The organism is Bradyrhizobium sp. LB11.1, assembly GCF_040549385.1.
Classification (GTDB): Bacteria; Pseudomonadota; Alphaproteobacteria; order Rhizobiales; family Xanthobacteraceae; genus Bradyrhizobium.
Map to the genome: position 1 here is coordinate 226,379 of NZ_JBEPTH010000004.1, position 226,810 is coordinate 453,188.

The following is a 226,810-nucleotide window of genomic DNA, read 5'->3' on the forward strand; positions in this document are numbered from 1 at the left end:
CGCCAGAAGATCGAGACTGATCCGGAGCGTCCGCAGTATGTGCTGACGGAGACCGGGATCGGATACCGGCTGAAGGCGGGGGATTGACGCTCCTGTTAGGGGCGCGATCCGCCATCCACATCGTCATTGCGAGCGTAGCGAAGCAATCCAGAGTCCCTCCGCAGAAAGATTCTGGATTGCTTCGTCGCAAGTGCTCCTCGCAATGACGGAGGAGATCACCCCGCCTTTCTCTGCCGCGCCGTCGACCGCGGCGTCTTCTTCGCAACTCGCCGCCCGCCGGTCGCCCGTCTTGCATGCGACTTCGTCGCCGACTTCTTCCCGCCACGCCCCTTCAGGCTCTGCCTCAGCGCATCCATCAGGCTGACGACATTGCTCGGCTTCTCCTCAGGCTCTGGCAGCTCGATTGTCTTGCCGCTCGCCTTCCTCTTCACCAGCGCTTTCAGTGCGGTCTCATACTCGTCCTTGAACTTGCTGGGGTCGAAATGCGCCGCCTTGGTGTGCAGGATGTGGCCTGCGAGCTCGACCATGTCCTTGGTGATCTTCGGGCTCTTGATGTCATCGAAAACCTGGTCCTCGTCGCGCAGCTCGTAAGGGAAGCGCAGCGTGGTGCCGAGTAGGCCCTTGCCGAGCGGCTCGATCGCGATGATGTGCTCGCGGTTGGTGAGCACGATTTTTGCGAGCGCCACGCGGTCCTGGTCCTTCATGGCGTCGCGGATCACGGCAAATGCATCCACTGCGGCCTTGCCTTCGGGCGCGATGTAATAGGGATGGTTGAGATAGCGCTGGTCGATCTCCCCGCTCGGCACAAAGCTTTCGATGTCGATGGTATGGTTGCTCTCGATCTGGACCGCCTCGAGCTCCTCCGGCTCGATCGCGACATATTTGCCCTTGCGTAGCTCGTAGCCGCGGCCCTTCTGGTCGCTCTCGACGACATCGCCGGTCTCGGCATCCACCATCTGCTGCTTGAGCCGGTTACCGGTCTCGCGGTTGATCATGTGAAACCGCGTCTTCTCGGCCCCGGTGGTCGCGGGGTAGAGCGCGACCGGGCAACTGACCAGCGACAGCTTCAGCGTTCCCTTCCAATAGGCGCGCGGGGCCATTCCATTCTCCAGTGATTTCAAGGCGTTTCAGGAACTCCAACCGGGCTCCGGGGTTTTGGTTCCGGCTGGGGCTTTTGCCGTGATAGGCTCTCACGCCGAAAGAAATGCGGGACCGGTCGTGCTGCGAAAACTCTCCACCTACCGCGAGAAGCGTGATTTCGAGAAGACGCCGGAGCCGTCCGGCAAGACGGCAGTGGCGCCGTCAAAACAGCGGCGCTTCGTGATCCAGAAGCATGATGCGACCCGGCTGCACTACGACTTCCGCCTCGAATTCGACGGCGTGTTCAAGTCCTGGGCGGTGACGAAAGGCCCCTCGCTCGATCCACACGACAAGCGGCTGGCTGTCGAGGTCGAGGACCATCCACTCGACTACGGCGATTTCGAAGGGACGATTCCGGAAGACCAATACGGCGGCGGCACGGTGATGCTGTGGGACCGTGGCACCTGGGAAGCCGACAACCCGGAAGCCGGTTTCAAAAAGGGCGACCTCAAGTTCACGCTGCACGGCGAGAAGCTGCACGGAAGCTGGGTATTGGTGCGGATGCGGAATGACCGCACCGGGGGCAAGCGCACTAACTGGTTGCTGATCAAGCACCGCGACGAATATGCCAGCGAGGGTGAGGATATTTTGGCGGAGGACAAGTCGGTCGCGTCCGGCCGGGCCATGGAGCAGATCGCCGGCGGCAAGGGCCGCGCCCCAAAACCGTTCATGCTGGCGAAGGGCAGGGGCAAGGCCGATGCGGTCTGGCAGTCCAATCGCGCCGAGGAGACCAAGGGGCGGACGGTGAAGCCGGCGCCGCGCGCAGCGTTGAAGGGCGGAACGGTCCCCAAGACCAACAGCGCGAAAAAGAAGGTTACGACAGCAACGAATGCCAGTCGGATCTCGGAGATGCCGGACTTCGTTGCGCCGCAGCTCTGTACGCCGGTCGAGCGCCCCCCGTCAGGCGATCGCTGGTGCCACGAAATCAAGTTCGACGGTTATCGCGTGCAGCTCCGGGTCGAGGGCGGCCAGGCGACGCTGAAGACGCGGACGGGGCTCGACTGGACTGACAAGTTTGCCGCGATTGCGAAAGAGGCCAGCGCGCTGCCGGACGCCATGATCGATGGTGAGATCGTCGCGCTGGATCATAGCGGCGCCCCAAATTTTTCGTCACTGCAGGCCGCGTTGTCGGACGGCAAGACCGAGGACCTGATCTTCTTTGCTTTCGATCTCCTGTTCGCCAAGGGCCTTGATTATCGCCGCCTGCCCCTCGGTGAGCGCAAGGCGCGGCTCAAGGAGATTCTGGCGGCACGCAAGCGGAAATCGAGCCTGATCCGCTATGTCGAACATTTCGAGAGCGACGGCGACACGGTGCTGCAATCGGCTCTGAAGCTCGAGCTTGAAGGCATCGTCTCGAAGAAGCTCGATGCGCCCTACCGCTCGGGGCGGACGGAAGGTTGGACCAAGACAAAGTCCCGCGCCGGCCAGGAGGTCGTGATCGGCGGCTGGAAGACGACGGCCGGGAAATTCCGCTCGCTGATGGCGGGCGTCTATCGCGGCGATCACCTCGCCTATGTCGGCATTGTCGGCACCGGCTTTGGCGCCGACAAGGTCAAGCGCATCATGCCGTTCCTGAAAGAGGCGGCGTCGAGCGAAAGCCCGTTCGGCGGCAAGAATGCGCCGAAGAAGACGCGCGATGTGCACTGGGTCAAGCCGGAGCTGGTCGCCGAGATCGAATTCGCCGGTTTCACCGCCGATGGCAACATTCGCCAGGCCGCGTTCAAGGGCCTGCGGCAGGACAAGCCGGCCGAGGAGGTCGAGGCGGAAACGCCCGCGGATACCAAGCTCGCCAAGCTTTCCGCCAGAAAGCGCGTTGGTGCAAAGCCTGCCAAAGCGAAGGGCACCGTCGAGGTGATGGGCGTCGTCATCTCGAAGCCGGAGAAGGAGCTATGGCCGGACGGCGGCGACGGCGAGGGTGTGACTAAGCTCGATCTCGCGCGCTATTTCGAGGGGGTCGGCCCCTGGATGATCGAACATATCAAGGGTTGCCCCTGCTCGATCTTGCGTGCGCCCGACGGGATCGGCGGTGAAAAATTCTTTCAGCGGCATGCGATGCAGGGTACGTCGAATCTGCTCGAGCTCGCAAAGGTGTCCGGCGATCGCAAGCCGTATTTGCAGATCGACCGCGTCGAGGGACTTGCTGCGGTCGCGCAGATCGGTGGCGTCGAGCTGCATCCGTGGAATTGTGCGCCCGATGCCTATGACACGCCGGGCCGACTGGTGTTCGATCTCGATCCCGCGCCGGACGTCAAGTTTAACGATGTCGTCGAGGCCGCGAAGGAGATGCGCCAGCGGCTCACCGATGTCGGCATGGAGAGTTTTTGCAAGACCACCGGCGGCAAGGGCCTCCATGTGGTGGTGCCGCTGCTTCACGGCGCGGGCGACAAGGTGGACTGGAAGGAGGCCAAGGCGTTCGCGCAAGGCGTCTGCCAGTGGATGGCCGATGACGATCCCGATCGCTATCTTCTCAACATGTCCAAGAAGCTACGCAACGGGAAAATCTTTCTCGACTATTTGCGCAACGATCGCCTGTCGACCGCCGTGGCGCCGCTATCGCCGCGTGCACGCGATGGCGCGACCGTGTCGATGCCGGTGACCTGGGCGCAGGTGAAGGGCGACCTCGATCCGAAGAAATACACGGTGCGGACGGTGCCGGGCTTACTGGCGCGATCGAAGGCGTGGGATGGTTATGATGATGCTGCCGCGTCAATCAAGGCGGCGGTGAAGAAGCTGGCGGGAAAGACGAAGTAGGCGCGCACGACGGGCGCGGCTCTCGTAGGGTGGGCAAAGCGACTTGTCCGCCGTAGCTCGTAGAGCGAAGGCGGAAGCGTGCCCACGATCTTTTTGCCGTCGAGAGAGAAGGTGGGCACGGCGCATTCGCGCCTTTGCCCACCCTACGAGACCTCGCCTAGATCCGTCCGAGTAGTAGTAGGATCAGCAGGATGACGATGACGAGCCCCAGGCCGCCGCCGCCGTAATAGCCGGTGCCATAGAACGGCCCGCCGCCGATGCCGCTGAAACCGCCGAGCAGCGCGATGACCAAAATGATCAGAATGATCGTACCGATAGACATGCTAGTCTCCTCCAGCCCTTTGTTGAAAGGGTCGTTGCGTTGTGCGGAGGCAACTTGCCGCAGGTTTTAAAGTTCCAACAATGAAACACGGGCTCGCGTCCAACTTGCATGGAACCTTTGCCGCGCCTGCCGGCATGATTATGTGAGGATCAGCCACCACAGGGTAGGGCCATGTCAGCACCTCTTGTCGTCTCCATTCCGCATCACCTCGGCCGCGAGGAGGCTGTGCGCCGCCTCAAGACCGGGCTCGGCCGCGCCGCAGCCAGCATTCCCGTGATGCAGGTCGAGGAGGAACGCTGGAGCGGCGACACTCTGGCCTTTCGTATCCGCGCGCTCGGGCAGATCGCGAGCGGCCAAGTCGATGTCGCCGACGATCACGTCAAGGTCGAGGTGGTGCTGCCGTGGCTGTTGCAGCGCTTTGCGGAGATGGCACAGGCGACCATCCGCAAGCGCGGACAATTGCTCCTCACCAAGGACGGGGGAAAGTAGCCGTCAGGCGCGGACGCGCTGTCTCGGAGGCCTGATCGCGCTTGCCGCGCGGGCCTCGATGACCGCAGCCGGAAACTCACGAAAGGCCTGCGCGAGCGGCAATTCGTTGCCCGCGAGGCTCGGCGCGGTGTACCCGCTGATGTCGACGGTGGCGTCGAAACCTTCGAGCGTCGGCCATTTCCGCCCCCCTTGCGTGAAGGGGGCGAACTGACGCCCAACCACGACGATCGCCGCGGCTCGGCCCCGGTGACGGGCGAATGCGATGACGTGGTCTGCGTGTGCGCCACGGACTTCCAGCGGTTCGTATTCGCCCAGCGCGAAGACGTCAGCGAGCTCGTTGCGCAGCTTGAGCAGGTGCCGCGTCCAGGCGAGCTTGAGCTGCCCGTCCGGCCAGATATTGATCAGGCCACGCCAGTCCGGCGCTTCCAGCGAACCCAGCGCCTCCTGCCGTGCGGCAAAATCCACCGGGCGGCGGTTGTCGGGATCGACCAGCGACAGGTCCCAGTATTCGGTACCCTGGTAGAAATCCGGCACGCCCGGCAGCGTGGCCTTCAGCGTCAGTTGGCCCAGCGAGTTCAGCGCACCGAGCAGCGCGATGCGGCGGGCGAGGGTCTGGAGCGCCTCCAGGAATTCGCCTGACAGCGCGGGATCGAGGATTTTATCGATGAAGCTGTTGACGCCGTCCTCATACGCTTCATGCGGATTGAGCCAGCTCGTCGTCTCTTCCTTGCCTTCACGCGCCGCCTTGAGCGCATAGGCCTGGATGCGCGCGACGAAACTGGCATCCGGGCCCTCAAGCGGCCAGGCGCCGAGCAGGGTCTGGTAGAGCATGTATTCGAACGTCGCCGACGGCGCGCGCAGATTGCCCTGGAGCGCAAGGTGCGGCGCGTTCAGCACCTTCCAGCGCGAAACCGCGCTGGTCCATTCGCCGGGAATTTCGCTCAGCGCCGCGATCCGCTCGCGGGCGTCCTCGCCGCGCTTGGTGTCGTGCGTGGCGGTCGCCGTCATGCCCTGCGGCCATTCCTTGGCGCGGGCCCGCATGGCCTCGTGGAAAGCGGGAATGGTGAGGCCCTTGCTGGCGGGATCGCCGCCAACCTCGTTCAGCGCCAGCAGCCGGTGGAATTGATAGAACGCGGTGTCCTCCAGCGACTTCGCCATCATCGGCCCGGTGAATTGCTGCACCTTCAGCGCAAAACGGCGCACGCGCGGGGCGCTGTGCGGCGGACGGCCGGGCGTGAGCAGGTCCATGGTCAGCGCGTCGCGCAGGAAGTCGAAAATGCCCTCGTCCGCGGCGAACCATTCGGCGCGGGCGCGCGCGACGGTGTCGTCGATCAGCTTGCGGTCGAGCGCGGTCGGGCCACTGTGGGTCAGGTAAGTGCGATAGACCGGGAAGTGGAGCACGTACAATTCCAGCGCTTGCCGCAGGCTGTCGGCGGAAAAGTCGCGGGTTGAATAGTGCCCGTTCGCGATGCGTGCGAGCAGGCGCGTCAGCACGGTGAATTCGCTGGTCAGCAGCGTCTCCAGCACGCGCCGCTTGGCGTCCTTGACGTAAGGCGCAAGCCGTGGCGACCGGTTGCTGATCTGCCGCCAGGTCTCGTCCAGAGCCTCCAGCCCCTTGGCGTCGACCAGCACCTGCGTAATGACATTCATCCACTCATAGCCGGTGGTGCCCTGAACGCCGGCGAAATGCGGCAGGCGCTCGTGCTCGCACAGGATTTTCTCGATCACCGTATAGAACGGCTTTGTATTGCCCTGCGCATCGCGCACCAGCCGACGCAGCCGCTGGCAATATTGCGCGGGATCGCGCAGGCCGTCGATGTGATCGAGGCGGATGCCTTGCAGCTTGCCGTCGGCAACGAGTTGCTTCACCAGCCGGTGCGTGGCGGCAAACGTGCTCGCATCCTCGACGCGCAGGCCCGCAAGCCCGTTGACGTCGAAGAAGCGGCGATAGTTGATATCGCTGGATGCCAGCCGCCAATGGCCGAGCTTGTAGTTCTGCCGCTCCAGCAGATGATGCAGCGCCAGCGTCTGTGCCGGGCGATCTTTTGTCGCGCGATAGGCGGCGAGGCCGTGCGTGATGATGTCAGCGCTGCCTGCGATCTCCTTCAGCTCCACCTTGAAGGCGGGGGCTTCCTTGCGGTTCGGCCGGCGCAAGCCCGTGTAGCGCGCGGCGAGCGAGAGCAGGCGTTTGCCGGCCTCGGTTCCGCCGGCGTCCGCTTCCTTCACGATCATCCGCAAAATCTCGCCATAGCGCTCCGGCGCGATCGGCAGGCGATGTTCAAAGTACCAGGCGGAAAAACTGCCCTCATTGGGATCGTAGCGCAGTTCAATCTCGCCGCGCTCCAGCGCCTCACCGTAGGACGACCCGAGGATGGGTAACAGCACGCCGCCACGGGCGCGGAAGGCCAACTGATCCCAGTCGATATCGAATGAGACCGCATGCGGTGACGTCTGGCCCCATTCCAGCACGTCCAGCCACCAGGGATTGTCGGCAAAATGCACGCCGACATGGTTGGGCACGAAATCGATGATGAGACCGATGTCGTGCTGCGCGAGCGCATCGCTTAGCCGCGCAAAACCGGCCTCGCCGCCGAGCTCGGGATTGAACTGGCTGTGATCGACTGTGTCATAGCCGTGGGTCGAGCCCTTGCGCGCCTTCATCACCGGCGAGGCGTAGAGATGCGTGATTCCCAGCGCCTTCAGGTAAGGCACAACATCAGCGGCCTTGTCGAAGTCGAAGTCCGCGGTGAGCTGAAGCCTGTAAGTCGCGAGAGGAATCGCGGAAGGCATATCAACCTCCGAGATGCCAGACCACCGACCAGGGCGGAAGCCGGTCGCCGGTTACGCCGCCCCAGATCGGCGCGCCCGGAGCGTTGCTGGAATGCGTGATGTCTTTGTCAGACAAATTGGCGGTCAGGCTCAGCGTCGTGGCGTCACCCATGCGCCAATGCGCGGTGAGCAGGCCGTTGTCGGCGGCCTCGGCATCGCCGAAGCTCGCTCCCTTCAATCTCGGTGCGACCTCTTTGCGACGGAGCGCGAGTAGCTCCCTCACCAGCGCCAATCGCGCGTCCTGCTCCGGCGTGCGGCCGGTCCAGTCGAGCACAGCCGATTGCGGCGCGGCGGGGTCGAGCGGGTCCGGCACCTCGTCGCCGTATTTCTCGTAGGCCCAGGCATATTCCTGCTTGCGCCCCTTGCGCACGGCGTCGGCAAGTCCGCCCTGGAAATCGCAGAAGAACGGGAAGGGGACCTTCGAGCCCCATTCCTCGCCCTGAAACAGCATTGGCACCATCGATGCGAGCAGCGTCACCGCGAGCGCAGCTTCGATCTGCTGCGGCGATGCCAGGCTTTCGAGCCGGTCGCCGAGTGGACGGTTGCCGATCTGATCGTGATTCTGCAGGAAGTTGACGAAGGTCGCCGGCGGCAGCTCGCCGCTCGCTTCGCCGCGCGGCTTCTTGCCCCAGAATTCCGAGATCTCGCCCTGGTAGACGAAGCCCGAGGCGAGCGCGCGTGCCAGATCCATGCGCGGCGTCTGATAGTCCGCGTAATAGCCGGCGAGCTCGCCGGTCAGCATCACATGCCAGGCGTGGTGATAGTCGTCGTTCCACTGCGCGCGATATTTGCCGTTCGGCGGCTCCTGCGCGGCGTCGAGCAGGCTGGCGCGGTTGTCGCCGTTCTCCAGCACAAGATGAATGTGTCGCCCGGTGGCCTTGGCAAGCTCGCCGGTGGCGGCGCTGAGATCGTGCAGCATCGACTGCTCGCCAGGGATCGCCATGATGTGGTTGGCGGCGTCCAGCCTCAGCCCGTCGAAACGGTAATCGGTGAGCCAGGACAATGCATTCTCGACCGCGAACGCCCGCACCTGCGACACGCGATAGTCGATCGCGTTGCCCCAGGGTGTGTGCGCGTCGGTGAAGAAGGTCGGCGCGTAGCGGCCGAGATAATTTCCTTCAGGCCCGAAGTGATTGTAGACCACGTCGAGAAACACCATCAGTCCGCGCAGATGCGCCTCATCGATCAGCGTCTTCAACTCTTCGGGGCGGCCATAGGCACTGTCGGGCGCATACCACAGCACGCCGTCATAGCCCCAGCCGCGGCGGCCGGCGAAATCGGCAAGCGGCATCAATTCCAGCGCAGTGATGCCGGTTGCGACGAGATGATCGAGCTTGTCGATCATGGCACGGTAGGTGCCATGGCTCGTGAAGGTGCCGACATGGGCCTCGATCAGCACCGTCTCTTCCCAGGGGCGACCGCGCCAATCCTTCGCGCGCCACACGAAGGAATCGTGATCGATCACCTCGCTTGGGCCGGAGACATCCTCGGGCTGGAATGCGGACGCGGGATCGGGCACGTCGATCTCGTCGTCAATCCTGAATTTGTAGGGACTTCCGACAGGCAGGTCGGGAATCTCGGCGACATACCAGCCATCCTGCCGGCGCTGCATGGCGTGTCGCCGGTCGAGCAGGAGATCGACCCGGCGCGCACCGGGCGCCCACAAACGGAACGATACGCCCTCCTTGGTCGGCTTCGCCCCGAAGGATGGCCTCATTGCGCCCCCGCGAAGGCGAGCACGGAGCGCGGCGGCGCCTTGCTGTCGCTTCCGGGCAGGAAATCAACGCTGTTCAGCTTGGCATCCGTCGTGTTCAGGATCTGCTGCCAGCTTTTGTATTCGGGCATTTTTGGCAACTTGAATGCGATCTCTTCGGGGGCGGCGTTCAGTACGATAAAGATTGCCGCGCTGCCCGGTTCCATCGGTCCCATCACATAAGACAGAAACCGGCCTTCCGGAAATTTCCAATCGTTCTCCGTCATCTCGTTGCCTTCGGGCGTCAGCCACAGCGCGCCGTAGGAGATGCCGTCCTTCGGCCGGCCGTCGAGCCAGCGATGGCTGCGCAGTTGCGAGAACCGGCGACGGATATCGGCGAGATCGGCGACGAAATCGATCATGTCGTCGCCGTCCTTGCCGAGATTGTCCCAGCCGACCCAGCCGATCTCGTTGTCCTGGCAGTAGGCGTTGTTGTTGCCGGATTGCGAATTGCCGACCTCGTCGCCGGCGAGGATCAGCGGAATGCCCTGCGCCAGCATCAGGCAGGCCAGAACGTTCTTGCGCAGCTGCCGCCGCATCCCGATGATCGCCTGATCGTCAGTCGGGCCCTCGACACCGCAATTGTTGCTGTGATTGTCGCTGGAGCCATCGCGATTGTCCTCGCCGTTGGCCTCGTTGTGCTTCTCGTTGTAGCTGAAGAGATCGGCCAGCGTGAACCCGTCATGCACGGTGATGTGGTTGATGCTGGCGCGCGGCCGCCGTCCGTCATGGTTGAACAGGTCGGACGACGCCGTCATGCGGCTCGAGATGTCGCCGATCAGGCTGCCTTCGCCGCTCCAGTAGCGGCGCATGGCGCTGCGATAGCGATCGTTCCACTCCGACCATTGCGAGGGGAATGCGCCGACCTGGTAGCCGCCGAGTCCGAGGTCCCACGGCTCGGCAACGAGCTTGACGGTCGCGAGCACCGGATCCTGCCGGATCGCGGTCAGGAATGAGATGCCGCGATCATAGCCGTTCGGCCCGCGCGCGAGCGTCGTGGCAAGGTCGAAGCGGAAGCCGTCGACATGGCAGACTTCGACCCAGTAGCGCAGCGAATCCATCACCATCTGGAGCACGCGCGGATGGGTCAGGTTCACCGACGAGCCACAGCCGGTGAAGTCGTCGTAGTAGCGCGGATTCTCGCGGTTCAGCCAGTAATAGGAAGCGTTGTCGATGCCGCGATAACACAGCGTCGGTCCGAGATGATTGCCTTCGGCGGTGTGGTTGTAGACCACGTCGAGCATCACCTCGATGCCGGCATCGTGCAGGCGCGCCACCGTGGTGCGGAAGGAATCGAGTGCGTTGTCCTGGGCATAGCGCTGCTCCGGCGCGAAGAAGGACAGCGTATTGTAGCCCCAGTAATTGGCGAGCTTCTTCTCTACCAGCATGCGGTCGTCGACGAAGGCGTGGATCGGCAGCAGCTCCACCGTGGTGACGCCGATCTTCTTCAAATGCTCGATCATCGCCGGCGACGACAGCCCGCCATAGGTGCCGCGAAGGTTCGGCGGCACGTCATCGCGCTTCTGCGTCAGGCCCTTGACATGGGCCTCGTAGATGATCGTGTCTTCCCAGGGGATGTTGGGACGGATCTCGCGGCGGCCCCAATTGAAGGTCTCGTCGACGACAACGCCCTTGGGCATACCGCGGGCGTTGTCGCGGCGATCAAAGGACAGATCCTCGCGCGCGCTGCCGGTGCGGTAGGCGAAATGTGCATCGCTCCAGACGAGCCGCCCCGAGAGCCGCCTGGCATAGGGGTCGAGCAGCAGCTTGTTGGCGTTGAAGCGATGGCCATGCTCCGGTTCATAGGGGCCGTGCACGCGATAGCCGTAGAGCTGGCCCGGCGAGACGTCGTTGAGATAGCCGTGCCAGACGTCCTCCGTACGCTCCGGTAATTCGATCCGCTCCAGCTCGCGGCGGCCCTGGGGGTCGAACAGGCAGAGCTCGACCTTCTGAGCGTTGGCGGAGAACAGCGCGAAATTGGTGCCGCGTCCGTCCCAGCTCGCGCCGAGGCGTGCGTGCGATCCAGCAGTCAGGCGCATCGGTCAGCTTTCCGGAACGAGGAAGATCGCGGCGAGCGGCGGAATGGTGAGGCGGAGCTCGGGCGTCTTGCCGTCAACGGTCTGAACCTCGCCGATGTTCCCGACATTGGTGCCGCCATAATGGGCGGAGTCTGAGTTGAACACCTCTTTCCACTTGCCGCCAAAGGGCACGGGGACGCGGTAGCTGCGGTAGACGTTCGGTGAGAAGTTGATGATTACCAGACACCGCGCGTGCTCGTCGAATCCCTTGCGCAACCAGGCGAAGACGTTGCGGTTGGCGTCGTCCGTGACCAGCCATTCGAAGCCGGCCTGGTCGCAGTCCATCTGGTGCAGCGCCGGCACCGCGCGATAGAGCCGGTTGAGGTCGCGGATCACTGCCTGGATGCCGGAATGATATTTGTATTCGAGCAGGTGCCAGTCGAGCGACTGGTCGTGATTCCACTCCCGGCTCTGCGCGATCTCCGCGCCCATGAACAACAGCTTCTTGCCGGGGTGGCCAAACATGAAGCTGTAATAGGCGCGCAAATTGGCAAAGCGCTGCCATTCGTCGCCGGGCATGCGGCCGAGGAGCGAGCGCTTTCCGTGCACGACCTCGTCATGTGACAGCGGCAGGATGAAGTTTTCCGAGAACGCGTAGTGCAGGCCGAACAGGATGTCGCCGTGATGATGCTTGCGGTGGATGGGATCCTTGCTGATGTAGTTCAGCGTGTCGTGCATCCAGCCCATGTTCCACTTGTAGCCGAAGCCGAGCCCGCCGAACTCCACCGGGCGCGAGACCTGCGGCCATGCGGTGGATTCTTCCGCCGCCGTGGTTGCCTGCGGGAATCGCGCGAATAGTTCGGTGTTGAAGCGACGCAGAAAGTTTATGGCCTCGATGTTCTCGCGGCCGCCATACTGGTTCGGGATCCAGGCGCCCGGCGGACGGCTGTAGTCGAGGTAGAGCATGGACGCCACCGCATCGACGCGCAGGCCGTCGATGGCGTATCGCTCCAACCAGAACAGTGCGTTCGACACCAGAAAATTCGTCACTTCGGTGCGGCCGTAATTGTAGATCAGCGTGCCCCAGTCGAGGTGGCGGCCCTGCAGCGGATTAGCGTGCTCGTAGAGCGAGGTACCGTCAAAACTGCCGAGCCCGTGCGGATCGTCGGGGAAGTGACCGGGCACCCAGTCGAGCAGCACGCCGATGCCCTCGCGATGGCAGGCATCGACCAGCGCGGCAAAATCCTCCGGCGTACCGAAGCGGCTGGTCGGCGCATAGAGGCCCGTCGGCTGATAGCCCCAGGAGCCGTCGAACGGATGCTCACTCACAGGCAGGAATTCGAGATGTGTAAAACCCATGTCGCGCGCGTAGGCCGGCAGCTGCTCGGCGAGCTCGCGATAGGTCAGCCACTCGTCGCCATTCTTGCGCCGCCACGAGCCAAGATGGACCTCGTAGATCGACATTGGCGCCGACAGTGCATTGATGCCGTCAGGTGCGGGCCGCGGACGCGGAAGGTGTGCTTCGTCGAACACGATGGATGCTGTCTTTGGACGCACCTCGCTCGCAAACGCCATGGGGTCGGACTTCAGCGGCAGCTGATGGCCGTGCGGTCCAACGATATCGAACTTGTAGTGATCACCGGCCTTGGCGTGCGGAATGAACAATTCCCAATAGCCGGCCCCGCGCACCCGCATCGGGTGACGCCGCCCGTCCCAGAAATTGAAATCACCGACCACGGACACGCGTCGCGCATTCGGCGCCAGCACGACGAAGCCGATGCCGTCGATGCCTTCGAGCCGCATCGGATGTGCGCCGAGCTTATCGTAGATGCGCTGATGGGTACCTTCGCCGAGCAGATAGAGGTCGAAATCGGTCAGGATTGGCGGGAAGCGGTAGGCATCCTCGAACTCGACGACGTCGTCGCCGAACTTCGCGCGCAGCTGGTAACGCTTCGAGCCGTTGGGCAGAGCGCCGATGAACAGGCCGGAAGCGTGGACGCGATCAAGTTGCGCGACCTCGCCGTGCTCACCCACCGCCTCGACATTCGAGGCATCAGGCAGGAAGGCGCGCACCACGCTTTTTCCACCCTCAGGATGCAGCCCGAGATAGTGGAAAGGGTCGGAGTGACGGCCCTCGATGATCGCGTAAGCTTCGGCAGGCAATTTAGGCATGGGCTTCGCTCTCGGCACTGGACAGAATGCGAAGCAGGCCGGTCAGCGGCGCATTGAGCCCCTCCGGCCGGTGGGACAGCTCGTACTCTACCTCGTCGAACACTTGATCAAGCAGGAAAAACCTTAACATGCCTTCCGCGGAATGGTCCTCTTCCGGCCAGAGACGTCGATCGGTCATGGCCTCACGATAAGCAGACAGGAAGGTCGCGGTGGCGTGTTCGCGCCATTCGCCGAGCGCGGCTGTGAGCCGGCCCTGCTCGTCATTGGCCCCCGAGAGCGCCCGGTTAAGAGCCGCGTTAACCGAAAGATCAATCGAGCGGACCAGGCCCGCGACGTCGCGCGCGGCAGGTAGTTTGCGCCGCTTGTCGGCCAGGGCGAGGCGCGGATCGCCGTCGAAGTCGATGATGAAGATGTCGTCCTTCACGATCAGAGTTTGCCCGAGGCGGAAGTCGCCATGATGACGGATGTTCAACCCGCCGATGTCGGATGGCAAGAGCGCATTGAGGTGGTCGGGCAGGGTCGCGCGCACCGCGGCCAGTTGATCGATCAGCGGACGATCGCCCTCGCGCAGCCCGTCGCGGCTGTCGGCCAGCCGTTCGAAAACGCGCTCGGCGCGCGCCTTGAGGTCCGAGGTCCAGCGCTTGATATGCGTGGGGCCGATCGGCTCCGGCGCGAGATCGGCAGCCTTTGCTGCGGCCAAAGCCACGTGCAGCTCGGCGAGCCGCCGGCCGGTCTGCGCCATGAAGTGCAAATAGGGCGCCTGCTCCTGGGTTACCCGGGGCTCGTCCACCGGTCCCAACCGCTGCTCATCGATGTAGCGATCGAGATAGCCCGTGGTCACGGCCCAGCCGTCGCCCTGGTTCTCGACATAGGCGTGCAACACGCCGACCGCGCTGCGGCTATCGCCTTCGACCAGTTCGACGCTGCCGAGGAGCGCCGGCGCATTGGCAAAGCGGGCAGTCTCGGTCAGGTAGCAGCCGATCTCGATCTCGGGATTGATGCCGCTCTCGAGCTGGCGATGGATCTTGGCGACATACTGGTTGTCGACAAGGGCCGTGCTGTTCGACTGCTCGATCGCGCGGATGCGTTCGGGCTCCTTGATGGTGTAATCGGCGAACCGGCTGGTGGCCTTGAACTCCAGCCGCAGATTGTTTTCTTCCACAACGAGGTTCTGCGACAGGCTCCGCAGGAAGAGCCCGATGAAGATCTGGTCGGTCGCGACGTCGAGCAGCGTGCCCTCGCGCGCGCCCTGGCGCACGGCGGCAAGCGCCTTCGGGTTGAAGCGTTCGCGGTCGAAGCGAACCCACTCGATCTGCATCGGCAGCACGTAGCGCGTGGAGACGCCGTCCTGCGTCGTCTCGAAGAACGCGATCCAGGGTCTGTTATCGCCGATGTCGCTGAACGGCACCGCCGAGGTCAGCGTGGGCTTGATGTGCTTGGGGTTGTGCTCGGGATACCAGCGCGTCCGCGACAGGAAGTCCGGCAGCACGTCATGCTCGAACACGCCGCGCTCGCGCGCCAGCGACACCCAGGTCGAGTTGACCGGGACCACCAGCGTTTCGAACTCCGGCACCGCGCGCGGCGTCACCGGCTCGGATTTGTCGCGCTCCTTGAGCTGGAACCAATAGAAGCCGTATGGCCCCAGCGTGATCATGTAGGGCAGCTCGCCGATCGACGGAAAACGCGTGCGGCCGAGCATCTCCTGCGGGATACGGTCCTTCCATGGCGACAGATCAAGCTCGGTTGCCTGTGCAGCGCGCGAGAGGTTGGCGACGCAGAGGATCACCTCGTCGCCATACTGCCGGACATAAGCGAGCACGGCACGGTTGGACGGGCGGATGAAAGTCATGGTGCCGCGGCCGAAAGCGAGCGTCGACTTGCGCACGGAGATCAGCCGCTTGGTGGCGTTGAGCTGCGATGACAGGCTGCGCGACTGCGCTTCCACGTTCACCGATTCATAGCCGTAGACGGGATCCATGATCGGCGGCGCGTAAAGGCGGGCGGGATCGGCACGTGAGAAGCCGCCATTGCGGTCCGGGCTCCACTGCATTGGCGTGCGCACGCCGTTGCGGTCGCCGAGATAGATGTTGTCGCCCATTCCGATCTCGTCGCCGTAATAGATGATCGGCGTGCCCGGGAACGACAGCAGCAGCGAGTTCATCAGCTCGATCTTGCGGCGATCATTGTCCATCAGCGGCGCGAGCCGCCGGCGGATGCCGACATTGATGCGCGCGCGTGGATCATTGGCGTAGGTGGTCCAGAGATAGTCGCGTTCGACGTCGGTGACCATCTCCAGCGTCAGCTCGTCATGGTTGCGCAGGAACAGCGCCCATTGGCAGCTCGCGGGAATGTCCGGCGTCTGGCGCAGGATGTCGGTGATCGGGAAGCGGTCCTCCTGTGCGATCGCCATATAGATGCGCGGCATCAGCGGGAAGTGGTAGGCCATCTGGCATTCGTCGCCGCGGCCGAAATATTCCTGCACGTCCTCCGGCCATTGATTGGCCTCGGCGAGCAACAGCTTCCCCTTGGAGTAGGAGTCCAGTTCATGGCGCAGGCGCTTGATGATCGCATGCGTCTCGGGCAGGTTCTCGTTCGAGGTGCCCTCGCGTTCGCAGAGGTAGGGAATGGCGTCCAGCCGGAAGCCGTCCACGCCGGCGTCCAGCCAGCGCTTCATCACCTGAATGATGGCGCTGACGACGCGCGGATTGTCGAAATTGAGGTCGGGCTGGTGCGAGAAGAAGCGATGCCAGTAGAACGCGCCGGCCTCGGGATCCCAGGTCCAGTTCGACTTCTCGGTATCGGTGAAGATGATCCGCGTGCCCTGGTATTTCTGGTCGGTGTCGCTCCAGACGTACCAGTCGCGGGCGCTCGAGCCTGCCGGGCTGCGGCGCGCGCGCTTGAACCAGTTGTGCTCGTCGGAGGTATGGTTGACGACCAACTCGGTGATGACGCGAAGCCCTCGCTTCTGCGCCTCCTGGATGAAACGCTTGAAGTCTTTCATCGTCCCGAAATCGGGATTGATCGAACCGTAGTCGCCGATGTCATAGCCGTCGTCGCGGCCGGGCGAGGGGTAGAACGGCAGCAGCCACAGCGCGGTGACGCCGAGGTCCTGGAGATAGGGCAGCTTCTCGGTCAGGCCCGCGAAGTCGCCAATGCCGTCATTGTTGCTGTCGGCAAAGGCCTTGACGTGGAGCTGATAGATAATGGCGTCCTTGTACCAGAGCTCGTCCACGATCTCGGCAGCCTCGGCTTTCTTGGTGTCGACGGAAGATAGAACATTCATGGCGTGATCCTTACGCCAGGCAGCGGAACAGCAGCGCCGGATCGCGGTCGGGATCGATACGCAATTTGATCCCGCCCCATTCGATGCGGGACTGTTCGCCTGTCATGAGATTTTCGATTGTCGTGACGTGGCGGCGTTCGCCGCCGACGTCGATGGTGAGGTCGCCGAGCGGCAGCCAGAACTCGCGCACATGGCGCGAGAGTGCGATGGCCGCAACGATCATGTTGCCCGGTTCAGCCGCCTCCCTGGCGAAGGCGATGGTCTCGCCGTCCTCGATGCCGAGGAAGCGCAAATTGGTGGTCTGCTGGAACGCCGCGTTTTCGTTGCGGATGCGGTTGAGCGCGGTGATGTAGGGCTTGATGTTGTCGGGCTTGTCCCAGTCGCGCTGGCGGATCTGGTACTTCTCGGAATCCTGATATTCTTCATGGCCGGGGATGGCTTCGTGCTCGAGCAGCTCGAACCCGCTGTAAAGGCCGTAATTGCTCGACAACGTTGCGGCCAGCGCAACGCGCGATTTGAACATCCAGTCCTCGCCACTCTGGAGATGATAGGGCAGCAGGTCGGGCGTGTTGACGAACAGGTTCGCGCGATAGAAGTCCCGCTCGGGATAACGCGTCAGCTCGCCGAGATGTTGCTCCAGCTCTCCTTTCCCCGTGCGCCAGGGGAAATAGGTAAAGGACTGCGCGAAGCCGAGCTTGGCGAGCCCCTTCATCAGCTTCGGCCGCGCAAAGGTCTTGGAGAACAGGATCACCTCGGGATGCCGGAGACGAATGTCGCGGATCAGCCACTCCCAGAACGGAAGCGGTGCGGTATCGTGATTGTCGATCGCAAAAATGGTCACGCCATGGTCGATCCAGAACAGCATGGTGTCGCGGAACGCGCTCCACAGGCCGATCCGATCGACGCAGGCGAAATCGGGGATGACGATATCCGAATAGGGACCGTCCGCCGTCCGCACCGAGCGGTCCGGCCGCCATTTGAACCATTCCGGGTGCTGCGTCAGCCAGGGATGATCCGGCGAACATTGCACGGCGAAATCGAGCGCGAGCTCAAGGCCGTATTCGAGGCAGGTCGCGACCAGCGCGCGGAAATCCTCGATGGTACCGAGCTCGGGATGCAGCGCATCGTGACCGCCTTCGGCAGCGCCGATCGCATAGGGCGAGCCCGGCTCGCCGTCGGTCGCCACCGGCGCATTGTTGCGGCCCTTGCGGTGGGTGCCGCCGATCGGATGGATCGGCGTGAAATAGAGCACGTCAAAGCCCATCGCGGCGATATCGGGCACGCGCGCGATGCAGTCGCGGAGCGTGCCGTGCTGGCCGGCGACCTTGCTCTGACTGCGGGGCATCATCTGATACCAGGCACCAAAGCGCGCTTTGTCACGATCGATGATCAGCGGGAAGTTGGGTGAACGGGTCAGGTCGGGTCGCGCCTGGCTCTCGGCCATGGCCTTGCTCAGTTCGGTCGCAAGCAGCGGCGCGACATCGCCGCTGCCGAGATAATCCTCGCATTGCCTGACGATCACGGCCGCTGCGTCCTGCCGCGCGCCATGCGCCTTGGTCAGCAGGCCAGCGCCCTCGATGGCATCGAGCGTGACGTCGCCGCCGGACAGCTGCTTGCGCTCGAGCCCGTGGCGCCAGGTGGCGAACTCGTCGGTCCAGGCTTCGATGGCATAGATATACTGACCGGGCTCGGCCGGCACGAAGGCGCCGGACCAGCGGTCATTGCCGTGATGGATCATCGGCTCGTTCCGCCATTCCCGGTCCTGCTCTCCGCGCCAGACCAGCGCGGCGCTGATCGTCGCATCGCCGTCGCGGTAGATGTCGGCCCAGACCTCGACCCGCTCTCCCGCGATCCGTTTCACGGCAAAGCGACCGCCGTCGATCAAGGGATAGACGTCTTCGATCAGGAAAGCGCTGCCGGCAGCGGCACTCTCGACAGTTTGAATTGTCTTGTTCACGGTGATGCCATTGACAAGAAAGCAGGAGCCCGTTTCCCTTGTCGGGAACCCACACTTGATACCAATATAGAAAGCCGCTTGTGTGTCATTGGTTCCCTTGGGAACGGCAGGCGCGGTCTGTGAGTTAAGTCCGTCTAACCTCTTCCGCGACCTCATTAAAATCAATGACCTCGGCCGATAATGGCCTGCAAGCTGCGTGCCGAATGGACCTTTTAGCTCAAGCCCGGATCAAGGGCGTTCAATCCGAATTCGTCGATGCCCTTGGAAAGCTGCGGATCACTGCGCCCGAGGCGCTTAAATCCATCCTCGATGCCCTTCCGGAGAAGCGGGTCTACCGCTTTGTCAGTGGGCCGGTCGTGGTTCGCGCGCTGGGCAATCCACGCACCGAGCTCGCGGCCATCGGAGCTGCGCCGCTGCGATGGAAAATCACCGGTAACGGCCAAATCAGCGGCAATCCCAATGTGATCGCGCAAGGCGAGACGCGCGAGCCGGTGATTGCCTGGCCTGAAGGCCTGCCGCTCGGTTATCACCGGCTGACGCTGACCGACGCGAAGGGCGGGACGGAAGAGGTGCCGATGATCGTGGCACCCGAGCGCGCCTTTGGTGGCGATTTCGACCGCGGCTGGCTGCTCGCCGTGCAGCTCTACAGCGTCCGCTCGGACCGCAATTGGGGGATCGGCGATTTCACTGATCTGGCCGGCCTGGTCAAGCTCGCCAAGCAATTGGGCGCCGACGGCGTTGGCCTCAATCCGCTGCACGTCCTGTTCGATAATCATCCGGCCGATTGTAGCCCCTATTCGCCGAACAGCCGGCTGTTTCTCAATCCGCTCTATATCGACGTCGAGGCGATCCCGGAATTCTCGGCAGACCTCATCCCGGACGCTGCCACGACCGCCGCGCGGCTGCGCGAAGGTGATCGTGTCCCTTATGCCGATATGGCGGCGCTGAAATGGCTGGGCTTGCGCGCCGCCTTTGACAGTTTCGTGAAAACCGCGAGCGGTGTCCGCCGCAACCAGTTTGATGCCTTCCGCGCTGAGCGGGGGGCGCTGCTGTCCCGCTTCGCCTGCTTCGAGGTGCTGCGACATCGCTTCACCAGGCCGTGGTGGGAATGGCCGGTGGAATGGCAGCAACCGGACGATTCCAAATGCGCCGCTTTGCGCAACGGTCCCGACAAACACGAAGTCGAATTCGTCGAATTCGTGCAATGGACCGCAGATAGCCAATTGCACGCCGCAAAGGCGCTGTCTGCCGAGCTCGGCATGCGCGTCGGGCTCTATCTCGACGTCGCCGTCGGCGTCCAGTCCAACGGCTTCGATGCCTGGAACGAGCAGACGGCGATCTCCCGGCAGCTCGCGGTCGGCGCACCGCCCGACGTGCTCAACACCGTCGGGCAGGATTGGGGCCTGGCCGGCTTCAATGCCGGTGGCCTCGAGGCGCAATCCTTCGTGCCCTTCGCCGACATGGTGGCCGCCTCGATGCGGCATGCCGGCGCGATCCGGCTCGATCATGTGCTGGGGCTGAAACGGCTTTATCTTGTCCCGCGCGGCTTCAAGCCCGACAACGGCGCCTATGTGCAGATGCCGCTGGAGGCGCTGCTGGCGGCGGTCGTGCGCGAGAGCGTCACCCATAAATGCATCGTGATCGGCGAAGACCTCGGCACCGTGCCGGAAGGTTTTCGCGAGACCATGCAGGATTTCGGCATCTGGTCCTATCTCGTGATGATGTTCGAGCGCGACGATGCCGGTCATTTCCGCAACATCGACCATTACCGGCCGAACGCGCTGGTCACGCTGAACACGCATGATCTCTGCACCTATGCCGGCTGGCGCTCGTTCAGCGATCTCAGGATGAAGCTGTCGCTCGGGCTCGATCCCGGCGAGGACGACCAGGCGCGCTGGAATGCGCTCGGCGGACTCGACCAGATCCTGCGCCAGAACGGCATTAAGGCGAACGATCTCTATTCGGTGCTCGCCTTCCTGTCGCGCACGCCGTCGCGGCTGCTCGCGGTGTCGATGGAAGATCTGCTCGGCGTGATCGACCAGCCCAACATTCCCGGCACGATCGACGAGCATCCGAACTGGCGCCAGCGGCTGCCTGTTACGCTCGACAAGATCGCCGCCAAGGTCGATCTCGCAGCTTTGAAGGCTGCGACGCGGGAACGTTCGTTGCCCGGCGGGAGTTGATTGACCGGGGTTGTTCAAGGTTCGCACGACATTGTCAGAGAAGATCGAGGATTATGCGTTGATCGGCGACTGCGAGACCGCAGCGCTGGTCGGACGCAACGGCTCGATCGACTGGTTGTGCTGGCCGGCGTTCGATTCCGATGCCTGCTTTGCCGCGATCCTCGGCACCCATAAGAATGGCCGCTGGCTGATCGCGCCGGGCGAGGACGTCACCACGATTTCGCGCCGCTATCTCGGCGATACCCTCATCCTGGAAACGCGATTTGAGACCAAGGGCGGCACCGTCGCGTTGATCGACTTCATGCCGCCGCGCGGCAAGGCCTCCGACATCGTGCGACTGGTGCGCGGAGTTAGCGGCACGGTGAAGATGCGGATGGAACTCGTGATCCGCTTCGGCTTCGGCGTCGACATTCCCTGGGTGAGGCGGATCGACCATTCGCTGGTGGCGGTCGCCGGCCAGGACATGACGGTGCTGCGGACGCCGGCCAAGACCCGCGGCGAGGATCTGACCACGGTGTCCGACTTCGAGGTCAAGGCCGGCGAGACCGTGCCGTTCGTGCTGACCTACGGTCCCTCGCATCTCGATCCGCCCGCGCCGATCGACCCGGAGGTCGCGTTTCAGGAGACTGAAAAATTCTGGCGGGAGTGGAGTGACCGCTGCGACCGCAAGGGCGATTACCACGACCTCGTCATGCGCTCGCTGATCACGCTGAAGGCGCTGACGTTTGGTCCTACTGGCGGCATCGTCGCTGCGCCAACGACGTCGCTGCCGGAAAAGCTCGGCGGTAGCAGGAACTGGGACTACCGCTTTTGCTGGTTGCGCGACGCCACTTTCACGCTGCTGGCGCTGATGAACTCGGGCTATACCGAGGAAGCACTGGCCTGGCACAATTGGCTGTTGCGCGCTGCCGCCGGCTCGCCTGCCAAGATGCAGATCATGTACGGCATCTGGGGCCAGCGCAGGCTGCTGGAATGGGAGGCGGGTTGGCTCGACGGCTATGAAGGCGCCAAGCCCGTGCGCGCCGGCAATGCCGCGCATGCGCAGCTTCAGCTCGATGTGTACGGCGAACTGATCGACGCTTTCCACCAGTCGCGCATGGCCAAGCTCAAGCTCGATGATGAAGCGACCTGGGCGCTGGAATGCGCCGTGCTTCAGCATCTCGCCGGGGTCTGGGATCGGCCCGATCATGGCATCTGGGAGCGGCGCGGCCAGCCCAGGCACTACGTGTTCTCCAAGGTGATGACCTGGGTCGCCTTCGACCGCGCCATCAAGAGCGCCGAAACCTTTGGCTTCAAGGCGCCGCTGCTGCACTGGCGCGCCTTGCGCGAAGCCATTCACCGCGACGTCTGCAACCGGGGGTATGATGCGGAGGCAAACGCCTTCGTCGAGTGCTACGGCTCAAAGTTGCTCGACGCCAGCGTGCTGCTGCTGCCTGCGGTCGGTTTCCTGAAGGCGTCAGATCCGCGCATCCGCGGCACCATCGCGGCTGTCGAGAAGCACATGATGCGGGACGGCTTCGTGCTGCGCCATGATCCGCGCGAGGTCTCCGAGGAGAAGCAGCCGATCGAGGGCGCGTTTCTGGCCTGCAGCCTGTGGCTCGCCGACGCTTACGTGCTGGCGGGCGATCTCGACAAGGCGCAGGAATTGTTCGATCGCGTGGCGGCTCTCGCGAACGATGTCGGGCTATTGGCCGAGGAATATGATTCTGTCGCGCGCCGCCAGACCGGAAATTTCCCGCAGGCCCTGACCCATATCGCGCTGATCAACACCGCGCACAACCTCTCCGCGGCAAGGCACGCGAGCGAGAAGCCGGCGATGCAGCGATCGAAGCAGTGACTTAACCAGCCCCGTTCCGCTTCAAGATCATCTCCATCGCTTCCGCAAAACCATCCTGCTCGTTGGTCGCGGTGACGTTCGTGGCCTGCTCCTTGACGCTGTCGGTGGCGTTGCCCATGGCGATCGAGACGCCGCTGACGGAGAACATCGCGAGGTCGTTCTGCATATCGCCGATGGTGGCGACCGCGTCGGTGGAAATGCCCAGGCGCTTGGCCATGGCCTGCACGAAGGTGCCCTTGTTGAAACCGGGCGGGGTGATGTCGAGATAGTAGGTCTGGGAGCGGACAGCGGTCGCTTCGCTGCCGAGCGCCTGCTGCATTGCCTTTTCGCAGGCCTCGAGGCCGGCCGCGTCGGCGCTGGCGCCGACGATTTTGCAGGCGCTCGCGAGGTATGGAGAAAAATCCGTCACGATCGTGGGCTCGGAGCGGATCGTGTGCTGTTCATGCGCGACGTATTTACCGCTGGGGTTGTCGATCAACCATTTGTCGTAGGTGAAGAGCCAGATATCGGCGCCGAACTCCCGGAGGATCTGCAAGCTGCGTTCGGCTGCGTCCTTCGGGATCAGATGCTGCTCGACCGGATTCATCTCGGGGTCGACGATCGAGGAGCCGTTGAACGGGCCGACCGGCAGCCACAGCGCCAGTGGCTCGATCAGGAAGCGCATGCCGATGGCAGGGCGGCTCGAGGTGATGGTGAAGCCGATGCCGGCCTGGTGCAGTCGGTGCACCGCGGATCTCGCGCGGTCCGTCAGCGTCTTGTCCTTGGTGAGCAGCGTGCCGTCGACATCGGAGACGACCAGGGAGATTTTCGTCATAGCAGTAACCTTGGGTTATACGGTCTTGCTCTTGCCGCCGTCGAATTTCAGCTGCCGCACGATGCCGTCCACGATCGCCTCGACTGATTCATCGATCGACGCCGTGATGACGTGCTCGCTCGCCTCGGGCGGCTCCAGCGTGTTGAACTGGCTGGTCAGGAGTCCGGGCGGCATGAAATGGCCCTTGCGGTGCGCGAGCCGGTCGGCGATCAGCTCCTGCGTGCCCTTCAGGAACACGAAGCGCACGTCACTGCGCCCGCGCAGCAGCACGTCGCGATAGGTGTGCTTCAGCGCCGAACAGGCAATGATGACATGCTCGCCCGTGTTGCAGACCCGCGCGATCTCGTCGGCGATGGCGTTGAGCCAGGGCCAGCGATCCTCGTCGGTGAGGGGATGGCCTGCCTTCATCTTCTCCACATTGCTCGCCGGGTGAAAGCCGTCGCCGTCCTCGAACCGCCAGCCGAGCCGGCTGCCGAGCAATTCCGCAACGGTGCTTTTTCCCGAGCCCGACACGCCCATCACGATCAACGCACAAGGTGCTTTAGCGCCCGCCACGAATTCCCCCCGGAAGCGCGGCCTGGTCGACCATCCAGACGGTCTCACCATTCGAGCGCGCGCGTACAGCCGGCAGAGTCTCGCCATTGAGCAGGCGCGTCAAGATCGGCTGCTTGTCATGCCCAGCGATCTCGAACAGCATTTCGCGGCAGGAGGCCAGCGCGGGGAGCGTCAGCGAGACCCGCGGCACGAAGGGGGCGACATTGGCCTTGGGGACCCCGACGACCCAGCGCGTGGTCTCCTCGATGGCGGGATAGCCGGGAAACAGCGATGCGGTGTGGCCGTCAGGGCCGGCACCCATCAGCACCATGTCAAACAGCGGTCGCGCTGGATCGAGGCTTTCAGACCCGTAGAAGGCTTTTAGCTCGCGCGCATAGGCCTCCGCGCTCCCGTCCGGATTTTCGGCCGTGGTCGGAATCGGGTGGATCTGATTGGCTGGCGCATGGCGATCGAGAAACGTGGCGCGCGCGACCGCCATATTGTTGAGGGGATCGCTCCCGGGGACAAAACGCTCGTCGCCGATGAACCAGTGCACGCGGTCCCAGGGGATCTTGCCACGCCAGGCGTCGCTGCCGAGCAGCTGATAGAGCTTCTTCGGGCTCGATCCGCCGGTGAGGCAGATCGCGATGCGGCCAGGATTGGCGGCGATCCGCGCCGTCACCCGCGCCGCTGCAGCCTGCGCCAGGGCTTCAGCGTCGGCGACGACGATCAGCTTCGGCTGGTCGGCCGCTGCCATCACGAAAATTTCCGCCAGCTGCGACCGTCGCGGCGCAGCAGCTCATCGGCACAGGCCGGGCCGTCACTGCCGGCGGGGTAGGTTTCGATGCCGTTGGTGCCCGCGTTCTTCCAGGCATCGAGGAATGGCTGCACCGCCTGCCAGCCTGCTTCGATGCCATCGGCGCGCTGGAACAGGATGTTGTCACCGATCATGCAGTCGTAGATCAGCGTCTCGTAGCCGGTCGAGGGATCGGCCCGGAAATAATCGCCGTACTTGAATTTCATCTCGACGCCGTCGATGGTGATGCTCGGCCCCGGGATCTTGGCGTTGAACTGAAGCTCGATGGTCTCGGTCGGCGCGATGCCGATGGTCAGGAAGTTCTGCGAGAGACGGTCGACCGTGGTGCCCGAGAACATCGACAGCGGCGCCTGCTTGAACTTGATCGCGACTTCCGTCCGCTTGTGGCCCAGCGCCTTGCCGGTGCGCAAGTAAAACGGCACGCCGGCCCAGCGCCAATTGTCGATCATCAGTTTTAGCGCGACAAAGGTCTCGGTGGTGCTGCCCGACTTGACGTCCTCGGTCTTGCGGTAGTCCGGGATGTCGTTGTCGCCAATCTGGCCCGCGAGATATTGTGCGCGAACCGAATTGTTCAGTGCTTCATCCTGGTTCGGCTGCTGGATCGACGTGAGCACCTCGGCCTTCTCGGAGCGCACGGAGTGGGCGTCGAAACGCGCGGGCGGCTCCATCGCGACCAGCGACATCAACTGGAACAGATGGTTCGGCACCATGTCGCGCAGCGCGCCGGTGGCGTCGTAGAAGCCGCCGCGATGGCCGACGCCGAGCTTCTCCTCGACGGTAATCTGGATATGGTCGATATGGTTGCGATTCCAGATCGGCTCGAACATCCCGTTGGCAAAGCGCAGCACCAGGATGTTCTGCACCGTCTCCTTGCCGAGATAATGGTCGATCCGGTAGATCTGGTGCTCGTCCATGATCTTCAGCAGCTCGGCATTCAGGGCCTTGGCCGATGCGAGATCGGTGCCGAACGGTTTTTCGATCACCAGCCGCCGCCAGGCGCCGTTCTCCTTCATCATGCCGGTCCGGCCGAGTTCACGCGCTGTCGGTGCGAACGCGGCAGGCGGGGTCGCCAGATAGAACAGGCGATTGCCGCCGGTATCCTGCGCGCATTCCAGCGAATCCAGATGCTCGCGCAAGCGATCGAAGGAGGGCGGGTCCTTCGAATCGGCTTCGACGAAGGTCACGCATTGCAGCAGCCTCTGGGCGATATCGTCGTCCACGGGCCGCGTCGCGAATTGCTTGAGACCCTTCAAAAGGCTGTCGCGCAGCTCGTCGTCCGACATGGCGTTGCGGCCGACGCCGACGACGCAGAACTTCTCCGGCAGCAGATGTTCTGCGGCCAGATTGTACAGAGATGGCATCACCAGACGGTGAGTGAGGTCGCCGGTCGCACCAAAAATGATGAAGGCGCAATTTTCCGGCTTGCGCTTGGCTTGCTGCTCTTTTGTCACGAAATATCGGCCTTCGCTCTATGGAGTTCTTATTTGGGCTTCAAGCCGTCCGGCTGTTTCGGCTCCTTGTGGCCGCCGAAGCCTGCACGCATCGCGGAGAGAATTTTTTCGGCGAAGGTGTGTTCCTTGCGGGAACGGAAACGTGCGTAGAGGGCCGCGGTCAGGACTTCGGCCGGCACCGCCTCGTCGATCGCCGCGTTCACGGTCCAGCGTCCTTCGCCGGAATCCTCGACGAAGCCGGAATATTCCGAGAGTGTCGGGTTATCGGCAAGCGCCGTCGAAGTGAGATCGAGCAGCCAGGACGGGATCACCGAGCCACGCCGCCACACCTCGGCGATGTCGGGGAGATTCAAATCGTAACGATGATCGGCAGGCAAGGCGTCGATGTTGGCGTTCTTGAGGATGTCGAAACCCTCGGCGTAGGCCTGCATTAGGCCGTATTCGATACCGTTGTGGATCATCTTGACGAAGTGGCCGGCGCCGACGGGACCGGCATGGATGTAGCCCTGCTCGATGCGGGGATCGCGACCGTCACGTCCTTCCGTGCGCGGGATATCGCCGGCGCCGGGCGCAAGCGCCGCGAAGATCGGATCGAGCCGGTCGACGACGGGCTTCTCGCCGCCGATCATCATGCAATAGCCGCGGTCGAGGCCCCAGACGCCGCCGGAGGTGCCGACGTCGACATAATGGATGCCGCGCGCCTTCAGCGCCTTGCCGCGGCGGACGTCGTCCTGCCAGAAAGTATTGCCGCCGTCGATGATGACGTCGCCGTCCTGCATCACGCCCGCGATCGTGTCGATCGTCTGCTCGGTGATGCGGCCCGCAGGCAGCATCACCCAGGCCGTGCGCGGCCGCTCCAGTTTCGAGATGAACTCTTCCAGCGTCGCCGAGCCCATCGCACCGTCCGCGGTGAGACCTGCGACGGCCTTGGCGTCCTTGTCATAGACCACGGTCGAATGGCCGTGACGCATCAGCCGGCGAACGATGTTGCCGCCCATCCGGCCGAGACCGATCATGCCGAGTTGCATTGAGATATTCCTCAGTTCAGTGCGTCTGTGAGCGCGGCATTGAGCGCCGCGAGACCTTTCTTGAGCGGACCCTTCAGGTGCACCCGAAGCGCGCGGCGGCCGCGCTCGGTGAGCACGTCGAAATCGCCGCGGGCCTGCGCCGCCTTGATCACGCCGAAGCTTGCCTTCTGGCCGGGCACGGCGAGGTCCTTGGCGTCATCGGCAGTGATTTGGAGGAATACGCCGCTGTCGGGACCGCCCTTGTAGGCTTGTCCGGTCGAGTGCAGGAAACGCGGGCCGAACTCGGCGGCAGTGGCCAGATGCCGCTTATCGAGTACGGCCGTCCGCATCTCCTGCAGCGCCTCGATTGTGGCCTTGTCGCGCGCGATGTAGCCGAGCAGGGCAAAATAATCGCCGCGCCGCGAGCGCGTGATATGTGCCCTGAGCCATGAGGTGAGGTCGCCATTGGCACCCATCGTGCGCAACGCGGCGGCGTTGGTGTCGTTGGTGTAGAGGTCGAACTCGGCGGTGCTGACCACAGGCTCTTCGGCCGGCAGCGCGCCGGTCTTCTCGTACGCCGACGTCAGCTCGCGGGTCTTGATCTTCGCCGCTTCGACGTCGGGCTGGTCGAACGGATTGATGCCGAGGATCGAACCTGCGACCGCGGTCGCCATCTCAAAGCGGAAAAATTCCTGACCGAGATGATCGATCGACTTCATAACGATGCGCACCACGGGATGACCAGCCGCCTCGATCCCGGCAAGCGCCGAGTCATGTGCGGCATCTGTCTCACCTTCAGTCCGGATATCGATGAAGAAGCGGTCGTTGCCGTAGATCGAGGAATCGCCCAGCGGTTCGCCGGCGATCGGGATCAGGCCCTTGCCCTCCTTGCCGGTCGATTCCGCAATGAGCTGCTCGGCCCAGGCGCCGAAATCGGCGATCTTCTTCGACGACAGGATCGTCACTTTGTCACGGCCTTCGAGGCCGGCAAGCCCCATGGCGAGGCCGAGCTGCACGCCCGGGTTCTCGCTTGGCGGCACGTCCGGTCCGCAGGACCGCGCCATCGACAGCGCATGCTTGATCAAGGTCTTGACGTCGATGCCGGCCGTGGCCGCCGGCACCAGGCCGAACGGCGACAGCACCGAATAGCGGCCGCCGATCGACGGCTCGCCATGGAAAATGCGGGCGTAGTTCAGCTTCTTCGCCGCCTTCTCGAGCGAGGAGCCGGGATCGGTCACGGCAATGAAGCGAAAGCCGGTCTTGGCTTTCGGGCCGAGGGCCTGCGCGACACGTTCATGGAAATAGTCCTTCATCGCGTTCGGCTCGGTGGTGCCGCCGGACTTGCTGGATACGATGAACACTGTGTTGGCGATGTCGATCTTGGCTTCCATTGCCCGCACCTGCGCCGGATCCGTGGAGTCCAGCACGTGCAGCTTCGGGAAGCCGGGCTTCCGGGCAAAGGTCTCGGCCAGCACCTCCGGCCCGAGGCTCGATCCGCCCATGCCGAGCACGACGGCGTCAGAGAATTTCTGTCCCTTCACGCGGGTGGCATAGTCCTCATAGTCGGCGACGTCAGCCTTGGCCGCGCTGTCGAGCCAGCCGAGCCATTTGTCCTCGTCCGTCCCGGTCCAGACCGATTTGTCGCGCTGCCACAGCCTGCGGATTTTTGCCGACGCGCGCCATTCCTCGGTGCTCTTTGCCACCGCCTTGCCGAGGCCGTCGCCGAGCGAAAGCTGCTGACGATCGATCGCGGGTCCGAGCACCGTTGCGCGCTTGTGCGCGACTGCGCCGTAAAGCTTGTCGGCGGCATCGGCGAACTGCTTGACGCCGTCCTTGACGAGCTCCTCGGTGATGGCGTCGAGCGAGACCCCGGAGCGCTCGAGCTCTTCCAGCACGCGGCGGGCGTCGTCGACGTTCTCCTCCAGGCTATCGCGCGGCTTGCCGTGGTCGCGGAATGCATCCAGCGTCGCCGGCGGCACGGTGTTGATGGTGTCGGGACCGATCAACTCCTCGACGTAGAGGACGTCGCTGTAGTCCTTGTTCTTGGTGCCGGTCGAGGCCCACAGCATGCGCTGCGGCTTGGCGCCCTTGGCGGCGAGCTTCTCCCAGCGGGGACCCGAGAACAGTCGCTTGTAGTCCTGATAGGCGACCTTGGCGTTGGCGATCGCGACCTTGCCCTTCAGCGCGGCGAGCCGCTCCTTCTCGGATGGATCGTTGGCGCGCGCAATCTTCTCGTCGAGCTGCTTGTCGACCATGGAGTCGATGCGGCTGACGAAGAAGCTCGCCACGCTCGCGACATGAGAGGGGTCGCCGCCGCCGGCGACGTATTTTTCGAGGCCGGCAAGATAGGCCTCGGCGACCTCCAGGTAGACCGCCCGAGAGAACAACAGCGTGATGTTGATGCTGATGCCGTCGCCGATCAATGTTTCGATCGCCGGCAGGCCCTCCGGCGTGGCCGGCACCTTTACCATCAAGTTCTTGCGATTGACGTCCTTCCAGAGCCGCCGTGCTTCGGCGACCGTGCCGGCCGTGTCCATCGCCAGGTAGGGCGAGACTTCCAGGCTGACATAGCCGTCGCCGCCCTTAAGGCGATCATAGACCGGGCGCAGCACGTCGGCGGCGTTCTGGATGTCCTCGATCGCGACCGCTTCGAACAAATCGGCCACGGTCCGATCGCCGCGCTTCAGCGCCTTGCCGATCGGGGCGTCGTACTCGTCCGAGCTGCCGATCGCCTTCTCGAAGATCGACGGATTGGAGGTGACGCCCTTGACACCGTCGGTGTCGATCAGCCGCTTCAGGTCGCCTTTGGCGATGAAGCCGCGGGCGAGGAAGTCCAGCCAGACGGCTTGTCCGTGCTTTTCCAGTTCTTTGACGGGATTCATGATGCTTTTTATCTCCAAGCCTGCGGGCGGAGGGGGTTTCCGCGCCGGTCCTGACGCGCTATCCTTTAGCTCACATGCTCCCGGGAGGGAACCAATCAAGGGTATTGGCGTCATTCTCTCAGTTTAACTCCGTCGCGATCATGGCGATCCAGGCGGGAGTCGTGCTTTTGCGTAATAAAAATGTGGCTGGGATGGTTCGGCCCAAGCTTCGGCCCAAGCCTGGTTACGTTCAGGCCTTGTTACGTTCAGGCCTTGGTGCGTCCCGTCTTGTTGCGTGAGGTCATCTGTCGCGTCGCAGAGTGTCGTCAGCGGTACCGATCCGTCTGATTGTCATTGGCTCGGTCGCGAATGGCCATGCTGAGGGGAAAGCATGCACGCACATCCTGATGGCGTTGCCCTCGCCGACAACCGGCGGTCGTTTGCGCCGGCGCCTGCATCGATGCATCCCATGATCTCGAAATCGGTCAACGCGTATGTGGCCGTCGGTCGCGGCGCGCTTCGCCATCACGCTGCCGTGCGCAATGTGATTGTGCTGACGATAACGCCGGCCTTGCAGCGGCAGCATTCCTGCATTCCCGTTGCTGCGCGCATCAAACGATCGGATTGTTATCCGTTCGGAGGGGGCGGCGACCGATTTTGATACAGTGCTGCCGTGCTTGCCGCGATATTCATGCTGCATTCAGCTCACGCATCGCATTGCAGCAGGAAGATGAACGCGGCACGCAAGGCATTGCCCTGCAGGCGTCATAAGTTCGCCGCTCGCAGATCGCTCTATGTTGCAGTGCCGGAGGGAGTCGTCCCCGGTATTGCCCGGATGTGGCGAGCGAGTGACAATTTCTGGAAATGAGCGAAGATAGATAGAGATTCGCACAAATTACAGGCAAGTGCCTGTTCGTAATTCAGCGAGTGCCTACCTTGTACATTGCGTCGTGTTGGGACCCGGGTGTCCAATGAACGTCATGTGCTCACGCTGATTCGAGAAGCGGCCTGAGGAACGGTCCAGTAACTGCTTTCGTTTCAGCTTGTAGCGGAACTCACGCGGAGAGGGATCATGTACAACGATTCTCTGTTCAACGCTTTCGCTAAGTCGTTCGAGGCGAGAAGCCAGCACGACATGTCGATGGCGGAATACCTGGAATCGTGTCGAAGCGATCCCATGAAATACGCGAATGCGGCCGAACGGTTACTGGCGGCGATCGGTGAGCCCCAGATGATCGACACGGCCAAGGACCCACGCCTTGGCCGTATTTTTTTGAACCGCACCATCCGCACCTATCCGGCCTTCGCCGGCTTCTACGGCATGGAAGAAACCATCGAGCGCATCGTCGGCTTCTTCCGTCACGCGGCGCAGGGCCTGGAGGAGCGCAAGCAGATCCTCTATCTGCTCGGCCCGGTCGGCGGCGGCAAATCCTCACTCGCCGAGCGGCTGAAGTCGCTGATGGAAGTGCATCCGATCTATGTGCTCAAGGCCGGCGACGAACTCTCGCCGGTGTTCGAGAGCCCGCTCAGCCTGTTCGATCCAGATAACCTCGGGCCGATGCTGGAGGAGAAATACGGCATTCCGCGCCGGCGTCTCAGCGGCCTGATGAGCCCGTGGTGCTACAAGCGGCTGGAAGCCTTCGGCGGCGACATCTCGCAATTCCGCGTCGCCAAGATTCAGCCGTCGCGGCTGCGCCAGATCGCGGTCTCCAAGACCGAGCCCGGTGACGAGAACAACCAGGACATCTCCTCGCTGGTCGGCAAGGTCGATATCCGCAAGCTCGAGACCTACGCGCAGAACGACCCCGATGCCTACAGCTATTCCGGCGGCCTCAACCGCGCCAACCAGGGCGTGCTCGAGTTCGTTGAGATGTTCAAGGCGCCGATCAAGATGCTGCACCCGTTGCTGACCGCAACGCAGGAAGGCAACTATATCGGCACCGAGAATATCGGCGCGATCCCGTTCACCGGCGTCATCCTCGCGCACTCCAACGAAGCGGAATGGTCGAGCTTCAAGGCCAACAAGAACAACGAAGCCTTCATCGACCGCATCTGCGTCATCAAGGTGCCCTACTGCCTGCGCATCACGGAAGAGCAGAAAATCTACGAAAAGCTGATCCAGGGCTCCGAGCTCGCGGCCGCGCCGTGCGCGCCCTCGACGTTGGAGACGCTGGCGCGCTTCTCGGTGATGTCACGTCTGCGCAAGCACGAGAACTCCACGGTGTTCGCCAAGATGCGGGTCTATGACGGCGAGAGCCTGAAGGAATCCGATCCTAAGGCGCGGAGCGTCCAGGAGTATCGCGATGCTGCGGGCGTCGACGAAGGCATGGACGGCGTCTCCACGCGCTTTGCCTTCAAGATCCTGGCCGCGACCTTCAACCACGATCCGCAGGAGGTCGCCGCCGACGCCGTGCATCTGATGTACGCGCTGGAGCAGTCGATCCGTCGCGAACAGCTGCCCGAGGAAGTCGAGAAGCGCTATCTCGAATTCATCAAGGCGGACCTCGCACCGCGCTATGCCGAGTTCATCGGCAACGAGATCCAGAAGGCTTATCTGGAATCCTACTCGGATTACGGCCAGAACCTGTTCGACCGCTATGTCGACTACGCCGATGCCTGGATCGAGGACCAGGACTTCAAGGATGCCGACACCGGCCAGCTGCTCGATCGCGAATTGTTGAACCAGGAACTGACGAAAATCGAGAAGCCGGCGGGCATCGCCAACCCCAAGGACTTCCGCAACGAGGTGGTCAAATTCTCGTTACGGTCGCGCGCCCAGAACGGCGGCAAGAATCCGACCTGGATCTCTTACGAGAAGATTCGCGATGTGATCGAAAAGCGGATATTCTCTCAGGTCGAGGATTTGCTTCCGGTCATCTCGTTCGGGTCGAAGAAGGACGGCGAGACGGAGAAGAAGCACGGCGAGTTCGTCGCACGCATGGTGGAGCGCGGCTACACCGAGCGTCAGGTTCGCCGTCTGGTCGAATGGTACATGCGCGTAAAGCAGGCCGGTTGAGGCGGATGGAAAAGTGCCCATTCACATTATTGACAGGCGCCTGAATCCAGGCGGCAAGAGTCTTGAGAACCGGCAGCGGTTCTTGCGTCGGGCCAAATCCCTGGTGCAGGGCGCCGTCAAGAAGACCTCGCAGGAACGCGACATCAAGGACGTCCTGGAGGGTGGTGAGGTCACGATCCCGCTCGACGGCATGCACGAGCCGCGTTTCCGCCGTGAAGGCGGAACGCGCGACATGGTGCTGCCCGGCAACAAGAAGTTCATCGAGGGCGACTATCTGCAGCGCTCCGGCCAGGGCAGCGCCAAGGATTCCGGTCCCGGTGAAGGCGATGGCGAGGATGCCTTCCGCTTCGTGCTGAGCCGCGACGAGTTCGTCGATCTCTTCCTCGACGATCTCGAATTGCCCGATCTCGCCAAGCGCAAGGTCGCGCAGACCGAAAGCGAAGGCATCCAGCGCGCCGGCTACACCACGTCGGGTTCGCCCGCCAACATCTCAGTTAGCCGGACCGTAAAACTCGCGCTCGCCCGCCGCATCGCGCTCAAGCGCCCCCGCAAGGACGAACTCGAGGAGCTTGAGGCCGCGATCGCCGCCTGCACGGACGAGGACGAGCGTTTGGTGCTTCTCGCTGAGCTCGAAAAGCTGAAGACGAAGACGAAGCGCATTCCCTTCATCGATCCGCTCGACATCCGCTACCGCCGCTACGAGAAGGTGCCGCGGCCGGTGGCGCAAGCCGTGATGTTCTGCCTGATGGACGTCTCCGGCTCGATGTCCGAGCACATGAAGGATCTGGCAAAACGCTTCTACATGCTGCTCTACGTGTTCCTGAAGCGGCGCTACAAGCATGTCGAGATCGTCTTCATCCGCCACACCGACCGCGCCGAGGAGGTCGACGAGAAAACTTTCTTCTACGGCCCGGCCTCCGGCGGCACGCTGGTCTCCAGCGCGCTGCAGGCGATGCACGAGATCGTGCGCGAGCGGTTCAATCCGTCGGACTGGAATATCTATGCAGCCCAGGCCTCCGACGGCGACAATTCCTATTCCGACGGCGAGCTCACCGGCCTGCTGCTGACCGAGAAGATCCTGCCGGTCTGCCAGTTCTTCGCCTATCTCGAGGTCGGGGAATCAGGCGGCAGCGCCTTCGATCTCTCGGATTCTTCGCTCTGGACACTCTACGAGCGCCTGCGCAACAGCGGCGCACCGCTCTCGATGCGCAAGGTCAGCGAGCGCAGCGAGATCTTTCCGGTGTTCCACGATCTGTTCCAGCGCCGCGAAACTGCCCAGGAGAAAGCCGCTCCATGACGGGACGCTTGTTCGAAGGCGCCGATTGGGATTTCCACACCTTGCAGCGCATCACCGATGCCTGCGAGGAGGTGGCGCTGAAGGATCTCGGGCTCGACGTCTACCCGAACCAGATCGAGGTCATCACCGCCGAGCAGATGCTGGATGCTTATTCGTCGGTCGGCATGCCGCTGTTCTACAAGCACTGGTCGTTCGGCAAACAGTTCGCGTTCCACGAGGCGTCCTATCGCAAGGGCCTGATGGGGCTCGCCTATGAGATCGTGATCAACTCCTCGCCGTGCATCTCCTATTTGATGGAGGAAAACACGGCGACGATGCAGACCCTGGTCATCGCGCATGCCGCTTTCGGCCACAACCACTTCTTCAAGAACAATTATCTGTTCAAGCAGTGGACCGATGCCGACGGCATCCTGGATTATCTCGACTTCGCCAAGACCTACGTGATGCAGTGCGAGGAGCGCTACGGCCGCATCGAGGTCGAGCGTACGCTGGACGCTGCGCATGCGCTGATGTCGCACGGCATCGATCGCTATCCCGGCAAGAAGACGCTGGACTTGCGTGCCGAGGAGAAGCGGGCAGGGCGCCGGCGCCAGCACGAAGAGGAGGTCTTCAACGACCTCTGGCGCACCGTGCCGGCCGGCAAGAGCAAGAGCCGCGCTGCGCTCAGCGTCGAACGGCGTCGCAAGCTGCTCGGCCTGCCGCAGGAAAACCTGCTCTACTTCCTGGAGAAGAGCGCGCCGCGGCTGGCACCCTGGCAGCGCGAGTTGCTGCGCATCGTCCGCCACATCGCGCAATATTTCTATCCGCAGAGCCAGACCAAGGTGATGAACGAGGGGACGGCGACCTACGTCCACTATCGCATCATGACCAGGCTGCATCAGCAGGGCCGCATCACCGACGGCAATTTTCTCGAATTCCTGGGATCGCACACCAATGTGGTGTTTCAGCCGGAATTCGACGATCAGCGCTTCTCAGGGTTCAATCCCTATGCGCTCGGCTTCGCCATGATGCAGGATATCGAGCGCATCGTCACCAGTCCGGAAGACGAGGACCGCGAATGGTTCCCGGATATCGCCGGCAAGAACGACGTGATGGGCGTGCTCCGCGACGTCTGGGCCAATTACCGCGACGAAAGCTTCATCAACCAGTTCCTGAGCCCGAAGCTGATGCGGCACTTCCGCATGTTCCATCTGCACGACGATCCCGAGGAGCGCGCCGGTATACGGGTCGATGCCATTCACGACGATCGCGGCTTCCGCCGCGTCCGTCGCGAGCTGGCGCGGCAGCACGATGTCGGCTTCATCGATGCCAATATCGAGGTGGTCGACGTCGATCTCTCCGGCGACCGGCGGCTGATCCTGCATCACCGCGTCATCAAGGGCTCGCAGCTCAACGAGACCGATGCCAAGCGCGTGCTGCAGCATCTCGCCGATCTCTGGACCTACGACGTCGCGCTGATCGAGGTCGACGCCAACGACAAGGTGCTGCGCGAATATGTCGTGAGCCCGCGTCCGATCCCGGTGGCAGCCTAACGCCGCCTATATGGAGTACGGCGAGATGCGCGTTGATGTGCCCTCGCCCCTTGTGGGAGAGGGCAGCGATGCCGGCAGACACTGGCTCACTGGGGTGAGGGGTATCTCTCCGCACTTTCCGGTGTCGATGGAGACCCCTCATCCGGCGCTTTGCGCCACCTTCTCCCACAAGGGGAGAAGGAAGGGAATCGCGGCATAACGAATGTTCTATGCCGAGCGCTTGGCCGGCTTCTTCTTGACCTTGGACCCGTTCAGCTCCACGGCCGCGCGGATCAGCGCCTTCAATGCCTTCTCGTTGATCTCAGCGCCCTCGGGAATATCGATGGCACGCCGCACATTGCCGTCGAGGCTGGAATTGAACAGGCCGGCCGGGTCGTCCAGCGCCGCGCCCTTGGCAAAGGTCAACTTCACGACGGCCTTGTAGGTCTCGCCGGTGCAGATGATGCCGTCGTGCGCCCACACGGGAACGCCGCGCCATTTCCATTCCTCGACCACCTCAGGATCGGCCTCCTTGATCAGCTCGCGGATCCGCTTCAGCGCGTCGCCGCGCCAGTCGCCGAGCTCCTTGATCCTGCCGTCGATCAGTTTTGAGGGTGAAGGTCCATCGGTGTCCTTTGCCGGGTTGTTCTTTGCTGGCACCGCCTTTTTCATGATCGCGCATCGCTGCGACGGCTGACATAGGGCAGCGCGAACAGATAGAGCCCGGTCGCGAGCAGCGGAATCAGCGGCACGAAGGCCAGCAGTCCGATCCACGTCGCTTGTATCTGCATGGTCAGCGCAGCGATGTTGGCGATGACGGCAAGCGTGAACGCAATCGACAGCCAGCGATGGATCTGTCGAATCCACATGTTCGAACTCATCTAGGGCCTCCCGTGAGAATATTGGAAATGGACGCCCGCAGCCGGGCTATTCCGCCCGCGCCAGCAACTCGTCCAGCTTGGTGAAAAACTGCTTCCAGCCGGCATGCGCGCCGCCATAGGCCTGCTTCTGGCTGGGACGGAAGCCCGCCTGTTCGACGCGCAGATGCGTACCTGCCCCTTGCGGGGTGAGCGTGAACGTCACCACGCTCTTGAGATCGTAGGCCGCATCCTCATGCGTGAAATTCCAGGTGTAGGCGAGCGAGCGCTGCGGTTCGATGGCGAGCACCTCGCAATCCAGCACGCCGCCCCATTCGCCGCGAAGATTGAAGCGATGACCGACGGTCGGCTTGAAGTCATTCTTCATCAGCCATTCCTCGATCAGATGCGGCTGCGTCAGCGCGCGCCACAGCCGCTCCGGCGGAAAAGCAAATTCGCGCTCGATGACCACGGAACGTGTTTCGGTCGCAGCCTCAGTCATTGGTCCATCCTCTTCAGGAGATCGTCGAGTGCATCGAGCCGGTTCTGCCAGAAGCCGGCCATCTGGCTGGTCCAGTCGATCAGCGGATTGAGCGCACCGGGTTGCGCGCTGTAATGGGTCTGGCGTCCTTCGTGGCGGTCTCGCACCAGGCCCGCCTGCTTCAGCGCGCCGAGATGTTTGGAGACTGCCGGCTGGGAAACGCCGGATCGCGCCGTCAGTGCCCCGACCGTCTGCTCGCCCTCGCGGCACAGCCGCTCGAAGATCGCCCGCCGGGTCGGGTCGGCGAGCGTCCGGAACAGAAGATCGGGGGTGGTGGACATACGGAATCCATAACTCGGAGGTTATGGATTAACTCATAACCGTAGAGTTATGGGTAAGTCAAGTCCCCCGCTGTCATTGCGAGGAGCGAAGCGACGAAGCAATCCAGACCGTCTCAGCAGAGACAGTCTGGATTGCTTCGCTACGCTCGCAATGACGGAGAATGTGGCGGAGCCTCGTCACGCGACCCGCAACACCCCTACGGCCGCAGATACAAATACCCCTGCGATTGCAGTTCGGCCAAACGAACCACGCCGCCTTTCTCCGCGCTGACAAAGCCGGGCAGCAGATCCGTCAGCGTGATGTTCTGCGCCTTCATGGTGTTGCCGCAGGCGGCGAGCTCGACGCCGTCCTTGGTGAAATCGCCGATCCGCTTGCTGACGTCAGGGTTGGCCTGCGCCAAGTGGAACGCCTTCAGCGCCGGCCCGTGGATCACCAGCGCGATTGTGACATGGTCGGGGCCGCCGACGCCGTCGATGTGGTTCTGGATATTGCCGAGCACGAAATTGACCTTGTCGGCGTCGGCGAGGTGATAGACCACCTTCAGCTTGTCCGGCTTGGTCGTTTCAGTCGCAGCCTTTTCAGTCGCAGCCTTGGCGCGCGAGGCGGCAAACGCCGCGCCCAGCGCCGAGACGGTACTCCACAAGATGTTCCGGCGGTTCATGACGATCTCCCACACGACTTTGCCGGAGACATATCACTTGTGGCGGAGCGCGGCGAGTTCCTTGCGGTCGTATGCAAGCGCAGCACACTCGCTGTTATCGGTCCGCTCGAGGCGGAAGATCCCGTCATCGCTGCCGGCGACCAGGGCCTGGTTGTCGTCTTCAGTCGCCTTGTTGTGCAGCCAGATCCTGATGCTTTCGAGCCGCACAATGGCAGACTTGTCGTCCTTCGACAGCGCGATGCCGAGGCCGCCGCCCTCGCAATCGACGCCGCAGCCGAGGCGCACCTCGCTGCCGTCCTTGGTGAGCACAGTGTGGTGACAGGAGCCGCTGGAGTCGAAATCGCCGCTGCGGTGGCGGTATCGGAAGCCGATCCGGAAGGAGTTATGGAGCTGCTTGTCCGCTTCGTAGGTCTCCGCCGACACCAGCAGCTTCATCGAAGCAACCTTCTGCTTCGGATGCTGCGCCAGATGCTCGGCATCGTAGCGGCGGACAAAGCAGGCATAGGCCGTTGTGCCGGGCGTGCCCGCATACATGCGCGCATTGAAGGTTTCGGTCTCGGCCGGGGTGGCCTCGCGAAAGTCGTCGGCCTCCTCGGCCCGGGCGACGCCGATGAAGGCGGCAAGGGCAAGCGGAAGGATGAGGGCAAGCTTCATGGTCGCACTGGGCATGTCAGCATTGACGGCCCGCATCGGGACAAGGGGCCAACTGGCCCGTTAGTCGCGAGCCGCAGGCGATGCGTTCAACTGCATTGCCTCCGGCAGCCTCGCGCAAGGTTCCAGGCTTAACCGTTGCAAGGGAGGGGCGTGGATAGACCCCAGGTTGTTTGAATCGGCTGGAGGCGATCGAAAATGTCCGAAAGTCAGAACCTGCCCAATCTTGCGATCGGCTATTCCCGGGCCCGGCTGCTGATGTTTTTCGGCGGCAGCCTGCTGCTGACGCTGCTCTGCGCCGCGCTCGCATTCAGCTGGCAGGAAGGCAAGAACATCACCACGTTCGAGGTCGCCGCCTGCTATATCGGCGCGGTGTTTTTCGGCCTTGCCACCTGCAGGATGCTCTGGCGGCTGATCTCCGCCAGGCAGCCGGTGGTCTTCATCAGCCGCGTCGGCATTCGCGACTCCAGGCTCGCCGACGAGACCATCGCCTGGAGCGCCGTGCGAAAGATTCTTCTATGGGAGCAGCGCGCGCAGAAATTCGTGGTGCTCAAGGTCGATCCCCTTGTCGCCGAGCGATTCTCCGGAGGATTGCTGACGCAGGCCTTGTCGATGCTGAACAAGGCGCTCGGCGCTGACAGCGTGATCGTCAATGCGGGCGGCCTGACCATGAACACCGAAGCATTGCTCGAGACCTGCAAGCAATATTGGCGTGCCGGACGACCGGCCCATGTGGACCACACCGTGCCGGAGCCTGAACCCGCGCCGGAGCCTGTCGGTTAGAGCGCGCAGGTCTCGGTTTCGGCCTTGCACGGCCTCGCATGTGAAGCGGGTGGCTCCCATGCGGCGCATTAGTCGGCATCGGATCAGGAAGGTTCAATGCCGGGGGCAATTTGCTCCCTTGGAACTCGACGCCCACCATTGCTGCGACATTGTCTCATTTCAACCATGTGATAGCTTTCACAGACGGCCGCCATTCGGAGCGGTAAGCTGGGCCCGGTGTTTGCAAGTCTGTGGAGCCCCACGCAATGGGCGAAATTCGCAACTTCAGATCCGGGAATCAGGATGGGCCGCCTCCAAACGGCTCGATGCCTCGTCGTCTCGCGGCGATTATCGTCGGTGACATCGCGTCCTACAGTCGCCTGATGGAGGCCGACGAGGAGGGCACGCATGTCCGCGTCAAGCGGATCGAACGGGATCTTATTCAGCCCAGCATCGTCGAGCACCATGGATCTCTGGTGAAGACGACGGGCGACGGCTTCATCGCGATTTTCGACAGCCCCGTCGAGGCGGTTCGATGCGGCATCGTCATCCAGCAAAATCTCGTCGGCCGCAACGCCTCTCTTCCGAAGGATTCCCGGATCCAGTACCGGATTGGTGTCAATCTCGGTGACGTCATCATAGAGCCGGACGATGTTTACGGTGACGGCGTCAACATCGCCACCCGCATCGAGGGCATCGCCGAACCCGGTCAGGTCTACATTTCCGGCGCGATCTACGAGCAGATCAAGCACAAGGTCGTGTGCGGATATGAGTCGCTCGGCGATCGCAAAGTCAAGAATATCACCGATCCCGTACGCATCTATCGCGTGCTGCCGGACGCGGACGCGGTTGGAAGAACCCGCGGCCGGCGCGAGAACGCCCTGATCTTTCTTCTGGGCGTCACGCTCCTCGTGATCGCTGCCGGTGTGCTGTGGTATCTGCTGACGCAGCCGGGCAGGTTGAACAAGCAGGCCGCTGCGCCGATTGTTGCTCCGGTCGGATCGCCGAGCCCGCAAACTCCGCAGCCGTCTCCTTCACTCGTGGCATCATCTCCATCGCCCGCTCCGGCGCCAAGTCAAGAACCAGTTCAAGTACCAAGTCCAGCGGCGGCGCCGCTCCGCGAGCCCGAGATGATCGCCATTCGCGGCGGCGGCTTTGCGATGGGAAGCAATGACGACTCGACGGAGCGCCCTGTCCATCAGGTCACGATCAAGCCGTTCTCGCTCGGAAAATATCCGGTGACCGTGCAGGAATGGAACGAATGCGCCGCTGCAAAGGCGTGCGGATTCACTGCCACCGGCAAGGACGATGCGCCAATCACCAATGTGAGCTGGACCGACGCGCAGCAATATGCCGCCTTCCTCGCGCAGGTGACCAAAAAGCCTTATCGACTTCCGAGCGAAGCGGAATGGGAGTATTCCGCGCGCGGCGGAACGCAAACCAAATATTGGTGGGGCGACAAGCTCCAGCCGAGCATGGCGGGGTGCAAGGATTGCGGGGACCTCGCGGCCGAGCAGCCGGCGAAGGTCGGCAGCTTCAAGCCCAATCCGTTCGGTCTCTACGATATGGGTGGCAGTGTCGATCAGTGGGTCGAGGATTGCTGGCACAGGACCTATCAGGGCGCACCCGGGGACGGGTCGGCATGGAACAGCGGGGATTGTGCCTCGCATGTCCTGCGCTCGGGCTCCTGGAAGAACGACTCGAGATATGTGAGGCCGTCCAACCGCGACAGTTACGATACCAATGTTCGATACCCGACGCATGGATTCCGTGTCGCGCTCAGTCCTTAACTGCCGGAGTAGATTGATGCAAATCCTTCGCTGCGTTGCGCTGTCGGCGGTGCTCGCGTTGCTCCCTGGCATGGCCTTCTCGCAGGGTAAGGCTGCTCCAAAGGACGCAAAGGTTTATTTTATAACCCCGCATGACGGGCAAAGGGTGCGCGGCGAATTCCTGGTCCGGTTCGGCTTGCGCAACATGGGTGTGACGCATGCCGGCGACGACTATCAGAACGCCGGCCACCACCATTTGCTGGTCGACGTCAACGACCCCATCGATCCGAAGGAGCCGATCCCGCAGGACAAGTCGCATCTGCATTTCGGTGCAGGGCAGACCGAGACCCAGCTCGAGCTTCCGCCGGGGACCCATACGCTGCAGCTGGTGCTGGGCGATGCGAAGCACTATCCGTTCGATCCGCCCGTCGTGTCGGACAAGATCACCGTGCGCGTCAGGCCGCCTCAGCGCAGCAAATAATCAACGCAGGCTGGCGTTGAATTTGTCCAGCGCCGCCGAGCCCGGGCAGAGCGTGTCCGCTTCCAGCGTGTTGAGCGGAGTCTCGACCGTGTTGAGATGGGCGTGCAGATCTTCCGCGTCGGGGTCGACATAAAGCAGCCCGGTGACGATCTGGCCCTTGGCGGCGTGCCTCGCGAGGAAGGTCTGGGCGCCGAGCCGGTCATGCGGATCGTAATCGGCGTCGATCTTGCGCAGCGCGATCTTGCTGCCGTCATGCTGCTCGACCACCTGCACCGTGCCCGGCGCGTAGTCGACTGCGATGGGATCGCGGCCGACCAGTACGTCGAGCCGGTTCACGGCGTCATTGTGCTCGCGGACATAGTCGAAGCTCTTGGTCGAACCGGCATGGTTGTTGAAGGCGATGCAGGGGCTGATGACGTCGATGAAGGACGCGCCCTTGTGGCCGATGGCGGCCGCAATCAACGGCACCAGCTGGCTCTTGTCGCCGGAGAACGAGCGCGCGACAAAGGTCGCACCGAGCTGCAGCGCGATCGCGACGAGGTCGATGGCATTGTCGGTGTTGGTCACGCCCTTCTTCGACTTCGAGCCGCGGTCGGCGGTCGCTGAAAACTGGCCTTTGGTCAGGCCGTAGACGCCGTTGTTCTCGACGATATAGGTCATGTTGACGCCGCGCCGGATCGAATGCGCGAACTGCCCGAAGCCGATCGAGGCGCTGTCGCCGTCGCCGGAAACGCCGAGATAGATCAAATCGCGGTTGGCGAGGTTGGCGCCGGTCAGCACGCTGGGCATGCGGCCGTGCACGGAGTTGAAGCCGTGCGAATTGCCCAGGAAATAATCCGGCGTCTTCGACGAACAGCCGATGCCGGAGATCTTTGCCACCCGATGCGGCTCGATCGAGAGCTCGTAGCAGGCTTCGATGATCGAGGCCGTGATCGAGTCATGACCGCAGCCGGCGCACAGCGTCGAGATCTTGCCCTCGTAGTCGCGATGGGTGTAACCGAGCTCGTTCTTCTTGAGGCCGGGATGATGGAATTTCGGCTTTGCAATGTAGGTCATGACACGGCCTTGCGGAGCGGGGTCACCTTGAGGTGATCCTGGTGGTCGCCAATGGCTTTTGCGATGTAGCGGGCGGTGATCGGGGTGCCGTCATAATGCACGATCGGCACCAGACGAACGGGATCGATGCCGTTCTCGTTGACGATGAGCTGACGGAGCTGGCTGTCGCGGTTCTGCTCGACGACGTAGACGAAGTCGTGCTCGGCGAGGAAGCTCGCCACGCTGGAGTGGAACGGGAAGGCGCGGATGCGCAGGCGGTCGAGCTGATGCCCGCGCGCTTCCAATAGTCCGATCGCCTCGTCCATCGCCGGCGAGGTCGAGCCGTAATAGATCACGCCATATTTGGTCGGCCGCTCCGCGTTGGCCTGCAGCGGCCGCGGCACCAGGTCCTGCGCCGTCTCGAACTTGCGCACGAGCCGCTGCATGTTGTCGGCGTAGACCGAGCCTTCCTCGGAATACCGCGCATAGCGGTCGCGCGAAGTGCCGCGGGTGAAATAGGAGCCCTTGGTCGGATGCGTGCCGGGATAGGTGCGGTAGGGAATACCGTCGCCGTCGACGTCGAGATAGCGGCCGAAGTCGCGGCCCTCGTCCAGCATCTCCGCGGTCATCACCTTGCCGCGGTCATACTGCTTGGAATCGTCCCATTTCAGCGGACGGCAGAGCCGGTGGTTCATGCCGATGTCGAGATCGAGCATCAGGAAGATCGTGGTCTGCAGCCGCTCGGCGAGATCGAAAGCGGCGGCCGCAAACTCGAAGGCCTCGGCCGGATCTTCCGGGAACAGCAGCACATGCTTGGTATCGCCGTGCGAAGCATAGGCGCAGGCGATGATGTCGCATTGCTGGGTGCGGGTCGGCATGCCCGTCGAGGGGCCGGCGCGCTGGATGTTCATGATCACGGCCGGGATCTCGGCGAAGTACGAGAGCCCGATGAACTCGGTCATCAGGGAGATGCCGGGGCCGGAGGTCGCGGTGAAGGCGCGGGCGCCGTTCCAGGAGGCGCCGATCACCATGCCGATTGAGGCCAACTCGTCCTCACCCTGAACGATGGCGTATTTCGCCTGTCCGGTCGCGGGGTCGTGCCGGTACTTCTTGCAATGGGCCGTAAAGGCTTCCGCTACCGACGAGGACGGCGTGATCGGATACCAGGCGCACACAGTGGCGCCGCCATAGACGGCGCCGAGCGCGGCGGCGCTGTTGCCCTCGATGAAGATGCGGTCACCGATCTTGTCGGACTTCTTGATGCGCAGTCCGAGCGGACATTTCAGATTTTGCAGCGCCCAGTCGCGTCCGAGATGCAGGGCGTGGACGTTGGAGGACAAGAGCTTCTCCTTGCCCTTGTACTGTTCGCCGATCAGCTGCTCGATCAGCTTCGGGTCCATGTCGAGCAACGCCGACAGCGCGCCGAGATAGATGATGTTCTTGAACAGCTGGCGCTGACGCGGATCGGTGTAGGTCGAGTTGGTGATCGCGGTCAGCGGCACGCCGATCACGGTGACGTCGTCGCGGAATTTGGTCGACGGCATCGGCTTGGTGGAATCGTAGAACAGATAGCCGCCGGGCTCGATGCCGGCGAGGTCCTTGTCCCAGGTCTGCGGGTTCATGGCGACCATCAGGTCGACGCCGCCGCGGGCGCCGAGATGGCCGTCTTCCGTCACCCGCACCTCGTACCAGGTCGGCAGGCCCTGGATATTGGAGGGGAAGATGTTGCGGGGGGACACCGGCACGCCATGGCGCAGGATCGCGCGCGCGAACATTTCGTTGGCGCTGGCCGAGCCCGATCCGTTGACGTTGGCGAAGCGGACGACGAAGTCGTTTACGCTGCTGATCGGCTTTTTGTCGGACATGTCGAACCTGCGTGAGTCATCTCGATGAGGTATTTCTGCATGTCCCAGGCACCGGTGGGACAACGCTCGGCGCACAGCCCGCAATGCAGGCAAACATCCTCGTCCTTGACCATCACGCGCCCGGTCTTGAGATCGCTGGACACATAGAGGTCCTGGTCCGGATGCGGCGAGGGCGCCTTGAGGCGATGGCGCAGATCGTCTTCCTCACCGTTAGCAGTGAAGGTGATGCAATCCATCGGACAGATGTCGACACAGGCATCGCATTCGATGCAGAGCGAGGTGGAAAACACGGTCTGGACGTCGCAGTTCAGGCAGCGCTCGGCTTCGCCGAGCGCAAGCTTGACGTCGTAGCCAAGCTCGACCTCGGTGCGGATGTCCTTCAGCGCGATCACCTTGTCGCGATGCGGCACCTTGAAGCGCTTGTCGTTGGAGATGTCGTTGTCATAGCTCCATTCGTGGATGCCCATCTTTTGCGATGAGACATGCACATCCGGTAGCGGCCGCTCGGTGATGTCCTCGCCCGAGAGCATCTTGTGGATCGACAGCGCGGCGTCGTGCCCCTGCGCCACCGCCCAGATGATGTTCTTCGGCCCGAACGCGGCGTCTCCGCCGAAGAACACTTTCGGGTTGGTCGAGACGAAGGTCTTCGGATCGACCTTGGGCATGTGCCATTTGTCGAACTCGATGCCGCAATCCTGCTCGATCCAGGGGAAGGCGTTCTCCTGGCCGACGGCGACCAGCACGTCATCGCATTCGATGGTCTGGTCCGGTTCACCTGATGGAACGAGGTTGCGGCGGCCCTTGGCATCGTATTCGGCCTTCACCTTCTGGAAGGTGATTCCGGTGAGCGTGCCGTTATCATGGATGAACGAGACGGGGACGAGGAAATTGAGGATCGGGATGTCCTCGTGGATCGCATCTTCCTTCTCCCAGGGGGAGGCCTTCATCTCCTCGAAGCCGGACCGCACGACCACCTTGACGTCCTCGCCGCCGAGACGGCGCGCGGTGCGGCAGCAATCCATCGCGGTGTTGCCGCCGCCGAGCACGATCACGCGCTTGCCGATCTTGTCGGTGTGGCCGAACGACACCGAGGACAGCCAGTCGATGCCGATATGGACGTGGGCGGCTGCCTCCTTGCGGCCGGGAATGTCGAGTTCGCGGCCGCGCGGCGCGCCGGAGCCGACGAAGATCGCGTCGTACTTCTCCGCGAGCAGCGCCTTCATGCTCTCGATGCGCTGACCGCCCTTGAAGTCGACGCCGAGGTTGAGGATGTAGCCGGTTTCTTCGTCGATCACCGAATTCGGCAGGCGGAATTTCGGGATCTGCGTCCGCATCATGCCGCCGGCCTGGGGATCACCATCGAACACAGTGCAGTGATAGCCGAGCGGCGCGAGATCGCGCGCCACCGTCAGCGACGCCGGACCGCCGCCGACGAACGCGACGCGCTTGCCGTTCTTCGCGGTGGGGTGCGGCAGGCGGTGCTTGATGTCGTCCTTGAAGTCGGCGGCGACGCGCTTGAGGCGGCAGATCGCCACGGGCGTTTCCTCGACGCGTCCGCGGCGGCACGCAGGCTCGCACGGACGATCGCAGGTGCGTCCCAGAATTCCGGGAAACACATTCGATTTCCAATTGATCATGTAGGCGTCGCTGTAGCGGCCTTGTGCGATCAGTCGGATATACTCGGGAACCGGGGTGTGCGCAGGACAGGCCCACTGGCAATCGACCACTTTGTGAAAGTAGTCGGGGGCCGCGATATCGGTCGGTTTCATTCCTACCCTGTCCGCGCAGGCTCAAGACCTGGCGGCCTTTTCTTGAGCTTGTCGAACGCTTAACGCGAGGCGATCTGGTTTCTGAATGACGTCATTGGGTTAGCTTATTAGAACCGTTCCCAAGTACAACGGCAAATTTTCGCGATCACCGGGTTTCATGGGAGCTGCGCGCGCAGAGCATTAACGGCCGCGCGCAACCAATGCGGCGGTGCAATATGCTGCGTTGCGGATGGCGCGTTAGCTGTGCGCGATATCGCTTCGCGCGAGGTCCCACATCAGCGCATAGGTGCCGACGGAGACCGGTAGCGGGAACGGCGCGGCAGCGGGGCCGGTGAAGCGCTCGGCGATGACGGCCGAGACGGCGCCGACATGCGTGCCGTCGATCAGGACGAACCAGTCGCGCGCACCTTCGTTGCGAACGGCCGGAATATCGGCCGTTGCGCCGGATAATTCCGGCTCGCTTTCGAGCAGATGCATCGAGATGATGCCTTCGCGGTCTTGTGGCGCCAGCTTTTCTTGCAGTGCATCACGCCATGCGCCGGCGTTAGCGGCTGTGGGCCGCAGCCGCACGAGGCCGAGTGCCGCGCCGCGGCCGGTGCCCTTGCTGATGGTGATGCGCGCGACCACGCGCAGCATGTTCTTGAAATGCGCCATGGTCCGCCGCGACCATTCGGTCTGGTTGGCGAGCCGCGCCCGGTAGGCGGGACTGTCGAGCACGTCGAGCGTCGCGGTCGAATACAGCGAGAGATATTTGGGATTGGCGGCGTGCGCGACATAGCGCCGCGCTTCAAGAAAGCCATCGATTGCGACGCGCTCTTCCAGATGCTCGCGATCGTACCAGCGATTGAAATCGGCTTCATCGGCTGCGTCGATGTTCATCGACGTCAGCAGCATGCCTGTCCCGGCGAGCGGCATTGTCTTGTTGTCCTTGCTTCGCGTCTTAACGCGCGGCCTTTGACGCGAGGTCGGCGATCGACTTCATGACCGCGTCCCGCACGCCGGCATCATAGAGCGAATGTCCGGCTTCTTCCACGATCCGAATCTCGGAACCCGGCCAAAGTTTCGCTAGCCGCTCCGATGTCTCAGGAGGGCACAACAGGTCGTAGCGGCCCTGCACGATGATGCCGGGAATGCCGGCGAGCTGGGTCGCGTTTCGCAGCAACTGGTTCTCGGTCATGAAGCTGTCATTGACGAAATAATGCGCCTCCATGAACGGCGTCGCCGGCAGCGTGCGCCAGACATTCAGCGAGGCCAGGTCGATGCGTGTCTTGGCCGCCTTGTGTTCCGACAAGGCGCGCTCGGTGTCATGCCAGGCGCGGGAGGCCGGCCCATGCACGGCGGGATCGGCATCGAGGATGCGGCGATAATAGGCTTCCACCGGCTGCGCACGTTCCTCCGGCGGGAGCACGCTCAGGAAGTCCTCATGCAGAGCCGGATAGAATTGCGCCAGGCGCGAGGTGAAGGCCGTCGCGACCTCTGCCTGCGTGCCGAGAAACGTCGCACGGAGCGCGATGCCGGAGACGCGCTCGGGATGCGCCTGCGCATAAGCCAGCGCCAGCGTCGCGCCCCAGGAACCGCCGACCACCATCCAGCGGTCGAAGCCGAACTTTTCGCGGATCTTCTCCATGTCCGCGATCAGGTGCGCCGTCGTGTTGTGCTCGCGCGATCCCTTCGGCCGGCTGCGACCGCAACCGCGCTGGTCGAACAGCACGGCATGCATACGCTCGGGATCAAAAAGCCGGCGGTGATCCGGCTGGCATCCGCTGCCGGGGCCGCCATGCAGATAGATCGCAGGGATGCCGTCGGCGCGGCCGACGCTCTCGACATAGAGCTCGTGGCCGTCGCCGACGTCGAGCATGTCGGAGGTCAGCGGCGCAAAGGGATCGGCACGTCTGGCCGATGCGGCCGCGTCGGCGTCAGGCGTCATTCCCGGATTCCAGAGTGCCGCCGGCGAAGTTGCGATACAGGAAGCGATTGGTCTCGCCCTCGGCCTCGCGCTCGGCCTGCTTGAAGATGGTCTCGTGCAGCGGCGACAATGCGCAGGCGGGATCAGTGTTGGCGGCATCGCCCGTCAGCGCAAAGGCCTGGCAGCGGCAGCCGCCGAAATCGATCTCGCGGAATTCGCAGGTTTTGCACGGCTCCTTCATCCAGCCGGTGCCGCGATAGCGGTTGAAGGCGTCGGAGTTCTGCCAAATCCAGGCGATCGAATGGTTCGAGCGCACCGACTCGAAATCGAGCCCGGTGATGCTCTCGGCGGCGTGGCAGGGCAGCACCTTGCCGGCCGGCGAGATGTTGAAGAACTGGCGGCCCCAGCCCCCCATACATTTCTTCGGCCGCAGCGCGTAATAATCCGGCACGACGTAGTCGATCGCCAGCGTGCCCTTGTGCCGCTCGCGCGCCTCCTCGACGATACGCGTGCACTCATCGAGCTGCGCGACCGTCGGCATCAGCGCGGCGCGGTTCTTCAGCGCCCAACCGTAATACTGGACGTTGGCGACCTCCAGGCGGTCGGCGTCGAGATCAATCGACATCTGGATGATGTCGGGGAGCTGGTGCAGGTTCTGCCGGTGCATCACCGCGTTCACGGTGAGCGGCAGATCAAGCTCGCGCGTCCATTTCGCGACTTCGAGCTTCTTGCGGTGCCCGCCCTTGTAGCCGGCGACGCGATCGGCGAGGCCTTCTTCGATGCCCTGGAACGAGATCTGCACATGGCAGAGGCCAGCATCGGCAAGATCGCTCAACCGGTCACGCGTGAGCAGCACGGCCGAGGTGATCAGATTGGTGTAGAGGCCGACGTCGCTGGCGTGCTTGACCAGCTCGACGAGGTCCTTCCGCGCCGTCGGCTCACCGCCGGAGAAATGCACCTGGAGCACGCCGATCTCGGCGAGCTCGCTCAGCACCTTCTTCCACTCATCGGTGGTCAGCTCCTTGCCGGAGCGGTCGAGCTCGACCGGGTTGGAACAGTACGGGCACTGCAGCGGGCAGCGGTGGGTGATCTCGAGCAGCACGGCAAGCGGAATGCCAAACGTCTCCGCCGTCGAGCGGCCCTTCTCCAGCACCGCGAGGCTGTCGCTGGCGTCGGGCGGGATGGCGGGATGGCCGAGCACATCGCTCATGGCGTCTTCTCCCGGGCCTCGGTCAGAAAGCCCTTGTCGGCGAGATCCTGCAGCATGACGATGACGTCGGCCAGGATCGCCTCGCGCGGTGCGGCGTATTTCGCCGCCAGTTGATCGGACAATTCGCCGACGTTGCGCTGACCGTCGCAGAGTTGCAAGACCTCGACGGCGATTTCGTCCGGCGCCAGCACGCGTTCGGGCGCCAGGATCACCCAGACTTTTCGCGTCTCGTCGTATTTCAGCTTGGCATGCCGCGGCAGCACGGGGCGGCTTGCCTCGCTGACGCTGATGTTACGCGGCCCGGCCATACTGTTCCTCTAACTCGCTTTGGGGACGAACGCGCCCGGCGGAATGTTGCCCTCGACATAGGCGTGCTGGAGCGCGTCGAGCTGCACCCACAACACGTTGGTCTTGAAGATCAGCGCGTTGCAGACCTGCGCGCGCTGCTCCGGCGTCGTCGCATGCGCCTTGACATAGTCGAGCGCAAACCCGGCATCGCGCGGCGCCTGTGCCAGCCTGCGCTTGAAGTAGCTCATGATGTCAGGATTGACGAAGTCGTAGTGCTCCAGCATGCCGGAGATGCGTTCCTCGTGCAGGTTCGGCGCAAACAGCTCGGTCAGCGAGGAGGCGATCGCCTCCAGCGGGCTTTTCTCGCGGCAATAGTGGACATAGGCTTCCACCGCGAAGCGCGTCGCCGGCAAGATGCCTTCGGTCGATTCCACATAGGCCGTATCGAGCCCGAGGCCGTCGGTCAGCTTCAGCCAGCGCTCGATGCCGCCCTCGCTGCCGACATCGCCGTCATGGTCCTCGATGCGGTGGCGCCATTCCAGCCGCGTGGCGCGGTCGCGGAAGCGCGAGATCACCACCGCGTCCTTGATCGGGATCGTGCTCTGGTAATAGTAGCGGTTCAGCGCCCAGGCCTGCACCTGGCCTTTGTTGAGCTTGCCGCCATGCAAGAGCTTATGGAACGGATGCAGGCTGTGATAGCGCGTCGCGCCGATATGGCGCAGCGTCGCCTCCAGCTCCTCGGCAGAGTTGAGCCTGATGTCCTTGCCAACAGAGAGCGCAGTCATTCCAGTCATGGACGCGGCATTCACAGCGCGATCTCCGTTCCGTCGGCGGGTATCTGCCAGCCCGCGGCCTCTGCGGCCTTGCGTTCAGGCGAGCCGGGCAGCAGCGCCGGGTTCGAGTTATTGATATGCAGAAACATCTTCCTGTCGATCGTGAGATCGGCCAGCCTCGTGATCGCGCCGTCGTCGCCGGACATCGCAACATGCCCCATGCTCTTGCCGGTTTTGTGGCCGAGCCCGGCCCTGATCATCTCGTCGTCCCGCCAGACCGTGCCGTCGAAGAACACCAAAGCGGCGCCGTCGATCTCGGCCTTCAGCGCATCGGTGATCTCGGCGCACGCGGCGATGAAATAGAAACACTTGCCGGTCGACTTGTCCGTGACCTTCAGCCCCAGCGTATCGCCGTCGCCGCTCGCGCCGCCGGGATGCGCCTTGCCTTCGAGATACCAGGCCGATTTACCCGGCACCGCAAAGGCCAGCACCTCGAGGCCTGAGCGTGCCCCGTCGGTCAGCCGTGGCTCAAACGGCTCACTGATCCCGATCGGCTGGCGTCGCACAGTCTTCTCGTTCAGCACGTTGAAGATGCTGTTGGCGCTGAGGATCGCCAGCACCTTCTCATGCGCATAGACCGTGAAGGGTGAGCCCTCGCGCATCGACAGCAGACCCGCGACCGCATCGACTTCACTGTTGGTCAGGATCACGCCGGCGACCGGCGTATGACGCAGCGCGCCTGCCTTGGGATGCAGCTGCGGCGTCGCATTCAATTGCTGGCGGAGATCAGGGGAGGCGTTGATCAGGAACCAGTGCTCGCCGTCGCCGCTGAAGGCAACCGAGGCCTGGGTTCGATGAAGCTCATGGCCATTGGCACGGGCCGCCCGGCAGCCCTCGCAACCGCAATTCCATTGCGGGACTCCGCCGCCAGCCCCGGCGCCCAGGACGACGACGCGAAGCATGATCCGTCTCCTGGAGGCAACGTCGCGAGGTGGATCTCAGGCCGACACAGTTTCCATCACCCGGAAACCGATCGTGACCGAAAGACCCACCTGCGCAGAACGCATACTCACCAACCGCTTACTTGCGGGTGGCGCTCACATACATGTTGATTTCCATGCCGCAGGGCACTTCGACGATCTTGGGGGCTTTCCAGGCCATTTTGGCTCTCCATTTTCACGAATTCGGGACGTATCCGCACAAGGGTTAAAGTAATGCGGGCAGAAAAGTTCGCCAGTGAAATTTTCCCGAGAATGGCATGTTGCGCTGCGAAAGATGCGACGGGAACGCCACTTTCGCGCGACGCAGCCTTGCGCTTGGCGCATTCGGTCGCGAACCCTGTCCTGATAAAGCAGTTGTGAGTGGGGTGCTGCTTTCAATCCGATAGAGGCGGCTTTAGCTGGATCTCGTGATGCCCAAATACTTCTTCAACACCCGTATCGGCGATGAACTGATCGTGGACCCCGAGGGCGAGGATCTGCGCAACCCCGATCGTGCCTGGGAGGTCGCCCGCCAGATGATCCTGGAGGTGCTGAAATCCGAGGGGACCCAGCCGGCCCTGCTCGAAGCGGTTATCGAGGTGACGGACGTCGGCGGTGACATCGTGCTGGAGTTTCCGTTCAGCGAGGCCCTGCTGGACATACCGGACAAGTCCGCGACGAGGCATTAGCGGGGCCCAGCTCTCTCCCCGTCATTGCGAGTCTCTCCCCGTCATTGCGAGCGAAGCGAAGCAATCCAGAATCTCTCCGAGGAGGCAGTCTGGATTGATTCGTCGCAAGGGCTCCTCGCAATGACGGAGAATCCGGCGCCAAACCCGCTCTTCCTCCCTGCGAAATCCGCATGGCTTTGCCGCGTTCCCGGCGCTAAAAGACGCCGGTCACACGGAGCAAGTCATGCAAGATCTCTGGCGCCTGTCGGCCGCCGACCTCGCTACCCTCGTCAAGGCCAAAAAAGTGTCCGCCCGGGAGGCGGCCAAGGCCGGCCTCGACCGCCTGGATGCCGTCAATCCCAAGCTCAACGCCGTGATCGACCACCGGCCCGAGGACGTGCTCAAGCAGGCTGACGCCGTCGATGCCGCTATTGCCCGCGGGGAAGACCCCGGCGTGCTCGCTGGCGTGCCCGTCACCATCAAGGCCAATGTCGACCAGGAAGGCTTTGCTACCACCAACGGCCTCAAGCTCCAGCGCGATTTGATCGCGCGGGAGGACAATCCGGTGGTCGCCAATTTCCGCAAGGCCGGCGCGGTTCTGCTCGGGCGCACCAATTGCCCGGCCTTCTCTTATCGCTGGTTCACCACCAATCTCGTTCATGGCGACACCAAGAATCCCCGCGATGCCTCGCTGACCCCGGGCGGCTCGTCCGGCGGCGCCGGATCGGCGGTCGCGGCCGGCATCGGCCACATCGCCCATGGGACCGATATCGCCGGCTCGATCCGCTATCCCGCCTATGCCTGCGGTGTACATGGCCTGCGCCCGACCTTGGGTCGCATCCCCGCTTTCAATCCGGCACTGCCGGAGCGCCCGATCGGCCCGCAGATCATGGCGGTGTCGGGACCCCTGGCGCGCACGGTCAATGATTTACGGATTTCGCTCGCGGCCATGTCGGCCCGCGATGTCCGCGACCCCTGGTTCGTGCCGGCGCCGCTGGAAGGCCCTGCGAAGCCGAAGCGCGCCGCGCTCTGCCTCAATCCGGACGGCCTTGCCACCACGCCGGAGGTGAAAGCGGCCGTGACCGACGCCGGCAAGCGGCTCGAGCGTGCCGGCTGGACGGTCGAGACGATCGAGAACACCCCGCCGATGCGTGAAGCGGTTGATTGGCAGATCAAGCTTTGGCTCGGCGAGGCCTACGAGGCGCAGCTGGAAATGGCCGAGCGCGAGGGCGACCCCGGTGCGCTCGCCTGCCTGCGCGGTAACCGCAGCAGGGTCACGCCGATGGACCAGGCGGACTACGCGAAGGCACTGACCCGCCGCGCCACGCTGACCCGCGACTGGATGCTGTTCTTCGAGAAATATGCCGTGTTGCTGACGCCGGTCTCCGGCGAGTTGCCGTTCCCCGATCATCTCGATCGCAAGGACGCGGAATCCTTCAAGCGCGTCTGGGAAGCGCAATTGCCGCAGATCGCCATCCCCTTCATGGGACTGCCGGGCCTTGCGGTCTCCACCGGCCTCGTCGGCAAGGCACCCGTCGGCGTGCACATCGTCTCCGGCCGCTATCGCGAGGATCTGTGTCTTCTCGCAGGCGAAGCGATCGAGGCGGGCGGCGTGCCGCCGTCGCCGATCGACCCCGTGGGTTAGCGATGTCGGCGATCTACGACTTCAAGGCCAATTCGCTTCTCGGCGACGAGGTGCCGATGCGCCACTTCGAGGGCCAGGTGCTGTTGATCGTCAACACCGCGAGCAAATGCGGCTTCACGCCGCAATATCGCGGGCTGGAGGATCTGCATCGCGATCTCTCGCCGCGCGGCTTCTCGGTGCTCGGCTTTCCCTGCAACCAGTTCGGCGCACAGGAGCCGGGGCAGGCAGCCGAGATCCAGGCCTTCTGCTCCACCAACTACGACGTCACCTTTCCCCTGTTCGAGAAGGTCGACGTCAACGGCGCCCACGCGCATCCCTTGTATGAGTACCTGAAACGCCAGCAATCCGGTCTGTTGGGCGCCTCCATCAAATGGAATTTCACCAAATTCCTGGTGGACCGTGCCGGCCAGGTGATCGTGCGCTAAGCCCCGACCGCGCGGCCGGAAGGACTGCGGCAGAAGATCGAGACCCTGTTATGAGCGAGACAATCATGAGCGACGAATTTCCCGACCGCCTGTCGGTCAACCCGAACAGCCCCTATTACAACGCGGACATCCTGTCGCGCGACGTCGGTATCCGCTTCAAGGGTGTCGAGAAGACCAACGTCGAGGAGTACTGCATCAGCGAAGGCTGGGTCCGCGTCGCCGCCGGCAGTGCCAAGGACCGCTACGGCAACCAGCTGACCATCAAGGTTCACGGCCCGGTGGAGCCGTATTTCAGGGACAAGAAGTAAGCGCTGCGCGCACGCACACTCTCTCCTCGTCATTGCGAGGAGCGCACTCTCTCTTCCCGTCATTGCGAGCGAAGCGAAGCAATCCAGAATCTTTCCGCGGGTAGCAGTCTGGATTGCTTCGTCGCTCCGCTTCTCGCAATGACGACAATAACCACCGAAGGCCAAACCCCATGTCCGTCCGCATTGTCGACGTCCGCGAGATCACCAAGCCGATCTCATCGCCGATCCGCAACGCCTATATCGACTTCACCAGGATGACGACGAGCCTCGTTGCCGTCGTCACTGACGTCGTGCGCGACGGTAAGCGTGTTATCGGCTACGGCTTCAATTCCAACGGCCGCTACGGGCAGGGCGGCCTGATCCGCGAGCGTTTCGCCTCGCGCATCACCGAAGCCGATCCGAAGTCGCTGTTGAATGCGGTCGGCGATAATCTCGACCCCGACAAGGTCTGGGGTGCGATGATGACCAATGAGAAGCCGGGCGGTCACGGCGAGCGCTCGGTCGCGGTCGGCACCATCGACATGGCGGTGTGGGACGCGGTCGCGAAGATCGCAGGCAAGCCGCTGTTTCGTTTGCTCGCCGAGCGTCATGGCGTCAAAGCCAATCCGCGCGTCTTCGTTTACGCCGCCGGCGGCTACTACTATCCCGGCAAGGACCTCTCGATGCTGCGCGGCGAGATGCGCGGCTATCTCGATCGCGGCTACAACGTCGTGAAAATGAAGATCGGCGGCGCGTCGATCGAAGACGACCGCACCCGCATCGAGGCGGTGCTGAAGGAGATCGGCAAGGACGCGCAGCTCGCCGTCGACGCCAACGGCCGCTTCAATCTCGAAACCGGAATCGCCTACGCAAAAATGCTGCGCGACTATCCGCTGTTCTGGTACGAGGAGGTCGGCGATCCCCTCGACTACGCGCTGCAGGCAGCCCTCGCCGAGTTCTATCCGGGCCCGATGGCGACAGGCGAAAACCTGTTCAGCCACCAGGACGCCCGCAATCTCATCCGCTACGGCGGCATGCGCCCAGACCGCGATTGGCTGCAATTCGACTGCGCGCTGTCCTATGGCCTGTGCGAATATCAGCGCACGCTCGACGTGCTGAAGACCTGCGGCTGGTCCCCCAGCCGCTGCATCCCGCACGGCGGCCACCAGATGTCGCTCAACATCGCCGCCGGCCTCGGCCTTGGCGGCAACGAAAGCTACCCCGACCTGTTCCAGCCCTACGGCGGCTTCCCCGATGGTATCCGCGTCGAGAACGGCCACATCACCATGCCCGACCTGCCGGGCATCGGTTTTGAAGGCAAGTCCGATCTCTACAAGGAGATGAAGGCGCTGGCGGAGTAGGCTCCGCTGGTGCAACCCACTCCGTCATTGCGAGCGGCTTGTCCGCCATAGCTCGAAGAGCGACGGCGGAAGCGAAGCAATCCAGAATCTTTCCGCGGCGGCAGCCTGGATTGCTTCGTCGCAAGTGCTCCTCGCAATGACGGTGAGAGAGCCGGGGTCGTCCACGGAGCTCGGTCCGGGGTGGATAGTGGCGGGGATAGCGCGAGACGCCGCCACATACTCCGTCATTGCGAGCGCAGCGAAGCAATCCAGAATCTTTCAGTGGCGGCAGTCTGGATTGCTTCGTCGCAAGAGCTCCTCGCAATGACGACGTGGCGCGAGTTGGGCTACGACAGCCGCATATCCAGCAACCGCCGCCCTTCGCCCTTCAGGAGCTTCTTCACCGCGCTGGACGCCACGACCTCGCCGTCATTGGCGTAGGCTTCGTGGTTCTTCTCGATGTCATCGAGGCGGTAGAGGTAGTTCACCATCACGCCGGCCGACTCGCGCAGGCCTTTGGGCGAGAGGTCGCCGAGCCAGTTGATGCGCTCCAGCCGTGCGCCGTTGCCGAGATGGAAGCGGGCGACGGAGTCGATCAGGCGGCCTTTCGGCGTGCGCGCCTTCAGGAGGTAGTGCGCGGCGAGCGGCTCGATCACGCCGCGCAGCTGCGTTGTCGTCTCGGGATTCTCATACCATTTGGGATCGTCGAGGCGCTTCAGGATCTCGCGGTCCTCGTCCGACAGCGGCAGGTCCTTGTCCTGCTTCACCCACGGCATGAAGCCCGGCACCGGCGACAGCGTCACGAAATAGTCGAGCTTCGGCGTCTCGCGACGCAGCTCTTCGACCACCTGCTTGATCAGGAAGCTGCCGAAGGAAATGCCACCAAGGCCGCGCTGGGTGTTGGAGATCGAATAGAACACGGCGGTCCGCGCCTTCTCGATCGGAAGGTATTGGCGATCGACCGTAAGCAGCGGCGCGATCGCGCCGGGGATCGTCTCGGTCAGCGCCACCTCGACGAAGATCAGGGGCTCGTCGACCATCGCGGGATGGAAGAAGGCGTAGCAACGGCGGTCGACCGGATCGATGCGGCGGCGCAGATCGTCCCAGTCGCTGATCTCGTGCACGGCTTCATAGCGAATGATCTTTTCGAGGATGTTGGCCGGGGTCGACCAGTCAATCCGGCGCAGCACGAGAAACCCCCTGTTGAACCACGAAGCGAGAAGATGCGAGACGTCGCGGTCGAGCGCGGCGAGGTCGGTGTGTCCGTTCACCATGCCGAGCAGATCGGCGCGCATGGCGACGAGATCGCCGGTGCCGCCCGGCGCGCGGTTGAGACGGCGGATCAATTCCTGTCGCCGCGGCTCCGAGGCGAAATGCAGCGAGCTCGCGTCCTCGTCGGCCGGCTTCGCGCGCCATTTCTCGATCGCCTGTGCCAGCCGTTCCCGGTCCGGGCCGAAATCGCGCACCAGTCCTTCGAAGAAGGCGCGGCGTCCTGCCGCATCCAACTCCCGGTAGATGTCGAGCACTTCGCGCGCCATGGCGGTGCCGGAGGCTTCGCCCCGGCCCGACAGCAGCGCGCCGCAGAGCTCGATCAGCCCGTCGGCGTCCCGTGCGGTATCCGCTGAATCGCGGCGCAACAGCGTGCGGCCGCGTTCTGAAATTGTGGCAAGCAGGTCGGAGAAGAAGGCATTGGCCATCTGGGCTTTTCGAATCCGGGTTTGTGCAATGCGGAAGCTTACACGGGATTTAAGCGGAAGCCGATCACAATCAAGCAGGGGATTTGGGCAACTTTGGTTGGGCTGTGCATTCTAAGAATGCCGCCATGCCCGGCAGCGGCATTTTTGGCGAACGAGGCGCCTGCCCCATACGCCGTCATTGCGAGCGCAGCGAAGCAATCCAGAGTCTCGCCGCGGACGGACTCTGGATTGCTTCGTCGCATCAGCGCAAAATTGCTACGCAATTTTGTCGCGAGCTCCTCGCAATGACGGGCTACACCTTCCCCGCAAATTCCGTCGGCGTCCGCCCGGTCACCTGGCGGAACGCGGCCGAGAACGCTGGCACGCTGGCGTAGCCGAGTTGCGTCGCGAGCTGTTTTACCGACACGCTTGCATCCGTCGACAGTCGCTGGATCGCCGCCGCAATCCTGGCGCGCTGGCACCAGCTCTTGAAGCTCAGCTGTGTCTCGGTCGAGAACAGCCGCGACAGCGTGCGCGCGGAGGTTCCGACCTCGCGCGCCAGCGTGTCGATGTCGTGCAGGCCGGTGGGATCATCGAGCACGATCATCGCGGCGCGCCGGCAGCGCGGCTCGTGCGGCAGCGGCACGAAGGTCGCGGAATCCTCGGCCTGCTGCAATTCCAGCATCACCAGGCGGACCAGCAACTCGGTGCGCTCCTCGGTGTTGCGCGCGTCGAACAGCGCGAGGATCGCCTGATTGAGCAGCGGCGACACCCGCACCACGAATTCCCTGGTCAATCCCTCATAGCGCTTCTCGCGCTTCAGCCAGGGCAGGTCGAAATACAGCGTGCGCATCTCGATGTCGGCGAGCAGGTCGATCGCATGCTCGAGCCCGGCCGGGACCCAGACCGCGCGGTCGGGCGGCACCAGCCAGCGCCCCCCGGGCGTGTTCACCTGCATGGTGCCCTTGGCCGCATAAATCAGCTGCGCCTCGCGGTGCATGTGCGGATCAATCCGCATGCCCTTGGGATAGTCGCGCGCAACCAGATGCACGCCCGAGGGCGAGCGATGGTTGCTCCGGACCTCCCGGAGGATTGGCGTTTGCAAAATTGGCGTTTCCAAGACAGTCATTGGCAGCATCCCGTCATGGGTCCGACATATAACTCATTTCGGAGCAGGAGAGGATTCCGAATGAACAGCCCCAGCCGGGTCATCAGTTTCGTCAACGCAGGCCATTTCATCGATCATTATGCGATGCTGATCTTCGCCGCTGCCGTGATCATCATGGGGCCGGCGCTCGGCATGGCCTATTCGGAACTGCTTCCCTACGCGACCCCCGGTTTCATCGCCTTCGGCGCCGGCTCGCTGCTCACCGGCTGGCTCGGCGACCGCTGGAGCCGCCGCCACATGATGCTGATCTTCTTCGTCGGCATCGGCCTTTCCATGATCTCGGTGGGCTTCGTGCAGACGCCGGTGCAACTTGGCGCGGCGCTGTTTGTGATCGGCGTTTTCGCCTCGATCTATCACCCCGTCGGCACCGCGATGATCGTGTCCTATGCCGACAGGCTCGGCCGCGAGATGGGCATCAACGGCGTCTGGGGCAATCTCGGCGTCGCCTCGTCCGCGCTGGTCACGGGCGTGATCGGGCAGTATTTCGGCTGGCGCTTTGCCTTCATCGTCCCCGGCATCGTCACCATCCTGATCGGCATCGCCTTTGCGATGATGGTCGTGCATGAGGATCGCAAGGGCTCGAAGCAGGCGGCCGCGCAAGCGCGGGTCGCCAAGCAGGACATGTGGCGCGTGGTGCTGTCGTTGCTGATCGTCGTGGTTGCGATCTCGACGACGTTCAACGCCGTCACCGTCGCGCTGCCAAAACTGTTTGCGGAGCGCCTCGCGGACCTCACCAAAAGCCCGGCGCTGCTCGGCGTGATCGCGGCCTGCGTTTATGTGTTCGGCGCCATGACGCAGTACACGATCGGCCGGCTGCTCGACCGCTATTCGCTGAAGACGGTGGCCGTGCCGCTGTCCTTCATGCTGGCGCCGTTCCTGTATCTGGCCGCGAGCCTGAGCAATTTGCCGCTGATCTTGGTGTCGATCGGCATCGTCATGGGCGCGTTCGGACAGGTCACGGTCAACGACGCCATGGTCGGCAAATACACCAGCGAGGAATGGCGCTCGCGCGCCTATGCGGTGCGCTATTTCATCGGCTTCACCGCGGCTGGCGCCTCGGTCGGCCTGGTCGCGTGGCTCTACGAGCAGGGCGGCTTCGTCACCATGCTGCACGCGTTTGCCGCGCTCTGCCTGCTGGCGATCGCGGCCGCGATCATCCTGCCGCGGGAGATCCGGATGCCGGCGGCGGTTTGAGGCGGGAGCTCTCTCCACTCGTCATTGCGAGCGCAGCGAAGCAATCCAGACTGCCTCCGCGGAGGGACTCTGGATTGCTTCGCTGCGCTCGCAATGACGTGAGGCTCGCAATGACGGGGGATGAGGCGGCGCCTTGCTCCACCCTCTCAACCGTCACGCACACCACCCACGATGCCATTATGCCGGTGTTTTGCCCGACGGAGCAAGAGATTTCGGCAAGACCGAAATTTTCAAGCCTTTTCGATCCCATCTCTACTGTGCATGGGGTTGTTTTCGATTTTCGCCCGTCGACCCGGCCGTAAGAGAGGCGGGAACCCGCGCGACCTCCTGCAAGTTCTATCCCCGTGGCCTCGGCATTTGCCGGGGCAGTCACGGGGGAAGACACCTGCATGCAGTGGAGCCTGCTCCGACCGGTCGGCCTTGTCCCCGCGGCGCTTGTCCTCACCACCATTGCGGCCAGCGCCGAGGGCGGAAAGTCCACCGGTCCGTCCGAATTCCTGCTGGTGGCGCAAATCGTGCTGTTGATTGCCGTTGGCCGCGGCCTCGGCGAGATCATGCAGCGCATCGGCCAGCCCTCGGTGATCGGCGAGTTGCTCGCCGGCATCGTTTTGGGACCATCGCTGTTCGGCTGGATCTGGCCGGATGCACAGCACGCGATCTTCCCGAAGACACCCGAGCAGAAGGCGATGATCGACGGCATCGCGCAGTTCGGCATTCTGCTGCTGCTCCTGCTCACCGGCATGGAGACCGACCTCAAGCTGGTGAAGAAGGTCGGCAAGGCCGCAATCTCGATCTCGATCGCCGGCATTCTGGTGCCCTTCGCCTGCGGCTTCGCGCTTGGCGAATTTCTGCCGGATGCGCTCTTGCCGAAGCCGGAGCAGCGGCTGGTGGCCTCGCTGTTCATGGGCACGGCGCTGTCGATCTCCTCGGTGAAGATCGTCGCGGTGGTCGTGCGCGAGATGAACTTCATGCGCCGCAATGTCGGCCAGATCATCGTCGCGACGGCCGTGATCGACGATACCATCGGCTGGATCATCATCGCCGTTATCTTCAGCCTGGCGTCGCAGGGCACGCTGGATATTGCCTCGGTGGCGAAGGCGGTGCTGGGCACGCTCGCTTTCCTCGCCATCAGCTTCACCATCGGCCGGCGGCTGGTGTTTCAGCTCATTCGCTGGGCCAACGACAACCTCGTCAGCACGGCGGCGGTCATCACGGTGATCCTGCTGCTGATGTGCGCGATGGCGATGATCACGCACCTGATCGGCGTCCACACCGTGCTCGGCGCCTTCGTCGCCGGCATCCTGGTCGGCGAGTCCCCGATCCTGACGCGGCAGATCGACGAGCGCCTGCGCGGGCTGATCTCGAGCTTCTTCATGCCGGTGTTCTTCGGCCTTGCCGGCCTTAGCGCCGACCTCTCGGTGCTGCGCGATCCCAATCTCCTGCTGCTCACCGGCCTGCTGGTCGTGATCGCCAGCGTCGGCAAGTTCGGCGGCGCCTTCGTCGGCGGCACATTGGGCGGGCTGAGCAGGCGGGAGTCGCTGGCGCTCGCGAGCGGGATGAATGCCCGCGGTTCGACCGAGGTGATCATTGCCACCATCGGCCTCTCGATCGGCGTGCTCAGCCAGAACCTGTTCACGATGATCGTGACCATGGCGATCGTGACCACGATGGCGATGCCCCCGATGCTGCGCGCCGCACTGGCGAAGCTGCCGATGAACAAGGAAGAGAAGGAGCGTCTGGAACGGGAGGAATTCGAGAAGCGCGGCTTTGTCGCCAATCTCGAACGTCCCTTGCTGGCAGTCGACGAGAGCGTCAACGCGACCTTTGCTTCGCACATCATGGGCCTGCTCGCCGGCATGCGCGGCCTGCCGATCACCGTGCTGCATATCGGCAAACATGCCAAGGAGCAGGAGAAGGGCCGCGACGAGCAAGAGAGCCACGAGGCGGTGGTGAAGAAGGCCGCCGAAACCGTCTCCGCCAATGGCGGTGACGATGCCGGCAGCGTCGATGTCGTCACCCGTGCCAGGCGCGCGGAACTCGGCGAGACGATTGCAGACGAAGCGCGCAAGGGGTTCGATCTCCTCGTCATCGGCGTCGACAAGGTCGCCGCGACCAAGGACCGCTTCGACCGCAGGATCGAGGACATTGCCGCAAAGTTCGACGGACCGCTCGCGATCGTCGTGGCCAAGGGCAAGCATCTGAAGCAGCCGATGCCGGATGCGCTCAACATCCTCGTTCCCGTCTCCGGCAGCGGCGTCTCCAAGCGCGGCGCCGAGGTCGCGGTCGCGCTGACGCAGGCGGGATCGGGTTCGCTGCGCGTGATCTATGTGGCGACGACGCGGGACAAGGGTGCGCAGCGCGGTGCGTCGCGCGGGCTAAGCCAGGAGGCCGGCATCCTGAAAGATGCCAGCGATCTCGCCGCCCGCTACGACGTCGACATCACCACCACGCTGCGCGTCAACCGGGCGCCGGAGCTAGCGATCCTGCGCGAGATCGACACCACGGATGTCGATCTCGTGGTCATGGGTGTCGACCGCATCCAGGCCGATCATCTTTCCTTCGGCGGCGTCGCCGACGCTGTGCTCAGGCAGTCGAAAGCGTCGGTCCTTCTGGTGTCGAACGGCGAGGCGCGGCAGGTATCGGCCGAGCAAGCCTAGGGCTTCACTTCAGCGGCCGGCTGCGCCTTTGGCGCCTTCCTCGACCCGAGCCAGTTCTCGAACCGCTGCACCACCACGAAGAAGGCCGGCACGAACAACACCGCGAGGCAGGTCGAGGCCAGCATGCCGGAGAACACGGTGATGCCGATCGACTTGCGCGCGCTGGCGCCGGCGCCGGTCGCGATCACCAGCGGCACCACGCCGAGGATGAAGGCGAACGAGGTCATCAGGATCGGGCGGAACCGAGCGCGCGCCGCCTCGATCGCGCTGTCCAGCACGGGCTTGCCGTCGCGGCCGTGCAGTTCGAGCCCGACCTCGACGATCAGGATGGCGTTCTTGGCCGACAGCGCGATCAGCAGGATCAGGCCGATCTGGCAATAGAGGTTGTTGTCGATCTTCAGCGCGTTGAGGATCAGCATTGGCCCAATCAGCGATAGGGGCACCGCGAGGATCACCGAGATCGGCGCGTACCAGCTCTCGTACTGACCGGCCAGCACCATGTAGACCAGTAGCATCGCGAGCCCGAACACCCAGTAGATCTGATTGGAGACCGCCTTCTCCTGGTACGACATCGCGGTCCATTCAAAGCCTGTACCCGGCGGCAACGTCTTGTCGCCGATCTCTTCCATCAGCTTCAGCGACTGCCCGGACGAATAGCCTTCCGCCGGCAGGCCGACGATGGTTGAGGAGGGATAGAGATTGTAGAGGCTGATCAGCGACGGTCCGGTCACCGGCGTGATCGTGGCGACGGTGCCGATCGGGACCATGTCGCCGTTCTGGTTGCGCACCTGCATGTTGGCGATGTCGCGCTCGGTGACGCGGAATGCCGGGTCGGCTTGCGTGTAGACCTGGAACACGCGGCCGAACTTGTTGAACTGGTTGACGTAAGACGAGCCGAGATAGGTCGACAGTGCCGAGAACACCGCGTCCGTCGTCACGTGCAGCGTCTGAGTCTTGATGCGGTCTATCTCGACGTTGAATTGCGGCACCGAAGAGCGGAACGAGGACGAGACGCGCTGCAGCGCGCTCTGGCTCTGGGCGTTGGAGACCATTGCGCCGGTGATGGCCTGCAGCTTGGCAAAGTCGCTATTGCCGTCGCGCAGCTCGACTTGCATCGAAAAGCCGGCGGCGTTGCCGATGCCTTGAATGGGTGGCGGCGGCAGCACCAGCGTGCGCGCCTCCATGATTCCAGCGACCTTGTCGTTCAGGCCATAAACCAGCGAGCGCAAATCTTCGCCTTTGCCGCGCGCCCCCCAATCCTTCAGGATGATGTAGGCGACGCCTGCATTGGCAAGGCTCGCGCTGTTGTCGAGCGCTGAAATGCCGGCGATGGTGATGACCTGCTGGACACCGGGCGTGTCCTTGATGATGTCGGCAGCCTTGTCGAGCACCTTCTGGGTCCGCTCCAGCGAGGCGCCGTCGGGTAGCTGCACCGCGGCGATCAGATAGCCCTGGTCTTCGATCGGCAGGAAGCCGGTCGGCACCCGCGAGAGGCCGTAGCCGCCGATCCCGATCAGCACCAATGCGAACACGACCGAGATCGTGCTGTTTCTGCAGAGCACGCCGATCAGCCGGATGTAACCACGCTCGACGCGGTCATAGACGGCGTTGAAGCCGCGGTAGAAGAAATTGCGTTGCTCCGGCGGCACCGTCGGCCGCAGCCAGAGTGCGCATTGCGTCGGCTTCAGCGTTGCCGCGTTGATGGCGGACAGCAGCGCGGTTGCCGCGATCACCAGTGCGAATTGCGAGTAGATGCGCCCGGTGAGGCCGGCGAGGAACGAGGCTGGCAGAAATACCGAGATCAGGACCAGCGTGATACCCACGATCGGCGCGAACAGCTGGTCCATCGCACTGATCGCGGCGTCGTGGCCGTTCATGCCTTTCTCGATATTGTGGGCCGCGCCTTCCACCACGACGATCGCGTCGTCGACGACGATGCCGATCGCCAGGACGATCGCAAACAGCGTCGACATGTTGATGGTGAATCCGAGCGCCGCCATCGCGGCGAAGGCCCCGATGATGGTGACCGGCACTGTGGTCGCCGGTACCAGCATCGCACGCCAGTCCTGCAGGAACACCAGAATCACGACCAACACCAGCAGGCCGGCCTCGATCAGGGTCATGTAGACCTCGTGCACCGAGGCGTTAACGAACTTCGTGGTGTCGAATGGCGTGTCGTATTTGATGCCTTCCGGAAAACGCTTGGCGAGCTCCGTCATCTTCTTCTCGACGGCCCGTTCGACTTCGAGCGCGTTGGCGCCGGGCGACTGGAACACGCCGATGCCGACCGAGGGCTGCTTGTTGAGCGAGAAGATCTGGCTGTAGGTCTGCGCACCCAACTCGACCCAGCCGACGTCGCGCACGCGGGTGACGTCGCCGCTGGTGCCGGTCTTGACGATAACGTTTTCGAACTGGCCGGTGTCTTCGAGCCGGCCGTTGACGTTGAGGGTGTACTGGAATGCCTGTCCCGGCGGTGTCGGCGGCGCGCCGACCTGGCCGGCCGAGACTTGCTGGCTCTGTTGCTGGATCGCCTGGATCACGTCCTGCGGCACCAATCCGCGCGCTTGCAGCTTGTTCGGATCGAGCCAGATCCGCATCGAATATTGGCCGGCGCCGAACACCGTGACGTTGCCGACGCCCGGCAGGCGGGACAGCTCGTCGCGCAGATTGATGGTGGCGTAGTTACTCAAATAGAGGCTGTCGAAGGTCTTGTCCGGCGAGGTGAGCGTCACGAACAGCAGGATCGAGGTCGATCGCTTCTGTACGGTGACGCCCTGGTTCTGCACCGACTGCGGCAGCTGCGAGAGCGCGCTGGAGACGCGGTTCTGCACCAGCACCTGCGCGAAGTTGAGATCGGTGCCGATCTTGAAGGTCACGGTCAGCGTATAGGTACCGTCGGAGCCGCTATAGGACTGCATGTAGAGCATGTCCTCGACGCCGTTGACCTGCTGCTCGATCGGCAGCGCCACAGTGTCGATCACGGTCTTGGCGCTGGCGCCGGGATAGCGCGTCGTCACCTGCACCGTCGGCGGCACCACATCAGGATATTGCGCGATCGCGAGGTTGAACAGCGCGACGCCGCCGATCAGGATCATCAGCAGCGCGATGACGTTCGAGAGGACCGGCCGCTCGATGAAGAATTTGGAGATCATGGCCGGCGCTCCTACTTGGCAGACGCCTGCGGTTGCTCGATCTTGGTCAATTGCGGGTCGATCTTCTGGCCCGGGATCACCCGCAGCAGCCCTGCGATGACGACGCGGTCGTCCGGCTTCAGGCCGCTTTCGATCACGCGCAGGCCGTTGTCGACGGCGCCGATCTGCACCTTGCGTTGCTCGATCACATTGTCCTTGTTGACCACCAGGAGATAGCGGCCGCCCTGGTCGCTGCCGAGCGCGGCGTCGGGGACGAGTAGGGCGTTCTTGTCCTGGTCGAACGGCACGCGGACCCGCACGAAATAGCCGGGCAGCAGCACCCGTTTGTCGTTGGGCACGAGGCCACGCACGGCGAGCGTGCCGGTCGATGAATTGAGGGTCGGCGCGACATAGTCGAGCTTTCCTTCGTGCGGATAGCCGGTCTCGGTCTGGAGCCCGACTTCGATCGGGAATTGCTTGAGGTCGGCAGCGGTCAGGCCGCGACGGGCAGCTTCGGCGCGGATGCGCAGCACGTCCTGCTCGTTGACGGTGAAGTTCACCCAGATCGGGTCCATCGCGACGATGGTCGCGAGCTGGGTTGGCGATGAGACGCCGACGAGCTCGCCGATCGAGACCATGTGCGCGCTCACGATGCCGTCGAACGGCGCGCTCACCTTGGTGTAGCCATAGTTGAGTTCGGCAAGCCTTGTGTTGGCCTGCGCCTGCTGGAGATTGGCCTGGGCGTTGTCGCGCGTCGATGTCGATGAGTCGAGGGTCGCCTGCGAGACCGCCTGGCGCTGAACCAGATCGACTTGCCGCTTGTAGTCGGCTTCAGCCTGTTTGAGAGAAGCCTGTGCCCCGGCCTCGGCCGCATGCGCCTGGTCGAGCTTGAGCTTGTAGATCTCCGGCTCGATCGTGAATAGCTGGGTGCCCTGCTTGACGAAGGTGCCGTCGGTGTAGTCGATCGATTGCAGAAAGCCCTGCACGCGGGCCACGAGATCGACGCTCTGGATCGGTGCGGTGTTGCCGGTGGCCTCGACATAGCGCGTCACCGGGCGCTGGATCGGCGTGGCGACATCGACCTTGGGGGGTGGTGGCGCCACGAAGGTGTTCTTGTCCTCGCAGCCTGCGAGCGTGACTGTGGCCGCGATCGCGACAGGTAGAAGGCCGATACGCCGCCATGATCCGTCGGCTCGTGCGGGAGAAGCGAGAGTCGCGCGCGTCATTCGGTGGCCCCCGATGGCTGTCTGTCGGTGCGGGAGGTTATCAACAAATGCCCGGCCGTGGAACCGCCATAGCCATGGTGGTCACAGGCCTTGCACCGCAAACGGACTTGAAGTTTGTCATGAGATGCCGCTTTTCAAGGAGCCGATGATCAGCCAGAATTGTAGGCCGCGCGGCGGGCGCGAGGCGGGCGGAATGAAGCAGACACAAAAGAAGAAACGCGAGGAGGCAATGACATGCCAACGCCATTCTGGTCGGCTTGCGCCGGCCTCGTTCTCGCCGCGGTGGTCGCCATGCCCGCGCTAGCCGATGGCCTGAAGGACGAGATCGCGCCAACCGGCAAGCTACGGGTCGCGATTGCGATCAGCCCGGCGGGCGGGGCGTTCTGGTCGACCAAGACCGAAGCCGGTTATGCCGGCGTCCCTGTCGATCTCGGCAAGGAGATGGCCGCGCAACTCGGCATTCCCGTCGAATATGTCGTGTACCAGAATTCCGGACAGATCACCGACGCGGCCGGCAAGGTCGACTGGGACGTCACCTGGTTGCCGAAAGATCCCGAACGCGAGACCAAGATGATGTTCGGCCCGATCTACGAGGTTGCGGACGCCACCTATATCGTCAAGGCGGGTTCGAGCGTCACCAATTTCGCCACGCTCGACCAGGTGGGCATCAAGGTCGCGGCGGTCAACGCCACCACCACGATGCGCGGCGCCGTTGCGCATCTGAAGAACGCGAAAGTCACGGGCTATCAGACCTACGACGAAATCTTTGGCCTTCTGAAGAGTGGCGAGATCGATGCCTTTGCGCTGTCGCGCGACCAGCTCAACAAGATGGCGCAGAAGCTTCCGGGGACAAAGGTGCTGGACGAGACGTTCAAGAAGACGGTGACGGCCATTGCGGTCCCGCTCGGCCACAGCCAAGCCTTGGCGTTCGTCACCAAGTTCATGAACGAGGCGGTGACGAACGGCACCTTGCGCAAGGCCTATGACGATAACGGCCTGAAGGACTCGCCGATCCGCACCGAATAGGTCTATCCGCCACATTGAATTTCGACTGGACGCACATGCTTGGAGGTCGGGTTGCAGCCGCGATGGTGTCGCTGATCCTGATGATGCAGAGCGCTCAGGCCCAACCGCTAACGGTCGATCCCGAGACCATCGTCCCGTTGCCGCCGCGGTTCGACATGGAGCCGCCGGCGTCCGACGTGCCGCCCGAGATCGCGCGCTTCGAGGGCGCGTGGATCGGGACCTGGCAAGATGACAGGCACGTCCTCGTGGTCGAGCACGTCAGGGCTGACGGGCATGCGGACCTCGTCTTCGCCCGGTCGGACTCGGCCTTCAACGGCATGAATCGCGAATGGTGGCGGGACCAGGCGACGGTCGTGGACGGCGTGCTGACGATGACGGGATTTCGCATCTTCCGTTATGCGTTCGACGGACCGGATCGGTTGTACATGACGGCCACGCTCAAGAATGGCGCCGTCACCTCCGGAGCGCTGGTACGCACCGATCCAGCGCGTCTTGCTGCAGGCGATCGTCCAAATGACTGGCCGTGGCCTGGCGAGCGCGTGCGGATTCCGCATCTCACGGTTCGCACGCCTGATGGCACACGGCCGATCACGCTCGATGGCACTTTCTATCCGCCGTCGGGGCCGGGGCCGGCACCGCTCGCGATCTTCACCCATGGATCCGACATCGGCCGGAATCAGCTCAGGTCCTGGTCGTTTTCGACTGAGGCGCACTGGCTGCGCGACAACGGATTTGCGGTGCTGGTGCTGATGCGCCGTGGGCGTGGCAACTCCGAGGGCATCAATGGCGAGGAGAATTTCGGACGCGATCACGACGGCGGCCTGATCGATGTCTCGGCCGGCGTTGCCGAGGGCGTCGAGGATCTCGAGTCCGCGATTGCCTATGGCCGCACGCGGCCTGGCGTCAAGCCGGGCAAGGTGCTGCTCGCCGGCCAGTCGCGTGGTGGCTTTCTCGCCATGCACTATGCCGGCCTCAAGCCTGGCGAGATCTTGGGCGTGGTGAACTTCTGCGGCGGCTGGTACCCGTACGGACCGGTGACCACGCCATATTACGCGAATGCAGGCCGCGACGCGGGCGCCAAAGTCAAGCAGCTCTGGCTCTATGCCGACAACGACCGTCTCTACAAGGAAGAACTGATCCGCGAATATCAGCAGGCGTTCGCCGCCGCCGGCGGCAACGCGCGCTTCGAGCTGCTGCACGGCGTTCCCGGCGACGGCCATTTGCTGCGGCTCTATCCCGAGCGATGGCGTGCAGTCGCCAACGAGTTTCTAGCCTCACTCGATCGATGAGTCTCAACGGTTCCGCGGTTCGGATGCTGCGGGGCTCAAGCCTCCGGCGAGCGGCGCCTGTAAAATTTCTTGTCCCAACAACTTCGCAAAGTGTCTCTCGCGTCAAACTGACACAGCTCTGTCACCCGTGATCGCTACCGTCGTCGGGTCATTCCTTCAGGGCACACAAAAATGAAATCCAGATTTTTGACGACGGCAGCGGTTTTCGCGGCCGCGACGACCCTTGCGTACAGCATTCCGGTGCTGGCAGAAGAGTTCGGTCATGATCACGACCGCGATCATCGCCATCCGCATGAGATTCATACGGAAACGCCGATCAAGCATCTCGTGATCATATTCAACGAGAACCGCTCGTTCGACCATTATTTCGCGACCTATCCGAACGCGGCCAATCCGTCGGGCGCGATCCCCTTCGTGCCGAAGGCGCATACGCCCCGGGTCAACAACCTCGCCAATGCCAATTTGCTGGTGAACAACCCGAACAACAATGCGGCCAACGGCACCGGCGCGACGGACCCGTTCCGGCTCGACCGCACCCAGGCCAACACGCGTTCGCAGAACCACTCCTATACGCCTGAGCAGCAGGCCGTCGACAACGGCAAGGACGATCTGTTCCCGAAATTCACCGGCCGCGGTACTGCCGGCGGCGCCGGCGCGTTCGGCACCAACGGTCAGGTGATGGGCTATTTTGACGGCAACACCGTCACCGGCCTCTGGAACTACGCCCAGCACTTCGCCATGAGCGACAACAACTGGACCGACACGTTCGGTCCTTCGACGCCTGGCATGCTGGAAGTGGTCGGTGGCCAGACCAACGGCGTGCAGCCGGTCATCGGCACCACGGCGTCGATCGCGGATGGCCAGGGCGGCCTGACCCTGACCGGTGACACCGATCCCGGCAATGACGCCTGCTCCAGCACGACCAGCGCCATGCTGATGGGCGGCAAGAACATCGGCGACCTGCTCACTGACCAGCGTATCAGCTGGGGCAGCTTCATGGGCGGCTTCGACCTGACCCTCAAGAACGCCAACGGCACCACCGGTTGCGCCCGCAGCACGTTCTCGACCAACGTCAACGGCACCATCGTCGACTACATTCCGCACCACGCCTTCTTCCAGTATCACGCATCCACGGCCAACCCGACCCATGCGCGGCCGAGCTCGGTGCACGCGATCGGCCATACGCATGACTTCAACGGCAAGGTCGATCCCGCCAACCACAATTACGACCTTGAAGACCTCTATGCCGCGATCAAGGCCGGCAACTTTCCGGCTGTCTCCTACGTCAAGATGCCGGCCTTCCAGGACGGTCATGCCGGCAACTCCGACCCGCTCGACGAGCAGGCCGGCAATGTCGAGCTGATCAACTTCCTCCAGAAGCTGCCGGAATGGCGCGAGACCGCCGTCATCATCACCTATGACGACTCCGACGGCTGGTACGATCACCAGTATGTTGCGCCGAAGAATGCCTCGTATGATGCGACCGCCGATCAGGTCAATGGCCCCGGCCTGTGCGGCCTTGGCCCGACCAAGCAGCCGGCGCCGAAGGGCCTCAGCGGCAAGCCGGTGAACGGCCGCTGCGGTCCGGGAACGCGCGTTCCACTGATCGTGGTCTCGCCCTACGCCAAGACCAACTTCGTCAGCCACACCTATACGACCCAGGCTTCGGTGGTTCGCTTCATCGAGGACAATTGGCTGCGCGGCGAGCGTCTCGGTGGTGGCTCGTTCGATGCCACCTCCGGATCGATCATGGACCTGTTCGACTTCGACCATGATCATAGCCATGACTTCCGCACCGATGCGTTGTTCCTTGATCCGACCACGGGCACGGTGATGGTCAGCCCGCCGGACGAGCACCACCACCACTAGTCCAACGGGACGAGATAATGAACAGCCGCACCTTGTGGCTCCTCTGCGCCGGCCTGCTCACTCTGGCCGGCGCTGTCTTTGCAGCCGAGACGCAAGGACTTGCAGAAGCGAACCCGGCCGGCACGAACCCAAACCCGATTCGCCTCATGCGTCCGCCCATCGCCCCGTTGTCCGCGATGGCGCAGCTCGGCAAGGAGATTTTTTACGACGCTTCGCTGTCGTCGTCCGGCTCCCTGACTTGCGCATCCTGTCACAGCCCGGATCACGCCTATGGCCCGCCCAACGACGGGCCGGTGATGCTCGGCGGCGCCAGTCTCTCGCGGCAGGGCGCACGCGCGGTGCCGTCGCTGACTTATCTCGATCGCCAGCCGAATTTCAGTATCGGTCCTGATAAGGGCGACGACGACAACATCATCGACCTCGCGCAGATGGCCGCGCTCGGCCGGCCGGCCGCGCGTACCACCAAGACCGCGGGCGGCACGGGAGCCTCGGCGAACATCGTGCCGCAGGGCGGCCTGTTCTGGGACGGCCGTGCCGATACGCTTCAGGATCAGGCGCTGTTTCCGCTGCTCGACGCCAACGAGATGGACGGTGGCAGCGCAGAGATCGTGGCCGACAAGCTGCGCCGCGCGCCTTATGTCAACCGCTTCGTCGAGCTGTTCGGCGCCGGCGTGCTGAGGAATCAGCGGCTGCTGATTGCGGAAGCGATGTTTGCGGTTGCGCGTTACCAGGTCGAAGAGCCGAGCTTCCATTCCTATAGCAGCAAGTACGACTATTGGCTCGAGGGCAAGGCGCGGTTGTCGGAGAGCGAAATGCGCGGCCTGCAATTGTTCAACGACCCCGACAAGGCGAACTGCGCGGGCTGCCACACCTCGGCGCCGACCCGCGACGGCTTGCCGCCGATGTTTACCGATCATCAATATGAAGCGCTCGGCGCGCCACGGAACGCCGCGCTCGCGGGCAACCAGGATCCCGGCTATTTCGATCTCGGCGTCTGCGGCCCGCATCGCACCGACGTCTCCGAGCAGACGCAATATTGCGGCATGTTCCTGACGCCGACGCTGCGCAACACCGCGACGCGTCACGCCTTCTTCCACAACGGCGTCTTCAAAACCCTCGAACAGGTGATGGATTTCTACAATTTCCGCGACACCAACCCGGAGAAGGTGTTTTCGCGCGCGGCCGACGGCGCCGTACAAAAATTCGACGACATTCCGCAAAAATACCATGCCAATGTCGACGTGACCGATCCGCCGTTCGATCGTCATCTCGACGACAAGCCGGCAATGACGGATCAGGACATGGCCGATATCATCGCCTTCCTGAAGACGCTCACAGACGGTTACAGGATGGAGAACTAGGCGCTTCGGTCAGCGCGGCTTGATCTCCGCGTATTTCACCATCGCCTTCTCGAACTTCCGCTTGAACAGCCACATCGAGCCAAGAATCTCGCGGAAGCTGGCCGAGCTTCGCGCCCGGTCGGCCTTGCCGAAGGCGAGGATGCTGTTGTTGCGCAGGTGCTTCATGATGGTGGGACTGGATACCCTGTAGTTCAGCAGATCGCCCGACTTCAGCGCGGACCGCGTCGGCGTCGGGATAATCTGGATCAGCTCGAACAGCTTCATTTGGTCGATCGGATCTGGCAGGGTCTTCGCGATCGCCGGAATCTCGGCGAACAGCTCCGCATGCGCGCTCATGAGGCCGTCGCGCACATTGGTCCAGTGATTGAATCGGCGATCGGTCCCGCGGGATCGCGCCTCTTCCTTGTCGTCGCGCGCGTTCAACGCGGGATCGGTTGCCGCGATCGTGCCCTTGATCGCCTCCCATTTGCGCTGGCCGTTGCGGTCCTCCGACGGGCCGGTCTGGAAACTGCCCATATAGGTGTTCGAGCGCGCATTGCGGACGTTCTGCTTGCCGTTGGTCTCGGCGTAGAATAGCCCGAGGCTGATGCGTCCGGCGGCTTCAGCGTCAACAGGCGCAAGTCCCTTGGCGCGCGCAATCGCGGTGCCGAGATCGACGACGTCCTTGAATGGCGTCGCCGAATTCTGCGCGCTCGCGGGCGCCGCCTCCATGATCTCGAAGACGTCTGCATATTCGTCAACCAGCTGCTCGATCGCGGCATCGAAATAGGCAGGCGGAATCCCGAACTTGTTCGGCTTGCCGATCCGCGACGGCATGGCGTCGGTGAGATCCTTGTAGGTGCTGATGACAGCGACGCGCGCGAGATAGAGCGCTTGGCCCGGCAGGTTGGGCAGGGGCTGTTTTGCCTCGATCTGGCGGCGCCGCTCAGCAAGGACCGATTTGAAATCGCCGAGCGCGCGATCGTAGGCGGCCTGCGCTTCCGATTGTGTCGTCGTGAGCGTTTGCGCCCGGCTTGCGGCGGGCGTCGAGAGGATCAGCCCAAGCGCGGCCACGGCCGCAGCGGCGTGACATCGTCGTCTCATGGCGAGTTCCCATGTCCCGGAGATTCGTTGGCCATGGGATCGTAAGCATCAACCCGCGGCCTGGCGAGCCGCAAATGGGATTCTCCGATCTCATCCCGCCGCCCGGTACTCCGGCGCTGACGTCAGGAATTTTGCGTAGGCATCGGCGTCGGGCGGCAGGAAGTGTCCGGCGAGCCCGCCGCGCTTCCGGGTCTTGGCGCCAATGTCGGCCATCAGCTCGTCGAAATGGCGATAGTGATAAGGCGCGACGCACAAGCCGCCATAGACGCCGGCGGCCGGCCGCTCCACGCGCTTGAAGTGCAGCATCATCTCGATGTTGTCGCCCATCTGCTGTGCCGTCGGCTGGTTGGCGAGTTGCCCGTCGGCGTAGCGTACCAGCCAGTTTGCGGCGAGATCGGCGCAGAGCACGGTGCAGAACGACGAGTTGAAGCCGACGAAGCCGAGGTCAGGCAGATCGGGATTGGCGATCAGGCGGTAGAGCCGATACTGCCCATCCGCGTCGACCAGCTTTGCCTGACAAGCATCCGGCAGGAAGGGCACGCCGAGCTTGTAGCCGATCGCGAGCACCGCGATGTCGGCGTTGATGCGCTCGCCGCCGCTCGTCACGATGGTGTCGCCTTCGTAACGGTCGAAGCTGCCGAACACGGCCTTGATCCGGCCGTCTGCAACCATCGGGTAGAAGCCGGGCGTTGCGATCGGTACCGAGCAGTTGACGCCGTCCTCGATCCGCTCCTTCGGCACCATCTTGCATCGGTTGAGCTTGAGCTGCGCCTTCAACAGGCTCTCAAGCCCGCGCCAGTTGGCCCAGATCAAGGGCGCGGCGATGCGGTAAGCCAGTCGCGACATCGCGCCGATGCCCCAGCCCGGAAACATCTCCTCCTGCGCACGGATGTAGAGAATGCGCTTGAAGTTCACGAGCCCGCCGATGAAATAGGGGATGCGCCAGACCGGCTCGCGCATCACGATGGTGACCTCGCGCGCGCCTGATTTCACCGCGTTCACGGCGATGTCGGTCGCCGACTTCGATCCGCCGAGCACGACGACGCGGAGTCCTTTCGCCAGCGTGGGATCGCTGTATTTCGACGAATGGAGGATCTGCCCGCCCTGTGCAAGAAAGCCGTCCTCGCCGGGGCAATGCAGCTCGCGCGGCTCGTTGAACTGCCCGGTACACACCGCGACGAAATCGAAATCCTCGTTCGTGGTCGTACCGTCCTGGCCTGATAGCGCGAGCGTCCAGCCCGGTCTGCCGTCGGCGCGTCGCGCCATGCCGGCGACCGCAGTGTTGAGGAGCAGCATGCGGTCGAGGCCGAAGCTCTTCGCGTAGTCGGCGAGATAGGCGTGGACCTGCGGCCCGGTCGGCCATTCCGGATAGGAGTCCGGCATGGCGCGATCCGTATAGCGGTAGAGATCCTTGGGGCTTTGTGTCTGCACCCCCGGATACGACCGCGCCGGCTCCCAGACGCCGCCGAGATCGGCGCTGCGCTCGACGATGGTGACGCGGTGGCCGCGGGCGGAGAACGCTTTTGCAGTGGCGAGGCCGGAGACGCCGGCGCCGATCACGCAGACATGCTTTGGACTGACCATGGGATGGCTCGCAATCATGTGTTTCGCACGCGAGCGGCCTCGTTCGGCCGCAAGGCGCGGCCGGCGGACCAGCAAGCAGACGAAAGTGGACGAGGAGGGCGGCTTGCCTGGTTGCTTGGCCTAGTCGTTGGCCTCGGGCGGCAGGAAATTGACCTCATGCAGCGCCGAGATGCGTACGACTTCGGCGGGGTCGGTCAGATTGTGGAGCTGATTGAACAACGCCTCCAGTTTCTGCATCGGCGAGACCCAGAACAACGCGCGGGCCGGCTTGTCGGATTTGTTGAAATAGCCATGCGGAATGCCGCGCGGCAGGCGCACGAGATCGCCGGCATGGGCCTTGACCCATTGGCCGTCGAGCTTGAGGTCCAGCGTGCCCTCCTGCACCAGGATGAACTCGTCCTGGGTCGGATGGATGTGTACCGGCACGAACTGGCCGGGATCGCTGTTGGTCTCGAACGCGAAAGTGGACTCGGTGATGGCCTTGGGGAAATAGACCTGACCCAGGATATTCCAGGTCGTGCCGCCATAGCCTGTGCCAACAGCGGTAATGCCCTTGTCGAGTGCAGTCATGCTCGCCTCCATATGAACTCCGGCTGGTACCGAGCTTCGGCCACGTGCGAGGCGGTGTCTATCCGCTAAACGAATCCAGAGGTGGCTATTGCCATGCAGCACGAGGATTTTGCGACGCGGCCCTTTTCGCGCCCGCGGGACTATTATAGGCTTAAAGCAATTCCGTGACGCGAAGCGTGGTCGACGATGTCCGCAGCCGTGCAGGAAATGAGCACGCGGTGCTCCCAAGCCGAAAGGCTTGCGGAGTTCGCTCGCGTCACCACCGATGACGTCGACGAGGCGGCCGAGCAGATCGGACGCATCTTCTGTCCGCATCACCTGACACCGGCACAGGCGCCCGGCTTCTCCGCCCGGCACAATTGCGCCGCGTTCGACGGCTTTTCCGTCAACTACGTCGCCTATGGCGGGACTGTCGGCATCAATCCCGGCTGCCTCGATCGCTTTTTCCTGGTGCAGATACCGCTCACGGGCACCGCGCACATTTGTGCGGGTGCCAGCGGATTCGATGCGGCGCCGGGCCGGACGGCGTCGCTGCTGTCGCCGACGGTCCCGACCCGGATGATGTGGCGCGACTGTGCGCAAGCGATTTTGCTGCTCGACCGCCGCATGGTCGAGCAGCGTGCCGCGGCGCTGTCGGGCAGGACAGCCGGCGCGGTCGAGTTTGATCCTGCGATCGACCTGAACGCGCCGTCCGGCCGCCAGCTGCAAGTCAGCCTTGCCGAACTGATGAGGCTTGCCGAAGGGCTCGGGCCGTCCGGCCGGCTTTCATCGGTCGCGATGGCCGACTGGCGCGAGGCGCTGCTCGATCATCTCCTCAATGGCCAGCGGCACAGCCTGTCGAATGCCATCGAAACGTTCTCGGGCGGGGCCGAGCGTCTGCCGCGAGCACTCCGCGCCGCGCGCGACTATCTTTTGGACAATGCCGGTGAGCCGCTCGATCTCGCGCAGCTCGCCTGCGCGTCCGGCATCGGCATCCGTGCGCTTCAGCTTGGCTTCCGCCGACACTACGGGGTGTCGATCTCGACGATGCTGCTCGACATGCGCCTCGCCGGTCTCCATGCCCGGCTCGCGCGGGCTTCGGCGGACGTCTCCATCACCGACATCGCTTTCGACCTCGGCTTCACCCATCTCGGTCGCATGGCTGGAGCCTACCGCGAAAAATTCGGCGAGACACCGTCGGTAACGCTGCGGCGGCGGATGAGCTAGGGAAAGTTCATTGTCGCGATCGCGTCGTGCCGTCGCTGTCGGCCTCCTGCTTGCGCAAAAAGCTTTCGAGCTCGGCCTGTACCGAATAGGGCGTCGGGATCGGGTCGCCCGCCGGATCGACGGCGGTGTCGAGCGAGCGGCGCAGCATGCGTGCGAGCTCGGCCTTGCGGTAGGGCTTTGTCAGAAGCGGCGCACCCATGGTGGCGTGTCCCGGTCCGTGCGGGGCGTCGTGAGCATAGCCCGACGTAAACAGCACCCGTAAGGAGGGCCGCGCCGTCACCATCTGGTCGGCGAGCTCCCGTCCATTCAAGGCGCCGGCCATCACGATATCGGTGAAGAGCAGATCGAAGGGCGTGCCCTGGGCCGCGATGGCGAGCGCGTCGTTCGCGTTGGTCGCGGGGATGACCTTATAGCCGAGGCTTTCGAGCTGGACCGTGACGTAGTGACGGACATCGCGGTCGTCCTCAACGCAAAGGATGGTTTCCTTACCCCCCACGATCTTGCGCTCGTCATAGCCGGTCGGGCGAAGCACACTGGTTTCGGCCTTCGGCAGGTAGATCGTGAATGTCGTGCCGCTGCCTTCGGCGGAATCGACCTTGATGCCGCCGCCCGACTGCTTGACGAAGCCGAACACCATGCTGAGCCCGAGGCCCGTGCCCTTGCCGACCTCCTTGGTCGAGAAGAATGGATCGAAGACACGTTCAAGAATGGCCTGCGGAATGCCCGTGCCGGTGTCGGCAATCTGGATCTCGACATAGTCGCCGGCGTATCCAGCTCCTACCGAGACGGCCTCGCGTACGCCGAAGACCACGTTGCGCGTCGTCAGCGTCAGCCTGCCGCCCTCAGGCATCGCGTCGCGGGCGTTGATCGCAAGGTTGAGCAGCGCCGCGGAGAGCTGCCCGCGGTCGGCAAAGGCGAGCCAGATGGTGCCGTCAAGCCTCCTCAAGATCTCGATCTTCTTGCCGAAGGTCGCCAGCAGCAGCTTTGCGAGCTCTTCGAGCAGTTCGTTGACGTCGATATCGGCCGGCCGCAGCGCCTGCTTGCGCGCAAAGGAGAGCAGGCTCGAGGTCAGTGCCGCGCCGCGATCGGCGGCCTCGCTGATCAGCTTGGTGATGGTGGCGAGCGGCGGGTTGTCCTTCACGGCATCGGCGAGGATCTCGATCGTGCCCGTGATCACCGTGAGCATGTTGTTGAATTCATGCGCGATGCCTCCGGTGAGCTGGCCGACCGCTTCCATCTTCTGCGCCTGGATCAGTTGCTCCTCGGCGGCGTGCGTCCGGGTGACGTCCTTGATGAAATTGTTGATGACGGTGCGCCCGCCGAGCTGGAGCGTGGTGCTCGAAGCCGCGATCAGGATCTCGTCGCCTTCCCGGTGCCGCAGGGTCGCCTCAAACCGGATGCCGATCGGAGCATGCGAGAGCTCCGGCAGAAGGCGCATCATGCGTTGCCTGAAACCATCGCGGAGCGGCTCGGCGATGAGAAGGTTGACGACGTCAGTGCCTAGCGCCTCCTTGCGCGTCCATCCGGTCAGCGCCTCGGCTTGAAGACTCCACTCCAGGATGATCCCGTTCGCGTCAGTTTGAACGAAAGCATCCAGCGCGGTCTTGATGACGGCCTGGGTCATCTGTGCGCTCGACTGCGCCTGCTCGGCCAGCAGCACGGCAGCGCGCTTGTCCTGCGCCGTTTCAATCGTATCCGTGCAGAGCCGCGCGATCAGCACCGCAACGGCGCCGCTTGCGAGCAGGGCAATGATCTGGGCAACGCCGAACCCGGGTCCGGTCACGGCATACGAGACGAGAAGAGCCGCGGCGGTCACGGCGACCTGCGCGGCCATCGCGAGTGTCAGAAGCCCCCTGAGTTTCATGCTCTCGCACCAACGACGTCAGTCGCGGACCCCCAAGGTACCCCAAGTCCGCTTTGTCAAATGAGTCCGGCTCCATGGGAGCTACAGACTCCCTGCGGCGGCGTCGAGGGCAATTTCCGGCTGTATCGCGGCGAGGCGTTCTCAGGGCCTTAACTTGCCGGCGAATCGGGTTGGCGCAGTATTGTGACCCAGATCACGCGCGCAGCCTGCTGGGATCGCTGGTCAGCCTCACGCATTCACGTGCACGAAATCCCGCAGCAGCGGATAGATCTCGTTATTCCAGCGCTTGCCCGAGAACACGCCGTAATGGCCGACGCCGGCCTGCATGTGATGGACGCGGCGATAGGCGCGGACGCCGGTGCATAGGTCTTGGGCCGCGAGCGTCTGGCCGATCGAGCAGATGTCGTCCTTCTCGCCCTCGACGGTCATTAGTCCCATGCGGCTGACGGCCCTGGTGTCCACGGGACGGCCGCGATGCATCAGCTTACCCTGCGGCAGCAGGTGCTCCTGGAATACGTCGCGCACGGTTTCGATGTAGAACTCGGCCGGCAAATCCATCACGGCGAAATATTCGTCGTAGAAGGTCTTGATGCTGGCCGCCTTCTCCTTCTCGCCCTTGGCGATGTGGTTGGCGAGGTCCATGTGCTGCTTGACGTGGCGCTCGAGATTCATCGAGACGAAGGCGGTGAGCTGCACGAAGCCGGGATAGACTTTCCGCAACGCGCCGCGGCACTGCACGGGCACGTAGTTGATCAGGTTCTGCTCGAACCATTCGATCGGCTTGCTCTTGGCGAAGTCGTTGACTTTCGTGGGCTGGATCCGTGTGTCGATCGGCCCCGCCATCAGCGTCAGCGTCGCAGGCCGCGACGGATGGTTGCCCTCGCACATGATCGCTGCCGCCGCGAGCGCCGAGACCGAAGGCTGGCAGATCGCCACCATATGCGGCCGCGGACCCAACTGTCCGAGGAAGTCGATCAGATGCTCGGTGTAGTCGTCGAGCCCGAAGCGGCCTTCGCTGCGCGGAATGTCGCGCGGATTGTGCCAGTCGGTGATGTAGACGTCGTGGTCCTGCAGCAGTGTCTTCACGGTGCCGCGCAGCAGTGTGGCGAAATGGCCGGACATCGGCGCCACCAGCAGCATACGCGGCTGCTCCGCCACGCCATCCTTCTTGAAGTGCAGCAGCGAGCCGAACGGCGTCGCGTAGGCGATCTCCTCGGTGACGCCGACCTTGCGATTGCCCACCATCACGCAGTCGATGCCGTAGGCGGGGCGATGATAGGTGAGGGTGGAGCGCGAGATCAGCTCCAGCGCCGCCGACAGCCGGCCGACGACCCGATCGGACATGCCCTGCGGCACCAGATTGAGGAATTTGAGCGCGGACGAGGCTCCCGCCCGCCATGGCGCCGTCAGGTCCATTTGGTTCTGAAAGGCCTGATAATACATCGACATCATACTGAAGCGCCCACCTGTCCCGTGCTGCCATGCAATATCGGAGCCAGACGCGAGTCAAACGCCCGTAAAATTGGCACGTCGCTTGCTGCTCTTTTTACGGGAAGCACAGCTAATGGGCACGCCTGCAAGCCGGGCAGGGCGCCGATATCAGGCGTGAGGGAAGGGCAAGATGACGAAGGCGACACTGACCGTCAGCAGCAAGAACTACTCGTCCTGGTCGCTGCGTGGCTGGCTGCTGACGAAGTTTTCCGGGCTCGATTTCGAGGAAATCGTCACCGCGCCGGACGACGCGTCGGCGCGTGCTGAAATTCTGCTGCTGTCGTCCTCGATCCTGGTGCCCTGCCTGCGCCACGACGGCGCCACGGTCTGGGATACGCTGGCGATCGCCGAATATCTCAACGAGGCGATGCCGGATGCCGGCCTGTTGCCGGCCGATCGCGTCCAGCGTGCCCATTGCCGCTCGATCTGCGGCGAAATCCATTCCGGCTTCACCACGCTGCGCGCCTCGCTGCCGGTCAATCTGAAGGGGCATTTCCCGGGCTTCAAGATCTGGTCTCGCGCGCAGGCCGACATCGACCGGGTCTGGTTCATCTGGGGCGACTGCCTGGCGAAGTCGGGCGGCCCGTTCCTGTTCGGCGACAAGCGCACCATGGCGGATGCGATGTACGCCCCCGTGGTGACGCGCTTCGTCACCTATGACGTCAAGCTCGAGCCACCTCTGAAGGCCTATGCCGATACCATCATGGCGATGCCCGAGATGAAGGAATGGATCGCTGCCGCCAAAGACGAGCCGGCCGAGATCGAAGAGCTCGAGGTCGAATATTAGGCAGGCGGCATGCGGCTCTGCCTGTTTCCGGGGCGAAGACACATTGCGCCCTCGCCGACCACTATGCCCTTGTCATCATTAACCTTTGGGGTCGGTTCCCGGCGGGAAGCCGTTCGTAGCTCGCGCAGATATTGTGCGCGACGGCTGGCCCTTGTCGACATCTAGCCGTGAACAGCCGCGTACAGGGCTAAACGGCTGATTCGGACGTGATTCGTTCGGGCCGCGTTCCGTTAGTTAAGGCAGAGCGCGGCCCCGTTGCATTTTGAGACAGGAGCCTGCCTTCAGGCCACGCCGGAATGCTTCAGGCGCGGGACGCGCCAGCCAATGACGGTGGCTTCAACCGGGACCCCGGCCGCATGATTCTGCCAGCGGCCCTCGACATAGCGGCAGGCGAACGGCAGTTGATACGTTCCGCTGTGATCCTCGCACAGCACTTCGACCGGCAGGCCAGGCGGTGGCTCTCCCGCGCCATCGAATTCCGCCAGACGTCTATCGCGCGTTGCCATTCCTAAAATCTCCCCTAATCAAAGCCGCAGAAGGAGCGCCCACTTCTTCCGCGCGCGGTTCACTGCTCCCCGCCCAAGGGAACAGGCCAAGCTCAACGCGAGAATGCGGTGCGAGTGTGGTAGCTTCGGGAAGGCGCGCTCGATCGGCGCACATTGCCGTGATTATTTTGACGAGGAACCTGGATGCCGCGCACGCTCGCCGCCGCTTGTTTCGCCATGTTACCGCTCGTCGCGCATACGCCTGTGCTCGCGCAGGACGTGCCCGGCATCGAGATCTGCACGGTCGAGAAGACCATGGAGCGGCGTACGAGTTGTCTCCAGAGCAATGTCGATTTCCTCCACAAGACCATCACCAAGCTCAATCTCGATCACCAGCAGAAGATCGATGGTGCCAACCGCCAGATCGATGCGCTGAAGGTGACCCTCGCCGGCTTGCAGAAGACCATCGGCGACCTCCAGGCCGCGCAGACGAAGCAGGCCGAGGATTTGAAGAAGAAGCAAGACGCGCCGCCGCCGAAGGATGCGAAGTAGGGGTGCCGTAGGGTGGGCAAAGCGAAGCGTGCCCACGAACTTTCTCAATGGTGGGAGATGGTGGGCACGGCGCAAATGCGCCTTTGCCCACCCGAGTTCAGCGTCCGGGGTGCGGACCGCAATCCCGATCAAGCGCGCTGGAGTGGCGGCGCGCATCATGGCCGCGCTTCGAACGAGAGTCGTAACCCATGAATCCAGCCCAGCGCGCGCTCTGGTACATCGAGAGCCATCTGGCCGAGCCGATGACGCTCGACGAGATTGCTGCGATCGGCGGCGTGTCGCGGTTCCACATGGTGCGTGCGTTTGCCGCAGCCACAGGTCTGTCGGTGATGCGTTACGTGCGTGCACGGCGGCTGACGGAAGCGGCGCGCAGTCTTGCCAAGGGCGCGCCGGACATTCTGTCGCTGGCGCTGGAGGCGGATTACGGCTCGCACGAAGCATTCACCCGCGCGTTCCGCGACCAATTCGGCACCACGCCCGAAGCGGTGAGGGCGGCGACGTGCGTCAACCAGCTCAAGCTTCGGGAGCCAATCCTCATGGAGTCCACCATATCAGACGATCTCGCGGCCCCGCGTTTCGAAACCGCAAAGGCCTTCCTCGTCGCCGGCCTTGCCGAGCGTATCTCTTGCGACAACGGCGCCGCCATCCCCGGCCTGTGGCAGCGTTTCCATCAGGAGGTCGCCGGCATCCCTGAACGCGTCGGCAACGTGGCTTACGGCGTGTGTTGCAACGGTGATGATTCCGGCAATTTCGATTACATCGCCGGCGTCGAGGTTGCCAACTTCTCCGATCTGCCGCGCGGGATCGGCCGCATCCGCATCCCCGAGCAGCGCTATGCCGTGTTCACCCACACCGACCACGTCGCCTCGATCAGGCGCACCGTCAACACGATCTGGAATCAATGGCTGCCGGCCTCGAGCCTGAAGGCGGCTGACGCGCCGAACTTCGAGCGCTATGACGAGAAGTTCGATCCCGTGACCGGCAATGGCGGCTTCGAAATCTGGGTGCCGGTGAAGCAGTAAGGCTGCAACGCTGGCATACCATCCCGCTTGCTTGGCAAGCTCGGGTGACTTTGTCATAACCGCAGGCAACACTTGCCTGCGGGGCCGACGCCGGACATCCCGTGCAAGCCAAAAAAGCAAGCCGGGAGGTACCCATGTCCAACGTCCGCGTTCTCGCCACCGACCTCGAATTTCCAGAAGGGCCGGTCGTGATGCCGGATGGTTCGGTGGTGCTGGTGGAAATCCGCGGCCAGCGCCTGACCCGCGTCTATCCCGACGGCCGCAAGGAGATCGTTGCCAAGGTCCCGGGCGGCCCGAACGGCGCGGCGCTGGGCCCCGACGGCAAGATCTACATCTGCAACAATGGCGGCTTCTCCTGGATTCCGACCCGCAACATGATCATGCCGGGTCCGCAGCCGGAGGATTATCTCGGCGGCTCGATCCAGCGCGTCGATCTGCAATCCGGCAAGGTCGAGACCGTCGTGACGAAGTGCGGCGAGCACGATCTGCGCGGGCCGAATGATCTCGTATTCGACAAGCATGGCGGCCTCTGGTTCTCCGATCTCGGCAAGCGCCGCGCGCGCGAGATGGATGTCGGCGGGATGTATTATCTCAAGCCCGGCATGAAGGAGATCGTGGAAGTCGTGCACGGCGTGCTGCCGGCCAACGGCATCGGTCTCTCGCCGGACGAGAACACCGTCTACATCGCGGAGACGCCCACGGGCCGGCTCTGGGCCTATGAGCTCTCCGCGCCGGGCACGCTGAAGCCGCGCGACGTGATCTATCGCGGCGAACGGGGAAAACCGATCTGCGGCCTCGGCGGCTACCAGATGTTCGACTCGCTCGCGGTGGAAGCCAACGGCAATGTCTGCGTCGCCACGCTTGTCTCCGGCTGCATCTCGGTGATCGCGCCTGATGGCACCCTGGTCGAGCAGGTCCCGACCGGCGACCGCGTCACCACCAACATCGCCTTCGGCGGCCCCGGGCTGAAAACCGCCTACATCACGCTGTCAGGCAAGGGCGAGCTGGTCGCCATGGACTGGCCGCGCGGCGGTTTGCCGTTGAATTTTCTGAACAAGTGAGCCAAGCCCTCATTGGACGGAAGGCGAGGCAACTATCAGACCCTCACCCTGAGGAGCGCGCATCTCGCGCGCGTCTCGAAGGGCGAGGCCACCAGCCGGGCCTTCATCCTTCGAGACGCGCGAAGACGCGCTCCTCAGGATGAGGAACTGGCATTCTGGATTTGCTTCGCTCCTCGCAATGACGCGACGCCGCACGTAAGGAGAAACTTCAAATGCCCTGGCCTGATCCCATCACCCTGCGTGGACAGCACGCCCGTCTCGAGCCGCTGTCGAAGGAGCATCGCGAGGGCTTGGTGCAGGCCGTGAAGGACGGCGAGCTCCACACGATCTGGTATACGGCGATTCCGACGCCGGAGAACGTGGCCAAGGAGATCGACCGCCGTTTAGGCTTGCAGGCTGCGGGCTCGATGCTGCCGTTCACCGTGTTCGACGCCGGCGGCGAGATCGTCGGCCAGACCACCTATATGAACATCGATGCCGCCAACCGCCGTGTCGAGATCGGCTCGACCTGGTATGGCAAGAGCGCCCAACGCGGTCCCCTCAACACGCAGTGCAAGCTGTTGCTGCTCACGCACGCCTTTGAGACCCTGAACTGCATCGCGGTCGAATTCCGCACGCATTTCTTCAATCACCAGAGCCGCCGTGCCATCGAGCGCCTGGGGGCCAAGCAGGACGGCATTTTGCGCAGCCACCAGGTCGCGCCGAACGGCACGCTGCGCGACACGGTCGTGTACAGCATCACCGCGGCCGAATGGCCGACGGTGAAGGCTCATCTCGAATATCAACTCAACGACAAGCCGCGCTAAAGGCGGCCGGGGCACCATGGATAGATTTGACTATGTGATCGTCGGCGCAGGCTCCGCCGGTTGCGTCCTCACCAGCCGGCTCAGCGAAGATCCCAACACCAGCGTCTGCGTGCTGGAGGCCGGGCCGAGCGACTGGCACCCTTACATTCACCTGCCGGCGGGTTTCATCAAGACCTTCCATATGAAGAGCATCAACTGGGCCTACCAGCAGGAAGTTGGGCCCTACACCGGCGGGCGCAGCATCTATGCGCCGCGCGGCAAGACGCTCGGCGGTTCGTCCTCGATCAACGGCCACATCTACAACCGCGGCCAGCGCATGGATTTCGACACCTGGGCGCAGATGGGCAATCGCGGCTGGGGCTATGCCGACGTGCTGCCCTATTTCAAGCGGCTGGAGAAACGGGTCGGCGAGGGCGAGGACACCTTCCGCGGGCGCGACGGCAAGCTCACGGTCACCACGATGGAGTGGCGCGATCCGCTCTGCGAGGCCTTCATGGAAGGCGCGGTCTCGCTCGGCATTCCCCGCAATCCCGATTACAACGGTGCGAAGCAGGAGGGCGTGTCCTACTGCCAGCGCACCATCGACAAGGGCCTGCGCGTCTCCGGCTCGACCGCGTTCCTCAAGCCCGCGATGAAGCGGCCCAACGTGCATGTGCATACGCATGCGCATGCGACCGAGATCATCTTCGAGGGCAAGCGCGCCGTCGGCGTGCGCTACACCAAGGGTGGCCGCGGCGGCACGCCGGTCGAAGTGCGCGCCAACAAGGAAGTGATCCTCTCCGGAGGCACCTATAATTCGCCGCAGCTGCTGCAGCTCTCCGGCGTCGGCTCGCCCGAGCTGCTCGGCGCTCACGGCATCGCCGTGCGCCACGCGCTGCCTGTCGGCGAGGGTTTGCAGGACCATTACGCCCCGCGCACGGTGGCGCGCGTCAAAGACATCAAGACCATCAACGAGCTTCGTCGTGGCTTCTCGCTGTGGATCGAGGCGCTGAAATGGGCGACCGCGCGCAAAGGCCTGCTCTCGCTGTCGCCGACCATGGTCTACTGCTTCTGGCATTCCGGCGAGAGCGCCGACAGTTCCGACCTCCAGCTCACCTTCACGCCGGCGTCCTACAAGGAAGGCGTGCAGGGCCAGCTCGAGGACGAGCCCGGCATGACGGTGGCCTCCTGGCAGCAGCGCCCGGAGAGCCGCGGTTATGTCCGCATTCGCTCCAACGATCCGTTCGCGCCGCCGATCATCCAGACCAATTATCTTGACGCCGAACTCGACCGCCGCGTCATCGTCGGCGGCATGAAGCTCGCGCGCAATCTCCTGAAATCCGCGCCGCTCTCGCCCTACTACGCCTACGAGGATTTCCCCGGCCCCAACATCAACACCGACGACGAATTCCTGGCGGCAGCCACCGAGCGCGGCACCACCACCTTCCACCCCGGTTGCACCTGCCGCATGGGCCCGGCTGACTCGACCTGGGCGGTGGTCGACGACCAGCTCCGCGTCCACGGCCTGGAGGGCCTCCGTGTCATCGACGCCTCGGTGATGCCGCGCATGATCTCGGCGAACCTCAACGCCTCCACCATGATGATCGCCGACCGAGCCTCGGACCTCCTCCGCGGCAAGGCGCCGATGGAAGCGGCGCGGATACCGGATACGGCGGTGGCGTGAGACACTAGCTTCGTAGCCACCATCTAATGGCTGCTACGAAGCTACGAAACTGTCCGTCGGGCAAAACACCGCGCACCCCGTCAACCCCTTCTCGCAAAAATATTCCACTTTACCGAAATTCGGAATTACGGCATATATAGAAACAGCCCGGCCCACGAAGAGGGGCGGTTCGCGAGTCGTTCGAAACGCGGGCCGGGTTGCGGTGGACGCGGCAGCGTTGGCACGAGAGGTGCGGGCAGGGCGGGTAGTCCCTGTGAGTCCGCGGCCATGTGTAGACGGACAGCGCTGAGCGCGTACGGCAAAACCGTGTGGTCCCGACCGTCGTCGCTACGGTCAAGCCTTTTGCGGAGGTGTGGAGCGCCCAACCGGGTCAACCACATCGTCAATCTGCGGGGCGAGGGAGGCCAGAAGGAATTCGGCTCCCGGGAGAGCACGGCATAAGCTGTCAACCCACTGCGCAGGGAAGGCCGTGTGTTCGGCTTCACCTGTATGCCGCTGTGCATTTCTGATTGCGCTACACGCGCACAGCGGACCGTGGGTGCGAGGTCAGCACCCGGCCTTCCCTGCGCCCTCTGCTTTTGGAGGGGGCGAGATTGAAGCAAAGCTCGGGCGAGATGAGCCGCGAGGATGCGAAGGTATGCCTGCGATTCAAAATGCGAACTGGAAGAGCGAGGCTGCTGCCTCATACTCCGTCATTGCGAGCGCAGCGAAGCAATCCAGACTGCCGCTACGGCGGGCTTCTGGATTGCTTCGTCGCTACGCTCCTCGCAATGACGTGGAGAGAGCGTGCTACACACTCGGTATCGTAGGGTGGGCAAAGCGAAAGCGTGCCCACGCATCTTATCCGTCGTCCGCGATGTGAATGGTGGGCACGGCGCTTTGCGCCTTTGCCCACCCGGCACCGTCGCCGCGTCCGGGACGGGAGAAGCCTACACTTCCCGTCTGCTCAAAAACGCCAGTCGCTCGAACAGATGCACGTCCTGCTCGTTCTTGAGCAGCGCGCCGTGCAGCGGCGGGATCAGTTTTCGCGGATCCCGTTCGCGCAGCTGCTCGACGCTCATGTCCTCGTTGAGCAGCAGCTTGAGCCAGTCCAGCAACTCCGACGTCGATGGCTTCTTCTTCAGGCCGGGCACTTCGCGCACCTCGAAGAAGATGCGCAGCGCTTCCTCGACCAGGCGCTTCTTGATGCCGGGGAAGTGGACGTCGACGATGCGGCCCATCGTGTCGGCGTCGGGGAACTTGATGTAGTGGAAGAAGCAGCGGCGCAGGAAGGCGTCCGGCAGCTCCTTCTCGTTGTTGGAGGTGATCATCATGATCGGGCGCTGCCTGGCCTTGATCGTCTCGCCGGTCTCGTAAACATGGAATTCCATGCGGTCGAGCTCGAGCAGCAAATCGTTCGGGAATTCAATGTCGGCCTTGTCGATCTCGTCGATCAGGAGCACCGGGCGCTGCTCGGCGGCGAAGGCGTCCCACAGCTTGCCGCGCTTGATGTAGTTCTTGATGTCGGACACCCTGGCATCGCCGAGCTGGCTGTCGCGCAGGCGCGACACCGCGTCGTATTCGTAGAGGCCCTGCTGCGCCTTGGTGGTGGACTTGATGTGCCAGGTCAAAAGCGGCGCATTCAGCGCCTTCGCCACTTCCTCCGCCAGCACCGTCTTGCCGGTGCCGGGCTCGCCCTTGATGAGGAGCGGGCGCTCCAACACGATCGAGGCGTTGACGGCGACCTTGAGATCGTCGGTCGCAACATAGTCCTTGGTGCCGGTAAATTTCATTGCGCGTCCTTGTTGGTCATCGTCCCAGGAATTGCCAATTTCATGGCCCCGGTCGCGACAAGGGAACGGCCGCTCTTGGCGGCCGTTCCTGTTCGGTCAGGCTTTCAGACCCGTCTTATCAGCGAAAGGATGACGAGCACAATCACTGCACCGACCGTGGCATCCACGATGGCGCCGACTGTGCCGGTCGCAAGCTCGATGTGAAGCTGGGGCAGCACCCAACCCGCCACCAGCGCACCGATGATGCCGACGACGATGTTGCCGATCAGCCCAAATCCCGCCCCGTGGACAATCTTGCCGGCCAACCAGCCGGCAATCGCGCCAATGATGAGCGCTGCGAGAATACCCATTGCAAACGTCCCCAAAAACAGCCCCTTGAAGTCCCCAATTCTAGAGCAAAAAGCTCCCCGGTCCAGCGCTCCACGCTGGCCTCCGCCCCTTGACGTTCGCCACCCGACGGGCAATCTGTCACCCATGTTCCTGCAATTCTTCACTTCTCTGCGCGATGCGCAGGTCCCCGTGACGCTGCGCGAATACCTCACGCTGATGGAGGCGCTCGACGCTGATCTGTCGGACTATTCGGTCGAGAATTTCTACTATCTGTCGCGCACCTCGCTGGTGAAGGACGAGCGCAACCTCGACAAGTTCGACCGCGTCTTCGGCACGGTGTTCAAGGGGCTGGAAAGCCTGCTCGACGCCATGGAGAAGGCGGAGATCCCGGAGGAGTGGCTGAAGAAGCTCGCCGAAAAGTACCTCAGCGAGGAAGAGAAGAAGCAGATCGAGGCCATGGGCTGGGACAAGCTCATGGAGACCCTGAAGAAGCGGCTCGAGGAGCAGAAGGGCCGCCACCAGGGCGGCTCGAAGTGGATCGGCACCGCCGGCACCTCGCCGTTCGGCGCGCACGGCTACAATCCCGAAGGCGTCCGCATCGGCCAGGAGAAGAACCGCAACAACCGCGCCGTGAAGGTCTGGGACAAGCGCGAGTTCAAAGACCTGGACGGCAATGTCGAGCTCGGCATCCGCAACATCAAGGTGGCGCTGCGCCGCCTGCGCAAGTTTGCGCGCACCGGCGCGCCGGACGAGCTCGATCTCGACACCACCATTCGCGAGACCGCCAATCACGGCTATCTCGACGTCCACATGCGCCCCGAGCGGCGCAATGCCGTGAAGCTTCTGGTGTTCTTCGACATCGGCGGCTCGATGGATTCGCATATCGAGCAGGTCGAGGAGCTGTTCTCGGCGGCGAAGAGCGAGTTCAAGCACATGGAGTATTTCTACTTCCACAACTGCCTCTACGAAGGCGTGTGGAAGCAGAACAAGCGCCGCTTCACCGACCGCACGCCGACCTGGGACGTGCTGCACAAATATCCGCACGACTACAAGGTCGTGTTCGTTGGCGATGCCTCGATGTCGCCTTACGAGATCATGGTGCCCGGCGGCTCGGTCGAACACGTCAACGAGGAGCCCGGCTCGATCTGGCTCGACCGCATCATCCGCACCTATCCGCATTCGGTGTGGCTCAATCCGGTCGCTCAGAAGCACTGGGACTATTCGGAATCGACCACCATCATCAAACGCATCTTTGCCAACCGCATGTTCCCGATCACGATCGAAGGTCTCGAAGGTGCGATGAAGGAATTGACGCACTAGCTGCACGTGCGGTCAGTCTGGACGGCCGCGCTAGCCGGCGACAAGAGGGAGAGCACATGCCCCAAAACATCACCCGCGGCATCAAGGTGCTGATCGACGAGGCCAATGCCGAGATCGAGACGCTGACCGCCAAGGACGCCATCGAGATCTCCAGGAACGGCGATGTCGTCATCGTCGACATCCGCGATCCCCGCGAGATCGAGCGCGATGGACGCATCCCCGGCGCGTTCGCCTGCACGCGCGGCATGCTCGAATTCTGGATCGATCCGCAGAGCCCTTACGCCAAGCCGGTGTTCCAGGAAGACAAGAAATTCGTCTTTCACTGCGCCGGCGGCCTGCGCTCCGCCCTCGCGGCCAAGACCGCAAAGGACATGGGCCTGAAGCCCGTCGCCCACATCGCCGGCGGCTACGCCGCCTGGCGCGACGCTGGTGGGGCGACGGAGCAGTGGGAGCCGAAGAAGAAGGGGTAACCCCTCCGTCATCCCGGAGCGCGCGAAGCGCGAACTATGATGCGCAATTGCGCATCTGAGGATACATTCATCCACGAACTCTGCCGCACGATGGATTCCGGGCTCGTGCTGCGCACGCCCCGGAATGACAAGGAAAATTCCGCATGACCACCGATCCCCTCGTCTCCACCGAATGGCTCGCCGCCCACATCAACGATTCCAACGTCAAGGTGATCGACGCCAGCTTCAAGCTGCCGGGCGTGCTGCCTTTGCCGAAGGATGATTATCTCGCCGCGCATCTGCCGGGTGCGGCGTTCTTCGACGTCGATGCGGTGTCGGACCATTCCAATCCGCTGCCGCACATGTATCCAAGCGCCGAGCAGTTCGGTCGCGACATCGGCAATCTCGGCATCTCCAATGCTGACACCGTCGTGCTCTACGATGCCGGCGGCTGGGTCGCCGCACCGCGCGCATGGTGGATGTTGCTGGCTTTCGGCCACAGCAATGTGCGCATCCTCAATGGCGGCTTGAAGAAATGGCGCGCCGAGGGGCGTACGGTCGAGAGCGGCGAGGTGAGGCCGAAGCCCGCGACATTCAAGGCGAGCTACGATACCAAGCGCGTGCGCAGCATGCAGCAGCTGGTCGCCAACGTCGAAAGCCGCGCCGAGCAGGTGATCGACGCACGCGCCGCCGATCGCTTCGAAGGCCGCGCGCCCGAGCCGCGCGCGGGCATCCGCTCCGGTCACATCCCGGGCGCGCGTAACGTGCCTTATAGTCAGCTGTTCGATGCCGCGACCGGCACGATGAAGCCGCTCGACGATCTCCGCGCCGCCTTCACGGGCGCCGGCGTCAAGCTCGATGCGCCGATCGTCACGAGCTGCGGCTCCGGCGTCTCGGCCGGCGTGCTGACGCTCGCGCTCTATCGCCTTGGCGTCACCGACACTGCGCTCTACGACGGGTCATGGTCGGAATGGGGCCAGGAAAAGGGCCCGCCGATCGCAACCGGCCCGGCGTGAGCCCTATTGGCGCGGGCGCGTAGCGGCTGCCGCGAGCGTCGGCTGTTGCTGGCCGAACGGATCGAACGCCTGTTGTAGCTGCTGAGGCGGCGGGCGCCGCACGATGCGGTGGCGCTTCTTCGGCTTGTGCGCACGCGGCTTGGTCGTCGCGCCGCCGGCTTTGGTCTTCCCCGGCGCAAGCTCATTCAGCGCCGCCACTCTGGCCGCGGCAATGTCGCTCACGCGCGATGCCAGCGCCGGTGTCGCGGTTCGCGGCACTTCGGTGGCGCTCATCGCTGGGGCCGGCGTCGTCGTGGCGATGGAAGCCGTCGTGTCGGCCGGAGTGAGTGTATCCGCGGGCGCGGGAGCCTGGACCTTGGTCAACTCCGGGACTGGCGTTTCGGTGGCGGGCGCGGCTGCCTCCGCAGCCGGCGCGACGGCGGCGACCTGGAGCTCAGGCTGGACCTTGGCCTCGAGCGTCACTGCGGCCATCTGCTCGGGCCCGGTTTCGACCGCCGGCAGCCCGATGCTCGGGACCTGATCCTGCGTCACCGGCGTCGCCTCGTCGGCGATCGGCGCGGCCGGCTCCACGCGCAGCGCCGCGAGCACCGGTTGGGCCGGTTCGGGGGCCTGCGCGAACACCTGCTCCTGCGGGCCGTTCCGCCAGGACGGGTTGCTGACATACTGCTCATGGCTCGCCCGCAGCAGCGAGGTGGCCCCTAAGCCGAACACCAGGATGGAGGTAGATACCAGGATCGCGGCAAGCAGGAAGCGAAAGCCGGGAAGCATTGACGGATTACGAATTTCCGCCCCGGCGGGGTGTGGCCAGGGCCCATGAGCCATCTGAACGCGGTGACGGTACTGATTGCCGCGTTCGCCACCCGGGATTTGAGCTCAAAGCGGTGGCGAATCAGGCTGATTCGAACATATCGCAACGTCTCCGCACAGTTCCGTAAAAATCGGGCTGATGACTCCGGCAATCTACGGCGTGATGCGATTTCCGCCCCGTGATGCAACGGGGCAACTGTGTGGAATCGCATCACAAATCGCTGAATCAGGCACAAATCAGCCTGTTATGTCTTGAATGTGCCGCTATCTTCGGTCATCTGGCCGTTGGCGGCTCGGACGGGGCCCGGGGACTAAAAAGAGCGATGATGATCAAATATTTTCTGACGATATGCGCTGCCGCAACAGTCGCTGCGGCGGGAACTTCGCTCGCACAGGCCCAGAGCTATCCGGTTCAGCAGGCGCCGAGCTACGGCGCCCCGGCCGAATATCGCCCCGGCGACCGCGCCCCGAATTTCGACTCGCTGGAAGATGACGACGCGATGCCGCAGGCCTCGCTGCCGCCGCCCGGTCCGGCCGACGATCCGCGCTACGGCCGCCCCGCCGGCGCTCCCCCTGTCTACTCCGCCGCCCCTCCGCAGGGCCCCGTGATGTCGCCGGACGATCCGCGCTATGGCCGTCCTGCTGGCGCTCCGCCGGTCTACTCGGCCGCGCCGCCTCAGGGTCCGGTGATGTCACCCGATGATCCCCGCTACGGCCGCCCCGCTGGCGCGCCCGCGGTGATCTATGCCGACCGTCCGGGCCAGGCGCCCGGCGATGGCATGCGTCCGCCCGAAGCCGTCGTCGGTGGTCCGGCCGCGACCGGAACGGTCTCGCAGCCGCCCGCCGTCGACGCCGATGGCCGGCCGATGTCGGTCGCCTCCTTGCCGCCGGAGGAGCAGCCTGACGCAGCACCGGCGCAGCTGGCGCCGAACCTGCGCCGCCAGGAAGTGTCGCTGGTGACCAAGGAGCCGGCCGGTACGATCATCGTCGATACCCCGAACACCTACCTCTATTACGTCCTCGGCAACGGCCGCGCGATCCGCTACGGCGTCCGCGTCGGCCGCGACGGCTTCACCTGGACTGGCGTGCAGAAGATCACCCGCAAGGCCGAGTGGCCGGATTGGCATCCACCGGCGGAAATGATCGAGCGCCAGCCCTATCTGCCGCGCTTCATGGCGGGGGGCCCCGGCAATCCGCTTGGTGCGCGGGCGATGTATCTCGGCTCGACCGTGTATCGCATCCACGGCACCAACCAGCCCTCGACGATCGGCAAGTTTGTCTCCTCCGGTTGTATCGGCATGCTGAACGAGGACGTCTCGGATCTGTTCGACCGCGCCAAGGTCGGCACCCGCGTCGTGGTGATGCCTGGCGGTCCGGCGCCGGGGACGGCGACCGCATCGGCCGCGCCGGCTCCGGGCGCGGCGCCGGCTGGTCCGGTCGGGGGTACCCAGCCGACGGTGGTGCCGCCGCTGCCCGCGCCGGTCACCGTCCGCTAAGCGCTGCAAGACGATTGAAATTGCGAAGGGCGCGCCATCGGCGCGCCCTTTGTCATTCTAGGCGAGCTTCCGCGGCAGCTCGTTGCCCTTGGTGAAGGCGTCGATCGCCTCGACCATCTGGCCGTAATGGATGCGCAAGCCGTCCTCAGTGGCGTAGCCGAGATGCGGCGTGAGCACGAGATTGTCGAGCTTGCGGAAGGGATGATCCACCGGCAGCGGCTCGACCGAGAACACGTCGATGCCGGCGCCTGCGATCTTCTTCTGCTGCAAGGCTTCCAGCAGCGCCTGCTCATCCACGATCGGCCCGCGCGCGGTGTTGACGAGGAACGCCGTCGGCTTCATTCGCGCAAGGTCTGCGCGGCCGACCAATCCGCGCGAGCGATCGCTCAGCACCACATGGATGGTGATGATGTCAGCCTTGGCGAACAGCTCCTCTCTGGTGGCGTAGCCCACGGCGGCCGCCGCGCACTTCTCCGGCGTGAGGTTCGGGCTCCAGGCGATCACGTTCATGCCGAACGCTTTCGCGATGCCGGCCATCTTGGTGCCGAGCTTGCCCAACCCGACGACGCCGAGTGTGAGGCCTTCGATCTCGACACCGGCAAAGGTCTGCCAGGGCTCGCCGGCATGCATGCGCGCATTCTCGCGGCCGATGCCGCGGGTCAGTTCCAGGATCAGGCCCATGGTGAGCGGGGCAGTCGGATCGCGGGAATATTGCGTGCCGCCAAGGACGACGCCGTGTGCCTTGGCGGCCTCCATGTCAATCGAGGCGTTACGCATGCCCGAGGTGAGCAGCAGCTTCAGCTTCGGCAGCTTATCGAACAGGCTGTTGGGGAACGCTGTGCGCTCACGCATCGCACAGATGATGTCGAAATTCTCCAGCGCGCTGGCTGCGGCCTGCTCGGAGGCGAAGGGATGGCTGAACACGGTGGCGTCGACACGGTCGGACAGTTTCGCCCAGTCGGCGACGTCGAGGGCAAGGTTGAAATAGTCGTCGAGAATTGCACAGCGCAGCCGCGTCATCAGCGTTCATCCATGGCGAGAGGTAACGGCGCCGGGCAGGGGCGCCATTGTCGGAACCGGGCCATGGTTGCGCGCAATCATGCTATCGCGCAAGCAGTCTGGGTCTTCAAAAATCCGCTAGGCAAGAATCCGATAGGTGAGGATGACTCAGAGGTTGCGGGGCTTCAACCGGATCGGCGCATCCATGCCGTGCTTGGCGCGCCAGGCCGGGCCGGGGCCGCGCATATAGTGCAGCTCGGGCCGGTAGGGGTTGAAGGCCGTGGCGAAGAAGCGCTTCCAGAAACCCTTGATCTCCGAGACGAGTCCGGATGTGTTCCCGGCTCCTCGCGGAACGGCGATGATGTGGTTGCTCTCGATCAGAGCCATGATGGGCCTCGCTGTGCTTCCGTTCATTCTGAGCGGGTGGCGCTGTTGCCGCGCGAAACCGAGCTTTGGCCTGATTTATTAAAAGATGGTTTCAATTGTCCGGAACGGACTCCGGATGGTGTCCGCCCCGTATTCATTCGTGGTGAACGGAGGGAAAACATTGCCCTTTGGGGGCGGGATCGCTACATCGGCGGCAAGCAAATTTCCTCAAATCGAAGGTTTTCGGGACCGATGGCGCGCCAGTTCGTCTATTTCATGCAAGGCCTGACCAAGAGCTACCCGACCCGCAAGGTGCTCGATAACGTCCATTTGAGCTTTTACCCGGACGCCAAGATCGGCGTGCTCGGTGTCAACGGCTCGGGCAAGTCGACGCTGCTCAAGATCATGGCCGGCCTCGACAAGGAGTATAACGGCGAGGCGTGGGTCGCCCAGGGCGCCCGCGTCGGTTATCTCGAGCAGGAGCCGCATCTCGATGCGACGCTCTCCGTGCGCGAGAACGTCATGCTGGGAGTCGCCAAGCAGAAGGCCATCCTCGATCGCTACAATGAGTTGGCGATGAATTATTCCGAGGAGACCGCCGACGAGATGACCAAGCTGCAGGACGAGATCGAGGCGCAAGGCCTCTGGGATCTCGACAGCAAGGTCGACCAGGCCATGGACGCGCTGCGCTGCCCGTCCGATGATGCCGATGTGACGAAACTCTCGGGCGGTGAGCGCCGCCGCGTCGCGCTGTGCAAGCTGCTGCTCGACCAGCCTGAGCTGTTGCTGCTCGACGAACCGACCAACCATCTCGACGCCGAGTCGGTGTCGTGGCTCGAAGGCCATCTGCGCGCCTATCCCGGCGCGATCCTGATCGTGACCCACGATCGCTACTTCCTCGACAACGTCACGAGCTGGATTCTCGAGCTCGATCGCGGCAAGGGCATTCCCTACGAGGGCAACTACTCGTCCTGGCTGGTGCAGAAGCAGAAGCGTCTCGAGCAGGAAGGCCGCGAGGACGCCGCGCACCAGAAGACGATTGCCCGTGAGCAGGAATGGGTCGCGTCCTCGCCGAAGGCGCGTCAGGCCAAATCCAAGGCGCGCTATCAGCGCTACGAAGATCTGCTCAAGCAGGCGAGCGACAAGCAGAGCCAGACCGCGCAGATCATCATTCCGGTCGCCGAGCGGCTTGGCGCCAACGTGGTCGATTTCGAAACGCTCAGCAAAGGCTATGGAGATCGTCTGCTGATCGACGATCTCACCTTCAAGCTGCCGCCCGGCGGCATCGTCGGCGTGATCGGCGCCAACGGCGCCGGCAAGACCACGCTGTTCAAGATGATCACGAAGCAGGAAACGCCGGACAAGGGCACGATCACTGTCGGCGAGACCGTGCATCTTGGCTATGTCGACCAGTCGCGCGATGCGCTCGACGGCAACAAGAACGTGTGGGAGGAAATCTCCGGCGGCAACGAGCTGATCCTGCTCGGCAAGAAGGAAGTGAACTCGCGCGGCTATTGCTCGTCGTTCAATTTCAAGGGCGCCGACCAGCAGAAGAAGGTCGGCGCGCTCTCAGGCGGTGAACGCAACCGCGTGCATCTCGCCAAGATGCTGAAGTCGGGCGCCAACGTGCTGCTGCTCGACGAACCGACCAACGACCTCGACGTCGACACGCTGCGCGCGCTCGAGGAGGCGCTGGAGGATTTTGCCGGCTGCGCCGTCATCATCAGCCATGATCGCTGGTTCCTCGACCGCATCGCGACCCACATCCTGGCCTTCGAAGGCGAGAGCCATGTCGAATGGTTCGAAGGCAACTTCCAGGACTACGAGAAGGACAAGATGCGCCGGCTCGGCCAGGACAGCATCATTCCGCACCGCGTGAAGTACAAGAAGCTGACGCGGTGACGGCGTCATGATGCGGCGGACGCTCATCGCTGCGGTGATCGTGATCACCTGCAACTGGTCGTCCGCCCACGCCGCCGACGCGGCCTTCACGCAGTTCATCGCCTCGCTCTGGCCAGAAGCGCAGGAAGCCGGCGTCTCGCGCGCGACGTTCGAGCAACAGACGCGCAGGCTCGAGCCGGATTACAAGCTGCCTGATTTGATCCTGCCGGGCCGGCCCGCGACCGGCGCGCCGTCACAGGCCGAATTCGTGCAGGTGCCGGCGGACTATGTCAGGGAAGGCTCGATTGCGAATCTTGCGGGCGAAGGGCAGCGGTTGCTGCAGAAATACAAGCCCGCGCTGATGAAAATCGAGAAGAGCTCCGGTGTGCCCGCGACTGTCATGCTCGCGATCTGGGGACGCGAGACCGATTATGGCCGCTACACGCTGCCCTACGATCTCGTCCGCGTGCTGGCGACGCAGGCCTATGTCGGCCGCCGCAAGGACACCTATCGCAACGAATTCATCCTTTCGCTGAAGATCCTCGGCGAGGGCGTGGTGACGCGCAAGGACATGCGCTCGTCATGGGCCGGCGCCACCGGGCTTACACAGTTCCTGCCGTCAGAATATTACAAGCATGGCGTCGATTTCGACGGCGACGGCCGCATCGACATCTGGCATTCGGTGCCGGATGCGTTGGCCTCGGCCGCACAGCAACTCGTCAACAAGGGTTGGCAGAGCGGCGTGCGCTGGGCTTATGAGGTGCAGGCACCGGCGAAGGTCGATTGTACGACGGGTGTGCCCGAGGTGACCAAGCCGATCGGCCAGTGGCTGCGTGAAGGCTTTGTCCCGGTCCGTGGCGAGAAGCTCAGCGCGGCCGAGCAGGCGCAGCCGGCGTCGCTGCTCCAGCCGGAGGGCATCTATGGTCCGGCGTTCCTGACTACGAAGAACTACTTCGTCATCAAGGAATACAATTTCTCGGACCTCTACGTACTGTTCGTCGGTCATCTCAGCGATCGCATGACGAGCCCGCTGCCGTTCGCGACGCCGTGGTCTGCGTCGAAGCAATTGCGCACGAAGGACGTGGAGACGATGCAGCGCGGGCTGACGCGTGCCGGGCTGTACAAGGACAAGATCGACGGCAAGTCCGGCATGCAGACGCGCGCTGCGCTCGGTGCCTATCAGAAGTCGGCCGGGCTCAAAGTCGATTGCTGGCCGAGCGAAGAGGTGCTGCGTTCGATCCAGACGGCGCGCTGACAAAGCCGCCAAAAAGAAAAAGCCCGGCCGATGGTCTCGGCCGGGCTTCGATCGCGGCGCATGGTGAGCGCCGTGCGATCAGATCAGTAGCAGACGCGAACCGGGCGGACGGTCCAGCCGTAGCCGTCCCAGTAGCGCTGGCGCTGCCAATAGCAGGGCGGGGGCGGCGGGCCCGGCTCGGCGACGTAAACTGGTCCGCCGTAAGCGGGACGGCTCGACGCGATGGCGCCGCCGATGATCGCGCCGCCGAGCAGGCCGGCGGCGATGCCGACACCGACGCCGTCATGGGCCTGGGCGGACGGAGTGGCGGTCACCAGCGAACCGGCAATCGTCGCAACCGTGAGGGCGGCAACTAAAGTCTTCTTCATACTCTTGGCTCTCCTGAGAGATGGATGCTTTTGTTAGAAGCACCCGGGGTTCAAAGGTTCACGCAGACTCTGATGGAATTGGCCTTGCAGCTAGGAAGCGCGCAAATGGTCAATCCGCGGTAAACGCGCACGGAGCTGTGACGAGAAAAAGCGGTCTTTTTCAGGCCCGGAGATGAACGGCGCATCCGTATTGGACCGGCTCAACTCAGTCCACTGAATCGAACCGGTCTAACGCGCCTTAGCCACAGACTCGGACGCGGCGGATGCGCCAGGCGTAGCCGTCCCAGAAGCGCTGCTTCTGCCAGACACAGCCATCGCCGTAATAGTCGTCGGCGACGTAGCCGGGGCCCGGCGCGTAGTAGCGGGGCGGGTAGTAACCGGGGCCATAACCCGGACCATATCCGTAGCCCGGTCCGGGTCCGTAACTATACGGGGAGGCCAGCGCGCCACCGACGATCGCGCCCCCGATGATACCGGCGGCGACGCCTGCAGCGACGCCGCGCTGTGCATGGGCCGGCGCACCCGCGGTCAAAACCAGGGTGGCGGCGGCAGCGACTGCCATAAGCGACTTCTTCATTGGGGCGACCTTTCACAGCGAACGCGGAACTCTTGCGGCCAAAGTTCCATACTTCGTTTGAACGATCAATGAACGGCGGATTGGCTGGGTGCTACCAATTGGTAGAAATGGCCGATTTCGAGCCTGGGAGGCGATAATGAACATCCTGACCAATACCCTGATCGCCTTCGCGGGCGTCGGCGTGGTCGGCTATGCCCTGATAACCCATCTGCAGAGCCGCGCCCCGCGGCCGCGCGCCAGGGCCGGCGGCGATGGCGGAAGCGACACTTATTCGGATACCACGAATGAGGGATTCTCGCTCGGAAGCTGGTTCTCCAGCGGCAGTTCCGGACGCTCAACTGACAGCAGTAGCTGCTCCACGAGCGATAGCGGCGGGGGTGGAGATTGCGGAGGTGGCGGCGATAGCGGGGGAGGCGGGAGCAGCGACTAGGCCCTATCCGGGACCATCTTGATCCAGCGCAATTCCCTATTTTAGAGCCGTTCCAGGCTATATCCGCGCCAGTTTGGAATAGCTTGAAATACCGGTTTTTCCTTTTGCATCCGGCCGCCCCCTTGAATATCGATGATGGCGCATCACCAAAGGGCCTGCCGCTTCCCATGATTGTCTGTTCCTGTAACGTGCTGAGCGATGACGACATCCGCGCCGCCGTCGCCGAGTCCGACGACGCTGTGCGCCACGCCAGGCAGGTATATGGATGCCTTGGTTGCAGCGCTGAATGCGGACGCTGCGCGCGGACGATCAAGACCATCATCGACGAAGCGCTTGGCCCCTGCGCCAAGTCCTGCTGCTCCGGCTGCCCGCACAGCCACACCGTGGCCGCCAATGATGAGGCGGCCCAACCCGCCCAGTTCGCGCTCGCGGCCTGCTGAAAACATCCGCAAATCCGGCTGAGCTTTTCCCGGCTGCGTCCCCGTAGCCGGTTGCCCTCATCCGTAAACTCATTTAGAAGCGTTCTAAACTCGGGTTATGACCGATTTGGACTGCAAGAGCTGGAGTGAACCATGCAGGGCGACGCAAAGGTTATCGACTATCTCAACAAGGCGCTGCGTCACGAACTGACTGCGATCAACCAGTACTGGCTGCACTACCGCTTTCTCGACAATTGGGGCCTCCGCGACATGGCCAAGGTCTGGCGCAAGGAGTCCATCGAGGAGATGGAGCACGCCGACAAGCTCACCGAGCGGATCCTGTTCTTCGACGGCTTCCCGAACATGCAGGTGCTCGATCCCCTGCGCATCGGTCAGAACGTCAAGGAGATCATCGAGTGCGATCTCGCGGCCGAGATGAGCGCCCGGGCGCTCTACCAGGAGGCGGCCGGCTATTGCAACAGCGCCAAGGACTACGTCACGCGTGACCTGTTCGAGAAGCTGATGAGCGACGAGGAGCACCACATCGACTTCCTCGAAACCCAGCTCGACCTGATCGGCCGCATCGGCCTCGAACTTTACACCCAGAAGCATGTCGGCGGCCTCGAGGGCGAGGGGCACTAAGCTCCGGCATCGGCCGCGGAATCCCATGTCGTCCCGGTGTAGGCCGGGACGACATCTTGGTTCGGGCGCCCGCTATAGCTGCGTCTTGTAGCGCTCTTCCACGATTGCCTGGCTCTCCGGCTCGCCGAGGCTGGTCTGGTCGTGGATGACCTGGCTGATGCTCGGCATCACCGAGCGTTCCACCTTCTCCGGCGCCCATAGCTTCGAGCGCATCAGCGCCTTGCCGCAGTGGAAATAGACTTCGCTGACGGCGACGCTCAGCACCGCGCGCGGCGGCTTGCCGAACTCGACCATCGAAGCGAGCAGATCCGGGTCGGCCGACAGCGTGCCGCGGCCGCCGACGCGCAGCGTCTCGTCGATGCCGGGCACGAAGAACAACAGATGCACGAAGCCCGAGCCTTCGACGACATTGCGGAAACTGTCGATGCGGTTGTTGCCGGCACGGTCGGGCATCAGTAGTTGATTGGGGCCGGCGACATGGACGAAACCGATGCTGCCGCCGCGCGGCGAGGCGTCGACGCTGCCGTCGGTGCCGGATGTCGCGAGCACGCAGAACGGCGACATCTCGATGAATTTCTTGGCATGCGCGTCGATCGCGGGACGCGCCTTTGCGATCACGCGCGGGGTCGGCTTCGCATAGATAGTGGCGAGGTCTTCGGCGCAGAGGTCGGTCACGAAGGTCTCCCTGATGGAAGGCTTGAGGTTATCATTGCCGGGCCTGACCGCTATCCGCTTTGTGGCGCCGCCACGGCCAATCGATCACGCCGGCGCAGTACAGCGCCCACCAGATGATGACCGGCTGAAGCGCCAGCCGTGGCCCGCGATAGAGCCAGCTGTTGGGAATGGGCGGAAGGTCGATGCCCTCGATGGCATGCTTGATGTTCGCCGGCCACACGCAGAGCGCATAGAGCGCGAGTGCGACGCCGGCCCACCAGCGCAGCGGTTTCGTCACCAGTGCGATCTCGCAAGCGCCTGTGACGAGGATGACCTGCGCAGCAAACGGAACCCAGGACGGGGTGATTGCGAGCAGCTTGTCCGGGACTTGGAGATGCGCAATGCCGGCGGCCAGGAAGAACGCCGCCAGCACGTATCGCATGACGGCGCGCGTAAGGCCGTTGGCGGGATCAGATTGCATCAACCCAAATAGCATGCGCGGCGCTGAGTAGCCACTGCACCGGCTTGGGGCCGGGACAGAAGCGGGAAACCCTCGCCGCGGTCTTCACCGTCGCTGAAGCCGACGCCAAATCCGTTCGCGCTGGGCTCGACGATTTCAGCGATGATATCGAATGTGTCGAGGCCCCGCCCAAGCGAGACCTCAAGGCCTGAGTGGCCTACACCGCGTCCGCCGGCACGAAGCAATTGATGATGATCGCGCCGCAGTGGTGCAAGGCACGTGGTTCGGCGCGATCACGCTCTTGAAACCAGGCGCGGATGTCGAGCGGGACGTTGTCGTATTGACCATTGCCGAACGCGAACGCGGCGCCGAAGCGCCGCATATGATGCGTTGCGATATCGGGCAGTTCCGACGCTGCCTACATCGTGCGTTGCGGTGCAGTCTGCAGCAATTGGCGGACCTGCTCGCTGTAGAATTTTGCGTTGCCGGTGGTGCCGTGGCCGCGCGTCTCGGTGCTTGCTGGGATGAGATACAGCTTGCCGTTCTTGACGCGTTTCATCGCGGCGTCCGTCACGCCGGTCTCCGGCGGGTTGCGCTCGTCGTCGGCGGAATTGATCAGTAGCAGCGAGGCCTCGATTGCCTCCAGTTTCTCAGTCGCATTGTAGTCGTGCGAGGAGTCCCACTGGTAGACGAAGTCGTTGGCGTCCGCTGTGATCGGCGTCGCCAGCCGTTCGTCGACGATCTTGTCGGCCCTGGCCGCGGTCGGTGCTTGTTGCTGATAGGCGAGCGTGCCGCCAATGCTGGCGATGCCATAGGCCGTGATGGCGTATTTCATCATGCGCGGCTGGCTGGTGTAATTGCCGCCATTGTAGTCTGGGTCGCTGCGGATGGTGTCGAGCATGATCCGCCGCAGCATCCAGTTGCGCGACGCCATCTCGGTCGGCTGCGAAGCCATCGGGACCAGCGCATCCATCTCTTTCGGATATTTCTCGCCCCACATCCAGGTCTGCATGCCGCCCATCGAATTACCGATAACGAGTCGCAGATGTTTGACGCCGAGGCCTTGGGTCACGAGGCGATGCTGCGCCTCGACCATGTCGTCGTAATTGTATTTCGGGAAGCTCGTCTTCATGCCGTCGGACGGCTTTGACGATTTGCCGTGGCCGATCGCGTCGGGGATGATGATGTAATATTTGGCGGGGTCGAGCGGTTGTCCGGCCCCGAACATTTCGCCGGCGAAAGCGGGCGTCAGCATGCTCGCACCCGAACCGCCGGTGCCGTGCAGCACCAGTACCGGTTGTCCGGTCGGCTCACCGAGAGTGGTGTAATGCAGCTTCAGTTCCGGCATGACCTCGCCGGTGTGGAACTTGAAATCCTTGGCGACCCAATCGCCCTGTTTCGGGGCTGGATAGTCGGCGGCGAATACCGATGTCGAGATGGACAGCAGGACGGCCGAGAGCGCCGCGCAAGAAGTTTTCATGTTTGTCTCCCCATGTGCGGCTCATGGCTCCTGGCCGCGTTGCGCGCGATCTTATCAGCAGGCCGTCCGGGATCGAGAGCGGAACGCTGCTCACCCCTGAAAAACATTTCTTCGATGTTGCGGCGCCCAAGTGGAATATTCGGGCGCCTGTGACATCCGGCTGCGTGCGTTGTAGGGTTTCGGCTTCTCCATTCGTCCTTGTGAAATCAGGCCTGCCACGGGAGAGACTGCATGTGCCGCAACATCAAGACGCTATTCAATTTCGAGCCGCCGGCGACGGAGGACGAGATCCACGCCAGCGCGATCCAGTTCGTGCGAAAACTCTCCGGCTTCAACAAGCCGTCGCAGGCCAATGAGGCGGCATTCGACCTTGCCGTGGTCGAGGTCTCGGAAGCGGCGCGAAAACTGTTGACCTCGTTGCTCACCCACGCGCCGACGCGGGACCGCGAGGTCGAGGCGGAGAAGGCAAGGGAGCGTTCGCGGCTGCGCTTCGGCTAGCGGTTCCGTAAAGGTCAACCGTGATCTGGCTCACGGAAGTGCCGGCCTTCATGCGCGATGATATTCGCCGGGGTTTTGACAACCCGGAGCTCGACCATGAACCGCCCCCTTCTTTCGCTGAAAGCAGGTGCCATCGTTTTCACGCTGTTGTGGACCGCGTGGATGATGTGGTGGAGCGGCTCGTTCTCGAGCGCGAACATGGTGATCCTGGCCGTTTGCGGCGCGGCGGTCGGCTATCTCTGGTACCGCGCCATGCGTTGGCAATTCGAGCGCATAGGCATGCTGCCGCGGCGTGAGGACCAGGTAAAGTAGCCGGCTGCTAGTCTTTGTGGCCGTGCTTCTTCTTTTTCTTCTTTTTCCTGTGCTCGTCGCCTTCGGCATCGTCGTTCTCGGCGTCGTCGTCGGACGACGCATCTTCAGGCTCGTGGACGGCCGCTTCGAGCGCGGCGCGCTCCGCGGCCTCCTGCTCGCGCTGGCGGCGACGTTCGTCCCAGGCGTCGAACAGCTGCTCGAGCCACGGCAGCACCTGCTCGATCGACGGCAATTGGCCGGTCGGACCGGCCTCGCCGCGCGGGCCTTGAGGGCCGGCAGGGCCTTGCGGACCCACGGCGCCCTGCGGTCCGGCTGTACCCCGCGCACCGGCTTCGCCCGCCTTGCCCGGCAGACCGGCCTTCCCCTGCGCACCGGCCTTTCCGGCCGGTCCCGGCTTGCCCTGCGGACCCGGCTTGCCATGTGCGCCGTCAGGGCCCCGCTTGCCCGGATGACCCTGCGGCCCCGGCCGTCCCGGTTCGCCCTGCCGCCCGCGCACTCCCTGCCGTCCCTGTTCGTCTGCCACGCCGCGACTCCTTCTGCGCAAGGAATCTACTTAGCGGCGTTTGACGACAGCAGCAATTCCGCCCGCGCATCGTGGCGGGCCTGATCAACATCAATCGGCGCCGCGGCGCACGCCATCATGCGCTAGTCATGGTAGGCCGGCACCTCGATGCCGGAGGCCGCATAGATCCTGATCTTGTTGCGCAGCGTGCGCACCGACAGGCCGAGTACGCGCGAGGCACGCGTGCGGTTGCCGTCGCAGCGCGCGAGCGTCTGGAGCACGAGCTCGCGTTCGACCTCACCAACGGTTGCACCGATCAACAGTGGAACGATCTGGTTAGGGGCAAGAAATTGCGCGCCCTGTTCGGGCGCCGCAACATGAAACGTGGTCATCAACATACTCCCCGATCAACGCCCGCTTCCATCGTTGGAAGCGGATCGAGAACAAACGACCCCAAGCCGTAAATCTACGGTGGGCGGGTTTGGTTAACGAAAGGTTAACTGCGAGCGATCGCACCAATTGACCTTGGGAATACCGCGAAGCCGCCGCGATTGGCACAGGATGCATAGCGATGCGGACCGATCTCGCGCTCACACCGTGCGATACCCGCCGTCCACCATCACGATCGTTCCCGTGACGTAAGATGACAGGTCCGACGCCAGGAAGATCGCGGGGCCGACGATGTCCTCGGGCTTGCCGGTGCGCGCGAGCGGGGTGTGATCGACGAAGGCCTGCACCAATGCCGGATTGGTGGCGCGCACATTGGCGTTGATGTTGGTCTCGATGAAGCCGGGCCCGATCGCGTTGACGCGCACGCCTTCCTTGCCGAGCTCGACCGCGAGCGCCTTGGTGAAGCCGAGCACGCCGTGTTTCGAGGTGGTGTAGGCCGCCGAGCTCGGCGTGCGCAGATGTACGAAGGACTGGATCGAGCCGATATTCACGATGCGGCCTTTGCTCGCGCGCAAGGGGGTGAGGAAGGCCTGCGTCATGTTGAAGACGCCGTTGAGGTTGAGCGAGATGATGTCGTTCCAATCCTTCGCCACCGTCTCGGGCTCCGCGGTGAAGGCATTGCGGCGGGTGATGCCGGCATTGTTGACGAGGATCGAGACCTGCCCGACCTTGTCGGCGACTTGCTTCGCCAGCGCGAAGCAGTCGTCACGCTTGGTCACGTCGAGGGCGAAGCTCTCGGCCTTGCCGCCGGCCTTGCGGATCTCCTCGGCGGCCTCCGCGACCGTGTCGGCATTGACGTCGAGCAGCACGATGTGTGCGCCCTCGCGGGCGTAGCCGGCGGCGATCGCCCGGCCGATGCCGGAACCGGCGCCCGTGACGACAGCGACGTGATTTGCGAGCAATGCCATGACAATTTCCTCCCGGATTCGTTTCTAAGTTTCATGAAAGCCTAAGCCGAAATTAAGGGGTCGGAAACGGCGGCCTTGGCATACTGATCTGCATTGTTAAACGTTGCGCGCATGATGGAACGGCTTGAATCCTGGAAACTCGCTCTCGAGCGCCTGCGGTCGGCGGACGACGCCGATTGGGCGGAGGCCGGCCGGCTCGTGGCCGAGATCGTGCGGATGAGCACCGATGTGATGCTGCGGCAGGCCGCCGAGCAGGCTCTGCCGGTGCTGCGCCAGGCCGTGGACAATGATGATCACAGCGTCGCGCTGGCGGCCCGGCGCCGCGTCGGCGTGATCCTCGATGTCGTCCATGATCTGACCGCGCCGCGCTTCGGCCGCCGCAACGCAACGCCGAGGAAATTGTCCAGAGAGGATCGTGCCCGCAAGATGCTGGGCTTGCCGCTCGCGGTGCAGCTCACCTGCGACGACATCAACCACGCCTATCGCCGCGCCGCCAAGGGCATGCATCCCGATCAGGGCGGCAGCGCGCAAGCCTTCATTGACCTCTCCACCGCGCGCGATGTTTTGATTCATCCCGGCGCGCACAAGGACGCGTGAGAGAGCGCTCAGCTCTTGTCCACGCAACTCGGATAGGGCGCAGCTTCGCCCGGCATGATCGGGCAGAGATCGATCGGGCTCAGATCGCGCAGGCGCGCTTGCCAGCGGTCGTCGTTGACGGGCGGCTCATCGCTTTCGGGACCGCGCTCGGCCCATTGGATGGTGTAATAGTCGGTCGCGCCCTTGAACGTGATCAGCAGCGCGGTCTCGCTGTGCCGCGTCGGGCCGCTGTCGATGCGGCCGCAGCCGATCACGGCGACAAAGCCCTCGAAGCGGCCGAATGTCGTCTCGCCCAGCGGCCTGGCGGCAAAACTGTCCGGGCAGGCCGTTTTGTATCCGCCGGCGATTGTGCCCGCAAAAATCTGCGGCGAACTGCCGGGCGTCAGTGTCATCCCCTTCTCGCCGGTCACGGTGATCATCTGCGTCCAGCGCTCGGGCGTCTCGCCCTTCAGCACGGCCTCGCGGATGTAGTGGCCGCCCTTGGTGTTCTCGAACACGGCTGCGAAATTCGACGGCATCGCGAAACTGACGAGCTGGCCGAAAATCGGCGAGATCACGCGGAGGGATTGCGGGGCCTGCGCATGCGCCGTTGCCGCGAGCAGGAGCGATGCGGTGAGAGCAGCTGGCGTCGTCATCCGTGCACGCATCGACCTGCTCCACATCCGCGAGGTAAAAAAACGACCGGGCAAGGATGCTAGCATCGCATCCTTGCCCGGCCCTTGTCGTCCGCCGACCGAATTCTTAGCAGCTGCCAATTCCTACCAGCTGCCAGTTCTTACCAGCTGCAGTGGCCGGCCTTCAACGCGTGATCCTTTAGCGCGATCGCGTCGAGGAAGCGCTTCTCAGCCTGCGCCCCGGACAAGATGTGAGTAGTTCCGTGTGCTCATCGGGTTCAAAGCGCGCGCGGGGGAAATGGCGGAATTCGCCAGCCAAACGAAGAGGGCGGGCTGCCTGCGCAACCCGCCCTCGAACTGAACTGGCCGATCGGCTCAGAGCGTGCAGCGGCGTTCGGCGCGCATCTTGATCTGGAGATCGGAGGCCTGCGTGAAGGTCGGGAGCGGCTTGCTGACGACCTTGTAGGTCGACACGCCCCACTGGAACGGCTTGTAGCGGAGGTCCTCGTTCCAGACCTGGCAGATGCCGGTGTTGTCCCAGCGGATCACGTAATAGCCGGTCTTTGCCGACGCGGGCACGGCGAACATGGACGAGGCGATGCCGGCAACGGCACAGAGGGCGAAAACGCGACGCATGAAGTATCTCCTGATGGGAACGTGAGGGGGAAACTCGTGCGGCAAAACCACGCGGCTGGCAAGCCGCAGCGGCGCTGTTCACGGATATGTCAGGAGCCCGCCCGCGGATGATCCCTTGACTATCCTTTCGCCAGCGATGCCACCGCCTCGATCTCGATCAGCATCTTTGGGTCAGGCAGCGCCTGCACGACGCACGTGGTGCGTGCAGGGTAGGGTGGCGGGCCGAACGCGCCCGCGTAGAGCGCGTTCATCGCGGCGACGTCGGCGGCGCGGGTCAGCAGCACGTTGACCTTGACGAGGTCGCGCGTCGTGGCGCCGGCCCCGTCCAGCACGCGCTTGATGTTGACGACGACATTGGCGAACTGCGTCTCGAATCCGTCAGGCAGCGCGCCGTGGGCGTCGAAGCCGGGAATGCCGGAGATGAACAGCAGGTCGCCGACGCGTGTCGCGAACGAGAGTGGCGGTGCCTTGACATGCGGCGGGGGCGCGAAATGCTGGATCGGCATGGGGACCTCGGGGGTGACGGAGCTGGCACCAGCGTAGCGGTGTGCGGGGCATGCTCCAACACAAAACGCGAAAACAACCCCATGCACAGTAGAAATCATTGGTGGGATTCAAATTTCGGGAAGACAGAAATAATGTTTGACCCGTCGGGCAAAACACTGGCAGGATGGCATGGTGGGAGTGATGTTCGCGGAGGCCTTGCCCGTGTGCGACCCGCTGGCGTGGAGAGGCCGGAATCCATCCGCCCGTCATTGCGAGCGCAGCGAAGCAATCCAGACCGTCTCCGCGGAAGGATTCTGGATTGCTTCGCTACGCTCGCAATGACGGAGAAATCCCATCATTTTGCCGCCGCGATCGATCGGATAGATTGCGGCATCTGATTCGCTTTTCCTCCCTTGAAAAATAGCCTCCGGAGACGCCCCATGAAGATTGCTTCCACCTTGCGTGCTGCGCTCGTCGCCATTGCCGCGCTGGCCGGCCTCTCGACCTCGGCGATGGCCGATGGCGGCACCGTGGTGCTGACGATCTACAAGGCGGGCTGGATCATCGGCGGGTCCGGCGGAAGCGGCGTGCTGAACTTCCGCGGCCGCTCCTATTCGCTCTCGACCGGCGGGCTCGACTACGGCCTGGTCTTCGGCGGCTCCAAGACCGTGCTGCGCGGCCGCGTCTCCAACATCAACCGTCCCTCCGATATCGCCGGCGTCTACGGCGCTGCCGGTGCCGGCATTGCAGTGGGCCGCGGCGCCCGTGCGATCGTGCTGACCAACCAGAAGGGCGCGGTGCTGGAGCTGTCGGGCACGCAGGTCGGGCTGATGGCGAATGCGGATCTGAGCGGTCTCGCGATCACGATGCGGTAGGACGTAAGTGCCGTAGGGCTCGGTGCCGTAGGGTGGGCAAAGGCGCGCTAGCGCCGTGCCCACCATTCTCCCGTGATGGAAACAGATCGTGGGCACGCTTCGCTTTGCCCACCCTACGAGATTCCGAGCGTGGCTACGCTCCGCTCACGCGCGTTGTCAGCGTGCCGGCTGCCTGGTCTGATCGTCGGTGGTGCTCGCCTCCGCGCGCTTGCCGGCGCGGATCATCAGGAATGAGCCTGATGTGCCCGGCAGCCGCCAGCGCCCGTCGATCTCGGTCGCCTCCCCATTCATGATGCCGTCGTACTGGACGATGTCGAAGCCGTAGCCCGGCGGCTCGTAGCGCTTGACGAACGACACGACGCTGCCGGCGCGATGGCCCGCGATCGAGGCGCTGTGGGTTCGCAAGGGGCAGCGCGGGTTCGAGCAGGGCTCGGTGACGTGGCCTGTGATCGCGCCGCCGGCCTCGACCAGCGTCGCCGTGAACGTGACCATTCCCGTGCCGGGCTGGATGTAAGTGCCGTCCCAGACACCGGAGAGATCGTCGCTCATGGCGGCGGCTTCCTCGACATGATGAGCGCCGGTTGAGGCCCGGCTGTTTCCGTCCCACGTTCGTCCACTCCAAGTCGTATCGCCGCCATCACGCCCTTGCAATAGTCCGCGCGCGACGTCGATCGATCGATCGGAGGAGGTACGGCATCAATCGTTCGGCGGAGGCCGGACAAGCGCCTCCCGGAATCCAAAAAAATGCTATTCCGCCTGTCGGATTATGGCCCGCGCGTGCGTCCTTTGAGCGGACGGCGCGCATCGGCGCGTCCGGCTCGACGCCAAAGGATATCCCGACATGACCTCCATCACGCCGTTTCTCTGGTTCGACAACAACGTCCCGGAAGCCGTCGCCTTCTACAAATCGGTGTTTCCCAACGCGAAGGTCGAGACCGTCAGTGACTTCATGGCAGTGTTCGAGCTCGAAGGCCAGCGCTTCAACGCGCTCAACGGCGGCCCGCAATACCGCTTCAACGAGGCGGTGTCGTTCTTCATCAGCGTGGAGACGCAAGAGGAGGTCGACTACTTCTGGAGCCGCCTCACCGCCGATGGTGGCGAGGAGTCTCGCTGCGGCTGGCTGAAGGACAAATTTGGTCTCTCCTGGCAGGTGGTGCCGACAGCGCTCGGCCGCTATCTCGGCGACGCTGACCGGACGAAGGCCAATCGCGTCATGCAGGCGATGATGGGGATGCGGAAGATCGTGATTGCGGATCTGGACAAGGCGTATGCAGGTTGAGGCGGTGACGGTCTCGTAGGGTGGGCAAAGGCGCGCTCTCGCGCGCCGTGCCCAGCACTTGCCTCCGCAAGCACAGACCTCATCCTGAGGAGGCCGCGGAGCGGCCGTCTCGAAGGATGGCCGCAGGTGACATTTGGGCCTTCATGGTTCGAGACGGCGCTTCGCGCCTCCTCACCATGAGGATTTCACACCGAGTGTGTTGATCGAAGGTGGGCACGGCGCGTTGCGCCTTTGTCCACCCTACGAGGCCGGCGATCCGCTTCGCCAATCCGCCTTGGATCGCTATACTGCCGACCTCAGCTGGATGGTGATCTCATGGCAAACGAATTGGCGGGCAAGATTGCCGCCGTGACCGGGGCCGCGTCGGGCATCGGATTGGCGAGTGCCGAGGCGATGCTGGCCGCGGGCGCGCGGGTGGTGATGGTCGACCGCGACGAGGCCGCGCTGAAGGCGCTCTGCAACAAGCATGGCGACGCGGTGATCCCGCTGGTCGTCGACCTCCTGGATCCCGGGGACTGCGCCACGCTGCTGCCGCGCGTCCTGGAGAAAGCAGGGCAGCTCGACATCCTGCATGCCAATGCGGGGACCTATGTCGGTGGCGATCTCATCGATGCCGACACTATGGCGATCGACCGGATGCTGAATTTGAACGTCAACGTCGTGATGAAGAACGTGCACGACGTGCTGCCGCACATGATCGCGCGCCGGACCGGCGACATCATCGTCACGAGTTCGCTGGCGGCGCATTTTCCGACGCCATGGGAGCCGGTCTATGCGTCATCCAAATGGGCGATCAACTGCTTTGTCCAGACGGTGCGGCGCCAGGTCTTCAAGCACGGCATTCGCGTCGGCTCGATCTCGCCCGGCCCGGTCGTGAGCGCGCTGCTCGCGGACTGGCCGCCCGAAAAGCTGAAGGAGGCCAGGGAGTCCGGCAGCCTGCTGGAGGCCAGCGAAGTCGCTGCCGTGGTGATGTTCATGCTGACCCGGCCGCGCGGCATGACCATCCGGGACGTGGTCATGCTGCCGACGAATTTCGATCTTTAGGCATGCTCTCGTAGGGTGGGCAAAGGCGCGCCCTTCGCGCGACGTGCCCACGTTCTGCTGGATTGCGGCGAGAGATCGTGGGCACGGCGCAACAGCACCTTTGCCCACCCTTGCTACGAAGCCGAGCCCGTGGGGGCGTTGCGAATTGCCTTCGGTGCAATAGGATGACCTCAAGCTCGCTCTGAGGAGGTCAAGATGGCTGTCAACAAGGACAAGATCGACGACGCCGCGTTAGCGTTGCTTTATTTGACCCTGCACGATGGCTATCGTGCATGGAAGGGCTTCGACTGGGGTGTGCTCGGTCGCCTGTATGACAAGGGAATGATCGACGATCCCGTGGGCAAGGTAAAATCGGTGGTATTCACGTACGAGGGACTCGAACGCGCGAAGGCGCTGTTCAAGGAATTGTTCGAGGAATGACGGCCTGCCGATGACCCGCGAGGAATTAGCCGTCGCCTATGCGGCGCCCGGCCGCCACTATCACAATCTCGCGCATATCGAGGATTGCCTGGCCGCGCTCGCGCGTGTCGACGGCCTATCGGCCGACGAGCGCGAAACGCTGACGGAGGCGATCTGGTGGCACGACGTCGTCTACGATCCGACCCGGCGGGACAACGAGGAGCGCAGCGCGGAACTCGCCGAGCAGCACGTCCGCGCCGAGCTTCGCCAGGAGGTCGGACGCCTGATCCGCCTGACGAAAGCGCACGATGTTGACGCCGGCGATCGCCTCGGGGCGATCCTGATTTCGATCGACCTCAGCATTCTCGGTGCCGTGCCCGCGCGCTATGACGCCTATGCCGCTGCGATCCGCCGCGAGTTCAGCCATGTCAGCGACAGCGACTACCGCACCGGCCGCGCCCGGGTGCTCCGCCAGTTCGCGGCGCGCGAAGCGATCTTTCCCGATCCGGACTTCGCCGCGATGTATGATCGGCAGGCCCGCGACAACCTCGCGCGCGAGTTGGCGTCGCTGAGCTGAGGTGATGGTGGTGCCCGGTGCGTAGGGTGGGTTCGCCGCTCACAAACGCGGTCGCTCAGCACGGAACGGCGCAAGGCGTAACCCACCACTTCTGTGTCCCCGGCGACAGAAGCGGTGGGTTACGCCGCGCGGACTGCGCTTCGCGCCGCCGCGTGTCTAACCCACCCTACGCAGCGATCCACTTTGCCAGCTCTCGCCACGGCTCAATCGTCCAATGCCCGGACGCGGCACCGGACGGCGAGGGCAGCACGAAGACCTCCGGCCAACTTCCATCCCGCTTCTGCCGCCCCAACAAAATCCCGCTCGACGACCTGCCATAAAACAAGCTCGCCGCCTTCTTGCTCGTGAACGCAATCGTCCGCGGCCGATACTCTTCCATCTTGGCCCTGAAGCCCGGCACGTCGATCGTCTCAGCCGCGATCTGGTGATCCATCCCCGCACCCGATTTGGAGAGATCGGTGAAGCCGATCCCGAGATCGATCAGCGCCGCGAATTCACCCGGCTGATAGAGCCGCGTCGTGATCCCGGCCTCATGGATCGCGCGCCAGAAGCGGTTGCCGGGATGGGCGTAATAGTGCCCGAGTTCGGCCGATCGTGTAGAGGCGGCGGTGCCGACGAAGACGAGGCGGAGGTTGGGACGGAGCTGGTCGGGGAGGCGGTGGGCTTCAACCACGTCGATCGTCCGTGGCATCGTAGCCCGCATGAAGCGAAGCGTAATGCGGGACCAGAACTAGCGGAGAGGACGGCCCCGGATTGCGCTTCGCTCCATCCGGGCTACGGATCATCCGATCCTGCGCGCCGCCGGGCGCGGCAGCTCCTTCGCCGAACCCCAGCTCGCGACCCAGTCCTTCACCTCGTCGAGCGGAACAGCTGCGCGAGTCTTCTTGAAATCATCCAGCCGCCGGCGATCCTCAGCGATGTCGGGGCCGGCGATATCGACCACGGAATCGAGCAGCGCCACGGCTTCCGCGAGCACGGCTGCGACATCCTGCCCGCGCTCGTCGGCCATCTCGCGCAACCGCGCATCGGTGTCGATATCCAGCGTGCGGCGAATGATGTTCATGCAACCAGAATAGGCGCGGAGGATCAATTTGTCGAGGCGCCCGACCTGGAGAGATCGGTGAAGCCGATCCCGAACTCGATCAGCGATTCGAACTCGCTTGGCCGATAACGCCGCGGTGTGATCCGGCCCTCATGGATCGCGCGCCAGAAGCGATTGATGGGATGGGCGTAGTAGTGTCCGAGCTCGGCCGAGCGCGTAGAGGCGGCGGTGCCGACGAAGACGAGGCGGAGGTTGGGACGGAGCTGGTCGGGGGGCCGGTCAGTCATGGGACGGAGCAAACGTGTCCGTGGGCTAGGACAACGCATATCGGAAGCCAAGGTGCCTTTGTCGGGTAGACCCGTGTCGCTAGAAGACAAAAGAATACCTGGAGAGCTCGATCGTTTTTTGAAGACGAGGTACATCAAGAAGATTTTTTTCGTTGCCGACGTCCACTATATCCAAGTGCCAGTATTGATCTTTTCCAGTCCCGGTGAAGCGAAGGTTGGGTAATTGCGTTTGCACGAAACTCAGCGGCAAAGCGAAACAGCGGCGGGAATCTTTGCAACCCAGAAGCAAAAAACCTTCTCTGGAACCTTCAAGCCAACGATCCCATATTTTGTGATACCCAAACCAGTACTTGCGCTTGCCCTTGTTTTCGTAGCGGCTCGAGAACGTGCAGACTACGCGCATCTCTCCAGAGGGCGCCTCGAAATAGCTTTTCGTCATTTGCTGCAGTGTAACTTCCCTCGCTCTCGCAAAGGCCGATGCAGCCTCTCGTTTTAAGAGCGGTACGTTGGAGGGGGCACTCCTTTGCGAGGTACCACGTTCAAGGAACGTAACCTCGGCGAACTGAAGACCAAATTGCTTTAAGAGCAAGGCCAATTGAGTGGTCATATTGCGCCAACCTGACGCGCCGACTTGATCTCTCAGGGCTTCAGGAGCCAATACGCTGGTGACGTTGTCCTTAGTGATGACGAGGACTTTGGACAAAAGGGATTCAAAATCGGCCTTTCGTCCTCTTCGAGAAGAGTGGACCAACCAGCCTCGGATTTTTGGAGAAAGAATGTTCGTGTCCAACCACGCGTCCGCGCCTGTGCGACCTATGTTCTGAAACATGGAATTGCGGACAGCTTGGATGGTTGATTCTTGCCCTTCAATTCCACATGCGATCATGATTTGCAGCGCGATATGCGGATTCTCCTCGATGTTGACTCGTCTTCGTTGGAATCCGGATTGCACATCTTCTATGCTTCCATAGAGCGGACCGTCTTTGAGTTCAAAATACCAGAAAGCTGGGTCGCCAACTCTCCTCACGACGTCGAGGCTGACAACTCTAACATTCGCTGTCGCGAAAAACGGTTCGAAGGACTCAATGTAGTCCTGCTCATTGACGACTTGTACAAGCTGATGATTTGAATGCTCTGGATCAATAAAGACGGGCACGTAAAAGCCATCATTCAGCCCCGTCGGACTGATAACTCCATAAAGTCTTGCCGGTCTTGAGTTCATGTTCTCAAGATTCCCTGTTCAATGTAGAAGTGCCGTACGACGTCCGCTAGCCGGGGAATTTGGCTAGCTGGAGTCAGATTTGCTCCATCAATATAGCTGCGAATGTGCACATCAAGCGAATGTAACTTGGCGCTTACGACCTTGTCTTCTAGAAACGAGCCGGGAACGATGATGCCGAGCAGATTCCCGTGTAGGCTTATAGCGTCGCTGAAGATCAGTTCGATTGTGCTTGATCTATCGTCCCGATCGTTTCTGCCGCGATAGGTGGTCAGTTCTCTCACCGTTTGAGCTTCGAACTCATCGCTGCCGATCGTGCAGTCAGTTGATGCGAGCTGATCATAATAGCGTTTGTTGTCGCCAAAGAAGAACGCCACCATCTTGCCGATCCGATCGTACGATGGATCAAGGCCAAAATCCTCAACCGACATTCGGTGATGGGCGAGCTCCGAATATCGGTCGCTCTTGAATGCGCCAGAATCGAAGGGGAAGGCTGCAATAGCTGTGGTGGAAACAGATGGTCTAAAGATGAGAATAATTGGCGCATATGCAGCTAAGCTGTTGGCTTGGACGCTTCCGTTCTTGCGGTAGGCTGGTCGTCCGTAAAACTGATAAGATAGGTCCTCTCCAAACACGGGACAGAAGCGAGGCTTGATCTCTTGGCTGTCGATTATGTCTCGAAGATCGAACGCGTCAGTCGTGTGTGTTAGCGGAAGCGACTCCTCCGCGGAATTCGCTTGGCAATCCACAAAACGCTGAAAATGCGTTCTTCCTTTCGCGATTATCTTATGGCGCACTTTCATGGCTTGGAATGCCCCAGCGAAACTGTTCTAGCTATCCATTGTCCTTGTGTCTTCGGTAGCTCTAGAAGTGCGGCGCCGACATTCTCGGCGGCGCCTGATAATAGAGTTACAGGGGCCCTCACAACACCCGATTGCTCTCCTTCACCTTCTCCGCATCCAGATACAAGTTCTCGCCCATCTCCTTGAACTTCGCGCTCATCTTCGCCATGCCGTCCTCGGCGGTGCCGCTCATGGACATACCGATGCCGTTCGGATCATTCAGCGTCGCCGCGTAATCCCGCACGTCCTGGGTGATCTTCATCGAGCAGAATTTTGGTCCGCACATCGAGCAGAAATGCGCGACCTTGTGGGCTTCCTTCGGCAGGGTTTCGTCGTGGAAGTTCTTCGCGGTGTCGGGATCGAGGCCGAGGTTGAACTGGTCGCTCCAGCGGAAGTCGAAACGGGCGCGGGAGAGCGCGTCGTCGCGGAGCTGTGCTGCCGGGTGGCCCTTGGCGAGATCGGACGCGTGCGCGGCAATCTTGTAGGTGATGACGCCGACCTTGACGTCGTTGCGGTCAGGGAGACCAAGATGCTCCTTCGGCGTGACGTAGCAGAGCATGGCGCAGCCGAACCAGCCGATCATGGCGGCACCGATGCCCGAGGTGATGTGGTCATAGCCCGGCGCGATGTCGGTGGTCAGGGGCCCGAGGGTGTAGAACGGCGCTTCGCCGCACTCCCTGAGCTGCTTGTCCATGTTGATCTTGATCTTGTGCATGGGAACATGGCCGGGGCCTTCGATCATGACCTGGCAGCCCTTGTCCCACGCGATCTTCGTCAGTTCGCCGAGCGTTTCCAGCTCCGCGAACTGCGCGCGATCGTTCGCGTCGGCGATCGAACCCGGACGCAGGCCGTCACCGAGCGAGAACGAGACGTCGTACTTGCGCATGAGGTCGCAGATCTCGTCGAAATGCGTATAGAGGAAGCTTTCCTTGTGATGCGCCAGGCACCACTTCGCCATGATCGAGCCGCCGCGCGACACGATGCCGGTGACGCGGCTGGCGGTGAGGTGGATGTATTGCAGGCGCACGCCGGCGTGGATGGTGAAATAGTCGACGCCCTGTTCGCACTGCTCCACCAGCGTGTCCCTGTAGAGCTCCCAGGTCAGCTTGACCGGATCGCCGTCGCACTTTTCCAGCGCCTGATAGATGGGAACGGTGCCGATCGGCACCGGCGCATTGCGCAGAATCCATTCGCGAGTGGTGTGGATGTTGCGTCCCGTCGAGAGGTCCATCACGGTGTCGGCGCCCCAGCGAATCGCCCACACCATCTTCTCGACCTCTTCCTCGACCGACGACGTCACCGCCGAGTTGCCGATATTGGCGTTGATTTTTGTGAGGAAGTTGCGGCCGATGATCATCGGCTCGAGTTCACTGTGGTTGATGTTGCAGGGGATGATGGCGCGGCCGCGCGCGATCTCGGAGCGCACGAACTCCGGGGTGATGAAGGCGGGGACTTCCGCGCCAAAGCTTTCGCCGTCGGCGAGCGCCGCTTCGGCGCGATCGAGCTGCTGCTTGCGGCCGAGATTTTCGCGGGCGGCGACGTAGATCATCTCCTTGGTGATGATGCCGGCGCGGGCGAATTCGAACTGGGTGATCTTGTGGCCGTCGAGGCCGCGTAGCGGCTGGTGATAGGCCGAGAAGGCGCGCGCGGCCTTGTCGGCGGAGACGCTGCCATTGTCCTCCGGCTTGATCTGCCGGCCCTGATATTCCTCGACGCCGCCGCGCTCCAGCACCCACGCCTTGCGCCCGCGTGCGAGACCGGCGTTGACGTCGATGGTCACGGACGGATCAGTGTAGGGGCCCGAGGTGTCGTACACCGGCAGGTTCGGCTCGCCGGCGCCTTCGGACAGGATGATCTCGCGCAAGGGCACGCGGATATCCGGCGCGGCGTCGGGCGAGGCGAAGATCTTTCGCGAGGAGGGCAGCGGGCCGGTGGTGACGGCGGGGACGGTCTTGTCGGGGTTGGAGCGGATGTTCATGGGATCCTCCGGTTTAATTCTGGTGTGCGATGTCTGATCTCGTCATCCTGAGGTGCGCGCCGTGCGGTGCATGTGCACCGCAGGGCGCGCCTCGAAGGATGAAAGAGCCGGGCTGTCGCCCTTCGAGGGCCGCTTGCGCGGCCACCTCAGGGTGACGGGATGGAGAGTGAGTGAGGTGGGCAGGCTTTTGCTCCGTCATTGCGAGGAGCACTTGCGACGAAGCAATCCAGACTGTCTCCTGTGAGAGACTCTGGATTGCTTCGCTTCGCTCGCAATGACGGGGGGAGAGAGGAGGGCGCATCACGCGGCCTCCTTCGCCTGGCCGAGCCATTGCCGCACCCGCGCATCCGGATCGACGTTCTGGGTGACGTCGCTGACGACGGCAATGGAATCCGCGCCTGCGGCAAAGATCTCCGCGGCTTGCTCGAACTTGATGCCGCCGATCGCGACCAGCGGGATGGTGCCGATACGCTTCTTCCATTCCGTGATTTTGGGAATGCCCTGCGGTTCGAAGCGCATCGACTTCAGCGTGGTGAAGAAGATCGGGCCGAGCGCGACGTAATCCGGCTTTGCCGCGAGCGCGGTGTCAAGCTCCGCCTCATCATGCGTGGAGACGCCGAGGGACAGGCCGGCCTCGCGGATGGCCGCGAGGTCGGCGTCGGCGAGATCCTCCTGGCCGAGATGCAGATACTTTGCGCCGGCGACGACCGCGGCGCGCCAATAGTCGTTCACGACCAATTTGGCTGGCGTGCCGTTCGTAATGGCGAGCGCATCAGTGACGATTTGCAGAGCCTGGGAGTCGTCGAGGTCTTTCGCGCGCAATTGAATCGTGCCGACGCCGAGCCTGGTCAGGCGTTCGACCCATTTGAGGCTGTCGACGACGGGATAGAAGCGATCAGGATACGGCATGCCAGAACGGGGTCCCAACGACAGGGGTGGAGGGGGAGGCGAAGTCGCGGGCGTTCATCAGCCCGGCTTCGTAAGCGGTGCGGCCGGCATCACAGCCGAGGCGGAAGGCGTTGGCCATGGCGACGGGATCGGCGGCTTTTGCGATCGCGGTGTTGAGCAGCACGGCGTCATAGCCGAGCTCGAGTGCTTCGGCCGCGTGCGAGGGCGCGCCGATGCCGGCGTCGACCACCAGCGTGATGTCGGGCAGCCGCTCGCGCATCAGTTTTAGCGCGTCGCGGTTGGTGATGCCTTTCGCGCTGCCGATGGGAGCTGCCCACGGCATCACGACCTTGCAGCCGGCGTCGACCAGGCGATTGGCGACCGAGAGATCCTCGCTGCAATAGGGGAACACCTCAAAGCCGTCCTTGATCAGGACGCTTGCTGCCTCGACCAGGCCGACGACGTCAGGCTGCAGCGTGTCGTTGTCGGCGATCACTTCCAGCTTGATCCAGGACGTGCCGAACAATTCGCGCGCGAGTTTTGCGGTGGTCACCGCTTCGCGCACGCTGCGGCAGCCGGCGGTGTTCGGAAGCACGGTGACGCCAAGCTCGCGGATCAGCTTCCAGAACGCGTCGCCGGTCTTGCCGCCGGCGGATTCGCGCCGCAGCGACACCGTGACGATGTTCGAGCCTGAGGCCCGGATCGCGTCCTGCATGATCGCAGGCGAGGGATAGAGCGCGCTGCCGATCAGCAGGCGGGAGGCGAATTGTTTGCCGTAGAAGGTCACCATGTCTGAGGTGTCTCCTTGAGTGACGGTGTCATCCCCGCCCTAGTGCGCAATTGCGCACGGGAGGCGGGGATCCAGTACTCCGCGGCGGCGCGGCTAGAATCGTGAAGCCGCGGCGTACTGGATCGCCCGGTCCAGCCGGGCGATGACAGCGGAATGTGTAGCGCCACCATGCCCTTCACCCTCCCTGCCGGGGCGTGATGATCTCGATCTCGTCGCCAGCCTTGAGATGGGTCTCGGCCCAGCGGCTTTTCGGCACGACGTCGTAATTGAGCGCGATCGCGAAATGGGTGCCCTCGTAGTCGAGCTCGCCGAGCAGCGCGTCGACGCTGGCGGCATTGATCTCGCGCTGCTCGCCGTTGATCATTACGCGCATTGCATCACCTCATTGTCGATCTGGCCGCGCTCGACATAGCCGAGCGTCAGCTCGGCGAGCGCCGGCGCGAGCAGGAAGCCGTGGCGGTAGAGCCCGTTGACGCTGATGTTGCCGCCGCGCACGCCGATGCGCGGCAGATTGTCGGGATAAGCGGGACGAAGGCCCGAGCCGAATTCGACGATGCGGGCCTCGCCGAAGGCGGGATGCACGGCATAGGCCGCGCCCAGCAGCTCCAGCGCCGAGCGGACGCTGACGCCGGTGTCCTCGGCTTCGATCGAGGTCGCACCCAGCATGAACAGATTGTCTTCGCGCGGGATGACGTAGAGCGGCCAGCGCGGATGGATCAGCCGCACCGGGCGCGCCAGCTGAACCTCGGGGGTCTCGATCAAAATCATCTCGCCCTTGACACCGCGAAGCTCGCTTTGTTCGTCGCGCGCGGACAGGCCGCGGCAGTCGATCACTAGACCGTCGAGATCGGCGGCGCTGACATCGCTGCCGAACTTGATGGTGCCACCGGCCGCGACGATGCGCTGATGCAGCTTCGGCAGCACGCGGCGCGGCTCGACATGGCCCTCGGTCGGAAAGAACAGCGCATCGCGAAAACGGCCTTCCAGCGACGGCTCGAGCGCGGCGAGACCGGCGGCATCGAGCCGGCGGTGGCCTTCGGTCATCCGCGCAAAGCGCTCGAAGTCGTTGCGCTCGCGCGGATGGGCCACGACGAGCGAGCCGTTGAAGGGGGTGTCGGGCAGCTCGCGCCGCCAGATGTCGAGCGAGCGCTGGCCGAGCCTGGAGATGACGGGTTCGGCGACCTCCGCCTCGCACCAGGGCGCGAGCATGCCGCCCGCCCAATGGCTGGTGGCGTCGGTCATGCCTGCGTCACCGCGCTCGTGGAGCGTCACGGAATGGCCGGCCTGCGCGAATAACAGCGCCTGCCAGGCGCCCGCTATGCCTGCACCGATGATGGATACCGGAGGATCCGGTCGCTTGGTCGTCTGCAACATCCCTGTCCCTTCGCCGGCATGACCCGGATCAGGTTCAAAGGGTCACCGCGGTCCTGGGAAGGCCTGCTGATTTGCAGACTTTGCCCATTTAGCGGTATCTCAGCTCCTCCTCGGAGCACCCCTCGGAACGACTCTAATGTAGGCTTGTGACGGCTGGTGTCAACGCGTTTGGCCGGGAACAGGGGACGACTTGAGCGCCTGCGCCCGCGCATTGCGGACGTGCTGGGAGAGCTTGCGATGCGGTGCGGCGCCGAACATCGGCTGCGGATTGCCGTTCGGCTCCAGCCAGGTCTCGGTGCTGGCCTCTTGCAGCATCGGCCGCTGGCGCTGATGCTTTGCAACGTAGTAATAGCCGCCCGCGAAATAACGCACGGCGCGGTCGTGGTCGCCATTGGCGGCGTGGTAGGCGCCGGCGAGGTACTTCACGGCATAGGTGAGATTGGTGTCGGGGTCGCGCAGGCCGGCGGCATCGCCGGTGTAGCCGAGGCCGCGGGCGGTCGCGAGCTTGATCTGCATCAGGCCGATCGTGCCGCCACGACCGACCAGGCCGGGCTGATAGCGGCTTTCGCGCATGATGACACGATGCACCAGCACTTCCGGTACGCCATTGGCGCGCGCATGGGCCGCGACCATCTCGGCATACTCGGCCTGGCCTGCGAATGCAGCCTGCGGCGACACCAGTCCGGCCGCGACGAACGCGGCAATGCGTAAAATTTTCATCGGATATTCCGGAATGCCTGAGTGGTAATTTTCAAGTGGCCTGACCCGGTTGCCGTTAGGCCTCCGGAACCCGGCGATGATGTGACCAAACGCCGCCGTTAAACGATTTGGCGGCACCGAGCCGTCAATACGACTCCATGCTGGCGCAGGAGTTCCCTCACGCGGACCAACTCGCGACAGCAGGCCTGTCTATTCGCGCAAGCGCGCGAAAGCGAGTATGAAGCGCCTGCGAATAGGGAGAGGTGCCATGACAAAAACAACCATGGTCAAAACCCACACCAGCGATGTCCCCAGACATAACCCCTGTGCCCAGTGCGGCGCGCCGATCGCGCAGCCCGACTGGATCGAGCCGGGCGAGGGACGGGTCTCCTATCTCTGGAATTGCCACGCCTGCGGCTATCGCTTCGAGGCGATCGCGATCTTCGACGAGCCCGCCGTCGAATATCCGCCGCTCGCGGCCTGAGGTTAAGCCGCCAGCCGCGGCTGCTGCCACACCGGCAATTGCATCCGCACGATCAGCCCGTGCGGCTGGCGGTCGTGCAGCGACAACTCGCCGCCATGGGCGATCGCGATCGCGCGCGCGATCGACAGGCCGAGGCCGAAGCCGGTGGAATCGTCCATGGTGCGCGCGTCGTCGCCGCGCACGAACGGCTCCAGCATCTCCTGCTTGCGCGCGTCCGAAATGCCGGGGCCGTCGTCCTCGACGTCGATGACGAGTTTCGTGCCGGCGATATCGAGGCGGATCGTCACCTCGGCGCCGAAGCGCACCGCGTTCTCGACGAGGTTGGTGACGCCGCGATGCAGATCGTCGGGCCGCGCGGCGGCGGTCGCCGATGTCGGGCCGTCGTAATGCACGACATGGCCCATGTCGCCGAACTGGTCGGCGATGAGCTGCAATGTGCTCGCGATATCGACCAGCGTCACCGCCTCGATCTTGCGGTCGTTGCGCAGCAGCGACAGCACGCTTTCGAGCATCGAACGCATCTGGTCGAGGTCGATCAGCATGCGCTTGCGGTTGCCCTCGTCCTCGATGAACTCGGCGCGCAGGCGCGGCCGCGTGATCGGGGTGCGCAGATCGTGGCTGATCGCCGCCAGCATTCTGGTGCGATCCGACATCAGCCCCGCGATCCGTTCATGCATGCGGTTGAACGCGCGGGCCACCGAGCGGATTTCCTCCGGGCCGCGCTCGGGCAGGGGTTCTGCTCCGCCGTCCAGGCTGAAATTCTCGGCCGCCTTGGCAAAGGACGACAAAGGCGTCGCCAGCGCGCGCGCCGCCCACAGGCCGAGCACGCTGATGGAGATAAAGGCGGTCATCAGCGTCACCAGCCACGGCGCGCCCCAGAACCACGGACGCGGACCGTTCTCGACATGGCCCGCGATCATGGTGCCGTCAGGCAGGATCACGCCGATGCGGTGGGCGTTGCCCTCGGGCGTGAGCTGCACCACCTTGTAGCCGCGGCCGAGATGGCGGCGGAGCCCGTGCAGGTGCTGGCTTTCGCTGTCCTCGATCACTGTCGCCGTGCTTGGCGCTGATGTCTCGATGTCGAGCTTCGGGAAGGCGCGGGCGAGATCTGCGATCAGGCGCGGCCGCTCATCCGGCTTGGCCGAGCCGAGCAGCAGCGCTGCATCCGCCAATTGCGGCGCGCCATCGGGCGGCACGTCCGGACGATCGGGCCGGGTGATCAGGAAGGCGGTGGTGACGACGAGATGCAGCGCGACGGTCGAAGCCAGCACCAGCGCCGCGATCTGCCCGCCGATGCCCTTGAGGTGGAAGAACCCGAACGGCCTCATCGTCGCACGCCCCGTCAGTTGGTCAGGGCCGTCGTAACCGCTTCCGTTCGAGGCGTAAACAGATAGCCGCCGGAACGCACCGTCTTGATGATGGTGGGGTCGGCCGAATTGGGTTCGATCTTGCGGCGGATGCGGCTGACCAGCACGTCGATGGAGCGCTCGAACGAGCCGGTGTTGCGGCCCTGCGTGAGGTCGAGCAGGCTGTCGCGTGACAGCACGCGGCCGGGTCGTTCGCAGAACGTCCTGAGCAAGTCGAACTCGGCGCTGGTCACGGCGACGCGCGCGCCTTCCGGATTGCGCAGCTCGCGCAGCCGCAAATCGATGCGCCAGCCATCGAAGGCGAGCGTCGAGGCGCCCTCGATCGAGCTCGCGGCCTGTGCCGAAGCCTGACGCCGCAGCACCGCATTGATGCGGGCGAGCAGCTCGCGCGGGTTGAACGGCTTCGACAGATAATCGTCTGCGCCCATCTCGAGGCCGACGATGCGGTCGACATCCTCACCACGCGCGGTCAGCATGATGATCGGCGTCTGCGCTTCCGCACGTACCTTGCGGCACAGGCTGAGACCGTCCTCGCCGGGCAGCATGACGTCGAGAATGATGAGATCGACGCGGTGGTTGGCCATGGCACGCGACATCTCGCGGCCGTCGCTCACGGCGGTCACGTTGCAGGAGTTGTTGCGCAGGTACTTGGCAATCAACGTCCGGGTTTCGCGGTCGTCCTCGACGACCAGGATGTTGGGAGAAGGAATGGCCATGAGCTTTGTTTGTCCAAGATTCGGGCCAAAAGGCGAAGATTTTTGTTTCAGTTTGTTTCCGAATGGATTTCCGCAACCCCCCGCAACGACCGCGTTGCCGTACGGCAAGGTCTCGTTAAGGCCGTTAACCATACCGTGGCGTGATCAAGCAAGAAACCCCGCAAAAACCACGGAGCCATCATGACCTCGATTTCGGCGGCCTCCGCCGGCACCTACCAGTCTCCGCTGCAAAAGCTGCAGCAGGAATTGCAATCGGAAGTCTCGGACGGCACGATTTCGTCGTCGGACCAGTCCGCCCTCACCACCGCCCTGCAGGACATCGACACGTCGCTCCAGCAGAGCAAGTCCAGCGACCAGTCCAGCGGCACCACGCCGTCCAAGGACGGTCTGAAGTCGAAGATCGACGATCTCATCTCCAGCGAGGTCTCGAACGGGACGCTGACGTCGGATCAGGCCGACGAGCTGAAGGGCGTGTTTCAGTCCGCCTTCGGCAAGGGGCCCGGCGGTCCCGGCGGCGCGCATGGTGCAGGCGGCCCGCCGCCCGGTCCGCCGCCCTCGGATGACGGCTCTTCGGATTCGTCGTCCACGGATTCGACGAGCAGCAGCTCGACCGATAGCAGCACGGCGAAGATCCTCGAGCAGTTCCTCCAGGCGCTGCAGCAATCGCAGTCCTCGGCGAGCTCATCCTACAGCGCGAGCGGCACGGCGAGCTCGGCGAGCAGCACGGACATCTCCGCGCTTCTGATCGACTATCAGAGCTGACCTGTGCGACGCGGGTTGGCGCGTTCCTCGCCGCGATCATGCTTCACCCAGGGCGCGTGATCGTCGGCGGGGAACCGCACAACGTTGCTGTGTAACGCAGGAACTTTCTCGCAACGCAGCGCCGAAATGGCGCGACGAAATTGCCGCAGCACAGGAACTGCGGGTGATCGTGGATGTTCTCTCCGCACAAGTTTTCTGCTGAAGGAGAGGACAACAATGTTGATGAAATCAATCGCCGCCGGTCTTGCCGGCACCGCCCTGCTTGCGACCGTTGCGTTTGCGCAAAACCCGACCACCACTACCGACAAGTCGCCAACCGCGGCCACCACCGCGACGACGACAACCACGACCGCGTCGGGCGAGTGGCGCGCGTCCAAAATGGCCGGCTTGAAGATCTACAACGACGCCAACGAAAACATCGGCTCGATCAACGACCTGCTGATGGACAAGAGCGGCGCCGTGAAGATCGCGGTCATCGGCGTCGGCGGCTTCCTCGGCATGGGCGAGCATCTCGTCGCGGTGCCGTTTGAGAAGCTGAAATTCGTCAACGAGGCGGTGGCTTACACCGGCACCGGCACCAAGCCCGCCGCGACCACGACGACAGGTGCTGCGACCGGCACCGAGAAGACCACGACAACCACGACGACCACCAACACCGCGACGTCGTCCTCATCCAAATGGTATCCGGACCACGCCGTGTTCAACGCCACCAAGGATCAGCTGAAGAGCATGCCCGAGTTCAAGTACTCGGAGTAATGCGCATCGCGTGATGTCCTAAACGAAGCGCGCCCGGTTTTCACCGGGCGCGCTCTCGTGTTTTCACTTTCCGTCATTGCGAGGAGCCACCCGGAATGACGGAGGATGAATTCAGGCTCACTTCACCAGCGGGCAGCCGCCCTTGTCGAGCGGGCGGAAGGCTTCGTCGCCGGGCACGGTGGCGATCAGCTTGTAGAGGTCCCACTCGCCCTTGGACTCTTCCGGCTTCTTCACCTCGAACAGATACATGTCGTGGACCATGCGGCCGTCGATGCGGATCTTGCCGTTCTTGGCGAAGAAGTCGTTGATCGGCGTCTTGCGCATCTGCTCCATTACCTTCGGCGCTTCGTCGGTCTTGATGGCCTCGATCGCCTTCAGATAGTGCATTGTTGCGGAATAAAGCCCGGCCTGGATCATGGTCGGCATGTGGCCGACCTTCTCGTTGAAACGCTTGGAGAAGGCCCGCGTCTCGTCGTTCGTGTCCCAGTAGAAGGCGTCGGTGATGATCAGGCCTTGTGTCGCCTTGATGCCGAGCGAATGAACGTCGGTGATCTCCATGAGCAGGGCGATCATCTTCTGGCCGCCCTGAACGAGTCCGAACTCGGCCGCCTGCTTCAGCGCATTGGTGGTGTCACCGCCGGCATTGGCCAGCGCGACCACCTTGGCCTTGGAAGCCTGCGCCTGAAGCAGGAAGGAGGAGAAGTCCGACGAGTTCAGCGGATGGCGGACGTCGCCGAGCACCTTGCCGCCGCTCTCCTTGACGACGTTGGCAGCGTCGCGCTCGAGCGCCTGTCCGAAGGCGTAGTCCGCGGTGATGAAGAACCAGGTGTCCTCGCCGCGCTTCACCATCGCCTTGCCGGCGACGTTCGACAGCGCATAGGTGTCGTAGGTCCAGTGCACCGTGTTGGGCGAGCAGGCGACGCCCGTGATGTCGGAGGAGCCGCCGCCGGAATTGATGTTGATCTTGTTCTTCTCGCGCGTCAGCGCCGAGATCGGCAGCGCGACAGATGACGTCGGCACATCGAGGACCGCGTCCACCTTCTCGTTGTCGTACCAGTTGCGGGCGATATTGACGCCGACGTCGGGCTTGTTCTGGTGGTCGGCGGAAACGATCTGGATCGGAACGCCCGCGACCTTGCCGCCGTAATCGGCGACGGCCATCTCGACAGCGGCCAGCGAGCCCTTGCCTGTGGCGTCGGCATAAAGGCTCGACATGTCCGTGAGCACGCCGAGCTTGACGACGCTGTCGGAAATCTGCGCCTGCGCCGCACCGCAGGTTGCGGCGATGGCGAAGCTGGCCGCGACGGCGGCGATGAGTTTCTGCATATCGTTCTCTCCCTCAGCCTTGTTGTTTGGGCTTTGTTGCGGGGACTGTTCTAGCGACAAACCGTCCTGGGGGCAAAGCCAGGGAGGCGTGAGGAGAAGTGGGAAATAAGTAGGGGGTGGCGGTGTTCTTGCCCTCGCCCCTTGCGGGAGAGGGTGGCTCGTCGCGAAGCGGCGAGACGGGTGAGGGTTCTATCCTCACGGACACTCTTGCGAACGGAGAGAACCCCTCATCCGGCGCTTCGCGCCACCTTCTCCCGCAAGGGGAGAAGGAAGAAGAACCCCCGCTCAGGCGCTGCTGCCCTTGAGCCGTTCATTGCGCCGGCGCAGGACTTCCAGGGTGGCGAGGAGGATGACTGAGACCGTTGTCAGGATCACCGCGGCTGCGGTGATGGTCGGGCTGATGTTCTCGCGGATGCCACTGAACATCTCGCGTGGCAGGGTGCGCTGCTCGGGGCCTGCCATGAACAGCACGATCACCACCTCGTCGAAGCTGGTCGCGAAGGCGAACAGCGCACCGGACGCCACGCCGGGCAGGATCAGCGGCAAGATCACGCGGCGGAAGGCTTGAAGCGGCGATGCGCCGAGTGAGGCGGCGGCGCGTGCCAGATTGGTGTCGAAGCTTTGCAGCGTCGCGCCGACCGTGATCACCACGAAGGGCGTCGCCAGCGCGGTGTGAGCCAGGATCAAGCCGAGATAGCTGCCGGTCAGTCCAATCGGCGCGAAGAAGAAATACAGACCGACCGCGGTGATGACACCGGGCACGACGACCGGCGACAGCACGAAAGCCAGCACCAGCGGTTTGAACCGGCTCTTCCACTGCGCGAGCCCGAGTGCTGCCAGCGTGCCAAGCACCATCGACAGCGCGGTCGAGGCGACGCCGATGATCATGCTGTTCTTCAGCGAATTCATCCAGCGCGGCGAACTGATGAAGTCGTCGTACCAGCGCAAGGAGAGGCCCGGCAGCGGATAGGTCAGGTAGGAGCCCGAGCTGAAGGACAGGGGCATGATCGCAAGAATCGGCGCGATCAGGAAGACGAACACCAGCGTGGAGATGACGATGGTCGCGGTCCACGCGATGCGCTGGCTGGGCGTGCGCAGGGAAGAATGATCGCTCAATTCTTCATGCCTCCCGTGACCTGCTGGCCCTGCACCAGCTTGCCGTAGACGAGAGCGAGCAGGACAGTGGCCAGCAGCAGCACAGCCCCCAGCGCAGAGGCAAGGCCCCAATTGGCGGTCTCGGTCGTGTAGAGCGCGATGAAGTAGCTGATCATCTGATCGGCGGCGCCCCCTACCAATGCCGGTGTGATGTAGTAGCCGAGCGCCAGGATGAAGACGAGCAGGCTCCCCGCGCCGATGCCGGGCAGGGTTTGCGGCAGGTAGATCCGCATGAAGGCGGTGAGGGGCGGCGCGCCGAGCGAGGCGGCGGCGCGCATGTAGGCAGGCGAGATCGCCTTCATGCTGCTGTAGAGCGGCAGGATCATGAACGGCAGGAGAACGTGGGTCATGGCCACGCAGACACCGAAGCGGTTGTAGATCAGGCGCAACGGCTCGTCGATGATGCCAAGCCAGTGCAGGCTGTCGTTCACGACGCCTTTGCTCTGCAGCAGCACGATCCATGCGCAGGTGCGGACCAGAAGCGAGGTCCAGAACGGCAGCAGCACGAAGATCATCAGCAGGTTCGACCGGCCCGGCGGCAGCGTCGCCAGCAGGTATGCGACCGGGAAGCCAAGGAACAGGCAGAGTATCGTGACGCTGAAGCTGATGAGGAATGTGCGGGCGAAAACTTCGCGGTAGATGGCCTGATCCGGCGGGGCCGCGACGATCGCGCCGTCCGCGTTCCGTGTCAGGTCGAGCGCCGCCAGAAGGTAGAATCCGGTCACCGGGCCACCGGCATCCTTGATCGTCGTCCAGGTGGCGCGTTCGCGCCAGGCTGGGTTGATCTTGCCCAGTGCATCCCTGGCCGTGCCGGGCTCCGGCGCCGCCTTCAGATTGCGTGCCGTGCTGGTCAGGATGGTGCGGAATCCGTTCTGTGCATAGTTGAGCCGTTTGGCCGCGATGGCGATGGTGCCGGAAGCGCGCGCCGCCGCGATGTCGCTTGCCAGCGCCGAATAGGTCTTTTCGTCCGGCAGGTCCTTGCCGTCCCAATCGGCGAGAGCAGCGATGGTTTGAGGCAGAACCCGACGCACCTCGCGGTCATCGACAGCGCGCCACAACATGCCGGCGATCGGGCCTGCGAAAGTGAAGAGCAGAAACAGCAGAAGCGGCAGAACCAGAGCCAGCGCTTTCATCTGGCGCGCGCGTTCCGCACGCTTCAGGCGGCGCTTGAGCGGCACTTCGGTTGACGCATTGGCGCCTGTCAGGGACGCTGCTGTCATGAGGAGAGCCTCTTTGACCCGCGGCCTGAGCGCGCGCCTCGTCCTTCGAGACGACCGCTTCGCGGTCTCCTCAGGATGAGGCTCATCGACATCAGTGCCTGTAAAGTCGCTGCCACAGAGTCAGACCTCATCCTGAGGGCCCGCCGTAGGCGGGCGTCTCGAAGGATGCGCCGCGGGCGAGCTATCCGCCACGTTTCGCCTGCGCCGCACGCCGGTTCAGTCGCGCGCTATTTCGCGGCCCATTTGTTGAAGCGCTCGGTCAGGCGGTCGATGTTCTCGAGCCAGAACGCAACGTTGATCTCGACTGCGTTCTTGATGTTGTCGGGCGCCGTCGGCAGGTCCTTGAGAACGGCGGGCTGCAGCTTGGCGGCTGCGTCCTTGTTCGTGGTGCCATAGGCAATATTCTCCGACAGTTTTGACTGGTTCTCAGCCTTGCCTGCGAAGTCCAGGAACTTGTAGGCCGCGTCCTTGTTCGGGCTGCCCTTCAGGATGACCCAGCTGTCGAGGGTGAAGAGCGCCCCGTCCCACACCATGCCGAAATTCTTCTTCTCGTTCTTGTTCGCGGTGTCGATGCGGCCATTGTAGACCGAGGTCATCGCCACCTCGCCGGAGGCGAGCAATTGCGGCGGCTGAGCGCCCGCCTTCCACCAGACGATGTCGCTCTTGATCGTGTCGAGCTTCTTGAATGCGCGCTCGACGCCCTCGTCGGTCGCCAGCACCTTGTAGACGTCCTTTGGTGCGACGCCGTCGGCCATGAGCGCGATCTCGAGCGTGGTCTTCGGGCCCTGACGCAAGCCGCGCTTGCCTGGAATCTTCTTGGTGTCGAAGAAGTCGGCCCAGCCTTTGGGCGCGTCCTTCAGCTTGTCCTTGTCGTAGCCGAGCACGAAATCATAGAGGATGGCGCCAACGCCGCAGGGATTGACCGACGGCGGTATGTAGGCGGCCTCGCCTCCAATTTTGGAATAGTCCAGCTTCTCGAACAGGCCTTCCTCGCAGCCGACCGCGAGTTCGTCGCTCTCGACCTGGACGAGGTCCCAGGTGGCGGCGCCACCCTGCACCTTGGCGCGCAATACGCCGACGCCGCCGTCCCAGGACTCGTCGTTCATCGGAATGCCGGCTGCCTTCTTGAACGGCTCGAAATAGACCTTCTTTTGCGCGTCCTGATACGCGCCGCCCCACGACACGACGGTGAGGTCACGCGCATGCGCAACCGTGGCCAGTGCAGCGCTGGCGCTGAACGCCGCGGCGAAACCCAGTGCAATGTTGCGCTTCAGCATGGTCTTTATTCCTTCTTCATGTGAGTTGCGTTGAAGTTGATCGATGCAGGTCTGCTTGCATCGAACTTGGATCAGACGGGATCGAGGGCCAGACAGTCCTCGGGGCGGAATGTGATGAACACGCTTTCACCGTGTGCGAGGCTTTCATGCGCTCCCGGCTGAAGCTTGACCATGAACTCGGCGTTCCCTGAGACATCGAGCACGGCCAGCGCATGGTCGCCGAGATAGATGGTGTTCTGCACTTTGGCCGGCAGGCGGTTCGGCCCCTCGCTGGAGCCGCCATCCGGAACAATGTCGATCCGCTCCGGCCGCACTGAGAGCGAGGTCGACGCGCCCGCGCCTGAGACATTGACCGCTCGCGCGGTCACGGCGCCGCCACCAGCCAGCGCGACGCGGCAATATTGCTTGTCGATCGTCTCGACGGTGCCGGCAAGCACGTTGTTCTCGCCGACGAAGTTGGCGACGAAACTGTTGACCGGATGCTCATACAGCGCGTCGGGCCTGTCGATCTGCTGCACGATGCCGTCGTTGAACACGGCGATGCGGTCCGACATGGTGAGCGCTTCGCTCTGGTCGTGGGTGACATAGACGACGGTAATGCCCATCGTCTCGTGCAGTTGCTTGATCTCCAATTGCATCTGCTCTCGCAGACGTTTGTCCAGCGCACCCAGAGGCTCGTCCATCAGCACGAGCTGCGGGTTGAAGACCAGGGCGCGGGCCAGCGCCACGCGCTGCTGCTGACCGCCGGACAGTTGCCCGGGCCGCCGCTGCGCCAGGGTTTCCATCTTGATCATGCGCAGCGCCGCTTTGACGCGCTCCTGCACGTCCGCCTTGTTGATTTTGCGCACAGAGAGCGGAAAGGCGACGTTCTCCGCGATCGTCAGGTGCGGAAACAGGGCATAGTTCTGGAACACCATGCCGATGTCGCGCTTGTGCGGCGGCATGTGCTTGATCGGCCGTTCCGCGAGGTAGATTTCGCCCTGGGTCGGAACCTCGAAGCCAGCCAGCATCATCAGCGTGGTCGTCTTGCCCGAGCCCGAGGGGCCGAGCAGGGTGATGAACTCGCCCTTCCTGATGTCGAGATCGAGGTTCTTCACCACGAGATGCTCGCCATCATAAGTCTTCTGAATGCCGGAAAAGCGCACCAGTGCCGGCGCAGGCGTGACCATGCCGGCTTCCATGTTATCCTCGCGTGTCCCCTACGATTCCGTCAGCACCCTCGCTCGAGGTTGCGAGAAACAGCTTAGCACCCTCCGATGAGAATGCCAGTGGCGCGCACGGGGCAGGCGCGCGAAGATGCACTACATCCCCGACAGCTTCGTCACGTAGACGTTGAGTGTACCGCCGGCTTCGGCGACCACGCGCAGTGTCTTGGAATCGAAGGCGATGTCGGCCAGCGTGAGGCTGCTGATATTGGCCTCGACCTTGACGCCGTCCTCGCTCTTCTGAAAGTCGGCAATGACGCCTGCGATCTTCTCGCGCGCGTTGGCGGCGATCGGTTTGAGATCGAGCGTCGCCTTCTGCACCAGCGCCTGCTGCATCTGCGGCACCACCGCGCGGGCGGCCGCACCGAGCAGGCCGAAGGCGGCCTCGGACTCCACCGCGAGCTGGATGTCGGCGAGCCGCAGCGTCTGCTGCGCCTGATCGAGCATCGGCCGGCCCCAGATGTGCACGGTCGCCTCGGCGCCAAGCCCGAGCCAGCTCTTCTTCTCCTTGGCGCGCACCAAAAGCGAGATCAGAAGCCGCTCACCGGAGGGAACGACGTTGACGTTCTTCACCGTGACCTCGACCGGACCGGAGCCATCCTCGGGATAGGTGTGGCCGACCATCTGTGCTGCGATCAGCTTGTTGATCTCGGTGAAGGGCACGTCGATGGGAATGCCGATGTTCACGCCGGTGCCGGTCGGCGGGACGATCGAGATCTTGTCGGGGAACGGGCAGTCCGGCTTGGTCTGCGTCGACGTCACGCGCGTCTCGGCTTCGAGGCCGAGCAGCAGCGTCACGTTCTGCGCGTCGACGCGCGGCTGCGCTGCGATGGCGCGGGTCGGCTTCATCTCGAGCCAGAGCGGCGGCAGCGCAGCCGAGGAACCGCCACCTTGCAGCGGGATCGAGCGGCAGGCCTTGGCCCATTGCACCTTCGCGTTTTCGCGCAGGCTGGGGTCGTTGCGGATGCGCTCCGAGACGACGTTGAGCTGATCGCCGACCGTCTTGTCGATCAGCGGCTTCACCTGCGCGGGCACGTTGACTTTGGCGCCGGCGACGTTGAGGTTGGTGTCGCCGAGATTGACCTGCGCGCCCAAATTCGGCTCGAGATGCCAGGCGGCCGCTAGTTTTGGCCGCGAGGTGACGACGACATTGCCCTTGATCTCGGCGCTGGCGTTCAAATTCTTGATGTTGACTGCGCCGATCCGCTTCGCCGCGTCGCCGCCGAGCACGCTGCCGAGCGCATCGCCGAGCGCGCCGGTGGCTTTCGCCGACAGCGATCCCGTCACGTTCAGCTTGCCGCTGATCGGCGTCGACAGCGTCAGCACGTCCTTGTCACCGGTCGCCGACATCGGTCCGCGGACGGCGGTCCAGCCGATATCGGCGTCCTGCAAGATCTGCGAGATCGGGTTCTCGGCCTTGCCGGCGAAATTGCGCGGCGAGGCCTTCTCGGCCTGGTCCCGGATCGCCGACAGCGCGATCGCCACCGGCGCCACCACGATCGAGCTCTTGGACACCGGCGGCAGCGGCGGCAGTTGCGCGACCGGCGGCGCGGGATTGGTCGCGCGCGGCGACAGCCAGTCCATCGCCTTCAGGCTGATGAAAAACGACGCCACGAGCACCGCGACGGCAATCAGGACAGTCTTCAAGTTCAACGTCAGACGCATCGATCCCCCAGGCTGCCCGGGCCGGAGTTTATAGGGCAGGCGAGAGGGGCGCTAGAGCGCACCGATGGGGTGGAATTGCGGCAAATGGGTTAACGGCTGCGGCCGTGGCGTGTCCGTCTGTTCAGGCTGTCATCGCGGCTAGCCGCGCCTGGGGCGGCGCACAGCTCTCACCTTGCCAGCGGCGCCGCCGCCACAGAACAGGCGATCACCGCCGTCGGACTCCAACCCTGAAACCATCGTCCCGGCGGGCAGGTCGAGCTGTTCCAGCACCTTGCCCGTCTTGGGATCGATCCGCCTGATGTCGCTGTCCTCGCCTTCCCAGGTGCCGTGCCAGAGCTCGCCCTCGACCCAGGTCACCCCGGTCACGAAGCGCTTGCTCTCGATGGTGCGGAGAACCGTCCCCGTGTCCGGATCAATCTGATGGATCTTGCGCTCCCGGTATTGCCCGACCCAGAGTGAACCTTCGGCCCAGGCCAATCCGGAATCACCGCCGCCGCCGGGCGCGGGGATCGTGGTGAGCACCTTGCCGGTCGCCGCGTCGATCTTCTGGATGCGATCTTCCGCGATCTGGAACAGGTGGCGACCGTCGAACGCCGTGCCCGCATGTGCGGCGACATCGAGCGACCGCGCGATCCTGCCGTTGGCCGGATCGACCGCATTCAGCCTGTCGCCGGACGCGAACCAGACATGGCTGCCGTCATAGGTGACGCCGTGCACGGCCTCGACGCCCGGAAAAGGGCCGTACTCCGTAACAATCTCTGCGGCGGAACGCTTCATCTGCTCGATCCCTGTGATGCGACCAACCTACGCCTTCAGGAGCGGTCCGGGGAGTAACAAGCCTGTCGGGAAACCCGGAACGGGCGGGGTCATCCAGCGCCGCGCCCTTCCGTGTCCGAACGACTGCACCTTGTTCGATTTCGCCAGCTCTTCGAGGGCCCGCTGCACCGTGCGCGGGCTGATTCCAAGCGCGAGCGCGAGCGCCGAGCTCGACCACGGCTCGCCGTCGGCGAGAATGGCGAGGACGGCGGCGTGCTTTTCCTCGACCGGCCGCGCCAGCACGAGGACGTCGCGCGTCTTCCGCGGCGCCAGCTCAAAGCCCAGCTTCGTCGCTCTGATGTCGGCCAGCGGTTTGAGCTGGGTGCGGAGCCGCCCAATCTCGACGCGCAATCGCGCGCGGTGCGACTCGTCGACGTGCCTTGCCTGAAACGCGCCCGATATCAACGCCTCGCGCGAGACATCCGCGGGCCAGGCCTGCGCCAGCAGCCGGGCGAGCGCGAACAGCACGGGCCGCGTTCCCAACGACACGGCAACGCCTTGCCTGCGCAAGACATGATGGAAGGTGTCGACGACGAGCGCTGCCGAGGTCGCCAGTCTTTCGACCTCTCCGAGCAACAGCGGGTGTTCGCTGCCGCGCGCGATCAGGCGCGCTGCCGGCGTGTTCAGGATGTGGCTCGCGCTGTCGACCTCGGCCACGAGCGCCGGGATATTTGACTGCCGCGCTGCGCCGGCCGCGCGGTTCAGCGCCGCGCGCGCATCTCTTGTTTTCAGCCGCCTGATGGCGATGCCGGCGACCACGAGCTCGCGAACGACCTGGGATGCAGGCGGGAGCGGGGAGGCGCTGATCCCGGCCAGCGTGCGCTCGGCCTCGTCGACGCGCCCGAGCAGGAGCAGACGGCGGGCCTCGATATGGCCGGCATGCGCGGCATTGGCGAGATCGCCATGGCTTGCGAGTGTCGCCCGCGCCGTTGCGAGAGTCTTGGCCGGCCAGCTGAGGTCGCGCAAGACCAGCGCGATCTCGGCCTCGGCCACCACGCATCTGGCGCGCGCGACCGCTTCTCGCGGACCGAAGGCGCGTGCGGCGCTTCGCAACAACGTCTTGGCTTTCGCGAGATCGCCGAGCTGCGCCATCGCGATGCCGCGCAGCGCGAGCGAGGGTGCATCGCTGCGCAACGCCACGCGGTTCAGGGCGCCGAGCGGATCGCCGGCTTCGAGCGCACGCGCCGCGGCCGTGATCAGCGACTCCATGAAAATCCCGCCACACTTGTTACTCCCACCACGCAACCGTCCGGTGGCAGAAATCGTTCACGGCCGACAATGTGCGGTGAGCGAGAGGTTTGGAGAGCCATGATGACATCAGCAGAGAAAGCAGGAACTAACGGACAGCCCGCCATGCAAACACCGCCAGTGGTGTCGCCGCAGGACTGGGAGGCAGCCCGTCAGCAACTGCTCGTGAAGGAAAAGGCGCATACCCGCGCCCGCGATGCACTCGCCGCCGAACGCCGGCGCATGCCGTGGATGGAAGTCGACAAAACCTACGCATTCGAGGCGCCCTCGGGCAAGGCCAGTCTGCTCGATCTGTTCCAGGGCCGGCGCCAGTTGATCCTGTACCGGGCCTTCTTCGAGCCGGGCGTGTTCGGTTGGCCCGATCATGCCTGCCGCGGCTGCTCCATGGTGGCCGACCAGGTCGCCCATGTCTCGCATCTGAACGCCCGCGACACCACGTTGGTGTTCGCCTCGCGCGCGCCGCAGGCCGATATCGCGCGGCTGAAGCAGCGAATGGGCTGGAACATCCCATGGGTCACCATCACCGACAGTTTCGATGCCGATTTCGGCGTCGGCGAGTGGCACGGCACCAACGTGTTCTACCGCGACGGCGAGCGCATCTTCCGCACCTATCTGATCAAGAGCCGCGGCGACGAGCAGATGGGCGGCACCTGGAACTACCTCGATATCACGCCGATCGGCCGCCAGGAGGTCTGGGAGGACTCGCCGGCCGGCTATCCGCAGACCCCGACCTACAAATGGTGGAACTGGAACGACAGCTACGAGGTGGGTGCGGCACCCGACAAGAAGTGGGTCGAGGTGTCGGACGCCGGCGAGATCGCGCTCCGCACGCCGGGCGCGCAGTGAGCGACGTCCATCCCGCCCTCGCCAGCCGTGACCGCAGCGAGACCGCATCCCACCTCGCCCGATGGCTGGGTCTTGCGGCCACGCCGACATTCGCGATCATGGCCGTGCTGACGGCCGTGCTCGGCGGCGGTTCGGCGGACATGCTCTGCTCCGCCGGACACGGGCTGTCGCTGGGCGGGATGGTGCCGATGTATCTGCTGATGAGCGCGTTTCACTCGGCCGCGTGGCTGCGACTGATCTCGGGACGGCGCTTGAGGGTGGAGTAAGCCTAGGGTCTGTCCCGCGCCCGCCTCGTCCTTCGAGACGCCGCTGGCGCGGCTCCTCAGGATGAGGCTCAACTGCCGTCCAGCGAGCCGCACACTCAGACCTCATCCTGAGGGCCCGCCGTAGGCGGGCGTCTCGAAGGATGATGAGATCCGCGCTTTGCCAATTCCTGGAGCTCGGCAAAATCACCGCGCATGAAGGCCTCCTTCTTGGCGCGACTCCATTTCTTGAGCTTGCGCTCGCATTCGATCGCGTCGGTGATCCGATCGAATCGTTGCGCGAAGACGAGCGTCACGGGCCTGCGCGACTTTGTGTAGCCGGCAAACGTGCCAGCGTTGTGTTGCGCGACTCTGATTTCGAGCTCGGTCCGCGTCGTGCCGATGTAGTAACTGCCATCGGCACATCTGAGAATGTAGAGGTACGCGCCGTCTGCCATCGTGCCCGCCCCATCCTTCGAGACGACCGCTTCGCGGTCTCCTCAGGATGAGGCTAACTGGCATTCGATGTTCGCTGCAAGCATGTATCCGCACACTTCGCCCTCATCCTGAGGAGCCCGCCCAAGGCGGGCGTCTCGAAGGATGGCTACGATCGCCAAAGCCAAACGAAAACAGCCCCGGGTTCGCCGGGGCCGTTCGTAATGTCGTTCGCGTATGACCGTCTCGCCTACCGAAGCTCCGCGCGCCGCTCGGTCATCGGCAGCACGATTACCTTGGTGCCGACGTTGACGCGGGAGTAGAGGTCGGAGACGTCGTCATTGGTCAGTCGGATGCAGCCGGAGGAGACGTGCTTGCCGATCGTCTCGGGGGCGTTGGTGCCGTGGATGCGGTAGACGGTGCCGCCGAGATACATCGCGCGTGCGCCGAGCGGGTTGCCGGGACCGCCGGCCATGTGGCGCGGCAGATAAGGCTGGCGCTGAATCATTTCAGGCGGCGGGGTCCAGTCCGGCCACTCGGCCTTCTTGGTCACCGACTGCGTGCCGGACCATGTGAACCCGTCACGTCCGACGCCGATGCCGTAGCGGACCGCCCGGCCATTGCCGAGCACGTAATAGAGATAGGTGTTGGGCGTATCGATGATGATCGTGCCCGGGGCTTCACGTGTTGCGTAGCTGACGGTCTGGCGGCGGAAGCGGGCCGGCATTTCGACGGCGTCCTGATCCTCGGGCGGCGCGGCCTGATCGGTCGGCGCCTGATAGGGCTGGTACGGCTGCGGCCCGGTCATCGCCGGCAGCGGCTGGAAGAACGGAAACAATTGCACGGGCGCGGCCTTGGCCGGGCCGGCGAATGCGATTGCGGTCACAGCCACTGCACTGACAGCAACGGCGCGCGAGAACGTCTTGAACGTGTCCAGATTGAACATTGGTCGCCCCTGTTTGCGTGGTGTTTCTTGGTCACCCCGGCACCGTTTCGGTGCTCCGTTGCCCAATTCACTAGCGGCAAAAAGTTTCGGGACGTTTGCTCGGAAAACCGAAAACGGTTTCGTCGCGGCAAGGATTGTTTCATGACAGTTTCGTGGCCCGGCGAAGCCGTTAACGAACAAAACAGCGCGCCGACACTTATGTGACGTCACACGCCTGAAATATCCGTGGTTGATGGTCCTAAGCCGAGAATCATCAAACTCTCGGGATTTCCCCATGCGGGTATTAATCGCGACTGACGCCTGGCATCCGCAGGTCAACGGTGTGGTCCGGACGCTGACCTCGCTGGCGGCCGCCGCCAAAGCCCTCGATGTCGAGATCGACTTCCTGACGCCCGATGGCTTCAGGTCGTGGCCGCTGCCGACCTATCCGGGCCTGCGCGTGGCGCTGCCGACGGGTAAGGAGATCGCGCGGCGGATCGAGAAGGCCGCGCCCGAAGCGCTGCATATCGCAACCGAAGGCCCGATCGGCTGGGCCGCGCGCGCCTATTGCCGCCGCAACGGCCTCGCCTTCACCACGTCCTACACGACGCGCTTTCCGGAATACGTCTCGGTGCGGACCGGCATTCCCGATGCCGTCGGCTATGCCGTGCTGCGCCACTTCCACGATGCCGCCGCCATGACCATGGTGGCGACGCCGTCGCTGCGGCAGGAGCTCTCCGGGCGCGGCTTCAAGCGGCTCGGCTTCTGGGGGCGCGGCGTCAACACCGAGCTGTTCCATCCGGGCGCTCCGGCAAGGCTCGATCTGCCGGGCCCGATCTTCATGACCATGGGCCGCGTCGCGGTGGAGAAGAATCTCGAAGCGTTCCTCGCGCTCGATCTGCCCGGCACCAAGGTCGTTGTCGGCGACGGTCCGCAGAAGGCGGCGCTTGAGAGGAAATATCCGGAGGTCGTCTTCCTCGGCGAAAAGAAGGGCGCGGATCTGACCGCGCATCTCGCTGCCGCCGACGTCTTCGTGTTCCCCAGCCTCACCGACACGTTCGGTGTTGTGCAACTCGAAGCGCTCGCCTGCGGCACGCCGGTTGCGGCGTTTCCGGTGACGGGCCCGAAGGACGTCATTGCGGATCATCCCATCGGCGCGATCGACAACGATCTGCGCGCCGCCAGCCTGCGCGCGATCACCATGTCGCGCGAGACCTGCCGCAACTTCGCGCTGGAGCGTTCCTGGGAGAACAGCGCGCGCCAGTTCGTCGGAAACCTCACGTCGCTTCAGCCCAGCCGCATCCTGCGCGCATCGCCGGTCATGGCGCGGCGGCCGGTGCGCGGCTGATCCTTCCTTTGACCCACAGCGAGAACCTCATCGATGGCTAAGATCATGAACCTTGACGGCACCCAGCAGCTGGACCTCACTCGTGGCACGGTCGAGCAGGCTTATGATCGCTGGGCGCCGGTCTACGACCTCGTGTTCGGCGGTGTGTTCGCGAAGGGCCGTCAGGCCGCGATCGCGGCCACCAACAAGATCGGTGGTCGTGTGCTCGAGGTCGGCGTCGGCACCGGCATCTCGCTGCCGCTCTATGCCCCGAACCTGCGCATCTTCGGCACCGATATTTCGGAAGCGATGCTCGACAAGGCGCGCCAGCGCGTCACCGAGGGCAATCTGAAGAATGTCGAGGGCCTCGCGGTGATGGACGCCGAGAAGCTCGAATTTCCCGACAATTCCTTCGACGTCGTGATGGCGCAATATGTCGTCACCGCGGTGCCGAATCCGGAAGTCGCGCTCGACGAATTCGCCCGCGTGCTGCGTCCGGGCGGCGAGCTGATCATTCTCACCCGCGTCAGCGCCGACACCGGCATGCGCCGCTTCATCGAGCAGAAGCTCCAGCCGGTGGTGCGTCCGCTCGGCTTCCGCACTGCCGAGTTCGCCTGGTCGCGCTACGCCAAATGGCTCGCCGGCGCGGAGGGAATCGAGCTCGCCGAGCGCCGTTTGATTCCGCCGCTGGGTCATTTCTCGCTGGTGCGCTTCCGCAAGGTCGACGTCGCCAAGGCAGCTTGAGCCAGGCTGCGAGAGAGTGGCGGTTTCGATCCGCCGCTCACGCGTTCGCGTGCGTCATCGCGTCGCTGCACATCGTCATATGACAAAATGATGATGTCACACGACCTACATCGAATCTCTGTAAATCCCTTACCCGAAAGCATTTTGGGGAATAGCATGATCAAGAATTATCTCGAGCAGCTGCGAATCCAGCGCTGGGACGACCATCGCTACTATCACCACAGCCGCATCAATCAGAGCCTGCACTTCGTCAGCGCGTTGAGCTTTCTCTTCGCCTATGTCTGGCTGTTCGTCGATCCCATGCTCTCCGCGCTGGTCGGCTGGCTGGTCTCGATGACCTCGCGCCAGGCCGGTCACTTCTTCTTCGAGCCGCACGATTTCGACCACATCAACCAGGCGACCCACGAGTACAAGGAAGACATCAAGGTCGGCTACAACCTTCAGCGCAAGGTGGTGCTGATGGCGATCTGGGCGGCATCCCCGCTGGTGCTGTTCGTCGATCCCACACTGTTCGGCCTGTTCACGCCCTGGGCGAGCGCGACCGACTTCATGCGTCAGGTGGCGAAGATCTGGCTCGTGATCGGCGGCGGCGGTCTCCTGTTCCGCACCGTGCATCTGTTCTTCATCCGCGACGTCGAGACCGGCCTCGTCTGGATGACCAAGATCCTGACCGACCCGTTCCACGATCTGATGCTCTATCGTAACGCTCCGTTGGCGCTGATGCGCGGCGAGCTGATGGATCCCGGCCTGCACCTCAAGCCCGAGCATACGCTGGGCTTGATCTCCGGGCCCACGCTCGAAGAGCAGCGCGCCTGATACGGCCGTTGCCCAGATCGCGAATGTCTATGGTTTACGTCATGCCCGGGCTTGTCCCGGGCATCCACGTCTTGGGGGCTTCTTCTTCGCCTCTCCCCGCCTGCGGGGAGAGGCCGGAGCGCATCGCAGATGCGATCCGGGTGAGGGGGGCTCTCCGCGGGGGTATTGCTAGCGAGTTGTCCGCCAACTTTCACCGCGCACGCGGAGAGTCCCCCTCACCCCGACCCTCTCCCCGCAAGCGGGGCGAGGGAGAAGCGCGGACGGTGTTCGGGGAAAAGGCGGTGGCCTCAGCGCCCGAAGCGCCTGGCCAGCATCTCTTTCAGGATCTGCCGCTTGATGTTCTTGTTGGTGAGCACGCCGTCGTGCCACCAGAAGCCATCCGCCTTCATCTTCTCGGCCGCGCGGACGAAGCGGTCGGCGACTTCGCTGAAGTCGGCGTCGGTGTAGTTCAGGCTGAAGATCAGCCGTCCCGTGCCAACCCAGCTCAGCGACAGGCCTTCGGCGCGCAGGTAATATTGCAGCATCCAGTTGTAGCGGGACGGAGTGGTGTATTTCACCGTCCAGATCGACGAGAAGTTGGCGAACCGGACCGGCAGCTCGGCATCGGTCATCATCTGGTTGAGCTTTTGCGCGCGGCCGTTCCAGCTCGCATCCAGGCCGTCATAAATAGCGCGGAAGTTCGGGCTGGCGAGCCGGCTCAGGAACTCGTCCATCGCCGTCATGACATAGGGATGCGAGTTGAAGGTGCCGCGGGCGAAGCAGATGTCGGCGGGACGATCGTCTCGGAAACGGCGCATCAATTCGCGTCTGCCGCAGACCACGCCGACCGGCAGGCCGCCGGCGAGGCTCTTGCCGTAGGTCACCATGTCGGCCTTGACGCCGAAATATTCCTGCGCGCCGCCGGCGGCGAGGCGGAAGCCGACGAAGACTTCGTCGAAGATCAGCACGATGCCGCGCTCGGTGCAGACCTCGCGCAGCTTCTTCAGCCAGTCGGTGTAGGCCGCGCGATCGAAATTGCCGCCGCGCGAGGAATCGACCAGCGAGGAATCGCCAGGCGCGTTGCCGTTCGGATGCAGGCCCTGGAGCGGGTTGACCAGCACGCAGGCGATGTCCTTGCGCGTGCGCAAGACATGCAGCGTCTTCTCCGACATCTCGGAAAGTGTGTAGGTCTCGTGCGCGGCGATCGGGTTGCCGACGCCGGGCTGCACGTCGCCCCACCAGCCGTGATAGGCGCCGGCGAAACGAACCAGATGCGTGCGCTTGGTGTGATAACGCGCGAGCCGCACCGCCTGCATTACGGCTTCGGTGCCGGACATGTGGAACGAGACCTCGTCGAGGCCGGAGATCTGGCAGAGCCGCTGCACGTTCTCGAGGATGACGGGATGGTAGGGGCCGAGCACCGGACCGAGCGCATGCGCGCGCTTCTCGGAGCCCTCGATGCACTCCTTGTAGAAGTCGTTGCCGAAGATGTTGACGCCGTAGGACCCGGTGAGGTCGTAGGACGTGTTGCCGTCGACGTCCGTGACAGTGACGCCGCTCGACGATTCCATGAAGGTCGAGGTGCCCAGATGCTCGCGAACGAGACGCGAGAACGGGAATGGCACGCGGTAGGTTTCGGTGAAGTTGAGATCGGAAATCGTCTCCGCCGCTTCCTTCGTCATCGCGCGACCCTTGGGGTAGCGATCGGCGTAGATACGGGCGAGACGGAAGAAAGCGTCCTTGCGCTGCATCACCACATTGTCAGGCGCGCCGTCGCAGCCGAAATATTTGTCGCCCTCGAACTCGTAGAACGGGAGCAGCTTTGCTACCCGGCGCGACATCTTGGAGTGGCCGGCGAGCGAGCGGTGCTTGGCACGGGACAGCGCGATGCGCGCCTTGATCTTCGGGAAGGCGGCGGCAGCGGACGCTGCGGCGGCCACGGAAAATGAGAGAATCGGGAGTGTCGTTTCCATGACAACAAGCGCTAATACTGCGAGCTGACAGATTCATGACAGTCAAAGCCCTCATCGCTTCTTTCACCCAGCAGGAAGACCTCAACTTCCTGTTGACCAACCGCATCCCCCGCGCAGCGCTGACCCGCTTCATGGGCTGGTTCTCCAAGATCGAGAACCCGCTGGTGCGGGACGGCTCCATCGCGCTGTGGAAGCTGTTCTCCGACCTCGATCTGTCGGAGGCGAAGAAAGACCATTTCAGGAGTCTGCACGACTGCTTCACCCGGGAGCTCAAGCCGGGCCTGCGGCCGTTTGATCCGGATCCCTTGGTGGTTGCGAGCCCGTCGGACGGCATCGTCGGTGCCCACGGCCGGATTGCCGACACCGAGCTGTTCCAGGTCAAGGGCGCGCCCTATTCGCTGCTCGATTTGCTTGGCGATCCCGCGCTGGTCGAGCAGCACCGCAACGGGAGCTTCGTCACGCTGCGGCTGACTTCGAGCATGTATCACCGCTTCCACGCACCGTTTGATGCGCATATCGAGCGCGTCACGCTGATCCATGGCGACGTCTGGAACGTCAATCCGATCGCGCTGAAGCGGGTCGAGCGTCTGTTCTGCAAGAACGAGCGCGCGGTGATCCGCACGCATTTGTCGACCGGCGAGGCCGTGACGCTGGTGCCGGTCGCAGCGATCCTGGTCGCCAGCATCCGCCTGCACTTCCTCGACATGGTGCTGAACGCGCAGACCAAGGGGCCGGTTAATTTCCCCTGCGACGTCAACGTGACCAAGGGCGAGGAGCTCGGCTGGTTCGAGCACGGCTCGACCATCATCATCCTTGCACCCGGTGACTTTTCGTTCTGCGACGGCATTGCTGAGGGGACGCGCATCCGGGCCGGTCAAGCCTTACTTCGGCGGAACTAGTCTTCAATCCGCCGTGTCGGGCGCCTATATCGTCTGCGGGGACCAGTTGACGACACGACGGGAATTATGATGGCACGGGCGCCGGCGATGGCGGCGGGTGGTATTGTGCTGCGGCGTTGGGACACGCCGCTGTTTGCCATCGTACGTCAGCGCAAGCGCAATGAATGGGTTTTGCCCAAGGGCAAGGTCGACGACGGTGAGACTCCGGAGGAGGCCGCACACCGCGAGGTGCTGGAGGAGACCGGCCACGACGTCATCGTGCACGAGTTTCTGGGCACGATCGCCTACCAGTCCGGCGGCCCTATCAAGATCGTGCATTTCTGGCGCATGGAGGCCGGGGGCGATCCCGTTCGCAAGCTGATGAACGACATCAAGGCGGTCGATTGGCTGACGCTGGACGACGCGCTCGCACGCCTGTCGCGCGAATATGAGCGCGCTTTCCTCACCCAGGTTGGCCCGATCGCGATTGCCGCGGCAGGCCTCGCATCGTCACCCGGGCCGGAGCCGGCGCTGGCCGCCGACGATGTCGATGCGGCCTTGCAGACTCTGACACCGGCTGAGGTCGCTTCCGTCGACGAGCTGCCGCACGGCTTGCTGCAGAAGGTGCGGGCCTGGTTGCGCGGCGAGGCGTAGGCGCTCCGCGGGCCCGGAATCGTAGGGTGGGCAAAGCGCAGCGTGCCCACGATACCGATGACGTGGGCACGGCGCTAACGCGCCTTTGCCCACCCTACGATACTGTCATCGTTGAGGGACTCTGGATCGCTTCACTTCCGCCGTCGCTCTTCGAGCTATGGCGGACAAGCCGCTCGCAATGACGGAGGAGGGAGCGAGCCGAGCCCTCCCATCTATCGCCTCTTCTTTTCCTTCGGCGCCGGAGCGGGCGCAGTTCTGCGCGGCGCGGTTGGGCGTTGCGCGGCGGGCAGGTGCTGCTGCAGGCCGGGCTGGCGTGGTGCGGCGCCTTGTTGCGGCTGGGCGGCTGGCTGTGTGCCGGGCTGCAATCCGGTGCGCGGCGTTTGCAGTTGTGGCGTCGTGCCCGGCCGAGGCCCGACCGCGCCGGGCGCTTGCGGAGATTGTCCGCTGCGCTGTGGCCGCGTTTGTGGCGCGACGCCGGTCTGCGTGCCTTGTCCGGTGCGCGGCTGTCCCATGCCTGGCTGCGCGGCGCCGCCTTGACCTTGCCGCCGCGGCTGTTGCGTTCCCTGGCGGTTCGGCGCACCCGGCTGCGGCTGACCCGGACGGATCTGACCCGGCTGGCCGTTCGGTCGCTGCGGCTGTTGGCCTGGCGCCGTGTTCGGACGCAGTTGCTGTTGCTGCTGCGGCTGCGCCGGCCGCGGAATCCGGCTGATCGCGGCCGGATTGGCGCGGCGGAAGTCGCGCTGCTCGGTGACGATCTGGCGGCCGGTGGTCTGGGCCGCGTGCACCTGGCTGACGAAGCCGCGGTCGCGCGCAATCTGCTGCGGCGGGATCGTGATCGGCACCGCGGCAAAGCGCATGCCGCCCGGGCCGGCCGCACCGGGCCGGATCGCAAACCCGCTCGATCCTTGCGTCAGTGCGCCAAGGCGCGTGCCGCTGGCGCGGTCGTTGACCTCGATATGCCCAACCCGGCCATCGGCGTCGGGATAGAGCTTGATGTTGACGTTGTTGGCGCTGGTCGCGGCCGCGCCCTCGGGCACGTCGACGACGCCGGTGGTGCCGCGAATGCCGAGCGTCGCGGTCGGGGTTGCGATCTTCATGTCGCCGGTCTTCGCCACCGCAGCCGCGACGAAGGCGACCGTGCCCTTGCCGATGTCGAAGATCGCCGAGTTCTGCTTGCCGCCGTCCTCATAGACGTAATTGTCGATGGTGATCTTGGCGCTGGCGGAGAGATTGAATGTGGTGGCGTCGTTGAAGGTGATGCCGAGCGACGAGTTCGACGACGTCTGCACGACGTCGTTGAGATAGATGTCGTCGCGCACTTTCAGCGGATAGGAATTCCTGTCGCGGATCACGGTCGCGATTCCCGTCACGGTCGCGACGTTGCCGATCGGCTCCACGGCGGCGGGCTGCGCATCGGCCGCCGGCGCAGGTGAGCCCGATGGGTTCGGAGAGGGCGCGGCCGCCGGCTGTGCCTGCGGCTGCGCTTGCGCGAGCTCGATCGCGTTGGACGCGCACGCGTGGTCCGCGCCGGCGAGCGGCAGCGCAAGCAGCGGCAAAGCAAACACGACGCGGCGCCAAGCCACCATCAATGCCACGAATGAGGTCCCGGTGAGAAACACGAGGCGAGATCGGCCGATATCAGCCGGAGCTGGCTGAATGGCGGATGAACGTCTGTCGCATGGGACGGGCGAATGTTCAAACGCCACGTCCCGGTGTCCAGGGACGTGGCGCCATCCTGAGAACAAGAACGTTTGCCAGCGGCGAGGCCGTCGGCGTCAGCTCACCCGCTTCCAGATCTGGCCGCCGCAGAACATGCCGCCGAAGGCGCAGCCCTGCACGCGCATCGCGTTCGGGCCCTTCATGGCGATCGTCGAGTCGTAGTTGCGGCCGGAGTCGGGATCGTGGATGCGGCCGCTCCACTTGGCGCCGTCGGGCTTCATGTTGATCAGGATGCGCTCATTGCTCTTCTCGGCGAAGCCGCAGAGATTAGTGCCGCACTGCTCGACGCGCACATTGCCCTTGTTCTCTTCGGTCGCCCACACGCCGAGCGGCGTGTTCGCGCAGCGCGCGCGAGAAGGACGACGGTTCTCCGGATCCCGACAACCCCGGTCTTGTCTGCCACGACTTCAAGATCGGCGGCATCACTGGATCGGACTTCTCGAATTTCCGATGCCGCTCCCTTATTACCGGTCGGGTGCTCGATGCACGGCCGGTATGGTTAAAGAACACTGAAATCGATGCGCTAAAGAGTCCTTAAGTAAATTCGCCGAACGTGCGCGCATGACGCGCGGAGTTCGTTTGTATCTCGTCGGCTCCATCGTCCTCGTTTCTCTCGCGGGTTGCGGACGCGGCTTGTTCCAGGCCGAACGCGAACCGTGGCGGGCCGAGGCAGAAGCGGCGTGCCTGAAATCGGGCGCCGTGAAGGAGAGTTCCGACATCGTCCGGATCGAGCCGATCTCCGGCCCCGGCATGTGTGGCGCCGAGTTTCCGCTGAAGGTCGCCGCCATCGGCGAAGGCTCGAGCAGCTACGGTTTCGCCGATGAGGATCTGCGCCCGCCCGGGAGCATCGGCAATCAGCCGCGCTGGCCCGTGAAGCAGCCGCAATCGAATTATCCGACTTCCGGCTATCCGCAGCGGTCGAACTATCCCGAGAGCGCGGTGCGCCAGCCCTCCGGCTATGGCGCGTCCTCCGGCCCGGTGTCGCTCAGCGCGCCTGGCGTGGCGCCGCAGGAAGACGAGATCGACCTGCCGCCCGAAGGCACCGACGCTGCGGGCGCCGCGCGTTACATGAATGCACCGAGCTATCCGGCGCGACAGCCGGCGCCTTACTCGCAAGCGCCGACACAACAGGCGCTGCCGCGTCTTGGTCCGGCACAAGGCAATCCCGTCAGCGCTGTCGGTCCGGTCGCGGTGAAGCCGGCTGCGACGCTGGCTTGTCCGATCGTCTCCGAACTCGACCGCTGGTTCGCCGACAGCGTGCAGCCGTCGGCGATGCGCTGGTTCGGCGCCCGCGTGGTCGAGATCAAGCAGATCTCCGCCTATTCCTGCCGCGGCATGAACGGCAACCCGCACGCCCATATTTCCGAGCACGCCTTCGGCAACGCGCTCGATGTCGCCGCCTTCGTGCTCGCCGATGGCCGCCGCATCAGCGTGAAGGACGGCTGGCGCGGCATGCCGGAAGAGCAGGGGTTTCTGCGCGACGTCCAGTCGGGCGCGTGCGCGCATTTCACCACCGTGCTCGCGCCGGGCTCGAACGTCTATCATTACGATCACATCCACGTCGACCTGATGCGCCGCGCCAGCCGCCGCCTGATCTGCCAGCCGGCCGCAGTCTCCGGCGAAGAGGTCGCCGCGCGGGCGGGCGGGCGTAGTCCTTATGCGAACAACCGCGATGCTTCCGTTACGGGCTCGCTCGGTGCACGCAAGAGCAAGCACGAGAAGATCAACGAGGAAGACGCGTTCTCGGACGACTAGACGGACACAATCCAAAATGCCCGCCGAATGAGAATGATCGCTCCGCGGCCGGCTTCCTGAAGCCGGCCGAGTTCGATGAGGCCGCTGACCAGCTTGTCGCAGGGCCACATCTCAGCGTCCGTAGTTGGGAGCGCGCCGCAGACACGCATCGTCCGCGAAGCCGAGGCGGTGCTGGCGCGCAATCGACTGGGCGACGTTCTCTTCGTCAGCCACGGCGCCGTCGGTGATCAGGACCCGAGTTTTGCGCCGTCCGTCGACGGCGCTGGCGCCAGCCCCATGCACAGCTGCACTTCGGCCGGGACGTTGTAGGTCCGCATGATATGGCGGGTGTCGCGCAGGCCGGTCGCCTCGCGTTGCACCACGAACATCCAGAGTGCCTGTCCCGCTGCCGTCACCAGCTTGCGCCTGGCGGGCTGCATCGCGGCCGGCGTCTCCGGGAGCGCATGGGCGGCGTCGAACGCGCGCAATTGCGCAAGCGTCTGTTCGAGCGTGCGGCCCATCCGTCCAAGCGCCGAGGCCTGTTCCTGGACGATCTCATAGTGAAGGATATCGACCGGCGGGCGAAGATCAGGGGACATGGTACTTAATATAGTGCCGCGCGCCCCGCATGCGCAACGCGCGAACCGCTGCCGTTACTTCGCCTTGTAGGCGGCCAGGAACATCCGCGTCGCACTGTCGATCACTTCGCTCATGCGCTCTTCCGACGGCGGCGGCGCGGCCTGGAAGACGAAAGGCAGGAAGAGCGAGGCCTTGCACAGCTCCATGAACTGCGAGGCAGCAAGGTCGCAATCGTCGATCGCGAGATCGCCGGGAGCGACATGGGCTTTGAGATATTCGGACAACCGGCTGATGGTCTTGTCCAGCACGCGAAAATAATAGCGGCGGCCGACGTCGGGCATCCGCTCGGCGATCGCCATCACGGTGCGGATCGCCGATCCGCCGCCGGGCCGGCAGAGCAGATGAAGATAGGCCGCGCCGAAATCCCTCAGCGTGGTCTCGGCATCGCGCGCGGGGTCGAAATTGAACACAACCTGGCCGTGCTGGAGCGCTTCTTCCTCGAGGATGGCTTCGAACAGCGCGGACTTGTCGGCGAAGTAGACGTAGAGCGTGCCCTTGGAGACGCCGGCCGCGCGCGCGATCTCGCCCATGCTGGCGCCGTCAAAACCCAAATCCATGAATACCTTACGGGCGCCGTCCAGAATCTGGCGCCGCTTCGAGCTGTCCTCGTCCGGGAATGCGTGCAATTGTTCGCGGTTGGGTGCAACCATTGGTTTAGGGTCTCGGAAGGTTTTGGACCGGGGCTTGGACCATGAAACGTAAGTAAAGGATTCGGGCCAGTAGGGTCCCGCCCGGAATATTAAGTACATTGACCGAACCGTTCGGTCAATGGTATTTGGAATGGGCGAGCGGGAAAGCGGCCGTGCGACGGCTGCCCCGGATCGCGTTTTTTGTTGGGGAGGCCTTTATGGCCACATCGAGAGATCAGGCTGCGCGCGTGCTTCGCCAGGAAGCTGGGGAGACGGCGAGCGGTGAAGCTGCGACAGGGACATCCGCAGTCCTCGCCGATCAGTTGCGGTCTCATGTGGCCGAAGAAACCAAGCGCCGCACCAATGAGGTGCCGGAGAAGCCCGTGACCGACCAGCCGGCCTCGACCGTCCCCGCCGCTGCCGCGCCGAAATCCGGCAAACGCAAGTTTATCATGATGGGCGTCGGCGTGGTGCTGGCGCTCGCGGCGGCAAGCTATGCCGGCTACTACACGCTGGTCGGCCGCTTCTTCGTTTCCACCGACGATGCCTATGTCCGCGCCAACAACACCATGCTGGGCGCCCGCGTTTCCGGCCATATCTCGTCGATCCTGGCCAGAGACAATACGCTGGTGCATGCCGGCGACACCGTGCTGCGCATCGACGACGGCGACTACAAGATCGCCGTCGACGCGGCCGCGACCCGGATCGCGACCCAGCAGGCTACCATCGACCGCATCGGCCGCCAGATCGCGGCGCTCGACAGCCAGGTCGCGCAGGCCAAGGCGCAGCTCGTCTCTGCCGAGGCGGGCCTCAAGCGCGCCGATCTCGACTATGAGCGTCAGCAGGCGTTGAGCAGCAAGGGCTTTGCCTCGCGCGCCACGTTCGAAACTTCGGAAGCCAGTCGTGACCAGGGCGCCGCCGCGGTCAAGGCCGCGCAGGCCGCCTACGACGTCGCGATCAGCAATGTCGATGTCGCCAAGGCGCAGCAGGCCGAAGCCCAGGCGCAGCTCGCCGAGCTCAAGACCGCGCTCGCCAAGGCCGAGCGCGATCTCGCCTTCACCGCAGTGCGCGCACCGGTCGATGGAATCTTCTCCAACCGTCTCGTCAGCGCTGGCGACTTCGTTGCCGTCGGCCAGCGCCTCGGCAACGTCGTGCCGCTCGACGACGTCTATATCGACGCCAATTTCAAGGAGACCCAACTCAAGCGCATCCGTCCCGGTCAGCCGGTGACGATCAAGGTCGATGCCTACGGCATGCGCAAGTTCAGCGGTCTCGTCGACAGCATCGCGGCGGGCTCGGGCTCGGTGTTCACGCTGCTGCCGCCCGACAACGCCACCGGCAACTTCACCAAGATCGTGCAGCGCGTCCCGGTCCGCATCCGCGTGCCGAAGGCGGTTGCCAGGCAGAACCTGCTCCGCGCCGGCATGTCGGTCTATGCGACCGTCGACACCAACAAGGGTGCCGCCGATGCCGATAGCGAGATTGATCTCGACGATTCCACCATGATCCATCCGCAGTAAGCGCGCGACCGGCGCTGCGAGGTCAGACCATGGCGACCGCCACGACTGCTTCACCTGCCATGATGGCGGCCGCCGCTTCGGATCGCATCGCGCCGAAGCGGCTGATCGCCTTCATCATCATGGTGTTCGGGATGTTCATGTCGATCCTGGACATCCAGATCGTCTCGGCATCGCTGAGCGAGATCCAGGCCGGCCTGTCGGCGAGCTCGAGCGAGGTCTCCTGGGTCCAGACCGCCTATCTGATCGCTGAAGTGATCGCGATCCCGCTGTCGGGATTCCTGTCGCGCGCCCTCGGCACGCGGATGCTGTTCGCGATCTCGGCGGCCGGCTTTACGGTGTCGAGCCTGCTCTGCGGCTTCGCCACGACCGTCGAGGAGATGATCCTCTGGCGCGCGCTTCAGGGCTTTCTCGGCGCCGGCATGATCCCGACGGTGTTTGCCTCGGCCTACACCGTGTTTCCGCGCTCGAAATTCCACATCGTCGGTCCGATTATCGGGCTGGTCGCGACGCTGGCCCCGACCATTGGCCCGACCGTCGGCGGCTACATCACCGATCTGATGTCGTGGAATTGGCTGTTCTTCATCAACGTCGTACCCGGCATCGGCATCACCTTGGGAGTGCTCGCGCTGGTCGATTTCGACGAGCCGCATTTCGAGCTGCTCAACCGCTTCGACTGGTGGGGCCTGATCTTCATGGCCGGCTTCCTCGGCACGCTGGAATATGTGCTGGAAGAAGGCCCGCAATATGAATGGCTGCAGGACACGACAGTGGCGATCTGCGCCTGGATCGGCGTCGTCTCGGCGATTGCCTTCTTCGTGCGCGTCTTCACGGCGGAGGAGCCGATCGTCAATCTGCGTGCTTTCACCAACCGCAATTTCGCGGTCGGCTCTACGCTGCAATTCTGCATCGGCATCGGCCTCTACGGCCTGACCTACATCTATCCGCGCTATCTCGCCGAGGTGCGCGGTTACAGCGCGCTGATGATCGGCGAGACCATGTTCGTCTCGGGCATCACCATGTTCCTGGTCGCCCCGCTGGTGGGCCGGCTGATGGCGAGCCTCGACATGCGCTACATGATCGCGTTCGGCCTGATCGTGTTCGCGATCGGCTCCTACCAGATGACCTGGATCACGCGCGATTTCGATTTCTACGAGCTGCTCGTGCCGCAGATCCTGCGCGGCATCGGCATGATGTTCGCGATGGTGCCGACCAACAACATCGCGCTCGGCACGCTGCCGCCTGACAAGGTGAAGAATGCCTCCGGCCTGTTCAACCTGATGCGCAATCTCGGCGGCGCGGTCGGGCTTGCCGTCATCAACACCGTGCTCAACGACCGCACCGACCTGCACATCGCGCGCCTCCAGGATCGCGTGACCTGGGGCAACACGACCGCGACCGAAACCCTGACCATGCTCCAGCAGAAGTTCCAGGGCCTCGGCGACTCGACGCTGATGGCGCTGAAGCAGCTCAATCAGATCGTGCACCGCCAGGCCGTGGTGATGAGCTTCGGCGACGCGTTCTTCATTCTGACCCTGTTCTATCTGAGCCTCAGTGTGCTGGTCACACTGCTGAACAGGCCGGCCTCGCCGTTTGGCGGCGGTGGCGACGCGCATTAGGCGGGCCACAAGCGCGGCATCGTCGCCCGGCTCGACCGGGCGACCGCGCACCAAAATGCAACACTCGTGCGTGATCTCGCGCGGGGCCCGTTGCAAATTACGAATCACACATCTATAAAGCGCACCTCATTCAATCGAACCGGGGAGGGATTTGCATGATTTCGTCGTATTCGCAGATCGTGTTTCCGCGCTCGATGACGGTCTGGCTCGGTACGTCTTCGGCCTGTTAGAGGCCGCTTCCGCCAGCTTCGATTGGGCCAGGGTTTCGACCAAACGCCCCGATCGCTTCGCTTCCCAAGTCAAATTCAGTTTTAAGTGACGCCGTCTCGGCCCTTTCGGCCGGCCTGCGTCCATCGATGGAGCCGGCCCGCGGCAAAGCGGCCGGATGACGCCATGACCGCATTGTCAAAAAAGCCCGCGGCTATTCGCGTGGTGCTGCCCTTCGTTTTCCGCCACTGGGTGAAGCAGCCGGGGCGCACGATCGCCATGGCTGGCAGCCTGTTAGGCGCGACCGTCGCAGATCTGTTCATGCCGGTGTTTTCCGGACATTTGATTGACGCGCTGACGCGCGGCCCGTCCGATGCCGATGCGCGCCACGCCGCGCTGGTGGCGTTCGCAGGCATCGTCGCGCTCGGCGCGGCCTCGATTGTGTTGCGCCTGACCGGCCTCCAGATCATCGTGCCGTTCACGCTGAAGATCATGTCCGACGTCGCGCAGGACGCCTTCCTTCGCGTGCAGCGCTTCTCGACCGACTGGCATGCGAACTCCTTCGCCGGCTCAACGGTGCGCAAGATCACGCGCGGCATGTGGGCGCTCGATTTGTTGAACGACACCATCCTGCTGGCGCTGCTGCCGTCGCTGGTCGTGCTGATCGGGTCGATGATCCTGCTCGGCGTGCACTGGGCCTCGCTCGGCGTGGTGATCGCGCTCGGCGCGCTCGCCTATGTCGTCATGATGGTGCTGTTCTCGACGCGCTACATCGCCCCCGCCGCGCGTATCTCCAATGCCTGGGACACCAAGGTCGGGGGCACGCTGGCGGATGCGCTGACATGCAATGCGGTGGTGAAATCCTTCGGCGCGGAAGCGCGTGAGGATGCGCGGCTTGACCGCGTCATCAGGCGCTGGCGCGTGCGAGCGCGGCGGACCTGGCTTCGTTACAATTACACGGCCATGGCGCAGTTCTCGCTGCTGCTATGCCTGCGCGGGTCCGTGATCGGCGGGGCGGTGCTGCTGTGGATGTACGGGCATGCCTCGCCGGGCGACGTCACCTATGTGCTGACGAGCTATTACGTCATCCACGCGTACTTGCGTGACGTCGGCATGCACATCAACAACCTGCAGCGCTCCGTCAACGACATGGAGGAGCTGGTTGCGATCCATGACGAGCCGATCGGCATCGCCGATGCTGCCGACGCGCGGCCGATCGTGATCGAGGATGGTGAGATCGTGTTCGACGACGTCACCTTCCTCTATGGCGGCCATCGCGCGCCGCTGTACGACGGGTTGTCGGTCAAGATCCGCGCCGGCGAGCGTGTCGGTCTCGTCGGCCGCTCCGGCTCCGGCAAGACGACCTTCGTCAAGCTGGTGCAGCGGCTCTACGACGTCACCGGGGGCCGTGTGCTGATCGACGGACAGGATATTGCGAAGGCGGCGCAGCAATCGCTGCGCAGCCAGATCGCGATCGTGCAGCAGGATCCGATCCTGTTTCACCGCTCGCTCGCCGAGAACATCGCCTATGGCCGGCCCGGCGCCAGCCTCGAGGCGATCGAGCAGGCAGCGCGGCTGGCGAATGCGCACGACTTCATCCTGCGCCTGCCGAAGGGCTACGGCACGCTGGTCGGCGAGCGCGGCGTCAAACTGTCAGGCGGCGAGCGGCAGCGCGTGGCGCTGGCGCGCGCCTTCCTGGCGGACGCGCCGGTGCTGATCCTGGACGAGGCGACGTCGAGCCTCGATTCGGAATCGGAGGCGCTGATCCAGCAGGCGATGGAGCGGTTGATGAAGGGCCGCACCTCGATCGTGATTGCGCACCGTCTGTCGACGGTGCGCAGCCTCGATCGCATCCTGGTGTTCGACCGCGGGGAGATCGTCGAGCAGGGCACGCATGTCGTGCTCGCGGGCAGGCCCGGCGGCATCTATCGCAGCCTGTTCGAGCGCCAGGTGGTGGAACTCGGGCATATCGCGGCAGCGGAATGAGACGCGCGGCGGCGGGGCGAAAGCCCCGCGGTCACGCCGTCAAGGATGGAATGAGATGAAGGACCTGACACGCGGCTCCATCGTGAGCCACATCCTGAGCATGGCGCCACCGATCGTGGTCGGCATGATCACGATCATGATCTGTCAGCTGGTCGACCTGTACTTCGTGTCCGGGCTCGGCGATGCCGCTGTTGCGGGCGTCGCCGCAGCAGGCAACGCTGGGTTTCTCGTCAACGCGCTGATGCAGATGCTCGGCGTCGGCACGGTTGCGCTGATCGCGCACGCCGTCGGCCGCAAGGATCGCGACGATGCCAATCTGGTCTTCAACCAGTCGGCCGTCCTGTCGGTGCTGTTCGGTCTGTTGACGCTGCTCGGCGGCTTCGCGCTGGCGCGCCCCTATATGCGGGCGATTGCCGCCGACGAGGCCACCATCGAGGCCGGTACCACCTATTTTCTCTGGTTCATGCCGGCACTGGCGCTGCAATTCGTCACGCAGGTGATGGCGGCCGCGCTGCGCGCCACCGGCATCGTGCGGCCGAGCATGCTGGTGCAGGTGGTTGCCGTACTCATCAATATTGCGCTGGCGCCGGTCCTGATCTCGGGCTGGGGCACCGGACACGCGTTCGGTGTTGCCGGAGCGGGCCTCGCAAGCTCGATCGCCGTCTTCATCGGCGTGCTGATGCTGCTCGCCTATTTCCGCAAGTTGGAGCGCTACGTCGCCTTCCATCCCGCGCAATGGCGTCCGCAACTGCGGCAATGGAGAAGGATCCTTAATGTCGGCCTGCCCGCGGGTGGCGAGTTCGTGATGATCTTCATCTTCATGGCAGCGATCTATTACGTGCTGCGCGATCTCGGCCCGGCGGCCCAGGCGGGCTTTGGCATCGGGACGCGCGTCGTGGGCTTGATCCAGATGCCGGCCCTGGCCGTCTCGCTCGCGGCGGGGCCGATCGTCGGTCAGAATTTCGGTGCGGGTAATTTCGAGCGGGTGCGGGAGACCTTCGTCAAGGCGGCGCTGATCGCAACCGCCGTGATGATCGCGCTCACGATTTTCGTGCAGCTCGAGCCCGGATGGTTGCTTGCCGGCTTCTCCAATGATCCGGAGACGATGAGGGTCGCGTTGCTGTTTCTGAAGATGATCTCGCTGAACATGGTGGCGCAGGGATTGATCTTCACCTGCTCCAGCATGTTCCAGGGGCTCGGCAACACCAGGCCGGTGTTGTGGAGCTCGGCGACGCGGGTTCTCACCTATTCCGTGCCCGCGATCTGGCTGTCGACGCGGCCCGGGTTTCAGATCGAGTACGTCTGGTATCTCTCGAATGCCGCGACAACGCTGCAGGCTGTCCAGAGCCTGTGGTTGCTGCGCCGCCAGTTCAGGAAGCGGCTGGTGCCACGCCTGCAGCCGGATGCTCCGAAGCAGTCGGCGCCTGAGCCCGTTGCGCCTTCGCTGCGCGAGCCCGCGTAGCAAGGACCGAACGCTTGTCGCCCCCCCCGGCTCGGCAGCTTGCCGGGCCGTGGGATGGCGGATGCTCTGGGAGAATGTGCAGCGGTTTTCTCTCGCGACAACGCGGAACGCGTTTGTGCGGAGATCATGCTCAAAAAGCTAGAACGAGCCGATGCTGTTCCAGAGGAGGGTGAGGCCGGACAGGAACAACAGCCCCAGCACGACATCGCCAAAATGCTTGTCGCTGAGCGCGTGATAGACGCGCGCGCCGGCCCATGCGCCGATCAGCGTGCCCGGAAAGGCAACGAGCGCGAGCCAGACCACTTTCAGCTCGACGAGGCCTGACGCCGTCTGCAACGCCAGAGCCGCGGCGAGCACGGTGAAATTGAACAGCTGGAAGATGCCGCGCCGCTCGTGTTTGTTCCAGCCGCGGATGTTGGCCCACAGGATCGGCAGCGGCCCGGACAAACCCGCGAGTCCGCCCAGAATGCCGCCGGCAAAGCCGATCGCGCCGTCCGCGATGCGGCCGCCGAAGGCGATGGCGAATTGCTTCTTGTTGAGATACAGCGCGCTCGAGAAGATCAGCAGCAGCACGCCGACGCTCAGCTTGAACACTTTTGGATCGGCGGAGGCGACCAGCATGGTCCCGAGCGGTACGCCGATCAGCCCGCCGATCAGGAACGGCCACACCAGCGACAGGTCAAAGCTCTTCCACATCGAGGGCAGCGTCGAGGTCTGCGCGATCACCGAGCAGATCAGCACCAGGGGCACCGCGAGCGAGGGCGGCAGCACGTAGAGCCAGATGCCGAGCGCCATCAGCGCGGTACCGAATCCCGCCAGCCCCGAGACGAAGCCGCCGGCCAGCGCGCCGAACAGGAGCAGCGCGTAAGTGAGCGTTTCCACCAATAATCCCTGCCGTTGCGGGCGATTCCGAAGCCGTGACCGCCTCATGGCGCATAGCACAGATGCGGCGCCGGAGGTCAATTTCGGAGAAAGTTTGCTACACGATCTGCCTGGTATCGGCGGGCTTGTGCAGCGCGCCGACGAGGATGCGCAACGCCTCGGTCAATTCCGATCTGTTGCGCGCCGCGCCGAGTGAAACGCGCGCCGCATGCGGCGAGGTTCCGCCGACGGTGAAGGCGTCGCCGGCAACGATCGCGAGTCCATTTCGCAGCAGATGCGCGGCGACGTCCGGTCGCCCCTCCGGCAGTCGCAGCCACAAATGATGTGCGGCGGGCTTCGCCTGAAACTGAAACTCCTTCAATGCGCGCTGCGCCAGCTGCTGGCGGCCGACGGCCTCGTTGCGGATCGCGGTGATGATGCGGTCGGCGACACCGGTCTCGAGCCAGTGCGTCACCAGCGCGACCATCAGCGGCGCCGGCATCTGCACGGTGGCCTGCAATGCGCTCCGCATCTCCTGTTGGGTCACGCTGTCGGGCGTCAGCAAATAGGCCACCCGCAGTGCCGGCGCGATGCATTTTGACAGTGTGGTCGCCAGATACGTCCGCTCCGGGATGAGGTTGGCGATCGGCGATGCCGTTCGGTCGAGCAATCCGTAAGCGTCGTCCTCGATCAGGATCGTGTCGGCATCGCCGATGATCTTGGCGATCGCACTGCGCCGCTCGGGGGAGAGCGTTGCGGTGGTTGGATTGTGCAGCGTCGGAATGAGATAGACGGCTTTCGGCCTGTGCGTGCGGCAGGCCTTCGCCAGCGCATCGGGCAGGATGCCGGCGTCGTCCATGGCGACGCCGACGAGCTTGACGCCGAGTTGTGCTGCTGCGGCCTTGATGCCGGGGAAAGTGATGGCTTCCGTCAGCACGACATCGCCCGGCCGGGCGAGATGGGCGAGCAGGTTGAACAGGATCGTCTGCGCGCCGGGAAAGATCACGAGCTTGTCGGCATGTGCATGCGGAACACGCGTACGCATCCAGCGCGCGCCGACCTCGCGCTCATGCGCGCTGCCGCCGGGTGGCTGGTAGTTCAGGAATGCGGTCAGGCCCGATTGGGCGCGAATGGCTTCCATTCCGGCCATGATGCGCTCGTCGAGTTGCGCCTCGAGCGGATGCGGCGGCACGTTCATCGAGAGGTCGATCGCGACCGGATGCGGCAGGTCGACCGTGCGGCGTGCGCTGGTCTCCGACACGAATGATCCCTGTCCGACGCGGGCCTCCATGATGCCGCGGCGCCGCGCCTCGGTGTAGGCGCGCGTCACGGTGGTCAGGTCGACGCCGAGCGCCTTAGCCAATGCGCGCTGCGTCGGCAATTGCTGTCCCCGCACCAGCCGGCCAGCAGCGATGTCGGCCTCCATGGCCTCGACGATGCGCTGATAGCGCGGTCCGCTCAGCTCCGAGATTGTAGGGGACCAATCCATGCAATTTAGGCCATATCCTTTGAATGTATGGATTTAGGATATTATTGTATGGATCAACGAAATGGAAGAGGTGTCGTCATGGCGACCGGTTCGATCTCTCTGGCAAAGGCGATGTGGCGCGGCTTCCGGGGCAAGTGCCCGAACTGCGGCGAAGGGCACATGTTCGGGCGCTTCCTGAAGGTGGCAGTCAGCTGCGACCATTGCGGCGAGGATCTGTCTCACCAGCGCGCCGACGACTTCCCGGCCTATCTCGTCATGGTCGTCGTCGGCCATCTCGTGGTGCCGGCGATCCTCGCCATCGAGACCGCTTATGCCCCGCCGGTCTGGCTGCAACTTGCGGTGTGGCTGCCGGTGACGTTGTTTGCTTCGCTCGCGTTGCTGCAACCGACCAAGGGCGCCATCGTCGGGCTGCAATGGAAGATCGGGATGCATGGCTTTGAGGCGAGCAAGCTACGGCGTGAGGCCGGCCAGCTTGCGCCAGTGCTGGTGAAGGCGCCGCGCGCGGCCTGAGGCCCGGCGGCGTTTACATCGCGCTTCCGCCCGCTACACTCCATCGTATCAAAACAAGAACGATGGAAACGCCGATGGCCGCACGCGCGAAAACTTTCCTGCTCTGTCACGGCGCGTGGTCCGGCGGATGGTCTTGGCGGAAGATGCATCCGCTGATGGCGCAGGCCGGCCACCGCCTTGTCGCGCCAACCTACACCGGGCTCGGCGAGCGTTCGCATCTCGCCAGTCCCGCGGTCGATCTCGAGACGCATATCCAGGACATCCTCAACGTCATCACGTTCGAGGACCTCAGCGACATCGTGCTGCTCGGCCACAGCTATGGCGGCATGGTCGCAACCGGCGTTGCCGACCGCGCGCGCGAGCGCGTGACGCAATTGATCTATCTCGACGCCTTCGTGCCGCGTGACGGCCAGTCGCTGTTTGATCTCAACGAAGGGGGCCGCGAACCGATGCGCAAGGCGGCTGCTGCCGGTGACGGCTACCGTATCCCGCCGAATCCCCCGCCGCCGGATACGCCGCAAGCTGATCTCGATTGGCTCAACGCGCGCCGCATCAACATGCCGATCAAATGCTTTGAGACGAAGCTGAAGCTTCAACACGGCGAACCCGCGATGCCGCGCAGCTACATCTATTGCAAGCGCATTCCACCGGGCGATGTGTTCGGGCAGTTCGCCAAGCGGACGAAGAGCGAGGAGGGCTGGCGCTATTGCGAGCTCGACGCCAGTCACGCGCCGAACGTCACGGCGCCGGAGGCGCTGATGGGCGTGCTGAACGAGATCGTGGGGTAACTCGCTCTCGTCATTCCGGGGCGCGACGAAGTCGCGAGCCCGACATCCACCAACTCTGCGGCTCGATGGATTCCGGGCTCGTGCTACGCACGCCCCGGAATGACCGCGGTGAAATTGGTGAGGGGTCCGATGCGTCGGCATCGAACCCCTCGTTGCTTCCAAGTTAAGACGCGCTTTCTTGACGCGAACCGGAACTCCACTTCGCTCGAAAGCGCTTTAGAATATCAGCCGGCCTGTAAGCCGGGTTCTGTAGGGCACCGCCTGCTTGCGCAAGCGATACGTGACGGCCATTCCTCTGGGACCAAGTTTGCACATGGCCTCGAGCAACCTACCCGGACGGCGGGCCTGACATCGCCCCGCGGCGTTATCGCTTGCGCGAACAGCCCGCTACGCCGTCCCTATTCGGTTTTGCTCCCGGTGGGGTTTACCATGCCGGCTCCGTTGCCGGACCCGCGGTGCGCTCTTACCGCACCTTTTCACCCTTACCCACCTACGCTGCTTGCGCTGCGAAGGCGGGCGGTTCGTTCTCTGTGGCACTTTCCCTGGGGTCGCCCCCGCCGGACGTTATCCGGCACCGTATGTCAAGGGAGCCCGGACTTTCCTCCCCGGCGGCCTTTCGGCACTTGCTGGAGCGGCCGTCCGGCCGACTGACGGCCTAGGCATTGAGCAATTGTGACGGTTTCGTCAAGCGGAGATCGTCGCGCTCGCGGCAGCGTAAATAATTTATCCTGAACGTGTCGTTGGGCGCGGACCCCGTTCGACCGGATGCCGGCGATCCCGCCAGCAACAGGAGTTGAGCAATGCAGTATCTGCTGCTGATCTACCGGAACGAAGCGCAACAGGGCCAGATGGCGCCCGCGGATTACCAGAAGCTGCTGGCCGAGTATTCCGCCTACACCCAGTCGATCGTCCAGAGCGGCCATTTCAAGGCGGGCGACGGACTGCAGCCGACCAAGACTGCGACCACGGTGCGCGTCCGCGATGGCAAGACGCTTGCGACCGATGGGCCCTTCGCGGAGACCCGCGAGCAGCTCGGCGGCTATTATCTCGTCGAAGCCAGAGATCTCGACGCGGCAATCGAACTGGCTGCGCGGATTCCCGGCGCCCGGGACGGATCGATCGAAGTTCGGCCGGTCATGATCTACAAATGATCTCGAAAATAATCTCGCGATGATGTCGTTTGGTGCCGGCCCCGTTCGACTGGTGTCGGCAATCCAGCCGAACAACAGGAGTTAAGCGATGCAGTATCTGCTGCTGATCTACCGGAACGAATCGAAGCTGGTCAACATGAGCCCCGCAGAGCGTCAGGCGGTGTCGGCGGAGTACGGGACGTACACGCAGTCCATCGTTCAGAGCGGCCATTTCAAGGCCGGCGACGGGCTTCAGCCGACCACGACGGCGACCACCGTGCGCGTACGCGAGGGCAAGACCCTGACGACCGACGGCCCGTTCGCCGAGACCCGCGAACAGCTCGGCGGCTACTATCTGGTCGAGGCCAAGGACCTCGACACCGCCATTTCGCTGGCTGCGCGGATTCCCGAAGCCCGGGAAGGCTCGATCGAGGTCAGGCCAGTCATGATCTACAAGTGATCGCCTCGACCGACATTGACAAGATCTTCCGCGACGAGGCGGGGCGGGCGCTGGCCACCCTGATCCGCCTCGTCGGTGATTTCGATCTGGCCGAGGACGCGCTCCAGGATGCTTTCGCGGTGGCGCTCGAGCGCTGGTCGGCGGGCGAAGTCCCTGACAATCCGCGCGCCTGGCTGGTCAATGTCGGTCGCAACAAGGCGATCGACCGTGTCCGCCGTCAGGCCGCCTTCCGCGGCAAGCAGCAGGCGCTCCTGCACGAGCTCGAACTCAACGCAGACACGCCGGCCGAGCCGCCGGCGATGCTCGACGACGATATGCTGCGGCTGATCTTCACCTGCTGCCATCCGGCGTTCGCGGCTGAGGTGCAAGTCGCGCTGACGCTGCGCACGGTCTGTGGCCTCTCCAGCGCGCAGGTCGCGCGCGCCTTTCTCATCGGCGAGGATGCGATGGCGCAGCGCCTCGTTCGCGCCAAGCAGAAGATCAGGCTTGCCGGCATCCCCTATGAAGTGCCCGAGCGTGCCGCGCTGGCGCCGCGGCTCGACGGTGTGCTCGCAGTCATCTACCTCGTCTTCACCGAAGGTTATGTCGCAACCTCGGGCGCCGACCTGATGCGGCCCGACCTCGTGGTCGAAGCGATCAGGCTCGGCCGTCTGCTCGACCGGCTGATGCCCGATCGCGCCGCGATCAAGGGCCTGCTCGCGCTGATGCTGCTCCACGATGCGCGCCGCGCCGGGCGCGAGACCGCGGCCGGCGACATCGTGCTGCTGGAGGAGCAGGACCGCTCGCTCTGGGATCGCGTGCAGATCGAGGAGGGCTCGCGTCTCGTCGATGATGCGCTGCGGGTGCCTGGCCGACCGCAGCCCTATGTGGTGCAGGCCGCGATTGCCGCGCTGCATGCCCGCGCACCGAGTTACGAACAAACCGACTGGCCGCAGATCGCCGGGCTCTACGAGGTTCTGCTGCGCATCAATCCGTCGCCCGTGATCGAGATCAACCACGCCGCCGCGATCTCGATGGTCGATGGCCCGGCGCGGGCGCTCGATCTCGTCGACGCGATCGTCGCACGTGGTGGGCTGGACGGCTACGAGCTGCTGCCCGCAGTGCGCGCGGATTTGCTGCGGCGGCTCGGCCGCAGGGACGAAGCGCGCGAGGCCTATCGTGTGGCGACGGAGGCGACGCAGCTCGCGCCGTTGCGGCGGCTGTATACGCGGCGGGTGCGGGAGCTCGACTAGATCCCGAGCGCGCTCTGGTAGGCGAACAGGGCGGGAGCGCCGCCGGTGTGCAGGAAGATGACATCCTCATCGTTGCGCCAACGCCCCTGGCGGATCATCGCAATCAGACCGGCGAGCCCCTTGCCCGAGTAGACGGGGTCAAGCACAAGCGCCTCCGTTTGTCCTGCAAGCCGGATCGCTTCGATCGTGGCCTGGTGCGGCACGCCGTAGGCTGGTCCGGCATGGCCGGCGACCACGTCGACCGTGGACTCGTCGAAGGAACCGCCAATCAGATCCGCCGCTTGCTGCGCAAGGGCCACCACATCGGAGCGCACCCGCGCGGGCTCGGCATCGATATCGATCCCGACGATTCTCGTGCCCGGCATCGCCGCCGCCGCGCCGACGACGAGACCAGCCTGTGTGCCGGCGCTTCCGGTGCAATGCACGATTGCGGCCGGCCTGAAGCCCGACAGCGCCGCTTGCTGCTCAATTTCGCAGATCGTGGTGGCATAGGCGAGCGCGCCCAACGCATTCGAGACGCCGTAGGGCACGAAATACGGCCTGCGCCCCTTCGCCTGGAGATCGTCGACGAGCGAGCGGATGGCCGAATTGCGGTCACCGGTCCAGGGCACGTCATGCAGGTGCGCGCCGAACAGCCGATTGAGAAAGGCGTTGCCCGAGGTCTCGTATTCCGGCGTCGGCGGCGCCAGCCGGCCGTGATAGACGGCCAGATGACAGACGAGCCCGAGCTTTGCAGCGACCGCCGCGACCTGCCGCTGACTGTTCGATTGCACGACACCGCCCGAGACGATCGTATCGGCGTCCTTTGAGACGGCATCGTGCAGGACGTAGTCGAGCTTGCGCAACTTGTTGCCGCCGAAACCGAGCCCGGTTGCGTCGTCGCGTTTCACCCATAGCCGCGGCCCGCCGAGATGAGACGTCAGCCGCTTCATGGGTTCGAGCGGTGTGGGAAGATCGGCCAGTCCCAGACGCGGAAAGGCTGCGAGTCGCTCAATCAGTGGCTTGCGATCGATCTGCATCGTATCGTTCGTTCCGCTCGCGTCCGATCGCCGGACATTAGCGCGACGCACGCAATCGCAGCGACGATTGCGTGATCACATTCGAGCGAACAGCGGAAGGTTTCTTGTCGCAAAGGAAGCGTCTTACTTCGCGGCGAGCGTCGTCGTCCCGTCCGTCGGCAGGCTCGCCAGCAGGGCCTGCAAGGTCGACAGCGTCGAGTGATCGGCGACACCGTCCAGCCGCGCCGGGCGGAAGTGCCGCTGGAAGGCGGTAACGACTTCCATCGTCGATGCGTCGTATTTGCCGGTCAGCGGCACGCCATAGCCATAGCGTGCGAGAGCCTGCTGAAGGCTCAGCACCTCGTCGCTGATGGTGCCGAGCATCAGGGTTTCGCCGCGCACGACCGGCGCGGGCGTCACCCAGTGACCGACGCCGGAATTGGCCAGCGAGTGCCAGGGGAATTTTTCGCCGGGATCCTTCTTGCGCGCGGGCGCGACGTCGGAATGGCCGAGCACCCGGTGCGGCGCGACCTTGCGACGGAGCATGATGCCGCGGCACAGCGCGATCACGGCGGCGATCTGGCGCAGCGGATATTCCGGATAGCCCCAATCGTGACCGCGATTGATGATCTCGATCCCGATCGAGCAGGAGTTGATGTCGTCCTCGCCGGCCCAGGACGAAATGCCGGCGTGCCAGGCACGCCGCGCTTCGGGTACGCATTGCACGATGCGACCGTCTTCCAGCACGACATAGTGGGCCGACACTTCGGTGCCGGCCGTGCACAGCCGCGCCAACGCGCCCTCGACATCGGGCATGCCGGTGTAGTGCAGCACGATCATGTCGGGCTGCCGTCCCTTGTTGCGCTCGCCATGATTGGGCGAGGGAATAATGTCGGAGACGATCGACGAATCCGTCTCGAATGTCCGCATATTCGCCGCGGCCTTTGGAACCGGGAGAACGCGCTGACGCTTCGAATCAGTTCCAGACGGCGTGGACGGACCGGACGACATAAACAACTCAAGTCGGACAGGAGAGTGGGCCAAGCCCTTCTCTTTACTATTCCTTTACCTTCCGATCCGCGCAATCGCGTGGTTCGGTTAACGGGTGTATTTTGGCTCAGGTGTGTGGATGACGCATCACCACAAGACGACCTATTCGACTTGTAACGGGCCGATCAACGCTTTCTTAACGCTAAGGGCCGTTACTGAGAGGTGAAGAGCCGACCTGCGTCCGGAGGCGGCCAAAAGCGTTCTTGGCTCGAAATCCTATGGCTGCCCGACAAATTCCACTGGGAACACCGGGTCTGCTACCTGGGACGACCGGGCTCGGCACGCATGCTGGCAAGCCTGCTGGAGAGGGGTTGGGTCGTGGAACCGCCGCGACGCGGAATTATTCGAGGCGTGATGGGCTTTCTCGCCCCCGATTTCACCTGTGCGTTCGGCAGGCGCGACGCATGAGCGACGCGCCGCACATTCCCGTGCTTGGCCGCGAGGCGATCGAGCACCTCGCGCCGCGCGAGGGCGGCATCTATGTCGATGCGACCTTCGGTGCCGGCGGCTATAGCCGCGCCATCCTCGATGTGCCGGGAACCCGCCTGATCGCGATCGATCGTGACCGCACGGCGATCGCTGGGGGTGCCGAGCTGGTCGCGCGTGCCGCGGGCCGGCTGACGCTGGTCGAGGACCGCTTCTCGAATCTCGCGGAGGTCTGTGCGACGCAAGGCGTCGATGCGGTCGATGGCGTCGTGATGGACGTCGGGGTGTCCTCGATGCAGCTCGATCAGGCCGGTCGGGGCTTCTCGTTTCGCCTCGATGGTCCGCTCGACATGCGGATGGGGCAGGCAGGACCGACGGCGGCCGAAATCGTCGCCCGCGCCTCGGAAAGCGATCTCGCCGACATCATCTATCTCTTCGGCGAGGAGCGGCACTCGCGCCGCGTCGCCCGCGCCATCGTCGCTGACAGGCAGGAGACGCCGTTCACCACCACGCGCGCGCTCGCCGATCTCGTCGGCAGAGTGGTCCGCTCGAAGCCTGGCGATATTCACCCGGCGACGCGGACGTTCCAGGCCCTACGCATCTTCGTCAATGAAGAGCTCGAGGAGCTTCAGACCGCGCTCGCGGCGGCCGAGCGCGTGCTCAAGCCCGGCGGCCGCCTCGTGGTGGTCTCGTTCCATTCGCTGGAAGACCGCATCGTCAAGAATTTCCTCTCCGAGCGCTCCAAGACCGGTGGCGGGTCGCGCCATCTGCCCGAGGTGGCGCAAGGCGCGCCGAGCTTCCAGCTGCTGACACGGCGGCCCGTGATCGCCGGTGAGGCGGAGGTTGCGCACAATCCGCGTGCCCGTTCCGCAAAGTTGCGCGCCGCCGAGCGCACCTCGGCGCTCGCGCATCGTGACGACGAGCAATCGTCCTGGCCAAAGCTCTCCGATGTCATGAGGGGTGGCTAGCGCATGCGCATCATCCACCTTCTCGTCATCGGCGCGCTGATCTTCGCGGCCGCCTATGTCTACCGGATCAAGATGGACTCGACCGCCCGCACCGAAAGGGTTCTGCGCCTGCACGCGGAGATCCGCGAGCAACGCGACGCGATCGCGGTGCTGCGCTCCGAATGGGCCAAGCTCGATGCGCCCTTGCGCCTGCAGGGACTCGCCGAGCGGCATCTGCCGCTCAAGCCCGTCAACGGCACACAATACGATTCACTGAAGAACCTGCCCGATCGTCCGCCGCGGATGTTCAGGCCGGGCGAGCCTGATCCGATCGGGTCCATGATCAACACCATCGAGGCCGCGAGCGATCCGGATAGCGTGACGGGTTCCGTGCCTCAGCCCGAGGACAAGCAATGAGCGCTGTTCCGGCCAAACCCACCGGGCGGCCAGCTGAACCCTGGCGGCAGCGGCTGATCCGCAGCCTGCTCTACGGGCGCAATGTCGATCGCGCCGCGAAGGCGCGCGCGCGCGTTGGCCTCGCGATACTGGCATTTGTCGCCGTCTACGCCCTGATCGGCGGCCGACTCGTGATGTTCGCGATCGGCGCCGATGCTCATAGCGCGCGGCGCGCCGCCTCGCAGGAAGTGGTTGCGACCGCGCGGCCCGACATCGTCGACCGTAACGGTGCGATCCTCGCGACCGACGTCAAGGCCAGCAGCCTGTTCGGTGAGCCGCGCCGCATCATCGACAAGGACGAGGCGATCGAGCTCCTGACCGCGACCGTGCCCGACCTCGACGAAGCCGAGGTGCGCGAACGCCTGTCGTCGCGCAAGGGCTTCGTCTGGCTGAAGCGCGAGATCACGGCGAAGCAGCAGATGGACATCCACAAACTCGGCTTGCCCGGCATCGGCTTCCTGCGCGAGAACAAGCGCGTCTATCCCACCGGCAATGAGGTCGCCCACCTCATCGGACTGGTCAACATCGACAACCAGGGCATCGCCGGCATGGAGAAATGGCTCGACAATCAGGGCCTCGCCGATCTCCACCGCGCGGGCTTTGCCATCGATCGGCTGCAGAAGCCGGTCGAGCTGTCGGTCGATCTGCGCGTCGAGCACGCGCTGCGCGATGAGCTGCTCAAGGCCAAGGAAAAATTCCACGCCAAGGCGGCCTCCGGCCTCGTCACCAACGTGAACACCGGCGAAGTCATTGCGATGGTGTCGTTGCCCGACTTCGATCCGAACAATCCGAAGGAAGTGCACGACCCGGACCGCATCAACCGCCTGACCACCGGCGTCTACGAGATGGGCTCGACCTTCAAGGCGTTCACGCTGGCGATGGCGCTCGACACCGGCAAGTACGGCCTCGATTCGCTGTGGGATGCGCGCGGGCCGCTGCACTACGGCAAGTTCGCGATCCATGACGACGAGCCGAAGGGCCGCTTCCTGAACATGAAAGAAGTCTTCACCTTCTCCTCCAACGTCGGCGCGGCGCGGATTGCGTTGGCGCAGGGGGTGGAAGCGCACAAGGCATTCCTGCGCAAGATGGGGCAGCTCGATCGGTTGCGCACCGAATTGCCGGAGAGCGCCTCGCCGATCCTACCGCGGCGCTGGAGCGAGCTGAACACCATCACCATCGCGTTTGGTCACGGTATGGCGGTCGCGCCGTTGCAGGCGGTGATGGGCGTCAGCGCGCTCGCGAATGGCGGCCTTCTGATTCCGCCGACCTTTCTCAAACGCACCGAAGAGGAGGCGCGGGCGATCGCCAAGCGCGTGATCAAGCCCGAGACCTCGGAAAAGATGCGGTTCCTGATGCGGCTGAACGCCGAAATCGGCACGGCACGCAAGGCGGACGTGAAGGGTTATTATATCGGCGGCAAGACCGGTACTGCCGAGAAGGTGGTCAACGGCCGCTACGCCAAGAAGCGGGTGCTGACAGCGTTCACTGCGATCCTGCCGGCCGACAAGCCGAAATACCAGCTCCTGATCATGCTCGACGAGCCGCAGCCCCTGAAGGAAACCTACGGCTTCATCACGTCGGGCTGGAACGCCGTTCCCACCGCAGGCAACGTCATTAGCCGTATCGGACCGCTTCTCGGTATCGAGCCCCGCTACGACCTGCCGCCCGCGGAGCGCCTTATTCTTGCAGCATCCAGGACAACCCAGTAATCAAACGGGTAGGCCGTATCCGCTGCCGAGTCGGGGATTTCCCTGGGATTCGGCTTTCCGGCACGGCGACTGGAAGACCATGAAGCTGCGCGACCTCCTGGGTCAGAATGTTTTGGCCAATGATGCCGCAATCGAGCCCGCTGTCGCGGCACTCGATGTGAGCGGTGTTGCGCTCGACAGCCGCGTGGTCAAGCCCGGCGATCTCTTCTTCGCACTCGCAGGCAGCAAGACTGACGGCGCGCGCTTCGTCGATGCTGCCATTGCGGCCGGCGCTGTGGCCGTGGTCGGCGATCACGCGCCTGATGGCTGCAAGGTGCCATTCATCGCCACTGCCAATCCGCGCCGCGCGCTGGCGCTTGCCGCGGCGAGATTCTTCCCGGCACAGCCTGCGACGATCGCAGCGGTGACCGGAACCAGCGGCAAGACTTCGGTCGCCGCGTTCACGCGTCAGATCTGGGAGCATCTCGGCCACGCCTCGGCCAGCATCGGCACCATCGGCCTCGTCTCGCCGAAGCGCACCGTCTACGGTTCGCTGACGACACCGGATCCGATCGCGTTGCACCGGCAGCTCGACGAGATCGCGCGCGAGGGCGTGACGCATCTCGCCTTCGAAGCGTCTTCGCACGGCCTCGATCAATATCGCCTCGATGGCGTGCGCGTTTCCGCCGGAGGCTTCACCAATCTTTCGCGCGACCATATGGATTACCATCCGACCGTCGCGCACTACCTCGCGGCAAAACTCAGGCTGTTCCGCGAGCTTGTTCCGCCCGGCGGCGCGGCGGTGATCTCGGCCGATCATGATTGCTCGGCGGAAGCGATCGGTGCCGCGAAGACGCGCGGTCTGCGCGTGATGGCGGTGGGCCGTCACGGCGACGGGGCGGGCGAGGGCATCCGTCTCGCTGAGGCGGTGGTCGAAGGCTTCTCGCAAAAGCTTGCGCTCGAACATCGCGGCAAGCGTTATGCGGTCCGGCTGCCGCTGGTCGGCGAATTCCAGATCGAGAATGCGCTGGTCTCGGCTGGTCTCGCGATCGGCACCGGCAGCGATGCCGCCAACGTGTTTGCGAGCCTCGAACATCTCGAAGGCGCCAAGGGCCGGCTCGAGCGCGTCGGCGAACGCAACGGCGCGCCGATCTTCGTCGACTACGCGCACAAGCCCGATGCGCTGGCGAAGGCGTTGCAGGCGCTGCGGCCCTACGCCAAGCGCAGGCTGGTCGTCGTGTTCGGCGCGGGCGGCGATCGCGACGCCGGCAAGCGTCCGATCATGGGCGAAATCGCGGCCGAGAACGCCGACAGCGTCATCATCACCGACGACAATCCGCGCAGCGAGAGGCCGGAATCCATTCGCGCCGCGATCCTCGCCACTGCCAAGGGCGCGCGCGAAATCGGCGACCGCGCGGCCGCGATCCGCGCCGCGATCGAGGAGCTGGAGGATGGCGATGCACTGCTCGTCGCCGGCAAGGGCCACGAGACCGGGCAGATCGTCGGCGGCGAAATCCTGCCGTTCAGTGATCACGAGGCGGTTGCCGCCGCATTAGCATCGAGGGTCGCATGAGCGCGCCAATATGGACGGTTGCCGAGGTGGCGCGTGCGCTTGGCGTTGCCGGATCATTCCCGGACACGCCGATCGACCTCGTTACCCAGGACAGCCGCCTGGTGAAGCCCGGCAGTCTCTTTGTCGCGCTGAGCGGCACGCCGAGCGGCGGCTTCATCTCGGCCTTCGCGAGCGCGCGCGACGGCTGGGAGTTCGCGGACAAGGCGGAAGCGTCGGGCGCGGTCGCGATGATCGTGCCGCACGAGATCGCGGGCATCCGCATTCCGCAGATCGTCGTGAAGGACACGCTGATCGACGGCCTCTGGGCCCTCGCGCACGCCGCCCGCGCGCGCTTCAACAGGCCGGTGATCGGGCTCACCGGCAGCGCCGGCAAGACCAGTACCAAGGAGTATCTCGCGGCCTATCCCAATGCCTATGCGAGCCCCGCGAGCTTCAACAATTTCTGGGGCGTGCCGCTGACGCTGTGCAACGCGCGGCCTGATGCCAGCCTCTGGGTCGTCGAGATGGGCATGAACCAAACCGGCGAGATCGCGCGGCTCAGCGAATTGACGCGGCCGACGGTCGCGCTCGTCGTCAACGTCCAGCCGGTGCATCTGGAAAAGCTCGGCTCGCTCGAAGCCATCCGCCGCGAGAAGGTGTCAATCGCGCTCGGCCTGCCCGAGGGCGGCGTGCTGGTGCTGCCGGCCGGGATCAAGGCCTCCGACTGGAAGGGCAAGGTGGTGCGTTTTGGCGAGAAGGCCGAGGTGCATGAGGTTGCTCACGCGCCGCATGGCGAGAGCTGGCAGGTCGTGGCCGCGATCGGCAAGAAGGAGATTGCCTTCAGCCTGACGCCGGGCGCACCGCACCGCGTGCAGAATGCACTCGCCGCGCTCGCTTCTGTTCATGCCGCGCATCTCGATGCCGCGACGCTCGCGATCAAGCTCGACCGCGTCGGTATCATGACCGGCCGCGGCGTGGAACAGGCGGTCGGCGGTGTCACCGTGATCGACGACAGTTTCAACGGCAATCCGGCAAGCATTGCTGCTGCGCTGCAAAGTCTGCAGGCGCGCAACTTGACGGGCGGCCGCCGCATTGCGGTGCTGGGCGACATGCTGGAACTGGGTGACGACGCACCAAGCTACCACAGCGCGCTGACCACGCATCTCGACGGCATCGACGGCATCTATTGCGTCGGCCCCCTGATGCGGCACCTCTACGACGCGCTTCCCGCCGGCAAGGCGCTCGGCTGGCACGACGATCCCGCCACGCTGAAGCCGGGCGAGGTCGCCGGCCTGCTGAAGGCAGGCGATGTCGTGGTTGTCAAGGGCAGCAAGAAGATGTTCTGGGTCAACAAGTTTGTGCCGGCCCTAGTGGCCGCCTTGCAGGCAAAGGCGTAAACTGCTTGGAAGGCGCTGTTCCCGAATCCCACCTTTGCGGCGCGCCGCCGTCCGGTTTCTTTGAGGTCGCCTGACCCCATGATGAAGACCAGCGAATGCGCGTGAGACACATTGAGGCCAAAACGAAGGCCGTGTGCGAAAAGCGCCATAGGACCGTCTGAATGTTTTACTGGCTGATCGAACTCTCCAACACATTTCCGGGCTTCGGTGCGGTACACACCGTTCTAAACGTCTTCCGTTACATCACTTTCCGCACCGGCGGCGCCGTCGTGACCGGCGCGCTGTTCGTGTTCCTGTTCGGGCCCTGGATTATCGACCATCTGCGCATCCGCCAGGGCAAGGGCCAGCCGATCCGCACCGACGGCCCGCAATCGCATCTGGCCAAGAAGGGCACGCCCACCATGGGCGGGTTGATGATCCTGTCCGGCCTCACGGTCGGCACGGTGCTGTGGTGCAATCCGCTCAATCCCTATGTCTGGATCGTGCTTGCGGTGACGCTCGGCTTCGGCTTCGTCGGCTTCTATGACGATTACCTCAAGGTGACCAAGCAGACCACGACCGGCTTCGGCGGCAAGCTGCGCCTGCTGATCGAGGGGCTCATCGCGCTGGTCGCCTGTTATGCGCTGGTGCGGTTGAACCGCGATCCGGCGTCGACCGCGCTGACGATTCCCTTCCTCAAGGACACGGTGCTGCATTTCGGCTGGTTCTTCATCGTCTTCGGCGCCTTCGTCATCGTCGGCGCCGGCAATGCGGTGAACCTCACCGACGGTCTCGATGGCCTCGCCATCGTGCCCGTGATGATCGCGACGGCGAGCTTTGCGATGATCGCCTATCTCGCCGGCAACGCGGTGTTCGCCGACTATCTCCAGATCAAATATGTCGCCGGCACCGGCGAACTCGCGGTGCTCTGCGGCGCGCTATTGGGCGCCGGCCTTGGCTTCCTCTGGTTCAACGCGCCGCCGGCGTCGATCTTCATGGGGGACACCGGCTCGCTCGCGCTCGGCGGCATGCTGGGCTCGATCGCGGTCGCGGTGAAGCACGAGATCGTGCTCGCGGTGATCGGCGGCCTGTTCGTGCTGGAGGCGGTCTCCGTCATCGTGCAGGTGGTGTCGTTCAAGCTCACGGGCAAACGCATCTTCCGGATGGCGCCGATCCACCACCATTTCGAGCAGCTCGGCTGGACCGAGCCGCAGATCGTGATCCGCTTCTGGATCATCTCGGTGATGCTGGCGCTCGCCGGCCTCTCCACGCTGAAGCTGCGCTGACGGTACCACGATGATCCCGGTCACATCCTTTGCCGGCAAGACGGTCGCGGTGTTCGGCCTCGGCGGCTCGGGGCTCGCCTCCTGCCACGCGCTGAAGGCCGGCGCCGCCGAAGTGATCGCCGCCGACGACAGTGCCGAGAACGTCGCCAAGGCGGCGCAGGCGGGTTTCATCACGGCGGACCTTCGCAACGTCTCGTGGTCGAATTTCGCGGCGCTCGTGCTCGCACCCGGCGTGCCGCTGACCCATCCCGTGCCGCACTGGAGTGTGCTGAAAGCGCGCGAAGCCGGCGTCGAGGTGATCGGCGACATCGAGCTGTTCTGCCGCGAGCGCCGGCGGCACGCCCCGAACGCGCCGTTCGTCGCGATCACCGGCACCAACGGCAAATCGACCACGACGGCTTTGATCGCGCATCTGACGAAGGTCGCCGGCTACGACACCCAGATGGGCGGCAACATCGGCACCGCGATCCTGTCGCTGGAGCCGCCGCGCATGGGCCGCGTCCACGTCATCGAAATGTCGTCCTACCAGATCGACCTCACACCCTCGCTAGATCCTTCCGTCGGCATCTTGCTCAATGTCAGCGAGGATCACATCGATCGTCACGGCACCATCGAACATTACGCTGCGGTGAAGGAGCGCCTGGTTGCTGGCGTGCAAGCCGGCGGCACGTCGATCGTCGGCGTCGATGACGGCTATTGCCGCGACATCGCCGATCGGCTCGACCGCGCCGGCAAGAGCGTGGTGCGCATCTCCGTCAAGAACCCGCTCGCGAGCGGCATCCATGTCGAGCACGGCACCATCGTGCGTACCTCGGGCGGTGCGCGTGGCGAAGTCGCAAAACTCGGCGGCATCGGTTCGCTGCGCGGCCTGCACAATGCGCAGAACGCGGCGTGCGCAGCCGCTGCCGCGCTCGCGATGGGCATCAGTCTGGATGTGCTGCAGAACGGCCTGCGCAGTTTTCCGGGGCTGGCGCATCGCATGGAGCAGGTCGGCCGCCGCGGCAATGTGCTGTTCGTCAACGACTCCAAGGGCACCAATGCGGATGCCACCGCGCATGCGCTGTCGTCCTTTGCCGACATCTTCTGGATCGCAGGCGGCAAGCCGAAGGCGGGCGGCATCACTGGCTTGACCTCCTTCTTCCCGCGCATCCGCAAGGCCTATCTGATCGGCGAAGCCGCGCAGGAATTTTCCGGCACGCTGGGCCCGGTCGCGCACGAGATCAGCCAGACGCTCGATGTGGCCGTCGAGCACGCCGCGCGCGATGCGGAAGCGTCGGGCCTCACCGACGCGGTCGTGCTGCTGTCGCCCGCTTGCGCGTCGTTCGACCAGTATCGCAACTTCGAAATCCGCGGCACAAAGTTCCGCGAACTGGTGCGGGCGCTGCCGGGTGTGAAACCGGTGGTGTGAGGTTCGCTGGTTATGGGATGATCGATGACAAAGAGGCGCCAACCTGTAACAGCTGCCGAACTCGCCGCTAAATTGGAATCCGATCCCGAATTTATGGCCAGGAAGAGAGAGCGCGACCTTGCCTTGGCTGAGCGGACTGCGCGTTTCAAGGAAGAGCAGGCGCCAATTGTTAGCGAACTTCTGGCGGCGGGCGTCGGCGTTAATTTCCTCTCCGACCTCATTATGAGGTCGGTCCCGTATCCCGCCGCCATTCCGGTCCTTCTGAAACATCTTGTATTGCCCTACTCAGATCCAACGCTGGAGACATTGGCCAGAATTCTTGCCGTTCCTGATGCGCGCTACGCTTGGCCAATTCTTGTCGCGGAATACCGAAAAGCTCCTTCCGGTTATGAAAATGGTGCTCGCCGTCGTGGCGCAAAGGACGGCCTTGCCGTCGCGTTGGCGGCAACTGCAACCGACAGCACGATTGATGAGCTGATTGCTCTTGCCAAGGAGAGGTCACACGGTGCGAGCCGCGTGCTGCTATTGAGAGCTTTAAGAAAATCCAGGAACGCAGCGGCGAAGCAGGCAATCGAGGAATTGTCCACGGACCCCGACTTGGAAAAGGAAATTGCTTCGTGGCGAAAGCGGAGCGGACGTCGCTCGACAACTTCGAAAAGTTATCGGCTCCATTAACCCCCCGGTAATCAACCTCGGCGACCAATGAACGGACCTCTGTCCGAAAGCGGCCGCCCATGCTCTCCCGTGAAGAACGCGCACCCTTTACCGAGTGGTGGTGGACCATCGACAAGCCGAAGGCGGGTGGCATCACTGGCTTGACCTCCTTCTTCCCGCGCATCCGCAAGGCCTATCTGATCGGCGAAGCCGCGCCCGAATTTTCCGGCACGCTGGGCCCGGTCGCGCACGAGATCAGCCAGACGCTCGATGTCGCCGTCGAGCACGCCGCGCGCGATGCGGAAGCCTCAGGGCTCACCGACGCAGTCGTGTTGTTGTCGCCGGCCTGCGCCTCATTCGACCAGTACCGCAACTTCGAAATCCGCGGCACAAAGTTCCGCGAACTGGTGCAGGCGCTGCCGGGTGTGAAGCCGGCGGTGTGAGAATGTCGCGGCGCCGCTGGATCGGAATTGTCGTTGCTGCTCTTGCTATTCCGGTTGGTTTCATCTGCGTCTTCCTCGTTGACAGCGTCATGCATGAATTCGGCGCATGCCGCGTCGTTCGCCAGCGTGCATTTGCCTCCCCAAGTGGTGGTCAATTGGTTGTCGTGGTCTGGAAGACGTGCGGGGCGACAGTACCCGACAGCACGCAAGCCAGCATCGTGGCGCGCGGCCGGACGTTCTCGCCCGAGAGCACGCCGACCTTTGTCAGCGTCGGTGGGCATCTCGAGGTCGTCGTTGTCTGGAGCAGCGAGCGGGCCGTCAGGGTCGGCTTCATTCCGGAGCCGGGCCAGATCTACAAGCGCGATCAGCGCGCCGGGGACGTCACGATCAATTACGAATAGGGACCTACAATTCCAATCATCCGCGTTTCCTTAACCCTGCGGTAACCAACCTCGGCGACCAATGGACCGACCTCTGTCCGAAAGCGGCCGCCCATGCTCTCCCGTGAAGAACGCACCCCCTTTACCGAGTGGTGGTGGACCGTCGACAAGCCGCTCCTCGGCGCGATCCTGGTGCTGATGCTGACCGGCGTCATCCTGTCGCTGGCGGCGAGCCCGCCGGTCGCGACCCGTATCGGGCTCGATCCTTTCCACTTCTTCAGCCGCCATGTGATGTTCCTGGCACCGTCCTTCATGGTGCTGGTCGGCGTCTCCTTCCTGTCGCCGCGCACGATCCGGCGAAGCGCGCTGATCATCTTCACGATCAGCATCATCCTGATCGTTGTGACGCTTGCCATCGGCCCCGAGGTGAAGGGATCGCGACGCTGGATCACGCTGCTTGGCGTCAACATCCAGGCCTCCGAAATTGCAAAGCCGTCGTTTGTCGTCATCGCGGCCTGGCTGTTCGCGGAATCGACCAAGCGTCCGGAGATGCCGGCGACCTCGATGGCGCTGGTGCTGCTCCTCATGCTGGTCTCATTGCTGGTGATGGAGCCTGATTTCGGCCAGACCATGCTGATCCTGATGGTATGGGGCTCGCTGTTCTTCATCGCGGGCATGCGCATGATCTGGGTGTTCGGTCTGGCGGGCATCGGCGCAGCCGGCCTGTTCAGCGCCTACCTCTTTGTTCCTCACGTCGCAGGCCGTATCAAGCGCTTCATGAACCCGGCCTCCGGCGATACTTTCCAGGTCGATACTGCGATGGAGGCCTTCTATAACGGTGGCTGGTTCGGCCTCGGGCCGGGCGAGGGCGTCGCCAAGCGCAGCCTGCCGGACAGCCACACCGACTTCGTGTTCGCGGTCGCCGCCGAAGAGTTCGGCATCATCCTGTGCCTGGCGATGCTGGCGCTGTTCGCCTTTGTCGTGATCCGCACACTGTCGCGCGCCTACGCCAATGAGGACATGTTCTCACGCTTTGCGGCCTCGGGCCTTGCGATCCTGTTCGGCGTGCAGGCCGCGATCAACATGTCGGTCAACCTCCAGCTCATCCCCGCCAAGGGCATGACGCTGCCCTTCATCTCCTACGGTGGCTCCTCGCTCGTGTCGCTCTCCTACGGCGTCGGCATGATGCTGGCCCTGACGCGGTTGCGGCCACGCACCGAAGTCGAGGCAAGCGGCCACGCCGACGCGATGCGCAGCTACGCGTAATTTCCGTCATTGCGAGCGCAGCGAAGCAATCCAGAATCCCTCCGCGGGGGGACAATCTGGATTGTTTCGCTGCGCTCGCAATGACGGCGGAGACCTTGTAAAAGGCGTCTCCATGGATAAATCCCCCTTGATTCTTCTCGCGGCGGGCGGCACCGGCGGGCATCTGTTTCCGGCCGAGGCGCTCGGCGTCGAGCTGATCCGGCGCGGCTTTCGGGTCCGCCTTGTCACGGATGAGCGCGCACTGCGCTACAGCGGGCTGTTTACCAAGGACATGATCGACGTCGTCGCGAGCGAGACCGCGCGAGGCCGCAATCCGTTCCAGCTTGCTTATGCTGGCCTCACGCTCGCGACCGGCACGCTGTCCGCTTACCGCCTGATCAAACGATTGAAGCCTGCTGCCGTCGTCGGCTTCGGCGGCTATCCGACATTGCCGCCGCTGATTGCAGCGAAATTCGCAGGCGTGCCCGGCATTATCCACGATGCCAATGCCGTGCTCGGCCGCGCCAACCGGTTCCTATCGAGCCGCGTCCGCGCCATAGCGACATCGTTGCCCGGCGTGCTCGACCGCGATCCGGCGCTGTCAGGCAAGACCACGACGGTCGGCACGCCGATGCGGCCGACGGTCCTCGCGGCTGCCGCCGTGCCATATGTCGCACCCGAAATGAATGGCCCGCTGCGCCTGCTCGTCGTCGGTGGCAGCCAGGGAGCGCGCATCATGGCCGACATCGTGCCTGGTGCGATCGAGCGGCTCGAGCCGGCGCTGTGGGGCCGGCTTATCCTCACCCAGCAGGTCCGCGACGAGGACGTGACCCGCGTGCGCGCGGTCTACGACAAGCTCAAGATCAAGACCGAACTCGCGCCGTTCTTCACGGATTTGCCGGCGCGGCTCGCCTCCAACCATCTCGTGGTGTCGCGCTCCGGCGCCGGTACTGTCGCCGAGCTTGCCGCGATCGGCCGGCCTTCGATCCTGGTGCCGCTGCCGGGCGCGATCGACCAGGACCAGTTCGCCAATGCCGGCGTGCTCGCCAAGGTCGATGGCGCCATCCGCATTCCGCAGACCGAGTTCACCGCCGATCGTCTCGCCGCCGAGATTTCGGGTTTTGCCGCCGAGCCGGCGCGCCTTGCCGCCATGGCTGCCGCGGCGAAAGGGACAGGCCGGCTCGATGCCGCCGAGCGGCTGGCCGATCTGGTGGCGAAAGTCGCGGGAATCTGACGCGAAAAAGCCCTTGTCTTCGCCTTCTAAAGCGGGGCATCCAGTAAGAACGGCGCGGCTGATTTGGCCGTGACCTTTGCCAGATGCCGCCTGCGCAAGGCGGCGAGGTCAGGGAACAGAGCATGAGACTGCCGCGCGAGATCGGCCCCATCCACTTCGTCGGGATCGGCGGGATCGGCATGAGCGGCATCGCCGAGGTGCTGCTCAATCTCGGCTACGCCGTGCAGGGCTCGGACGCCTCCGACAATTACAATCTCGACCGCCTGCGCAAGAACGGCGCGAAGGTGTCCGTCGGCCACAAGGCCGAGAATGTCGACGGGGCCGAGGTCGTTGTCGTGTCCACCGCGATCAAGCGCGACAATCCGGAATTGATGGCGGCGCGCGAGCGGCGCATTCCCGTGGTGCGCCGCGCCGAGATGCTGGCCGAATTGATGCGGCTGAAGAGCTGCGTCGCGATCGCCGGCACGCATGGCAAGACCACCACGACCACGATGGTCGCAACCCTGCTCGATGCCGGCGGGCTCGATCCGACCGTGATCAACGGCGGCATCATCAACGCCTATGGTTCCAACGCGCGTCTCGGCGCCGGCGACTGGATGGTGGTGGAGGCCGATGAGAGCGACGGCACGTTCCTGAAGCTGCCGACGGATGTGGCGATCGTCACCAATGTCGATCCTGAACACCTCGATCACTTCAAGACTTTTGACGCCGTGCAGGACGCGTTCCGCCATTTCGTCGAGAACCTGCCGTTCTACGGTTTTGCCGTGATGTGCATCGATCATCCGGTGGTGCAGAGCCTCGTCGGCAAGATCGAGGACCGTCGCATCATCACTTACGGCGCGAATCCGCAGGCTGATGTACGGCTGCTCGATCTCGCCCCAATGGGCGGCGGATCAAAATTCAAGGTCGCATTCCGCGATCGCAAGACCGGTGCGGTGCACGAGATCGCCGATCTCATGCTGCCGATGCCGGGTCGCCACAACGCCTCCAACGCGACGGCCGCGATCGCGGTCGCGCGCGAGCTTGGCGTATCCGATGAAGATATCCGCAAGGCGATCGCCGGCTTCGGCGGGGTCAAGCGGCGCTTCACCAAGACCGGCGAGTGGAACGGTATCACCGTGATCGACGATTACGGCCACCACCCCGTCGAGATCGCGGCGGTGCTGAAGGCCGCGCGGGAATCCAGCAATGGCAAGATCATCGCCGTGGTGCAGCCGCATCGGTACACCCGACTGCAATCGCTGTTCGAGGAATTCTGCACCTGCTTCAACGACGCTGATGCGGTGGTCGTCGCCGACGTCTATGCCGCAGGCGAGAGTCCGATCGACGGCGTGGACCGAGATCATTTCGTCGCAGGCCTGCGCGCGCACGGTCACCGCGAGGTGGTGCCGCTGCCGGGTGCGTCGGAGCTTGCGGGCATTGTCAAGGGCGTGGCGAAGTCGGGCGATCTCGTCGTGTGCCTCGGTGCGGGCAACATCACGCAATGGGCGTACGCGCTGCCGGATCAATTGAAGGCGCTGGGGTAGGGCGGTGAGCTTCCCCGACATCACGCCCTCGCTCAAAGCCGCGATGCCGGATCTTCGCGGGCGGCTGCTTGCCAACCAGTCTCTCGCCGAGCTCACCTGGTTTCGCGTCGGCGGTCCGGCGCAGGTGCTGTTCACGCCGGCGGACGAGGATGACCTCGCTTACTTCCTCGCCCATCTTGCAGGCGACATCCCGGTCTATGTCGTGGGTGTCGGCTCCAACCTGATCGTGCGCGATGGCGGCATTGCGGGCGTGGTGATCCGTCTTGCACCGCGCGCTTTTGGCGAGGCGGCTGCGAGCGGCGACGTCGTCATCGCGGGTGCGGCCGCGCTCGACAAGCGCGTCGCGGAGGTCGCGGCCTCTGCCGATATTGGCGGGCTCGAATTCTACGCCGGCATTCCCGGCACGATCGGCGGCGCGCTACGCATGAATGCGGGCGCCAATGGCGGCGAGACCAAGGACGTGCTGATCGAGGCGCGCGGCGTTGGACGCGACGGCGCGAAGCACATCTTCTCCATCGCTGACATGAAATTCGTCTACCGCAGCAGCGGCGTCGATCCCTCCATTATCTTCACCTCCGCGCGCTTTCGCGGCGCGATCAGGCATGCCGAGGCGATCCGCGCGCGGATGGCGGAGGTGCAGACCCACCGCGAGACCGCGCAGCCGATCCGCGAAAAAACCGGCGGCTCGACCTTCAAGAATCCCCCCGGCCATTCCGCCTGGAAGTTGGTCGATGCTGCCGGCTGTCGCGGTTTGCGCGTCGGGGGAGCGCAGGTCTCAGAGATGCATTGCAATTTCCTGATCAACACGGGCGATGCCACCGCACACGACATCGAGACGCTGGGCGAGACCGTGCGCGAACGTGTCAAGGCCAACTCCGGAATTGAGCTGCACTGGGAAATCAAGCGGATCGGGGTTTCCGCTTGAACGACAACGCAGACAGGCGACGAGAGAACATGCGCACCACCATCCTCTTTGGCGGCTCCAATCGAGAGCGTCTGGTTTCCGTCGCTTCAGCCCAGGCGCTGCATCAAGCTTTGCCCGAGTCCGATCTCTGGTTCTGGGACATCGAGGACAAGGTGCACGTCGTGCAGTCCAAGCAGCTGCTCGAACATTCTCGGCCCTTCGAGGACGAGTTCAAGCCGGGCACATCAGGAATTCCGCTGGCGCAGGCGCTCGACCAGGCCAAGGCGGAAGACCGCGTCCTCGTGCTCAGCCTGCATGGCGGATGCGCCGAGAACGGCGAATTGCAGGTGATGTGCGAGGCGCGCGGCGTGCCGTTCACCGGCTCGGGTTCGGCCTCTTCGCATCTCGCCTTCGACAAGATCGCGGCCAAGCGCTTTGCAGCGCTCGGCGGCGTCACACCGCCTGAGGGCATCGCGCTCGAGAATATCGACGACGCCTTCGCCGAATATGGAAGGCTGATCGCAAAGCCCGCGCGCGATGGATCGAGCTATGGCCTGATCTTCGTCAACGCCAGGCAGGATCTCGTCGCCGTCCGCAATGCGGCCAAGCACGAAGACTATGTGATCGAGCCCTATATCGCCGGCATCGAGGCGACCTGCGGCGTGCTGGAGCGCACCGATGGCTCGATCATCTCGCTACCGCCAATCGAGATCATTCCGGGCGAGGGCAGTTTCGACTACGCCGCAAAATATCTCCTGAAGTCGACCCAGGAGATTTGCCCCGGCCGCTTCACCGCAGAGGTCACCGCCGCGCTCAAGGCGCAGGCGATGCTGGCGCATCGCGCGATGTCCTGCACCGGCTATTCCCGCTCGGACTTCATCGTCACGGAGAAGGGGCTGGTCTATCTCGAAACCAACACGCTGCCCGGGTTGACCAAGTCCTCGCTCTACCCCAAGGCGCTGAAAGCCGAAGGCATCGCGTTCGTCGACTTCCTCCGCGACCTGATCGAGCTGGCGGTGCGGCGAGTGGGGAAATAGTTAGGATTGGTTAACGGCTGAACGGGTGAAACGGCCGGTTTGGGCCCCAAAACCGGTAAAATGCCGGATATCGTGACATAACTGCCTCACACGGCTGGGCAAAAAGCATCTCCCGTTAACGAAGTTTACCTTTTGTTTACCAGGACATCCGAAGGTTAACGCTGGCGGCGCATATGGCGTTTTGGCTGCCGGTGCGTGAACCGTTTCGGATGTATTCGATCGGCGAACGCTTTGAAGGGGAGCGGTTTCTTCAGCCGAAGACCATCACCCGGCCCGGCACGACCGAGACGTCATGTTCGCCAGGACCCGCGCGGTGTCGCGGGCAAACTGTTGACGAGCTCGTGCAATGGATGGTGCAGGAAGCCTCACCCGGTCGTTTTTGAGATCGCTGAGGCCCCAAACTGACCTGAAGGCGGCCGCTATCGGAGCGGTCGTGCTTCTGCGCGAGTGGGTACAGGACAGGCGTGAGGACAAAAGCTCCGCCGCCAAGGAAAAGATCAAGCAGAAGGCCAAGGCCAAGGCCATCGTCGAACGCGAGCCGCCGCCGCGCGCTGTCGCGCTGGTCGAGCGCTATCTGCCGCGCCGGGTCGGGATCAGCATGACCGTGCTGCTGCTGATAGGCAGCTGCGGCCTCGGCATCGTCAAAGGCGGCCATCTCCAGGATTTCGTCACCGCCGTCAGCGACGCGCGCAACGCCATGGCCAATTCGGCCGGCTTCCGCATCACCTCGGTCGTGATCAACGGCCGCAAGCAGCTCAGCCAGGACGAGATCCTCGCGGTCGGTGGCGTCAGCGGCCGCTCGTCGCTGTTGTTCCTCGATGCCGACGACGTCCGCGACAAGCTCAAGGCCAATCCCTGGATCGCGGATGCGACCGTGCTGAAGCTCTATCCGGGCCAGCTCATGATCGAGATCACCGAGCGCAAGGCGTTCGCGCTGTGGCAGGAAGCCGGCCGGCTCTCCGTCATCGCCGACGACGGCGCGCTGCTCGAACCCTATGTCTCGCGCAGGTTCCTGTCGCTGCCGCTCGTGGTCGGGAAGGGCGCCGACACGCAGGCCCGCGACTTCCTCGCGCTGCTCGCCCGCTATCCGCAGGTGAACTCGGTGACGAAAGCCGCGATCTATGTCGGTGAACGGCGCTGGAACCTCAGACTGAAGGACGGCCTCGACATCCGCCTGCCCGAGCAGGATGTCGGTAACGCACTCGCCGCGCTCTCGAAGCTCGACAAGGACGACAGGCTGTTCTCGAAGGACATCGTCGCGATCGACATGCGCCTGCCCGACCGTCTGGTGGTGCAGCTGTCCGATGACGCCGCCAAGGCGCGCGAGGACCTCTTCAAGGACAAGAAGAAAAAGAAGGCCGGGGACGCCGCATGACCGGTCTTGATCGCACCCAGACGCCGAAGACGCGCCAGATCCCGCACAAGCGCGGCGGTCTCGTCGCCTGCCTCGACATCGGCACCAGCAAGATCGCCTGCATGATCGCGCGGCTGAAGCCGTCGGCGCCGAGCGAAGCGCTGGGCGGCCGGACCCATGCGGTCGAACTGATCGGTTACAGCCAGATCCAGTCGCGCGGCATGAAGGCCGGCGCGGTGGTCGATCTTGGTGAATGCGAGCAGGCGGTGCGCCAGGCCGTCGGGCTCGCCGAGAAAATGGCCAAGGTGCGGGTCGAGTCCGTGTTGCTGTCGGTCTCCGGCGGTCGCCTCGCGGGCCAGCTGGTCGAGGCCGCAGCCGATATCCGCGGCGGCGCGGTGACGCCGGCCGATGTCAGCCGTGTCACCTCCACCGGCATGCGCCACGCTACCGGCGAGGGCCGCACCGTGCTGCATGCGCTGCCGGTCGGCTACACGCTGGATGGCGTCAAGGGCATTCGCGATCCCCGCGGCATGGTCGCGCATCAATTCGGCGTCGACATGAACGTCGTCACCTGCGACGCCACCGTGGCGCGGAATCTGATGCTGGCGGTGGAACGCTGCCATCTCAACGTCGAAGCCATGGCGGCGAGCCCCTACGTGGCCGGCCTGTCGGTGCTGACCGACGACGAGGCCGATCTGGGCGCCGCCGTGGTCGAGATGGGGGCGGGTACCACCACGATCGCGGTCTATTCCGGCGGCCGCTTCGTGCATGCGGCCGGATTTGCGGTCGGCGGGCAACACCTCACGATGGATCTCGCGCGTGGACTCTCGGCGACCATTGCCGATGCCGAGCGAATCAAGACCTTATACGGCACCGTCCTCACCGGCGGATCGGACTCGCGTGAGCTGATGTCTGTACCGACGGCCGGTGACGAGCAGGATCTGCCGCAAATCGTTTCGCGCGCCACCATCGCCAACATCGTCAAGCACCGTGCCGAGGAAGTCTTCGAAATGGTTCGGGACAAGCTGAAGGATTCGCCCTTCGCGGCAGAGCCCAACGGCCGTGTCGTGCTCTCGGGCGGCGCCTCGCAGCTCACCGGTCTCGTCGAGCTCGGTACACAGATTCTCGGCCGGCCCGTGCGGGTCGGACGTCCGCTCGGTTTTGGCCGGCTGCCCAACGAGGCGAAGAACGCCGCGTTCGCGGTGCCGGCCGGACTTCTCGTCTACCCGCAATATGTTCACCACGAGCATGTCGAACCGCGGCATACGCGGCAGCAGGTCAAGACAGGGACGGGCGGTTATTTTGGAAAGGTCGGACGATGGCTACGCGAGGGCTTCTGATGAACCGGTTCCGCAATCTTCGAATTTCACCAACTCCCGCGGCCGCCGGCCGGGGCGAACCCACGCGCGCGTGATCGAGAGGCAAACATGACCATCAGCATCAACGTTCCTGATATTCACGAGTTGAAGCCCCGCATCACCGTGTTCGGCGTCGGCGGCGCTGGCGGCAACGCCGTCAACAACATGATCACGGCCGGCCTCCAGGGCGTCGACTTCGTGGTCGCCAACACCGATGCGCAGGCGCTGACGATGTCGAAGGCGCAGCGCATCGTGCAGATGGGGACGGCCGCCACGCAAGGCCTCGGCGCAGGTTCGCAGCCGGTCGTGGGCGCGGCCGCGGCGGAAGAGGTGATGGACGAGCTTCGCGACCATCTCTCCGGCGCCAACATGGTGTTCGTCACCGCCGGCATGGGCGGCGGCACCGGCACCGGTGCAGCGCCCGTCATCGCCAAGATCGCGCGCGAGATGGGCATCCTCACCGTCGGCGTCGTGACCAAGCCCTTCCACTTCGAAGGCGGCCGCCGCATGCGCACTGCTGAGGCCGGCATCAACGAGCTGCACAAGGTCGTGGATACGCTCTTGATCATCCCGAACCAGAACCTGTTCCGGGTCGCCAACGAGAAGACCACCTTCGCTGACGCCTTCGCGATGGCCGACCAGGTGCTGTACTCCGGCGTTGCCTGCATCACCGACCTGATGGTGAAGGAAGGCCTGATCAACCTCGACTTCGCCGACGTCCGCGCCGTCATGCGCGAGATGGGCAAGGCGATGATGGGCACGGGCGAAGCCTCCGGCGACAAGCGCGCGCTGACTGCCGCTGAAGCTGCGATCGCCAACCCGCTGATCGATGATAGTTCGATGAAGGGCGCCAAGGGCCTCCTGATCTCGATCACCGGCGGCAAGGACCTGACCCTGTTCGAGGTCGACGAAGCCGCCACCCGGATCCGCGAGGAAGTCGACCAGGATGCCAACATCATCGTCGGCGCTACCTTCGACGAAGCGCTCGACGGTCTGATCCGCGTCTCGGTCGTCGCCACCGGCATCGAGCAAGACGCGATCGCCCGCAGCAGCAAGGGCACCAGCGTTCCCGTCGCGAACGCCGCGCCGCAACAGGTGCAGCAGGCTCCCGCTGTTCCGGCCGCCGCTGCCGAGAGTCGTCTCGCCGACCTGACCGCACGCCTCCGCGCCGACAACCAGCGCATGGCCGAACGCGCCCAGAAGCAGGAAGGGCAGGTTCCGGCCGCCGCAGCCCGTCCCAATGTCGAGCGTGCGGCGCTTGCCGCCATCGCGGCTGCCGTTGCCGACGTCCCGCATTCGCCCGCGCCGATGCAGACCTACGGCGACGTTACCGTCCGCCCGATCGCCCAGAAGCCCACGCTGTTCCCGGAGCCGGAGCAGGCGCCGATGGCCATGCATGAGCCGATGACGCCGGAAACCTTCATTCCACCGCAGGCCGAGCGTGCGCCGGTGCGTGCGCCGCGGATGCCGCGTATCGAGGAGCTGCCGATGCCGGCCCAGGCCGAGATTCGTCAGGCCCGTGGCGAGGTCGAGGACGAGACGCCGCAAAAGACCCGTCTGTCGCTGCTCCAGCGCCTCGCCAATGTCGGCCTCGGCCGTCGCGACGAGGAGACCGAGGCCCCGATCGCGGCCCGCACCACGGGTCCCGCCATGCCTGTGCTGCCAGAGCGCAAGCCGCAGCGGACGGTCCAGCAGCAGATCGCAGCCAGCGAGCCGGTGTCCGAATACGCCCGCCGGCCCGCGCCCCAGGGTCTCGACGCCCATGGCCGCCCCGCGCCTGTTGCGCCGGCGCCACAGGGCGACGACCATCTTGATATCCCGGCCTTCCTGCGGCGGCAGGCGACCTGAGAATTGTTACAATACGGCAGACGAAAAAAGGTCCCGGCGGGAAGCTTGCCGGGACCTTTCCTTTTGTCCCGTGCAGATCCGGATTGCACGTTCAAGCAACTGATTTTAAATCATTAATTACCTGTTCGGTGCTTCAGTAAAGCTGCCGATAACGACCCCAAAACTCGGCGCAATTTGGTTAAGCCTTGGCGCGAATACGGCAGGTTTGGGGTAACAATCGGTAAAAAAGCGTGAGTTGGCGCCGTTTGAGGCAGTGACTATGGTTCAGCGTGACTTGGGGATACGGAGATTCGGACGGTCGATCTCAATCGATCAGTCGGGTTTAGTATAAGTCGCAATGGGTCGTAGTGGGGCGGGTTCCTGATGAAATTTAGCCGGCAAACAACGCTTCGTGCGCAAGCCACCGTGGCCGGCGTCGGCGTTCATTCCGGTCTTCCCGTCACCCTCACGCTTGGACCTGCACCTGTCGATGCAGGTTTTATTTTTGTCCGTACCGGCCTCGAGGGATGTGACCGCGAAGTTCAGGCGACCGCCGAGCAGGTGATCGCGACCGATTTCGCGACTGTCCTTGGCGATCGCAGTGGTCCGCTGGTTTCCACCGCGGAGCACGTGCTGGCCGCGCTGCGGGGCATGGGTGTCGACAATGCCACCATCGAGATCGACGGTCCGGAAGTGCCGATCATGGACGGCAGCGCTGCTGCCTTCATCGCCGCGATCGATCAGGCCGGCATCGTCAACCAGCCGGCGCAGCGCCGGTTCATCCAGGTTTTGAAGCCGGTCTCGGTTAAGGTCGGCGACTCCTTCGGTGAGATCCGGCCCTACGCCAACGGCTTCCGTGCCGAGGTCGAGATCGACTTCACCAATCCCGTCATCGGCCAGCAGAGTTACGCCTTCGATCTCAGCCCGGAGCGCTTCCGCCGCGAAGTCGGTCGTGCCCGGACGTTTGGTCTGATGGGCGATGTCGCGCGGCTCTGGAGCGCGGGCTATGCGCTCGGCGCCTCCTTCGAAAACACCGTCGTGTTCGACGACGAGCGGCTGCTCAACACCGAGGGCCTGCGCTATGCCGACGAATGCGCCCGCCACAAGGTGCTGGACGTCATCGGCGATCTCGCGCTGGCCGGCCTGCCGCTGCTTGGCGCCTATCGCTCGGTGCGTGGCGGCCACAAGCTCAACCACGCCGTTCTGACCGCGTTGCTCGCCGACCGTACCGCTTGGCGGGTGGTCGAGGGCGAGGTGGCCCGCCGCACCACGCGTCCCGTGGTCGAGGTCGGCAGCGGCATCGTCGGCGGCCGGATCGCGGCTGCCTACGGGCCGGACGTGTCCTGAACGCCTGTTACCGCAGGCAGCCAAGCGGGATTTTATCCGGGAAACTCCTGGTAACCATGATCGACTAGGATTGCGGCGATTTCGCCTTAATCCGGGCGGAATGCGTGCCTATCCGGTAGGTTAACAATCGATTTTCGGTTACACCGACGTGGTCGCACGGCAGGCACCACGGTCACATTTCGCGCCCGTGACGGGGATCATGGGCTGGCGGGCACTGCATCACAGGGCGTCAGGTCTCAAATTCATGTCGGCACAGCGTATGACGCGCGGATATCTTTCAATTTCACCGCGAACCCGTGGGCTGCTGCAGGCCGCAACGCTCTTCCTGCTCGCGTTGCCGCTGGCCGGCTGCGGCACCGGCGCGCTCTGGGACAAGTTCACCAACAAGGACGACACCTTCGCCGAGGAGCCTGCCGACAAGATCTACAATGAGGGCTTGTACCTCATGAACGAAAAGAAGGACATGAAGGCGGCGAACAAGAAGTTCGAAGAGGTCGACCGCCAGCATCCCTACTCCGACTGGGCGCGCAAATCGCTGCTGATGTCGGCCTACGCGTCCTACCAGGGCGGCGACTATGACAGCTGCATCGGCGCTGCCACCCGCTACGTCACCCTGCATCCCGGCAGCCCGGACGCCGCTTACGCGCAGTATTTGATCGCCGCCTCGCATTACGATCAGATTCCGGACATCAACCGTGACCAGGGCCGCACCGAGAAGGCGATCGCCTCACTGGAAGAGGTGGTGCGCAAATATCCGACGTCCGAATATGCGACTTCCGCCAAGGCCAAGATCGAGGGCGCGCGCGACCAGCTCGCCGGCAAGGAAATGAGTGTCGGACGCTACTACATGCAGAAGCGCGACTACACGGCCGCGATCAACCGCTACAAGGCGGTGGTGACGCAGTACCAGACCACGCGCCACGTCGAGGAAGCGCTCTACCGTCTCACCGAGTCCTATATGGCGATCGGCATCGTCGGCGAGGCCCAGACCGCAGCCGCCGTGCTCGGGCATAATTTTCCCGACAGCCGGTGGTACAAGGACGCCTATAATCTTGTAAAATCCGGTGGTCTCGAGCCGAGCGAGAATCAGGGGTCCTGGATTAGCCGGACCTTCAAGAAGATTGGCCTCTAGGTCTCGGCTAGGAAATCTGGTTCCATGCTGGCGCGTCTGTCGATCCGTGACATCGTCCTGATCGAACGGCTCGATATCGAATTCGCCACCGGACTTGCGGTTTTGACCGGCGAGACCGGTGCGGGCAAATCCATCCTGCTCGATGCCTTTGCGTTGGCGCTCGGCGGCCGCGGCGACGCCGGCCTTGTGCGCCATGGCGCGGAGCAGGGGCAGGTCACGGCCGTCTTCGATATCCCGAAGAATCACCCTGCGACGAAGATACTGGCCGAGAACGGGCTGGACGATACCGGCGAGATGATTCTCCGCCGCGTGCAACTCGCCGACGGCCGCACCCGCGCCTTCATCAACGACCAGTCGATCAGCGTGCAGACGCTGAAGGCAGTCGGCGCCGCGCTGGTCGAGATCCACGGCCAGCATGACGAGCGCGCGCTGGTCGATGCAGCCACCCATCGCCAGCTCCTCGATGCTTTCGCGGGCCTCGAAAAGGATGTCGCAGCCGTCGAAGCGCTCTGGGACGCGCGCCGCATCGCCAATACCGAGCTGGAAGCGCATCGCGCCGGCATGGAGCGGGCCGCGCGCGAAGCGGACTATTTGCGCCACGCCTCCGATGAGCTGAAGCATCTCGCGCCCAAGGACGGCGAGGAGACCTCGCTGGCGTCTCGGCGCACTACCATGATGCAGGGCGAGAAGATTGCCTCCGATTTGCGCGAGGCGCAGGAGGCCGTCGGCGGCCACCATTCGCCGGTCGCAACCTTGTCGGCCGCCGTGCGCCGGCTCGAGCGCCGCGGCGTCAACTCGCCCGCGCTGGTCGAGCCCGCGGTGAAGGCAATCGATATCGCAATCAACGCGCTGGAAGAGGCGGACCAGCATCTCCAGGCGGCGCTTGCCGCAACCGATTTCGATCCGGGCGAGCTCGAACGCATCGAGGAGCGGTTGTTCGCGTTGCGCGCCGCCTCGCGCAAATATTCGACGCCGGTCGATGGCCTGGCGGCACTTGCCGCCAAATACGCCGCCGACGTCGTGCTGATCGATGCCGGCGCCTCGCGCTTGAGGAAGCTGGAGCAGGCCGCGATCGAGGCGGATGCACGCTATGCGTCGGCCGCCAAGAAGCTGTCGCTGGTGCGGCAGAAGTCCGCAGAAAAGCTCAACAAGTCCGTCAACGCCGAGCTCGCGCCGCTCAAGCTCGAACGCGCCAAATTCATGACCCAGGTCGCGACTGACGAGGCCGCGCCCGGGCCACAAGGCTTCGATCGGGTCGAGTTTTGGGTGCAGACCAACCCCGGCACCAAGGCGGGGCCGATGATGAAGGTCGCGTCGGGCGGCGAGCTCTCGCGCTTCCTGCTGGCGCTGAAGGTTGTGCTGTCCGACCGCGGCTCGGCGCCGACGCTCGTCTTCGACGAAATCGATACCGGAGTGGGCGGCGCGGTCGCGGATGCCATCGGCGCGCGGCTGGCGCGGCTCGCCGGCAAGGTTCAGGTGATGGCCGTGACCCACGCCCCGCAGGTCGCCGCCCGCGCCGACCAACATCTGCTGATCTCCAAGGATGCGCTGGACAAGGGCAAGCGCGTCGCCACCCGCGTCAACGCGCTGGCCGCCGACCATCGCCGCGAGGAAATCGCCCGCATGCTCGCCGGCGCCGAGATCACCGCCGAGGCGAGGGCGGCCGCGGACCGGCTGCTCAAGGCGGCGACGGCATAGCGGTGTGTCCCGGACGCGCGCAGCGCGAGCCGGATCCCATGACGTCGCTGCCTTGCATAGGGGGAATAAAGAGCCCAATCCGCCTTTACCCTCCCGCCCGCTCCGTCGTATCCAAGCACAATGGCAAGAGCAGCAAAACCCAAACCGCTTCGTGACGTCGCCGACCTCACCAGGGCGCAGGCCAAGGTCGAGCACATGCGGCTGTCGCTCGAAATCGAGGGACACAACGAGCGCTATTACCAGGACGATGCGCCTGTAGTGACCGATGCGGAGTACGACGCCCTGCGTCAGCGCTTCAACGCGATCGAAAAACGCTTTCCGGAATTCGTCAGCGCGGAATCGCCGTCGCAGAAGGTCGGTGCCGCGCCGTCGGGGCGCTTTAAAAAGGTGCGGCATTCCGTTCCGATGCTGTCGCTCGACAACGCCTTTGCCGAAGACGACGTGCGCGACTTCGTCGGTCGCATCGTGCGCTTCCTGAAGCTTGATGACGATAAAATCAGTTTCTCAGCCGAGCCGAAGATCGACGGCCTGTCGATGTCGCTGCGTTACGAGGGCGGCGAGCTCGTCACCGCGGCGACGCGCGGAGACGGCGCGGAGGGCGAGGACGTCACCGCCAACATTCGCACGCTCGAAGACGTGCCGCAGAAGCTGAAAGGCCGCAACGTCCCCGACATTTGCGAGGTGCGCGGCGAGATCTACATGACCAAGAAGGCGTTCCTCGCGCTCAACGAGCGGCAGAAGGCGGCCGGCGACACTATCTTCGCCAACCCGCGCAATTCGGCCGCAGGCTCGTTGCGGCAGAAGGATCCGACCATCACCGCCTCGCGTCCGCTTGGCTTCTTCGCCTATGCCTGGGGCGAGATGAGCGCGATGCCCGAGGATACACAGAGCGATATGATTCACTGGTTCGAGCACTGCGGCTTCAAGACCAATCCCCTGACCAAACTGTGTCACTCCGTCGAGGAGCTGATCGCGTTCCACCAGAAGATCGAGGAGGAACGCGCAAAACTCGACTACGACATCGACGGCGTCGTCTACAAGGTCGACCGCCTGGACTGGCAGGAGCGGCTTGGCTTCGTCTCGCGCACGCCGCGTTGGGGCATCGCGCACAAATTCCCCGCCGAACGCGCCATGACGGTGCTCCGCGACATCGAGATCCAGGTCGGGCGTACCGGCTCGTTCACGCCGGTCGGCAAGCTCGAGCCGATTGGCGTCGGCGGCGTGATCGTGCAGAACGTCACGCTGCACAACGAGGACTACATCAAGGGCATCGGCAACAAGGGCGAGGTGTTGCGCGAAGGGCGCGACATCAGGATCGGCGACACTGTCGTGATCCAGCGCGCCGGCGACGTGATCCCGCAGATCGTCGACATCGTCCTCGACAAGCGACCAAAGAGCGCCAGGGAATACGACTTCCCGAAGAAGTGCCCGTGCCCGCTGCACACCGACGTCGTGCGCGGGGAGACGGCCGCCGGCGAAGAGGAATCCCGCGCCCGTTGCACCGGCGAGTTCGCCTGCCCCTACCAGAAGATCGAGCACCTCAAGCTGTTCGTGTCGCGGCGCGCGTTCGACATCGATGGTCTCGGCGAGAAGCAGCTGCAGTATTTCTTCGATGAGGGATGGGTGAAGGAGCCCGCCGACATCTTCACGCTGGAGAAGCGCAACGCAAAGCTCAAGCTCGAAGAGATCGAGGGCTACGGCGCGACCTCGGTGCGCAACCTGTTCGGCGCCATCGAGAGCAGGCGCAAAATCGCGCTGGAGCGCTTCGTCTATGCGCTCGGCATGCGTCATGTCGGCGAGACCACGGCGCTCGCACTCGCGCGCGGCTATGGCTCCTGGGATGCCTTTCACGATGCCTGCCTCAAGGTCGCCAAGGGCGACGAGGAGGCGATGGCGGAAATGGACGCGCTGGACCAGATCGGCGACACCGTGATCAAGAGCATCGCCGATTATTTTGGCGAGAGCCACAATCGCGGCATCGTCGAGCGGCTGACGAAAGAGGTCGAGATCGTCGACGCCGAGAAGCCCAAGAGCAACTCCGCCGTCGCCGGCAAGACGGTGGTTTTCACGGGCTCGCTGGAGAAGATGACGCGCGACGAGGCCAAGGCGACCGCGGAGCGGCTCGGCGCCAAGGTCTCGGGCTCGGTGTCGAAGAAGACCGATGTCGTCGTCGCCGGCCCCGGTGCGGGCTCGAAGCTGGCGGAGGCCAACAAGCACGGCGTCAAGGTATTGACCGAGGACGAGTGGCTGACGCTGATCGGGGAGTGAGCTCTCTCCTCGTCATTGCGAGGAGCTCTTGCGACGAAACAATCCAGGCTGTCACCGCGAAGAGATTCTGGATTGCTTCGCTTTCGCTCGCAATGACGGGGAGGGCGTACTGCCCCTTACATCATCCCGGTCTCTTCCTCCTCCGCCTGTTCGATCAATTCCTCGCTCACGACCATTTCGCGGCGGGGGACGACGAAGATCATCGTGCAGGCGCAGAGCAGCGAGACCGCAAGCACCGCGGAAGTAAGCGGCAGCGTCGTTGCCGAGTGGCCGCCGAGATAGGCGCCGAATTGCGACATCAGCGCGCCGATCCCTTGCTGGAGGAAGCCCATCGCGCCTGACGCGGTGCCGGCGGCTTCGGGGCGGATGCTGATGGCGCCGGCGGCGGAGTTCGCCATCACGAAGGCATTGCCGACCATCACGATCATCTGCGTGCCGAACAGCCAGGCCGGCGCCTCATTCCAGCCGGCAAAGCTCCAGAGCAGGTTCAACAGGCTGCCGCAGAGTTGCAGGCCGAGCCCGAACCAGATCAGCTTCTGGAGCGAGTGCCGCGGCGCGAAGCGCACGCAGAGCAGGTTGCCGACCAGATACGCAAATCCCGTCGTGGCGAACCAGGCGCCGTATTCGGCGCTGGTCCGACCCATTTGTGTCACGACGATATAGGGGCCGCCGCCCGCAAAGGTGAAGATGATCTGGGACGCCAGCACCTGGCACATGACATAGCCGATGAAGGCGCGGCTCCGGATCAGCATGCCAACGTCGCCGCGAAAGCCGCCACTGCCGACCGCGCGGTCGCGACGCGTCTCGGGTAGCGCGATCGCGATACCGACCGCGACCGCCAGCGCACCGATCGTGACGGCGTAGAAGATCGCGCGCCAGCCGAACGCGGTCTCGATCAGACCACCGGTGAGCGGCGAGACCATCTGGCCGATCATCAGGGCCGCAACCACGAGGCTGATCATGGAGGCGACGCGATCGCGCTCGTAGATGTCGCGGATGATGGCGCGGCTGACCACCATGCCGGAGGCGCCGCCGAGCGCCTGGAAGAAGCGCGCTGCGATCAGCTGTGGCAGGGTTTCGGCGAAGATGCAGGCGACGCTGGCCGCGACCATCAGCGCGAGGCCGGAGAGCAGCACAGGGCGCCGGCCGAACTTGTCCGACAACGGTCCCATGATGAGCTGCGACAGCGCGATGCCGACCATGTAGAGCGACGCCGTCATCTGCGCGATCGAGATGTCGCGCCCGAACGTCGTCGCCAGCACGGGGAGCGCCGGAACCAGGATGTAGAGCGAGATCGGCGCGATCCCGGTCATGACGACCAGCAGCAGCAACATCACGCGCGAGGTCGCGATGTTCGCTGCCGTTCCCGGCGGCTTGCTGATCATGCCGTGCATGCGTGTCCGTCTCTCGAATTCGAACCCGACTGTAGCGTGCTCGCACGAGACGGATATCGGCGTTTCGGAATGCGGCTATACTGATTTCGGGACTGTTATAATAGCGGTGCACGGGAAGCCGTTGTTTTACGGAGAAGCGCCATGAGGAACGCGCCAGGCCGGCCGTGATCGCGGGTGAAGGCCACTCAGCCTTGCGCCAATCGCGTAGCGCTATGCGGGCGCGGTCTAAGCCTTCAGCTCCGCCGTGGCCTGATCGAGCCAGGCCTTCGTCGCCTCGTCCAGCGCAGGTCCCACCTCGGCGCGGACGCGCGCGTGATAGGCGTTGAGCCAGACGAGCTCGTCGCGGCTCAGCATCGCCGTGTCGATCAGCCGGCGGTCGATCGGCGCAAGGGTCAGCGTCTCGAACGCGTTCATCGATTTCTCGGCGCCCTTGATATCGGCGGCGATCACCAGTTCGAGATTCTCAATGCGGATGCCAAAGCCGTCGGTCTTGTAATAGCCGGGCTCGTTGGAGAGGATCATGCCGCGCTTCAGCGGTGTGGTGCCGAGCTTCGAGATCCGCGCCGGTCCTTCGTGCACCGAAAGATAGCTGCCGACGCCGTGGCCGGTGCCGTGCTCGAAATCGACGCCGGCAGCCCAGAGATATTGCCGCGCAAGCGTGTCGAGCTGCGCGCCGGTGGTGCCGTCGGGAAACACCGCGCGCGCGATCGCGATATGGCCGCGCAGCACGCGGGTGAAGCGGTCGCGCATCTCCTCCGTCGGCTCGCCCACCGCCATGGTGCGCGTGACGTCGGTGGTGCCGTCTTCATATTGTGCGCCGGAATCGATCAGCAGCAGGTCGCCGGGCGCGATCCGCCGGTTGCTCTTGCGGGTGACGCGGTAGTGCACGATGGCGCCGTTCGGACCGGTGCCGGAGATGGTCGGGAACGACACGTCCTTCAGCGCGCCGGTGTCACGGCGGAAGGTCTCCAGCGCCTCGACCGCGTCGATCTCGGTTAGCTTGCCGCTTGGCGCCTCGCGATCGATGAAGGCGAGGAAACGCGCCAGTGCAATTGCGTCGCGCCGGTGCGCCGTCTGCGTGCCCTTGATCTCGGTCGCGTTCTTCACGGCCTTGAGCAGCGCAATCGGATCGCTGCCGCGCACCGGCCTGCCGCCGCCGCCCGCGATCAACCGGCTCAGCGCGTCAGCCGCTGTGGCGTTGTCGAGCGCGATCACCGCGCCGCTCTTGGCGAGCGCCATCAGCGTCGGCGTCAGCGCGTCGGGCTGGCGCACGTCGGCTGATTGCTCGAGGTGGTCACGCGTCAGATTTGAGAGCTTGCGATGGTCGATGAACACGGTCGGCCGGCCGACCTTGGGCACCACCGCGTAGGACAGCGGCAGCGGCGTGTGTGCGACGTCGGCGCCGCGGATGTTGAAGGTCCAGGCGACCGCATGGCTGTCTGACAGCACCAGCGCGTCGGCGCTTAATTTCTCGATCTCGCTCTTGATCTGGGCCACCTTCTCGGTCTCGGCGACGCCGGCATATTGCAGGCCGTGGATCGCGACCGGCGCAACCGGGGCTTGAGGCCGGTCCTGCCAGACCGCGTCGATGGGATTGCTGTCGACCGCGACCAGTTCGGCACCGGCCTTGGCGCAGGCGGCAGAGAGGCGTTCTGCTGCCGCAAAAGTGTGCAGCCACGGATCAAATCCTAGGCGATCACCCGATTTGAGATGCGACGAGACCCAGCTTTCCGGTGGCGGATCGATCAGCGATTCCACCGCCCACGCCTTGGCGTCGACCTGCTTGGCCGCCTGAATCGTGTAGCGGCCATCGACGAACAATGCGGCCTCGTGGGTCAGCACCACCGCAAGCCCCGCCGAGCCGGTAAAGCCGGTCAGCCACGCGAGCCTCTCCTCGGAGGGCGCCACATACTCATTCTGCTGCTGATCGGCGCGCGGAATGACGAAGCCGGTCAGCTTGCGGCGGGCGAGTTCTTCACGGAGCGCAGCCAGGCGTGCCGTCAATGCGACGCCGGCCTCGGGCTCCTCGAATGTCTGGAAGTGCGCTTCGAACATGGCTCAGTTTAGGAGCAAGGAGATCAGTCCGCAATGTAGACGCATTTGAGGTCGCATCTGGCATGGACTGTGCTTGAAAATGTTCCATTCGAATTGAGTGGAGTAAAGGGTGCGGCTGTTGCGCTTCGTCCGGATAACAGGGAAATTCGAGCAAGTGGTTCATCTCAAGGGCGAGGGGACACACGATGCCAGCGTTTTCCTTTGAGAAGATTTCGCCGCCGGTGCGCCGCGCACCCGCGGCAACGACACCGAAGAAGCCGCGTGGCCTCATCAATCAGATGATGGACCGCGTCGCCGAGCGCCGCGCGAGGCGAGCCTTGCAGGACAAGGGCGCGATGCGCCAGGACGACAAGCCGGCGGAGTAGGCTGCGTTGACGGTCTCCTGGGGGGCAAAGGCGCAAAGCGCCGTGCCCACCATCTTTCCCGGATTCGCTGACGAAATGGTGGGCACGTTTGCGCTTTGCCCACCCTTGCTATGAGAGTTTCCTGAGCAACAGGCTGCTCCACCCCTCGATCCGCAGATGCCGGAGCGGCACGAGGCCGCGTGCGCGGTAGGCGGCGATCACGGCGGGGGCCTGGCGGGTCAACAGGCCGGAGAGGATGACGCGGGCCCCCGGCGCAAGATGCCGGACCATCGGGCCCGCCAATTGCCGCAGCGGATTGGCCAGGATGTTGGCCAGCACCAGGTCGAATGGGCCGCTTGTGCCAAAATCCGGCGCGGCAAAGCCGGTGGCCCGGATCACCCGCACATATTGACCGGCTTCGTTCAGGGCCGCGTTCTCGGCCGCGACACGCACCGACGGCGCGTCGATGTCTGAGGCGAGCACCGCGCGATGCAGCGCTTTGGCTGCCGCGATCCCCAGCACGCCCGTTCCGGTACCGAGGTCGAGCACCCGCTTCGGCCGCGCGTGTTTCAGGACATGGTCAAGCAGAAGTAAACAGCCACGCGTGGTACCGTGGTGGCCGGTTCCGAACGCGAGCGCTGCCTCGATCTCGATGGCGAGCTTGTTTGGCGCCACGCTATCGCGGTCGTGGCCACCATGGACGACGAAGCGCCCGGCCGGCACCGGGACGAGATCCTCCAGGCTCGCCTTGACCCAGTCCTTGGCCTCGATCGTGTCGAAAGCCAGCGTCGCGGCGATGTCATTTCCTGCTGAAGTTGCAACGAGTTCGCGAAGCCATTCCTGATCCGGCGCCTCGGCGAAATGCAGCGTGACGTGCCATTGCCCGTCCGGCCGCTCGAACCCTGCGACCGCCGCATCACCGTCGAAAAGGACCTCTGTGAGCAGGTCGACGACACGCTTGGCGGCAGCCTCGTTTCCGATCGGAAAGCTGGCGCGATGGGTGGGCAAAAGCTGCATTCTTGGGTTCCGCCAGGTTCAATTTCAGGAACTTTGTTCCCAATTTTCCGTATAACTTGCAGTTCCCGGATTAACTAGACCGTAGGTTGTTGGCCGTAGATTTCCGGATGTTGGAACCAACCAACACACCCTGAAATGGAAAATGGAGGCAAGTCTTGAAGCGCATGGTTTCGAAGTTCTGGTCCAACGAGTCCGGTGCGACCGCGATCGAATACGGCCTGATCGCGGCTGGTATCGCGCTGGCAATCATCACCGTGGTGAACGGCCTGGGCACCGCGATGAACGACAAGTTCGGTTCGATTAGCAGCTCCTTGAAGTAATTTCTGCCTCCCATTTCCCAGCGGGGGCTACTTTCTTCATGGACGGCTTCTTCGACAAGCGCCCGCTGGGGGAATTGCCCCCTGGCGGGCGAAGTCGTTTTGGGGGGCAAGCGACGTCGTTATTGCTGCCCACGGCGGTCCGCTTGTGATCCGCAGGGCGGTCCACCGGCTTATACCCCGGCTATCCACTCCCTTCTCCACAGCTTTGATCCGGGCTTGTACCAAGCGGCCGCGCCACTCCTCCGCAGCTTTACCACAGCTCTGCCAACAGGCCTGTCCACAGCCCATCCACAGACCTATCCACGGCTTGCGAACAGGCCGCGGTGATCTCGCAAGATCGCCTGCGCGGCGTTGTGGCCGGGGGCGCCGGTGACACCGCCGCCGGGATGGGCGCCGGAGCCGCAATGGTAGAGGCCTTTCAGCGGCCCGCGATAATCGGCATGACCCAGCATCGGTCGCGCCGAGAACAACTGGTTCAAGCTCAATGCGCCGTGGAAGATGTCGCCGCCGAGCAGGCCGAATTGCCGCTCGAGATCGAGTGGGGAGAGGATCTGGCGGCCGCGCACGCTCGCCGCAAAGCCGGGTGCGTAGCTGTCCACCGTTGCGACCATGAGATCGGCGACCTCGTCGCGATGGTCGTCCCAGGATTTTCCGTCGGGCAGCTCAGGCGCGACGTGCTGGCAGAACAGGCTCGCGACGTGTTGTCCCGCAGGCGCGAGCGTGTCGTCGAGGGTCGAGGGGATCAGCATCTCGACGATCGGCTGTCGGCTCCAGCCCTGCGCCCGCGCATCGAGATACGCGCGGTCCATATAGCCGAGGCTCGGCGCCAGGATGATGCCGGAGGTAAGATGATCGCCGTCGCCCGGCAGCGCCGTGAAGGAAGGCAGGCGATCCAGCGCCACGTTCATGCGGAAGGTGCCGGAGGCGTTCTTCCAGTGGCGGATACGGGCGAGGAAATCCACCGGCAGCGCGTCGGCTGCGACCAGCCGCGTGTAGAGCAGCTTTGGATTGACGTTGGCCGCGACATATTTCGCGCGAATGGTCTCGCCGTTCTCCAGCGCCACGCCGACGGCGCGGTCGCGCTCGACGATCACTTCGCGCACGCCGGCATCGGTGTCGATCGTGACGCCGCGACCGCGCGCGGCGCGCGCCATCGCCTGCGTGATCGCGCCCATGCCGCCGATGGCGTGGCCCCAGACGCCCTTCTTGCCGTTCACCTCGCCAAAGGCGTGGTGCAGCATCACATAGGCCGAGCCGGCCGCGTAAGGGCTCGCATAATTGCCGACGATGGCATCGAAGCCGAACAGCGCCTTGACGAGATCGTGCTCGAACCGCTCGTCCAGCATCTCGCCGGCCGAGCGGGTGAAGAGATCGAGCAGGCTGCGACTCTGCTCCAGCGTCAGGCCGCGCAGGATGTTGGCTGTGGTCAGCGCGTTCGCGGCCTCGCGGATCGCGCCAACGCCAAAGCTGGCGAGCAGGTTCGGCGGCGCGCGCAGCACGAACTGCCGCAGCACGTCGGCGATGTCTTCCAGTTCGCGCGAAAACCCGTCGAACACATCGGCATCGCGTGCGCTGAGCCGCGCGACGGACGCCTTGGTCCGGCCCTCGCCGGTGAGGAGATAGGTGCCATCGGGCGCAGGCAGAAAATTCTGTGCGCGCCGCTCGACTACGCGAAGGCCCTGCTCGGCGAGGCCGAGATCGCGGATGACCTGCGGGTTGAGCAGGCTCACGGTGTAGGCCGCGACTGAGTTGCGGAAGCCCGGGTGAAACTCCTCCGTGACCGCGGCACCACCGACCACCTTGCGGCGCTCGACGACGTGGACGCGCAGGCCCGCCATCGCGAGATAGGCCGCGCAAGTGAGGCCGTTATGGCCAGCGCCGATGATGACGACGTCGGTTTCAGTCATGAAGGCTCGAGCTGTTCCTTTGAGGACGGTCCGTCGGACCTGATCCGAAATGACACCTGTATATCAAGCATTCCTTCCTGCAACATCACGAGACCATTTATTGCCCGTTCAGGCGCGGTGTGCTCCATTGCGCGCGCCCGGCGCTCGCCCGGGGGTAAGCCGGAGCTTCCATGGATTCGATCGTGCAACCCGCCGCCACGGAGCAGCCGTCCTCGTCGCGCAACCGGCTGCTGCTGACGGTCTATACCGCCGCGATCTTCGTCAGCGCGCTCCTGCTGTTCTCGGTGCAGCCGCTGTTCACGAAAATGGTGCTGCCGCGACTCGGCGGCTCGCCGGCGGTGTGGTCGGTTGCGATGGTGTTCTTCCAGTCGCTGCTGCTGGCGGGCTATGCCTACGCGCATCTCCTCATGCAGATCAAGAACCGCGTGGTTCCGGTCGTGGTGCATCTCGTGCTCCTGATCGCGGCCTTCGTGACACTGCCGCTCGGCATCGCCAGCGCCTATGGCGAGCCGCCCAGTGCCGGCTACGCGTTCTGGCTGCTCGGTCTGTTCGTGATGTCGATCGGGCTGCCGTTCTTCGCGCTCGCCGCCAACAATCCGCTGCTGCAAGCCTGGTTCGTTCGCACCGGCCATCCCGACGGCCGCGATCCTTACTTCCTCTATGCCTCCTCCAACATCGGCAGCTTCCTCGCGCTGTTGTCCTATCCGTTCCTGCTGGAGCCGATCTTCACACTGCACACGCAGAACCGGCTCTGGACCGGCGGCTATGGCGTCCTGATTCTTCTGATAGCGGCCTGTGGCGTGCTCTTGCTACGCTCGCCAAAGCTGGCTGTAGCCGATGTGCAAGCGGAAGAAGCTAATGCGCCGGCGCCAACCCTGGTGACGCGGCTACGCTGGATCTTCCTCGCCGCGGTGCCGTCGGGCCTGCTCATCGCGGTGACTGCGCACATCTCGACCGACGTCGCGGCGGCGCCGCTGCTGTGGGTGCTGCCGTTGTCGCTCTACCTTCTGACCTGGGTGGTGGTGTTCCAGTCGCGGCCGCTGTTGCCGCACAAATGGATGCTGATGCTGCAGCCGGTCGCGATCGCGGGAATCATCTTCCTGCTGGCCTTCGGCGGCGAACAGAATCTGCTGCTGACGCTCGGCGGCCATCAATTGTGCTTCTTCGTCATCGCCATGGCCTGCCATGGCGAGTTGGCGCGGACCCGGCCGGCGGCCAAGTATCTCACCGGCTTCTATGTCGCGCTGTCGTTCGGCGGCATGGTCGGCGGCCTCTTTGCTGGCCTCGTCGCGCCATTCACCTTCTCATGGATCGCCGAATATCCGATCCTGGTCGCGCTCGCCGCGCTGTGCCGGCCATCGGCGAACGAGCGTCTTGCGGGTATCGTCAAATGGTACTGGCTCGCGCTTGCCGTGCTCGCGGTGGCGCTGGTTGCGCCGTCTTACATGACAGGGGATCTTTCGACCTGGTTTGAGGACCACCGCGTCTGGATCGCCTGCGCCGTCGGCGTGCTCGCAGCGCTTCTGGCGCTCGCACTCAATGCCGATCGCTGGAAGATATTTGTCACCGTCGCGCTGGCGCTGGCCTTGACGCGGATCTATCCGGCTGACGAAGGCCGCGTTACAACGGTGCGCAGCTTCTTCGGCGTGCACAAGATCGTGGTGACGCCGGGCGGCTATTTCCACGTGCTGATGCATGGCACCACGATTCACGGTGCGGAGCGCTTCCTTAACAATGACGGCACGCCCGTCACCGGCCGGCCCGAGCCGATCACCTATTACCACAAGGACGGCGGCATCGGTCAGGCCATCACCGCGATCCGCGAGCGCAAGGGCGCGCCGTTGAAAGTCGCGGCGATCGGCGTCGGATCGGGCACGCTCGCCTGCGCCGCCGAGCCTGGTGAGGATTGGAAGTTCTTCGAGATCGACCAGAGCATGGTTGATGCCGCACGCGATCCAAAAAACTTCCGCTACATCTCGAGCTGCCAGCCGGACCTGAAGCCGGTGATCGGGGATGCGCGTCTCACCTTCGCGAGGGAGCCCGACGGTGTCTACGACCTCATCATCGTCGATGCCTATTCGTCGGATGCGATCCCGATTCATCTTGCGACCGAAGAAGCGATGAAGATCTACAAGGACAAGCTCGCCCCGCACGGCGCCGTGGTGATGCACGTTTCCAACCGGCACCTCGACCTCGAGCCCGTCGTGGTCGGCATTGCCGATGCCAACGATCTGAAGAGCTGGGTCTATGACGAGGATTCGGGCCGCGACGCCGACTACATTTTCTCGACCGACGTCGTCATCTCCGCGCGCGAGGCTGATGACGTCGGCAAGCTGGCGTCCTCCAAGCAGTGGGAGGAAACCGACGCCGACGAGAAGGTGCGGGTCTGGACCGACGACTATTCCAACATCCTCGGCGCGCTGTACCGGCGTCTGCGGTACGGGGAGCAGTAAAGCTGAGACTTAAGGCTCGACCGGCGTCCCCGCTGGCAGCGCAAGGCCCTTCTCGCCGGCGACCTGTCGCAACAGGTCCGGCCGGTCCGAGATGATGCCGTCGACGCCGAACTCGATCATCCGCGCCATGTCGTCGGGCTTGTTGACGGTCCAGACCACGACGCGCAATCCCTGCGTATGGGCTTCAGCGAGGAGCGCGGCGGTCAAGTCGCCGAAATAGGGCGACCACACCGTGCCGCCGGCGGCCTTGATCGTGCGGGGCAGCGAGCCGCCGTGATCGGCCGGGCTGTAACCCGCCGTCCAGTTGGTCGCCTTGTCGAGGACGATGGTGGGCGCCGAACCGCGCTGCAGCGTCAGATACACAGTCGGAATTGTCGGGGCGTGTTGCTGGACCAGCAGAAGGGTTCGCCAGTCGAACGACTGGATCATGACGCGGTCGGAGAATTTTTCGTCCTCGATCACCCCGAGCAGCTTCGCGACGAAGGCCTGAGGCCCAAGCGAATCATCCGGATGATCCGGATCGATCTTCGTCTCGATATTGAAGCGCACGCGTTCGTTGCCGGATTTGCGCACCAGCGCGAACAGCTCCTTCAGCGTCGGAATGCGGGTCCCCGGCACGGCGCGCTGGTCGGGAAACTGCTTGGCATAGGCGCTGTCCGGCCGGATTTGGCCGACGTCGTAGGACCTGACCTCGGCAAACCGCAGCTTCACGAAGGGTGTGCCGGGCGCAGCGATATAGGCGCCACTCGCATCCCGCGCGAGATCGGGATTGAGCCCGCGCTCATGCGACACTACGACCTCGCCATCGGCGGTCACGCCGACGTCGAGCTCCAGCGTGTTCACGCCCATCGTGAGCGCATTCGCAAAGGCCGGCAGGGTGTTTTCCGGCATCAGCGCCCGCCCGCCGCGATGCGCTTCGAGGTCGAAAGCCATGGCTTTTCCCGAAATAAGAAGTGACAGCATAGTCAAAATCGTCGCAATACGTGACGTCATCACAGTTCCGGTGGCAGGTGAAACGACAGTGCTTGAACGCGGCTGAGCGCGTCCGGCCCATTTATGGCCTTTTGCGCCTGTTGAAACCTGGGGCCGCGGCTTGGGTTGCGTCGGTTCAGCCGGTATGTACTCTAGACGTCGCCTTGGAATCCCCACCGTGCAACAGAAACGTGATCACCGCATCATCCGCAGCCGGCATTTTCACAAGATGCAGCGGCGGCATTTCATCATTTTCGACGTTTTGCCTTTCGTCGGCACGCTGGTTGCGCTGGGCCTCCTGTTCCACCGTCCGATTGGCGTGATGGAGCTCAGTCTGTTCTTTGGCTTCTGGCTGATCGCCGGGCTTGGGTTGACCGTCGGCTATCACCGCCTGTTCACCCATCGCGCCTTTGCCACCTCGACCGCGATGAGCGCGATCCTGATCGTGATGGGATCGATCGCCGGGCGCGGCCCGATGCTGTCCTGGGCGGCCATGCACCGGCGGCACCACGAACTGTCTGACCACGATGGCGATCTGCATTCGCCGCGCCTGCATGGCGATGGCCTGTTCGGCCGTCTGCGCGGCTTCCTGCACGCGCATTTGACCTGGATGATCGCGCACGACTATCCCAACGTCGCCCATTACGTGCCGGATCTGATGGCGAACCGCGCCCTGGTTGCCGTCAACAGCTACTACTATAGTTGGGTCGCGCTCGGCCTGCTGCTGCCGGCGGCGATCGGCGGTCTCGCAACGATGAGCCTGTGGGGCGCACTGAGCGGCCTGCTGTGGGGCGGCGTGGTGCGCATGTTCGTGGTCGAGCAGACCATGTCCGCCATCAACTCCATCATGCATACTTTTGGCGCGCAGCCTTTCGTCACGCGTGACGACAACAGCCGCAATCTCGGCGTGATGGCCTGGCTCGCCTGGGGCGAGGGCTGGCACAACAACCATCACGCCTTCCCGTATTCCGCCGCCTTCGGCCTGCGCTGGTTCGAGTTCGATCCCGGCTTCATCTTCATCCGCGCGCTGGAGGTGCTCGGACTTGCCTGGGACGTCAAGGTGCCGAGCGAGGAGAAGATCGAGCGGCGCATGCTGCGGCAGCCGGGCGATGCGACGCCCGACCTGGAAACAGGCTAGAGGCCGAATCCGGCGATGACGGCGCAGCGCTGAACCATGCTGTTCAACGACTACCCCTTCCTTCTGGTGTTCCTGCCGGCAGCGCTGCTGGTCTACCGCCTGGTCGATCCCTATCCACATTTTCGGATCGGCGTGCAGGTGGCGCTGTCGCTCGCCTTTTATGGCTGGGGCAGTCCGTCCTTCGTCCTGCTCCTGATTGCCTCGATCGTCGTCAACTGGATCGCCTCGGTCGCCTATGGGCGGGCGAAGTGGAACGCGGTGCTGACGTTGGTGATCGTGCTCGATATCGGTGTGCTGGCGCTGTTCAAATACGCCAATTTCCTTCTCGCTAATCTCGGGCATGTGCTGGGCGCCACGCTGCCGACGCTCGACATCGGGCTGCCGCTCGGCATCTCCTTCTTCACCTTCCACCACATCATGTATCTGGTCGATCTCCGGCGCGGCAAGGCGCCGCTTTACGCGCTCGATCGCTATGCGCTCTACATCGCCTTCTTCCCGCAGGCGATCGCAGGCCCGCTGGCGCGCTGGTCGGAGGTGATGCACCAGTTCGGCCGGCAGGTCTACGTGCCAGGCTGGCAGCGTCAGTTCTGCATCGCGATCTGCTTCATCGCGCTCGGCCTGTTCCAGAAGGTCGTGATTGCCGACAGCATCGCGCACCTGCTTGATCCCATTTACACGCAGGCGGCGGCTGGACCGCTCGCAAGTGGCGACGGCTGGCTCGCCTTCTGCTTCTCGTTCCAGATCCTGTTCGACTTCTCTGGCTATTCCGACATCGCGATCGGCCTTGGTCTGCTGTTCGGCGTGCAGCTGCCCTACAATTTCAATGCGCCGCTGCGCTCGACCAACATCCAGGATTTCTGGCAGCGTTGGCACATTACGCTGATGCTGTTCCTGCGCGATTACGTGTTCTTTCCCCTCGTCAATCTACGCTTTCTGCCGCGGCGTTGGCTGCCGGTGCAATTCTTCGGCGCGATGCTGATCACCATGGCGCTCTGCGGGTTGTGGCATGGCGGGAGCTGGACGTTCGTGCTGTGGGGCGTGCTGCACGGCCTCGCGCAGGTCGTTTGCTCGTTATGGCGACGCTATGGCCCGCACTTCCCGTCATGGCTCGGCTGGGCGCTGACCGTGCTGTTCGTGCTGGCAACCGGCGTGATCTTTCGCGCCGGCTCGCTCGATGCCGCCTGGCATGTCTTCGCCGGGCTCGCGCAACCGCTGCCGCTTGCGCGCGGGCAGCACCTCTGGCCGCTCATGGTGGCGCCATTGTTCGCCTTCCTGTTGCCGGCGAGCCAGGACATCGTTGCGTTCTTCACGCGCCGCCCGAACCCCTGGCTTGCGGGCGTGCTCGGGATCTGCCTTTTCGCTTTGTTGCTCCACATGGGTGGTCGGGATCTTCATGAATTCGTCTACTTCAAGTTCTGACACCGATCCCGGCTGGGGGAAGAGCATCACAGTCTGCCTGGGCACACTGATGGGCGCTGCTGTGCTGGTGCTGGCGCTGATGGTGGCCGTCGATCCCTATGACAGCGGCAAGCTCGGCCTGCTCGGCATCGACGGCGTCGACAATCGCCTGACGCAGATCACGGCCGCAAGCCGCGCCCGGGACCCGAATTTCAACGCCGCCATCTTCGGCAACTCGACGGCGCAGATGATCGAGCCGGCGGAGTTGTCGCGCGCGACGGGCCTGCGCTTCGTGCAGCTCTACACCACCGGATCTGTTCCGCGCGAACAGCTCGCGGTGCTCGACTTCTTCCTGCGCAACCACAAGCAGCTCGGCGCGCTGGTGATCGCGGCCGATCCAGGCTGGTGCGTGCATGCGCGGCCGAAGGAGGAGGGCGCGCCGTTCCCGTATTGGCTCTACGACAGCAGCGTCGTCACCTACGCGGTGCGGCTGATCTCCTGGCAGGCGATCGAGCAGGCCTTTCAGCGACTCAGCATCGGGCTCGGCTGGCGGCAGCGGATGAACCCGGATGGCTTCGTCAGCTATGAGGACATCTGGCCGCCCGGCCAATTCAGGGAGGTAGGCTGGCCCCGGGATCCCGCGCCGGCTGCGTCCGCCGAGACGCGGGCGACGTTTCCCGAGATCGCTGCGCTGGAAGAGATCGTCAGGAAGCTGCCGGCCGATGTGCCCATCGTCATCATCGTGCCGCCGACTTTCGCGACCACCGTGCCGAAGCCCGACACGGATGTGGCGCTGGAGCGCGGCGCTTGCGATGCCGCGCTGAAATCCGTCACTGTGGGACGTGCGCGCAGCAACTTCATCAGCTATCGCGTCGACAACGAGCTGACCCGCGATCGCGACAACTTTGCGGATTTCATCCACTATCGCCAAAAACTCGCGCGCCGGATCGAGCAAGGCATTATCGCCAGCCTGCGCGATGGCGAGAGCGCGACGATCGATTTCTGAGCTCGCTCAGCCGACTTCCTCAAACCCACCGTCGAGCCAGAGCCTACGCGCCAGCTTGCGCTGGATCTTGCCGCTGGTGGTTTTTGGCAGCGCGCCGGGACGGATCAATGTGATGTGTCGCGCGGAGAGCTCGTGGCTGTCGGCGACGGCCTCGCGGATCTGGCCCTTGATCTCGGCGGTGTCGATCGAATGGCGCGCGGTGCGCTCGACCTCCTGGACGATGACGAGGCTCTCCTCGCCATGTTCGTCCGGCACGGAAAAGGCCGCGCCGCAGTTTTCACGCAACGCGTTGTCCAGCGATTGCACCGTGCGCTCGATGTCCTGCGGATAGTGATTGATGCCGCGGACGACAATGAGATCCTTGATCCGACCGGTGACGTACAATTCGCCTGATGGATCGAGGAAGCCGAGGTCGCCGGTGCGGAGCCATCGGTCGTCCTCGCCGTCGATTTCCGCCTTCAGTTCACCGCGCGTCGCTGCATCGTTGCGCCAATACGCGCGGGCGACATTGGTGCCGCTGACCCAGATTTCGCCGACGCGGTCGGCGGGAAGCCGCACGCGGCGCTCGGGCTCGACAATGGCGATGTGTTCGCCGGCAAGCGCGCGGCCGCAGCCGACCACGAGCTGGGCGTCGCCAGGATCGACTGGCGCCCCGGCCGTATGAGCCTGAAGCGCACCGCGGCTGACGCTACGTGTCACATGCCCGCCGCCTCGTGTCCCGCCGGAAATCAGCAGCGTCGCCTCCGCCATGCCATAGGCGGGATACATCGCGTGGGAATCGAACCCGTGCGGTGAAAATGTTTCGGTGAAGCGCGCGATGGTGTCGGCGCGCACCGGCTCCGCGCCGTTGAGCGCGATCCTGAGCGAGGACAGATCCACGCCCTCCATCTGATCGGTGCGATAGCGGCTGACGCAAAGGTCGAAGCCGAAATTCGGGCCGCAGGCGACCTCCGCTCGATAATGCGAGATCGCGCGCAGCCAGCCGAGGGGCCGCTGCATGAACGCGTTCGGCGCCATCAGCACGCAGGTCGCGCCGACATAGAGCGCTTGCAGCGCGTTCAGGATCAGTCCCATGTCGTGATAGAGCGGCACCCAATTGACGTAGGTCGATTGCCTGGTGTTGCCGAGCGCGATCCGGATCATCTCGAGATTGGCGAGCAGATTGGCGTGGCTTACCATCACGCCCTTGGGCTCGGAGGTGGAGCCGGAGGTGTATTGCAGGAACGCGATGTCGTCGGGTGCCGGTTCGGGCAAATCGACTGTCGCACCATCCGCCTCGGAGAGATCGACTTCGATCCACCGGATATTCTCCTGCGCGAAGCGCGCTTGCAGGTCACCGCGCAGTGCGAATGCGGTGGTCGTCAACGCCAGCGCAGGCGTGCAATTGGCAAGGATCGCCGCGCTGGAATCGCGGGCGCTGTTTCGTCGCGGCATCATCATTGGCACGGCGATTACGCCGGCCATCAGGCAGCCGAAGAACGCCACCATGAATTCGATGCCCGGCGGAAACACCAGGATCGCGCGATCACCGGGCCGCGCGGCCGGGATCAGGCGCGTGGCGAGGGCGCGCGCGGCATCATGCAATTGACGGAAGGTGAGGGCCGCCTCCTCCGTCCCGCGTTCGGAGACAAAGACATAGGCACGATCGTCGGCCTGCTCCAATGCGCGTCGGGCGAGCAGAGCCACGAGCGAGTGGAAACTGTCCATCTGGGTTGCACCGGCTTCAGCCGCCCTCAGGCGGCGGAGCGGAGCGCGCGCTTGTCGGCGAGAAATCGCGACAGCGCCTCAACCGTAGGGTGGTCGTAGAAGTCGTCCGTCGACAGTTCGAGGTCAAGCTTCTCTTCGAGCTCCATCATGAGATAGACGAGCATCGCCGAATCGAGGCCGAGGCGGCTGAATTTTGTGCCGGTGTCGACGCGGTCCTTCGAGATTCTCAGGATATTGGCCAGCGCCGTAACGCAGAAATCCGAAATCTGCTCGCGTGTCATGTCATTTCCCAGAAACAGTCGGAATGACAATAGGGGCGACCTCAAGGTTGTCAATTTGACCCGAACGCCGCAGCGTTGAAGGTTGGGGACTGTTGCTTTCCTGCGTCGCCTGTTGCTCAATCATGCACATGCGGGCGCGATTTCCCGCGGTCGACAGGAGCCGTAGCCCGCCCTTATCCTCCCAAAGTTGCAGTTTGACGCGCGTGACGGGATTTTCGCATGGGCTGCGCCCGCTTGTTCGCCGCCCTTATTCTCGCGGCCCTGGTCGTATCCGAGCCGACCTCGGCCCAGCTCGGCAATGATTTTGATTCGCTGCTGGCGCAGATCAACGCTGCGACGTCGCAGATGGTGGCTCGCTCGGCTTGACTAGCGGTCGGCGAGCCGCGCGACGCGCATGCGGCGAGCTACGCCAACTTCCTCGGCAAGGTCAGCCTCCACACGCCTGCAGACGATCTCACCGCGACCGGGCCCGAGATCCTCAAGCCGGTCGCCCGCGCCTTCGTCGATGCTGTGCGGAAAATCGTTGAAGGCGGCGATGCCGCCTTCAAATAGTAGCGTCAGTTCTGATAGTAGCCGCGCGGCTGATAGTACTGCCGGGGTTGCTGCTGCTGATAATAGTAGCCCTGCTGGCTATACGCCGGGTCGTAGCCGTAGCCCGGCTGCGGTTGCGGCAACTGCTGGTAGACCTGCGCGCCATTAGGGCGGTTGATCGGGCGCGGCGCCGGATAGCGCGCGCCGGTGTCGCTGCCGTCGGCCGGATAGATGTAATTGTCATCCTGCGACATGTAGCGACGGGCGGGCTGCGCCGGCGGCGTCAGATTCACGGGATCGCCTGAGGTCGCGTACTGCTCCTCAGCTGGTTGCTGGGCGCGGGCCACCGCATTGTTGGTGCGGCCGCGCGGGTTGCGGGCCAGCGCCACTTGCGCCGAACCGGTCAGCGTCACCGTGGTGTTGAGCACGCCCTGTTCCTGCACCAGCGCGTAGAGCGTCGAGGCGTTCTGGCGCGACAGCCGCACGCAGCCATGCGAGGCCGGCGTGCCCAATCGTCCGACCGAGTCGGTGCCATGGATCGCGTGCCCGACCTTGGTGAAGAAGATCGAGTGCGGCATCGGCGCGTCGTCGAATTCCTTGGAGTAGTGATCCTCTTCCATGCGGAAGGCGCGGAACGAGCCAGCCGGCGTTTCGCGCGAGGGGATGCCGGTCGACACCGGCCAGTGGTAGCGGGTGACGCCGTCGACCACGACGGTCATCTGCTGATTGTCCTTGTCGACGGTAATGTCGACCTTGGCCTGCGCGGCGCCCGCGCTCAAAAGCATCAGGGAAGTGAACGCAATGAAAAAGGAACGCATCTGACGTCTGGCCTCCGGCCTGTTCACGCTAGGCGCCGCGGCTCTCCGTCCCCCGGCATGCAATATGCCTGCAATCCGGCTTTCGTTCCAGCGGCCTGCCCAGCCATCGTTAACGTGATGCCGGGCGTAAGCAAGGCCGCTTTGTGCCGCGCCGGCTCTGGCCGTGCTGACATTTTCGCGAGCGGGCATCCGGTCACAACGCCGACAATTCGTCACAAAGGCGCAACCATTTGGCCTTTTCATGCGTTGAATGACGCCTACCAATTGGCGGCAGTCGCCGCCGTCTACTCCCGGGGGACTCAAGATGAACAAAGCTCGTATCGCCGCCGCGCAGTCGCCGGCCGGTTTGCCTGTCCGCCTGCTGTTCGCGGGCGCCGCCCTCCTTCTCGCGCTGTCTTGTCTGCCGCAGCCCAGTCATGCTCAAGGCATCGTTCGCGGCGCCCAGGATGGCGCCTATGAAGGCAATCGGATTGCCGGTCCTGTCGGTGGTGCGGTTGGAGGTGTCGTCGGTGCCGGCGTCGGCGGCGCCGTGGGTGCCGTCGACGGCATTCTGGGCATTCCCTATCACGGCCACCGCCGTTGCCGCGGTTACTATGACGGCTATCACCACTTCCGCTGCTATCGGTAACCTGCCGTCGTCGTTCCGGGTCGCGCGAAGCGCGAACCCGGAATGACGGCGTCGGTCAGCTCTTCAGCCGGTACCCGGTCCGGAAAATCCACCAGATCACGGCCAGGCAAACCGCCAGGAACGTCACCGTCATGCCAATGCTGACGGATACGCTGACATCGGCAATCTCATAAAAGCTCCAGCGGAAGCCGGAGATCAGGTAGACGACCGGGTTGAGCAGCGCCACGGTGCGCCAGGTGGGCGGAAGCATGTCGATGGAATAGAAGCTGCCGCCGAGGAAGGTCAGCGGCGTCACCACCAGCATCGGGATCATCTGCAGCTTTTCGAAGCCGTCGGCCCAGATGCCAATGATGAATCCGAACAGGCTGAACGTCACCGCCGTCAGCACCAGGAAGGCCAGCATCCAGACCGGATGATGAATGTGCAGCGGCACGAACAGGCCGGCGGTGGCGAGAATGATCAGGCCCAGGATGATCGACTTGGTCGCGGCAGCGCCGACGTAACCGAGCACGATCTCGAAATAGGAGATCGGCGCCGACAGGATCTCGTAGATCGTGCCTGTGAATTTCGGAAAGTAGATTCCGAACGACGCGTTCGCGATGCTCTGCGTCAACACCGAGAGCATGATGAGGCCCGGCACGATGAAGGTGCCGTAGCTGACGCCTTCGACCTGGCTGATGCGCGAGCCGATCGCGGCGCCAAACACCACGAAATAGAGTGAGGTCGAAACGACCGGCGAGACGATGCTTTGCAACACCGTGCGCCAGGTGCGCGCCATTTCGAACAGATAGATGGCGCGAATAGCGCGGTGATTCATGACGCCCTCACGAGATCGACGAAGATATCCTCGAGCGACGATTGGGTCGTGTCGAGATCGTTGAAGCGGATGCCGGCGGTGCGGAGATCGCTGAGCAGGCTGGTAATGCCGGTGCGCTCGCCCTTGGTATCGTAGTCGTAGACCAGCGTCGCACCGCCGTCGCAGAGGTCGAGCTCATACTGGCTCAGGCTCTCTGGCAGCGAAGTAACATTGCCCTGCAAATGCAGCGTCAGCCGCTTCTTGCCGAGCTTCTGCATCAAGGTCGCCTTGTCCTCGATCAGCACGATCTCGCCCTTGTTGATGACGCCGATGCGATCGGCCATCTCCTCGGCTTCCTCGATGTAGTGCGTGGTGAGAATGATGGTGACGCCGGATTGTTGAAGCCTGCGCACCACCTCCCACATGCCCTTTCGCAGCTCGACGTCGACGCCGGCGGTCGGCTCGTCCAGGAACAGGATCTGCGGCTCGTGCGAGAGTGCTTTCGCAATCATCACGCGGCGCTTCATGCCGCCGGAGAGCGTGATGATCTTGTTGTCCTTCTTGTCCCACAGCGAAAGGTCCTTCAGCACCTTCTCGATATGCGCAGGGTTCTTCGGCTTGCCGAACAGTCCGCGAGAGAAGCTCACGGTCGCCCAGACGCTCTCGAAGGCGTCGGTGTGCAGTTCCTGCGGCACGAGGCCGATCAGCGAGCGCGCCTTGCGGTAGGATGTCTGGATGTTCTCCCCGCCGACGAGAACCTTGCCCTCGCTCGGATTGGCGATGCCGCAGACGATCGAGATCAACGTGGTCTTGCCCGCACCATTGGGACCGAGCAGCGCGAAGATCTCGCCGCGCTTGATGTCGAGATTGACGTTCTTGAGCGCCTTGAAGCCGGACCCATAGGTCTTGGACAGATTGGCGACGGAAATGATGGAGGACATGGGGGCCGGTGTGGGGGTGGGGAGGGAGGCGCCGGAACCCGCACCCTGGCGGGCGGAGAGCAGCGGAGCCCTGAAATAGGAATGGCCTTGCCCGGTCGCAATTGCCTGAAGAAAAATGGTCTCAAAACAGGCGCTTCAATGGCAAGTTTCAGGCAAGTGTTGCGCGATGGTCACGGGTTGCGGCTAAGATCGCCGTTCACGCGGCTCTTTGTTGCGTCTGCGAGCAGGCCGTGACTACGATTCCGGCCAATTGCCAAGTGTCCCCAGGGAAACAATCGATGAGACCGAACGGCCGTTACGCAGCCGGCGCCAGCCAGTTGTCCACTCTCCGCATGTGGGCGACCTGCCTGCTTGTGCTGTCAGCTGTTGCCATGAGCCCGACCACCGCCAAGGCGGCGCCGAGCCAGGCCGCCGCGACGACGCATGTCTATCTGCTTCGTGGGGTGCTCAACATCTTCTCGCTCGGGCTCGACACGATCGGCGCAAGGCTCCAGGCGCAGGGCATCCCGGTGACCGTCGCGAACTTCGTGTCCTGGTCCTCGCTCGCCGAAGAGGCCGCAGCGAACTACAGGGCCGGCCGGGTCAAGACCATCGTGCTGGTCGGGCATTCCTCGGGTGCGACCGCGCTGCCCGACATGATCGCCAAGCTCAACCGGCTCGGTGTGCCCGTGAAGCTCGCGATCGGACTGGACTCGGTGTTCAAGACCAAGCTGACGACCGGCGCCGAGCGCTACATCAACATCTATGTCGGCGACGGTCCGGGTGAGCCGGTACGGGCGGCATCCGGCTTCCGCGGCAAGCTCGACAATGTCGACGTGCGCGGTAGCGGCGTCGGCCACATCACTATCGACAAAAACGAGGCGATCCAGCGCCGCGTCATCGCCGAGATCGACGCCGCGATCGCCCGCTCGCGCGGTCCGGTTGGACCGGTCGCCGAACCCCGCGCGCCGCGGGCTGCGCGCTCGGCCGCCGCTATGGCGCCGACGAGGAACTGACGCCCATCGCCGGCAACGGCTGACTTCATCGTGCCGCCGTCGACTTCATGGTCGACGGCGGCTTCATTTGGCTGCGCGTTGAAAGGGCCGTCGCCGAACAAGAGAAGGGCTCGCCGCAATAGCGCCGGTCCCGGTTCCGTGCCCCAAAATCCACCCAATCGGTGGTCACTAAGCCTCGCGGGGGAGGCGCCTGCCTCCCGTGGTGGGACTGCGGGACTTGATGATTGATCCAAGGCGACTTGTGGTGTTGGCAGCTTTTGCGCTGCTCGCCTTGAACCCCGGTCTGGCCGCGGCCTCGCCGGCCAAGCCGAAGGCGATCCCGGCTGTCACACCGCCACCTCCAGCGCCGCCAGCCGAGCCGCTGCCGCCGCCGAAGATCTACTTGTTCCGCGGCGCCATGGGGCCGATCTTCTCGACCGGCATGGACCGGCTCGAAGAGAAACTGACGAAGGCCGGTTTTTCGGCCAACGTCTACGAATTCACCATCTGCCGATGGATCGGCGATCGCGCCATCTCCAGCTACAAGGAATCGCCGGCGCCGATCGTGCTGATCGGCCACTCCATGGGTGGCCTGTGTTCGATCATCATCTCCGAAATGGCGGCCAAGGAGAACATCCCGATCAGCCTCGTCATCACCATCGACCCCGCCCATGCGACCGACGACGTGCCGCTCAATGTCGAGCGCTTCATCAACATCTTCCTCTCCGATAGCGTGCTCGGCGGCGGCAACGTGGTGGCAGTGCCGGGCTTTCGTGGCCATTATGCGAGCTACGATTTGAAACAGAACAGTCGCGTCTCGCATATCAACATCGAGAAGTCGGACGACATCCACCGACAGATCGTCGACATGGTGACGCAGTTGCCGCGGATCCAGGCGGCGCAGACCGAGGCCGATGCGGTGCCGCTGCGCTATCTCGTGCCGGGAGACACGCTGGTCGAATTGTGGGACAGCGGCGTGCGTCTGCCGGTCCGCCGCGGCGACACCATGGAGAGCATCGCCGCGGCGAACCGCGTGCCGCTGTGGGCGCTGGCGCAAAGCAACTCGCTTGCAGAGAACGCGACGCTGACCCCGGGCCAGTCCATCATCGTTCCGCGCCATCTGATGCCGCCCGACGCCGCCGCCGCGATGGCGGTGCCGCCGGCGGTGGCACCTTCGGGGCGGAAGTAGGTTTCTCTCAGACGTTCGAGCCGTGAATCGCGTCGATCACGGCATCCGTCACTTCCTTCGTCGTCGCCTTGCCGCCGACATCTGGTGTTAGCACCCCGGCGGCGCAGACCTGTTCAACGGCCTTCATCAGCCGTGCGGCGGCGTCCTTCTCGCCGAGATGCTCGAGCATCTGCGCGCCGGTCCAGAACGTCGCGACAGGGTTGGCGATACCTTTGCCAGTGATGTCAAAGGCCGAGCCGTGGATCGGCTCGAACATCGAGGGGAAGCGGCGCTGCGGATCGATGTTGCCGGTCGGCGCCACGCCGAGGCTCCCCGCCAGCGCGCCGGCGAGGTCCGAGAGAATGTCGGCGTGGAGGTTGGTCGCCACGATGGTGTCAAGGCTCTTCGGGTGCAGCGTCATGCGCACCGTCATGGCATCGACCAGCATCTTGTCCCAGGTGACGTCGGGGAATTCGCCGGCGACTTCGGCTGCGATCTCGTCCCACATCACCATGCCATGGCGTTGCGCGTTCGACTTGGTCACCACGGTCAGGAACCTGCGCGGGCGCGATTGCGCGAGCTGGAACGCATAGCGCATGATCCGGGTGACGCCGACGCGGGTGAAGACCGCCACTTCCGTGCCGACCTCTTCCGGCAGACCCCTATGCGCGCGCCCGCCCATACCGGCATATTCGCCTTCCGAGTTCTCGCGCACGATCACCCAGTCGAGATCGCCGATCCCGACATTGCGCAGCGGCGAGGCGACGCCGGGCAAAATCTTGGTCGGCCGCACATTGGCGTATTGGTCGAAGCCCTGGCAGATCGGCAGGCGCAGGCCCCACAGCGTGATGTGGTCGGGCACGTCGGGCGCGCCGACCGCGCCGAAATAGATGGCGTCGAATTTCTTTAGCTCAGCGAGACCATCGTCCGGCATCATCACGCCGTGCTTCTTGTAATAGTCCGAGCCCCAGTCGAAGGTTTTGACGTTGAAGGCGATGTCGCCGCTGCGCTTGGCCAGCGCCTCCAACACGCGGACACCAGCCGAGATCACCTCGGGGCCGATACCGTCGGCGGGAATGGCTGCGATCGAATGGGTGCGCATGAGAAAGCTCCGTATGGGATATCAGTGGGATTGCGGGACGGGTTCGACGGGCGCGGTCGGCGCGCGCGACAATAGCAGGGTCAGGACCGCGGAGAGAACGAGCAGGCCGGCGACGAAATAAAGCCCGCCGACAAAACTGCCGGTCTGGTCCTTGATCCAGCCGATCATGGCGGGACCGACGAAACCGCCGAGATTGCCGATCGAGTTGATGGTGGCGATGCCGGCGGCGGCCGCGGGGCCGGACAGGAACAGCGTCGGCATACTCCAGAGCGGCGGCTTTGCGGAGGAGATACCGATATTGACGAGCGTCAGCGCTACGAGAACTGCGACAACGCCGGATGCAAGGCCTGCATAGGCAAGGCCCACGGCGGCGATCAGGCAGGGCCACACGACGTGCCAGGTGCGCTCGCCGGTGCGGTCCGAATGGCGCGCCCACAGCACCATGGCGACGACGGCAGCCGTTGCCGGCAGCGCATTGAGGAAGCCCACCTGGAGCGTGGACAGGCCGAACTGCTTGATGATCTGCGGCGCCCAGACGCCGAGCGTGTAGAGGCCGGCCGAGGTGCCGAAATAGATCAGCGACAGGGCCAGCACGCGCGGATCGGCGAGCCCGCGCCAGATGCTGTGGGTCGCGGTCGCGGCCTTGCTGGTGGTCTCCACGTTCATGGTTTCGACCAGCCAGCGGCGCTCGTCCTCCGCAAGCCATTTCGCCTTCTCCGGCCGATCGGTCAGGAACGCCAGCACGACGAAGCCGAGCAGCACGGCCGGCAGCGCCTCCAGCACGAACAGCCATTGCCAGCCCTTGAAGCCGAACAGTCCGTCCATCTCCAGCAGCGCACCGGACACCGGCGAGCCCAGCACGGTCGAGAGCGGTGCCGCGGCCATGAACAATGCGGTCACCGCGGCGCGCTGGCGCGTCGGGAACCAGTAGGAGAGATAGAGGATGATGCCGGGAAAGAAGCCGGCCTCGGCAACGCCGAGCAGGAAGCGCAGGATGTAGAAGCTGGTCGCGCCCTGCACGAAGACCATCGCCGCCGAGACCAGGCCCCAGGTGATCATCACCCGCGCAATCCAGATCCGCGCGCCGACCTTGTGCAGGATGATGTTGGAGGGCACTTCGAACAGAAAGTAGCCCCAGAAGAAGATGCCGGCGCCAAAACCGTAGACGGTCGGGGACAGGCCGATGTCCTTGTTCATCGTCAGCGAGGCGAAGCCGATATTGACGCGGTCGATGAAGGCCACGAAGTAGAGCAGCATGATGAAGGGAACGATGCGCCAAGTGATCTTGCGCAGCACGCGCGTCTGAACCTCGCTCGCCACCCTGGCCTCCCTCAAGTTCCGGTTTTGGTTCTGTGGCGGCGAGCCTAGGCGGGGGCGGGAGGTGGACTCAATTGCCGCTGGTTTATACAAAAAAATGATATAATCCTCCGCAGAGGCGAGACGAGAGGAGCCGGGATGGAATTGCATCAGCTGCGATGTTTCGTGGCGGCGGCCGAGCAGCTGCATTTCGGCCGCGCCGCGCAGCATCTTCAGATGCTGCCGTCCGCGCTCGGCCGCCAGATCAGGCTGCTGGAAGAGGATCTGGGAACGCGCCTGTTCGCGCGCACGACCCGCGCCGTTTCGCTTACCGAGGACGGCACGACGTTGCTGCGCGATGCCCGCGCCATCCTGGCCCGGGTCGAGGCCGTCGAGAGCAACTTGCGCAACCGCTCGCGCGCAGGGGCCGCGCGGCGTTTGCGGGTCGGTGCCATCGACAGCGCCGCGGCAGGGCTGCTGCCGTTGCTGTTGCGTGACTTCCGCGCCGGACACCCCGAGGTCGCGGTGCAACTGCTGGAGGACAAGACCGTCCGGCTGTTGCCGAAGGTTCTGACCGGTGCGCTCGATCTCGCCTTCGTCCGTCCGCCCGACCGGCCGGACAAGCGTCTGGAATTCCGCCTGCTGCTTCAGGAGACCGCGATCGTGGCCTTTCCACAACGCCACGCGCTCGCCGCGCGCAAGTCGATCACGCTGGCTGACATCGCCGACGAGCCGATGCTGGTGCCGGACCGCCGCTCTCGGCCGCACAGCCACGACCTCACCATCAAACTGTTCGATCAGGCCGGATTGACGCCGCGCATCGTGCAGGTCGCCGACGAGAAGCAGACGATCATCCATCTGGTCGCAACGAAGCTCGGAGTCGCGATCGTGCCGCGCTGGACCACACGGATGGCGGTCTCCGGCGTGCGGTTCGTGCCGCTCCGGCCGAAGCAGAGCGGCCCTGTCGGCCGGCTGCCGTTGGCGGCGGCTTGGCTGCGCGGCTCGCGCGATCCCGCCCGCGATGCGATGTTGGCGGTGCTCGAGGCGCGCCTGCGCAGCTATGCGCGGGAGGCGTGAGGCGCTATGACTTGGGCTTGGCGAGAAGGTGGGTTGCGATGAGGGAACAGAAAGCTTCGAACGAGTTGCGGGTGGCCATCGCGGGCCTGGGTTCGATCGGCAGCAAGATCGCGACCGCGCTCGATCAGGGTATCGAGGGACTGACGTTGTCGGCCGTCGCCGTGCGCGATCCCGCGAAACACCGGAGCTTCCTGAGCAGCCTGCGCTGCCCTCCGAAAGTTTTACCGATCGACCAGCTCGGCGACGCCGCCGACATCGTGGTCGAGTGCGCCCCGAGCAGCCAGTTGCGCGCGATCGTCGAGCCTGCGGTGCGGCGCGGCAAGTCCGCGGTCGTGGTCAGCGTTGGCGGCTTGCTCGACAATTACGATCTGATCGATCTCGCGCGCGCAAATGGCGGTCGAATCCTCGTCCCGACCGGCGCGCTGATCGGGCTTGACGCGGTCAATGCCGCTGCGGTCGGCACCATTCATTCGGTGAAGATGGTCACGCGCAAGCCGATCGATGGCTTGAAGGGCGCGCCGTTTATCGTTCAGAACGACATCGACATCGACAATCTGCGCGAGCCGCTAAAACTGTTCGAGGGCAGCGCGCGCGACGCGGCGAAGGGCTTTCCGGCCAACGTCAATGTCGCCGTTGCGCTGTCGCTGGCGGGCATCGGGCCCGATCGCACCCAAATGCAGGTTTGGGCCGACCCTACTGTGACGCGCAATGTTCACCGCATCGAGGTCGAGGCGGATTCTGCGCGCTTCTCGATGGGCATCGAGAACATCCCGTCCGAGAATCCCAAGACCGGGATGATCACCGCGCTGTCCGTGATCGCGCTGCTGCGCAAGCAGCGCGCCACGTTGTGTGTGGGGACTTAGAGCATGATCCGGAAAAGTGTGAAGCGGTTTTCCGAAAAGATCATGCTCAAAGAATAAAGCCCTTACGCGCCCGTCACGCGCCAGATCACGTTGCCGACGTCGTCGGCCATCAGCAGCGACCTCTTGTCGGGGCCGATCACGACGCCAACCGGGCGGCCGTAGGATTCCTTCTCGTCCGGCGCGAGGAAGCCCGACAGGACGTCGCGCACGGGACCGGAGGGTTTTCCGTTCTCGAACGGGATGAATACCAGTTTGTAGCCGGACAGCGTGCTGCGATTCCACGAGCCGTGCTGGCCGATCACCATGCCGTCGGGGAAGCCCGGCAGCGTGCCGGCGGGCATCCAGCACAGGCCGAGCGAGGCGGTGTGGCCGCCGAGCGCATAGTCGGGCGTGAGCGCCTTGGCGACCATCGCTGCATCCTGCGGCACGCGGTCGTCCACAGTCTTGCCCCAGTAGCAATAGGGCCAGCCGTAGAAGCCACCGTCGCGCACCGAGGTGAGATAGTCCGGCGGCGTCTCGTCGCCGAGGCCGTCGCGTTCGTTGACGACGGTCCAGAGCACGTTCGTGGTCGGCTCCCAGGCAAGGCCGACGGGATTGCGAAGGCCAGCGCCGAAGATACGGTGCGTGCCGGCGGCGAGATCGAGCTCGTAGACCGCGGCGCGGCCTTCCTCGACCTCCATGCCCATTTCGGCGATGTTGCTGAGTGAACCGACGCCGGCATAGAGCTTCTTGCCGTCGGGGCTTGCGAGCAGGCTGCGCGTCCAGTGGCCGCTCGGCTTGAAAGTGGTGAGCCGCTTGCCCGGCGCGGTGATGCTGTCGGCATTGGCGACGTAAGGAAAAGCCATCACGCCGTCGGTGTTGCCGACATAGAAGGTGTCGCCGATCAGCGCCATGCCGAACGGCTGGCTGAGATTCTCCATGAAGGCGCCGCGGACTTCGGCGACGCCGTCACCGTCCCTGTCGCGCAAAAGCGTGATGCGGTTGGCGGACACGCCAAGCGCCGCTGCGCGCCGCATCGTGGCCTGCATCGCGTAGTGAAACACGCTTCTCGGCGTGCCCGCGATCTGCGTCGCTTCCGCGATCAGCACGTCGCCATTCGGCAGCACCTCGATCCAGCGTGGATGATCCAGCCCGGTCGCGAACGCATTGACCTTGAGCCCGGGTGCGACAGTCGGCTTCTGTCCTTCGCTCCAGCCGCGCGCGGTCGGCATCTTCAATGTCGGCAGCGCGCCTTGCGGCTTCGCTTCGGGAATGGCGGGCGCTTGGCCCCAGGCCGGTGCGGGCGTGGTGCCCGACAGTTTTCGCCATTGCAGCGCGATGCCGCCGACGAGGGCGACAAACTGCGCAAAGATGCTGGAAAAAGTCATGAGAAGCCCCTGTCGAACCTGCGGCACAGTCCGGATCGCACCCAGCCCCGCGCGGGCCAAGACCTAATCTTTGCCTGATCGTCGACCTCTCCAGATCGACGACGGGATGTCGGCGTGCCTTTTTGCGCGCGCATCCAACTGGGTCACGGTCAAAAGGTCAACCGGGGCGGAACTCCGCGGAGGTCTATTCCGGTGGAATGGCTGCTGATCGAATTTGCATGGGGCGACGCAGAGTGTGTGGCGCGCTTGTGTCCGCACTCACCGCGGCGACAAAAACGGGATGATCATCGGGACGCGGCGGCAATAGGCGCCGTAGGCGTCTTCGCCGAGATCCTTCGACAGGAATACCTCTTCCATCCGGCCCTTCTGCCACATGCCGAGCGAGATCAGGATGGCGCCGAGGATTGTCGTCATCAGGCCGATCGCAACGCCGGTGACCAGCATGCCGAAGATCAGCCCGGTGTAGATCGGGTGACGCACGATGCCGTACGGGCCGGTGTCGATGACGCGGTGGTCTTCCTTGTGGGTGATGGTGTTGGACCAGAATTTCCCGAGATGCAGCCGGCCCGACCAGGCAAAGGCGATGCCGGCGACCGAGAGGATCGCGGCGATGGTGATGCCGGTGTTGCCGAGCACCCAGAGCGGCTTCCAGCCCAGGATCTCCGCAATCCACGGCGTGTACAGGATGCCGCCGACCAGGATCGGCAGGCGATAGCGCTGCGACTCCAGCGTCATGACCTGCTTCTTGGTTTGCCCCTGCCAGAACGACGCACCCACCCAGCTTGCGAGAAAGGCGAGCCAGATCAGGGCCAGGAGTTCGGTCGGCCAGGTGGTGGTCCAGCCACCCCAGGCCACGGAGAGAAGCTTGCTGAAATCGAAGGACATGCGGAAAGGTTCTTTGGGTTGGGGAGCAGATCAGCTCGCGCGCGACGACAGCGCGTGATGCTCGATGGCATTGGACGCGGCGTGGCCGCCGCGGGCGAGCAGATGGGTGATGGTCTCGTGCAGCACCGGCTCGATCGGGCGCGGCGCATAGCCGAGCTCGCTACGGGCCTTGCCGATCGAAAGATCGCTCGCGGCGAGCGCGATGCGCACGCCCTCGGCGGTGCCGTTGGGTGGACGGCGTGTGATGTGATCGGAGATCGATTCCAGCATGATGGCGGAGAGCTCGGCGATCTTGCCGGGAACGACGACCGGATAATGCCGCCGTCGGCTCATCGCGGACATCATCCGCAGGATCTGGCCGAGCCTGACGCAATCACCGCCGAGGATGTAGCGCTGGCCGGTGCGGCCGCGCTCCATCGTCAACACCAGGCCCATGGCGACGTCGCGGACGTCGACGAGGTTGACCAGGAAGTCGAGATGCGGCTGCACCTTCTTCTGGAGGAAGTACCACAGCATCGCCGTCGGCGGCGTCAGATTGTGGTCGGCGGCGCCGATCGGCATGGTCGGCGTGCCGATCACGAGCGGGAAGCCAGAGGCTGCGGCCTTGGCAGCGTGGTGCTCGGCGAGCGACTTCGACCGCGTATAGGCGCCAGGCATCGCGTCCGCCGGCTGCAGCGCCTCCTCGGCGGCAACGCCGTTGAGCCCGGTGTAGGGGAACAGGATCGATTCCGTCGAGCAGTGCAGGAAGCGCGAGACGCCGCGCTTCATCGCAGCCGCAAGCACGATTTCGGTGCCGCGGAAATTGACGTCGTGAAAGTCCCGCTTGTTCGCCGCCCACATGCCGGGCAGGCCGGCGAGGTGATAGACCTGATCGACGCCGGAAAGCGCAGCATCGACCGCGGCGCCGTCCAGCACCGAGCCGTGCACATATTCAACGTCCGCGTTCGCTGCGGCCAGCGGCCGGACATCAAGAACACGCACCCGCTGCCCACGGGCGCGGAGCGCTTCGACAAGATGCTGTCCGATGAAACCGCTGCCACCGGTAACCAGTACGAGAGTCATGAAGTAGGTTTTGCTGTTCCGCTTCGAGAAAGCTATCGGGTTGAAAGGGACTTGGTCGGAAGAGGCGCGAGAATCGCGGCAAGGTCGCGACGAAAACCCAGTGCAATGTAAAATTTTGCCATAACGAACATCGGTCCAAGCAGGAAATGCGTGGGGTGGTCGACCATCGACGGCTGCCGCTCCTCGAACACCTTGTGGCCAACGATCTGCGATGCGACGCCGAGCCCGATCAGCACCGCAAAAATCGACCACATCATGGCGGTCGAGACCTGATTGCCGATCGCGGTTGCGACCGAAAGCAGCACGATCATCGACACGAGGATGCCGAGCCCGACCCCGGCGTCCAGCATCAGCCAGTATACCAGGACCGGCAGGGCCAAAATCACTGCCAGGCTGACCTCGACCCCGAACACGGGAAATGCGACCCGTGTCAGCGGCAGCGTCGCGCCGGTGAAGAGCAGGAGAATGCCGACCACATGCATCGCGCAATTCCAGGGATCGCGATGGTATTCAACATAATCGGCCAGTTGGCGTTGAAAATAGTTAGCCATCTTGGTCTCATGCGGCGCGGGGTCGTGGAAGGGTGAAAACAGCCTATAGCACCGGATAGGGCAGTGCACAAACCGGCGCTATTGTCGCGCAGGACCATGCTGTCGCGCTGTGAGACAGGTCACAAAATAGTCAAGACTTCAGCGGGTTCCGCCATGCGCGGAGGCCGCGCGCTCAATGCTTCTTGGGGGGCTTTTTCGCCGCAGGCGCGGGCGCTGCTGCGGGACGCGGAGGCGCATCTTCGGGCACTTTGGCAAAGGTCAGAATTTGCAACTGGCCGTTGACCGCCGAGGTCGGCTTGGCGCGGTCGAGGAACTGCTCTTCACCGAGCCCGATCGGCTGCAGGCGCTTGGTCGAAATCTTGAACGTATTCACCAGCACGTCACGGATCGCGTCGGCCCGGCGCTGGCTCAGGATCGCGTTGGCCTCCCGCGTCTTCTGATTGGACTCGACGTGGCCGACGATCAGGAACGTGTAGGGCAGCAGCGAGGCATGAACCATTGCGTCGGCGATCCGGCCAACGGTTTGGTACGAATCCGGCTGGATGATCGGCGTGTCGGCGTCGAACTGGATCTGGGCGTTGAAGGCGGGCAGCTTGGCCAGATCAGGCGCGATCAGCGGCCGGTTCACCGGACCCGGATCGTTCTTGATCCTGGCCTTGGCGCGCGCCATCACCTGCTGCTTCAGCGCCGGGAGGTCGACCTCGGCCGCTTCCTCGAAATGATTGAGCTTGCCAATGATGTCGTCGCGGGTCGGCGCGGTCTGGGCGCCTGCCGCGCCTGCGAGCAGAGCGAGGCCCAACGCGATGCCGATGCCGGCGGTGATGTGCCGCGTTACGCGCATCATCGATACCCCGCGTCGTCGACGGCCTTCAGGCAGTTGTTGCTGATGCCCTTGGGCGTGGAGATCAGGCAGGGGATCGACTTGCTGGTCTCCTTGGTCGAGCCGCCGCAGACCTTGACGATCTCGCGCTGGCAGGCGTTCGCGACCGTGACCCGGGCGGCGACGCGCTTCAGGATGGCATCGAACGCGGTGAGGTAGTCGCTCTGGCACTGCTGGGAGAGTACGTCGCGGTTGCGGGACAGGCATTCCTTCAGGCGGGTCGAGTCCGGATTGACGCCCCGGCAATTGGCGATGATTTCCGCGCCGCAACTCTTGGCCAGCAGCCCGAGCGAATCGCCAAAGCTCATGGTCTCCGCCGTCGCAAGCGACGGCATCCCCAATGCAAGTACAATCAGTGTGATGGAGCCCCGGACCATGGTTGTATCTGATACGGGGAAGTTCGCGGTGGTCAAGGGCTGATCGCCCCAGACCTGTCGAGAGTCCGGCCAGTGCGGCGAACAGTCCTCACTCCGCGGCGTCTTCGCTGGGCGGCCATTCGATCAGGACGGCCGTGTGGTTCCTGATATCGTCAACAAATTCGGGATCGGCCTCGAGCTCAGCCAATGTCCTCGGCGGGGGAAGTTCGCGGCTGTCCTCGATCAGGTCCTGCGCATAGAGCGCGATTGCCTCGGGTGCATTCTCCAGGGCTTCGTCGACGTCGTCGCCGCCGGAAATGCAGCCGGGTAGGTCTGGATACCACACGCCAACGGCCTCGTCGTGGCCACTGTCTTCGATGATGGCGACGTAGTGAGGCATACCGGCCTCACGCCTTTTGCACGAAGCTGTCCACGACCTTCTTTTCGCCGGCCTTGTCGAAATGGATCGTGAGCTTGTTGCCGTCGATCTTGGTGACGTGGCCGTAACCGAATTTCTGGTGGAAGACGCGGTCGGAGAGCGAAAATTCGGACGCCGTGCCGGTCGATTTGGCGACCAGCTCGCCTTCGATCGTCATCGGTCCGCGGCGGCGTGAGGAGAAGCTGCCGAAATCGGGGCCGGATGACGAAGAGGACGAGAACGACGAGGCCTGTTCCTCGAAGCCACCTCCGCCATTACGTCCTCCGCCTCGGTTGCGGTTGGCCTGGGCGCGCTGCCAGCCCGGCGTCGAATAGGTGGAGCCGAACGCCTCCATGTCGTCGAAGCGCGAGGCGCCGTAGCCGCCGGTGCCACCCCAGGCCGAGCCGCCCTTGGATTCCGTGATCTCGACATTGGCCGCCGGCAATTCGTCGAGGAAGCGCGACGGGATCGTGGTCGACCAGGTGCCATGGATCCGGCGGTTGGTCGCGAAATAGATTTTCGCACGCCGCCTCGCGCGCGTGAGGCCGACATGGCCGAGCCGGCGCTCTTCTTCGAGGCCGGCGCGGCCCTGTTCGTCGAGCGTGCGCTGGCTCGGGAACAGGCCTTCCTCCCAGCCGGGCAGGAACACGTTGTCGAATTCGAGCCCCTTGGCCGAATGCAGCGTCATCAGCGACACCGCGTCCTCATCGGCCCCGCTGTCGCGGTCCATCACCAGCGAGATGTGCTCGAGGAATCCTTGCAGGTTCTCGAACTCCTCCATCGAGCGCACCAGTTCTTTCAGGTTCTCCAGTCGGCCCGCGGCGTCGGCCGAACGGTCCTTCTGCCACATCTCGGTGTAGCCGCTCTCGTCGAGCACGATCTGGGCGAGATCCGTGTGTGCGGTGACCTCGCGCTGGGCGCGCCAGCGGTCGAACTGGGCGACGACCTCGCGAAGCGAGCCGCGCGCCTTCGGTTTCAGCTCGTCGGTCTCGACCACCGCGCGCGCCGCCTCGAACAGGGGAATGCGGCGCTTGCGGGCATGGTCGTGCAGCATTTGCACCGTGGCATCGCCAAGTCCGCGCTTCGGCGTGTTGACGATGCGCTCGAAGGCGAGGTCGTCGGCCGGCGAATTGATGACGCGCAGATAAGCCAGCGCGTCGCGGATTTCGGCACGCTCGTAGAAGCGCGGGCCGCCGATCACGCGATAGGGCAGGCCGAGCGTGACAAAACGGTCTTCGAACTCGCGCATCTGGTAGGACGCGCGCACCAGAATGGCGATCTCGTTGAGCTTGTCGCCCTGGCGCTGGATCTGCTCGATCTCCTCGCCGATGCCGCGGGCTTCCTCTTCCGAATCCCAGGAGCCGGTGACGGTGACCTTCTCGCCGTCATGATCTTCCGTGCGCAGCGTCTTGCCGAGCCGGCCTTCGTTATGTGCGATCAGATGCGAGGCAGCGGCGAGGATGTGGCCGGTCGAGCGGTAGTTGCGCTCGAGGCGTATGACCTTGGCGCCGGGAAAATCGTGGTCGAAGCGCAGGATGTTGTCGACCTCGGCGCCGCGCCAGCCATAGATCGACTGGTCGTCGTCGCCGACGCAGCAGATGTTTTTGGTGGGGCCTGCGGAAGCAGCTGCCAACGCCGCGCGTTCCGTCATTCTGGGGCGATGCGTACCATCGAGCTCCGAATCTGGATCGTGGGACGCGCCGCTGGATCCGGGGCTCTCTTCGGCGGACTCCGGAATGACTGCGGGTGTAGTTGGTTTGGACGGCGCCTGCGACAGCAGCCGCAGCCACAGATACTGCGCGACGTTGGTGTCCTGATATTCGTCGACCAGGATGAATTTGAAGCGCTGCTGATATTGCCGCAGGATATCCGGGTGCTCGCGGAAGATACGGATGTCTTCGAGCAGCAGATCGCCGAAATCGGCGGCGTTCAGGATCTTCAGCCGCTCCTGGTAGCTCGCATAGAGCTTGCCGCCCTTGCCGTTGGCGAAGACGGCGCCTTCGCCTGATGGCACCTGCGACGGTGTCAAGCCACGGTTCTTCCAGCCGTCGATCAGGCCGGCCAGCATGCGCGCCGGCCAACGCTTCTCGTCGATGTTCTCGGCTTGCAGGAGCTGCTTGAGCAGCCGCACCTGGTCGTCGACGTCGAGCACGGTGAAATTCGACTTGAGCTGCGCCAGCTCGGCATGGGTGCGCAGGATGCGGCCGCCGATGGAGTGGAAGGTGCCGAGCCACGGCATGCCTTCCACGGCGTGGCCAAGCATCTGGCCGAGCCGGTGCTTCATCTCGCGCGCGGCCTTGTTGGTGAAGGTCACCGACAGGATCTCGGCGGGACGGGCGCGGCCCTGGCTCAGGATATGGGCGATGCGGGTGGTGAGCACGCGCGTCTTGCCGGTGCCGGCGCCGGCCAGCACCAGAACGGGGCCGTCCAGCGTCTCCACCGCCTCGCGCTGCTCGGGATTGAGCCCGGTCAGATATTTCGGACCCACGGAGGCGCGCGCACGCGCGGCGATGCCGCCGGCCGCGGGCTGGTGGTCGGGGACATTCTGGGACGTGATCTTGCTCGGCTCGGTCATGCGAATCATTGGCCCCACGATGGCACCGCGGGGTGGCGGAAGGGAGCCTTCATAACAGGGATTGGTCCCTATATGGGGCGGCCGGGTGGGGTTTTCCACGTGCGCGGCAGGCC

At 64.1% G+C, this 226,810-nt stretch carries 209 protein-coding genes, 1 other RNA gene, 3 pseudogenes and 1 riboswitch (1 of these 214 only partly in view); of the genes and pseudogenes, 102 read left to right on the plus strand and 111 right to left on the minus strand.

The annotated features are described in order from the left end of the window. On the plus strand, positions 1–87 hold the 3' portion of the coding sequence (locus ABIA96_RS12425) for a response regulator (RefSeq protein ID WP_354137338.1). The gene continues 603 nt to the left of window position 1, outside the view; the window shows 87 of its 690 coding nt (coding positions 604–690); its start codon lies off the left edge, out of view; the stop codon is at positions 85–87. A 128-nt stretch (positions 88–215) separates the two neighbouring features. Here the strand turns inward: ABIA96_RS12425 and ku are convergent, their stop codons facing one another. After that, positions 216–1,100, minus strand: a complete 885-nt coding sequence (ku, locus tag ABIA96_RS12430) for a non-homologous end joining protein Ku (protein ID WP_354137339.1) — start codon at positions 1,098–1,100, stop codon at positions 216–218. A gap of 118 nt (positions 1,101–1,218) precedes the next feature. Here ku and ligD point away from each other — a divergent pair, with 118 nt between their 5' ends. Further along, positions 1,219–3,891: a DNA ligase D gene (gene ligD / locus ABIA96_RS12435; RefSeq protein WP_354137340.1), complete on the plus strand. Its 2,673-nt coding sequence runs from the start codon at positions 1,219–1,221 to the stop codon at positions 3,889–3,891. A 157-nt stretch (positions 3,892–4,048) separates the two neighbouring features. On the opposite strand, the gene ABIA96_RS12440 is transcribed toward ligD, so the two are convergent. After that, positions 4,049–4,213 carry a DUF3309 family protein gene (locus ABIA96_RS12440; RefSeq protein ID WP_007595743.1) on the minus strand — a complete coding sequence of 55 codons (165 nt, stop codon included), beginning with the start codon at positions 4,211–4,213 and terminating at the stop codon, positions 4,049–4,051. A gap of 171 nt (positions 4,214–4,384) precedes the next feature. On the opposite strand from ABIA96_RS12440, the gene ABIA96_RS12445 reads away from it, so the two are divergent. Further along, positions 4,385–4,702, plus strand: coding sequence for a polyhydroxyalkanoic acid system family protein (locus ABIA96_RS12445; protein ID WP_354137341.1), 318 nt, complete (start codon positions 4,385–4,387; stop codon positions 4,700–4,702). 3 nt (positions 4,703–4,705) lie between these two features. On the opposite strand, the gene treY is transcribed toward ABIA96_RS12445, so the two are convergent. The 6 genes from treY to ABIA96_RS12475 are packed head-to-tail and all read right to left on the minus strand — an operon-like array spanning position 4,706 to position 18,714. Then, positions 4,706–7,492, minus strand: a complete 2,787-nt coding sequence (treY, locus tag ABIA96_RS12450) for a malto-oligosyltrehalose synthase (RefSeq protein WP_354137342.1) — start codon at positions 7,490–7,492, stop codon at positions 4,706–4,708. A gap of 1 nt (position 7,493) precedes the next feature. Beyond that, complete coding sequence (gene treZ / locus ABIA96_RS12455) at positions 7,494–9,248, minus strand: malto-oligosyltrehalose trehalohydrolase (protein WP_354137343.1); 1,755 nt, start codon at positions 9,246–9,248, stop codon at positions 7,494–7,496. Then, positions 9,245–11,323 (minus strand): glycogen debranching protein GlgX, encoded by a 2,079-nt coding sequence (glgX, locus tag ABIA96_RS12460; protein WP_354137344.1) that lies wholly within the window; start codon positions 11,321–11,323, stop codon positions 9,245–9,247. The genes treZ and glgX overlap by 4 nt, the downstream gene beginning before the upstream one ends. Positions 11,324–11,326: 3 nt before the next feature. Further along, a complete protein-coding gene (gene glgB / locus ABIA96_RS12465; protein WP_354137345.1) occupies positions 11,327–13,474 on the minus strand; it encodes a 1,4-alpha-glucan branching protein GlgB in 2,148 nt (715 codons plus the stop codon). Then, on the minus strand, positions 13,467–16,757 hold the full coding sequence (gene treS / locus ABIA96_RS12470) for a maltose alpha-D-glucosyltransferase (protein WP_354137346.1): 3,291 nt from the start codon (positions 16,755–16,757) through the stop codon (positions 13,467–13,469). Before treS ends, glgB begins: the two co-directional genes overlap by 8 nt. Before the next feature lie 10 nt (positions 16,758–16,767). Next, positions 16,768–18,714: a maltotransferase domain-containing protein gene (locus ABIA96_RS12475; RefSeq protein ID WP_354137347.1), complete on the minus strand. Its 1,947-nt coding sequence runs from the start codon at positions 18,712–18,714 to the stop codon at positions 16,768–16,770. Positions 18,715–18,917: 203 nt separating this feature from the next. On the opposite strand from ABIA96_RS12475, the gene malQ reads away from it, so the two are divergent. Both malQ and ABIA96_RS12485 read left to right on the plus strand, forming a co-directional pair. After that, positions 18,918–20,897, plus strand: a complete 1,980-nt coding sequence (gene malQ, locus ABIA96_RS12480; RefSeq protein WP_354137348.1) for a 4-alpha-glucanotransferase — start codon at positions 18,918–18,920, stop codon at positions 20,895–20,897. Between the two features lie 31 nt (positions 20,898–20,928). After that, entirely contained in the window at positions 20,929–22,734 is a 1,806-nt protein-coding gene (locus tag ABIA96_RS12485) for a glycoside hydrolase family 15 protein (RefSeq protein WP_354137349.1), read from the plus strand. A gap of 1 nt (position 22,735) precedes the next feature. On the opposite strand, the gene ABIA96_RS12490 is transcribed toward ABIA96_RS12485, so the two are convergent. From ABIA96_RS12490 to ABIA96_RS12515, 6 genes are read right to left on the minus strand one after another with little or no spacing between them, the layout of a single operon-like run. Then, on the minus strand, positions 22,736–23,548 hold the full coding sequence (locus ABIA96_RS12490; protein WP_354137350.1) for an HAD family hydrolase: 813 nt from the start codon (positions 23,546–23,548) through the stop codon (positions 22,736–22,738). Between the two features lie 15 nt (positions 23,549–23,563). Further along, positions 23,564–24,103 carry a gluconokinase gene (locus ABIA96_RS12495; RefSeq protein ID WP_354137351.1) on the minus strand — a complete coding sequence of 180 codons (540 nt, stop codon included), beginning with the start codon at positions 24,101–24,103 and terminating at the stop codon, positions 23,564–23,566. Beyond that, entirely contained in the window at positions 24,090–24,839 is a 750-nt protein-coding gene (gene pgl / locus ABIA96_RS12500; RefSeq protein WP_354137674.1) for a 6-phosphogluconolactonase, read from the minus strand. Before pgl ends, ABIA96_RS12495 begins: the two co-directional genes overlap by 14 nt. Further along, positions 24,839–26,350, minus strand: coding sequence for a glucose-6-phosphate dehydrogenase (gene zwf, locus ABIA96_RS12505; RefSeq protein WP_354137352.1), 1,512 nt, complete (start codon positions 26,348–26,350; stop codon positions 24,839–24,841). Before zwf ends, pgl begins: the two co-directional genes overlap by 1 nt. Positions 26,351–26,379: 29 nt before the next feature. Beyond that, positions 26,380–27,378: a phosphogluconate dehydrogenase (NAD(+)-dependent, decarboxylating) gene (gene gnd, locus ABIA96_RS12510; RefSeq protein WP_354137353.1), complete on the minus strand. Its 999-nt coding sequence runs from the start codon at positions 27,376–27,378 to the stop codon at positions 26,380–26,382. A gap of 11 nt (positions 27,379–27,389) precedes the next feature. Further along, entirely contained in the window at positions 27,390–30,239 is a 2,850-nt protein-coding gene (locus ABIA96_RS12515; protein WP_354137354.1) for a bifunctional transaldolase/phosoglucose isomerase, read from the minus strand. A 448-nt stretch (positions 30,240–30,687) separates the two neighbouring features. Here ABIA96_RS12515 and ABIA96_RS12520 point away from each other — a divergent pair, with 448 nt between their 5' ends. The 4 genes from ABIA96_RS12520 (at position 30,688) to ABIA96_RS12535 (ending at position 36,063) form a co-directional block, all read left to right on the plus strand. After that, complete coding sequence (locus ABIA96_RS12520) at positions 30,688–30,879, plus strand: hypothetical protein (protein ID WP_354137355.1); 192 nt, start codon at positions 30,688–30,690, stop codon at positions 30,877–30,879. A 411-nt stretch (positions 30,880–31,290) separates the two neighbouring features. Continuing rightward, positions 31,291–33,234 carry a PrkA family serine protein kinase gene (locus tag ABIA96_RS12525; RefSeq protein WP_354137356.1) on the plus strand — a complete coding sequence of 648 codons (1,944 nt, stop codon included), beginning with the start codon at positions 31,291–31,293 and terminating at the stop codon, positions 33,232–33,234. Positions 33,235–33,253: 19 nt separating this feature from the next. Then, positions 33,254–34,531, plus strand: coding sequence for a YeaH/YhbH family protein (locus ABIA96_RS12530; protein WP_354137675.1), 1,278 nt, complete (start codon positions 33,254–33,256; stop codon positions 34,529–34,531). Further along, entirely contained in the window at positions 34,528–36,063 is a 1,536-nt protein-coding gene (locus ABIA96_RS12535) for a SpoVR family protein (RefSeq protein ID WP_354137357.1), read from the plus strand. Before ABIA96_RS12530 ends, ABIA96_RS12535 begins: the two co-directional genes overlap by 4 nt. 207 nt (positions 36,064–36,270) lie before the next feature. Here ABIA96_RS12535 and ABIA96_RS12540 read toward each other — a convergent pair whose 3' ends face one another. From ABIA96_RS12540 to ABIA96_RS12565, 6 genes are all read right to left on the minus strand, one after another. Beyond that, the gene (locus ABIA96_RS12540; protein ID WP_354137358.1) at positions 36,271–36,714 is read right to left on the minus strand and encodes a DUF1801 domain-containing protein; all 444 of its coding nucleotides are present in this window, start codon (positions 36,712–36,714) and stop codon (positions 36,271–36,273) included. Then, entirely contained in the window at positions 36,711–36,923 is a 213-nt protein-coding gene (locus ABIA96_RS12545) for a hypothetical protein (protein WP_354137359.1), read from the minus strand. Before ABIA96_RS12545 ends, ABIA96_RS12540 begins: the two co-directional genes overlap by 4 nt. A 46-nt stretch (positions 36,924–36,969) precedes the next feature. Next, complete coding sequence (locus ABIA96_RS12550) at positions 36,970–37,401, minus strand: SRPBCC family protein (RefSeq protein WP_354137360.1); 432 nt, start codon at positions 37,399–37,401, stop codon at positions 36,970–36,972. Further along, entirely contained in the window at positions 37,398–37,721 is a 324-nt protein-coding gene (locus ABIA96_RS12555; RefSeq protein ID WP_354137361.1) for an ArsR/SmtB family transcription factor, read from the minus strand. The genes ABIA96_RS12550 and ABIA96_RS12555 overlap by 4 nt, the downstream gene beginning before the upstream one ends. Positions 37,722–37,918: 197 nt before the next feature. Then, the gene (locus tag ABIA96_RS12560; RefSeq protein ID WP_354137362.1) at positions 37,919–38,383 is read right to left on the minus strand and encodes a DsrE family protein; all 465 of its coding nucleotides are present in this window, start codon (positions 38,381–38,383) and stop codon (positions 37,919–37,921) included. 33 nt (positions 38,384–38,416) lie between these two features. Further along, positions 38,417–39,037 (minus strand): hypothetical protein, encoded by a 621-nt coding sequence (locus ABIA96_RS12565; protein ID WP_354137676.1) that lies wholly within the window; start codon positions 39,035–39,037, stop codon positions 38,417–38,419. A gap of 195 nt (positions 39,038–39,232) precedes the next feature. Here ABIA96_RS12565 and ABIA96_RS12570 point away from each other — a divergent pair, with 195 nt between their 5' ends. The 3 genes from ABIA96_RS12570 (at position 39,233) to ABIA96_RS12580 (ending at position 42,046) form a co-directional block, all read left to right on the plus strand. Next, on the plus strand, positions 39,233–39,817 hold the full coding sequence (locus tag ABIA96_RS12570; protein ID WP_354137363.1) for an STM3941 family protein: 585 nt from the start codon (positions 39,233–39,235) through the stop codon (positions 39,815–39,817). Between the two features lie 245 nt (positions 39,818–40,062). Then, positions 40,063–41,586, plus strand: a complete 1,524-nt coding sequence (locus ABIA96_RS12575) for an SUMF1/EgtB/PvdO family nonheme iron enzyme (protein ID WP_354137364.1) — start codon at positions 40,063–40,065, stop codon at positions 41,584–41,586. Positions 41,587–41,602: 16 nt separating this feature from the next. Then, positions 41,603–42,046 carry a DUF4399 domain-containing protein gene (locus ABIA96_RS12580; RefSeq protein ID WP_354137365.1) on the plus strand — a complete coding sequence of 148 codons (444 nt, stop codon included), beginning with the start codon at positions 41,603–41,605 and terminating at the stop codon, positions 42,044–42,046. Here the strand turns inward: ABIA96_RS12580 and ABIA96_RS12585 are convergent, their stop codons facing one another. The 10 genes from ABIA96_RS12585 to pqqA form a co-directional block, all read right to left on the minus strand. Continuing rightward, a complete protein-coding gene (locus ABIA96_RS12585) occupies positions 42,047–43,102 on the minus strand; it encodes a 2-oxoacid:ferredoxin oxidoreductase subunit beta (protein WP_354137366.1) in 1,056 nt (351 codons plus the stop codon). Then, entirely contained in the window at positions 43,099–44,946 is a 1,848-nt protein-coding gene (locus tag ABIA96_RS12590) for a 2-oxoacid:acceptor oxidoreductase subunit alpha (protein WP_354137367.1), read from the minus strand. Before ABIA96_RS12590 ends, ABIA96_RS12585 begins: the two co-directional genes overlap by 4 nt. After that, positions 44,916–46,715 (minus strand): FAD-dependent oxidoreductase, encoded by a 1,800-nt coding sequence (locus ABIA96_RS12595; RefSeq protein ID WP_354137368.1) that lies wholly within the window; start codon positions 46,713–46,715, stop codon positions 44,916–44,918. The genes ABIA96_RS12590 and ABIA96_RS12595 overlap by 31 nt, the downstream gene beginning before the upstream one ends. A gap of 237 nt (positions 46,716–46,952) precedes the next feature. Continuing rightward, entirely contained in the window at positions 46,953–47,630 is a 678-nt protein-coding gene (locus ABIA96_RS12600; RefSeq protein ID WP_354137369.1) for a hypothetical protein, read from the minus strand. A 25-nt stretch (positions 47,631–47,655) separates the two neighbouring features. After that, a complete protein-coding gene (gene pip / locus ABIA96_RS12605; protein ID WP_354137370.1) occupies positions 47,656–48,642 on the minus strand; it encodes a prolyl aminopeptidase in 987 nt (328 codons plus the stop codon). After that, a complete protein-coding gene (gene pqqE, locus ABIA96_RS12610; RefSeq protein WP_354137371.1) occupies positions 48,632–49,831 on the minus strand; it encodes a pyrroloquinoline quinone biosynthesis protein PqqE in 1,200 nt (399 codons plus the stop codon). The genes pip and pqqE overlap by 11 nt, the downstream gene beginning before the upstream one ends. Then, positions 49,828–50,139 (minus strand): pyrroloquinoline quinone biosynthesis peptide chaperone PqqD, encoded by a 312-nt coding sequence (pqqD, locus tag ABIA96_RS12615; protein ID WP_354137372.1) that lies wholly within the window; start codon positions 50,137–50,139, stop codon positions 49,828–49,830. Before pqqD ends, pqqE begins: the two co-directional genes overlap by 4 nt. Before the next feature lie 9 nt (positions 50,140–50,148). After that, positions 50,149–50,928, minus strand: a complete 780-nt coding sequence (gene pqqC, locus ABIA96_RS12620; RefSeq protein WP_354137373.1) for a pyrroloquinoline-quinone synthase PqqC — start codon at positions 50,926–50,928, stop codon at positions 50,149–50,151. Next, the gene (gene pqqB / locus ABIA96_RS12625; protein WP_354137374.1) at positions 50,925–51,854 is read right to left on the minus strand and encodes a pyrroloquinoline quinone biosynthesis protein PqqB; all 930 of its coding nucleotides are present in this window, start codon (positions 51,852–51,854) and stop codon (positions 50,925–50,927) included. Before pqqB ends, pqqC begins: the two co-directional genes overlap by 4 nt. A 118-nt stretch (positions 51,855–51,972) precedes the next feature. Then, positions 51,973–52,053, minus strand: a complete 81-nt coding sequence (gene pqqA, locus ABIA96_RS12630; protein WP_007595659.1) for a pyrroloquinoline quinone precursor peptide PqqA — start codon at positions 52,051–52,053, stop codon at positions 51,973–51,975. A gap of 250 nt (positions 52,054–52,303) precedes the next feature. Between pqqA and ABIA96_RS12635 the strand changes: the two genes are divergently transcribed. The 5 genes from ABIA96_RS12635 (at position 52,304) to tarD (ending at position 56,258) form a co-directional block, all read left to right on the plus strand. Further along, complete coding sequence (locus ABIA96_RS12635; protein WP_354137375.1) at positions 52,304–52,561, plus strand: DUF6894 family protein; 258 nt, start codon at positions 52,304–52,306, stop codon at positions 52,559–52,561. Positions 52,562–52,784: 223 nt separating this feature from the next. After that, the gene (locus ABIA96_RS12640) at positions 52,785–54,185 is read left to right on the plus strand and encodes an amidase family protein (RefSeq protein ID WP_354137376.1); all 1,401 of its coding nucleotides are present in this window, start codon (positions 52,785–52,787) and stop codon (positions 54,183–54,185) included. 2 nt (positions 54,186–54,187) lie between these two features. Continuing rightward, positions 54,188–54,610, plus strand: a complete 423-nt coding sequence (locus tag ABIA96_RS12645) for a glutathione peroxidase (RefSeq protein ID WP_354137377.1) — start codon at positions 54,188–54,190, stop codon at positions 54,608–54,610. 50 nt (positions 54,611–54,660) lie between these two features. Continuing rightward, the gene (locus ABIA96_RS12650; protein ID WP_354137378.1) at positions 54,661–54,918 is read left to right on the plus strand and encodes a DUF3297 family protein; all 258 of its coding nucleotides are present in this window, start codon (positions 54,661–54,663) and stop codon (positions 54,916–54,918) included. Positions 54,919–55,088: 170 nt separating this feature from the next. After that, a complete protein-coding gene (tarD, locus tag ABIA96_RS12655; RefSeq protein ID WP_354137379.1) occupies positions 55,089–56,258 on the plus strand; it encodes a D(-)-tartrate dehydratase in 1,170 nt (389 codons plus the stop codon). A gap of 326 nt (positions 56,259–56,584) precedes the next feature. Here tarD and ABIA96_RS12660 read toward each other — a convergent pair whose 3' ends face one another. Both ABIA96_RS12660 and ABIA96_RS12665 read right to left on the minus strand, forming a co-directional pair. Beyond that, positions 56,585–57,934 carry a malonyl-CoA decarboxylase gene (locus ABIA96_RS12660; protein ID WP_354137380.1) on the minus strand — a complete coding sequence of 450 codons (1,350 nt, stop codon included), beginning with the start codon at positions 57,932–57,934 and terminating at the stop codon, positions 56,585–56,587. Positions 57,935–58,226: 292 nt separating this feature from the next. After that, positions 58,227–59,051 carry an AraC family transcriptional regulator gene (locus ABIA96_RS12665; RefSeq protein WP_502918812.1) on the minus strand — a complete coding sequence of 275 codons (825 nt, stop codon included), beginning with the start codon at positions 59,049–59,051 and terminating at the stop codon, positions 58,227–58,229. A 51-nt stretch (positions 59,052–59,102) separates the two neighbouring features. On the opposite strand from ABIA96_RS12665, the gene ABIA96_RS12670 reads away from it, so the two are divergent. Beyond that, entirely contained in the window at positions 59,103–60,275 is a 1,173-nt protein-coding gene (locus ABIA96_RS12670; protein ID WP_354137382.1) for an MFS transporter, read from the plus strand. A gap of 389 nt (positions 60,276–60,664) precedes the next feature. Beyond that, positions 60,665–62,932 carry a cation:proton antiporter domain-containing protein gene (locus tag ABIA96_RS12675; protein WP_354137383.1) on the plus strand — a complete coding sequence of 756 codons (2,268 nt, stop codon included), beginning with the start codon at positions 60,665–60,667 and terminating at the stop codon, positions 62,930–62,932. Here the strand turns inward: ABIA96_RS12675 and ABIA96_RS12680 are convergent. Next, the gene (locus tag ABIA96_RS12680) at positions 62,929–66,084 is read right to left on the minus strand and encodes an efflux RND transporter permease subunit (RefSeq protein ID WP_354137384.1); all 3,156 of its coding nucleotides are present in this window, start codon (positions 66,082–66,084) and stop codon (positions 62,929–62,931) included. The two genes, ABIA96_RS12675 and ABIA96_RS12680, sit on opposite strands and share 4 nt — an antisense overlap. Positions 66,085–66,095: 11 nt before the next feature. Beyond that, positions 66,096–67,289 carry an efflux RND transporter periplasmic adaptor subunit gene (locus tag ABIA96_RS12685; protein WP_354137385.1) on the minus strand — a complete coding sequence of 398 codons (1,194 nt, stop codon included), beginning with the start codon at positions 67,287–67,289 and terminating at the stop codon, positions 66,096–66,098. 234 nt (positions 67,290–67,523) lie between these two features. Between ABIA96_RS12685 and ABIA96_RS12690 the strand changes: the two genes are divergently transcribed. The 4 genes from ABIA96_RS12690 to ABIA96_RS12705 all read left to right on the plus strand — a co-directional run bounded on the left by ABIA96_RS12690 (position 67,524) and on the right by ABIA96_RS12705 (position 72,834). Continuing rightward, positions 67,524–68,315, plus strand: coding sequence for a transporter substrate-binding domain-containing protein (locus ABIA96_RS12690; protein WP_354137386.1), 792 nt, complete (start codon positions 67,524–67,526; stop codon positions 68,313–68,315). A 35-nt stretch (positions 68,316–68,350) separates the two neighbouring features. Next, positions 68,351–69,604 (plus strand): alpha/beta hydrolase family protein, encoded by a 1,254-nt coding sequence (locus ABIA96_RS12695; protein ID WP_354137387.1) that lies wholly within the window; start codon positions 68,351–68,353, stop codon positions 69,602–69,604. 171 nt (positions 69,605–69,775) lie between these two features. After that, positions 69,776–71,473, plus strand: a complete 1,698-nt coding sequence (locus tag ABIA96_RS12700; RefSeq protein ID WP_354137388.1) for an alkaline phosphatase family protein — start codon at positions 69,776–69,778, stop codon at positions 71,471–71,473. Positions 71,474–71,490: 17 nt separating this feature from the next. Continuing rightward, positions 71,491–72,834, plus strand: coding sequence for a cytochrome-c peroxidase (locus ABIA96_RS12705; RefSeq protein WP_354137389.1), 1,344 nt, complete (start codon positions 71,491–71,493; stop codon positions 72,832–72,834). Positions 72,835–72,843: 9 nt separating this feature from the next. Here ABIA96_RS12705 and ABIA96_RS12710 read toward each other — a convergent pair whose 3' ends face one another. From ABIA96_RS12710 to ABIA96_RS12720, 3 genes are all read right to left on the minus strand, one after another. Continuing rightward, positions 72,844–73,917 (minus strand): hypothetical protein, encoded by a 1,074-nt coding sequence (locus tag ABIA96_RS12710; protein ID WP_354137390.1) that lies wholly within the window; start codon positions 73,915–73,917, stop codon positions 72,844–72,846. A gap of 90 nt (positions 73,918–74,007) precedes the next feature. Then, complete coding sequence (locus tag ABIA96_RS12715) at positions 74,008–75,501, minus strand: flavin-containing monooxygenase (protein WP_354137391.1); 1,494 nt, start codon at positions 75,499–75,501, stop codon at positions 74,008–74,010. Between the two features lie 120 nt (positions 75,502–75,621). Then, positions 75,622–76,071, minus strand: a complete 450-nt coding sequence (locus ABIA96_RS12720; RefSeq protein ID WP_354137392.1) for a cupin domain-containing protein — start codon at positions 76,069–76,071, stop codon at positions 75,622–75,624. Between the two features lie 186 nt (positions 76,072–76,257). Here ABIA96_RS12720 and ABIA96_RS12725 point away from each other — a divergent pair, with 186 nt between their 5' ends. Next, the gene (locus ABIA96_RS12725; protein ID WP_354137393.1) at positions 76,258–77,277 is read left to right on the plus strand and encodes an AraC family transcriptional regulator; all 1,020 of its coding nucleotides are present in this window, start codon (positions 76,258–76,260) and stop codon (positions 77,275–77,277) included. Positions 77,278–77,284: 7 nt separating this feature from the next. On the opposite strand, the gene ABIA96_RS12730 is transcribed toward ABIA96_RS12725, so the two are convergent. Together ABIA96_RS12730 and ABIA96_RS12735 are read right to left on the minus strand one after the other, a co-directional pair. Continuing rightward, complete coding sequence (locus ABIA96_RS12730; protein ID WP_354137394.1) at positions 77,285–79,141, minus strand: ATP-binding protein; 1,857 nt, start codon at positions 79,139–79,141, stop codon at positions 77,285–77,287. Between the two features lie 228 nt (positions 79,142–79,369). Next, the gene (locus tag ABIA96_RS12735) at positions 79,370–80,593 is read right to left on the minus strand and encodes a polyhydroxyalkanoate depolymerase (protein ID WP_354137395.1); all 1,224 of its coding nucleotides are present in this window, start codon (positions 80,591–80,593) and stop codon (positions 79,370–79,372) included. 169 nt (positions 80,594–80,762) lie between these two features. Here ABIA96_RS12735 and ABIA96_RS12740 point away from each other — a divergent pair, with 169 nt between their 5' ends. Then, on the plus strand, positions 80,763–81,419 hold the full coding sequence (locus ABIA96_RS12740; protein WP_354137396.1) for a glutathione S-transferase family protein: 657 nt from the start codon (positions 80,763–80,765) through the stop codon (positions 81,417–81,419). A 281-nt stretch (positions 81,420–81,700) separates the two neighbouring features. On the opposite strand, the gene ABIA96_RS12745 is transcribed toward ABIA96_RS12740, so the two are convergent. Continuing rightward, positions 81,701–81,925, minus strand: coding sequence for a hypothetical protein (locus tag ABIA96_RS12745; RefSeq protein ID WP_354137397.1), 225 nt, complete (start codon positions 81,923–81,925; stop codon positions 81,701–81,703). A 183-nt stretch (positions 81,926–82,108) separates the two neighbouring features. Here ABIA96_RS12745 and ABIA96_RS12750 point away from each other — a divergent pair, with 183 nt between their 5' ends. The 5 genes from ABIA96_RS12750 to ABIA96_RS12770 all read left to right on the plus strand — a co-directional run bounded on the left by ABIA96_RS12750 (position 82,109) and on the right by ABIA96_RS12770 (position 87,008). After that, positions 82,109–82,456: a hypothetical protein gene (locus tag ABIA96_RS12750; RefSeq protein ID WP_354137398.1), complete on the plus strand. Its 348-nt coding sequence runs from the start codon at positions 82,109–82,111 to the stop codon at positions 82,454–82,456. Positions 82,457–82,644: 188 nt separating this feature from the next. Further along, the gene (locus tag ABIA96_RS12755) at positions 82,645–83,478 is read left to right on the plus strand and encodes a GyrI-like domain-containing protein (RefSeq protein ID WP_354137399.1); all 834 of its coding nucleotides are present in this window, start codon (positions 82,645–82,647) and stop codon (positions 83,476–83,478) included. Between the two features lie 134 nt (positions 83,479–83,612). Continuing rightward, complete coding sequence (locus tag ABIA96_RS12760; protein WP_354137400.1) at positions 83,613–84,539, plus strand: SMP-30/gluconolactonase/LRE family protein; 927 nt, start codon at positions 83,613–83,615, stop codon at positions 84,537–84,539. 212 nt (positions 84,540–84,751) lie between these two features. Further along, complete coding sequence (locus ABIA96_RS12765; RefSeq protein ID WP_354137401.1) at positions 84,752–85,345, plus strand: GNAT family N-acetyltransferase; 594 nt, start codon at positions 84,752–84,754, stop codon at positions 85,343–85,345. A 16-nt stretch (positions 85,346–85,361) separates the two neighbouring features. Continuing rightward, entirely contained in the window at positions 85,362–87,008 is a 1,647-nt protein-coding gene (locus tag ABIA96_RS12770) for a GMC family oxidoreductase (protein WP_354137402.1), read from the plus strand. Between the two features lie 929 nt (positions 87,009–87,937). Here the strand turns inward: ABIA96_RS12770 and ABIA96_RS12775 are convergent. Then, positions 87,938–88,780, minus strand: coding sequence for an AAA family ATPase (locus tag ABIA96_RS12775; protein ID WP_354137403.1), 843 nt, complete (start codon positions 88,778–88,780; stop codon positions 87,938–87,940). Positions 88,781–88,884: 104 nt separating this feature from the next. After that, positions 88,885–89,130: a GlsB/YeaQ/YmgE family stress response membrane protein gene (locus ABIA96_RS12780; RefSeq protein ID WP_354137404.1), complete on the minus strand. Its 246-nt coding sequence runs from the start codon at positions 89,128–89,130 to the stop codon at positions 88,885–88,887. Between the two features lie 124 nt (positions 89,131–89,254). Between ABIA96_RS12780 and ABIA96_RS12785 the strand changes: the two genes are divergently transcribed. From ABIA96_RS12785 to sseA, 3 genes are all read left to right on the plus strand, one after another. Further along, positions 89,255–90,430, plus strand: coding sequence for a vWA domain-containing protein (locus ABIA96_RS12785; RefSeq protein ID WP_354137405.1), 1,176 nt, complete (start codon positions 89,255–89,257; stop codon positions 90,428–90,430). Positions 90,431–90,486: 56 nt separating this feature from the next. Continuing rightward, complete coding sequence (locus ABIA96_RS12790) at positions 90,487–90,900, plus strand: rhodanese-like domain-containing protein (protein WP_354137406.1); 414 nt, start codon at positions 90,487–90,489, stop codon at positions 90,898–90,900. Positions 90,901–91,043: 143 nt separating this feature from the next. Further along, the gene (sseA, locus tag ABIA96_RS12795) at positions 91,044–91,895 is read left to right on the plus strand and encodes a 3-mercaptopyruvate sulfurtransferase (protein ID WP_354137407.1); all 852 of its coding nucleotides are present in this window, start codon (positions 91,044–91,046) and stop codon (positions 91,893–91,895) included. 3 nt (positions 91,896–91,898) lie between these two features. Here the strand turns inward: sseA and ABIA96_RS12800 are convergent, their stop codons facing one another. Further along, positions 91,899–92,663 carry a hypothetical protein gene (locus ABIA96_RS12800; protein ID WP_354137408.1) on the minus strand — a complete coding sequence of 255 codons (765 nt, stop codon included), beginning with the start codon at positions 92,661–92,663 and terminating at the stop codon, positions 91,899–91,901. A gap of 365 nt (positions 92,664–93,028) precedes the next feature. Here ABIA96_RS12800 and ABIA96_RS12805 point away from each other — a divergent pair, with 365 nt between their 5' ends. Further along, entirely contained in the window at positions 93,029–94,198 is a 1,170-nt protein-coding gene (locus ABIA96_RS12805) for a L,D-transpeptidase family protein (RefSeq protein WP_354137409.1), read from the plus strand. A 57-nt stretch (positions 94,199–94,255) separates the two neighbouring features. Here the strand turns inward: ABIA96_RS12805 and ABIA96_RS12810 are convergent, their stop codons facing one another. Together ABIA96_RS12810 and ABIA96_RS12815 are read right to left on the minus strand one after the other, a co-directional pair. Beyond that, positions 94,256–95,218, minus strand: a complete 963-nt coding sequence (locus ABIA96_RS12810; RefSeq protein WP_354137410.1) for a D-2-hydroxyacid dehydrogenase family protein — start codon at positions 95,216–95,218, stop codon at positions 94,256–94,258. Between the two features lie 147 nt (positions 95,219–95,365). Beyond that, positions 95,366–95,584 (minus strand): hypothetical protein, encoded by a 219-nt coding sequence (locus tag ABIA96_RS12815; RefSeq protein ID WP_354137411.1) that lies wholly within the window; start codon positions 95,582–95,584, stop codon positions 95,366–95,368. 231 nt (positions 95,585–95,815) lie between these two features. Between ABIA96_RS12815 and ettA the strand changes: the two genes are divergently transcribed. Together ettA and ABIA96_RS12825 are read left to right on the plus strand one after the other, a co-directional pair. Then, on the plus strand, positions 95,816–97,465 hold the full coding sequence (gene ettA, locus ABIA96_RS12820; RefSeq protein WP_354137412.1) for an energy-dependent translational throttle protein EttA: 1,650 nt from the start codon (positions 95,816–95,818) through the stop codon (positions 97,463–97,465). A gap of 7 nt (positions 97,466–97,472) precedes the next feature. Then, a complete protein-coding gene (locus ABIA96_RS12825; protein ID WP_354137413.1) occupies positions 97,473–98,699 on the plus strand; it encodes a lytic murein transglycosylase in 1,227 nt (408 codons plus the stop codon). Between the two features lie 83 nt (positions 98,700–98,782). On the opposite strand, the gene ABIA96_RS12830 is transcribed toward ABIA96_RS12825, so the two are convergent. Beyond that, positions 98,783–99,067, minus strand: a complete 285-nt coding sequence (locus ABIA96_RS12830; RefSeq protein ID WP_200512390.1) for a hypothetical protein — start codon at positions 99,065–99,067, stop codon at positions 98,783–98,785. Positions 99,068–99,305: 238 nt separating this feature from the next. Then, entirely contained in the window at positions 99,306–99,644 is a 339-nt protein-coding gene (locus tag ABIA96_RS12835; protein WP_354137414.1) for a hypothetical protein, read from the minus strand. Between the two features lie 136 nt (positions 99,645–99,780). Here ABIA96_RS12835 and ABIA96_RS12840 point away from each other — a divergent pair, with 136 nt between their 5' ends. From ABIA96_RS12840 to bfr, 3 genes are all read left to right on the plus strand, one after another. Further along, positions 99,781–100,074 carry a hypothetical protein gene (locus ABIA96_RS12840; RefSeq protein WP_354137415.1) on the plus strand — a complete coding sequence of 98 codons (294 nt, stop codon included), beginning with the start codon at positions 99,781–99,783 and terminating at the stop codon, positions 100,072–100,074. Between the two features lie 167 nt (positions 100,075–100,241). Beyond that, entirely contained in the window at positions 100,242–100,514 is a 273-nt protein-coding gene (locus ABIA96_RS12845) for a (2Fe-2S)-binding protein (RefSeq protein ID WP_354137677.1), read from the plus strand. A 132-nt stretch (positions 100,515–100,646) separates the two neighbouring features. Next, positions 100,647–101,135 (plus strand): bacterioferritin, encoded by a 489-nt coding sequence (bfr, locus tag ABIA96_RS12850; protein WP_092021671.1) that lies wholly within the window; start codon positions 100,647–100,649, stop codon positions 101,133–101,135. A 72-nt stretch (positions 101,136–101,207) separates the two neighbouring features. Here the strand turns inward: bfr and ABIA96_RS12855 are convergent, their stop codons facing one another. The 4 genes from ABIA96_RS12855 to ABIA96_RS12870 form a co-directional block, all read right to left on the minus strand. Next, entirely contained in the window at positions 101,208–101,810 is a 603-nt protein-coding gene (locus ABIA96_RS12855) for an MSMEG_1061 family FMN-dependent PPOX-type flavoprotein (protein ID WP_354137416.1), read from the minus strand. A 31-nt stretch (positions 101,811–101,841) separates the two neighbouring features. Beyond that, entirely contained in the window at positions 101,842–102,231 is a 390-nt protein-coding gene (locus tag ABIA96_RS12860; RefSeq protein ID WP_354137417.1) for a DoxX family protein, read from the minus strand. Positions 102,232–102,466: 235 nt separating this feature from the next. Then, on the minus strand, positions 102,467–102,631 hold the full coding sequence (locus ABIA96_RS12865; RefSeq protein WP_354137418.1) for a hypothetical protein: 165 nt from the start codon (positions 102,629–102,631) through the stop codon (positions 102,467–102,469). Positions 102,632–102,667: 36 nt separating this feature from the next. Then, positions 102,668–103,729 carry an alpha/beta fold hydrolase gene (locus ABIA96_RS12870; RefSeq protein ID WP_354137419.1) on the minus strand — a complete coding sequence of 354 codons (1,062 nt, stop codon included), beginning with the start codon at positions 103,727–103,729 and terminating at the stop codon, positions 102,668–102,670. 231 nt (positions 103,730–103,960) lie between these two features. Between ABIA96_RS12870 and ABIA96_RS12875 the strand changes: the two genes are divergently transcribed. Both ABIA96_RS12875 and ABIA96_RS12880 read left to right on the plus strand, forming a co-directional pair. Further along, positions 103,961–104,227, plus strand: coding sequence for a DUF2277 domain-containing protein (locus tag ABIA96_RS12875; RefSeq protein ID WP_354137420.1), 267 nt, complete (start codon positions 103,961–103,963; stop codon positions 104,225–104,227). 96 nt (positions 104,228–104,323) lie between these two features. Continuing rightward, positions 104,324–104,539 carry a hypothetical protein gene (locus ABIA96_RS12880; protein ID WP_354137421.1) on the plus strand — a complete coding sequence of 72 codons (216 nt, stop codon included), beginning with the start codon at positions 104,324–104,326 and terminating at the stop codon, positions 104,537–104,539. A 7-nt stretch (positions 104,540–104,546) separates the two neighbouring features. On the opposite strand, the gene ABIA96_RS12885 is transcribed toward ABIA96_RS12880, so the two are convergent. The 3 genes from ABIA96_RS12885 to ABIA96_RS12895 form a co-directional block, all read right to left on the minus strand. Then, a complete protein-coding gene (locus tag ABIA96_RS12885) occupies positions 104,547–105,062 on the minus strand; it encodes a collagen-like domain-containing protein (protein WP_354137422.1) in 516 nt (171 codons plus the stop codon). A gap of 122 nt (positions 105,063–105,184) precedes the next feature. Beyond that, on the minus strand, positions 105,185–105,433 hold the full coding sequence (locus ABIA96_RS12890; RefSeq protein WP_354137423.1) for a helix-turn-helix domain-containing protein: 249 nt from the start codon (positions 105,431–105,433) through the stop codon (positions 105,185–105,187). 198 nt (positions 105,434–105,631) lie between these two features. Then, positions 105,632–106,399, minus strand: a complete 768-nt coding sequence (locus ABIA96_RS12895; protein ID WP_354137424.1) for an SDR family NAD(P)-dependent oxidoreductase — start codon at positions 106,397–106,399, stop codon at positions 105,632–105,634. 111 nt (positions 106,400–106,510) lie between these two features. Here ABIA96_RS12895 and ABIA96_RS12900 point away from each other — a divergent pair, with 111 nt between their 5' ends. Then, positions 106,511–106,996: a J domain-containing protein gene (locus tag ABIA96_RS12900; RefSeq protein WP_354137425.1), complete on the plus strand. Its 486-nt coding sequence runs from the start codon at positions 106,511–106,513 to the stop codon at positions 106,994–106,996. Positions 106,997–107,004: 8 nt separating this feature from the next. Here the strand turns inward: ABIA96_RS12900 and ABIA96_RS12905 are convergent, their stop codons facing one another. The 3 genes from ABIA96_RS12905 to ABIA96_RS12915 form a co-directional block, all read right to left on the minus strand. Next, on the minus strand, positions 107,005–107,643 hold the full coding sequence (locus ABIA96_RS12905) for a hypothetical protein (RefSeq protein ID WP_502918813.1): 639 nt from the start codon (positions 107,641–107,643) through the stop codon (positions 107,005–107,007). 342 nt (positions 107,644–107,985) lie between these two features. Further along, positions 107,986–108,246: a hypothetical protein gene (locus tag ABIA96_RS12910; RefSeq protein WP_354137426.1), complete on the minus strand. Its 261-nt coding sequence runs from the start codon at positions 108,244–108,246 to the stop codon at positions 107,986–107,988. Positions 108,247–108,365: 119 nt separating this feature from the next. Then, positions 108,366–108,752 carry a RidA family protein gene (locus ABIA96_RS12915; RefSeq protein ID WP_354137427.1) on the minus strand — a complete coding sequence of 129 codons (387 nt, stop codon included), beginning with the start codon at positions 108,750–108,752 and terminating at the stop codon, positions 108,366–108,368. A gap of 420 nt (positions 108,753–109,172) precedes the next feature. On the opposite strand from ABIA96_RS12915, the gene ABIA96_RS12920 reads away from it, so the two are divergent. Next, a complete protein-coding gene (locus ABIA96_RS12920; protein ID WP_354137428.1) occupies positions 109,173–109,607 on the plus strand; it encodes a hypothetical protein in 435 nt (144 codons plus the stop codon). A gap of 156 nt (positions 109,608–109,763) precedes the next feature. Here ABIA96_RS12920 and ABIA96_RS12925 read toward each other — a convergent pair whose 3' ends face one another. Beyond that, on the minus strand, positions 109,764–110,156 hold the full coding sequence (locus tag ABIA96_RS12925) for a hypothetical protein (protein ID WP_354137429.1): 393 nt from the start codon (positions 110,154–110,156) through the stop codon (positions 109,764–109,766). Positions 110,157–110,448: 292 nt separating this feature from the next. Between ABIA96_RS12925 and ABIA96_RS12930 the strand changes: the two genes are divergently transcribed. The 4 genes from ABIA96_RS12930 (at position 110,449) to ABIA96_RS12945 (ending at position 112,906) form a co-directional block, all read left to right on the plus strand. After that, a complete protein-coding gene (locus ABIA96_RS12930; RefSeq protein WP_354137430.1) occupies positions 110,449–110,886 on the plus strand; it encodes a VOC family protein in 438 nt (145 codons plus the stop codon). A gap of 315 nt (positions 110,887–111,201) precedes the next feature. Further along, entirely contained in the window at positions 111,202–111,930 is a 729-nt protein-coding gene (locus ABIA96_RS12935; RefSeq protein WP_354137431.1) for an SDR family oxidoreductase, read from the plus strand. A gap of 195 nt (positions 111,931–112,125) precedes the next feature. Beyond that, positions 112,126–112,350, plus strand: a complete 225-nt coding sequence (locus ABIA96_RS12940; protein ID WP_354137432.1) for a DUF6429 family protein — start codon at positions 112,126–112,128, stop codon at positions 112,348–112,350. 10 nt (positions 112,351–112,360) lie between these two features. Continuing rightward, positions 112,361–112,906, plus strand: a complete 546-nt coding sequence (locus tag ABIA96_RS12945; RefSeq protein ID WP_354137433.1) for an HD domain-containing protein — start codon at positions 112,361–112,363, stop codon at positions 112,904–112,906. A gap of 166 nt (positions 112,907–113,072) precedes the next feature. Here the strand turns inward: ABIA96_RS12945 and ABIA96_RS12950 are convergent, their stop codons facing one another. The 11 genes and pseudogenes from ABIA96_RS12950 to ABIA96_RS13000 form a co-directional block, all read right to left on the minus strand. Next, positions 113,073–113,597 carry a mismatch-specific DNA-glycosylase gene (locus tag ABIA96_RS12950; protein WP_354137434.1) on the minus strand — a complete coding sequence of 175 codons (525 nt, stop codon included), beginning with the start codon at positions 113,595–113,597 and terminating at the stop codon, positions 113,073–113,075. A gap of 90 nt (positions 113,598–113,687) precedes the next feature. Continuing rightward, positions 113,688–113,969: a hypothetical protein gene (locus ABIA96_RS12955; protein WP_354137435.1), complete on the minus strand. Its 282-nt coding sequence runs from the start codon at positions 113,967–113,969 to the stop codon at positions 113,688–113,690. A gap of 35 nt (positions 113,970–114,004) precedes the next feature. Next, positions 114,005–114,274: pseudogene (locus tag ABIA96_RS12960) on the minus strand (mismatch-specific DNA-glycosylase); the annotation flags it as partial. 40 nt (positions 114,275–114,314) lie between these two features. Further along, the gene (locus ABIA96_RS12965) at positions 114,315–115,457 is read right to left on the minus strand and encodes a hypothetical protein (RefSeq protein WP_354137436.1); all 1,143 of its coding nucleotides are present in this window, start codon (positions 115,455–115,457) and stop codon (positions 114,315–114,317) included. After that, positions 115,454–116,257, minus strand: a complete 804-nt coding sequence (locus ABIA96_RS12970) for a hypothetical protein (RefSeq protein ID WP_354137437.1) — start codon at positions 116,255–116,257, stop codon at positions 115,454–115,456. The genes ABIA96_RS12965 and ABIA96_RS12970 overlap by 4 nt, the downstream gene beginning before the upstream one ends. A 118-nt stretch (positions 116,258–116,375) precedes the next feature. Next, the gene (gene thiC / locus ABIA96_RS12975) at positions 116,376–118,274 is read right to left on the minus strand and encodes a phosphomethylpyrimidine synthase ThiC (RefSeq protein ID WP_354137438.1); all 1,899 of its coding nucleotides are present in this window, start codon (positions 118,272–118,274) and stop codon (positions 116,376–116,378) included. A 300-nt stretch (positions 118,275–118,574) separates the two neighbouring features. Then, on the minus strand, positions 118,575–119,183 hold the full coding sequence (locus ABIA96_RS12980) for a thiamine phosphate synthase (protein ID WP_354137439.1): 609 nt from the start codon (positions 119,181–119,183) through the stop codon (positions 118,575–118,577). After that, entirely contained in the window at positions 119,170–119,952 is a 783-nt protein-coding gene (locus ABIA96_RS12985; protein WP_354137440.1) for a thiazole synthase, read from the minus strand. Before ABIA96_RS12985 ends, ABIA96_RS12980 begins: the two co-directional genes overlap by 14 nt. A gap of 175 nt (positions 119,953–120,127) precedes the next feature. Beyond that, complete coding sequence (gene thiS, locus ABIA96_RS12990) at positions 120,128–120,325, minus strand: sulfur carrier protein ThiS (protein ID WP_354137441.1); 198 nt, start codon at positions 120,323–120,325, stop codon at positions 120,128–120,130. Then, positions 120,316–121,326: an FAD-dependent oxidoreductase gene (locus tag ABIA96_RS12995; RefSeq protein ID WP_354137442.1), complete on the minus strand. Its 1,011-nt coding sequence runs from the start codon at positions 121,324–121,326 to the stop codon at positions 120,316–120,318. The genes thiS and ABIA96_RS12995 overlap by 10 nt, the downstream gene beginning before the upstream one ends. Beyond that, a riboswitch (TPP riboswitch) is annotated at positions 121,314–121,459 on the minus strand. Its footprint overlaps the gene before it by 13 nt. A gap of 26 nt (positions 121,460–121,485) precedes the next feature. After that, positions 121,486–122,046 (minus strand): transglycosylase SLT domain-containing protein, encoded by a 561-nt coding sequence (locus ABIA96_RS13000; protein WP_354137443.1) that lies wholly within the window; start codon positions 122,044–122,046, stop codon positions 121,486–121,488. Between the two features lie 247 nt (positions 122,047–122,293). Between ABIA96_RS13000 and ABIA96_RS13005 the strand changes: the two genes are divergently transcribed. Next, entirely contained in the window at positions 122,294–122,509 is a 216-nt protein-coding gene (locus ABIA96_RS13005; RefSeq protein ID WP_354137444.1) for a hypothetical protein, read from the plus strand. 2 nt (positions 122,510–122,511) lie between these two features. On the opposite strand, the gene ABIA96_RS13010 is transcribed toward ABIA96_RS13005, so the two are convergent. Then, positions 122,512–123,837 carry an ATP-binding protein gene (locus ABIA96_RS13010; RefSeq protein ID WP_354137445.1) on the minus strand — a complete coding sequence of 442 codons (1,326 nt, stop codon included), beginning with the start codon at positions 123,835–123,837 and terminating at the stop codon, positions 122,512–122,514. Positions 123,838–123,851: 14 nt separating this feature from the next. Further along, positions 123,852–124,592, minus strand: coding sequence for a response regulator (locus tag ABIA96_RS13015; protein WP_354137446.1), 741 nt, complete (start codon positions 124,590–124,592; stop codon positions 123,852–123,854). A gap of 180 nt (positions 124,593–124,772) precedes the next feature. Between ABIA96_RS13015 and ABIA96_RS13020 the strand changes: the two genes are divergently transcribed. Both ABIA96_RS13020 and ABIA96_RS13025 read left to right on the plus strand, forming a co-directional pair. Beyond that, a complete protein-coding gene (locus ABIA96_RS13020) occupies positions 124,773–125,354 on the plus strand; it encodes a hypothetical protein (protein ID WP_354137447.1) in 582 nt (193 codons plus the stop codon). A 216-nt stretch (positions 125,355–125,570) separates the two neighbouring features. Then, positions 125,571–126,110: a PRC-barrel domain-containing protein gene (locus tag ABIA96_RS13025; RefSeq protein ID WP_354137448.1), complete on the plus strand. Its 540-nt coding sequence runs from the start codon at positions 125,571–125,573 to the stop codon at positions 126,108–126,110. A gap of 117 nt (positions 126,111–126,227) precedes the next feature. Here the strand turns inward: ABIA96_RS13025 and ABIA96_RS13030 are convergent, their stop codons facing one another. From ABIA96_RS13030 to ABIA96_RS13065, 8 genes are all read right to left on the minus strand, one after another. Then, on the minus strand, positions 126,228–127,436 hold the full coding sequence (locus ABIA96_RS13030) for an ABC transporter substrate-binding protein (RefSeq protein ID WP_354137449.1): 1,209 nt from the start codon (positions 127,434–127,436) through the stop codon (positions 126,228–126,230). A 285-nt stretch (positions 127,437–127,721) separates the two neighbouring features. After that, a complete protein-coding gene (locus ABIA96_RS13035; RefSeq protein ID WP_354137450.1) occupies positions 127,722–128,552 on the minus strand; it encodes an ABC transporter permease in 831 nt (276 codons plus the stop codon). After that, entirely contained in the window at positions 128,549–129,811 is a 1,263-nt protein-coding gene (locus tag ABIA96_RS13040) for an ABC transporter permease (RefSeq protein ID WP_354137451.1), read from the minus strand. Before ABIA96_RS13040 ends, ABIA96_RS13035 begins: the two co-directional genes overlap by 4 nt. A 227-nt stretch (positions 129,812–130,038) precedes the next feature. Beyond that, the gene (locus ABIA96_RS13045; protein ID WP_354137452.1) at positions 130,039–131,088 is read right to left on the minus strand and encodes an ABC transporter substrate-binding protein; all 1,050 of its coding nucleotides are present in this window, start codon (positions 131,086–131,088) and stop codon (positions 130,039–130,041) included. 71 nt (positions 131,089–131,159) lie between these two features. Then, positions 131,160–132,269 (minus strand): ABC transporter ATP-binding protein, encoded by a 1,110-nt coding sequence (locus tag ABIA96_RS13050; RefSeq protein ID WP_354137453.1) that lies wholly within the window; start codon positions 132,267–132,269, stop codon positions 131,160–131,162. 120 nt (positions 132,270–132,389) lie between these two features. Further along, on the minus strand, positions 132,390–133,958 hold the full coding sequence (locus ABIA96_RS13055) for a DUF4403 family protein (RefSeq protein WP_354137454.1): 1,569 nt from the start codon (positions 133,956–133,958) through the stop codon (positions 132,390–132,392). A 138-nt stretch (positions 133,959–134,096) separates the two neighbouring features. Then, positions 134,097–134,735, minus strand: a complete 639-nt coding sequence (locus tag ABIA96_RS13060) for a Vgb family protein (protein ID WP_354137455.1) — start codon at positions 134,733–134,735, stop codon at positions 134,097–134,099. A gap of 27 nt (positions 134,736–134,762) precedes the next feature. Continuing rightward, positions 134,763–135,983, minus strand: coding sequence for a winged helix-turn-helix domain-containing protein (locus tag ABIA96_RS13065; RefSeq protein ID WP_354137456.1), 1,221 nt, complete (start codon positions 135,981–135,983; stop codon positions 134,763–134,765). A gap of 99 nt (positions 135,984–136,082) precedes the next feature. On the opposite strand from ABIA96_RS13065, the gene ABIA96_RS13070 reads away from it, so the two are divergent. Both ABIA96_RS13070 and ABIA96_RS13075 read left to right on the plus strand, forming a co-directional pair. Continuing rightward, positions 136,083–136,868 (plus strand): DUF899 domain-containing protein, encoded by a 786-nt coding sequence (locus ABIA96_RS13070; protein ID WP_354137457.1) that lies wholly within the window; start codon positions 136,083–136,085, stop codon positions 136,866–136,868. Then, entirely contained in the window at positions 136,865–137,134 is a 270-nt protein-coding gene (locus ABIA96_RS13075) for a hypothetical protein (protein ID WP_354137458.1), read from the plus strand. Before ABIA96_RS13070 ends, ABIA96_RS13075 begins: the two co-directional genes overlap by 4 nt. A gap of 95 nt (positions 137,135–137,229) precedes the next feature. Here the strand turns inward: ABIA96_RS13075 and ABIA96_RS13080 are convergent, their stop codons facing one another. Both ABIA96_RS13080 and ABIA96_RS13085 read right to left on the minus strand, forming a co-directional pair. After that, positions 137,230–137,568 carry a GIY-YIG nuclease family protein gene (locus ABIA96_RS13080; RefSeq protein WP_354137459.1) on the minus strand — a complete coding sequence of 113 codons (339 nt, stop codon included), beginning with the start codon at positions 137,566–137,568 and terminating at the stop codon, positions 137,230–137,232. A 227-nt stretch (positions 137,569–137,795) separates the two neighbouring features. Next, positions 137,796–138,491 carry a L,D-transpeptidase gene (locus tag ABIA96_RS13085; RefSeq protein WP_354137460.1) on the minus strand — a complete coding sequence of 232 codons (696 nt, stop codon included), beginning with the start codon at positions 138,489–138,491 and terminating at the stop codon, positions 137,796–137,798. A 274-nt stretch (positions 138,492–138,765) separates the two neighbouring features. On the opposite strand from ABIA96_RS13085, the gene ABIA96_RS13090 reads away from it, so the two are divergent. The 3 genes from ABIA96_RS13090 (at position 138,766) to ABIA96_RS13100 (ending at position 141,357) form a co-directional block, all read left to right on the plus strand. Next, entirely contained in the window at positions 138,766–139,818 is a 1,053-nt protein-coding gene (locus ABIA96_RS13090; RefSeq protein WP_354137461.1) for a glycosyltransferase family 4 protein, read from the plus strand. A 33-nt stretch (positions 139,819–139,851) separates the two neighbouring features. Further along, positions 139,852–140,541: a class I SAM-dependent methyltransferase gene (locus ABIA96_RS13095; protein ID WP_354137462.1), complete on the plus strand. Its 690-nt coding sequence runs from the start codon at positions 139,852–139,854 to the stop codon at positions 140,539–140,541. A 156-nt stretch (positions 140,542–140,697) separates the two neighbouring features. Beyond that, on the plus strand, positions 140,698–141,357 hold the full coding sequence (locus tag ABIA96_RS13100; RefSeq protein WP_354137463.1) for a hypothetical protein: 660 nt from the start codon (positions 140,698–140,700) through the stop codon (positions 141,355–141,357). 287 nt (positions 141,358–141,644) lie between these two features. Here ABIA96_RS13100 and ABIA96_RS13105 read toward each other — a convergent pair whose 3' ends face one another. Then, on the minus strand, positions 141,645–143,309 hold the full coding sequence (locus tag ABIA96_RS13105) for an aminotransferase class III-fold pyridoxal phosphate-dependent enzyme (protein ID WP_354137464.1): 1,665 nt from the start codon (positions 143,307–143,309) through the stop codon (positions 141,645–141,647). A gap of 35 nt (positions 143,310–143,344) precedes the next feature. Here ABIA96_RS13105 and asd point away from each other — a divergent pair, with 35 nt between their 5' ends. Further along, on the plus strand, positions 143,345–144,208 hold the full coding sequence (asd, locus tag ABIA96_RS13110) for an archaetidylserine decarboxylase (RefSeq protein ID WP_354137465.1): 864 nt from the start codon (positions 143,345–143,347) through the stop codon (positions 144,206–144,208). 69 nt (positions 144,209–144,277) lie between these two features. Next, positions 144,278–144,841, plus strand: coding sequence for an NUDIX hydrolase (locus ABIA96_RS13115; protein WP_354137466.1), 564 nt, complete (start codon positions 144,278–144,280; stop codon positions 144,839–144,841). Between the two features lie 212 nt (positions 144,842–145,053). Here ABIA96_RS13115 and ABIA96_RS13120 read toward each other — a convergent pair whose 3' ends face one another. Then, a complete protein-coding gene (locus ABIA96_RS13120) occupies positions 145,054–146,427 on the minus strand; it encodes a FecR domain-containing protein (RefSeq protein WP_354137679.1) in 1,374 nt (457 codons plus the stop codon). 189 nt (positions 146,428–146,616) lie between these two features. Beyond that, positions 146,617–146,901 (minus strand): annotated as a pseudogene (locus ABIA96_RS13125) (DUF2147 domain-containing protein); the annotation flags it as partial. Between the two features lie 220 nt (positions 146,902–147,121). Between ABIA96_RS13125 and ABIA96_RS13130 the strand changes: the two are divergent. Further along, the gene (locus ABIA96_RS13130) at positions 147,122–148,315 is read left to right on the plus strand and encodes an extensin-like domain-containing protein (protein ID WP_354137467.1); all 1,194 of its coding nucleotides are present in this window, start codon (positions 147,122–147,124) and stop codon (positions 148,313–148,315) included. Positions 148,316–148,542: 227 nt separating this feature from the next. On the opposite strand, the gene ABIA96_RS13135 is transcribed toward ABIA96_RS13130, so the two are convergent. Then, complete coding sequence (locus tag ABIA96_RS13135; RefSeq protein WP_354137468.1) at positions 148,543–148,893, minus strand: DUF6665 family protein; 351 nt, start codon at positions 148,891–148,893, stop codon at positions 148,543–148,545. Between the two features lie 54 nt (positions 148,894–148,947). Then, on the minus strand, positions 148,948–149,583 hold the full coding sequence (locus ABIA96_RS13140) for a TetR/AcrR family transcriptional regulator (protein ID WP_354137469.1): 636 nt from the start codon (positions 149,581–149,583) through the stop codon (positions 148,948–148,950). A 197-nt stretch (positions 149,584–149,780) separates the two neighbouring features. Between ABIA96_RS13140 and ABIA96_RS13145 the strand changes: the two genes are divergently transcribed. From ABIA96_RS13145 to ABIA96_RS13160, 4 genes are all read left to right on the plus strand, one after another. Next, positions 149,781–151,082, plus strand: a complete 1,302-nt coding sequence (locus ABIA96_RS13145; protein ID WP_354137470.1) for an HlyD family secretion protein — start codon at positions 149,781–149,783, stop codon at positions 151,080–151,082. Between the two features lie 29 nt (positions 151,083–151,111). Further along, positions 151,112–152,698 (plus strand): DHA2 family efflux MFS transporter permease subunit, encoded by a 1,587-nt coding sequence (locus ABIA96_RS13150; RefSeq protein WP_354137471.1) that lies wholly within the window; start codon positions 151,112–151,114, stop codon positions 152,696–152,698. Positions 152,699–153,091: 393 nt separating this feature from the next. Further along, positions 153,092–154,891, plus strand: a complete 1,800-nt coding sequence (locus tag ABIA96_RS13155; RefSeq protein ID WP_354137472.1) for an ABC transporter ATP-binding protein — start codon at positions 153,092–153,094, stop codon at positions 154,889–154,891. Positions 154,892–154,946: 55 nt separating this feature from the next. Next, positions 154,947–156,353, plus strand: coding sequence for an MATE family efflux transporter (locus ABIA96_RS13160; protein ID WP_354137473.1), 1,407 nt, complete (start codon positions 154,947–154,949; stop codon positions 156,351–156,353). Positions 156,354–156,491: 138 nt separating this feature from the next. Here the strand turns inward: ABIA96_RS13160 and ABIA96_RS13165 are convergent, their stop codons facing one another. Continuing rightward, positions 156,492–157,235, minus strand: a complete 744-nt coding sequence (locus ABIA96_RS13165; protein WP_354137474.1) for a sulfite exporter TauE/SafE family protein — start codon at positions 157,233–157,235, stop codon at positions 156,492–156,494. 97 nt (positions 157,236–157,332) lie between these two features. After that, complete coding sequence (locus tag ABIA96_RS13170) at positions 157,333–158,703, minus strand: aminotransferase-like domain-containing protein (protein WP_354137475.1); 1,371 nt, start codon at positions 158,701–158,703, stop codon at positions 157,333–157,335. 78 nt (positions 158,704–158,781) lie between these two features. Here ABIA96_RS13170 and ABIA96_RS13175 point away from each other — a divergent pair, with 78 nt between their 5' ends. After that, positions 158,782–159,213, plus strand: coding sequence for a DUF983 domain-containing protein (locus ABIA96_RS13175; protein WP_354137476.1), 432 nt, complete (start codon positions 158,782–158,784; stop codon positions 159,211–159,213). A gap of 74 nt (positions 159,214–159,287) precedes the next feature. Next, the gene (locus ABIA96_RS13180; RefSeq protein WP_354137477.1) at positions 159,288–160,001 is read left to right on the plus strand and encodes an alpha/beta fold hydrolase; all 714 of its coding nucleotides are present in this window, start codon (positions 159,288–159,290) and stop codon (positions 159,999–160,001) included. Between the two features lie 220 nt (positions 160,002–160,221). Here the strand turns inward: ABIA96_RS13180 and rnpB are convergent. Then, positions 160,222–160,652, minus strand: an RNA gene (gene rnpB, locus ABIA96_RS13185) — RNase P RNA component class A. A 149-nt stretch (positions 160,653–160,801) separates the two neighbouring features. Between rnpB and ABIA96_RS13190 the strand changes: the two genes are divergently transcribed. The 3 genes from ABIA96_RS13190 to ABIA96_RS13200 all read left to right on the plus strand — a co-directional run bounded on the left by ABIA96_RS13190 (position 160,802) and on the right by ABIA96_RS13200 (position 162,823). After that, positions 160,802–161,152, plus strand: a complete 351-nt coding sequence (locus ABIA96_RS13190; protein ID WP_354137478.1) for a YciI family protein — start codon at positions 160,802–160,804, stop codon at positions 161,150–161,152. 88 nt (positions 161,153–161,240) lie between these two features. Next, entirely contained in the window at positions 161,241–161,591 is a 351-nt protein-coding gene (locus tag ABIA96_RS13195) for a YciI family protein (RefSeq protein ID WP_354137479.1), read from the plus strand. Then, positions 161,591–162,823: an RNA polymerase sigma factor gene (locus ABIA96_RS13200; RefSeq protein WP_354137680.1), complete on the plus strand. Its 1,233-nt coding sequence runs from the start codon at positions 161,591–161,593 to the stop codon at positions 162,821–162,823. Before ABIA96_RS13195 ends, ABIA96_RS13200 begins: the two co-directional genes overlap by 1 nt. On the opposite strand, the gene ABIA96_RS13205 is transcribed toward ABIA96_RS13200, so the two are convergent. Next, positions 162,820–163,842 carry a D-cysteine desulfhydrase family protein gene (locus ABIA96_RS13205; protein WP_354137480.1) on the minus strand — a complete coding sequence of 341 codons (1,023 nt, stop codon included), beginning with the start codon at positions 163,840–163,842 and terminating at the stop codon, positions 162,820–162,822. The genes ABIA96_RS13200 and ABIA96_RS13205 overlap by 4 nt on opposite strands. Positions 163,843–163,965: 123 nt before the next feature. Next, a complete protein-coding gene (locus ABIA96_RS13210; RefSeq protein WP_354137481.1) occupies positions 163,966–164,751 on the minus strand; it encodes an N-acetylmuramoyl-L-alanine amidase in 786 nt (261 codons plus the stop codon). A 524-nt stretch (positions 164,752–165,275) separates the two neighbouring features. Here ABIA96_RS13210 and rsmH point away from each other — a divergent pair. From rsmH to ligA, 23 genes and pseudogenes are all read left to right on the plus strand, one after another. Then, on the plus strand, positions 165,276–166,265 hold the full coding sequence (gene rsmH, locus ABIA96_RS13215; RefSeq protein ID WP_354137482.1) for a 16S rRNA (cytosine(1402)-N(4))-methyltransferase RsmH: 990 nt from the start codon (positions 165,276–165,278) through the stop codon (positions 166,263–166,265). A 3-nt stretch (positions 166,266–166,268) separates the two neighbouring features. Further along, complete coding sequence (ftsL, locus tag ABIA96_RS13220; protein ID WP_354137483.1) at positions 166,269–166,661, plus strand: cell division protein FtsL; 393 nt, start codon at positions 166,269–166,271, stop codon at positions 166,659–166,661. Further along, positions 166,658–168,409 (plus strand): peptidoglycan D,D-transpeptidase FtsI family protein, encoded by a 1,752-nt coding sequence (locus ABIA96_RS13225; RefSeq protein ID WP_354137484.1) that lies wholly within the window; start codon positions 166,658–166,660, stop codon positions 168,407–168,409. Before ftsL ends, ABIA96_RS13225 begins: the two co-directional genes overlap by 4 nt. Positions 168,410–168,488: 79 nt before the next feature. Next, positions 168,489–169,961: a UDP-N-acetylmuramoyl-L-alanyl-D-glutamate--2,6-diaminopimelate ligase gene (locus ABIA96_RS13230; protein ID WP_354137485.1), complete on the plus strand. Its 1,473-nt coding sequence runs from the start codon at positions 168,489–168,491 to the stop codon at positions 169,959–169,961. Further along, positions 169,958–171,337, plus strand: a complete 1,380-nt coding sequence (locus ABIA96_RS13235; protein WP_354137486.1) for a UDP-N-acetylmuramoyl-tripeptide--D-alanyl-D-alanine ligase — start codon at positions 169,958–169,960, stop codon at positions 171,335–171,337. Before ABIA96_RS13230 ends, ABIA96_RS13235 begins: the two co-directional genes overlap by 4 nt. Positions 171,338–171,498: 161 nt before the next feature. Continuing rightward, the gene (gene mraY, locus ABIA96_RS13240) at positions 171,499–172,602 is read left to right on the plus strand and encodes a phospho-N-acetylmuramoyl-pentapeptide-transferase (RefSeq protein ID WP_354137487.1); all 1,104 of its coding nucleotides are present in this window, start codon (positions 171,499–171,501) and stop codon (positions 172,600–172,602) included. Positions 172,603–172,612: 10 nt separating this feature from the next. Further along, entirely contained in the window at positions 172,613–174,010 is a 1,398-nt protein-coding gene (gene murD / locus ABIA96_RS13245) for a UDP-N-acetylmuramoyl-L-alanine--D-glutamate ligase (protein WP_354137488.1), read from the plus strand. 24 nt (positions 174,011–174,034) lie between these two features. Next, complete coding sequence (locus ABIA96_RS13250; protein WP_354137489.1) at positions 174,035–174,685, plus strand: hypothetical protein; 651 nt, start codon at positions 174,035–174,037, stop codon at positions 174,683–174,685. A 110-nt stretch (positions 174,686–174,795) separates the two neighbouring features. Next, positions 174,796–175,107: pseudogene (gene murD, locus ABIA96_RS13255) on the plus strand (UDP-N-acetylmuramoyl-L-alanine--D-glutamate ligase); the annotation flags it as partial. 2 nt (positions 175,108–175,109) lie between these two features. Beyond that, a complete protein-coding gene (locus ABIA96_RS13260; protein WP_354137490.1) occupies positions 175,110–175,508 on the plus strand; it encodes a hypothetical protein in 399 nt (132 codons plus the stop codon). 93 nt (positions 175,509–175,601) lie between these two features. Beyond that, a complete protein-coding gene (gene ftsW / locus ABIA96_RS13265; RefSeq protein WP_354137491.1) occupies positions 175,602–176,753 on the plus strand; it encodes a putative lipid II flippase FtsW in 1,152 nt (383 codons plus the stop codon). Between the two features lie 112 nt (positions 176,754–176,865). Next, positions 176,866–177,966: an undecaprenyldiphospho-muramoylpentapeptide beta-N-acetylglucosaminyltransferase gene (murG, locus tag ABIA96_RS13270; protein WP_354137492.1), complete on the plus strand. Its 1,101-nt coding sequence runs from the start codon at positions 176,866–176,868 to the stop codon at positions 177,964–177,966. Positions 177,967–178,088: 122 nt separating this feature from the next. Further along, on the plus strand, positions 178,089–179,492 hold the full coding sequence (gene murC, locus ABIA96_RS13275) for a UDP-N-acetylmuramate--L-alanine ligase (RefSeq protein WP_354137493.1): 1,404 nt from the start codon (positions 178,089–178,091) through the stop codon (positions 179,490–179,492). A gap of 4 nt (positions 179,493–179,496) precedes the next feature. Further along, positions 179,497–180,417: a UDP-N-acetylmuramate dehydrogenase gene (murB, locus tag ABIA96_RS13280; RefSeq protein WP_354137494.1), complete on the plus strand. Its 921-nt coding sequence runs from the start codon at positions 179,497–179,499 to the stop codon at positions 180,415–180,417. Between the two features lie 29 nt (positions 180,418–180,446). Continuing rightward, positions 180,447–181,433, plus strand: coding sequence for a D-alanine--D-alanine ligase family protein (locus ABIA96_RS13285; protein WP_354137495.1), 987 nt, complete (start codon positions 180,447–180,449; stop codon positions 181,431–181,433). Positions 181,434–181,606: 173 nt separating this feature from the next. Then, complete coding sequence (locus tag ABIA96_RS13290) at positions 181,607–181,816, plus strand: hypothetical protein (protein ID WP_354137687.1); 210 nt, start codon at positions 181,607–181,609, stop codon at positions 181,814–181,816. Beyond that, the gene (locus ABIA96_RS13295) at positions 181,780–182,808 is read left to right on the plus strand and encodes a cell division protein FtsQ/DivIB (protein ID WP_354137496.1); all 1,029 of its coding nucleotides are present in this window, start codon (positions 181,780–181,782) and stop codon (positions 182,806–182,808) included. The genes ABIA96_RS13290 and ABIA96_RS13295 overlap by 37 nt, the downstream gene beginning before the upstream one ends. Next, entirely contained in the window at positions 182,805–184,127 is a 1,323-nt protein-coding gene (gene ftsA, locus ABIA96_RS13300) for a cell division protein FtsA (protein WP_354137497.1), read from the plus strand. The genes ABIA96_RS13295 and ftsA overlap by 4 nt, the downstream gene beginning before the upstream one ends. A gap of 87 nt (positions 184,128–184,214) precedes the next feature. Further along, the gene (gene ftsZ, locus ABIA96_RS13305) at positions 184,215–185,993 is read left to right on the plus strand and encodes a cell division protein FtsZ (RefSeq protein ID WP_354137498.1); all 1,779 of its coding nucleotides are present in this window, start codon (positions 184,215–184,217) and stop codon (positions 185,991–185,993) included. A 363-nt stretch (positions 185,994–186,356) separates the two neighbouring features. Further along, positions 186,357–187,319: a UDP-3-O-acyl-N-acetylglucosamine deacetylase gene (gene lpxC, locus ABIA96_RS13310; RefSeq protein WP_354137499.1), complete on the plus strand. Its 963-nt coding sequence runs from the start codon at positions 186,357–186,359 to the stop codon at positions 187,317–187,319. A 244-nt stretch (positions 187,320–187,563) separates the two neighbouring features. Next, complete coding sequence (locus tag ABIA96_RS13315) at positions 187,564–188,451, plus strand: outer membrane protein assembly factor BamD (protein ID WP_354137500.1); 888 nt, start codon at positions 187,564–187,566, stop codon at positions 188,449–188,451. A 24-nt stretch (positions 188,452–188,475) separates the two neighbouring features. Next, positions 188,476–190,149 (plus strand): DNA repair protein RecN, encoded by a 1,674-nt coding sequence (gene recN / locus ABIA96_RS13320; RefSeq protein ID WP_354137501.1) that lies wholly within the window; start codon positions 188,476–188,478, stop codon positions 190,147–190,149. A gap of 120 nt (positions 190,150–190,269) precedes the next feature. Continuing rightward, positions 190,270–192,417 carry an NAD-dependent DNA ligase LigA gene (gene ligA / locus ABIA96_RS13325; protein WP_354137502.1) on the plus strand — a complete coding sequence of 716 codons (2,148 nt, stop codon included), beginning with the start codon at positions 190,270–190,272 and terminating at the stop codon, positions 192,415–192,417. Between the two features lie 116 nt (positions 192,418–192,533). Here the strand turns inward: ligA and ABIA96_RS13330 are convergent, their stop codons facing one another. Then, positions 192,534–193,811: a multidrug effflux MFS transporter gene (locus ABIA96_RS13330; protein ID WP_354137503.1), complete on the minus strand. Its 1,278-nt coding sequence runs from the start codon at positions 193,809–193,811 to the stop codon at positions 192,534–192,536. A 225-nt stretch (positions 193,812–194,036) separates the two neighbouring features. Beyond that, positions 194,037–195,866 (minus strand): aminopeptidase P family protein, encoded by a 1,830-nt coding sequence (locus tag ABIA96_RS13335; protein ID WP_354137504.1) that lies wholly within the window; start codon positions 195,864–195,866, stop codon positions 194,037–194,039. A gap of 185 nt (positions 195,867–196,051) precedes the next feature. Here ABIA96_RS13335 and ABIA96_RS13340 point away from each other — a divergent pair, with 185 nt between their 5' ends. Further along, positions 196,052–196,231 carry a hypothetical protein gene (locus tag ABIA96_RS13340; protein ID WP_354137505.1) on the plus strand — a complete coding sequence of 60 codons (180 nt, stop codon included), beginning with the start codon at positions 196,052–196,054 and terminating at the stop codon, positions 196,229–196,231. 108 nt (positions 196,232–196,339) lie between these two features. Here the strand turns inward: ABIA96_RS13340 and ABIA96_RS13345 are convergent, their stop codons facing one another. Beyond that, positions 196,340–197,227 (minus strand): 50S ribosomal protein L11 methyltransferase, encoded by an 888-nt coding sequence (locus ABIA96_RS13345; protein WP_354137506.1) that lies wholly within the window; start codon positions 197,225–197,227, stop codon positions 196,340–196,342. Positions 197,228–197,391: 164 nt separating this feature from the next. Between ABIA96_RS13345 and ABIA96_RS13350 the strand changes: the two genes are divergently transcribed. Further along, on the plus strand, positions 197,392–197,547 hold the full coding sequence (locus ABIA96_RS13350) for a Flp family type IVb pilin (RefSeq protein WP_502918817.1): 156 nt from the start codon (positions 197,392–197,394) through the stop codon (positions 197,545–197,547). 296 nt (positions 197,548–197,843) lie between these two features. On the opposite strand, the gene ABIA96_RS13355 is transcribed toward ABIA96_RS13350, so the two are convergent. Continuing rightward, positions 197,844–199,454: a phytoene desaturase family protein gene (locus ABIA96_RS13355; protein ID WP_354137508.1), complete on the minus strand. Its 1,611-nt coding sequence runs from the start codon at positions 199,452–199,454 to the stop codon at positions 197,844–197,846. A gap of 170 nt (positions 199,455–199,624) precedes the next feature. Here ABIA96_RS13355 and ABIA96_RS13360 point away from each other — a divergent pair, with 170 nt between their 5' ends. After that, positions 199,625–201,907, plus strand: coding sequence for a spermidine synthase (locus ABIA96_RS13360; protein ID WP_354137509.1), 2,283 nt, complete (start codon positions 199,625–199,627; stop codon positions 201,905–201,907). Positions 201,908–201,916: 9 nt separating this feature from the next. On the opposite strand, the gene ABIA96_RS13365 is transcribed toward ABIA96_RS13360, so the two are convergent. Continuing rightward, entirely contained in the window at positions 201,917–202,900 is a 984-nt protein-coding gene (locus tag ABIA96_RS13365) for a glycerophosphodiester phosphodiesterase (RefSeq protein WP_354137510.1), read from the minus strand. A 157-nt stretch (positions 202,901–203,057) separates the two neighbouring features. On the opposite strand from ABIA96_RS13365, the gene ABIA96_RS13370 reads away from it, so the two are divergent. The 3 genes from ABIA96_RS13370 to ABIA96_RS13380 are packed head-to-tail and all read left to right on the plus strand — an operon-like array spanning position 203,058 to position 206,421. Then, positions 203,058–204,017, plus strand: coding sequence for an acyl-CoA desaturase (locus ABIA96_RS13370; protein ID WP_354137511.1), 960 nt, complete (start codon positions 203,058–203,060; stop codon positions 204,015–204,017). A gap of 36 nt (positions 204,018–204,053) precedes the next feature. Next, the gene (locus ABIA96_RS13375; RefSeq protein ID WP_354137512.1) at positions 204,054–205,436 is read left to right on the plus strand and encodes an MBOAT family O-acyltransferase; all 1,383 of its coding nucleotides are present in this window, start codon (positions 204,054–204,056) and stop codon (positions 205,434–205,436) included. Beyond that, positions 205,411–206,421 carry a hypothetical protein gene (locus ABIA96_RS13380; RefSeq protein WP_354137513.1) on the plus strand — a complete coding sequence of 337 codons (1,011 nt, stop codon included), beginning with the start codon at positions 205,411–205,413 and terminating at the stop codon, positions 206,419–206,421. Before ABIA96_RS13375 ends, ABIA96_RS13380 begins: the two co-directional genes overlap by 26 nt. Before the next feature lie 6 nt (positions 206,422–206,427). Here ABIA96_RS13380 and ABIA96_RS13385 read toward each other — a convergent pair whose 3' ends face one another. Both ABIA96_RS13385 and ABIA96_RS13390 read right to left on the minus strand, forming a co-directional pair. Beyond that, positions 206,428–208,128: a fatty acyl-AMP ligase gene (locus tag ABIA96_RS13385; RefSeq protein ID WP_354137514.1), complete on the minus strand. Its 1,701-nt coding sequence runs from the start codon at positions 208,126–208,128 to the stop codon at positions 206,428–206,430. Between the two features lie 26 nt (positions 208,129–208,154). Beyond that, the gene (locus ABIA96_RS13390; protein ID WP_148754112.1) at positions 208,155–208,409 is read right to left on the minus strand and encodes an acyl carrier protein; all 255 of its coding nucleotides are present in this window, start codon (positions 208,407–208,409) and stop codon (positions 208,155–208,157) included. A gap of 219 nt (positions 208,410–208,628) precedes the next feature. Here ABIA96_RS13390 and ABIA96_RS13395 point away from each other — a divergent pair, with 219 nt between their 5' ends. Continuing rightward, positions 208,629–208,775, plus strand: coding sequence for a hypothetical protein (locus tag ABIA96_RS13395; protein ID WP_354137515.1), 147 nt, complete (start codon positions 208,629–208,631; stop codon positions 208,773–208,775). Between the two features lie 191 nt (positions 208,776–208,966). Here the strand turns inward: ABIA96_RS13395 and ABIA96_RS13400 are convergent, their stop codons facing one another. Beyond that, positions 208,967–209,758, minus strand: coding sequence for a L,D-transpeptidase (locus ABIA96_RS13400; protein WP_354137516.1), 792 nt, complete (start codon positions 209,756–209,758; stop codon positions 208,967–208,969). 304 nt (positions 209,759–210,062) lie between these two features. On the opposite strand from ABIA96_RS13400, the gene ABIA96_RS13405 reads away from it, so the two are divergent. Further along, on the plus strand, positions 210,063–210,386 hold the full coding sequence (locus ABIA96_RS13405; protein ID WP_354137517.1) for a hypothetical protein: 324 nt from the start codon (positions 210,063–210,065) through the stop codon (positions 210,384–210,386). 55 nt (positions 210,387–210,441) lie between these two features. Here ABIA96_RS13405 and ABIA96_RS13410 read toward each other — a convergent pair whose 3' ends face one another. Continuing rightward, on the minus strand, positions 210,442–211,203 hold the full coding sequence (locus ABIA96_RS13410) for an ABC transporter permease (RefSeq protein ID WP_354137518.1): 762 nt from the start codon (positions 211,201–211,203) through the stop codon (positions 210,442–210,444). Then, positions 211,200–212,123, minus strand: coding sequence for an ABC transporter ATP-binding protein (locus tag ABIA96_RS13415; RefSeq protein WP_354137519.1), 924 nt, complete (start codon positions 212,121–212,123; stop codon positions 211,200–211,202). Before ABIA96_RS13415 ends, ABIA96_RS13410 begins: the two co-directional genes overlap by 4 nt. A gap of 278 nt (positions 212,124–212,401) precedes the next feature. Between ABIA96_RS13415 and ABIA96_RS13420 the strand changes: the two genes are divergently transcribed. Together ABIA96_RS13420 and ABIA96_RS13425 are read left to right on the plus strand one after the other, a co-directional pair. Continuing rightward, on the plus strand, positions 212,402–213,118 hold the full coding sequence (locus ABIA96_RS13420; protein ID WP_354137520.1) for a hypothetical protein: 717 nt from the start codon (positions 212,402–212,404) through the stop codon (positions 213,116–213,118). Between the two features lie 220 nt (positions 213,119–213,338). Then, on the plus strand, positions 213,339–214,286 hold the full coding sequence (locus tag ABIA96_RS13425) for a LysM peptidoglycan-binding domain-containing protein (RefSeq protein WP_354137681.1): 948 nt from the start codon (positions 213,339–213,341) through the stop codon (positions 214,284–214,286). A gap of 7 nt (positions 214,287–214,293) precedes the next feature. On the opposite strand, the gene ABIA96_RS13430 is transcribed toward ABIA96_RS13425, so the two are convergent. Continuing rightward, positions 214,294–215,367, minus strand: coding sequence for a tartrate dehydrogenase (locus ABIA96_RS13430; RefSeq protein WP_354137521.1), 1,074 nt, complete (start codon positions 215,365–215,367; stop codon positions 214,294–214,296). A 21-nt stretch (positions 215,368–215,388) separates the two neighbouring features. Then, a complete protein-coding gene (locus ABIA96_RS13435) occupies positions 215,389–216,687 on the minus strand; it encodes an MFS transporter (protein WP_354137522.1) in 1,299 nt (432 codons plus the stop codon). A gap of 135 nt (positions 216,688–216,822) precedes the next feature. On the opposite strand from ABIA96_RS13435, the gene ABIA96_RS13440 reads away from it, so the two are divergent. Then, positions 216,823–217,740 (plus strand): LysR family transcriptional regulator, encoded by a 918-nt coding sequence (locus ABIA96_RS13440; protein ID WP_354137523.1) that lies wholly within the window; start codon positions 216,823–216,825, stop codon positions 217,738–217,740. A gap of 38 nt (positions 217,741–217,778) precedes the next feature. Then, positions 217,779–218,603 carry an aspartate dehydrogenase gene (locus tag ABIA96_RS13445; RefSeq protein ID WP_354137524.1) on the plus strand — a complete coding sequence of 275 codons (825 nt, stop codon included), beginning with the start codon at positions 217,779–217,781 and terminating at the stop codon, positions 218,601–218,603. 62 nt (positions 218,604–218,665) lie between these two features. Here ABIA96_RS13445 and ABIA96_RS13450 read toward each other — a convergent pair whose 3' ends face one another. The 8 genes from ABIA96_RS13450 to ABIA96_RS13485 form a co-directional block, all read right to left on the minus strand. Further along, positions 218,666–219,970: a PQQ-dependent sugar dehydrogenase gene (locus ABIA96_RS13450; protein ID WP_354137525.1), complete on the minus strand. Its 1,305-nt coding sequence runs from the start codon at positions 219,968–219,970 to the stop codon at positions 218,666–218,668. Between the two features lie 258 nt (positions 219,971–220,228). Further along, positions 220,229–220,855 carry a methyltransferase family protein gene (locus tag ABIA96_RS13455; RefSeq protein WP_354137526.1) on the minus strand — a complete coding sequence of 209 codons (627 nt, stop codon included), beginning with the start codon at positions 220,853–220,855 and terminating at the stop codon, positions 220,229–220,231. A 30-nt stretch (positions 220,856–220,885) separates the two neighbouring features. Further along, positions 220,886–221,917, minus strand: a complete 1,032-nt coding sequence (locus ABIA96_RS13460; RefSeq protein ID WP_354137527.1) for an NAD-dependent epimerase/dehydratase family protein — start codon at positions 221,915–221,917, stop codon at positions 220,886–220,888. Between the two features lie 32 nt (positions 221,918–221,949). Further along, on the minus strand, positions 221,950–222,468 hold the full coding sequence (locus ABIA96_RS13465) for an Mpo1 family 2-hydroxy fatty acid dioxygenase (protein WP_354137528.1): 519 nt from the start codon (positions 222,466–222,468) through the stop codon (positions 221,950–221,952). A 172-nt stretch (positions 222,469–222,640) separates the two neighbouring features. Beyond that, on the minus strand, positions 222,641–223,309 hold the full coding sequence (locus ABIA96_RS13470; RefSeq protein WP_354137682.1) for an OmpA family protein: 669 nt from the start codon (positions 223,307–223,309) through the stop codon (positions 222,641–222,643). Further along, positions 223,309–223,725, minus strand: coding sequence for a hypothetical protein (locus ABIA96_RS13475; RefSeq protein ID WP_354137529.1), 417 nt, complete (start codon positions 223,723–223,725; stop codon positions 223,309–223,311). The genes ABIA96_RS13470 and ABIA96_RS13475 overlap by 1 nt, the downstream gene beginning before the upstream one ends. Before the next feature lie 88 nt (positions 223,726–223,813). Next, positions 223,814–224,104 (minus strand): type II toxin-antitoxin system HicB family antitoxin, encoded by a 291-nt coding sequence (locus tag ABIA96_RS13480; RefSeq protein WP_354137530.1) that lies wholly within the window; start codon positions 224,102–224,104, stop codon positions 223,814–223,816. A gap of 7 nt (positions 224,105–224,111) precedes the next feature. Then, positions 224,112–226,706 (minus strand): ATP-dependent helicase, encoded by a 2,595-nt coding sequence (locus ABIA96_RS13485; RefSeq protein ID WP_354137531.1) that lies wholly within the window; start codon positions 226,704–226,706, stop codon positions 224,112–224,114. Positions 226,707–226,810: the final 104 nt, after the last annotated feature.

Coding starts and splice junctions, on each gene's coding strand:
- ku (WP_354137339.1), bottom strand. CDS start 1,100: ATGGCCCCGCGCGCCTATTGGAAGGGAACGCTGAAGCTGTCGCTGGTC.
- ABIA96_RS12440 (WP_007595743.1), bottom strand. CDS start 4,213: ATGTCTATCGGTACGATCATTCTGATCATTTTGGTCATCGCGCTGCTC.
- ABIA96_RS12445 (WP_354137341.1), top strand. CDS start 4,385: ATGTCAGCACCTCTTGTCGTCTCCATTCCGCATCACCTCGGCCGCGAG.
- treY (WP_354137342.1), bottom strand. CDS start 7,492: ATGCCTTCCGCGATTCCTCTCGCGACTTACAGGCTTCAGCTCACCGCG.
- treZ (WP_354137343.1), bottom strand. CDS start 9,248: ATGAGGCCATCCTTCGGGGCGAAGCCGACCAAGGAGGGCGTATCGTTC.
- glgX (WP_354137344.1), bottom strand. CDS start 11,323: ATGCGCCTGACTGCTGGATCGCACGCACGCCTCGGCGCGAGCTGGGAC.
- glgB (WP_354137345.1), bottom strand. CDS start 13,474: ATGCCTAAATTGCCTGCCGAAGCTTACGCGATCATCGAGGGCCGTCAC.
- treS (WP_354137346.1), bottom strand. CDS start 16,757: ATGAATGTTCTATCTTCCGTCGACACCAAGAAAGCCGAGGCTGCCGAG.
- malQ (WP_354137348.1), top strand. CDS start 18,918: ATGGACCTTTTAGCTCAAGCCCGGATCAAGGGCGTTCAATCCGAATTC.
- ABIA96_RS12490 (WP_354137350.1), bottom strand. CDS start 23,548: ATGACGAAAATCTCCCTGGTCGTCTCCGATGTCGACGGCACGCTGCTC.
- pgl (WP_354137674.1), bottom strand. CDS start 24,839: ATGGCAGCGGCCGACCAGCCGAAGCTGATCGTCGTCGCCGACGCTGAA.
- gnd (WP_354137353.1), bottom strand. CDS start 27,378: ATGCAACTCGGCATGATCGGTCTCGGCCGGATGGGCGGCAACATCGTT.
- ABIA96_RS12515 (WP_354137354.1), bottom strand. CDS start 30,239: ATGAATCCCGTCAAAGAACTGGAAAAGCACGGACAAGCCGTCTGGCTG.
- ABIA96_RS12520 (WP_354137355.1), top strand. CDS start 30,688: ATGATCTCGAAATCGGTCAACGCGTATGTGGCCGTCGGTCGCGGCGCG.
- ABIA96_RS12525 (WP_354137356.1), top strand. CDS start 31,291: ATGTACAACGATTCTCTGTTCAACGCTTTCGCTAAGTCGTTCGAGGCG.
- ABIA96_RS12535 (WP_354137357.1), top strand. CDS start 34,528: ATGACGGGACGCTTGTTCGAAGGCGCCGATTGGGATTTCCACACCTTG.
- ABIA96_RS12540 (WP_354137358.1), bottom strand. CDS start 36,714: ATGAAAAAGGCGGTGCCAGCAAAGAACAACCCGGCAAAGGACACCGAT.
- ABIA96_RS12545 (WP_354137359.1), bottom strand. CDS start 36,923: ATGAGTTCGAACATGTGGATTCGACAGATCCATCGCTGGCTGTCGATT.
- ABIA96_RS12550 (WP_354137360.1), bottom strand. CDS start 37,401: ATGACTGAGGCTGCGACCGAAACACGTTCCGTGGTCATCGAGCGCGAA.
- ABIA96_RS12555 (WP_354137361.1), bottom strand. CDS start 37,721: ATGTCCACCACCCCCGATCTTCTGTTCCGGACGCTCGCCGACCCGACC.
- ABIA96_RS12560 (WP_354137362.1), bottom strand. CDS start 38,383: ATGAACCGCCGGAACATCTTGTGGAGTACCGTCTCGGCGCTGGGCGCG.
- ABIA96_RS12565 (WP_354137676.1), bottom strand. CDS start 39,037: ATGAAGCTTGCCCTCATCCTTCCGCTTGCCCTTGCCGCCTTCATCGGC.
- ABIA96_RS12570 (WP_354137363.1), top strand. CDS start 39,233: ATGTCCGAAAGTCAGAACCTGCCCAATCTTGCGATCGGCTATTCCCGG.
- ABIA96_RS12575 (WP_354137364.1), top strand. CDS start 40,063: ATGGGCGAAATTCGCAACTTCAGATCCGGGAATCAGGATGGGCCGCCT.
- ABIA96_RS12580 (WP_354137365.1), top strand. CDS start 41,603: ATGCAAATCCTTCGCTGCGTTGCGCTGTCGGCGGTGCTCGCGTTGCTC.
- ABIA96_RS12585 (WP_354137366.1), bottom strand. CDS start 43,102: ATGACCTACATTGCAAAGCCGAAATTCCATCATCCCGGCCTCAAGAAG.
- ABIA96_RS12590 (WP_354137367.1), bottom strand. CDS start 44,946: ATGTCCGACAAAAAGCCGATCAGCAGCGTAAACGACTTCGTCGTCCGC.
- ABIA96_RS12595 (WP_354137368.1), bottom strand. CDS start 46,715: ATGAAACCGACCGATATCGCGGCCCCCGACTACTTTCACAAAGTGGTC.
- ABIA96_RS12600 (WP_354137369.1), bottom strand. CDS start 47,630: ATGCCGCTCGCCGGGACAGGCATGCTGCTGACGTCGATGAACATCGAC.
- pip (WP_354137370.1), bottom strand. CDS start 48,642: ATGACGCCTGACGCCGACGCGGCCGCATCGGCCAGACGTGCCGATCCC.
- pqqE (WP_354137371.1), bottom strand. CDS start 49,831: ATGAGCGATGTGCTCGGCCATCCCGCCATCCCGCCCGACGCCAGCGAC.
- pqqD (WP_354137372.1), bottom strand. CDS start 50,139: ATGGCCGGGCCGCGTAACATCAGCGTCAGCGAGGCAAGCCGCCCCGTG.
- pqqB (WP_354137374.1), bottom strand. CDS start 51,854: ATGCTTCGCGTCGTCGTCCTGGGCGCCGGGGCTGGCGGCGGAGTCCCG.
- pqqA (WP_007595659.1), bottom strand. CDS start 52,053: ATGGCCTGGAAAGCCCCCAAGATCGTCGAAGTGCCCTGCGGCATGGAA.
- ABIA96_RS12635 (WP_354137375.1), top strand. CDS start 52,304: ATGCCCAAATACTTCTTCAACACCCGTATCGGCGATGAACTGATCGTG.
- ABIA96_RS12640 (WP_354137376.1), top strand. CDS start 52,785: ATGCAAGATCTCTGGCGCCTGTCGGCCGCCGACCTCGCTACCCTCGTC.
- ABIA96_RS12645 (WP_354137377.1), top strand. CDS start 54,188: ATGTCGGCGATCTACGACTTCAAGGCCAATTCGCTTCTCGGCGACGAG.
- ABIA96_RS12650 (WP_354137378.1), top strand. CDS start 54,661: ATGAGCGAGACAATCATGAGCGACGAATTTCCCGACCGCCTGTCGGTC.
- tarD (WP_354137379.1), top strand. CDS start 55,089: ATGTCCGTCCGCATTGTCGACGTCCGCGAGATCACCAAGCCGATCTCA.
- ABIA96_RS12660 (WP_354137380.1), bottom strand. CDS start 57,934: ATGGCCAATGCCTTCTTCTCCGACCTGCTTGCCACAATTTCAGAACGC.
- ABIA96_RS12665 (WP_502918812.1), bottom strand. CDS start 59,051: ATGCTGCCAATGACTGTCTTGGAAACGCCAATTTTGCAAACGCCAATC.
- ABIA96_RS12670 (WP_354137382.1), top strand. CDS start 59,103: ATGAACAGCCCCAGCCGGGTCATCAGTTTCGTCAACGCAGGCCATTTC.
- ABIA96_RS12675 (WP_354137383.1), top strand. CDS start 60,665: ATGCAGTGGAGCCTGCTCCGACCGGTCGGCCTTGTCCCCGCGGCGCTT.
- ABIA96_RS12680 (WP_354137384.1), bottom strand. CDS start 66,084: ATGATCTCCAAATTCTTCATCGAGCGGCCGGTCCTCTCGAACGTCATC.
- ABIA96_RS12685 (WP_354137385.1), bottom strand. CDS start 67,289: ATGACGCGCGCGACTCTCGCTTCTCCCGCACGAGCCGACGGATCATGG.
- ABIA96_RS12690 (WP_354137386.1), top strand. CDS start 67,524: ATGCCAACGCCATTCTGGTCGGCTTGCGCCGGCCTCGTTCTCGCCGCG.
- ABIA96_RS12695 (WP_354137387.1), top strand. CDS start 68,351: ATGCTTGGAGGTCGGGTTGCAGCCGCGATGGTGTCGCTGATCCTGATG.
- ABIA96_RS12700 (WP_354137388.1), top strand. CDS start 69,776: ATGAAATCCAGATTTTTGACGACGGCAGCGGTTTTCGCGGCCGCGACG.
- ABIA96_RS12705 (WP_354137389.1), top strand. CDS start 71,491: ATGAACAGCCGCACCTTGTGGCTCCTCTGCGCCGGCCTGCTCACTCTG.
- ABIA96_RS12710 (WP_354137390.1), bottom strand. CDS start 73,917: ATGAGACGACGATGTCACGCCGCTGCGGCCGTGGCCGCGCTTGGGCTG.
- ABIA96_RS12715 (WP_354137391.1), bottom strand. CDS start 75,501: ATGGTCAGTCCAAAGCATGTCTGCGTGATCGGCGCCGGCGTCTCCGGC.
- ABIA96_RS12720 (WP_354137392.1), bottom strand. CDS start 76,071: ATGACTGCACTCGACAAGGGCATTACCGCTGTTGGCACAGGCTATGGC.
- ABIA96_RS12725 (WP_354137393.1), top strand. CDS start 76,258: ATGTCCGCAGCCGTGCAGGAAATGAGCACGCGGTGCTCCCAAGCCGAA.
- ABIA96_RS12730 (WP_354137394.1), bottom strand. CDS start 79,141: ATGAAACTCAGGGGGCTTCTGACACTCGCGATGGCCGCGCAGGTCGCC.
- ABIA96_RS12735 (WP_354137395.1), bottom strand. CDS start 80,593: ATGATGTCGATGTATTATCAGGCCTTTCAGAACCAAATGGACCTGACG.
- ABIA96_RS12740 (WP_354137396.1), top strand. CDS start 80,763: ATGACGAAGGCGACACTGACCGTCAGCAGCAAGAACTACTCGTCCTGG.
- ABIA96_RS12745 (WP_354137397.1), bottom strand. CDS start 81,925: ATGGCAACGCGCGATAGACGTCTGGCGGAATTCGATGGCGCGGGAGAG.
- ABIA96_RS12750 (WP_354137398.1), top strand. CDS start 82,109: ATGCCGCGCACGCTCGCCGCCGCTTGTTTCGCCATGTTACCGCTCGTC.
- ABIA96_RS12755 (WP_354137399.1), top strand. CDS start 82,645: ATGAATCCAGCCCAGCGCGCGCTCTGGTACATCGAGAGCCATCTGGCC.
- ABIA96_RS12760 (WP_354137400.1), top strand. CDS start 83,613: ATGTCCAACGTCCGCGTTCTCGCCACCGACCTCGAATTTCCAGAAGGG.
- ABIA96_RS12765 (WP_354137401.1), top strand. CDS start 84,752: ATGCCCTGGCCTGATCCCATCACCCTGCGTGGACAGCACGCCCGTCTC.
- ABIA96_RS12770 (WP_354137402.1), top strand. CDS start 85,362: ATGGATAGATTTGACTATGTGATCGTCGGCGCAGGCTCCGCCGGTTGC.
- ABIA96_RS12775 (WP_354137403.1), bottom strand. CDS start 88,780: ATGAAATTTACCGGCACCAAGGACTATGTTGCGACCGACGATCTCAAG.
- ABIA96_RS12780 (WP_354137404.1), bottom strand. CDS start 89,130: ATGGGTATTCTCGCAGCGCTCATCATTGGCGCGATTGCCGGCTGGTTG.
- ABIA96_RS12785 (WP_354137405.1), top strand. CDS start 89,255: ATGTTCCTGCAATTCTTCACTTCTCTGCGCGATGCGCAGGTCCCCGTG.
- ABIA96_RS12790 (WP_354137406.1), top strand. CDS start 90,487: ATGCCCCAAAACATCACCCGCGGCATCAAGGTGCTGATCGACGAGGCC.
- sseA (WP_354137407.1), top strand. CDS start 91,044: ATGACCACCGATCCCCTCGTCTCCACCGAATGGCTCGCCGCCCACATC.
- ABIA96_RS12800 (WP_354137408.1), bottom strand. CDS start 92,663: ATGCTTCCCGGCTTTCGCTTCCTGCTTGCCGCGATCCTGGTATCTACC.
- ABIA96_RS12805 (WP_354137409.1), top strand. CDS start 93,029: ATGATCAAATATTTTCTGACGATATGCGCTGCCGCAACAGTCGCTGCG.
- ABIA96_RS12810 (WP_354137410.1), bottom strand. CDS start 95,218: ATGACGCGGCTGCGCTGTGCAATTCTCGACGACTATTTCAACCTTGCC.
- ABIA96_RS12815 (WP_354137411.1), bottom strand. CDS start 95,584: ATGGCTCTGATCGAGAGCAACCACATCATCGCCGTTCCGCGAGGAGCC.
- ettA (WP_354137412.1), top strand. CDS start 95,816: ATGGCGCGCCAGTTCGTCTATTTCATGCAAGGCCTGACCAAGAGCTAC.
- ABIA96_RS12825 (WP_354137413.1), top strand. CDS start 97,473: ATGATGCGGCGGACGCTCATCGCTGCGGTGATCGTGATCACCTGCAAC.
- ABIA96_RS12830 (WP_200512390.1), bottom strand. CDS start 99,067: ATGAAGAAGACTTTAGTTGCCGCCCTCACGGTTGCGACGATTGCCGGT.
- ABIA96_RS12835 (WP_354137414.1), bottom strand. CDS start 99,644: ATGAAGAAGTCGCTTATGGCAGTCGCTGCCGCCGCCACCCTGGTTTTG.
- ABIA96_RS12840 (WP_354137415.1), top strand. CDS start 99,781: ATGAACATCCTGACCAATACCCTGATCGCCTTCGCGGGCGTCGGCGTG.
- ABIA96_RS12845 (WP_354137677.1), top strand. CDS start 100,242: ATGATTGTCTGTTCCTGTAACGTGCTGAGCGATGACGACATCCGCGCC.
- bfr (WP_092021671.1), top strand. CDS start 100,647: ATGCAGGGCGACGCAAAGGTTATCGACTATCTCAACAAGGCGCTGCGT.
- ABIA96_RS12860 (WP_354137417.1), bottom strand. CDS start 102,231: ATGCGATACGTGCTGGCGGCGTTCTTCCTGGCCGCCGGCATTGCGCAT.
- ABIA96_RS12865 (WP_354137418.1), bottom strand. CDS start 102,631: ATGCGGCGCTTCGGCGCCGCGTTCGCGTTCGGCAATGGTCAATACGAC.
- ABIA96_RS12870 (WP_354137419.1), bottom strand. CDS start 103,729: ATGAAAACTTCTTGCGCGGCGCTCTCGGCCGTCCTGCTGTCCATCTCG.
- ABIA96_RS12875 (WP_354137420.1), top strand. CDS start 103,961: ATGTGCCGCAACATCAAGACGCTATTCAATTTCGAGCCGCCGGCGACG.
- ABIA96_RS12880 (WP_354137421.1), top strand. CDS start 104,324: ATGAACCGCCCCCTTCTTTCGCTGAAAGCAGGTGCCATCGTTTTCACG.
- ABIA96_RS12890 (WP_354137423.1), bottom strand. CDS start 105,433: ATGACCACGTTTCATGTTGCGGCGCCCGAACAGGGCGCGCAATTTCTT.
- ABIA96_RS12895 (WP_354137424.1), bottom strand. CDS start 106,399: ATGGCATTGCTCGCAAATCACGTCGCTGTCGTCACGGGCGCCGGTTCC.
- ABIA96_RS12900 (WP_354137425.1), top strand. CDS start 106,511: ATGATGGAACGGCTTGAATCCTGGAAACTCGCTCTCGAGCGCCTGCGG.
- ABIA96_RS12905 (WP_502918813.1), bottom strand. CDS start 107,643: ATGCGTGCACGGATGACGACGCCAGCTGCTCTCACCGCATCGCTCCTG.
- ABIA96_RS12910 (WP_354137426.1), bottom strand. CDS start 108,246: ATGCGTCGCGTTTTCGCCCTCTGTGCCGTTGCCGGCATCGCCTCGTCC.
- ABIA96_RS12915 (WP_354137427.1), bottom strand. CDS start 108,752: ATGCCGATCCAGCATTTCGCGCCCCCGCCGCATGTCAAGGCACCGCCA.
- ABIA96_RS12920 (WP_354137428.1), top strand. CDS start 109,173: ATGAAGATTGCTTCCACCTTGCGTGCTGCGCTCGTCGCCATTGCCGCG.
- ABIA96_RS12925 (WP_354137429.1), bottom strand. CDS start 110,156: ATGAGCGACGATCTCTCCGGTGTCTGGGACGGCACTTACATCCAGCCC.
- ABIA96_RS12930 (WP_354137430.1), top strand. CDS start 110,449: ATGACCTCCATCACGCCGTTTCTCTGGTTCGACAACAACGTCCCGGAA.
- ABIA96_RS12935 (WP_354137431.1), top strand. CDS start 111,202: ATGGCAAACGAATTGGCGGGCAAGATTGCCGCCGTGACCGGGGCCGCG.
- ABIA96_RS12940 (WP_354137432.1), top strand. CDS start 112,126: ATGGCTGTCAACAAGGACAAGATCGACGACGCCGCGTTAGCGTTGCTT.
- ABIA96_RS12945 (WP_354137433.1), top strand. CDS start 112,361: ATGACCCGCGAGGAATTAGCCGTCGCCTATGCGGCGCCCGGCCGCCAC.
- ABIA96_RS12950 (WP_354137434.1), bottom strand. CDS start 113,597: ATGCCACGGACGATCGACGTGGTTGAAGCCCACCGCCTCCCCGACCAG.
- ABIA96_RS12955 (WP_354137435.1), bottom strand. CDS start 113,969: ATGAACATCATTCGCCGCACGCTGGATATCGACACCGATGCGCGGTTG.
- ABIA96_RS12965 (WP_354137436.1), bottom strand. CDS start 115,457: ATGAACTCAAGACCGGCAAGACTTTATGGAGTTATCAGTCCGACGGGG.
- ABIA96_RS12970 (WP_354137437.1), bottom strand. CDS start 116,257: ATGAAAGTGCGCCATAAGATAATCGCGAAAGGAAGAACGCATTTTCAG.
- thiC (WP_354137438.1), bottom strand. CDS start 118,274: ATGAACATCCGCTCCAACCCCGACAAGACCGTCCCCGCCGTCACCACC.
- ABIA96_RS12980 (WP_354137439.1), bottom strand. CDS start 119,183: ATGCCGTATCCTGATCGCTTCTATCCCGTCGTCGACAGCCTCAAATGG.
- ABIA96_RS12985 (WP_354137440.1), bottom strand. CDS start 119,952: ATGGTGACCTTCTACGGCAAACAATTCGCCTCCCGCCTGCTGATCGGC.
- thiS (WP_354137441.1), bottom strand. CDS start 120,325: ATGCGCGTAATGATCAACGGCGAGCAGCGCGAGATCAATGCCGCCAGC.
- ABIA96_RS12995 (WP_354137442.1), bottom strand. CDS start 121,326: ATGTTGCAGACGACCAAGCGACCGGATCCTCCGGTATCCATCATCGGT.
- ABIA96_RS13000 (WP_354137443.1), bottom strand. CDS start 122,046: ATGAAAATTTTACGCATTGCCGCGTTCGTCGCGGCCGGACTGGTGTCG.
- ABIA96_RS13005 (WP_354137444.1), top strand. CDS start 122,294: ATGACAAAAACAACCATGGTCAAAACCCACACCAGCGATGTCCCCAGA.
- ABIA96_RS13010 (WP_354137445.1), bottom strand. CDS start 123,837: ATGAGGCCGTTCGGGTTCTTCCACCTCAAGGGCATCGGCGGGCAGATC.
- ABIA96_RS13015 (WP_354137446.1), bottom strand. CDS start 124,592: ATGGCCATTCCTTCTCCCAACATCCTGGTCGTCGAGGACGACCGCGAA.
- ABIA96_RS13020 (WP_354137447.1), top strand. CDS start 124,773: ATGACCTCGATTTCGGCGGCCTCCGCCGGCACCTACCAGTCTCCGCTG.
- ABIA96_RS13025 (WP_354137448.1), top strand. CDS start 125,571: ATGTTGATGAAATCAATCGCCGCCGGTCTTGCCGGCACCGCCCTGCTT.
- ABIA96_RS13030 (WP_354137449.1), bottom strand. CDS start 127,436: ATGCAGAAACTCATCGCCGCCGTCGCGGCCAGCTTCGCCATCGCCGCA.
- ABIA96_RS13040 (WP_354137451.1), bottom strand. CDS start 129,811: ATGACAGCAGCGTCCCTGACAGGCGCCAATGCGTCAACCGAAGTGCCG.
- ABIA96_RS13045 (WP_354137452.1), bottom strand. CDS start 131,088: ATGCTGAAGCGCAACATTGCACTGGGTTTCGCCGCGGCGTTCAGCGCC.
- ABIA96_RS13050 (WP_354137453.1), bottom strand. CDS start 132,269: ATGGAAGCCGGCATGGTCACGCCTGCGCCGGCACTGGTGCGCTTTTCC.
- ABIA96_RS13055 (WP_354137454.1), bottom strand. CDS start 133,958: ATGCGTCTGACGTTGAACTTGAAGACTGTCCTGATTGCCGTCGCGGTG.
- ABIA96_RS13060 (WP_354137455.1), bottom strand. CDS start 134,735: ATGAAGCGTTCCGCCGCAGAGATTGTTACGGAGTACGGCCCTTTTCCG.
- ABIA96_RS13065 (WP_354137456.1), bottom strand. CDS start 135,983: ATGGAGTCGCTGATCACGGCCGCGGCGCGTGCGCTCGAAGCCGGCGAT.
- ABIA96_RS13070 (WP_354137457.1), top strand. CDS start 136,083: ATGATGACATCAGCAGAGAAAGCAGGAACTAACGGACAGCCCGCCATG.
- ABIA96_RS13080 (WP_354137459.1), bottom strand. CDS start 137,568: ATGGCAGACGGCGCGTACCTCTACATTCTCAGATGTGCCGATGGCAGT.
- ABIA96_RS13085 (WP_354137460.1), bottom strand. CDS start 138,491: ATGTTCAATCTGGACACGTTCAAGACGTTCTCGCGCGCCGTTGCTGTC.
- ABIA96_RS13090 (WP_354137461.1), top strand. CDS start 138,766: ATGCGGGTATTAATCGCGACTGACGCCTGGCATCCGCAGGTCAACGGT.
- ABIA96_RS13095 (WP_354137462.1), top strand. CDS start 139,852: ATGGCTAAGATCATGAACCTTGACGGCACCCAGCAGCTGGACCTCACT.
- ABIA96_RS13100 (WP_354137463.1), top strand. CDS start 140,698: ATGATCAAGAATTATCTCGAGCAGCTGCGAATCCAGCGCTGGGACGAC.
- ABIA96_RS13105 (WP_354137464.1), bottom strand. CDS start 143,309: ATGGAAACGACACTCCCGATTCTCTCATTTTCCGTGGCCGCCGCAGCG.
- asd (WP_354137465.1), top strand. CDS start 143,345: ATGACAGTCAAAGCCCTCATCGCTTCTTTCACCCAGCAGGAAGACCTC.
- ABIA96_RS13115 (WP_354137466.1), top strand. CDS start 144,278: ATGGCACGGGCGCCGGCGATGGCGGCGGGTGGTATTGTGCTGCGGCGT.
- ABIA96_RS13120 (WP_354137679.1), bottom strand. CDS start 146,427: ATGGTGGCTTGGCGCCGCGTCGTGTTTGCTTTGCCGCTGCTTGCGCTG.
- ABIA96_RS13130 (WP_354137467.1), top strand. CDS start 147,122: ATGACGCGCGGAGTTCGTTTGTATCTCGTCGGCTCCATCGTCCTCGTT.
- ABIA96_RS13135 (WP_354137468.1), bottom strand. CDS start 148,893: ATGTCCCCTGATCTTCGCCCGCCGGTCGATATCCTTCACTATGAGATC.
- ABIA96_RS13140 (WP_354137469.1), bottom strand. CDS start 149,583: ATGGTTGCACCCAACCGCGAACAATTGCACGCATTCCCGGACGAGGAC.
- ABIA96_RS13145 (WP_354137470.1), top strand. CDS start 149,781: ATGGCCACATCGAGAGATCAGGCTGCGCGCGTGCTTCGCCAGGAAGCT.
- ABIA96_RS13150 (WP_354137471.1), top strand. CDS start 151,112: ATGGCGACCGCCACGACTGCTTCACCTGCCATGATGGCGGCCGCCGCT.
- ABIA96_RS13155 (WP_354137472.1), top strand. CDS start 153,092: ATGACCGCATTGTCAAAAAAGCCCGCGGCTATTCGCGTGGTGCTGCCC.
- ABIA96_RS13160 (WP_354137473.1), top strand. CDS start 154,947: ATGAAGGACCTGACACGCGGCTCCATCGTGAGCCACATCCTGAGCATG.
- ABIA96_RS13170 (WP_354137475.1), bottom strand. CDS start 158,703: ATGGATTGGTCCCCTACAATCTCGGAGCTGAGCGGACCGCGCTATCAG.
- ABIA96_RS13175 (WP_354137476.1), top strand. CDS start 158,782: ATGGCGACCGGTTCGATCTCTCTGGCAAAGGCGATGTGGCGCGGCTTC.
- ABIA96_RS13180 (WP_354137477.1), top strand. CDS start 159,288: ATGGCCGCACGCGCGAAAACTTTCCTGCTCTGTCACGGCGCGTGGTCC.
- ABIA96_RS13190 (WP_354137478.1), top strand. CDS start 160,802: ATGCAGTATCTGCTGCTGATCTACCGGAACGAAGCGCAACAGGGCCAG.
- ABIA96_RS13195 (WP_354137479.1), top strand. CDS start 161,241: ATGCAGTATCTGCTGCTGATCTACCGGAACGAATCGAAGCTGGTCAAC.
- ABIA96_RS13205 (WP_354137480.1), bottom strand. CDS start 163,842: ATGCAGATCGATCGCAAGCCACTGATTGAGCGACTCGCAGCCTTTCCG.
- ABIA96_RS13210 (WP_354137481.1), bottom strand. CDS start 164,751: ATGCGGACATTCGAGACGGATTCGTCGATCGTCTCCGACATTATTCCC.
- rsmH (WP_354137482.1), top strand. CDS start 165,276: ATGAGCGACGCGCCGCACATTCCCGTGCTTGGCCGCGAGGCGATCGAG.
- ftsL (WP_354137483.1), top strand. CDS start 166,269: ATGCGCATCATCCACCTTCTCGTCATCGGCGCGCTGATCTTCGCGGCC.
- ABIA96_RS13225 (WP_354137484.1), top strand. CDS start 166,658: ATGAGCGCTGTTCCGGCCAAACCCACCGGGCGGCCAGCTGAACCCTGG.
- ABIA96_RS13230 (WP_354137485.1), top strand. CDS start 168,489: ATGAAGCTGCGCGACCTCCTGGGTCAGAATGTTTTGGCCAATGATGCC.
- ABIA96_RS13235 (WP_354137486.1), top strand. CDS start 169,958: ATGAGCGCGCCAATATGGACGGTTGCCGAGGTGGCGCGTGCGCTTGGC.
- mraY (WP_354137487.1), top strand. CDS start 171,499: ATGTTTTACTGGCTGATCGAACTCTCCAACACATTTCCGGGCTTCGGT.
- murD (WP_354137488.1), top strand. CDS start 172,613: ATGATCCCGGTCACATCCTTTGCCGGCAAGACGGTCGCGGTGTTCGGC.
- ABIA96_RS13250 (WP_354137489.1), top strand. CDS start 174,035: ATGACAAAGAGGCGCCAACCTGTAACAGCTGCCGAACTCGCCGCTAAA.
- ABIA96_RS13260 (WP_354137490.1), top strand. CDS start 175,110: ATGTCGCGGCGCCGCTGGATCGGAATTGTCGTTGCTGCTCTTGCTATT.
- ftsW (WP_354137491.1), top strand. CDS start 175,602: ATGCTCTCCCGTGAAGAACGCACCCCCTTTACCGAGTGGTGGTGGACC.
- murG (WP_354137492.1), top strand. CDS start 176,866: ATGGATAAATCCCCCTTGATTCTTCTCGCGGCGGGCGGCACCGGCGGG.
- murC (WP_354137493.1), top strand. CDS start 178,089: ATGAGACTGCCGCGCGAGATCGGCCCCATCCACTTCGTCGGGATCGGC.
- ABIA96_RS13285 (WP_354137495.1), top strand. CDS start 180,447: ATGCGCACCACCATCCTCTTTGGCGGCTCCAATCGAGAGCGTCTGGTT.
- ABIA96_RS13290 (WP_354137687.1), top strand. CDS start 181,607: ATGGCGTTTTGGCTGCCGGTGCGTGAACCGTTTCGGATGTATTCGATC.
- ABIA96_RS13295 (WP_354137496.1), top strand. CDS start 181,780: ATGGATGGTGCAGGAAGCCTCACCCGGTCGTTTTTGAGATCGCTGAGG.
- ftsA (WP_354137497.1), top strand. CDS start 182,805: ATGACCGGTCTTGATCGCACCCAGACGCCGAAGACGCGCCAGATCCCG.
- ftsZ (WP_354137498.1), top strand. CDS start 184,215: ATGACCATCAGCATCAACGTTCCTGATATTCACGAGTTGAAGCCCCGC.
- lpxC (WP_354137499.1), top strand. CDS start 186,357: ATGAAATTTAGCCGGCAAACAACGCTTCGTGCGCAAGCCACCGTGGCC.
- ABIA96_RS13315 (WP_354137500.1), top strand. CDS start 187,564: ATGTCGGCACAGCGTATGACGCGCGGATATCTTTCAATTTCACCGCGA.
- recN (WP_354137501.1), top strand. CDS start 188,476: ATGCTGGCGCGTCTGTCGATCCGTGACATCGTCCTGATCGAACGGCTC.
- ligA (WP_354137502.1), top strand. CDS start 190,270: ATGGCAAGAGCAGCAAAACCCAAACCGCTTCGTGACGTCGCCGACCTC.
- ABIA96_RS13330 (WP_354137503.1), bottom strand. CDS start 193,811: ATGCACGGCATGATCAGCAAGCCGCCGGGAACGGCAGCGAACATCGCG.
- ABIA96_RS13335 (WP_354137504.1), bottom strand. CDS start 195,866: ATGTTCGAAGCGCACTTCCAGACATTCGAGGAGCCCGAGGCCGGCGTC.
- ABIA96_RS13340 (WP_354137505.1), top strand. CDS start 196,052: ATGCCAGCGTTTTCCTTTGAGAAGATTTCGCCGCCGGTGCGCCGCGCA.
- ABIA96_RS13345 (WP_354137506.1), bottom strand. CDS start 197,227: ATGCAGCTTTTGCCCACCCATCGCGCCAGCTTTCCGATCGGAAACGAG.
- ABIA96_RS13350 (WP_502918817.1), top strand. CDS start 197,392: ATGGTTTCGAAGTTCTGGTCCAACGAGTCCGGTGCGACCGCGATCGAA.
- ABIA96_RS13355 (WP_354137508.1), bottom strand. CDS start 199,454: ATGACTGAAACCGACGTCGTCATCATCGGCGCTGGCCATAACGGCCTC.
- ABIA96_RS13360 (WP_354137509.1), top strand. CDS start 199,625: ATGGATTCGATCGTGCAACCCGCCGCCACGGAGCAGCCGTCCTCGTCG.
- ABIA96_RS13365 (WP_354137510.1), bottom strand. CDS start 202,900: ATGACGTCACGTATTGCGACGATTTTGACTATGCTGTCACTTCTTATT.
- ABIA96_RS13375 (WP_354137512.1), top strand. CDS start 204,054: ATGCTGTTCAACGACTACCCCTTCCTTCTGGTGTTCCTGCCGGCAGCG.
- ABIA96_RS13380 (WP_354137513.1), top strand. CDS start 205,411: ATGAATTCGTCTACTTCAAGTTCTGACACCGATCCCGGCTGGGGGAAG.
- ABIA96_RS13385 (WP_354137514.1), bottom strand. CDS start 208,128: ATGGACAGTTTCCACTCGCTCGTGGCTCTGCTCGCCCGACGCGCATTG.
- ABIA96_RS13390 (WP_148754112.1), bottom strand. CDS start 208,409: ATGACACGCGAGCAGATTTCGGATTTCTGCGTTACGGCGCTGGCCAAT.
- ABIA96_RS13395 (WP_354137515.1), top strand. CDS start 208,629: ATGGGCTGCGCCCGCTTGTTCGCCGCCCTTATTCTCGCGGCCCTGGTC.
- ABIA96_RS13400 (WP_354137516.1), bottom strand. CDS start 209,758: ATGCGTTCCTTTTTCATTGCGTTCACTTCCCTGATGCTTTTGAGCGCG.
- ABIA96_RS13405 (WP_354137517.1), top strand. CDS start 210,063: ATGAACAAAGCTCGTATCGCCGCCGCGCAGTCGCCGGCCGGTTTGCCT.
- ABIA96_RS13410 (WP_354137518.1), bottom strand. CDS start 211,203: ATGAATCACCGCGCTATTCGCGCCATCTATCTGTTCGAAATGGCGCGC.
- ABIA96_RS13415 (WP_354137519.1), bottom strand. CDS start 212,123: ATGTCCTCCATCATTTCCGTCGCCAATCTGTCCAAGACCTATGGGTCC.
- ABIA96_RS13420 (WP_354137520.1), top strand. CDS start 212,402: ATGAGACCGAACGGCCGTTACGCAGCCGGCGCCAGCCAGTTGTCCACT.
- ABIA96_RS13425 (WP_354137681.1), top strand. CDS start 213,339: ATGATTGATCCAAGGCGACTTGTGGTGTTGGCAGCTTTTGCGCTGCTC.
- ABIA96_RS13430 (WP_354137521.1), bottom strand. CDS start 215,367: ATGCGCACCCATTCGATCGCAGCCATTCCCGCCGACGGTATCGGCCCC.
- ABIA96_RS13440 (WP_354137523.1), top strand. CDS start 216,823: ATGGAATTGCATCAGCTGCGATGTTTCGTGGCGGCGGCCGAGCAGCTG.
- ABIA96_RS13445 (WP_354137524.1), top strand. CDS start 217,779: ATGAGGGAACAGAAAGCTTCGAACGAGTTGCGGGTGGCCATCGCGGGC.
- ABIA96_RS13450 (WP_354137525.1), bottom strand. CDS start 219,970: ATGACTTTTTCCAGCATCTTTGCGCAGTTTGTCGCCCTCGTCGGCGGC.
- ABIA96_RS13455 (WP_354137526.1), bottom strand. CDS start 220,855: ATGTCCTTCGATTTCAGCAAGCTTCTCTCCGTGGCCTGGGGTGGCTGG.
- ABIA96_RS13460 (WP_354137527.1), bottom strand. CDS start 221,917: ATGACTCTCGTACTGGTTACCGGTGGCAGCGGTTTCATCGGACAGCAT.
- ABIA96_RS13465 (WP_354137528.1), bottom strand. CDS start 222,468: ATGGCTAACTATTTTCAACGCCAACTGGCCGATTATGTTGAATACCAT.
- ABIA96_RS13470 (WP_354137682.1), bottom strand. CDS start 223,309: ATGCGCGTAACGCGGCACATCACCGCCGGCATCGGCATCGCGTTGGGC.
- ABIA96_RS13475 (WP_354137529.1), bottom strand. CDS start 223,725: ATGGTCCGGGGCTCCATCACACTGATTGTACTTGCATTGGGGATGCCG.
- ABIA96_RS13480 (WP_354137530.1), bottom strand. CDS start 224,104: ATGCCTCACTACGTCGCCATCATCGAAGACAGTGGCCACGACGAGGCC.
- ABIA96_RS13485 (WP_354137531.1), bottom strand. CDS start 226,706: ATGATTCGCATGACCGAGCCGAGCAAGATCACGTCCCAGAATGTCCCC.